Origin of the sequence: Anaeromyxobacter sp. Fw109-5, from assembly GCF_000017505.1 — a bacterium.
In the GTDB taxonomy this organism is placed as follows: Bacteria; Myxococcota; Myxococcia; order Myxococcales; family Anaeromyxobacteraceae; genus Anaeromyxobacter.
Map to the genome: position 1 here is coordinate 2,536,181 of NC_009675.1, position 230,686 is coordinate 2,766,866.

At 73.2% G+C, this 230,686-nt stretch carries 162 protein-coding genes, 3 tRNA genes and 2 pseudogenes (1 of these 167 only partly in view); 52 read left to right on the plus strand and 115 right to left on the minus strand.

Annotation, left to right across the window (positions count from 1 at the left end):
• A complete protein-coding gene (locus ANAE109_RS11410) occupies window positions 1-1,071 on the plus strand; it encodes a diacylglycerol kinase family protein (protein ID WP_234945288.1) in 1,071 nt (356 codons plus the stop codon).
• Window positions 1,072-1,092: 21 nt separating this feature from the next.
• Here ANAE109_RS11410 and ANAE109_RS11415 read toward each other — a convergent pair whose 3' ends face one another.
• A complete protein-coding gene (locus ANAE109_RS11415; RefSeq protein ID WP_049768573.1) occupies window positions 1,093-3,141 on the minus strand; it encodes an ATP-binding protein in 2,049 nt (682 codons plus the stop codon).
• 300 nt (window positions 3,142-3,441) lie between these two features.
• On the opposite strand from ANAE109_RS11415, the gene ANAE109_RS11420 reads away from it, so the two are divergent.
• Both ANAE109_RS11420 and ANAE109_RS11425 read left to right on the plus strand, forming a co-directional pair.
• Window positions 3,442-9,051, plus strand: coding sequence for a HAMP domain-containing protein (locus tag ANAE109_RS11420; RefSeq protein WP_234945289.1), 5,610 nt, complete (start codon window positions 3,442-3,444; stop codon window positions 9,049-9,051).
• Window positions 9,048-9,653 carry a hypothetical protein gene (locus ANAE109_RS11425; protein ID WP_012097023.1) on the plus strand — a complete coding sequence of 202 codons (606 nt, stop codon included), beginning with the start codon at window positions 9,048-9,050 and terminating at the stop codon, window positions 9,651-9,653. Before ANAE109_RS11420 ends, ANAE109_RS11425 begins: the two co-directional genes overlap by 4 nt.
• 24 nt (window positions 9,654-9,677) lie before the next feature.
• Here ANAE109_RS11425 and ANAE109_RS11430 read toward each other — a convergent pair whose 3' ends face one another.
• The 5 genes from ANAE109_RS11430 to bfr form a co-directional block, all read right to left on the minus strand.
• Window positions 9,678-9,965 carry a DUF493 domain-containing protein gene (locus ANAE109_RS11430; protein ID WP_012097024.1) on the minus strand — a complete coding sequence of 96 codons (288 nt, stop codon included), beginning with the start codon at window positions 9,963-9,965 and terminating at the stop codon, window positions 9,678-9,680.
• 166 nt (window positions 9,966-10,131) lie between these two features.
• Complete coding sequence (locus ANAE109_RS11435) at window positions 10,132-11,457, minus strand: PhoH family protein (protein ID WP_012097025.1); 1,326 nt, start codon at window positions 11,455-11,457, stop codon at window positions 10,132-10,134.
• 93 nt (window positions 11,458-11,550) lie between these two features.
• The gene (locus ANAE109_RS11440; RefSeq protein WP_234945290.1) at window positions 11,551-13,770 is read right to left on the minus strand and encodes a diguanylate cyclase; all 2,220 of its coding nucleotides are present in this window, start codon (window positions 13,768-13,770) and stop codon (window positions 11,551-11,553) included.
• A gap of 53 nt (window positions 13,771-13,823) precedes the next feature.
• Window positions 13,824-14,129: a septum formation initiator family protein gene (locus tag ANAE109_RS11445; RefSeq protein ID WP_012097027.1), complete on the minus strand. Its 306-nt coding sequence runs from the start codon at window positions 14,127-14,129 to the stop codon at window positions 13,824-13,826.
• 90 nt (window positions 14,130-14,219) lie between these two features.
• Window positions 14,220-14,690: a bacterioferritin gene (bfr, locus tag ANAE109_RS11450; RefSeq protein WP_012097028.1), complete on the minus strand. Its 471-nt coding sequence runs from the start codon at window positions 14,688-14,690 to the stop codon at window positions 14,220-14,222.
• 69 nt (window positions 14,691-14,759) lie between these two features.
• Between bfr and ANAE109_RS11455 the strand changes: the two genes are divergently transcribed.
• Window positions 14,760-15,743 (plus strand): FAD:protein FMN transferase, encoded by a 984-nt coding sequence (locus ANAE109_RS11455; RefSeq protein WP_012097029.1) that lies wholly within the window; start codon window positions 14,760-14,762, stop codon window positions 15,741-15,743.
• On the opposite strand, the gene ANAE109_RS11460 is transcribed toward ANAE109_RS11455, so the two are convergent.
• The 12 genes from ANAE109_RS11460 to ANAE109_RS11515 all read right to left on the minus strand — a co-directional run bounded on the left by ANAE109_RS11460 (window position 15,740) and on the right by ANAE109_RS11515 (window position 25,255).
• The gene (locus tag ANAE109_RS11460; RefSeq protein ID WP_041448287.1) at window positions 15,740-15,988 is read right to left on the minus strand and encodes a bacterioferritin-associated ferredoxin; all 249 of its coding nucleotides are present in this window, start codon (window positions 15,986-15,988) and stop codon (window positions 15,740-15,742) included. The two genes, ANAE109_RS11455 and ANAE109_RS11460, sit on opposite strands and share 4 nt — an antisense overlap.
• Entirely contained in the window at window positions 15,985-16,521 is a 537-nt protein-coding gene (locus ANAE109_RS11465; protein WP_012097030.1) for a hypothetical protein, read from the minus strand. Before ANAE109_RS11465 ends, ANAE109_RS11460 begins: the two co-directional genes overlap by 4 nt.
• Complete coding sequence (locus ANAE109_RS11470) at window positions 16,514-16,990, minus strand: hypothetical protein (protein ID WP_012097031.1); 477 nt, start codon at window positions 16,988-16,990, stop codon at window positions 16,514-16,516. Before ANAE109_RS11470 ends, ANAE109_RS11465 begins: the two co-directional genes overlap by 8 nt.
• Window positions 16,987-17,502 carry an FMN-binding protein gene (locus ANAE109_RS11475; RefSeq protein WP_234945291.1) on the minus strand — a complete coding sequence of 172 codons (516 nt, stop codon included), beginning with the start codon at window positions 17,500-17,502 and terminating at the stop codon, window positions 16,987-16,989. The genes ANAE109_RS11470 and ANAE109_RS11475 overlap by 4 nt, the downstream gene beginning before the upstream one ends.
• Before the next feature lie 65 nt (window positions 17,503-17,567).
• Complete coding sequence (locus tag ANAE109_RS11480; protein ID WP_012097033.1) at window positions 17,568-18,863, minus strand: hypothetical protein; 1,296 nt, start codon at window positions 18,861-18,863, stop codon at window positions 17,568-17,570.
• Between the two features lie 76 nt (window positions 18,864-18,939).
• Entirely contained in the window at window positions 18,940-19,626 is a 687-nt protein-coding gene (locus ANAE109_RS11485; RefSeq protein ID WP_234945292.1) for a metal-dependent transcriptional regulator, read from the minus strand.
• Complete coding sequence (locus ANAE109_RS11490; protein ID WP_012097035.1) at window positions 19,623-19,850, minus strand: hypothetical protein; 228 nt, start codon at window positions 19,848-19,850, stop codon at window positions 19,623-19,625. Before ANAE109_RS11490 ends, ANAE109_RS11485 begins: the two co-directional genes overlap by 4 nt.
• Window positions 19,851-19,859: 9 nt before the next feature.
• Window positions 19,860-21,929, minus strand: coding sequence for a ferrous iron transport protein B (gene feoB, locus ANAE109_RS11495; RefSeq protein WP_012097036.1), 2,070 nt, complete (start codon window positions 21,927-21,929; stop codon window positions 19,860-19,862).
• Window positions 21,926-22,456 carry a Fur family transcriptional regulator gene (locus ANAE109_RS11500; protein WP_012097037.1) on the minus strand — a complete coding sequence of 177 codons (531 nt, stop codon included), beginning with the start codon at window positions 22,454-22,456 and terminating at the stop codon, window positions 21,926-21,928. The genes feoB and ANAE109_RS11500 overlap by 4 nt, the downstream gene beginning before the upstream one ends.
• A gap of 59 nt (window positions 22,457-22,515) precedes the next feature.
• Window positions 22,516-23,136, minus strand: coding sequence for a hypothetical protein (locus ANAE109_RS11505; protein WP_041448288.1), 621 nt, complete (start codon window positions 23,134-23,136; stop codon window positions 22,516-22,518).
• A gap of 191 nt (window positions 23,137-23,327) precedes the next feature.
• Entirely contained in the window at window positions 23,328-24,122 is a 795-nt protein-coding gene (locus ANAE109_RS25300) for a hypothetical protein (RefSeq protein WP_041448289.1), read from the minus strand.
• A 767-nt stretch (window positions 24,123-24,889) separates the two neighbouring features.
• Window positions 24,890-25,255 (minus strand): hypothetical protein, encoded by a 366-nt coding sequence (locus tag ANAE109_RS11515; RefSeq protein WP_012097040.1) that lies wholly within the window; start codon window positions 25,253-25,255, stop codon window positions 24,890-24,892.
• A 124-nt stretch (window positions 25,256-25,379) separates the two neighbouring features.
• Here ANAE109_RS11515 and ANAE109_RS11520 point away from each other — a divergent pair.
• Both ANAE109_RS11520 and ANAE109_RS11525 read left to right on the plus strand, forming a co-directional pair.
• Window positions 25,380-25,463, plus strand: a tRNA-Leu gene (locus ANAE109_RS11520).
• An 89-nt stretch (window positions 25,464-25,552) separates the two neighbouring features.
• Window positions 25,553-26,284, plus strand: coding sequence for a M48 family metallopeptidase (locus tag ANAE109_RS11525; RefSeq protein WP_012097041.1), 732 nt, complete (start codon window positions 25,553-25,555; stop codon window positions 26,282-26,284).
• 36 nt (window positions 26,285-26,320) lie between these two features.
• On the opposite strand, the gene uxx1 is transcribed toward ANAE109_RS11525, so the two are convergent.
• Window positions 26,321-26,539 (minus strand): UXX-star selenoprotein family 1, encoded by a 219-nt coding sequence (gene uxx1 / locus ANAE109_RS26070; RefSeq protein ID WP_083776861.1) that lies wholly within the window; start codon window positions 26,537-26,539, stop codon window positions 26,321-26,323.
• A gap of 469 nt (window positions 26,540-27,008) precedes the next feature.
• Between uxx1 and ANAE109_RS11535 the strand changes: the two genes are divergently transcribed.
• Window positions 27,009-28,358, plus strand: coding sequence for a diguanylate cyclase (locus tag ANAE109_RS11535; RefSeq protein WP_083776863.1), 1,350 nt, complete (start codon window positions 27,009-27,011; stop codon window positions 28,356-28,358).
• Between the two features lie 141 nt (window positions 28,359-28,499).
• Here the strand turns inward: ANAE109_RS11535 and ANAE109_RS11540 are convergent, their stop codons facing one another.
• Both ANAE109_RS11540 and ANAE109_RS11545 read right to left on the minus strand, forming a co-directional pair.
• Entirely contained in the window at window positions 28,500-29,906 is a 1,407-nt protein-coding gene (locus ANAE109_RS11540; RefSeq protein WP_012097044.1) for a sigma-54 dependent transcriptional regulator, read from the minus strand.
• Complete coding sequence (locus ANAE109_RS11545) at window positions 29,903-30,823, minus strand: HAMP domain-containing sensor histidine kinase (RefSeq protein WP_012097045.1); 921 nt, start codon at window positions 30,821-30,823, stop codon at window positions 29,903-29,905. The genes ANAE109_RS11540 and ANAE109_RS11545 overlap by 4 nt, the downstream gene beginning before the upstream one ends.
• Window positions 30,824-31,106: 283 nt before the next feature.
• Between ANAE109_RS11545 and ANAE109_RS11550 the strand changes: the two genes are divergently transcribed.
• Complete coding sequence (locus tag ANAE109_RS11550) at window positions 31,107-32,339, plus strand: CapA family protein (RefSeq protein ID WP_234945293.1); 1,233 nt, start codon at window positions 31,107-31,109, stop codon at window positions 32,337-32,339.
• Here ANAE109_RS11550 and ANAE109_RS11555 read toward each other — a convergent pair.
• A complete protein-coding gene (locus tag ANAE109_RS11555; RefSeq protein ID WP_012097047.1) occupies window positions 32,329-32,823 on the minus strand; it encodes a cytidine/deoxycytidylate deaminase family protein in 495 nt (164 codons plus the stop codon). The two genes, ANAE109_RS11550 and ANAE109_RS11555, sit on opposite strands and share 11 nt — an antisense overlap.
• Window positions 32,824-32,904: 81 nt before the next feature.
• Between ANAE109_RS11555 and ANAE109_RS11560 the strand changes: the two genes are divergently transcribed.
• Entirely contained in the window at window positions 32,905-33,489 is a 585-nt protein-coding gene (locus ANAE109_RS11560) for a hypothetical protein (protein ID WP_041448290.1), read from the plus strand.
• Window positions 33,490-33,543: 54 nt separating this feature from the next.
• Here ANAE109_RS11560 and ANAE109_RS11565 read toward each other — a convergent pair whose 3' ends face one another.
• Window positions 33,544-34,461 (minus strand): S1C family serine protease, encoded by a 918-nt coding sequence (locus ANAE109_RS11565; RefSeq protein WP_083776865.1) that lies wholly within the window; start codon window positions 34,459-34,461, stop codon window positions 33,544-33,546.
• 148 nt (window positions 34,462-34,609) lie between these two features.
• Between ANAE109_RS11565 and ANAE109_RS11570 the strand changes: the two genes are divergently transcribed.
• Window positions 34,610-36,139, plus strand: a complete 1,530-nt coding sequence (locus ANAE109_RS11570; protein ID WP_012097050.1) for an Hsp70 family protein — start codon at window positions 34,610-34,612, stop codon at window positions 36,137-36,139.
• Between the two features lie 25 nt (window positions 36,140-36,164).
• Here the strand turns inward: ANAE109_RS11570 and ANAE109_RS11575 are convergent, their stop codons facing one another.
• The 4 genes from ANAE109_RS11575 to ANAE109_RS11590 all read right to left on the minus strand — a co-directional run bounded on the left by ANAE109_RS11575 (window position 36,165) and on the right by ANAE109_RS11590 (window position 40,660).
• Window positions 36,165-37,472 carry a DUF6600 domain-containing protein gene (locus tag ANAE109_RS11575; RefSeq protein ID WP_041448291.1) on the minus strand — a complete coding sequence of 436 codons (1,308 nt, stop codon included), beginning with the start codon at window positions 37,470-37,472 and terminating at the stop codon, window positions 36,165-36,167.
• Window positions 37,473-37,735: 263 nt separating this feature from the next.
• The gene (gene clpX / locus ANAE109_RS11580; protein ID WP_012097052.1) at window positions 37,736-39,016 is read right to left on the minus strand and encodes an ATP-dependent Clp protease ATP-binding subunit ClpX; all 1,281 of its coding nucleotides are present in this window, start codon (window positions 39,014-39,016) and stop codon (window positions 37,736-37,738) included.
• 118 nt (window positions 39,017-39,134) lie between these two features.
• The gene (locus ANAE109_RS11585) at window positions 39,135-39,755 is read right to left on the minus strand and encodes a hypothetical protein (RefSeq protein WP_012097053.1); all 621 of its coding nucleotides are present in this window, start codon (window positions 39,753-39,755) and stop codon (window positions 39,135-39,137) included.
• Entirely contained in the window at window positions 39,752-40,660 is a 909-nt protein-coding gene (locus ANAE109_RS11590; protein ID WP_012097054.1) for an AgmX/PglI C-terminal domain-containing protein, read from the minus strand. The genes ANAE109_RS11585 and ANAE109_RS11590 overlap by 4 nt, the downstream gene beginning before the upstream one ends.
• Window positions 40,661-40,746: 86 nt before the next feature.
• Between ANAE109_RS11590 and truA the strand changes: the two genes are divergently transcribed.
• Window positions 40,747-41,544 carry a tRNA pseudouridine(38-40) synthase TruA gene (gene truA / locus ANAE109_RS11595; protein WP_012097055.1) on the plus strand — a complete coding sequence of 266 codons (798 nt, stop codon included), beginning with the start codon at window positions 40,747-40,749 and terminating at the stop codon, window positions 41,542-41,544.
• A 114-nt stretch (window positions 41,545-41,658) separates the two neighbouring features.
• Here the strand turns inward: truA and ANAE109_RS11600 are convergent, their stop codons facing one another.
• The 7 genes from ANAE109_RS11600 to ANAE109_RS11630 all read right to left on the minus strand — a co-directional run bounded on the left by ANAE109_RS11600 (window position 41,659) and on the right by ANAE109_RS11630 (window position 46,265).
• Entirely contained in the window at window positions 41,659-41,874 is a 216-nt protein-coding gene (locus ANAE109_RS11600; RefSeq protein WP_012097056.1) for a ribbon-helix-helix domain-containing protein, read from the minus strand.
• Window positions 41,875-42,005: 131 nt separating this feature from the next.
• Window positions 42,006-42,860, minus strand: a complete 855-nt coding sequence (larE, locus tag ANAE109_RS11605; RefSeq protein WP_012097057.1) for an ATP-dependent sacrificial sulfur transferase LarE — start codon at window positions 42,858-42,860, stop codon at window positions 42,006-42,008.
• Window positions 42,861-42,951: 91 nt separating this feature from the next.
• Window positions 42,952-43,653, minus strand: a complete 702-nt coding sequence (gene cysC, locus ANAE109_RS11610; protein WP_012097058.1) for an adenylyl-sulfate kinase — start codon at window positions 43,651-43,653, stop codon at window positions 42,952-42,954.
• A gap of 340 nt (window positions 43,654-43,993) precedes the next feature.
• On the minus strand, window positions 43,994-44,692 hold the full coding sequence (locus tag ANAE109_RS11615; RefSeq protein WP_012097059.1) for a ThiF family adenylyltransferase: 699 nt from the start codon (window positions 44,690-44,692) through the stop codon (window positions 43,994-43,996).
• A gap of 76 nt (window positions 44,693-44,768) precedes the next feature.
• A complete protein-coding gene (locus tag ANAE109_RS11620) occupies window positions 44,769-45,035 on the minus strand; it encodes a sulfurtransferase TusA family protein (protein ID WP_012097060.1) in 267 nt (88 codons plus the stop codon).
• Window positions 45,032-45,784 (minus strand): HesA/MoeB/ThiF family protein, encoded by a 753-nt coding sequence (locus ANAE109_RS11625; RefSeq protein WP_012097061.1) that lies wholly within the window; start codon window positions 45,782-45,784, stop codon window positions 45,032-45,034. The genes ANAE109_RS11620 and ANAE109_RS11625 overlap by 4 nt, the downstream gene beginning before the upstream one ends.
• A gap of 91 nt (window positions 45,785-45,875) precedes the next feature.
• Entirely contained in the window at window positions 45,876-46,265 is a 390-nt protein-coding gene (locus ANAE109_RS11630; protein WP_041448293.1) for a hypothetical protein, read from the minus strand.
• A 155-nt stretch (window positions 46,266-46,420) separates the two neighbouring features.
• Here ANAE109_RS11630 and ANAE109_RS11635 point away from each other — a divergent pair, with 155 nt between their 5' ends.
• The 3 genes from ANAE109_RS11635 to ANAE109_RS11645 all read left to right on the plus strand — a co-directional run bounded on the left by ANAE109_RS11635 (window position 46,421) and on the right by ANAE109_RS11645 (window position 48,273).
• Window positions 46,421-47,737, plus strand: a complete 1,317-nt coding sequence (locus tag ANAE109_RS11635) for an inositol-3-phosphate synthase (RefSeq protein ID WP_012097063.1) — start codon at window positions 46,421-46,423, stop codon at window positions 47,735-47,737.
• Between the two features lie 32 nt (window positions 47,738-47,769).
• Entirely contained in the window at window positions 47,770-48,096 is a 327-nt protein-coding gene (gene fdxA, locus ANAE109_RS11640; RefSeq protein ID WP_012097064.1) for a ferredoxin FdxA, read from the plus strand.
• Window positions 48,097-48,191: 95 nt separating this feature from the next.
• A tRNA-Leu gene (locus tag ANAE109_RS11645) sits at window positions 48,192-48,273 on the plus strand.
• 183 nt (window positions 48,274-48,456) lie between these two features.
• Here ANAE109_RS11645 and secG read toward each other — a convergent pair.
• The 5 genes from secG to ANAE109_RS11670 all read right to left on the minus strand — a co-directional run bounded on the left by secG (window position 48,457) and on the right by ANAE109_RS11670 (window position 52,189).
• Window positions 48,457-48,840, minus strand: a complete 384-nt coding sequence (gene secG / locus ANAE109_RS11650) for a preprotein translocase subunit SecG (protein WP_012097065.1) — start codon at window positions 48,838-48,840, stop codon at window positions 48,457-48,459.
• On the minus strand, window positions 48,837-49,598 hold the full coding sequence (gene tpiA / locus ANAE109_RS11655; RefSeq protein WP_012097067.1) for a triose-phosphate isomerase: 762 nt from the start codon (window positions 49,596-49,598) through the stop codon (window positions 48,837-48,839). Before tpiA ends, secG begins: the two co-directional genes overlap by 4 nt.
• A gap of 3 nt (window positions 49,599-49,601) precedes the next feature.
• Complete coding sequence (pgk, locus tag ANAE109_RS11660) at window positions 49,602-50,792, minus strand: phosphoglycerate kinase (protein WP_012097068.1); 1,191 nt, start codon at window positions 50,790-50,792, stop codon at window positions 49,602-49,604.
• A gap of 7 nt (window positions 50,793-50,799) precedes the next feature.
• The gene (gap, locus tag ANAE109_RS11665) at window positions 50,800-51,801 is read right to left on the minus strand and encodes a type I glyceraldehyde-3-phosphate dehydrogenase (RefSeq protein ID WP_012097069.1); all 1,002 of its coding nucleotides are present in this window, start codon (window positions 51,799-51,801) and stop codon (window positions 50,800-50,802) included.
• A gap of 187 nt (window positions 51,802-51,988) precedes the next feature.
• Window positions 51,989-52,189, minus strand: coding sequence for a hypothetical protein (locus ANAE109_RS11670; RefSeq protein WP_234945295.1), 201 nt, complete (start codon window positions 52,187-52,189; stop codon window positions 51,989-51,991).
• Window positions 52,190-52,425: 236 nt separating this feature from the next.
• Between ANAE109_RS11670 and ANAE109_RS11675 the strand changes: the two genes are divergently transcribed.
• Window positions 52,426-54,021 (plus strand): NAD(P)/FAD-dependent oxidoreductase, encoded by a 1,596-nt coding sequence (locus ANAE109_RS11675; protein WP_012097072.1) that lies wholly within the window; start codon window positions 52,426-52,428, stop codon window positions 54,019-54,021.
• 10 nt (window positions 54,022-54,031) lie between these two features.
• Window positions 54,032-54,304: a hypothetical protein gene (locus tag ANAE109_RS11680; RefSeq protein ID WP_012097073.1), complete on the plus strand. Its 273-nt coding sequence runs from the start codon at window positions 54,032-54,034 to the stop codon at window positions 54,302-54,304.
• A gap of 94 nt (window positions 54,305-54,398) precedes the next feature.
• Here ANAE109_RS11680 and ANAE109_RS11685 read toward each other — a convergent pair whose 3' ends face one another.
• From ANAE109_RS11685 to ANAE109_RS11715, 7 genes are all read right to left on the minus strand, one after another.
• On the minus strand, window positions 54,399-54,761 hold the full coding sequence (locus tag ANAE109_RS11685; protein ID WP_012097074.1) for a cupin domain-containing protein: 363 nt from the start codon (window positions 54,759-54,761) through the stop codon (window positions 54,399-54,401).
• A 15-nt stretch (window positions 54,762-54,776) separates the two neighbouring features.
• On the minus strand, window positions 54,777-55,430 hold the full coding sequence (locus tag ANAE109_RS11690) for an SPOR domain-containing protein (protein WP_012097075.1): 654 nt from the start codon (window positions 55,428-55,430) through the stop codon (window positions 54,777-54,779).
• A gap of 12 nt (window positions 55,431-55,442) precedes the next feature.
• Window positions 55,443-57,260 carry an arginine--tRNA ligase gene (locus ANAE109_RS11695; RefSeq protein ID WP_012097076.1) on the minus strand — a complete coding sequence of 606 codons (1,818 nt, stop codon included), beginning with the start codon at window positions 57,258-57,260 and terminating at the stop codon, window positions 55,443-55,445.
• Window positions 57,261-57,347: 87 nt separating this feature from the next.
• Entirely contained in the window at window positions 57,348-58,448 is a 1,101-nt protein-coding gene (locus ANAE109_RS11700) for a tetratricopeptide repeat protein (protein ID WP_012097077.1), read from the minus strand.
• Window positions 58,449-58,452: 4 nt separating this feature from the next.
• Window positions 58,453-58,947: an HIT domain-containing protein gene (locus ANAE109_RS11705; RefSeq protein ID WP_012097078.1), complete on the minus strand. Its 495-nt coding sequence runs from the start codon at window positions 58,945-58,947 to the stop codon at window positions 58,453-58,455.
• 20 nt (window positions 58,948-58,967) lie between these two features.
• Window positions 58,968-59,918, minus strand: coding sequence for a signal peptide peptidase SppA (gene sppA / locus ANAE109_RS11710; protein ID WP_234945296.1), 951 nt, complete (start codon window positions 59,916-59,918; stop codon window positions 58,968-58,970).
• A gap of 247 nt (window positions 59,919-60,165) precedes the next feature.
• Window positions 60,166-61,956, minus strand: a complete 1,791-nt coding sequence (locus ANAE109_RS11715; RefSeq protein WP_012097080.1) for an SLC13 family permease — start codon at window positions 61,954-61,956, stop codon at window positions 60,166-60,168.
• A gap of 147 nt (window positions 61,957-62,103) precedes the next feature.
• On the opposite strand from ANAE109_RS11715, the gene ANAE109_RS11720 reads away from it, so the two are divergent.
• The 8 genes from ANAE109_RS11720 to ANAE109_RS11755 are packed head-to-tail and all read left to right on the plus strand — an operon-like array spanning window position 62,104 to window position 70,363.
• Window positions 62,104-62,541 carry a chemotaxis protein CheW gene (locus tag ANAE109_RS11720; RefSeq protein ID WP_158305886.1) on the plus strand — a complete coding sequence of 146 codons (438 nt, stop codon included), beginning with the start codon at window positions 62,104-62,106 and terminating at the stop codon, window positions 62,539-62,541.
• 47 nt (window positions 62,542-62,588) lie between these two features.
• Window positions 62,589-63,944: a protein-glutamate O-methyltransferase CheR gene (locus tag ANAE109_RS11725; protein ID WP_143827954.1), complete on the plus strand. Its 1,356-nt coding sequence runs from the start codon at window positions 62,589-62,591 to the stop codon at window positions 63,942-63,944.
• Window positions 63,945-63,982: 38 nt separating this feature from the next.
• The gene (locus ANAE109_RS11730) at window positions 63,983-64,495 is read left to right on the plus strand and encodes a chemotaxis protein CheW (RefSeq protein ID WP_012097083.1); all 513 of its coding nucleotides are present in this window, start codon (window positions 63,983-63,985) and stop codon (window positions 64,493-64,495) included.
• Window positions 64,492-66,126 carry a methyl-accepting chemotaxis protein gene (locus ANAE109_RS11735; protein ID WP_012097084.1) on the plus strand — a complete coding sequence of 545 codons (1,635 nt, stop codon included), beginning with the start codon at window positions 64,492-64,494 and terminating at the stop codon, window positions 66,124-66,126. Before ANAE109_RS11730 ends, ANAE109_RS11735 begins: the two co-directional genes overlap by 4 nt.
• Before the next feature lie 3 nt (window positions 66,127-66,129).
• Complete coding sequence (locus tag ANAE109_RS11740) at window positions 66,130-68,529, plus strand: response regulator (RefSeq protein ID WP_012097085.1); 2,400 nt, start codon at window positions 66,130-66,132, stop codon at window positions 68,527-68,529.
• Window positions 68,526-69,542, plus strand: coding sequence for a chemotaxis-specific protein-glutamate methyltransferase CheB (cheB, locus tag ANAE109_RS11745; protein ID WP_012097086.1), 1,017 nt, complete (start codon window positions 68,526-68,528; stop codon window positions 69,540-69,542). Before ANAE109_RS11740 ends, cheB (ANAE109_RS11745) begins: the two co-directional genes overlap by 4 nt.
• A gap of 49 nt (window positions 69,543-69,591) precedes the next feature.
• Window positions 69,592-70,062: a hypothetical protein gene (locus ANAE109_RS11750; protein ID WP_012097087.1), complete on the plus strand. Its 471-nt coding sequence runs from the start codon at window positions 69,592-69,594 to the stop codon at window positions 70,060-70,062.
• 52 nt (window positions 70,063-70,114) lie between these two features.
• A complete protein-coding gene (locus tag ANAE109_RS11755; RefSeq protein ID WP_041448294.1) occupies window positions 70,115-70,363 on the plus strand; it encodes a hypothetical protein in 249 nt (82 codons plus the stop codon).
• A 60-nt stretch (window positions 70,364-70,423) separates the two neighbouring features.
• Here ANAE109_RS11755 and ANAE109_RS11760 read toward each other — a convergent pair whose 3' ends face one another.
• From ANAE109_RS11760 to ANAE109_RS11785, 6 genes are all read right to left on the minus strand, one after another.
• Window positions 70,424-72,130, minus strand: coding sequence for a 30S ribosomal protein S1 (locus tag ANAE109_RS11760; protein WP_041448295.1), 1,707 nt, complete (start codon window positions 72,128-72,130; stop codon window positions 70,424-70,426).
• Window positions 72,131-72,338: 208 nt separating this feature from the next.
• Window positions 72,339-73,190, minus strand: coding sequence for a 4-hydroxy-3-methylbut-2-enyl diphosphate reductase (gene ispH / locus ANAE109_RS11765; protein ID WP_012097090.1), 852 nt, complete (start codon window positions 73,188-73,190; stop codon window positions 72,339-72,341).
• Window positions 73,191-73,254: 64 nt separating this feature from the next.
• The gene (locus tag ANAE109_RS11770) at window positions 73,255-74,034 is read right to left on the minus strand and encodes an energy-coupling factor ABC transporter ATP-binding protein (RefSeq protein WP_012097091.1); all 780 of its coding nucleotides are present in this window, start codon (window positions 74,032-74,034) and stop codon (window positions 73,255-73,257) included.
• The gene (locus ANAE109_RS11775; protein WP_012097092.1) at window positions 74,034-74,600 is read right to left on the minus strand and encodes a hypothetical protein; all 567 of its coding nucleotides are present in this window, start codon (window positions 74,598-74,600) and stop codon (window positions 74,034-74,036) included. The genes ANAE109_RS11770 and ANAE109_RS11775 overlap by 1 nt, the downstream gene beginning before the upstream one ends.
• Complete coding sequence (locus ANAE109_RS11780) at window positions 74,587-75,219, minus strand: energy-coupling factor ABC transporter permease (RefSeq protein ID WP_012097093.1); 633 nt, start codon at window positions 75,217-75,219, stop codon at window positions 74,587-74,589. Before ANAE109_RS11780 ends, ANAE109_RS11775 begins: the two co-directional genes overlap by 14 nt.
• Before the next feature lie 2 nt (window positions 75,220-75,221).
• Window positions 75,222-75,710 (minus strand): hypothetical protein, encoded by a 489-nt coding sequence (locus tag ANAE109_RS11785; RefSeq protein WP_234945297.1) that lies wholly within the window; start codon window positions 75,708-75,710, stop codon window positions 75,222-75,224.
• A gap of 211 nt (window positions 75,711-75,921) precedes the next feature.
• Between ANAE109_RS11785 and ANAE109_RS11790 the strand changes: the two genes are divergently transcribed.
• Window positions 75,922-77,181 carry an alpha/beta hydrolase gene (locus ANAE109_RS11790; protein ID WP_049768574.1) on the plus strand — a complete coding sequence of 420 codons (1,260 nt, stop codon included), beginning with the start codon at window positions 75,922-75,924 and terminating at the stop codon, window positions 77,179-77,181.
• Here ANAE109_RS11790 and ANAE109_RS11795 read toward each other — a convergent pair.
• Genes ANAE109_RS11795 through asd form a run of 7 tightly spaced genes read right to left on the minus strand, consistent with a single transcriptional unit; the run spans window position 77,178 to window position 83,764 of the window.
• On the minus strand, window positions 77,178-77,867 hold the full coding sequence (locus tag ANAE109_RS11795) for a hypothetical protein (RefSeq protein WP_012097096.1): 690 nt from the start codon (window positions 77,865-77,867) through the stop codon (window positions 77,178-77,180). The genes ANAE109_RS11790 and ANAE109_RS11795 overlap by 4 nt on opposite strands.
• Window positions 77,867-78,580 carry a (d)CMP kinase gene (gene cmk / locus ANAE109_RS11800; protein ID WP_012097097.1) on the minus strand — a complete coding sequence of 238 codons (714 nt, stop codon included), beginning with the start codon at window positions 78,578-78,580 and terminating at the stop codon, window positions 77,867-77,869. The genes ANAE109_RS11795 and cmk overlap by 1 nt, the downstream gene beginning before the upstream one ends.
• On the minus strand, window positions 78,577-79,671 hold the full coding sequence (gene hisC / locus ANAE109_RS11805; RefSeq protein WP_012097098.1) for a histidinol-phosphate transaminase: 1,095 nt from the start codon (window positions 79,669-79,671) through the stop codon (window positions 78,577-78,579). The genes cmk and hisC overlap by 4 nt, the downstream gene beginning before the upstream one ends.
• 48 nt (window positions 79,672-79,719) lie before the next feature.
• Complete coding sequence (locus ANAE109_RS11810; RefSeq protein WP_012097099.1) at window positions 79,720-80,688, minus strand: acetyl-CoA carboxylase carboxyltransferase subunit alpha; 969 nt, start codon at window positions 80,686-80,688, stop codon at window positions 79,720-79,722.
• A 54-nt stretch (window positions 80,689-80,742) separates the two neighbouring features.
• Entirely contained in the window at window positions 80,743-81,645 is a 903-nt protein-coding gene (gene miaA / locus ANAE109_RS11815) for a tRNA (adenosine(37)-N6)-dimethylallyltransferase MiaA (RefSeq protein ID WP_012097100.1), read from the minus strand.
• Window positions 81,642-82,889, minus strand: coding sequence for a histidine--tRNA ligase (gene hisS / locus ANAE109_RS11820; protein ID WP_012097101.1), 1,248 nt, complete (start codon window positions 82,887-82,889; stop codon window positions 81,642-81,644). The genes miaA and hisS overlap by 4 nt, the downstream gene beginning before the upstream one ends.
• A 26-nt stretch (window positions 82,890-82,915) precedes the next feature.
• A complete protein-coding gene (gene asd / locus ANAE109_RS11825) occupies window positions 82,916-83,764 on the minus strand; it encodes an archaetidylserine decarboxylase (protein WP_012097102.1) in 849 nt (282 codons plus the stop codon).
• A 116-nt stretch (window positions 83,765-83,880) separates the two neighbouring features.
• Here asd and hutU point away from each other — a divergent pair, with 116 nt between their 5' ends.
• The 5 genes from hutU to ANAE109_RS11850 all read left to right on the plus strand — a co-directional run bounded on the left by hutU (window position 83,881) and on the right by ANAE109_RS11850 (window position 89,264).
• The gene (gene hutU, locus ANAE109_RS11830) at window positions 83,881-85,521 is read left to right on the plus strand and encodes a urocanate hydratase (protein ID WP_012097103.1); all 1,641 of its coding nucleotides are present in this window, start codon (window positions 83,881-83,883) and stop codon (window positions 85,519-85,521) included.
• Window positions 85,522-85,872: 351 nt separating this feature from the next.
• On the plus strand, window positions 85,873-87,153 hold the full coding sequence (gene hutI, locus ANAE109_RS11835; protein WP_012097104.1) for an imidazolonepropionase: 1,281 nt from the start codon (window positions 85,873-85,875) through the stop codon (window positions 87,151-87,153).
• A gap of 5 nt (window positions 87,154-87,158) precedes the next feature.
• The gene (locus ANAE109_RS11840; protein WP_012097105.1) at window positions 87,159-87,683 is read left to right on the plus strand and encodes a metallophosphoesterase family protein; all 525 of its coding nucleotides are present in this window, start codon (window positions 87,159-87,161) and stop codon (window positions 87,681-87,683) included.
• Window positions 87,680-88,258, plus strand: coding sequence for a DUF99 family protein (locus ANAE109_RS11845; RefSeq protein WP_012097106.1), 579 nt, complete (start codon window positions 87,680-87,682; stop codon window positions 88,256-88,258). Before ANAE109_RS11840 ends, ANAE109_RS11845 begins: the two co-directional genes overlap by 4 nt.
• Before the next feature lie 241 nt (window positions 88,259-88,499).
• Entirely contained in the window at window positions 88,500-89,264 is a 765-nt protein-coding gene (locus ANAE109_RS11850) for a class II glutamine amidotransferase (protein WP_012097107.1), read from the plus strand.
• A gap of 2 nt (window positions 89,265-89,266) precedes the next feature.
• Here ANAE109_RS11850 and ANAE109_RS11855 read toward each other — a convergent pair whose 3' ends face one another.
• The 13 genes and pseudogenes from ANAE109_RS11855 to ANAE109_RS11905 form a co-directional block, all read right to left on the minus strand.
• Complete coding sequence (locus ANAE109_RS11855; protein WP_012097108.1) at window positions 89,267-90,913, minus strand: mucoidy inhibitor MuiA family protein; 1,647 nt, start codon at window positions 90,911-90,913, stop codon at window positions 89,267-89,269.
• 314 nt (window positions 90,914-91,227) lie between these two features.
• Window positions 91,228-92,121 (minus strand): transposase, encoded by an 894-nt coding sequence (locus ANAE109_RS11860; RefSeq protein ID WP_012097109.1) that lies wholly within the window; start codon window positions 92,119-92,121, stop codon window positions 91,228-91,230.
• 243 nt (window positions 92,122-92,364) lie between these two features.
• Window positions 92,365-92,877 carry a hypothetical protein gene (locus tag ANAE109_RS11865; RefSeq protein WP_041448297.1) on the minus strand — a complete coding sequence of 171 codons (513 nt, stop codon included), beginning with the start codon at window positions 92,875-92,877 and terminating at the stop codon, window positions 92,365-92,367.
• Window positions 92,862-95,054 (minus strand): RHS repeat domain-containing protein, encoded by a 2,193-nt coding sequence (locus ANAE109_RS25780; RefSeq protein WP_012097110.1) that lies wholly within the window; start codon window positions 95,052-95,054, stop codon window positions 92,862-92,864. Before ANAE109_RS25780 ends, ANAE109_RS11865 begins: the two co-directional genes overlap by 16 nt.
• Window positions 95,055-95,092: 38 nt before the next feature.
• Window positions 95,093-95,440: pseudogene (locus ANAE109_RS11875) on the minus strand (transposase); the annotation flags it as partial.
• Window positions 95,441-95,564: 124 nt separating this feature from the next.
• Window positions 95,565-96,125, minus strand: a complete 561-nt coding sequence (locus ANAE109_RS24860; protein ID WP_143827955.1) for a hypothetical protein — start codon at window positions 96,123-96,125, stop codon at window positions 95,565-95,567.
• A 1-nt stretch (window position 96,126) separates the two neighbouring features.
• Window positions 96,127-98,139, minus strand: coding sequence for an RHS repeat-associated core domain-containing protein (locus tag ANAE109_RS11880; protein ID WP_234945298.1), 2,013 nt, complete (start codon window positions 98,137-98,139; stop codon window positions 96,127-96,129).
• 215 nt (window positions 98,140-98,354) lie between these two features.
• A pseudogene (locus ANAE109_RS11885) lies at window positions 98,355-98,702 on the minus strand (transposase); the annotation flags it as partial.
• A 301-nt stretch (window positions 98,703-99,003) separates the two neighbouring features.
• Window positions 99,004-99,399, minus strand: a complete 396-nt coding sequence (locus tag ANAE109_RS24865) for a hypothetical protein (RefSeq protein WP_143827956.1) — start codon at window positions 99,397-99,399, stop codon at window positions 99,004-99,006.
• 64 nt (window positions 99,400-99,463) lie between these two features.
• Entirely contained in the window at window positions 99,464-117,793 is an 18,330-nt protein-coding gene (locus tag ANAE109_RS11890; RefSeq protein ID WP_012097113.1) for a CARDB domain-containing protein, read from the minus strand.
• Window positions 117,790-118,656 carry a peptidylprolyl isomerase gene (locus tag ANAE109_RS11895; protein WP_012097114.1) on the minus strand — a complete coding sequence of 289 codons (867 nt, stop codon included), beginning with the start codon at window positions 118,654-118,656 and terminating at the stop codon, window positions 117,790-117,792. Before ANAE109_RS11895 ends, ANAE109_RS11890 begins: the two co-directional genes overlap by 4 nt.
• 37 nt (window positions 118,657-118,693) lie before the next feature.
• Window positions 118,694-156,724 carry an Ig-like domain-containing protein gene (locus tag ANAE109_RS11900; protein ID WP_041448300.1) on the minus strand — a complete coding sequence of 12,677 codons (38,031 nt, stop codon included), beginning with the start codon at window positions 156,722-156,724 and terminating at the stop codon, window positions 118,694-118,696.
• Between the two features lie 44 nt (window positions 156,725-156,768).
• Entirely contained in the window at window positions 156,769-157,623 is an 855-nt protein-coding gene (locus ANAE109_RS11905; RefSeq protein ID WP_158305887.1) for a peptidyl-prolyl cis-trans isomerase, read from the minus strand.
• Between the two features lie 303 nt (window positions 157,624-157,926).
• Here ANAE109_RS11905 and ANAE109_RS11910 point away from each other — a divergent pair, with 303 nt between their 5' ends.
• Window positions 157,927-158,889, plus strand: coding sequence for a peptidyl-prolyl cis-trans isomerase (locus ANAE109_RS11910; protein WP_012097117.1), 963 nt, complete (start codon window positions 157,927-157,929; stop codon window positions 158,887-158,889).
• A gap of 71 nt (window positions 158,890-158,960) precedes the next feature.
• Here the strand turns inward: ANAE109_RS11910 and tsaE are convergent, their stop codons facing one another.
• The 10 genes from tsaE to tilS all read right to left on the minus strand — a co-directional run bounded on the left by tsaE (window position 158,961) and on the right by tilS (window position 169,480).
• A complete protein-coding gene (tsaE, locus tag ANAE109_RS11915; RefSeq protein ID WP_012097118.1) occupies window positions 158,961-159,509 on the minus strand; it encodes a tRNA (adenosine(37)-N6)-threonylcarbamoyltransferase complex ATPase subunit type 1 TsaE in 549 nt (182 codons plus the stop codon).
• Window positions 159,506-161,041 carry a bifunctional ADP-dependent NAD(P)H-hydrate dehydratase/NAD(P)H-hydrate epimerase gene (locus ANAE109_RS11920; RefSeq protein WP_012097119.1) on the minus strand — a complete coding sequence of 512 codons (1,536 nt, stop codon included), beginning with the start codon at window positions 161,039-161,041 and terminating at the stop codon, window positions 159,506-159,508. The genes tsaE and ANAE109_RS11920 overlap by 4 nt, the downstream gene beginning before the upstream one ends.
• Entirely contained in the window at window positions 161,038-161,427 is a 390-nt protein-coding gene (locus tag ANAE109_RS11925; protein WP_012097120.1) for a holo-ACP synthase, read from the minus strand. Before ANAE109_RS11925 ends, ANAE109_RS11920 begins: the two co-directional genes overlap by 4 nt.
• Before the next feature lie 58 nt (window positions 161,428-161,485).
• Window positions 161,486-162,214: a pyridoxine 5'-phosphate synthase gene (locus ANAE109_RS11930; RefSeq protein ID WP_012097121.1), complete on the minus strand. Its 729-nt coding sequence runs from the start codon at window positions 162,212-162,214 to the stop codon at window positions 161,486-161,488.
• 149 nt (window positions 162,215-162,363) lie between these two features.
• Window positions 162,364-163,773 (minus strand): phosphoglucosamine mutase, encoded by a 1,410-nt coding sequence (gene glmM / locus ANAE109_RS11935; RefSeq protein WP_012097122.1) that lies wholly within the window; start codon window positions 163,771-163,773, stop codon window positions 162,364-162,366.
• 122 nt (window positions 163,774-163,895) lie between these two features.
• The gene (locus ANAE109_RS11940) at window positions 163,896-164,267 is read right to left on the minus strand and encodes a hypothetical protein (RefSeq protein WP_012097123.1); all 372 of its coding nucleotides are present in this window, start codon (window positions 164,265-164,267) and stop codon (window positions 163,896-163,898) included.
• A complete protein-coding gene (gene cdaA, locus ANAE109_RS11945; protein WP_012097124.1) occupies window positions 164,254-165,144 on the minus strand; it encodes a diadenylate cyclase CdaA in 891 nt (296 codons plus the stop codon). Before cdaA ends, ANAE109_RS11940 begins: the two co-directional genes overlap by 14 nt.
• A gap of 58 nt (window positions 165,145-165,202) precedes the next feature.
• The gene (folP, locus tag ANAE109_RS11950; protein ID WP_012097125.1) at window positions 165,203-166,045 is read right to left on the minus strand and encodes a dihydropteroate synthase; all 843 of its coding nucleotides are present in this window, start codon (window positions 166,043-166,045) and stop codon (window positions 165,203-165,205) included.
• A 73-nt stretch (window positions 166,046-166,118) separates the two neighbouring features.
• Window positions 166,119-168,023, minus strand: coding sequence for an ATP-dependent zinc metalloprotease FtsH (gene ftsH / locus ANAE109_RS11955; RefSeq protein ID WP_012097126.1), 1,905 nt, complete (start codon window positions 168,021-168,023; stop codon window positions 166,119-166,121).
• 146 nt (window positions 168,024-168,169) lie between these two features.
• Window positions 168,170-169,480, minus strand: a complete 1,311-nt coding sequence (gene tilS, locus ANAE109_RS11960) for a tRNA lysidine(34) synthetase TilS (protein ID WP_012097127.1) — start codon at window positions 169,478-169,480, stop codon at window positions 168,170-168,172.
• Between the two features lie 531 nt (window positions 169,481-170,011).
• On the opposite strand from tilS, the gene ANAE109_RS11965 reads away from it, so the two are divergent.
• From ANAE109_RS11965 to ANAE109_RS11980, 4 genes are all read left to right on the plus strand, one after another.
• The gene (locus tag ANAE109_RS11965; RefSeq protein ID WP_012097128.1) at window positions 170,012-170,227 is read left to right on the plus strand and encodes a TIGR04563 family protein; all 216 of its coding nucleotides are present in this window, start codon (window positions 170,012-170,014) and stop codon (window positions 170,225-170,227) included.
• Between the two features lie 137 nt (window positions 170,228-170,364).
• Window positions 170,365-171,720 carry a hypothetical protein gene (locus tag ANAE109_RS11970; RefSeq protein ID WP_012097129.1) on the plus strand — a complete coding sequence of 452 codons (1,356 nt, stop codon included), beginning with the start codon at window positions 170,365-170,367 and terminating at the stop codon, window positions 171,718-171,720.
• Between the two features lie 361 nt (window positions 171,721-172,081).
• Complete coding sequence (locus ANAE109_RS11975; protein ID WP_012097130.1) at window positions 172,082-173,449, plus strand: ammonium transporter; 1,368 nt, start codon at window positions 172,082-172,084, stop codon at window positions 173,447-173,449.
• Window positions 173,450-173,707: 258 nt separating this feature from the next.
• Complete coding sequence (locus tag ANAE109_RS11980) at window positions 173,708-174,469, plus strand: hypothetical protein (protein WP_041448302.1); 762 nt, start codon at window positions 173,708-173,710, stop codon at window positions 174,467-174,469.
• 75 nt (window positions 174,470-174,544) lie between these two features.
• Here ANAE109_RS11980 and ANAE109_RS11985 read toward each other — a convergent pair whose 3' ends face one another.
• The 13 genes from ANAE109_RS11985 to ANAE109_RS23420 all read right to left on the minus strand — a co-directional run bounded on the left by ANAE109_RS11985 (window position 174,545) and on the right by ANAE109_RS23420 (window position 187,864).
• Entirely contained in the window at window positions 174,545-175,033 is a 489-nt protein-coding gene (locus ANAE109_RS11985) for a PilZ domain-containing protein (RefSeq protein WP_012097133.1), read from the minus strand.
• 120 nt (window positions 175,034-175,153) lie between these two features.
• Complete coding sequence (locus ANAE109_RS11990; protein ID WP_012097134.1) at window positions 175,154-175,972, minus strand: 3-keto-5-aminohexanoate cleavage protein; 819 nt, start codon at window positions 175,970-175,972, stop codon at window positions 175,154-175,156.
• 30 nt (window positions 175,973-176,002) lie between these two features.
• Window positions 176,003-176,401, minus strand: coding sequence for a hotdog domain-containing protein (locus ANAE109_RS11995; RefSeq protein ID WP_012097135.1), 399 nt, complete (start codon window positions 176,399-176,401; stop codon window positions 176,003-176,005).
• Window positions 176,401-177,168 carry an OAM dimerization domain-containing protein gene (locus tag ANAE109_RS12000; RefSeq protein WP_012097136.1) on the minus strand — a complete coding sequence of 256 codons (768 nt, stop codon included), beginning with the start codon at window positions 177,166-177,168 and terminating at the stop codon, window positions 176,401-176,403. Before ANAE109_RS12000 ends, ANAE109_RS11995 begins: the two co-directional genes overlap by 1 nt.
• A 2-nt stretch (window positions 177,169-177,170) precedes the next feature.
• The gene (locus ANAE109_RS12005; protein WP_012097137.1) at window positions 177,171-177,716 is read right to left on the minus strand and encodes a hypothetical protein; all 546 of its coding nucleotides are present in this window, start codon (window positions 177,714-177,716) and stop codon (window positions 177,171-177,173) included.
• Window positions 177,713-179,284 (minus strand): lysine 5,6-aminomutase subunit alpha, encoded by a 1,572-nt coding sequence (locus ANAE109_RS12010; RefSeq protein ID WP_012097138.1) that lies wholly within the window; start codon window positions 179,282-179,284, stop codon window positions 177,713-177,715. The genes ANAE109_RS12005 and ANAE109_RS12010 overlap by 4 nt, the downstream gene beginning before the upstream one ends.
• A gap of 63 nt (window positions 179,285-179,347) precedes the next feature.
• Window positions 179,348-180,700, minus strand: coding sequence for a MiaB/RimO family radical SAM methylthiotransferase (locus tag ANAE109_RS12015; protein ID WP_012097139.1), 1,353 nt, complete (start codon window positions 180,698-180,700; stop codon window positions 179,348-179,350).
• Entirely contained in the window at window positions 180,684-181,733 is a 1,050-nt protein-coding gene (gene mnmA, locus ANAE109_RS12020) for a tRNA 2-thiouridine(34) synthase MnmA (protein WP_012097140.1), read from the minus strand. Before mnmA ends, ANAE109_RS12015 begins: the two co-directional genes overlap by 17 nt.
• A 32-nt stretch (window positions 181,734-181,765) precedes the next feature.
• Window positions 181,766-183,022: a hybrid sensor histidine kinase/response regulator gene (locus ANAE109_RS12025; protein WP_012097141.1), complete on the minus strand. Its 1,257-nt coding sequence runs from the start codon at window positions 183,020-183,022 to the stop codon at window positions 181,766-181,768.
• A gap of 18 nt (window positions 183,023-183,040) precedes the next feature.
• Complete coding sequence (locus ANAE109_RS12030; protein ID WP_012097142.1) at window positions 183,041-184,345, minus strand: CCA tRNA nucleotidyltransferase; 1,305 nt, start codon at window positions 184,343-184,345, stop codon at window positions 183,041-183,043.
• A gap of 4 nt (window positions 184,346-184,349) precedes the next feature.
• Window positions 184,350-184,652, minus strand: coding sequence for a hypothetical protein (locus ANAE109_RS12035; protein ID WP_012097143.1), 303 nt, complete (start codon window positions 184,650-184,652; stop codon window positions 184,350-184,352).
• Window positions 184,653-184,885: 233 nt separating this feature from the next.
• On the minus strand, window positions 184,886-185,323 hold the full coding sequence (locus ANAE109_RS12040) for a CBS domain-containing protein (protein ID WP_012097144.1): 438 nt from the start codon (window positions 185,321-185,323) through the stop codon (window positions 184,886-184,888).
• A gap of 246 nt (window positions 185,324-185,569) precedes the next feature.
• Window positions 185,570-187,864: an ATP-binding protein gene (locus tag ANAE109_RS23420; RefSeq protein WP_012097145.1), complete on the minus strand. Its 2,295-nt coding sequence runs from the start codon at window positions 187,862-187,864 to the stop codon at window positions 185,570-185,572.
• A 321-nt stretch (window positions 187,865-188,185) separates the two neighbouring features.
• On the opposite strand from ANAE109_RS23420, the gene ANAE109_RS12050 reads away from it, so the two are divergent.
• Window positions 188,186-189,298: an acyl-CoA desaturase gene (locus ANAE109_RS12050; RefSeq protein WP_012097146.1), complete on the plus strand. Its 1,113-nt coding sequence runs from the start codon at window positions 188,186-188,188 to the stop codon at window positions 189,296-189,298.
• Window positions 189,299-189,466: 168 nt separating this feature from the next.
• Here ANAE109_RS12050 and ANAE109_RS12055 read toward each other — a convergent pair.
• A tRNA-Arg gene (locus ANAE109_RS12055) sits at window positions 189,467-189,540 on the minus strand.
• Between the two features lie 280 nt (window positions 189,541-189,820).
• On the opposite strand from ANAE109_RS12055, the gene ANAE109_RS12060 reads away from it, so the two are divergent.
• From ANAE109_RS12060 to ANAE109_RS12080, 5 genes are all read left to right on the plus strand, one after another.
• Window positions 189,821-190,471 (plus strand): methyltransferase domain-containing protein, encoded by a 651-nt coding sequence (locus ANAE109_RS12060; protein WP_012097147.1) that lies wholly within the window; start codon window positions 189,821-189,823, stop codon window positions 190,469-190,471.
• A gap of 8 nt (window positions 190,472-190,479) precedes the next feature.
• Window positions 190,480-191,832, plus strand: coding sequence for a radical SAM protein (locus ANAE109_RS12065; RefSeq protein ID WP_012097148.1), 1,353 nt, complete (start codon window positions 190,480-190,482; stop codon window positions 191,830-191,832).
• Between the two features lie 135 nt (window positions 191,833-191,967).
• Window positions 191,968-192,153 (plus strand): hypothetical protein, encoded by a 186-nt coding sequence (locus ANAE109_RS12070; protein ID WP_041448304.1) that lies wholly within the window; start codon window positions 191,968-191,970, stop codon window positions 192,151-192,153.
• Between the two features lie 203 nt (window positions 192,154-192,356).
• Entirely contained in the window at window positions 192,357-192,692 is a 336-nt protein-coding gene (locus ANAE109_RS12075; RefSeq protein ID WP_012097149.1) for a co-chaperone YbbN, read from the plus strand.
• A gap of 16 nt (window positions 192,693-192,708) precedes the next feature.
• Entirely contained in the window at window positions 192,709-193,629 is a 921-nt protein-coding gene (locus tag ANAE109_RS12080) for an NAD(P)/FAD-dependent oxidoreductase (protein WP_012097150.1), read from the plus strand.
• 44 nt (window positions 193,630-193,673) lie between these two features.
• Here the strand turns inward: ANAE109_RS12080 and ANAE109_RS12085 are convergent, their stop codons facing one another.
• Window positions 193,674-194,267, minus strand: coding sequence for a hypothetical protein (locus ANAE109_RS12085; RefSeq protein WP_012097151.1), 594 nt, complete (start codon window positions 194,265-194,267; stop codon window positions 193,674-193,676).
• On the minus strand, window positions 194,267-195,061 hold the full coding sequence (locus tag ANAE109_RS12090) for a metallophosphoesterase (protein WP_158305888.1): 795 nt from the start codon (window positions 195,059-195,061) through the stop codon (window positions 194,267-194,269). Before ANAE109_RS12090 ends, ANAE109_RS12085 begins: the two co-directional genes overlap by 1 nt.
• A gap of 152 nt (window positions 195,062-195,213) precedes the next feature.
• Here ANAE109_RS12090 and gloA point away from each other — a divergent pair, with 152 nt between their 5' ends.
• Complete coding sequence (gene gloA, locus ANAE109_RS12095) at window positions 195,214-195,600, plus strand: lactoylglutathione lyase (protein WP_012097153.1); 387 nt, start codon at window positions 195,214-195,216, stop codon at window positions 195,598-195,600.
• A gap of 6 nt (window positions 195,601-195,606) precedes the next feature.
• Here gloA and ANAE109_RS23425 read toward each other — a convergent pair whose 3' ends face one another.
• The 7 genes from ANAE109_RS23425 to ANAE109_RS12135 are packed head-to-tail and all read right to left on the minus strand — an operon-like array spanning window position 195,607 to window position 204,920.
• Window positions 195,607-197,811 carry a response regulator gene (locus ANAE109_RS23425; protein WP_012097154.1) on the minus strand — a complete coding sequence of 735 codons (2,205 nt, stop codon included), beginning with the start codon at window positions 197,809-197,811 and terminating at the stop codon, window positions 195,607-195,609.
• On the minus strand, window positions 197,808-198,866 hold the full coding sequence (gene cheB, locus ANAE109_RS12110; RefSeq protein ID WP_012097155.1) for a chemotaxis-specific protein-glutamate methyltransferase CheB: 1,059 nt from the start codon (window positions 198,864-198,866) through the stop codon (window positions 197,808-197,810). The genes ANAE109_RS23425 and cheB (ANAE109_RS12110) overlap by 4 nt, the downstream gene beginning before the upstream one ends.
• On the minus strand, window positions 198,863-200,929 hold the full coding sequence (locus tag ANAE109_RS12115) for a response regulator (RefSeq protein ID WP_012097156.1): 2,067 nt from the start codon (window positions 200,927-200,929) through the stop codon (window positions 198,863-198,865). The genes cheB (ANAE109_RS12110) and ANAE109_RS12115 overlap by 4 nt, the downstream gene beginning before the upstream one ends.
• Window positions 200,930-200,934: 5 nt before the next feature.
• A complete protein-coding gene (locus ANAE109_RS12120) occupies window positions 200,935-202,404 on the minus strand; it encodes a methyl-accepting chemotaxis protein (RefSeq protein WP_012097157.1) in 1,470 nt (489 codons plus the stop codon).
• Window position 202,405: 1 nt separating this feature from the next.
• A complete protein-coding gene (locus tag ANAE109_RS25305) occupies window positions 202,406-202,924 on the minus strand; it encodes a chemotaxis protein CheW (RefSeq protein WP_012097158.1) in 519 nt (172 codons plus the stop codon).
• The gene (locus ANAE109_RS12130) at window positions 202,921-204,462 is read right to left on the minus strand and encodes a CheR family methyltransferase (RefSeq protein WP_012097159.1); all 1,542 of its coding nucleotides are present in this window, start codon (window positions 204,460-204,462) and stop codon (window positions 202,921-202,923) included. Before ANAE109_RS12130 ends, ANAE109_RS25305 begins: the two co-directional genes overlap by 4 nt.
• Complete coding sequence (locus ANAE109_RS12135; RefSeq protein ID WP_012097160.1) at window positions 204,459-204,920, minus strand: chemotaxis protein CheW; 462 nt, start codon at window positions 204,918-204,920, stop codon at window positions 204,459-204,461. Before ANAE109_RS12135 ends, ANAE109_RS12130 begins: the two co-directional genes overlap by 4 nt.
• A gap of 337 nt (window positions 204,921-205,257) precedes the next feature.
• Between ANAE109_RS12135 and ANAE109_RS12140 the strand changes: the two genes are divergently transcribed.
• Complete coding sequence (locus ANAE109_RS12140; RefSeq protein WP_012097161.1) at window positions 205,258-206,802, plus strand: hypothetical protein; 1,545 nt, start codon at window positions 205,258-205,260, stop codon at window positions 206,800-206,802.
• A gap of 24 nt (window positions 206,803-206,826) precedes the next feature.
• Here ANAE109_RS12140 and ANAE109_RS12145 read toward each other — a convergent pair whose 3' ends face one another.
• Complete coding sequence (locus ANAE109_RS12145) at window positions 206,827-208,617, minus strand: glycoside hydrolase family 15 protein (protein ID WP_012097162.1); 1,791 nt, start codon at window positions 208,615-208,617, stop codon at window positions 206,827-206,829.
• A gap of 112 nt (window positions 208,618-208,729) precedes the next feature.
• Between ANAE109_RS12145 and ANAE109_RS12150 the strand changes: the two genes are divergently transcribed.
• Window positions 208,730-209,548, plus strand: a complete 819-nt coding sequence (locus ANAE109_RS12150) for a cation transporter (RefSeq protein ID WP_012097163.1) — start codon at window positions 208,730-208,732, stop codon at window positions 209,546-209,548.
• 50 nt (window positions 209,549-209,598) lie between these two features.
• Here the strand turns inward: ANAE109_RS12150 and ANAE109_RS12155 are convergent, their stop codons facing one another.
• Window positions 209,599-210,297: a hypothetical protein gene (locus tag ANAE109_RS12155; RefSeq protein ID WP_012097164.1), complete on the minus strand. Its 699-nt coding sequence runs from the start codon at window positions 210,295-210,297 to the stop codon at window positions 209,599-209,601.
• A 320-nt stretch (window positions 210,298-210,617) separates the two neighbouring features.
• Here ANAE109_RS12155 and ANAE109_RS12160 point away from each other — a divergent pair, with 320 nt between their 5' ends.
• From ANAE109_RS12160 to ANAE109_RS12185, 6 genes are all read left to right on the plus strand, one after another.
• Window positions 210,618-211,067 carry a hypothetical protein gene (locus tag ANAE109_RS12160; RefSeq protein ID WP_041448305.1) on the plus strand — a complete coding sequence of 150 codons (450 nt, stop codon included), beginning with the start codon at window positions 210,618-210,620 and terminating at the stop codon, window positions 211,065-211,067.
• Window positions 211,064-211,669 carry a hypothetical protein gene (locus ANAE109_RS12165; RefSeq protein ID WP_012097165.1) on the plus strand — a complete coding sequence of 202 codons (606 nt, stop codon included), beginning with the start codon at window positions 211,064-211,066 and terminating at the stop codon, window positions 211,667-211,669. Before ANAE109_RS12160 ends, ANAE109_RS12165 begins: the two co-directional genes overlap by 4 nt.
• Before the next feature lie 5 nt (window positions 211,670-211,674).
• Window positions 211,675-213,066, plus strand: a complete 1,392-nt coding sequence (locus ANAE109_RS12170) for a hypothetical protein (protein ID WP_012097166.1) — start codon at window positions 211,675-211,677, stop codon at window positions 213,064-213,066.
• Complete coding sequence (locus ANAE109_RS12175; protein ID WP_012097167.1) at window positions 213,066-214,322, plus strand: PAS domain-containing sensor histidine kinase; 1,257 nt, start codon at window positions 213,066-213,068, stop codon at window positions 214,320-214,322. The genes ANAE109_RS12170 and ANAE109_RS12175 overlap by 1 nt, the downstream gene beginning before the upstream one ends.
• The gene (locus tag ANAE109_RS12180) at window positions 214,319-215,659 is read left to right on the plus strand and encodes a sigma-54 dependent transcriptional regulator (protein ID WP_012097168.1); all 1,341 of its coding nucleotides are present in this window, start codon (window positions 214,319-214,321) and stop codon (window positions 215,657-215,659) included. The genes ANAE109_RS12175 and ANAE109_RS12180 overlap by 4 nt, the downstream gene beginning before the upstream one ends.
• A 99-nt stretch (window positions 215,660-215,758) precedes the next feature.
• Window positions 215,759-216,712, plus strand: a complete 954-nt coding sequence (locus ANAE109_RS12185) for a ketopantoate reductase family protein (protein WP_012097169.1) — start codon at window positions 215,759-215,761, stop codon at window positions 216,710-216,712.
• Window positions 216,713-216,730: 18 nt separating this feature from the next.
• On the opposite strand, the gene ANAE109_RS12190 is transcribed toward ANAE109_RS12185, so the two are convergent.
• The 5 genes from ANAE109_RS12190 to ANAE109_RS12210 all read right to left on the minus strand — a co-directional run bounded on the left by ANAE109_RS12190 (window position 216,731) and on the right by ANAE109_RS12210 (window position 223,373).
• A complete protein-coding gene (locus tag ANAE109_RS12190; RefSeq protein WP_012097170.1) occupies window positions 216,731-217,975 on the minus strand; it encodes a TolC family protein in 1,245 nt (414 codons plus the stop codon).
• Window positions 217,962-221,084, minus strand: coding sequence for an efflux RND transporter permease subunit (locus ANAE109_RS12195; protein ID WP_012097171.1), 3,123 nt, complete (start codon window positions 221,082-221,084; stop codon window positions 217,962-217,964). Before ANAE109_RS12195 ends, ANAE109_RS12190 begins: the two co-directional genes overlap by 14 nt.
• Window positions 221,084-222,676, minus strand: a complete 1,593-nt coding sequence (locus ANAE109_RS12200; RefSeq protein WP_012097172.1) for an efflux RND transporter periplasmic adaptor subunit — start codon at window positions 222,674-222,676, stop codon at window positions 221,084-221,086. Before ANAE109_RS12200 ends, ANAE109_RS12195 begins: the two co-directional genes overlap by 1 nt.
• Window positions 222,673-222,954: a hypothetical protein gene (locus ANAE109_RS12205; RefSeq protein WP_012097173.1), complete on the minus strand. Its 282-nt coding sequence runs from the start codon at window positions 222,952-222,954 to the stop codon at window positions 222,673-222,675. Before ANAE109_RS12205 ends, ANAE109_RS12200 begins: the two co-directional genes overlap by 4 nt.
• A 110-nt stretch (window positions 222,955-223,064) precedes the next feature.
• A complete protein-coding gene (locus ANAE109_RS12210; protein ID WP_012097174.1) occupies window positions 223,065-223,373 on the minus strand; it encodes a hypothetical protein in 309 nt (102 codons plus the stop codon).
• Window positions 223,374-223,529: 156 nt separating this feature from the next.
• Here ANAE109_RS12210 and ANAE109_RS12215 point away from each other — a divergent pair, with 156 nt between their 5' ends.
• Window positions 223,530-224,924: a carboxypeptidase-like regulatory domain-containing protein gene (locus tag ANAE109_RS12215; protein ID WP_012097175.1), complete on the plus strand. Its 1,395-nt coding sequence runs from the start codon at window positions 223,530-223,532 to the stop codon at window positions 224,922-224,924.
• An 85-nt stretch (window positions 224,925-225,009) separates the two neighbouring features.
• Here ANAE109_RS12215 and ANAE109_RS12220 read toward each other — a convergent pair whose 3' ends face one another.
• The gene (locus tag ANAE109_RS12220) at window positions 225,010-226,245 is read right to left on the minus strand and encodes a HAMP domain-containing sensor histidine kinase (RefSeq protein WP_049768576.1); all 1,236 of its coding nucleotides are present in this window, start codon (window positions 226,243-226,245) and stop codon (window positions 225,010-225,012) included.
• Window positions 226,246-226,793: 548 nt separating this feature from the next.
• Between ANAE109_RS12220 and ANAE109_RS12225 the strand changes: the two genes are divergently transcribed.
• A complete protein-coding gene (locus ANAE109_RS12225; RefSeq protein ID WP_012097177.1) occupies window positions 226,794-228,746 on the plus strand; it encodes a chloride channel protein in 1,953 nt (650 codons plus the stop codon).
• On the opposite strand, the gene otsB is transcribed toward ANAE109_RS12225, so the two are convergent.
• Entirely contained in the window at window positions 228,743-229,549 is an 807-nt protein-coding gene (otsB, locus tag ANAE109_RS12230; protein WP_012097178.1) for a trehalose-phosphatase, read from the minus strand. The two genes, ANAE109_RS12225 and otsB, sit on opposite strands and share 4 nt — an antisense overlap.
• Window positions 229,546-230,686: the 3' portion of a trehalose-6-phosphate synthase gene (locus ANAE109_RS12235; protein WP_012097179.1), read on the minus strand. Its footprint extends 1,130 nt past the window's final position; the window shows 1,141 of its 2,271 coding nt (coding positions 1,131-2,271); the start codon falls outside the window, past its right edge — the gene reads right to left on this strand; its stop codon occupies window positions 229,546-229,548. The genes otsB and ANAE109_RS12235 overlap by 4 nt, the downstream gene beginning before the upstream one ends.

A 230,686-nucleotide genomic window follows, 5' to 3' on the forward strand; every position in this document is an offset into this window, starting at 1 on the left:
ATGGTCGCCAGCGCCGAGCGGTTCGCCTGCCCAACCGAGCAGCCGGTCGTCGGGCCCTCGTCGCCAGTGGCGGTCCTCCTGAACGCGCACGCGAAGCAGGTCAACGCCGAGGTCCGGCGGGCCCTCTCGCGCGTCGTTCCCGACGAGCACCTGTACCTCTCGCGCAGCCAGGACGAGGCGAGCGACATCGCGGAGGAGGTGGTCTCGCGACGCTACGGCACCGTCTTCACCGGCGGCGGCGACGGGACCTTCGTCGCGTGGGTGAACCGGATCCTGGAGAGCGCCGAGCGTCGCGCCGCGCGCCCGCCCCGCTTCGGCGTGCTGGCGCTCGGGACGGGCAACGCGGTCGCCGAGATGGTCGGAGCGACGCCGCGGCGGCATGCCCAGGACCTCGCGCGCTTCCTGCGCGGCGACATCGGCGGCGTGCGCAGGCTCGATCTCGTCACGTGCGCCGGGCGCCGCACCCCCTTCGCCGGCGTCGGCGTCGACGCGGCGGTGGTCAACGACTACTGCTGGATCCGCGAGCGGCTCTCGGGGACCCCGCTGCGCAAGCTCTGCCTGGGCGCGCCCGGCTACGGTCTGGCCGTCGCGCTGCGCTCCGCGCCGCGCTACCTGCTCGAGCGCCGCCCGGCGTACTGCGAGATCGTCAACGTCGGCCGGGCCGCCTGGCGTCTCGACGGGAGCGGCGAGCGGATCGGCCGGCCCATCGCGCACGGCGAGCTCCTCTACGCAGGCCCGTGCATGATGGCCGCCGCGAGCACCGTCCCCTACTACGGCCTCGGCCTCCGCGCGTTCCCGTTCGCCGGACGGGCGCCGGGGGTCATGCAGCTCCGCCTCGCCACGTCCATCGGCGTCCCCACCGTCCTCATGAACCTGCCGAGCATCTGGTCCGGCGACTTCGCGCACGAGGGGCTGCTCGACTTCCACGCGGACCGGGTAGCGCTCCGGTTCGAGCGCCCCATGCCGCTGCAGGTGGGCGGCGACGCCGAGGGCTGGCGCGACGAGCTCACGTTCGGAGTGGCGGCGAATCCCGTCGAGATCGTCGACTTCGGACCGCGCGCCGCCGCGTGACGCCGCCGCCAGCCCGCGACGCTAGCGGGCGCCGTCCAGCGGCAGCCGGACGGTGAACACCGAGCCCTCCCCGAGACGGCTCTCGACGCCGATGGTCCCGCCGTGGGCCTCGACGATGCGCCGGGTGATGTAGAGCCCGAGCCCGAGCCCGCCGTGCGCGCGGGAGTTCGTCCCCTTGTGATAGCGATCGAAGACGAGCGCGACGTCGTCGGGTGCGATCCCGATCCCGGAGTCCGCCACGACGAGCACGGCGTCGTCGTGCTCCCGCCGCAGCGTGACCGAGACCGGCCCCTGCCCGCCGTAGCGCACCGCGTTCGAGACCAGGTTCGTGAGCACCTGGTCCAGCTTCAGCCGGTCCCAGCGCCCGTGGACGGCCGGCTCGAGCTGGAGCTCGAGCAGGCGGCCCGAGCGCGTGAGCTCGTCGCGGAACCGTCCGGCGAGATCGGCCACGAGCTCTCCCAGCTCGAAGGGCTCGCGCTCCACCTCGAGCCTCCCTGCGTGCAGGCGCGTCACGTCGAGCAGGTTCGCGACGAGCCGGGTCATGCGGTCGACCTGGCGCGCGCAGGTCCCGAGGCGGTCGAGGAGCGCCTCGCGGCGCGGGCTCCCCTGCAGGGCGGACACCGCCCGCTGCAGCGCCTTCATCTGGAGGTGCAGCGGCGTGAGCGGCGTCCGCAGCTCGTGCGAGGCGATGGAGATGAACTCGTCGCGCACGCTCACCGCGTGCTGCGCGGCCCGGTACACGAGCGCATGGTCGATGGCCTGCGCGGCCCTTCGACCCAGCTCCTCCGCCAGCCGGAGCGCCCGCGCGTCCAGGTGGGGGACGGCGAGGAACTGCAGCGCGCCGACGACGCGATCACGGCCGCGGAGCGCCACGGAGACGACGCGGATCGGGCCAGGCCCGAGGAGCGCCTCCGCGCTCGCCGCCGCCTGGGCCGACAGGAGCGGCCGCGCGTCGTCCAGGACCTCGGGGCGCCCATCCTCCCGGGGCCGCGCGAGCGGGGCGTCACGCACGAGGTCGCGCAGGAGCCCGTCGCGCGAGGGGTCGCGGTGCGCCACCGCCAGGATGGCGGGCAGCGCGTCCACCGCGTCCACGTGCACCACCGCGGCCGCCGCGAGGAACGGGACCCCGATCCTGGCCGCGACGTCCGCGGTGGTGGCGAGGTCGAGCGACTCTGCGAGGCCGGCGCCTGCACGATCCAGAAACTCGAGCGTCTCCTCGGCGAGCCGCGCGACGGTCACGTCGACCGAGAACCCGCGCACCTCGAGCCGGCCCTCCTCCTCGGAGGGCACGAGGCGAACCTCCGTCTCGAACCGGAGCATGCGCCCGTCCGCGCAGACGAGCTCATGCTCGATCGAGACACCCTCGGCCCCCGGCGCGAGGCCCCGGATCGCGTCCAGCAGGCGGGCACGGGCCGAGTCCGGGAGGAGCGTGAGCCAGTGGTCCGGCCCGCTCGTCCAGCGGTCGACGGGGTGTCCGGTGAGCTTCTCCGCCGCTGGGCTCACGAAGGTGCAGGCGAGCGTCGCCGGGTCGGCCGTCCACACGATCGCGTGGGTGATCCCCTCGACGAGGCGGCGATAGCGTTCCTGCGCGGCGCGCTCGCGGCGGAGGTTCTTCAGCTCGAGCTGCGCCAGCGCGCGCTGCCGCTCCCGCTTCTCCTGCTCGGCGAGCAGCGCCGCCTGGCGGACGATCTCCTGCTTGGCGCGGTGGAGCTCGACGAACGCCGCCACCTTCGCGCGCAGCACGTCGGGGTCGACCGGCTTGAGGAGGTAGTCGATCGCGCCGGCGTCGTACCCCCGCGCGACGTAGCGCTCCTCGTCGGACATCGCCGTGACGAAGACGATGGGGATCGCTCGCGTGCGCTCGTTCGCCCGGACGAGCTTCGCCGTCTCGATGCCGTCCATGTGCGGCATCTGCACGTCCATGAGGATGAGGGCGCACTCGTCGCGCAGCAGGAATCGCAGCGCGTCGGCGCCGGAGCGCGCCTTCACGATCTCGTACTCGGCGGTCCCCAGCACCGACTCGATGGCGAGCAGGTTCTCCGCCCGATCGTCCACCGCGAGGATCTTCACCCGGGCGGGCTGCGTCGCGGGCCCACGTCCTCGCACACCAGGCGCGTGGCCCTCGCGATCATCGTTCTCTGGGCTCAGGGAAAGCTCGCGCGTCGATGCCATCTCGGGTTTGCAGAAGTGTACTTCGCTGGCTCGCCTGCCAGCGCCCACCCTTGAAGGGAGCGGGTGGAGCGAGGCGGGTGTTGTTCCAACTAATCGGTTCGCGGTGTTGAACCATCATGGGTACCGGAAGGTTCCCCGTTAAAAGGTGGTTCGACACCGTGGAATGCTGCGGCGCGCACGCGCACGAGGAACACACCGATGTCCAAGAACGAGACGATCCCGACGCGCCGGCGTCGCCCCGCACCCCCGTCGGACGGGCCCGAGCGCGACGCGGCAGCCGCCGGCGCGCCGGATCGCGCCTGGGCCGGCCGGAGCCCGGGCGGCCGAGGTGGCGTGACGGGCGATGGCGCGAGGAGCAGGCGCCGCGGCGGCCCCCCGCCTGGCGAGGCCGTGGTCTCCGGCCCCGTTCCGCGGGCCGCCCGTGACGGCGCCGCCGCTCGCGAGGGCCTCGACGGCTTCACGGAGTGGGACCTCCTCTCGCGCGCGAGCCAGGACGAGGTGGACCAGCTCGCCGACGTCCTCAAGGCGGTGAAGGCGGGCGACTTCTCGGTCCGCCTCCCCTATCGGCGCGACGGCATCCTCTCGCGCGTCGGCGAGATCCTGAACGACATCCTCCAGCTCAACGAGCACGTCTCCGTCGAGCTCCTGCGCGTCGCGAAGGTCGTCGGCCAGGAGGGAAAGATGACCGAGCGCGCCTCGGTGGGTCCGGCGAAGGGCGCCTGGGCCGCCGGCATGAGCGCGGTGAACCAGCTCATCGGCGATCTCGTCGCGCCCACCAACGAGGTCGCTCGCGTCATCACGGCGGTCGCGAAGGGCGACCTCTCCCAGAAGATGTCCCTCGACATCGAGGGCCGTCCGGTCCGCGGCGAGTTCCTCCGCATCGGCACGACCGTGAACTCGATGGTCGATCAGCTGAACTCCTTCGCGGCGGAGGTGACGCGCGTCGCGAAGGAGGTGGGCAACGAGGGGAAGCTGGGCGGCCAGGCCGACGTGAAGGGCGTCAGCGGCACCTGGAAGGACCTCACCGACAACGTGAACGGCCTCGCCGCGAACCTGACGGCGCAGGTGCGGAACATCGCCAAGGTGACGACCGCCGTCGCCAAGGGCGACCTCTCGCAGAAGATCACCGTCGACGCGCGGGGCGAGATCCTCGAGCTCAAGAACACCATCAACGTGATGGTCGATCAGCTCCAGTCCTTCGCGGCGGAGGTGACGCGCGTCGCGAAGGAGGTGGGCAACGAGGGGAAGCTGGGCGGCCAGGCCGACGTGAAGGGCGTCAGCGGCACCTGGAAGGACCTCACCGACAACGTGAACGGCCTCGCCGCGAACCTGACGGCGCAGGTGCGGAACATCGCCAAGGTCACGACCGCGGTCGCGAACGGCGACCTCTCGCAGAAGATCACCGTCGACGCGCGGGGCGAGATCTACGAGCTGAAGAACACCATCAACACGATGGTCGACACGCTGCGCTCCTTCGCGGCGGAGGTGACGCGCGTCGCCAAGGAGGTCGGCACGGAGGGCAAGCTCGGCGGCCAGGCCGACGTGAAGGGCGTCGCCGGCACCTGGAAGGACCTCACCGACAACGTGAACGGCCTCGCGGCGAACCTCACCGCGCAGGTGCGCAACATCGCCAAGGTCACGACCGCGGTCGCGAACGGCGACCTCTCGCAGAAGATCACCGTCGACGCGCGGGGCGAGATCTACGAGCTGAAGAACACCATCAACACGATGGTCGACACGCTGCGCTCCTTCGCGGCGGAGGTGACGCGCGTCGCCAAGGAGGTCGGCACGGAGGGCAAGCTCGGCGGCCAGGCCGACGTGAAGGGCGTCGCCGGCACCTGGAAGGACCTCACCGACAACGTGAACACGATGGCGTCGAACCTGACCGTCCAGCTGCGCGACGTGTCGAAGGTCGCGATCGCGATCGCCCACGGCGATCTGACGCAGAAGATCACCGTCGACGTGAAGGGGGAGATCCTCCAGATCAAGGACGTCATCAACAAGATGGTCGACCAGCTGAACTCGTTCGCCGCGGAGGTGACGCGCGTCGCGCGCGAGGTCGGCACGGAGGGCAAGCTCGGGGGCCAGGCGGAGGTGCGCGGCGTCAGCGGCACCTGGAAGGACCTCACCGACAACGTGAACGCGATGGCGTCCAACCTGACCGTCCAGCTGCGCGACGTGTCCAAGGTGGCGACCGCCATCGCGAACGGGGATCTCGGCCAGAAGATCACGGTCGACGTGAAGGGGGAGATCCTCCAGATCAAGGACGTCATCAACAAGATGGTCGACCAGCTGAACTCGTTCGCCGCGGAGGTCACCCGCGTCGCGAAGGAGGTCGGCACGGAGGGCAAGCTCGGCGGCCAGGCCGAGGTGCGCGGTGTCAGCGGCACCTGGAAGGACCTCACCGACAACGTGAACGGCCTCGCGGCGAACCTCACCGCGCAGGTGCGGAACATCGCCAAGGTGACGACCGCGGTCGCGAACGGCGACCTCTCGCAGAAGATCACCGTCGACGCGCGCGGGGAGATCTTCGAGCTGAAGACCACCATCAACACCATGGTCGATCAGCTCCGTTCGTTCGCCGCGGAGGTGACCCGCGTCGCGAAGGAGGTCGGCACGGAGGGGAAGCTCGGCGGCCAGGCCGAGGTGCGCGGCGTCAGCGGCACCTGGAAGGACCTCACCGACAACGTGAACGGCCTCGCCGCGAACCTGACCACCCAGGTGCGCAACATCGCCAAGGTGACGACCGCCGTCGCGAAGGGCGATCTGTCCCAGAAGATCACCGTCGAGGCGAAGGGCGAGATCCTCGAGCTGAAGAACACCATCAACGTGATGGTGGACCAGCTGAACTCGTTCGCCGCGGAGGTGACCCGCGTCGCGAAGGAGGTCGGCACGGAGGGCAAGCTCGGCGGCCAGGCCGAGGTGAGCGGCGTCAGCGGCACGTGGAAGGACCTCACCGACAACGTGAACGCGATGGCCTCCAACCTGACCGTCCAGCTGCGGGACGTGTCCAAGGTGGCGACCGCGATCGCCAACGGAGACCTCACCCAGAAGATCACGGTCGACGTGAAGGGGGAGATCCTCCAGATCAAGGACGTCATCAACAAGATGGTCGACCAGCTGAACTCGTTCGCCGCGGAGGTGACGCGCGTCGCGCGCGAGGTCGGCACGGAGGGGAAGCTGGGCGGTCAGGCGAACGTGCGCGGCGTCAGCGGCACGTGGAAGGACCTCACCGACAACGTGAACTTCATGGCCTCGAACCTCACCACCCAGGTGCGGGGCATCGTGAAGGTCGTCACCGCCATCGCGAACGGCGACCTGTCGCAGAAGTTCGTGCTCGAGGCGAAGGGCGAGGTGGCCGCCCTCGCCGAGACCATCAACTCGATGACCGACACCCTCCGCACCTTCGCGGATCAGGTGTCGACGGTGGCGCGCGAGGTCGGCGTGGAGGGCAAGCTGGGCGCGCAGGCGCGGGTGCCGGGCGTCGCCGGCACGTGGAAGGACCTCACCGACAACGTGAACTTCATGGCCTCGAACCTGACCACGCAGGTGCGCGGCATCGTGAAGGTCGTGACGGCGGTGGCGAACGGCGACCTGTCGCAGAAGTTCGTGCTCGAGGCGAAGGGCGAGGTGGCCGCCCTCGCCGAGACCATCAACTCGATGACCGACACCCTCCGCATCTTCGCGGACGAGGTGACCGGGGTCGCGCGAGAGGTCGGCATCGAGGGGAAGCTCGGCGGTCAGGCGAAGGTGCCCGGCGCCGCGGGCACCTGGCGCGACCTCACGGACAACGTGAACCAGCTCGCCGGGAACCTCACCTCGCAGGTGCGCGCCATCGCGGAGGTCTCGACGGCGGTGACGAAGGGCGATCTCACCCGCTCCATCACGGTCGAGGCGCAGGGCGAGGTGGCCGCCCTGAAGGACAACATCAACCAGATGATCTCCACCCTGAAGGAGACGACGCAGAAGAACACCGAGCAGGACTGGCTCAAGACGAACCTCGCGAACTTCTCCAACATGATGCAGGGGCAGCGGAACATCGTCTCCGTGGCCCAGGCGATCATCTCGAAGCTCACGCCGCTCGTGAACGCCGCGCACGGCGCCTTCTTCCTGATGGACCGCGACGACGAGAGCGGCGCTCCGTCCCTGAACCTCATCGCGAGCTACGGCTTCGGCGGCAGGAAGACCCTCGCGTCCTCGTACCGCCTGAAGGAGACGCTCATCGGGCAGTGCGCGTTCGAGAAGCAGCGCATCCTGCTCTCGCATGTGCCGGCGGACTTCATCTACATCGCGACCGGGATGGGGGAGGCGCCGCCGCGCTCCGTGGTGGTCCTGCCGGTGCTGTTCGAGGGCGAGACGAAGGCGGTGATCGAGCTCGCCGCGTTCAAGGAGTTCAGCCCGAACCACCTGGCCTTCTTCGATCAGCTCATGGAGAACGTCGGCGTCATCCTCAACATGATCGGCTCGAGCATGCGGACCGAGGAGCTCCTGCAGGAGCTGAAGCGGTCCAACGCCGAGCTCGAGGCGCAGGCGGGCGAGCTGAACGAGAAGGCCAAGCTGCTCGAGCAGAAGAACAGCGAGGTCGAGCTCGCGAGCCGCAGCCTGGAGGAGAAGGCGGAGCAGCTCCAGCTCATCTCCAAGTACAAGTCGGAGTTCCTCGCGAACATGTCGCACGAGCTCCGCACGCCGCTCAACAGCCTGCTCATCCTGTCGAAGATGCTCGCCGAGAACAGGGAGGGGAACCTGACCTCGGAGCAGGTCAAGTTCGCGAGCACGGTGTACACCTCGGGCAACGAGCTGCTCGGGCTCATCAACGAGATCCTCGACCTCTCCAAGGTGGAGGCGGGGAAGATGCAGATCGACGCGCGCGAGGCGCCGCTCGAGACGGTGCGCGAGTACCTCGAGCAGAACTTCCGCCACGTCGCCGAGCAGAAGTCGCTCTCCTTCTCGGTCACGCTCGACGCCGAGCTGCCGAGGACCATCTTCACCGACGTCTCCCGCCTGCAGCAGATCCTCAAGAACCTGCTCTCCAACGCGGTGAAGTTCACCGCCAGGGGCGCCGTCGCGGTGTCGGTGGTCGCGCGGCGGGCGGGGCCGGGCGCCGAGGGCGACGCGATCGCGTTCGCGGTGACGGACACGGGCATCGGCATCCCGGCGGACAAGCAGCGGCTCATCTTCGAGGCGTTCCAGCAGGCCGACGGCACCACGAGCCGCAAGTACGGCGGGACCGGCCTGGGGCTGACCATCAGCCGCGAGATCGCGCGGTTGCTGGGCGGGACGATCGAGGTCGAGAGCAAGCCCGGCGAGGGGAGCACCTTCACGCTGCTGCTGCCCCTGCGGTACGGCGGCGCGGACGCCGCGCCGCGGCCGCCCGCCAGCGTCGAGGACAACCAGGCGGTCGGTCCCCTCCCCCGCGACGCCGACTTCTCGGGCCGGACCGTGCTCCTCGCGGACGACGACATCCGCAACGTGTTCGCGATCAACAGCGTGCTCGAGGCGCAGAGGATGCGCGTGCTCCACGCGGAGAACGGGCGGGACGCGATCCGGCTCCTGCGGGAGAACCCGGCGGTGGACCTCGTCCTCATGGACACGATGATGCCGGAGATGGACGGGCTCACCGCCATCCAGGAGATCCGGAAGATGGAGACGCACCGGGACCTGCCCATCATCTCCCTCACCGCCAAGGCGATGAAGGGCGACCGGGAGAAGGCGCTCGCGGCGGGCGCCTCCGACTACGTGGCGAAGCCGGTCGACCCGGACCGGCTGCTCGCGGTGATGCACGGCTGGCTGCAGGGGGAGGACGCGTGACGAAGCCCGTGAAGAACGAGCCCTCCGCGCTGGTCGCGGCGGCGACGGCGCTCGAGGAGGAGCTCGCCCGGATCTCGAGCGTCGCGCGCGAGGCGCAGCGCCTCCCGCTCGACTCGCAGCGCAACGTCGAGCGCACCGCCGAGAAGCTCGCGGAGCTCGGCGCGGTCGACGAGCGGCTCGGTCCGCTCGTGCAGCAGCTCATGGGCGCGGTGAGCGCCCTCGTGCAGGGGCAGCAGGAGCAGGCGGTGGCGCTCGCGGCGCGCGCGGAGGAGGTGCGCGCCCGGCGCGAGGTGCTGCGCGACCTCCTCGCCCGCTACGCGGGGCTCGGCCGGGCCGCCCAGGAGCTGAACGCGATGGTGCAGGCGTTCGCTGGCGGGGCGCAGCCGGGGACCGGCGGCGCGGAGCCGCCGTCGTTCCAGGCGGTGCGCGAGACCATGACGCGGCTCATCGGCGACGCGGAGGCCGTCGCGCGGGTCTCCGTCGAGCAGGGCTTCGAGGACCTGTCACGCCAGGCGGACGGGCTGCGCCAGAGCCTCCAGTCCGCGCGCAACAAGCTGAACCTGCTCGACGCCAGGGTCGAGCGCGGGGGCCCGCCCCAGTAGCGCGCCCGCGGCGGGAGCGTCGCGTCACAGGTAGTAGATGACGCGCTCGTCCTCCCAGAGGACCTGGTACACGGCGCGCCGCTGCGTCTCGGACTCGAGGCGCACGGCGACCGAGACGGAGTGGTACTTGCCTCCGGCGCTCGCGCGGACCCGGACCCGCTCGGCCGGCGCCTCGCCCACGATGCGCGCCACCAGCCGCCGCGCGTGCTCGGCGAAATCGTCCGCCGCCTGCCCCATGATCTTGAAGGTGTAGTCGAGCGGATAGTCGAGCGCCGGGGTGGGCGTCTGGTTCGATCCTGAGCGGTCCTGCATGCACGTACCCTAGTGAAGGGGGAGCGCCCGGGCCACCGAGGGCGGCAGGGCGAGCGGTTCCCTCTGCCCACCCTGCGCGCCGGGGCCCGTGACCTCGCGCGCCCGCTTGCGCGGGCACGCGCGAGGTCCCCGGCGGCGCCGCACGGCGGCGCGGGCGAGCTGCGCTTCACAGCAGGTTCGCCGCGAGCTCCGCGAGCGGGCTGCGCTCGCCCTTCGACATCGTGATGTGGCCCGCCAGGCGCTCGCTCTTGAACCGGTTCACCACGTGGATGAGGCCGTTGTTCGTCTGGTCCACGTAGGGGTTGTCGATCTGGTACGGATCGCCGGTGAGGACGATCTTCGTCCCGTCGCCGACGCGCGTGATGATCGTCTTCACCTCGTGCGGCGTCAGGTTCTGGGCCTCGTCGACGATGATGAACTGGTTCGGGATCGAGCGGCCGCGGATGTACGTCAGCGGCTCGATCTCCAGGATGCCCAGGTCGAGGAGCTCGTGATAGCCGCGCCCCGCCTTCTTCTCGGAGCGCGACAGGTTCATGAGGTACTCGACGTTGTCGAAGATCGGCTGCATCCAGGGGTTGAGCTTCTCCTCGACCGAGCCCGGCAGGTACCCGATGTCGCGCCCGAGCGGGAAGATGGGCCGCGAGACCAGGAGCTTCTGGTAGACGCCCTCCTCCATCGTCTTCTGCAGGCCCGCCGCGATGGCGAGCAGCGTCTTGCCGGTGCCCGCCTTGCCGACGATGGTGACGAGCCGGATGTCGTCGTTGAGGAGCAGGTCCAGCGCGAAGGACTGCTCCTTGTTCCGCGGCCGGATGCCCCAGACGCCCTCCTTCGGCGTCTTGATGAGCTGCACGAACGCCTGCCGCGGGGCGCTGTACTTCCCGACCGCCGAGTGCTGGGGGTTCGCGCGATCGCGGAGGACCACGAACTCGTTGGGGGGAGGCGGATCGGCCTCCGCCTGCCAGGGGAGCGAGCCGTTCGCGTAGAACTCGTTCACCGCGTCCGGCGAGACCTCCAGCTCGTCGACGCCGCTCCAGAGCTCGTCCAGCTCGACGCCCTCGACGTCGTAGTCCTCGGCGTGCAGCCCGAGCGCGTCCGCGCGGATGCGCAGGTTCGTGTCCTTGGTGACGAACACGGTCGGGAAACCGCGATCGCGGTCGAGGAGCTCGAGGGCGACGGCGAGGATCTTGTCGTCGACCGAGTGGCCGTCGACGGCGACGGTGGGGGGCAGCTTCCGCTCCGCGACGAGCACGCGGATGCGCCCCTTGCCCTCTCCGATCGGTACGCCATCGCGCAGCTTGCCCTGTACGCGGAACTCGTCCAGGTAGCGCGAGACCTGACGGGCGTTGCGACCGAGCGTCGAGAGGTCGCGCTTGAAGTTGTCGATCTCCTCGATGACGTAGATCGGGATGATGACGTCGTTGTCGCCGAACCCGAAGATGCTGCGCGGATCGTGGAGCAGGACGTTGGTGTCGAGGACGAAGTTCTTTTTCAAGCCGGGCCGGCCCCCCGCGGCAATCCCTCTCGCCGCGCCGTCAGTCTAACCCGGCGCGGGGGCGAGCGGCCACCGGCGGCGTGCCGGCCCCTCCTACCCCGCCGCGCGCCGGGGCGCACGCAGCGCGGCGGCGAGCACGGTCTGGTTACGGCCGTGGCGCTTGGCGTGGTAAAGGCACGCGTCCGCACGCTCCACCAGCTCCGGCTTCCTCGCGCCGTCCTCGGGCCAGGTGGCGACCCCGAGCGACATGGTCACGCGCAGCGGCCCCTGCTCGGTCTGGAACGTGACCGCCGCGAGCCGCTCGCGGATCCGCTCCGCGATGACGACCGCGCTCGCGCCGTCCGTCGCGGGCATCACGATCGCGAACTCCTCGCCTCCGTAACGCGCCACCACGTCCGTCTGCCGCGCGTCGCCGGCCAGCACGCGCGCGACGCCCCGCAGCACCTCGTCGCCGACCGGGTGTCCGTAGGTGTCGTTCACCGACTTGAAGTGATCCACGTCGCAGAGCAGCAGCGAGACCTTCTGGCCGCTGCGCGCAGCGAGCGCGAGGTGCTCGTCCAGGCGCGCCTGGAACGTGCGGTGGTTCGTGAGGCCGGTGAGGCCGTCGGTGGTGGCGAGCCGCTCGGCCTCCTCGTACAGCCGCGCCCGCAGGATGGACTGCGCCGCCTGGCCGGCGATGACCTCCAGCTGGCGCACGTGGTCGCCCGTGGGCGCGTGCTCTCGCGCCGCCCCGGCGAGCACCACGGTGCCGAGCACCTCCCCGGCGGCGCGCAGGGGCAGCACGCGGAACCAGCCGACGCCCTTGAGCGGCGTGGAGGCGTCGAGCAGCGTCGTGCGCGCGGGGTCGACGCCCGGCGCGGGCAGCGTCGCGTCGAGCTCGACCGCCTTCTGCACGAACCCGTCCCCGCCCGCCACGCGCTTCCCCTCGATCGCCCTCCAGCGCTCGCCGTGCACGGCGGCGACGCGGTGCGCGCGCTGCTTGCCGTCCTGCTGGACGAGGGTGACGGCCGCGTCCTGGAAGGAGACGATCTCGCGCGCGACCTCGACGATCGCCTGGAAGACCTCGTCGGGCGTCTTGGTGCGGTTCAGGCGGTCGATGGCCGAGTAGAAGCGCTCCTTCTCGTCGCGCGTGCTCTTGATGTCGCCCATCACGCGCTCGGCCTCGAGCGCGCGGAAGATCTCGGCGCACAGGGTTCGCACCAGCTTCTCGTCCTCGTCGGAGAACGGGAGCGGCTCGCGGCGATCCGCGACGATGACGCCGCGGACGTGCCCGCCGCGGCGGTCGACGAGCGGGACGACCAGCAGCGCGCCGGGGCGGGTCGCGTCGCGGTAGTAGGTCGCGACCTTCACCTCCCCGTGGAGGCGCACGGAGGTGAGGCGCGCGATGGCGGCGCCCAGCGCTCCCTCGCGGGCGGAGACCGCGCGCGCGATGGAGTCGCTCGAGGATCTGCACTCGCGCAGCGACAGCCGCTCGCCGGCGGCGTCCAGGAGGTACACGGCGCAGGTGTGGCTGCGGAGCGCCACCTCGGCGACCTCGAGGGCGCCTCGCATCGCGTTCTCCACCTCGGCGACCGACGCCGCCGTCCAGCGCGCGTCTCCGTCGGGTGCGGAGGCGTCAGCCCCGGAGGCGGTGAGCCGGAACTCGCGCGCCCGATCCGCGATCTCCTTGAGCCGCCGCTCCACGGCGCGCTCCTCCGCGCGGCGGGCGGCGCCGACCGGACCCGCGAGCACCGCGTGGTAGAGCACCGCGAAGAGCATCACGAACCCGGAGTGCATCACGGCCTCCGGCAGCTCGCCCGGACGGGCGCCGCGGCCCTGCCAGATCGCCACCTCGATCGCGACGGCGACGATCACCAGGGCCAGGCCCACCGGCCGCGCCATGAACGCGACGAGGAACGCCATCACGAGGTACACGAGCGGCTGCAGCGGGGAGTCCGCCCGCCCGCCGCTCACCGCCTGCGTCATGGCGTGGGCCGCGACGACGAACAGTCCTCCGAGCTCCAGCTGCTCCCGCCAGGTCGCCGCCTCTCCGGCGACGGCCCGCGCGGTGCGCCGCCAGACGGCCACCCCGAGCGTCGCCGCGAGCGCAGCCGTCGCGAGGGTCTGCGGCCAGCCGGGCGCGGCGGCGTCGAACGCGCCGAGCGCCACGAGCGTGCCCGTGCCGACCACCACCGTCGGCGTCAGGCTGCGCAGCGCGAGCCGCGCCGTGCGCCTGCGAGCGAGCGCGCCGAACGTCCCGCCGTCGCTGAAGAGGACGGCGTACAGGCGGACGAGCAGCGGCCGGGGGCGCTGGAGCGCCAGCCGGCGGCGCACCGTGGGCGTGGCTCCGATCGGCGCCCGCTGGGGCGCGCCGGGCGGCCGCGCCGTCACGGCCCGGCCTCCGGCGCGTCGCCCACCCAGTAGACCCGCTCGCCGGGTCGGACGAAGCGGAGCTCCTCGCGCGCAGCGCGCTCGAGGGCCGAGGGATCCGTGCGCAGCGCCCGGACCTCGCGCGAGAGCCGGGCGTTCTCGGCCGCGAGCCGGGCGTTCTCCTGCTCCATCCGGCGGGTGTCCTCCGCCAGGCGCAGGTACCTGCGCAGCCCGTCGGGATCGAGCGCGGAGAGCGCCGCGAGCAGCGCGAGCGCGCCGGCGAACCCCCTCCAGCCCCATCCTCGACCGCGTCTCCCGGACATCCCCCGAGGACGCTAGCAGCCGCCCCGGCGCCGTCCAGAAATCGGCCGGTAGCGCCCTGGGACCTGCGCCCACACGCAGCGCGGGCGGAGCTACTTCTTCAGCTGCTCGGCGAGGTAGTTCTGCGCGCCGACCTGATCGATCGCGGTGAGCTGGGTCTCGAGCCAGTCGGCGTGCTCCTCCTCGCCCTCCAGGATCTCCTCGAGCAGCTCCGCGGACCCGTTGTCGCCCTTCTCGCGGGAGAGGGCGATCCCCGCGTTCAGCGCGGCGATGGCGTCCTTCTCGAGCTGGAGGTCGAGCTGGAACATCTCGGGGACGCTCTCCCCGACGTTGACCTTGTTGTACCGCTGCACGTTCGGAAGCCCCTCGAGGTAGAGGATGCGCGCGATGAGCTCGTCGGCGTCCTTCATCTCGTCGATGGACTCGTGGCGGAACTTCTCGTACAGCCGCTCGTAGCCCCAGTTCTCGCAGATGCGCGCGTGGAGGAAGTACTGATTCACCGCGGTGAGCTCGTTGGTGAGCACCTGGTTCAGCAGGTCGATGATCGCGGGATCGCCCTTCACGTCGCTCTCCTCTCTCTCGTGGCGCCGCGCGCGCACGGCGAAGGCGCCTGATATAGGAGCCCCGATCGCATGCCGGCAATCGCCCTGCTGCTCCTCGCGCTCGCCCAACCCACCGGGGGCATCGTCTCGGAGACGCGCCCCGCGATGGGCGGGGTCGCGACCGTGACCCTCGCCGGGACGACGCCGGAGCGCGCGGCGCCCGCCATCGAGGCGGCGTTCGCGATCTTCGAGCGCGTCGAGTGGTCCATGAACGAGTGGCGCGCCGGCTCCCCGCTCGCGCAGCTCAACGCGGAGGCGGGCCGGGGCTGGGTCGCGCTGCCCGGCGATCTCTGCGAGGTCCTCTCCATCGCCAGGGCCGGAGCGGGCCGCACCGGCGGGCGCTTCGACCCGACCTGGGCAGCCCTCTCCGACGTGTGGCGGTTCGACGGGAGCGCGACCGCGCCGCCTCCCGACGACGCCGTGCGCTCCCGCTGCGCGCTCGTGGATCATCGGCTGCTCGAGCTCCGCCCCCGGGGCACCGCCTGCGAGGCGAGACTCGCGCGCGCCGGCATGCGGCTCGGGCTCGGCGGGCTGGCCAAGGGTTGGGCGCTCGACTCCGCGGCCCGCGCGCTCCGCGCGCTCGGCCACGCCGACTTCCTCCTCCAGGCGGGAGGCGACCTCTACGCGGCGGGGACACGGGGCGGAGCGCCGTGGCGCGTCGGCGTGCGCGATCCCCGCGGGGGACCGCTCGAGGAGCTCGCGGAGGTCGACGTCCGCGATCGGGCGTTCTCCACCAGCGGCGACTACGAGCACGCCTACGTCGTGGGCGGCAGGCGCTACCACCACCTCATCGATCCTCGCACGTGCCGTCCGGCCACCGCGTCGCGCTCCGTGACGGTGCTGGCTCGAAGCGCCGTGGACGCGGAGATCCTCGGCAAGGCGCTCTTCGTCCTCGGTGGAGCGCCGGCGCTCCGCGAGGCGGCGCGCTGGGGCGCGGAGGCGCTGGTCGTGGCCGCCGACGGGGCAGTGCTCGCGAGCCCCGGCCTCCGCGTCCTTCCCCCGGCGAAGCCCTAGGGCGTCTTCAGCCGGTCCGCCGCCGCGCGGAGGGGTACCGTCTCCGACGGCGCGTCCGCTCGGGACGCCTCGCGCGCCGGGACCGGACGAGGCTCGGCGAGGATCCGGGCGATGCTGCCGCGGCAGCACCCGCAGCACGTGCCGGCGCCGGTCGCGACGCCGATCGCTTCGACCGAGCGGGCGCCGCCGTCCCGCGCGGCGCGGATGGCTCGATCGGACACCGCACGGCAGATGCACACGATCACTCGACCATCTCCTGGGCCGCCGCGGCGGCCGAGTCCGTCCGGAGCGGGGCCTCGCGTCGAGCGCGCGCCCCGCCGCGGGCGGGAAGGAACACGGCGCCGAGCAGCGCCGCCCAGGCCAGGAGCGTCAGCTCGAGCAGCGCGAACGCGGCCACCTTCGCCGGCGCGAGCGCGGCTCCGAGGTAGCGCACCCCGAACGATGCGGCGATCCCGGCCAGCGCGGCCCCGAACGAGGTGGCCGCCAGGGCGCGGGCGACGCGCGCGGGGAGCGCGCGGGCGAACGAGACCACGTGCACGGCGGCGAAGAGCACGAGCGGGATCGCGGCGAGGTGCGGGACGGCCACCTCGAGCAGCCCGGCCAGGCTCTTGGGCGCCGCGAACCGCTCGGCGTCTCCCAGGTAGAACGCGCGGACGCCCGCGGCGCTTCCCCCGAGCTTCAGCGCGAACAGGGCCGCCGCGCTCCCGGCCTGCACGAGGAGGAAGGCCGCGAAGGCGAGCGCGGGGAGCCGGAACGGCGCCAGGCGGGGATCACGCACGCGCGTCCCTCCCCGCCCGGACTCGCTCGACGGCGACGGCGGCGAGCAGGGCCCACATCGCCGCGGTCGCGGCTGCGAAGGTCGCGACCCGGAGGCCCCCGAGGTCCGGCCGGGCGACGATCGCGAACGGCGCGAACAGGTCGGCGAGCGTCGCGCCGAAGGCGGCGCCGATCAGGATGGCGCGCACGCCGTCCAGGCGCGGCGCCACCGCCGCGAGCGAGGCGAGCATGAAGAGCACGAACCCGTAGACGAACGCGCCGACGTGGACCTCCTCCCAGAGCGCCGCCGCGGAGAGCGGCTCGCCCCCTTCGACTCCGCGGTAGAAGGCCTCCACCTCCACCGGCGAGAGGCCGCCGGCCTGCAGCCGCTGCGCCGCCAGTCCGGCGAGCGCGAGCGCCGCGAACACCAGGAAGAGGGCGACGGGGGCGCGCGCCCGCGCGGCCGGGGAAGGCTGAACGAGCCACCTCATCGCCCCACCCCCATCGCCTCGCGCAGCGCCTGCAGGAGCCAGCGGGACTCCTCCGCCACCCCGCGTGCGGTGAGCGTCGCCCCGCTGATCGGCGCGATGTCCTGGCCCACGGCGAGGCGATCGCCTCCGCCCTTCCCGCCGAACTGCGCCAGCCAGCGATCGCTCGGCCGGTACTCCGACGGCTCGAGGAAGGCGAGCACCGTGATCTTGCGGAGGCGCCCGTCGGGCTCGAAGGCGAGGGACAGCGTCTCGCGCTTCGTCCGCACGACGTGGCTGTGGATCACCGCGTAGCCGAGCACGTCCCCGGCGCGGCGAGCCGTGTAGAACGTGACGAGCCGCTCTCGCACCCGCGCGCGCGCCAGCCGCTCGATGCGGCCCACCATCTCGTCGGTCAGGATCACGTCCTTGGCCATGATCTCGTCCGCGGCGGGGAACACCGCGCGGATGGCGCCCTCCTCCTTCCCCGCCACGCCTGCCGCCGGGGAGGCGGTGGCGGGGAGGAGGAGGGCCACCGCGAGGAGCGTCGCGCGCCCAATCGAGGCTGGTCTCGCTCGGTGCATGACGCCCTCGTTCACGCTCAGAACACGTACCCGACGCCCAGGTTCACCTGCTCGGTCGTCGAGTCCGCCTCGTCCTCGCTGCGCTGGTAGTCCGCCTTCACGACCACCGTCGGGATCGGCTTGTAGGTGAGGCCGGTGGTCCAGATGGTCTGGTCGAGCGCCGGGTTCCGGGCGAGCCCCGACGGCACCTCGTCGTGGAGGTCGAGGGCCTCGTAGCGGACGAACGGGGAGAGCGAATGACCCGAGTCCGGGAGCGCGAGCGCGAGCACGTCGTACGCCACCTCGGCGTAGCCGCCGCGGGTGCGCGAGCCGAGGACGACGCCGTCGTCCTGCAGCGCCGACAGCCGCGCCGCGTCGTCGAGCCAGCCCATCGCGTAGAGCCCGCGGAGCTGGAGCCCGCGCCAGGAGAGCTGCGCGTGCGCCTCCGCGAGCGTCACGTCCGCGTCGATCTCACCCTGCGCGTCCTCCGCGCCCTGCCCCGCGCCCCCGCGGTAGAAGGCGCCCGCGACGGCGAGCGGCCCGGCGTCGTAGCCGACGCTCACGACCCCCGCGAAGCTCTCCGCGGGGGCCTCGCCGCCGCCGGTGCGCGCGCCGCGGAGCCAGCTGCCGGACGACAGGTCACCGCTCGCGCCGTTCAGGCCGATCAGCCCGTACGCCTTGTAACGGAACGGCCCCTTGGCGCCGTGCACGCCGACCCCGTTCTCGTTCCAGGTGGTCGGGATGAGGTTCCGCTCCACGGCCGGCCGGAACACGCCGTGGAAGAAGGGCGGCTCGTGCAGCTCGTTCACGAACCCCATCGGCACGAGCACGTTGCCGACCCGGAGCCCGATCGCGTCGGAGAGCAGGAAGTCGAGGTACGCGAACTCGACCGACAGCTCGCTCTGGTGCTCGAACTCGACCTCCGCGTTGAACAGGATCCTCGGCGTGAAGCGGTAGCCCGTGTAGAGGACGATCCGGTACAGGTCCGAGTCGGATGGGCGATCGTTCAGGAAGTTCCGGTAGAAGATCTCGCCGTAGCCGCCGATGGAGAGCCCCTTCGGCGCGAAGTAGACCTTCGACGCCGCGGGCCCCATCCCGCCGTAGGAGTCGTACTCCACGTCCCGCAGCCCCATCTCCAGCTTCAGGCGGCGGAGCTCCTCGGCCAGCGCCGCGACCTCGCTCTTCGTCGCGGCCTCCTCCTTCGTCGCCTCGTCCTTCTGCGGCCTGGTCGTCGCCTCCTGGGGGCGCTCCTCCCGCCCGGGGGCGGAGTCGTCGGCTCGCGCCGCGGACGCGGCGAGGGTGAGGGCCAGGGCTACTGTGATGTTGACTTTCATTCTCACGTGGGGCCCGCGCAGGGGCTCTCTCCGGTGTTCGCTGCGAGGTGCACTGCGTGCTGCGGTCAGGTGACGGTCAAGGCGAGCGCGCCTCGACCGGCTTCACGTAGATCTCGCCGGCGATCTCGGGATCGAGGGCGATGGTGGTCTCGCCGATCTCGATCACGTAGGACGGCGAGCGCTGGTGGAGCCGGATCGTGCTGCCCGGGATCACCCCGAGCGCGGCGAGCCGGTCCATGCGGTCGTGGAACTTGGGCGCGATGAAGACGATGCGGCCCGAGGCCCCCAGGTCGAAGCTGCGGAGCCCGGTCACGAGCGGCCGGAGCGTCTTCTGGAAGGTGCCGCAGCACGGCCCCTGCGGGATGGGCTTCCCGTGCGGGCAGGTGGGCGGGTGGCCGAGCAGCGTGCAGACGGAGTCCGTCGCCTCCGGCGAGAGGATGTGCTCGAGCTCGCAGGCCTGCTGCTCGGTGGCGCCCTCGCCGAGCTCGAGCACGTCGCGGAAGAGGCGCTCCGCGAGCCGGTGCCGGCGCACCACGTCGCGCGCGCGAGTCTCGCCCTGCTCCGTGAGCTGAACGCGCGCCCCGTCCAGCCGGACGAGGCCGATCCGCGCGAGCTCCTCGAGGTCGGCGCTGCCCGCCCCCGGCGCGTGCTCGGCCTCCGCCGCGGCCAGGATCTGGTCCGCCGCGTCGCGGCCGGCCTCGCGCTGCGTGTAGGCGGTCTGCAGGATCTCCTCGAGCCGCCGCGTCGCCATCCCGTCATTCACGGAGAGTCGCTCCTCGCTTCCTTGTCACGCTTCAGCCGGTCGATGAGGCGCCGGAGCCCGCCGGCGAGCCCGGCCTCCTGCGGGAAGCTGTAGCCGCACGAGGGACAGCACACGACGCGGCAGCCCCGCGCCATCGGGCAGCTCGGCCGGCACCCCTGCCCCGCCGCGTCGAAGCGATCCCCGCAGAGCGGGCAGGTCTCGATCCCCGGGACGAGCGCGGCCACGGGCGCCTCCTAGTACAGCCACCGCATGAGCTGGTTCACCACCGCCCCGACGCCGAACGCGAACGGCACGATGAATCCCATCATCGCCACCCCGGTCTTCCAGCCGCGCTCCTTCAGGATCATGAAGAAGTTCGCGATGCAGGGGATGAACAGGGTGATCGTGACGAGCGCCACCACGATCTCGATCTGCATCGAGCGCGTGAGGCCGCCCGCCTCCATGAACGGCTGGTAGTGCAGGAAGAGCCCCGCGGCCGCGTAGTCGCGCCGCAGGAAGCCGAGGATGAACGCGGCCGCCGCCTCCTTGGGCAGGTTCAGCACCCCCACCACGAGCGGCGCCGCCGCGCGCTCGAGGAACCCCAGGCCACCGAAGCGATCGAGCACGTAGAGGATGAGCGTGCCCACCACGAAGAGGGGCAGCGCCTCGCGGAGGTACCACTCGATCCGGGCGAGGGTCTTCACCGCGATGTTGCCGGCCTGCGGCACGCGCAGCGGGGGAAGCTCCAGCATGAAGTCCGAGCCGCGGCCGGGCAGCACCTTCGCGGCGAGCCAGCCGACGAGGAACAGCACCAGCACGACCGTCGCGCCGAACCAGACGGTCGCAGCGACCGGGAGCTTGGAGGTCATCGCGAAGATGACCGCCATCTGCGCGCTGCACGGCACGCCGAGCGCGAGCAGGAGCGTCACGATGACGCGCTCCTTCCTCGTCTCCATGATGCGCGCGGTCATGGTCGCCATGGTGTCGCAGCCGAGCCCGAGCACCATGGGGAGGACCGCCTTGCCGTTCAGCCCCATCCGCTTGAAGACCTTGTTCAGCATGACGGCCAGGCGCGGCAGGTAGCCGGAGTCCTCGAGGATGCTGAACGCGATGAAGAAGGTCGTCACGATCGGCAGCACGATCGCGATGCCGTAGGAGAGTCCCATCGAGACGACCCCGTACTTCCCGATGAGGATCCCGTCGTGAAGCTGAGGGTCGGGCCCGGGCGGGCCGACGAGGAAGCTCTCGAACCGCCCGTCCGGCGCGAGGAGCCGCACCGCGGCCGTGACCCACGGCACGAGGTACTCCGCGAAGACCGTGTTCTCGAGGAAGTCGACGAGCGTGCCCGCGCCGAGCACGCCGACGAACTCGTACGCGGCGTAGAGGACCGCGGCGAGGATGGGGATGCCCCACAGCGGGTGGGTGGACCAGGCGCCGAGCTTGCGGGCGAAGCCGCTCGAGGCGGAGGCCCCGCCGCGGGTCACCACGGCGTCGTGCAGCCGGTCCGCCGCCGCGAGCCGCTGGCGCGCGACCACGAAGCGGAGCGACTCGGGGTAGCGCGCCGCGACCGATCGGCGGACGGCGTCGATCCGCGAGAGGTCCGCCTCGGACACGTGCGCCACGAGGTGCGGGCGGAGCGACTCGTCGCCCACGAGCGCCATCACCGCGAGCGCGCGCGGGCCCATGCCGCCTTTGGGCATGAGCGGCGCGAGCTCCGCGAGGGCGCCCTCGATCGCCGCGTCGTAGCGAGGCCTGAACGGCGAGGCGCGCCCGCCGGCGTCGATGCGCTGCTGCAGCGCCGCCAGCCCCTGCCGCTGCACGGCGACGGTCGGGACCACGTCGACGCCGAGCTCGCGGGAGAGCCGCTCGACGTCGATGCGGAACCCGCGGCTCGCCGCCTCGTCCGCCATGTTGAGCGCGAGCGTGAAAGGGATCTCCGCCTCGGCGAGCTGCGTCGCCAGCAGCAGGCCTCGGCGCAGGTTCTTCGCGTCGCAGACCTGGACGGCCGCGTAGCCGCGCTCGGTGAGCAGGATGTCGCGCGTGACCTGCTCGTCCTCCGACATCGGGATGAGGTTGTTCGTCCCGGGCGTGTCCATCACGTGCCAGGGGCGGCCCTCGATCGTGGCGGAGCCGCGCGTCACCTCGACGGTGGTGCCCGGGTAGTTGGAGACCGTGACGTACTTGCCCGTGAGCGCGCCGAAGAGCGCGCTCTTCCCGACGTTGGGGTTGCCGACCAGGATGATCGCGCGGCTCGCCGCGACGACTTGCTTGCGTTCGAGGTCGCCCGCGCGCGCGGAGGCGGAGGCGGGAGCGGGAGGGGTCAAGGCTGCTCCTCGCCGCGAGCGCCCTTCCGGCACCTCGCGCAGCGGCCGTACAGCTCGAGCTTGTGGCTCTCCACCTCGAAGCCGTGGCGGCGCGCCACGATCTCCTGCAGCGACTCGATCTTCTCGTTCGCGAACTCGACGATGTCGCCGCACCCCACGCAGATGAGGTGGTCGTGGTGCGCGCGACCGGCGGACGGCTCGTAGCGGGTCTGGCCCTCGCCGAACTGCCTCGCCGACGCGAGGCCGCACTCGACGAGCAGCTTCATGGTCCGGTAGACGGTCGCCACGCTCACGCGCGGGTCGTCGCGCCGGGCCCTCGTCACCAGCTCTTCCACGGTGACGTGCCCCGAGAGGCCGAAGAAGGTCCGCACGATCCGCTCGCGCTGGCGCGAGTGCTTCAGGCCCTTCGCCTCGATGTACGCGGTGAGCGCCGCCGTCGCGGCGCCGGCGTCGAGCGGACGGTGCTGGTGCCCGCGCGCGGCGTCGCGCGGCTTGCTGCCCCGGAGGTCGTGGTCGGCCTGGTTCATTCTGATAACGATTCTCAGTATCAGACCGCCGCGTCCCAGGCAAGCCCCTGGTGGTGAGCTCAGCGCCGCGCCGCGCCGCCCCAGTGGCGCCGCCAGCGCTCCGCCGCCTCCGGGCCTTCTGCACCGAGATCCCTGCCGGCCAGCGCGACCAGGGAGGCGTGCGCCTCGCGCCGGACCGACGGGGAGGGATCATCGAGCAGCTCGATCAGCCGGGGGACCAGGCGCACGGCCGACTCCCTCGGCCGGTGGCGTGCGAGCTCGGCGGCGATGGCGCGGACCTCGGGCGCCTCCGAGCGGAGCGGCGCCGTGAGATCGATCGGCGTCCCCGCCCGATCCACGCGGTAGGCCTGGGCGAGCTCGATCACCACCCCGGCGATGACCCCCAGGACGAGGACCATCAGCCCGACCTGCACCAGCGCCTTCCCCGCCGAGTAACGTCCGGCCCGTACGAGGACGAACCGGTACCCGGCGTACCCGGCGATGAACAGGGCCAGGATGGCGAGCGGGACCGCGATGGTGGCGCGGGGCCAGCCGCCCATGGCCACCGATCGGGCGAGCTCCGGCACGCCGACGAGGGTCAGCACCGCGGCGGCGAACAGCAGCGCGAACAGGATCCAGCGGAGGGAGCGGATGGAGGCGGGTATCCGGCCGTTCCCGCCGTCCTTCGTCCCGGTTGCCATGCGCGGCAGTGAACCACGCGCGCCGGCGAGCGGCAACCGCGATCGCCTTGCGATGCTTGACTCGCGAGGCGGCCCGGCGCAGGTTCCGCCGGGCCATGGCCGAGATCGATCCCGAGCTGCTCGAACGCGTCGCCCGCTGGTGCGCCGACGCCGGCCGCCATGCTGGCGCGCGCGAGATCCGCGCTGCCCTCTCACCGCTCTCCTGGGACGAGCTCCTCGCCGCGCGGGCGCTCCTCGCCGATCCGCCGCCCGCGACGCCGCTCGGACCGTACGCCCTCGCCGACATGGCGCGCGGCGCGTCCGCGGACGCGGCCGCTGAGCGCGAGCGTGGCGCGCAATACCCGCGGGAAGAGGCGGACGAGCCCGTCACTGCCGCCCCGGCGGCGGCGCCGTCGGCGCCCGCGGGGAGCCGAGGCAAGGGCAAGAAGAAGCGCGCCGCGGCCGTCGTGGTCCACCGCGCGCGCGACCGCGTCGTCGCCGCGACCCCGGAGCCGCCCGCGCCGCCGCCTTCGCTCGACGAGCTGCGCCGCGACGAGGGGCGCACCGTCCTCGAGCGGATGCTCCGCCGCCACGGGGGCCGACGCGCGGCGATCCTGTCGGAGGTCCAGGCGGGGTGGCGCGCCCCGGGGGATGCGCCGCCGACCGAGACCCATCTCGACGCGCTCCTCGACCACCACGGCCTGAGGCGTGCGTTCGACCGGCGCGAGCACGACGAGCTCTTGCACGCGCTCCGCGCCTCCGGCGGCTCGCGCGCCGCCGCCGCCGCTGGCCTCGGGCTCGACGAGCGCGGACTCGACGCCGCCCTCGCTCGGCTCGGCGCCGTCGCCGACGCGGAGCGAATCCGCGAGGAGCGACGCACCGATCTTCGCGCGCGCGCGACCCTCTCCGAGCGCGTCCACCTGCTGCTCGGGCAGGAGGACCGGTTGCGTGACCTCGGCCTCCTCGGCGAGTTCGAGGCGGACCTGGGCGCACGCCTGCCGGAGCATCTGCGCGCGCTCCGCACCGGCGGCGAACCCCTCGCGCAGGCTCTCTCTCGCAGCCTCTCGTTGCCGCCGGCCGCGGTCGCCGCGCTGTCGTCCCGGTTCGGCCTCGGCGTGGATGGGGCGAGCGCCCACTCGCCCGGCCGGGAGGGCGCGCGCGAGGAGCGCCGGCTGGGAGCCCCGCGACGTGAGTTCCGCCCGGCGGGCGCCCGCCCGCCAGGCCGCCCAGCAGGCGGATCGCGCGGGGCGGGCTCCTCGTCCCCGGCAGGCAAGCCGTCGCGATTCGGCGGCACCTCGCGCCGTGCGCCAGGTGCCTCGGCGGAACGGTCCGGCACGCGCGCGGGCGCACGCGCCGAAGCGCCTCGCAGCGGTCCTGGCCCTCGCAGCGGTCCCGGCCCTCGCAGCGGTCCCGGCCCTCGCAGCGGTCCCGGCCCTCGCACCGGCCCCGGCCCTCGCAGCGGTCCCGGCCCTCGCAGCGGTCCCGGCCCTCGCACCGGCCCCGGACCTCGCACCGGCCCCGGACCTCGCACCGGCCCCGGACCTCGCACCGGCCCTGGCCCTCGCACCGGCCCTGGCCCCCGCACCGGCCCTGGCCCCCGCGCCGGTCCCGGACCTCGCACCGGCGGCGGACCTCGCACCGGCCGGCACGGAGGACCGCCCAGAAACTCCCCTGGACCAGGGTCGCGGGGGCGCGGGCGGCCCCCTCGGCGGACGTGATCGTCGCGGAGCGGAGCGCCCGGACGAACGACGCTCGCGCGCGCCCGGCGGTTCGCCTACGCCTTCGGCTTCGGCGCCGGCTTGCCCTTCTCGAACACCACGCCGTCGCCGAACTTGGCGACGATCTGCTTCTTCGTCTTCAGGCCGGTCATGTCGATGACGAAGTTCGGGACCCGCCGCGCGCGCCGATCGGCGGCCCAGCGGGTGATCTCGCCGCGCGGGCGCGTCGCCGCGCCGTTCACGCCCCGGCGACGCCGCCCGCGGCCCTTGCGAGCGATCTCCGCGTCGAGCTCGCTCTCGAGCCGCGCGGCGGCCATCTCGGCGACCGCGCGCGCGATCGCGGCGGAGGCGCGCTTCACGACGGGCTCCATCGCTGCGCGCACGGCGGCGTCGAGCGTGGTGTGAACAGGCGGGCGGGGCATCGGGCGTCTCCTTCGCGGCCGATTGCGCAGGTTTTGCTCGGCGCGGAAATGGACCTTTGCCGGGCATTATAGACTCGGCGCCGAGCGCCCAATCCATTTTTCTGCTAGGGTCCGCGGCGCGTCTGGCCCTCTGGCGGAACGGTAGACGCGCTCGACTCAAAATCGAGTGGGGTGATCCCCCGTCCCGGTTCGAGTCCGGGGAGGGCCATTTCTCGGCGAGCGATCCCGTCCGCGTTTTCCCTTGCCGCACGGGCTCGGCCGCGTGTATCCGTACCCCGCACCTCCACCAGGAACGCCATGTACAACCTCCTCATCAGCCTGGGGATCGGGCTCGCAATCGGGGCCGCGATCGCGCTCGGGACCGAGTTCGGCTGGGCCGCCGCCGTCTTTCCCGCCCTGCTCGCCGCGACGATCGCCTACTTCCTCCTGGCGCGCCGGACCTGGAAGCAGCTCGAGGCGGTGTTCGAGGGGATGCAGGCGGACGTTCGAGCGCAGAAGCTCGACAAGGCGGTGCAGACCCTCCAGGGCGGCTTCAGGCTCGCCCCCTGGCAGTTCCTCGTCGCGGCCCAGCTCCACTCGAACATCGGGATCCTCCTGTTCATCCGTCAGGATCTGGACGCCGCCCTCCCCCACCTCGAGAAGAGCTTCTCGCGCAACTGGATTGCCCGCGGGATGCTGGGCGTCGCCCGTTACAAGCGGCGCGACCTCGACGGCATGAAGCGCGTGTTCGAGGACGCGGTGAAGACGAACAAGAAGGAGGGCGTGCTCTGGTCGGCGTACGCCTGGATCCTCGAGGAGCTGAACCGCCACGCGGACGCCATCGCCGTGCTCGGTCGCGCGGTGCAGGCGAACCCGTCGGACGAGAAGCTGAAGGGCTCGCTCCAGCTCCTGCAGAACGGCAAGAAGCTCAAGCTCGGCAAGGTCTACGGCGAGCAGTGGTTCCAGTTCATGCTGGAGCGCCCGCCCCCGCAGTTCGTCGGCGGGCCTGGCTTTCGCGGCGGCAAGCGCGCCATCTACGGCCGCGGCTAGCGCTCTGGTCGCTCCCGACCGGGAGCGTCAGACGCCTCACGATCCGCCGAAGCCGATCGAGACGCGGCCCTGATCGTCCACGACGAGGGGCACGCGCCGCTCCCCGCCGGAGAGCGCCAGGAAGCGCTTCATGGCCGCGGGGTCGGCCTTCACGTCGTGGTAGGTGAACTCCACACCTCGGGCGCCGAGATCCTCACGGGCGGCGTTGGTGTAGGGTCAGCCGTGCTTGCCGTAGATCTCGACGCCTCGGGACATCCGGCGCTCCTCCTCAGGGAGCAGATATTCCGGATCGCTCCCGCGTGTGGGGGGAAAATGTACCGGAGCGCGCGGCGCGCCGGACACGCGGCGTCCACGGGCCCGGACGAACGGCCTGCAATCGCGCGAGCTTCGAGCCGCCCACCCCGTTCGCGTGAGCGGCACCGCGATTGCTCTCCTCGCCCGGCGTGACCGCCCGCGCCGCCTTCGACTTTCCCGGTACCGCTCACCTCTCCCCCCGCGGCCGCCGCGCGCTGAAGATCGCGGTGGCAGCCCTCGTGGGGATCCCGTGGATCCCCCTCGCCGCTGCGCTGTACGCTTGGATGCGCTGATGGCGGTAGGCCCTCGAGCCCCCGCCGATCGGGCGAGCGCGCGCCGGGGGGGCGGGCGTCGCCCGATCGTCCCGCCCAGCGGTAAGCCCTGCCGTTCGGCTCCGCCCCCACTAGATTTGGACGACCCGAACGGACGGATGCCCGGGACGACGCCATATCCTCCGCGACCCCCCGACGTCGCGGACACCGCGCGAGACCCGCTCGCGCCGCTGCTCGCGGCGATCGATGCGGCCTCGACGCTGCCGCCCGAGGAGCGCACGCGCCGGCTCCGGGAGGCGCTGCCGACCGGGCTGGCCGACCTGGCCGACGCGAACCGCCGGCTGCGCGAGACCACCCACCGTCGCGACGCGCTGCTCGCCTCGGCGGCGGCCGAGCTCCGCGCGGCCGCGGACCTGCTCGCCGCCGACCCGGCCGAGGCCGAGGCGCGCCGAGGAGACATCTCGCGGCTGCGGCGCGTCGCCGAGGATCTGGACCGCACCCTGCGAACGACGCCCGACGCCCCCGCCAAGCGCCGCTCCCGCCCGACCGGCACGCGGCCGCGCCTCCTGGTCGTCGACGACGAGGCGGACGCACGCGAGGTGCTCACCGAGGTCCTCGAGCCCGAGTACGAGGTCATGCTCGCCGAGGACGGCGAGGCGGCCGTCGACCTCGCGCGCGAGGAGCACCCCGACGTCGTGCTGATGGACCTGTTCATGCCGCGGCTGGACGGGCTCCAGGCGCTCGAGCGGCTCCGCTCCGATGCCTCCACGAGCGACATCCCGGTCATCTTCGTGTCCGGCCACGGGGACGACGCGGTGAAGGTGCGCAGCCTCGATCTCGGCGCGGTGGATTATCTACAGAAGCCCTTCTCCGAGCGCGAGCTGCGCGCGCGCGTGGAGCGGACGTTGCGGCTCGTCAGGAGCCACGTCGCCCTCCGGGAGCTCGCCCAGACCGACGCGCTCACCGGCCTCGCGAACCTGCGCGCCTTCCGCGCGCGGGTGGAGGAGGAGGTGAAGCGCGCTCGCCGCTACCACACGCCGCTCACCTGCGTGATGGCGGACATGGACCAGCTGAAGCCGATCAACGACGAGCTCGGTCACGCCGCCGGCGATCGCGCCATCGCGGCGGTGGCGGCCGTGATCCGCGAGGAGCTCCGCGAGACGGACTTCGGCGCCCGCTACGGCGGCGACGAGTTCGTGATCCTCCTGCCGCACACCGCCGCCGAGGAGGGGCGCGTGTTCGCCGAGCGCGTCTGCGCGCGGCTGCGCGAGCTCGAGCTCGAGATCGGCGGTCGACGCATCCACGTGGGCGCGTCCTTCGGGGTCGCCTGCCTCTGCGACGATCTGCGCGAGGACGCGGCCGAGGCCCTGGTCGGCGCGGCGGACACCGCGCTCTACGCCGCCAAGCGAGAGGGGCGCGGGCGGGTGGCGTCGACCGAGCTGCCCGAGCCCCCCCGGCTGCCGCCGGACGTCGGCACCGGCGCGGCGCAGTCCGCGCCCGCGCACTGAGCGACGGTTCGCGACGGCGGCGATCCGCCATCACCGGCGGGTCGCGAATCGCGTTGCCGTTCAGTCTCCTCGTGAGGGGGGCTTGCGCCCCCGCCCGGCGACGGGTGACCGACGTACCCGAAGCGGCGCCGTCGTGCGCGCTCAGGCCTTGGCGCCGCTCGCCGGGAGCTCGCCTTCCGTCTCTCCGGCGCGCGTGCGAGCCTCGGCGGCGTACCTGTTCAGCTTGTTGTAGAGCGTCTTCTCGCTGATGCCGAGGATCTCCGCGGTCCGCGCCTTGTTCCCGCCGTTCTTCTGGAGCGACGCGAGGATGTACTCCTTCTCGACCTTGTCGAGCGGGATCCCCAGCGGCACCCGCAGCGTCGCCGCCTCGGGCCGGGAGGCCTGCATGTCGGGCGGGAGGTGCTCCTCGCCGATGACCTCGCCGTCGACCAGGATCATGGCGCGCTCCACGGTGTTGCGGAGCTCGCGGATGTTCCCGGGCCAGGCGTAGCCCTGCAGGATCCCGAGCGCGCCGGGCGACACCCCTTGCACGTGCTTGCCGGTCTCTCCGTTGAACTTCTCGATGAAGTGGTGCACGAGGAGCGGCACGTCCTCCCGCCGCTCCTTCAGGGGCGGGAGCTGGATCGTGAAGACGTGGAGGCGGAAGAAGAGATCCTCGCGGAACCGGCCCTTCCGGATCTCCTCCTTGAGATCGCGGTTCGTCGCGCAGATCACGCGCACGTCCACCTCGACCTCGGAGCGGCCGCCCAGCCGGCGGAATCGCCGCTCCTCGAGGACGCGGAGGAACTTCGCCTGCAGCTCCAGCGGCAGCTCCCCGATCTCGTCGAGGAACAGCGTGCCGTTGTGCGCCAGCTCGAAGTTGCCGAGCCGCCGCTGGTCCGCGCCCGTGAACGCGCCCCGCTCGTAGCCGAACAGCTCCGACTCGATGAGCGTCGCGGGGATCGCGCCGCAGTTCACCGCGACGAAGGGCTTCTCCTTGCGAGGCGACAGGTTGTGGATCGCGCGCGCGACCACCTCCTTGCCCGTCCCGCTCTCGCCGTCGATGACCACGCTCGCGTTCGAGGGCGCGACCTTCTTCACGAGCTCGAAGACCCGCGCCATCGCGGGCCCCGAGCCGATCATGTCGGTGCCGGGCGCCAGCGCGGCGAGGCGCCGCCGGAGCAGCTGCACCTCGCGCATCGTCTCCTTCTTCTCGAGCGCGCGTTCGAGCACCAGCCGCAGGCGCGGCACCTCGAGCGGCTTCTCGATGAAGTCGTACGCGCCCTCCTTGATGGCCTGGACCGCCGTCTGGATGGTGCCGCGGCCGGTGAGGAGCACGACGGGGCACTCCGGCAGCTCGGCGCGGAGCGCGCGCAGCAGCCAGAGGCCGTCCATGTTGGGCATGACGAGATCGGTGAGGATCACGTCGGGGTGTCCCTCGATCGCCCGCCGGAGCGCCTCGGTGCCGTCGCTCGCGGTCTGGACGTCGTAGCCCCAACGCTGCGTCAGCTCCGCGAGCGCGTCGCGGCTGTCGGCCTCGTCGTCGACGATGAGGACGCGGTATTTCATTCGCGATCGTTCCTCGGCAGATACAGGACGAGACGCTCGAGCGCGCCCTCGCGGGCGATCGTCAGGCCGCCGCCGAGCGCCTCAGCGCCGTCGGCGGCGACCTCCGTGTAATAGGCGAGCTCCGGGTCCGGATCTCCCAGCGCGTGCTCGATCGTGACGCGGAGGTTTCCCCCGTCCGGCTCCACGCGCAGGGACATGCGGCCACCCTCCGGCGTCTCCACGAGCGCGCGCGACACGAGCCCGAGGACGAGCCGCGACACCCGGCCCGGATCGCAGCGCGTGCGCGCCGCGCCGGAGGCGGCGTCGACGTGCAGCTCGATGCGGCGGCGGCGGGCGTCGTGGCCGAACAGGCTCGCCGTGTCCGCCGCGAGCGCGCCGACATCCGTGTAGCCGAGCGGCGCGGACGGATCCGTGACGTCGAGGAAGCGGCGCACGACCTCGTTCACCCGCCCGATCTGATCGCGGAGCGCGCCCAGGTGCGTCGCCGAGGCGGCGCCGGCGTCGCCGGCCGAGGAGAGCTTGTCCGCGAGCAACGCCAGCTGGAGCGCCATCGCGTTCAGCGGGTTCTTGATGTCGTGGGCGACGCCCGCGGCGAGGCGGGTGAGCCCCTGGGAACGCATGGAGTGCTCGAGGCACTCGGAGTCGCTCGGGGCGCGGGCCAGGAGCAGCACCCCCTCCCCGCTCGGGACGCGCTGGAGCTCGACCACCTCGCCGTTGAGCCCGGGAACCCGCGCGACCTCCGGTCCCTCTCCCGCGAGGAGCGCGCGCAGCTCGGGCGCACCCTCCGCCCGTGCACGGACCGCTCCGGTCAGGTCGCCGCCGGGCTCGAGCCCGAGCTGCGCCAGGAAGCCCGGATCGGCGGCGAGGACCGCTCCTGAGCGGTCGACGAATGCAGCGCCTCTCGCGAATGGGTGCATGGTGTGACCTGGAGGTCGGGCCCAGAGATGCGTCGTGACCTTCCTTTTTTCAAGCCCGCGCGGATGATACCGGTAAAGTTCGGAGCATCCATTGCGCGCGTCCCGACCCGCCCCATTCGTCGCAGCCGTCCTCACCCTGGCCCTCTCCGCCTGCGCCTCCGGCGCGCGGGGGGCCTCAGCCCCGCGGCCACGGGAGCCGGCGGCGGCGCCCACCGGGGCCCCCCTCCCCGCGCGCGGAGGAGTCGTCGCGCCGGCGGCTCCCGCCGAGGAGCAGGTCCGGACGGTGGCGCAGGCGACCCTGGGCGCGGTCGGCGACGTCCTCATGCACGACGCGGTGAAGCAGAGCGCCGCCACCCACGGACGCGGCTCCGCGGACGCGGGCTACTCATGGCTCTACGCGCCCCTCGCGGACCTCCTCGCGGCCCCGGACGTCACCTTCGCCAACCTCGAGACCCCGATCGCGCCGGGCACGACCCAGGGGACGCGCCCGTTCGTCTTCAACGCCCCGCCCGAAGCCGTCACCGCCCTGCAGCGGGCGGGGGTGGACCTCGTGTCGTTCGCGAACAACCACGTCTTCGATCAGGGGCGCTCCGGGTTCGAGGAGACGATCCGCCGGCTCGACGGGCTGGGGATGCGCTACGTCGGAGCGGGTCCGTCCGGACGCGCGGCGGGCCCGGTCACGGTGGAGGCCGGAGGCCTGAGGATCGCGTTCCTCGGCTACGCCCACTTCTTCAACCAGGACGGGAACGCCTGCCCCACCACGAAGCCGTGCCTCCAGGCGTCTCAGCTCGACCGAAAGGCCGCCGTGGAGGACGTCCGCAGGGCGGCGGCCTCCGCGGACGCGGTCGTGGTCTCGCTGCACTGGGGCGACGAGTACGTGACGCAGCCTCGCCCCGCGGACGTCGAGCTCGCGCACCAGCTGGCCGACGCGGGTGCGCTCGTCGTGCTCGGCCACCACCCGCACGTGCTGCAGCCGGTCGAGCTGTACCGGCGCGCGGACGGGCGCACGGCGCTGATCGCGTACTCTCTCGGGAACTTCGTCTCGAACCAGTCGCGCCTCTACGTGCCGGGGGTGACCCCCGCGGCGGTCGCCGCGACGCGCGACGGCGCGCTGCTGCGCGTGACGCTCGCCCGCCGCGATTACGGACGCGGCGTCGTGCGCGTCGAGCTCGGAGGAGCGGACTTCCTGCCGCTCTGGACGGAGAACGACACGGCCGAGCTCGATCGCCGCGCGGAGCCTCGGCGCCGCCCCGCGATCCGCGTCGTCAGCGTCGATCGCGCCCTCGCGCAGGTGCGCGCCGAGCTGGCGGCCTTCCCCGATCCCGTCCCGGCCGAGCGGGCGGAGGCGTGGGTGCGCCTGCGTCGCCGCGAGCAGCTCCTCTCGGACCGCCGCGCGGCCGTGGCGCAGGTGCTCGGCGAGGACCTGCTCAGGACGCTCGGGCCGGCGGAGCTCTCCCCGGCTGTGGCAGAGTCTCCGGCGGGCGGCCCCGCGCCCTTGCCCGCGGCTATCCCTTGACCCCTGCGCTGACCGTCCTCGCGTGACCGGTGTCGGCCGGGAGCACGTCGGGGCGCTCCGGGACCTTCAGCTCGACGAGCTCGATCCCGAGGCGCTGGGCGTACTCGAAGATCCGCTCGTCGCGGTAGAACTCGCCGAAGACGATCCGCCGGCACCCGGCGTTGCCGATGAGCTTGAAGCACGGCCAGCACGGGGACGCGGTCGTGTAGATCGTGGCGCCGTCGATCGCGACGCCGTTCTTGGCGGCCTGGATGATCGCGTTCGCCTCGGCGTGAACCGTCGCCACGCAGTGGCCGTCCTCCATCATGTGCCCCGCCTCGCTGCAGTGCGGGAGGCCTCGGATCGAGCCGTTGTATCCGGTCGAGAGGATCGTCTTGTCGCGCACGAGCACGGCGCCGACGTGCTTGCGATCGCAGGTGGCGCGGGACGCGACGACGCGCGCCACGTTCATGAAGTACTCGTCCCAGCTGACGCGATTGTCCATCCGCCCTCCGTTCACGCGAGGGAGGGATCCTACCCCAGGGGGCCGACTTTCGGCGGCGGTGGATGGTTAACATCGGACGGCATGCTCCGGACCGCCGCCGCGCTCGCCGCGCTGCTCTACGCCAGCCACCCTGCCGCCGACCAGTCGCCCACGCTTCCCCCTACCGTGCCGCCCGGGAACCCCGCGCCCTCCGCCGGCGGGCCGGCAGGGCCCCCGGAGCCCGGAGCGGCGGCGCGTCCGACGTCGCCGGCACGGCCCACCCACGAGCCGGTTCCGCGAGGCGCCGTGCTCGAGGAGGTGTCCGGCACGCTCGCGCGCGTCGATCGCCAGACCCATCGGATCACGGTCTCGACGCCGGAGGGGCCGGTGACGCTCTCCATCGACCGGAACACGATGGTCTACACCGCCGCCGGGCTCGGCAGCGTCGCCGACCTGATGCCGGGATCGCAGCTGCGCGCCGGCCGGAACGCCGACGCGCTCGCCTACTGGGTCCAGGTCCGAAGGTCGGCGAAGGACGAGCCGCCCTCGACACCGGGCCAGGGGACGGGTCCGGGGGGCGGGAGCGGTCCGCCCGCGGAGGGTGAGGCTTCGGGCGCCGGTGCGGCGCCGCCCACGGGCGTGGGGCCGGGCGGGCTCGCGCCGGGCACCGCCCCGCCCGGAGGCTGAGCGGGGGGATCCTGACGACCGGCGCCCGCCCCCGAGCCGCTCGCGGCGAGGCGCCTACATGCCCGCGGGCGCGGCCGGCAGCGCGACCGGTTGAGCGCGCGCGGCCACCTCGCCCTGCTTCGAGGCGAGCTCTCCCTGCGAAAGGTCCTTCTCGCGCGCGGCGACCTCGTCCGGACGGCCATCGGCGAGATGCGCGAACCCCTTGTCCGCGAGGAAGCGCCGGATCTTCGCGGCCGGGGCGACGAACGTCTCGCCCGGCATGGGCACGTCGAACGCGTACTGGTTCGCGTCCTTGCCGAACTCGACGCGCGCGGTGCGATAGCCCTCGACCAGGCCGATGAGCCGGCCGCGCGGCACGTCGAACACGCCGCCCCCGGAGCTGCCGTAGCCGATGGCGGCGTCCGTCTTGAGCGACTTGGCGCGCCGCGGCGCCGCTGCGTTCTCGAGGAACTCGTACTCCACCTGCGAGACGATCCCCGCCGCGACGGAGAGCCCCTTCCCGAACGGCGCGCCGATCACGACGAGGTCGTCGCCGAGCTCCAGCTCGTCGTCGGGCCCGAGCGGCGTCACGGGGAGCGAGCCCTGCACCTCCAGCACGGCGATGTCGGTGTCCGGCAGGGCACCCGTCGCGACCACCTTCGCGAGGACCCGGCCCTGGCCCTCGCTGGGCAGCACCTCGACGCGCACCGGGTCCTTCCAGGTCCGCTTGTTCGCGACGACGTGGGCGTTCGTCAGGACGTACGTCCGCTCGCCGCTCCGCGCGAAGGCGATGCCGGAGGCGCTGCGGACCACCTCGCCCGCCGCGGAGATCTGGATGCGCACCGCGCTCGGGAACACCTTGTGGACCGTGTCCGCGCGCGGATTGGTGGCGCGCTCGGCGGGCGACAGCCCGAGCAGCGGAGAGGCGGCGAAGAAGAGGCCGGCGACGGCGGCGGCCCCGCCGAGGCTCGACAGGAGTCGGGTCTTGAGCACGATCGGTCCAACGGGGGTGACGACCCCCGAATTCCCTGGGCGGCGGGCGCGGCCGCCCTTCGAGCGCGTGTGGGTGCAAGCCCCCGCTCGCACGACCGGAGGGCGGGGACTCCACCCGGCCCCACCTCCGTAGTACCCTCGCCGCGGCATGGAGCCCCTCGCAGCCGACCCGATCATCGGGATCGACCTCGGTACGACCAACTCGTGCGGAGCGGTGGCGTACGGTGACGGGCAGGTGAAGCTCATCCCGTACAAGGGCGGGGACTACACCATCCCGTCCATCTTCGCCATCGACGACAAGGGCAACGAGCTCATCGGCCACGAGGCGAAGCGCCAGTGGCAGCTCAACCCCCGGAACACCCTGTACGCCACCAAGCGGCTCATCGGCCGCGCCCCGCGCGACGAGGTGGTGGACTCGATGCAGCGGTCGGTCCAGTACCAGCTCCACGCCGGCGCGAACCACGACGTCGAGGTCGACTGCCACGGCCGCAGCTTCTCGATCCAGCAGATCGGCTCGCGCATCCTGGGGAAGATCCGCGACGTCGCCTCGGACCACCTCGGCTTCAAGGTGCGCCGCGCGGTCGTGACCGTGCCGGCGTACTTCACCGACCGGCAGCGCCAGGCCGTCAAGGAGGCGGGGGCGCTCGTGGACCTCGAGGTGGTCCGCATCATCAACGAGCCCACCGCGGCGGCGCTCGCGTACGGGATCGGCAAGCGGCTCGAGGAGCGCGTCCTCGTGTACGACCTCGGGGGCGGGACGTTCGACGTCTCCATCATCGAGATCCGCGACCGCGTCTTCGAGGTGAAGGCCACCGGGGGCGACATCTTCCTGGGCGGGATCGACTTCGACGACGCGATCATCCGCCACGTGCTGGACGACTTCCGCGCCAAGCACGGGATCGACCTCTCGTCCGATCCCGTCGCGATGCAGCGGATCAAGGATCTCGCCGAGCGCACGAAGATGGATCTCTCGGCGCGGAACGAGGCGCCCTTCTCGATCCCGTTCATCACCATGACGCCGCAGGGGCAGCCGCTCAACCTGGACGTGCGGTTCGACCGCAAGCTCCTCGAGGCGCTCACGCAGCACCTCGTGGACCGCTCCCTCAAGATCATGGGCGGCGTGATGGTCGACGCGGGCATCACCGCGAAGGACATCGACGAGATCATGCTCGTCGGCGGCCAGACGCGGATGCCCATCATCCAGGAGCGGCTCGCCCGCTTCTTCGGCAAGCCGCCGTCGAAGGGCGTCCACCCCGACGAGGCGGTCGCGATCGGCGCCGCGCTCTACGGCTGGTCGCTTCAGGAGAGCTCGGATCTGAAGCTGCAGCTGCTCGACGTCATCCCGATGGCGATCGGCATCGAGCAGGCCGGCGGCGCGATGCACGTGGTGTTCCCGCGGAACGCGGCGATCCCCAACGCGCGCACCATCGCCGCGACGAACGCCTTCGACGGCCAGAGCCAGCTCGCGATGCGGATCCACCAGGGCGATCACCCCTTCTCGGTGGAGAACGAGCTGCTCGGGGAGTTCACCTTCAGCGGCGTGAGGCCGGGCCGCGCGGGCGACGTCCGGCTCGAGATCCTCTTCGAGGTGAACGTCGAGGGCATCCTCACGATGTCCGCCCGCGACCTCGACACCGGGCGACAGATGAAGACCACGGTGCGGGTCGCGACGCGCTGAGCTCCGCGCGGCGCGGCCCCCTGCCTCAGCGGTGGTGCGGCGCAGGCACGGGCCTCCGCCCTTCCCCCTGCGAGTGGGAGGACCGCGGCGCCGGGGCGCCGCCTCCGCCACCGCGGCCGCCGCCCCTCGGGGCGGAGGGCGCGGTCATCCGGCCACCGCCGGAGCCGCCGCGCGACTCTCGCTGGTAGGACGGCGGCGCGGCGCCCTCGGTGCGTTCGCGCTCGGTGCGCTGTGGTCGCGTCCAGCCTCGCGGAGAGGGCGTCCCCCCGTCGTCGTCACGCGGGGCGCTCGTCCTGTCGCCCCGCTGGGAAGGCGCAGGCGCCGCGCGCTCGGGGCGAGACCAGCCGCGCGGACCCGCGGCCTGGCCCCCGGAACGAGGCGCAGGGGCGCCGAACGCATTGCCCCGCTCCTCGCGGCGCCCAGGCGCCGGCGCGAACGCGCTTCCACGCCCATCGCGAGGCTCCGGCGCCGGACCGGCCGCCCTCCCCCGCCCCTCAGCTCGCTCCGACGGACCGACCGCCGTTCCCCGGCCGCGTGCGCCGGGGCGATAGACGGCGATCTCTCCGGCGCGCGCTCGCCCGGCGGCGGGCGAGGGGGCCGACACCACCCGCGCCGGCCGGAGCGGACGCCCGATCCGCGCCTCGATCGCCCGGGGGGCCGGGCCTCCCCACGCCGGAGCGGGTGCAGGCCGGACGCCGCCGGGGCCCGGACGCGGCGCGGGACGCGCGGGAGCCGGCGCGGTGTTGTGGAAGTAGTGGCGCGTGTAGCGCGGGGCGTAGGCCACGGAGTAGACGGGCACGGAGACGAAGCTCACGCTCGGAACGAACGTCCACCACGCGTCGTAGAAGGGGTACGCCGTCACGTAGACGGACAGCCCCGGCGCGAGCGGGGCCCAGCCGACGACGTCGCCGGACCAGCGCCACGAGACCCACGCGGGCGCCCACTGATACCCGGGGATCCACACCCAGCCGTGGAAGCCGTCGTACGCCCAGCGCCCGTAGTGATACGCGGCCCAGCCCCAGGGCTCGTCGGACACCCAGAACCAGCCCTCGCTCGTCCACTCCCAGTGACCGTAGTAGTACGGGCGCCACCCGCTGGCGACGTGGGGGCGCCACACCCGCCCGTACGCCCCGGCGGAGACCCACTCGCCGTGGGCCGCGAGCGGGCCGTAGAACGTGTCGAAGGTGACGTCGGCGGAGACGCCGACGTCCACGTCCACGTCGTAGTCGGGCGGGCCCTCGTCCGCCCACTCGCCCTCGTAATCCTGCCCGCGCGCGAACGCGGGGACGAGCGAGGTCGCGACGAGGACGGCGACGAGCGTGCGGCGAAGCATGACGTTCTCCTCGGGATGGGCTCGGTGGACCGCGGAAGCCGTGCGCCGGGGCCCCTCCCCCGGAGACCAAGCAATCGGGATGCCGCGGAAATTCCCCGCCGTCACGGGCACTTGGCGAGTTCCGCCCGCTGGGGCGGCGGCACAGTGTGCTGCGGCGTCACCCCGGGGGCCGCACCCCGGCGCAGGCAGCGAGTGGGCGCCGTCCAGAAACGCGAACGCCCCGGCGGTGGCCGGGGCGTCGTTACGTCGAGGGGTGAGGCGCGCTAGGCGAGCTTCTTCTCTTTCTCGAAGGACAGGAGCGGAGGCTCCTTGTTCAGGATCACGCCGTCTGTGATCTTGCACTCCTTCACGCCTTCCCGGTACGGCACGTCGTACATGATGTCGAGCATCGCCTGCTCGAGGATGGCGCGGAGCCCGCGGGCGCCCGACTTCCGCCGCATCGCCTCGCGTGCGGTGGCGCGCAGCGACTCCTTCGTGAAGGAGAGCTTCACCTTCTCGAGCTCGAAGAGCTTCACGTACTGCTTCGTGAGCGCGTTCTTCGGCTGGGTGAGGATGGTGACCAGGTCCTCCTCGGAGAGGTCGGCGAGCGTCGCGATGATCGGGAGGCGCCCCACGAACTCGGGGATCATCCCGAACTTCACGAGATCCGACGGCTCGACGCGCGCGAGGAGCTCGCCGAGGCTCGCCTCCTCCTTGCGCTCGATCTTCGCCCCGAACCCGAGGGCCTTCACGCCCGCGCGGCGCCGGATCACCTGCTCCAGCCCGCAGAACGCGCCGCCGACGATGAAGAGGATGTTCGAGGTGTCGACCTGGATGTACTCCTGCTGGTTGTACTTCTTGCCGCCGCGCGGGGTGACGTTGGCGCGCGTGCCCTCGATGATCTTGAGCAGCGCCTGCTGGACGCCCTCGCCGCCGACGTCGCGGGTGGGGGACGGCGAGTCGCCCTTGCGGGCGATCTTGTCGATCTCGTCGACGTAGACGATGCCGCGCGCGGCCTTCTCCACGTCGTAGTCCGCCGCGTGGAGCAGGTTCTGGATGATGTTCTCGACGTCCTCGCCGACGTAGCCGGCCTCGGTGAGGCTGGTGGCGTCCGCGATCGTGAAGGGGACGTTGAGGAAGCGGGCGAGCGACTGCGCGAGGAGCGTCTTGCCCGAGCCCGTCGGCCCGATGAGCAGGATGTTCGACTTCTGAAGCTCGACGTCGTCCGAGCCGGTCCTGGTCTGTCCGGGGCGCTGCGGGCGGGCCGGCTTCTTCGAGTAGACGCGCTTGTAGTGGTTGTAGACGGCGACGGACAGGACCTTCTTCGCCTTGTCCTGCCCGACCACGTAGTCGTCGAGGAAGCTCTTGATCTCGGCGGGAGTGGGCAGCGAGACCGCGGGGCGGCCCTCGTCGCGCTCGGCCTCCTCCGCGATGATGTCGTTGCAGAGCCGGATGCACTCGTCGCAGATGTAGACCGTGGGCCCGGCGATGAGCTTGCGGACCTCCCGTTGCCCCTTCCCACAGAACGAGCACGACAGGTTGCCGTGATGGTCTTTCCGGCTCACGCGATCCCTCGGTCCAGCGATGGTACCACCAACCCCCGCCCCCCGGAATTTGGGGCCCGGTTCGAATATAGCCAGGTGCGGAGCGCACCGCCCCACGAACTCCTTCGGGGCGTCGAGCTCAGCGACGGAGCAGCGCGTCGATCTCCCCGGCGAGGGCCCCCGCGCGCTCCGCGACGGGGCGGGGCACGGCCGCCTCCTCGCGGCACGCCTCCGCCAGGCGTCGTGCCATGGCGGCGAGCCGTTCGAGGCGGTCCGCCTCGGGTGGCTCGGGCGCGGGTGGGCGCGGGCCGAACCTCTCGGCGAGCTTGCGGTTCACCGCGGCGGGCGTGGGCGGGCGCTCGACGAGCACCTCGTCGCGCAGCTCGCGCCAGCCCGAGTCCGAGAGCCGGCCCGCGGCCTCCGCGCGCGAGAGCACCTCGATGACCTCGAAGGGCGGCGCGCGCCCCTCGCCGCGCGGCCGCGCGAGCTCGGGCTCGTGCCGCTCGAGGAACCCGTAGCTCGCGGTGAGCTTCTCCGCGGTCGCGCTGCGGATGAACAGCTCTCGCGAGCAGTAACGCTCGAAGCTCGGGTGGCCCCAGGCGCGCCAGTGCTCCTTGCGCTTCACCTCGGCGAGTAGGCGGGCGAGCTCGACCCAGGCGGACTTGAAGCGGCGAGCGCCCTCGAGCACCTCGCGGCGGAAGGAGCCCTCCGGCAGATCCTCCGCGCGCTCTGCCAGCTTCTCGGCGGTCCGGGTGGTCATTTCCCGATCCGGAAGGCGAGCGAGACGGTGGGCCGCTGGCCGGGGAACGCGTCGAAGCGCCAGCCCGCGAGCGCCTTCACGAGGCACTGCTGGAGCGCGCCGGCCCGGAAGCGGGGCTCGTCGATCCAGAGCGCCGCGACGCGTCCGTCGTTTCCGATGGCGAACTCGATCGGCACGTCGCCGTGGAAGTCGGGCGAGCGCGCCGCCTCGGCCCGGAAGCAGGGCACGAGCGAGCGCTGCTCGCGCGAGACCACCGACTGGATCTTGCCCTCGTCGAACTGGGCGGCGACGAGCTCCCCGCCGTCCACCGCGCCGCCGGGCGCGCGGCGGGTCGACGCGGCGAGACCCCCGCCCTTGTCCGGCACTGCCCTCGAGCGCCCGGCGCCCGCGGCCGGTGCGTCGGGCGCGTCCATGGGGACCTCCACCATGTCGTCCCCCTCCGCCGCGCGGTGGCCCACGCCGACCCGGGCGGCCGAGGCGATGGAGATCCCGGCGCCGAAGTCCTCGAGCAGCGCGCTGGTCTCGGTGGGGCGCCGGGCGAGGAGGAACCCGATCACGCCGGCGCCGCCGACCAGGAGCGCGATCGCGAGGACCCACACGAGCGCCCTCCTCCGCCCCCGGCGCGCCGCGAGCAGCCGCGCCCCGGTCACCTCGCGCTCGACCCGGTGCGCCGCCTCCGCGCGCTTCGCGTGCAGGAGGAAGAGCGGGACCTGGCCGGCGGCGCGCCAGGCGCCGTCGCCGGCGGAGATCGGGGTCGAGGCGTCGAGCTCGCCGCGATACAGCATGGCCGCGAGGCCGCGCGAGTCGACGGGGCCGAACACCTGGCCGCCCTTGCGGAACAACCACTCCCCACCCTCGAGGCGGGGGTCGTCGAGGAGGAGCGTCTCGTCTGTGCCGGGCGCCATCGGGTGCGGGACTCGGACGTGAAGGGGTGGGTGCGGCCCGCGCGGCGCGTGACGGGGCGCGGCGGGCGTGGTGAACTTAGCACGAGGTGGAAAGGCGCTTCTACGCTCTGCGCGTCGCCTATGAAGGCGGGCGGTTCCGAGGCTTCCAGCGGCAGCCCGGCCTCCCCACCGTGCAGGACGCGCTCGAGGGCGCGCTCCTCGCCGCCGGAGTCCGGGCGACGCTCGCCGTCGCGGCGCGAACCGACGCCGGCGTCCACGCGCTCGATCAGGTGGTCAGCTTCTCCGCGCGCGCCGCGCTCGACCCGGCGGCGCTCCGCGGCGCGCTCAACGCGGCGCTGCCGGAGGGCGTCGCCGTGCTCGAGGTGCTGCGCGTCGCGCCGTCCTTCCACGCACGAAACACCGCGCGCGCGCGCCGCTACGTGTATCTCGTCGGCGCTCCTCCCCCGGAGTCGCTCGCGGCCTACGCGTGGACGCTCCCCGACCCACGGGCCTTCCCGGACGGCGAGGCTCGGCTCGACGTGGCGGCCATGAGCGCCGCGCTGGCGCACGCGGTCGGGACGCACGACTTCACCGCCTTCGCGCGACCCGGCGAGCAGCGCGGAACGGTGCGAACCGTGACGCGCGCCGAGGTGGTCTCCGCGACCTGGGCGCCGCTCCACGCCCTCGTGTTCGAGGGGCACGGCTTCCTGCGCGCGATGATCCGCAACCTCGCTGGAACGGCGGTGACGGTCGGGGTCGGGCGGGCCGCCCCCGAGATCGTCCGCGAGCTGCTGCTCGCCCGCGGACGGTACCGCGGCGTCCGCGCGCCCGGCTGGGGGCTCACGCTCGCCTCGGTCGTCTATCCCGACGGGGCCCTTCGACCGCCGCGCGGTACAGCTCCATGAACACCCCGAACACCGGCGCGCGCGCGCCGGTCAGGGCGCGCACCGGCCCGCTCGGCAGGCGCGGCGCCTCGGGAGGGGTGGCACGCGGGTCCCGCGTCTCGCCCGGCTGCGGTGTCACATCTCCCCCTGCTCGGGGGGAAGCTGGCCGTACTTCGCGAGGAGGTCGGCGACAGCCTCCCGCAGGTAGTCCGACTGGCGGACGCGCGTGCGGCGCGCGAGGTTCCGGAGCTCTGCGGCGAACTGAGGGGGCAGCCGGACCAGCATGGGCTCGAGACGGGCGGACGGATTCGAATCGGAGGCGACGACGGTCAGCTCGATCGACGTGGTCATGTGTAGGCTCCTTGCGACAGCGGCTTACGTTTGCCTACACGCTACCACTCGATAGCCGCCTCGCAAGAAAGCGCACGCCCGGAAGGTTTCTTGACAGATCCGCCTGTTTTCGACGGCCGCGAGCCCGCCCCCTACCCCGGCACGACGGGCAACGGCACGCCCGCGAGCGCGTTCATCCGCCCCGACCGGAAGGGCTCGAGGTCGAGCACGGCGAGCTTGAAGCCGGCGGCCTTCACCGCCCGCGCGATCTCCGCACGCTGCTCGAAGCCGCGGGCCAGCTCCTCCTCCCCGAGCTCCACCCGCCCGATGTCGCCGTGGTGGCGGACGCGCAGGTCGTGGAATCCGAGGACGCGCAGGGCGGCCTCGGCGCGCTCGACCTCGCCGAGCCGCTCCGGGGTGACGGGGGTGCCGTACGGGATCCGCGAGGCGAGGCAAGCCATCTGCGGCTTCGCCCACGTCGGCAGCCCGTACGCCTCGCTCCAGGCGCGGACCTCGTCCTTGCTCAGCTCGGCCTCGGCCAGCGGCGAGCGGACGCGCCGCTCCTGCGCGGCGCGGTGCCCCGGCCGGTGATCGCCGAGGTCGTCCGCGTTGAAGCCGTCGAGGACGACCGCGAGCCCCTCGGCGCGCGCCGTCTCCTCGCAGAGGCGGAACAGCTCCCGCTTGCAGTAGTAGCAGCGGTCGGAGGCGTTCGCGACGTAGCCCGGGTCGTCCTGCTCGTGGCTCTCCCGCTCCAGGTGGCGGACACCGATGCGCGCCGCGAGCGCGCGCGCCTCCTCGCGCTCGGCGTGCGGGACGGACGGCGAGTGCGCCGTCAGGGCCACGGCGCGAGCGCCCAGCACCTCGTGGGCGACCGCGACGACGAAGGTGGAGTCCACCCCGCCCGAGAACGCCACGAGGACGCTGCCGCAGCCGCGCAGCGCCTCCTTCAGGCGCGCGAGCTTCGGCGCGGATGCACGGCGGAGGTCTTCGAGGGCGTTCGGCGACATGGCGCGGGACTAATACCCGCTCGCGCCAGTCCGCGCAAAGCTCCCCCGCACGAGCTGGAGAAGGCGCGAGGCAGGCAGCGCGCGCCGCGGCTCAGCGGCGCCGCTTGGCGGTCTTCGTGGCCCGCCCCGCGACCTTCTTCGGCGCCTGGCGTGCCGCCGCCTTCGCGACGAGCTTGCGCCGTGCCCCGCCGCGCGTGGCCCGAGCGGGCTTCCCGCGGCGCGGCCGCAGGCCGCCGGTGATCCGCCCGAACTCCGCCGGCCCGACGAGGCGCTGATCGACGAGGGCCTGGAAGACGCGCGTCCCGGCCTCCTCGACGGAGATCTCGTCCGTGTGGACGGTCAGGTCGGCGTGCGTCGGCGGCTCGTACGGCACGTCGACGCCGGGGACCTGCTTCAGCTCGCCCGCCAGGGCGCGCCGGTAGATGCCCTGCGGGTCGCGCTGCTGGAGCTTCTCCATCGAGCAGTCGACGAAGACCTCCACGAACCGGCGCGCCTCCTTGCGGAGCGCCTCCCGGGCGTCCCGGTACGGCGACAGCGCCGCGCAGACGGCGATCCCGCCCGCCCGCGCTACGGCCTTCGCGACCAGCCCGAGCCGCGCCACCGCCCTGGCGTGGTCGTCCTTGCCGGCGCCGAGCCCCTCGAGCAGCACGGCTGCGTCGCCGTCCTCGTCGAGCAGCTCCACGGTCCGTCCGGCCGCGGCGAGTCGCTTGGCGAGGTGCGCGGCGAGCGTGCTCTTGCCCGCGCGGTTCATCCCCGTCAGCCAGATGACGAAGCCGGTGGTCTGCGAGTCCATGCGTCCTCCGGCGTCTCGACGGTCGCCGTCGCACCGCGTGCGCGGGACAGGTCCGTTCGAGCGCAGTTTTCCGAGTATACCCCGCCGGATCGTGTTGTGCCAAAGGGGGATTTGTCGCGAGCGCAAACAAATTTCCGAAGGGGTTGCGCCGAGTTGCGCGATGGTCCGGGGGCGGGAGGCGTTCTCGGAGGGTCAATCCGCTCGGACCGGGCCCCACGAGCGCTCATTCGGCGACGAGAATCCGCCGGTCCCCGCGAGGCGTGCGCCCCCCCTCCCTCCGGGCAGGCAGACCACGACGCCTGGGCCCTGCCGGCAGGTGAGTGCGCGATCGCGCCGCCCGTCAGCCGGCGGAGACCGGCCCTTCGGCGGCGGGTCCGCCACACGCGCAGCCGGGCAGCCGGCTCGTGGGGCGCGCCGTGGCCACACCGCGGACGAGGTCGACGCGCCGTCCGGGAACGGAACCCGGGTTCGCGATCATGAGGACGAGCTCCTGGGCGGCGAGCGCTGAGAGCGCGGCGATCCCGGCCTGCGGCGGGCGACCCACCCCGCTCGTGGAGCGGGCGCACGCGAAGCACGGCGCGCCTGGCGGCACGACGACGAGCGCCCCGCCGTCGGCGTCCGGCTCCACGACGACGTGCGGGATCCCCGCGCGCCGGGCGGCTTCGGCGGAGGCGAGCGCCTGCGGCGCGGAGGCCGCGAACACGAGCGTCGCGCTCGGCACTCCGCCGGTCGGGTAGCGCTCGACCGCGACGAAGCGCGAGAGCGGCGCGAGCACCGCGCGCGCCGCCTCGACGCGGGGCGTCCCCACCGCCGAAGGGGCGAAGAGCCAGCCCGTCACGTCGGCGGGCGCCACGTCCTCGGCGTCCTCGAGCCAGAGCTTGCCGATCCCCGCCTGCACGAGGTAGGTGAGCGCGGCGGAGGCGACCGCGTCGGCGCCGACCACGCGCACGCGCGCGCGCCCGAGCCGCTCCTGCGCCTCCTCTCCGAAGCCGGGAACGAGGAGCTGGCGTGCGTACCGCTCGATGCGATCGTCGTTCACCTTCTCGCCTCCGTTCCACGGGGTCGCGCCCCCGGCGCGGCGGACTCGCGTCGCCGCCTCGCGACTTTTACCCCGCTCAGGGCCACTCGCGCGCGCCCCCCTCGCCCTTCTCGACCACCACGCAGAAGGATCCCGGCGCTCCCGCGAGCGGCTCCACCGACACCACGCGGTGACCGTCCTCGGCTGCGCTCCTCGGCAGGTTCTCCAGCGGCTCGCCGCCGGCGAGCCAGACCTCGAGCCGGTCTCCCGCGGCGAGCCGGTCGAGGGCGATCTTCGCCTTCACGTAGGTCATGGGACAGGCGTACGCGCGCACGTCGACGCGAGCCGGGGCGCCCGCGATCACGCGGCGTCCCCGGAGCCCGCGGAGCCCGCGATCGCGGCGCAGGCGGCCGGCGCGGAGGACTCGAGCGGCTGCGTCCCGACGCACGCGGCGCAGCCGGGGCGCCTGCGCACGAGCACCAGGCGGCCGCGCGCGGAGCGGGCCTCGTAGGTGAAGAGCCTGCCCTCGTAGGCGCCCCGCTCGCCGGCGAGGAGCCGCAGCGCCTCCGCCCCCATGAGCGCGCCCGCGAAGCCCGCGGTCGCGCCGAGCACGCCCGCCTCGGCGCAGGACGGCACCGCCCCGGTGGGCGGTGGCTCCTCGAAGAGGCAGCGCAGGCAGCCGCCGATCCCGGCCGGCGCGACGGTGAGCAGCTGCGCGGTGGTGCGCAGGATCCCGCCGTGGACGAGCGGCTTGTGCGCGCGCAGCGCGGCGTCGTTCGCGAGGAACTTGGTCGCGAAGTTGTCGGACCCGTCCACGACCACGTCCGCGGCGCCGACCAGCTCGAGGGCGTTGTCCGCGTCGAAGCGGAGATCGCGGGCGTCCACCGCGATCGAGGGGAAGAGCGCGCGCAGGCGGGCCGCCGCGGCGCCGGCCTTGCGCTGTCCGAGGTCGGCCTCCTTGAAGAGAGGCTGCCGGTTGAGGTTCGAGGTCTCGACCGCGTCGTCCTCGACGAGGAGGAGCTTCCCGACGCCGGCGGCGGCGAGGGTGAGCAGGGCCGGGCCGCCGAGGCCTCCCGCGCCGATGACGAGCGCGGTCTTGCCGGAGAGGCTCATGATCGTCCGCGTATATCTCGCGCCGGACGGGGGGGCAACCTCGGGGAGAGGCTACGGGCGACGGGCTGCAGGGGTGCTGGAACCCGAAGCCTCAGAAGACGAGCGCCCTCCCCGCCTGCGCCGCCCGCCAGAGCGAGGGGAGCGTCGCGATCCCGTCCACGTGCTGACGGAGGTCTTCCGGGATGAACCCGGCGAGCCGCACCGCGGTGTCGCAGGCGACGACGCGCAGCCCGAGCTCGCGCCGCGCCTCCTCCAGGCTCTCTCTCAGTCCGGCGACGCGGGCCGCCCCGGCCTCCGGCGGCGCCCCCTCGTCGAAGCGGCCCTGGGCCCACAGCCGGAGCGGCTCGAAGAAGAGCGCCACCGTCACCTCGTCCCCGAGGGCGGCGGCGGTCACGGCGAGCGTCGTCGCCTGGTAGCGATCCTGCCAGCCGCCCCGGTGAACGAAGAGGACGACCGGCGCGCTCGCGGCGCTCCCGGACATGGGCGCATCGTACCCTCCGAGGGGAGAACCCGCCAGCCCGCCCCCTGCGAGCCTCGGGCGCGGAATCATTCGTCCGCCACGCTCCCGGAGGGCTTGCCTGGAGACCGGGCTCCGGAAGATCTTGCCAGCACCACCCACACACCGAGGAACGCTCCGTGAAGAAGCCACGCTCCATCGCCCCTGCGTCCGGGAAGCTCGCCATCCTGTTGCCCGGACTCGGCGCCGTCGGCACCACCCTCGTCGCCGGCGTCGAGGCGGTGCGACGCGGGCTCGCGAAGCCCATCGGCTCGCTCACGCAGATGGGGACCGTCCGGCTCGGCAAGCGGACGGAGCGCCGTACGCCGCTCCTGAAGGACCTCGTCCCGCTCGCGGCGCTCGACGACGTCCGCTTCGGCGCCTGGGACGTCTTCCCGGACGACGCCTACGAGTCCGCCTGCCACGCGCGCGTCCTCGAGCCGGCCCTCCTCGAGCGGCTGAAGGAGCCGCTGTCGGCGGTGAAGCCGATGACGGCGGTGTTCTCGCCCGATTACGTGAAGCGCCTCGACGGCCCGAACGTCAAGCGCGGGGCGAACAAGCTCGAGCTGGGCGAGGCGCTGCGCGAGGACATCCGCCGGTTCATGCGCGAGCAGGACTGCAGCCGGGCGGTGATGGTGTGGTGCGCGTCGACGGAGGTCTACCTCGAGCCCTCGGGCGTGCACGGGCAGCTCGACCGCTTCGAGGCGGCGATGGCCGCGAACGACCCGGCCATCGCGCCCTCCATGATCTACGCGTGGGCTGCGCTGAAGGAGGGCGTCCCGTTCGCGAACGGCGCGCCGAACCTCACCGTCGACATCCCGGCGCTCCAGCAGCTCGCGAAGCAGCGGGGCGTGCCGCTCGCCGGCAAGGACTTCAAGACCGGGCAGACCCTCATGAAGACGGTGCTGGCCCCGATGCTGAAGGCGCGCATGCTGGGGCTCGAGGGGTGGTTCTCCACGAACATCCTCGGCAACCGCGACGGCGAGGTGCTCGACGATCCCGGCAGCTTCAAGACGAAGGAGGTCTCGAAGCTCTCGGTGCTCCACCACATCCTGCAGCCCGAGCTGTACCCGGACCTCTACGGCAAGTTCGATCACAAGGTGCAGATCCACTACTACCGGCCGCGCGGGGACAACAAGGAAGGCTGGGACAACATCGACATCGTCGGCTGGCTCGGCTACCCGATGCAGATCAAGGTGAACTTCCTCTGCCGGGACTCGATCCTCGCCGCCCCCGTCGCGCTCGACATCGCGCTCTTCATCGACCTCGCGCAGCGGGCGGGCATGAGCGGGATCCAGGAGTGGATGAGCTTCTACTTCAAGAGCCCGATGGTCGGCGAGGGCCTCTACCCCGAGCACGATCTGTTCATCCAGCTGACGAAGCTGAAGAACACGTTGCGTCACATGGCGGGCGAGGAGCTCATCACCCACCTCGGGCTCGACTATTACGAGGCGTAGGTTAGGACCCTCAGCAGGACAGGAGGTCGTCGATGGCTTACGTGGTTGCCGAGCCCTGCATCAAGTGCAAGTACACCGACTGCGTCGAGGTCTGCCCCGTCGACTGCTTCTACGAGGGGCCGAACTTCCTCGTCATCCATCCCGACGAGTGCATCGACTGCGGGGCCTGTGAGCCCGCTTGCCCGACGAAGGCGATCTTCCCGGAGGAGAGCCTGCCGGCCAAGTGGAAGGAGTACACGCAGCTCAACGCCGACCTCTGCAAGACCTGGCCGAACATCTCCGAGAAGAAGGATCCGCTGCCGGACGCCGACCAGTGGAAGGACGTCGAGGAGAAGCGGCAGTATCTCGAGGGCACCTAGCCGGTCTGGACGGCCGCCCGGGCGCTCGGTGCGATCGTGAACTGCGCTATTGCGCGCCGGGCGACCCTTTGCTAGAAACCCGTCCGCTTCGAGACGCCCAGGTGGTGGAACTGGTAGACACACCATCTTGAGGGGGTGGCGCCGTAAGGCGTGCGAGTTCGAATCTCGCCCTGGGCACTGCGAAGGAACGAGGGGATCCGGGAGACCGGATCCCCTCTCTGCTTTCGGACGCGCGCGGGGCGGTGGAAGCCGGACATCCGCCTGGCGACGCCCCTCCCCTCGAGACGCAGAGACGCAGAGACGCAGGAAGGGGGACCCGGAAGCCGGATCCCCCTCGCACCGCGCGGATGTCGCCTCGAGCTACTGGCCCGGGGCCGGCTTCGCCGGGGCGCCACCCTGAGGCGCCGGCGGCGTCGACTCGGGGGCGTTGGGAGGCGGCGACAGGGGGCTCTGCGACGGCGACGCCGGGAGCTGAGTCGAGGGGGCGGCGGACTGGCGCTGCACCACCGAGCTCGAGCGGGAGGCGTTGTAGGCGAGCGTGACGGACGTGATCATGAAGATCGCGGCCGAGACGCTCGTGACCTTGCCGAGCAGCGTCTGCGCCCCGCGGCCGCCGAACACGGTCTGCGCTCCGGCCCCTCCGAACGCCGCGCCCATCCCGCCGCCCTTACCGGCCTGGAGCAGGATCACGAGGATGAGGATGAGGCAGACGAGGACGTGCAGGATGGTGACGAGGGTGATCAACGGAGTGCACCTTTCACGATGGCGATGAAGTCCGCCGCCTTGAGGCTCGCGCCGCCGACCAGCGCCCCGTCCACATCGGGCTGCGCCATCAGCTCCGCGGCGTTCTCGGGCTTGACCGAGCCGCCGTACTGTACCCGGATCTGGTCCGCGACGGGAGCCCCGACGTCCCGGAGGATGCGCCGGATGGCGGCGTGGACCTCCTGCGCCTGGGCTGAAGTGGCCGTCTTGCCGGTGCCGATCGCCCACACCGGCTCGTAGGCGATGGTGAGCCGGCCGAGCTCGTCGACGGACAGCCCGGCGAGCCCCTGGCGGACCTGACGGTCGACCACCTCCAGCGTCCGCCCCGCCTCGCGCTCGGCGAGCGTCTCACCGACGCAGACGATCGGCCTCACGCCCGCCGCGAGGAGCGCCCCGACCTTCTTGCGCACCGCCTCGTCGGTCTCTCCGAACAGCTGGCGCCGCTCGCTGTGGCCCACGATGCCGTGCCGGCACCCCACGTCCGCGAGCATGGGCGCGGACACCTCGCCGGTGAACGCCCCCTGCTTCTCCCAGTGGACGTCCTGCGCCGCGATCTCGATGGCGGAGCCGCGCGCCGCCTCGACGGCGGCGGCGAGCGCCGTGAACGGCGGCGCGACCGCCACCTGGACCTCGCCGGCTGCGTCGCCGAGGGCCGACCGCAGCTCGCGGACGAGGGCGGCCGTCTCGGCGACGGTCTTGTGCATCTTCCAGTTTCCGCAGACGAACTTCTGGCGAGCCACGGGTCAGCCCTCGAGGACCTGGATGCCGGGGAGGACGCGCCCCTCGATGAACTCGAGGCTCGCGCCACCGCCCGTGGAGACGTGCTTCATCTTCGAGACGAGCCCCGCCTCCTCCACCGCCGCGGCGCTGTCGCCTCCGCCGACCACGGTGACGGCCGGGCTCTGCGCCATCGCCTGGGCGACGCCGAAGGTACCCTCCGCCCAGGGCTTCTGCTCGAACAGGCCCATGGGCCCGTTCCAGAAGACCGTCTTCGCGTCGACGATGCGCTGGCGGTAGCGATCGAGCGTCTTCGGGCCGATGTCGAGGCCCATGAGCCCGTCGGGGATCGCGCGGTCGTTCACGACGACGCGCTCCGCGGTGTCCTTCGGCTCGGCGCCGCACACGTGATCGACGGGCAGGAGCAGGTCCACCTTGCGCGCCTGGGCGCGCTCCAGGATCTGCCGCGCGAGCTCGAGCTTGTCCTCCTCGACGAGGCTCTTGCCGACCGCCACGCCCTGCGCCTTCAGGAACGTGTACGCCATCGCGCCGCCGATGCAGATGGCGTCGGCCTTGGCGATGAGGTTCTCGAGCACCTTGATCTTGTCGGAGACCTTGGCGCCGCCGATGAGCGCCACGAACGGCCGCTCGGGGCTGCCGAGCGCCTTGCCGAGGTACTCGACCTCCTTCTGGATGAGGAAGCCCGCCGCCTTCTCCTTCACGAAGGCGGCCATACCGGCGGTGGAGGCGTGGGCGCGGTGGGCGGTGCCGAAGGCGTCGTTCACCCACACGTCGCAGAGGGTCGCGAGCTCGCGCGCGAAGCCCTCGTCGTTCTTCTCCTCCTGCGGGTGGAAGCGGAGGTTCTCGAGGAGGAGGACCTGCCCCTCCTTGAGATCCCGGACGAGCTTCTTCACGCCGTCGCCGATGCAGTCGTCGGCGAGGATCACGTCCTGCTTGAGGAGCTCGGAGAGCCGCTGCGCTGCGGGCTCGAGCGAGAACTTCTCGCGGTCGTCCGGCTTCCCCTTCGGGCGGCCGAGGTGCGAGCCCAGGATGACCTTGGCCCGCGCCTGGATGGCGTGCTTGATGGTGGGGAGCGCCGCGCGGATGCGGGCGTCGTCGGTCACCCGCCGCTGCTCGTCGAGGGGGACGTTGAAGTCGACGCGGATGAAGACCCGCTTGCCGGCGAGATCCAGCGCGTCGATGGTCTTGAGCGCCACGGCGACCTCACTTCGTGAGGAGCTTCGCCACGTCGACCATGCGGTTCGAGAAGCCCCACTCGTTGTCGTACCAGGCGAAGACCTTCGCGAACGTGCCGTCGACGACGAACGTGCTCGTGGCGTCGAAGATCGAGGACGCCGGGTTGTGGTTGAAGTCCACCGAGACGAGCGGGCCGTCCGAGTACTCCAGCACGCCCTTCAGGCTACCCTCCGCCGCCTTCTTGAACGCCGCGTTGATCTCCTCGGCGGTGGCAGGCCGGTCCATCTCGACGGTCAGATCGACCAGCGAGACGTTCGGGGTCGGCACGCGCACCGACGTCCCGTGCAGCTTGCCCTTCAGCTCCGGGATGACCTCGGCGACCGCCTTCGCGGCGCCCGTCGTCGAGGGGATCATCGACAGCGCCGCCGCGCGCGCGCGGCGCAGGTCCTTGTGCGGCAGGTCGAGGAGGTTCTGATCGTTCGTGTAGGAGTGGATCGTCGTCATCAGGCCGCGCTTGATGCCGAAGCTCTCCAGCAGGACCTTCGCGACGGGCGTCAGGCAGTTCGTCGTGCAGGACGCGTTCGAGATGATCTTGTGCTTCGCCCGGTCGAGCTTCTCGTGGTTGATGCCGAAGGCCACGGTGATGTCCGGGCCCTTCGCCGGCGCGGAGATGAGCACGCGCGGGGCGCCCGCCTTGAGGTGACCCTCGGCCTTCTCGCGCTCGGTGAAGAGGCCGGTGCACTCGAGGACGAGGTCGACCTGGTTCTTCTGGTGGGGGAGATCGGCCGGCGACTTGATCGCCGTCACCTCGATCTCCTTGCCGTTCACGACGATGCCCTTGTCCGTCGCCTTCACGTCGGCGGCCAGGGTGCCGTGCACGGAGTCGTACTTCAGGAGGTGCGCGAGGGTCTTCGTGTCCGTGAGGTCGTTGATCGAGACGAACTCGAGGTCCTTCTCACCCCGCTCGATCGCCGCCCTGAGCACGCACCGACCGATCCGACCGAACCCATTGACCGCAATCCGTGCCATCCCGCTGCCCTCCTCGCAAGGGGTTGAAAAGCGGCGGTAACCTACAGACGAGGATCCGGAGCGTCAATGGGAAACGATGGGGAGAGCGGCGGCGAAGGTGAAAGAAACGAAACGGCGCCGATCGCTCGGCGCCGCCCGGTCCTGCGCGCTCGACTCGTGCGTGGCGCGGTCGTGCCGCGCACGCGGACTAGAGGGCCCGCGCCTCGCCTGCGCTCTGCTGCGCGGCGGCCGCCTGCGCGGCGGCAGCGTGCTCGCCCTTGAGATCCTGCGTGACGAGATCGATGAGCTCGGTCGAGAGGCTCAGGATCTGGTTCGTCGAGTAGCCGTTGCCACGCAGCTCCTTGAAGAGCGACTTCGCGAGGATCTTGGTTCCCTTCACGTCCAGCATGCCTGGCACCATTGCATTCACTCCCCACCGGAGATACGAAACCGCGCCGTGTCGCGTGTCCGGATCGTGAGCAAGTCACGGGCCAGCGCGCGGCAACCGGAGCATGTCTCGCTATTCCGGGTACTTGCACGAGGCGAGGCCCTGCCAGCTGGCCCGTCGCGGTGCGTAGACTCCTTCGCACGCCCTGCCTCGTGGGGCGGGCTCCCGCGTAGCGCGCTTCGCGCTCAGAGGATCTGATGCGGTACAGGATCTCGAACCTCCCCCTCTGGCTCGACGAGGACGAATCCCTCCTGACGCGCCGCGCCGCGGAGCGGCTGGGGCTCTCGGCGGAGCACCTGCGCGACGCCACGGTGGTCCGCCGCTCGCTCGACGCGCGGCGCAAGGGGCACCCGCGCTGGCTCGTGAACCTCGAGGTGGAGGTCGAGGGCCGGATCCGCGGCGCACCCGCCGACGTCGCCCCGGTCCCGTCGCCCGACCCCGCTCCCGGCCCGGTGCGCAGGCCAGCCGCTCCGCCGATCATCCTCGGCGCCGGTCCGGCGGGGCTCTTCTGCGCGTGGGCGCTGCTCGAGCGCGGCGTGCCGTCCGTGGTGGTCGATCGCGGCAAGACGGTGGGCCCGCGCCGGCGCGACGTGGCGTCGCTCATGCGCGCCGGGGAGCTCGATCCCGAGTCGAACATGAACTACGGCGAGGGCGGCGCCGGCGCGTACACCGACGGAAAGCTCGGCACCCGCATCCACCACCCGGCGGTGCGGAAGGTCGTCGAGCTGTTCGCCCGCTTCGGGAACGTGGGGCGCATCGTGGTGGAGGGCAAGCCACACGTCGGCTCGGACGTCCTGCCCGCCGCGATCTCGGCGATGCGCGAGGAGCTGGAGCGCGGCGGCTGCACGTTCCTGTGGGGAGCGCGCGCGATCGACCTCGAGCTGCGCGGCGGGCGGTTCGCGGGGCTCCGGCTCGCCGACGGGCGGACGCTCGACTCCGACCGGCTCGTCCTCGCGCCCGGCAACAGCGCGCGCGAGCTGTTCGAGCTGTTCGCGGCGCGCGGCTGGCCCATCGAGGCGAAGCCGTTCGCCGTGGGGTTCCGCGCCGAGCACCCGCAGCCTCTCATCGATCGCATCCAGTACGGCACGGCCCGGCGCCACCCCCAGCTCCCCCCCGCCGACTACAAGCTCGCCGACAACCCCAAGGTCGCCGGCGCCGCGCGCGGGGTGTTCTCGTTCTGCATGTGCCCGGGCGGCGTGGTCGTCCCGACGCCCACCGAGCCCGAGATGCAGTGCACGAACGGCATGTCGAACTCCCGCCGCTCCTCGCCGCTCGCCAACGCGGGGATCGTGGTGGCGGTCTCCCCGGCCGACTTCGCCGCCGAGGGCTTCGAGGGGCCGCTCGCGGGCCTCGCCTGGCAGCGCAAGTGGGAGCGCGCCGCCTACGCGCTCGGCGGCGGAGGGTACCAGGCGCCGGCCCAGCGGCTCGCGGCGTACCTCGCGCGCCGCCCCGGCGAAGCGCCCTCGCGGACGTCGTACCGTCCCGGTGTCACGCAGGCCGATCTGTCCCGCCTGTACCCGCCGCAGGTCCAGGACGCGCTGCGTGCCGGGCTGCGGGCGTTCGAGCGGCGCATGCACGGCTTCGTGACCGACGAGGCGGTGCTCATCGGGATAGAGTCGCGGACGAGCGCGCCGTGCCGGCTCGTCCGCGGGACCGATCTCCAGTGCCCCGCGATCCGCGGGCTCTACCCCGCCGGCGAGGGGGCCGGGTACGCGGGCGGGATCGTGTCCTCCGCGGTGGATGGCCTCAAGGTGGCCGAGGCCATCTGCGCCGAGCTCGGGCCCGCGGCGTGAGGGAGGCCGGATGGCGGAGCGGATGAAGTACCGGGTGCGGAACGGCGAGGGCGAGGAGCTGGTCGTCCCATCGCTCGCAGTCCTGCACGATCTCTACACGCACGGCTTCCTCGCCGACGACGACCTCGTCCGGGCGGAGACGTCCCCGAGGTGGGTGCGCGTCAGCGCGATGCCCGCGCTGCATGGCGTGCGCGAGCGACGCGGGGATCCGCGACGAGTCGGCCTCGTCGTCGCCGCCGCCGTGGCGCTCGCCGTGGGGCTCGGCCTCCTGCTCGCGCGCTAGAGGACAACGCGCCGCGCCGCGGTTCGCACCGCGTAGCGGCCTTCGCGCCCCGACTCGGGTGGCGCCCAGGCGCGAACCGCGATGGGCCGGGCCGCTACCCCGTGCGGCCGTAGTCGTCCTGCACGCGGACGACGTCGTCGACCTCGGGCGTCGAGACCTCGAGCACGTCGCAGTCGCTCACGGCGCGCATGCGGTGCACGGTGCCGGGCTTCACGTGGAAGCTGTCGCCCGGCTGCATGCGGTGATCGACGAGGCGATCGCCGTCCTGGAGCACGAGGATCATCTCGCCGCTCCAGAGGTGGATCGTCTCGTCCTTCTTCACGTGATACTGCAGCGAGAGCTGCGATCCCGCCTTCACGTGCAGGAGCTTGCCGACGTAGCGGTCGGTCTGCGCCCACCAGAGCTCGTGGCCCCAGGGCTTCTCGACGCGTTTCGGCCTGTCGAAGGTCGTGGCCATGCGATGGGACACTAGCTAGCGGCTGGCGGTGACGTAGCCCGCCACCCCGGTTTCCCGCGCGACGTCGCGCCGGTAGCGCTCGGCCGCCTCGCGCGTGTCGAAGCTCCCGACCCGCACGCGGTACCAGCGCCCCTTCCCGTCCACCTCGGCGGCCTCGACCCGAGGGCGGAGGGACCGGTGTCGGGCTGCGATGCGGTCGGCCTCGGCGCGCTGCTGCGAGGCGCCGATCTGGATCGTGAACGCGCCCGCGGTCGCCGGCTCCGCTCGCTCGGCGGAGGCGGGGGCCGCCTTCGCGGGGGCCGCGACGGTGGGGGCCGCGCTGGGGGCGGGGGCCGGGAGCGCGGCGGGGACCGCGGGCGGGGGGGCGGTCCGGCTCGGGGTCGCGACCGCCGGCATGGGGGGCGCCTTCTCCTTCACCAGGCTGTCGTGGAACGTGAGCGACGCCCCGTCGACGGCCGGAGCGGCGGCGCTCGGCGCGCGGTCGAGCGCCTCGAGGTCTCCCGCGCGGGCGACGTCCGCCTGGCGCGTCGCGATCTGCCTCCCCACGTTGAGGCCGAGGACGAACACCACCCCGAGGATGACGAGCGCGCCGACCACGATGGACGCGATCTGACGGCCGTCGAGGGAGAGGTCGAACTTCTCGCGGACGCGGGAGTTGTCATCGCGCATGACGACCGGATTCTAGACGTCGTCCGCCAGGTCGCGAGTTTCCGGACTCTCCATCCGCTCGGGGGCCGCCACGCCGAGGAGGCCCAGGCCGTTCGCGAGCACCTGCTTGAGGGCCCGGCACAGGAAGAGCCGCCCCGCGGTCTTGCGGGCGTCCGCGGAGATGACCCGCTCTCCCGTCCGCTTCCCCTGCGTGTAGTAGGAGTGGAACGCCGCGATGGTCTCCTGGAGGTAGAAGGCGACGCGGTGCGGCTCGTAGGCGAGCGCCGCGGCGGCGAGCATGTCCGGGAAGGCGACGATGCGCCGGATGAGGTCCTGCTCCTCCGCCGAGGTCAGCGTGCGCGCCGCCTCCAGATCGAACTCCGGCACGGGCGCGCCGGCCTCCCGCGCCTTCGCGAAGATCTGGGCGAGCCGCGCGTGGCCGTACTGCACGTAGAAGACCGGGTTGTCGAGGGTCTGGCGCTTGGCGAGCTCGATGTCGAAGTCGAGCTGCGCGTCGGAGCGGCGGGTGAGGAAGATGAAGCGCGTGGCGTCCCGCCCGACCTCGTCCACCACCTCGCGCAGCGAGACCACCGTCCCCGCGCGCTTCGACATCTTCACCGCCTCGCCGCCGCGGGTGAGGTTCACCATCTGGATGAGGACCACGTGCAGGTCCTTGCGCGAGGCCCCGAGCGCCTCGAGGGCCGCCTCGAGGCGGGGCACGTACCCTCCGTGATCGGCGCCGAGGACGTCGACCAGCGCGTCGGCGCGCTGACGCTTGTCCCAGTGATAGGCGATGTCCGCGCAGAAGTAGGTGGTCGTGCCGTCCGCCTTCTTCACCGGACGATCGACCTCGTCGCCGTACTGAGACGAGCGGAAGAGCGTGAGGTCGTCGGACGCGGCGATCCCCTCCTCCCCCAGGTCGTGCGCGCTGTTGCTCGCCGCCTGGGCGGGGGCGGGCTGGCCCTTCTTCGACTTGGGCGGCGGGAGCTTGCCGACGTAGACGAGGTCCTTCTCCGCCAGGAAGCGCAGGAAGCGATCGACGGTGCCCGACTCGTAGAGCGCCTTCTCCGAGTACCAGCGGTCGAACTCGATGTTGACGGCGCGGAGATCCTCGCGGATGAGGCCGAGCACGTGCTCCACCGCGCGATCGCGGAAGAGGGCGAGCCACTCCGCCTCGGGCGCGTCGAGCCAGCGGTCGCCGTGCTCGGCCTTCAGCGCCGCCGCGACGTCCTTCACGTACTCGCCGGGATAGCTCTTCGGCGGCATGGTGACCTGCCGCCCGAACAGCTCCTGGTAGCGCAGGTGGACCGAGCGCGCGAGGGTCTGCACCTGCGCGCCGTAGTCGTTCACGTAGTACTCGCGGGTGACCTCGAAGCCCGCCCAGCGCAGCAGGCTCTGCACGCCGTCGCCCACGACGGCGTTCCTCCCGTGGCCGACGTGCATCGGGCCGGTGGGGTTCGCCGAGACGTACTCCACGATGACCTTCTTCCCGCGGCCGACCTCGGTGCGTCCGTACGCGGTCCCCTCGGCCACCACGCGCCCGAGGGCGCGCAGCCACACGTCCGGCGCGAGCCGGACGTTGATGAAGCCGGGGCCTGCCACCTCGAGGCCGGCGATCTCGTGCTGCGCGTCCACCGCGCGCACCTCGGCGGCGATGGCCTGGGCGAGGTCGCGCGGCGGCTTCCCCGCCGCCTTCGCGAGCACCATCGCGGCGTTCACCGCGAAGTCCCCGTGCTTCGGGTCGCGAGGCGCCTCGACCGAGAACGACGCCTCGAGGGCGGGCCAGCGACCCTCGGCGGCCCCCTTCGCGAGCGCCTGCCGGAACAGCTCGATGACGCGATCTTTCACCATGGCGCGCTGTCTCTACCGGGCGCGCGCGGCGGGCGCAAGCGGGCAGTCGCGCGGCGGCGCGATCGCCGCGCCGCCGGAGTGCACGACTCAGGGGTACGCGTCGAAGGCGCCGCAGCGGCGGCAGCGCCACGCGCGGGAGGGCGCGTCGGCTCCGCAGCGGACGCAGCGGGGCGCGCGGCCGCGGCGCAGCAGCGCGGCGACGAGCAGATCGTGCCGCGCCGCGAGCTCGCCCGGGCCGGGCGCGTCCGCGTGGCGGAGGAGCTCGCGCATCTCCCAGATCGCCTCCCCTCGCCGGTCGCGCTCCAGCGCGCGCCGCAGCGCCGCGAGCGCGTCGCCCGTCCGGCCAATCCGATGGAGGGCCCGTCCGAGCAGGAGGTGCAGCGCCGCCTCGTCGCCGCGTGCGGCGAGGCGGGTCTCCAGGAACTTCGCCACGGCCGCGGGATCCGCGACGGCCGACAGCGCGGGCCAGGCGAGGAGCGCGACGGACGGCGCGGCGTCGAGGGCGCGCCCGGCGTGATCGAGCGCCCTCTCCGCGTCTCCCTCCACGGCGGCCACCTCGGCCGCGGCGAGGAGCGCGTCGGCGCTCGCCGCGTCGGCGCGCAGCGCCGCTCCGGCGAGCGCCGCGGCCTCGCCGGGCGCGCCCGCCAGCGCCTCCCGCGCAGCGGCCGCGAGGAGGTGCGCGAGCACCGGATCCGATCCCTCCACCGCCAGCGCCCGCTGCGCCTCGATCGCCCCGGCGAGATCGCCGGCGTCGACGAGCACGTCGCGGAGCCCCTCCCCCGCCGCGCGGTCGCCCGGGGCGAGGCGGCGGTAGATCTCGGCGGCCTCGGCGAGCATCCCGCTGCGCCGGTAGTCCTCGGCGAGCTCGCGCTCGACCTCGCCCCGGCGCGCGGGATCGAGCGCCGGACCGAGGAGCATGTTCCGGTGGAGCCTCACCGCGCGGGAGAGATCGCCGGTGCGGCGGAAGAGCTGGCCGAGCGCGAGGTAGGTCTCGACGGCCTCCGGGCTGCCGAGCCGCGCGGCGTCGGAGAGCGCCTCGATGGCGGCGTCCGGGTCACCCGAGATCACCGAGCGGACGCCGCGGAGATACGCCTGCGCCTCGTCGCGGCGGCGCCGCAGCCGGTCCCACAGCAGGACCGCGACGACGGCGAACGAGACCGCGGCGATGGCGACCCAGGCGTCCGACACCGCGTCAGCCCAGGCGGGCGAAGCCGGCGCGCAGCCGTTCCCAGGCGGCGTCGAGCGCCTCGACCACCACGCGCTGATCGGCGAGGACGGGCATGAAGTTGTTGTCGCCCGCCCAGCGGGGCACCACGTGCCAGTGCAGGTGGTCGACGATGCCCGCGCCGGCGGACCGCCCGAGGTTCATGCCGACGTTCATCCCGTCGGGGCGGTACACCTCTCGCACCACCTCCACGGCGCGCCGGAGCTCGTCCTGCAGGTCCGTCCACTCCTCCGGCGCGAGCGCCCCGAGCTCCGCCACGTGAGCGCGCGGGATCACCATCACGTGCCCGGAGTTGTACGGGTAGCGGTTGAGGCAGGTGAACGCGCGCCCGCTCCGGTGCACGAGCAGGTTCTGCCGGTCGCTCGCCTCGGGCGCGGCGGGGAAGTCGCAGAAGATGCAGCCCTTCGGCTTCTCGGCGCGGATGAACTCCATCCGCCAGGGGGCCCAGAGCGGCTGTTCCATGGGGTTCCTTTGCGCGGCGGTCAGCGAGCGAGGAAGTAGACGCCCGGCTCCTGGGCGGCGGTGGCCTCTGCGCGGAGCCGGGAGGCGACCGCGTCGGCGGCCGCGCCCGCTGCGCTGCCCATGAGCTGCTCGAGGAACCTCCCGCGCTCGTCGGCGGGGTAGACGAGGTGGGGCTCGCCGGAGAGCTTCGCCTCCTGCTTCGCGAGCTCGACCGCGTCGTAGAAGTTCCCGAGGGCGTCCACGAGCTTCAGCTCCTTCGCCTCCTCGCCCGTGATCACGCGGCCGTCGGCGAACTTGCGGACGGCGGCCTCCTCGAGCCCGCGCCCCTGGGCGACCGCGCGCACGAACTGGCCGTAGACGCGATCGATGAGGGACTGCCAGTAGGCGCGCTCCTCCGCGCTCATGTCCGCGAAGGGGTTCCCCGCGTCCTTGAGCGCGCCGCTCTTCACGGTCTCCATCTTGACGTCCCAGCGCTCGAGGAGCCCTTTCACCTTCGGAAACTGGGTGATCACGCCGATGGAGCCGGTGAGCGTGCCGGGCTCCGCCACCACCTTCGGGCAGGCGACCGCGACGTAGAACCCGCCCGACGCGGCGAGGTTCCCCATGGAGCAGACGACGGTCTTCTTCTGCGCGAGCTTCTTCACCTCGTCGTGCAGCTCCTGCGAAGGCGCGACCGCGCCGCCCGGCGAGTCGATCCGGACGACCACCGCCTTGAGGCCGTCGTCCTGCGCGACCTTGCGGAGCTGCTTGAGGATCCGATCCGCGTCGGCACCGCCCGCGCCGGTGCCGATGGGTCCCTTCACCTCGATGATCGCGACGCGCGGGCCGGTGGCGATCGCCGGCCCCTCACCCTTCACGACGCTGTAGGCCAGGACCAGGAAGCCGAAGAACACCAGGAAGAGGCCGCCGAAGATGAAGGCCACGATCGCGACGGCGAGACGGTCGCGCCGCGGCGGCGGGGGCGGCGGCATGGAGGGCGGCGTGGGTCCCCAGCCCCCCCCACCCCCCCACGCCGGCGGGGGCGCCGCCGGCCCGCCCCATTGCGTCGGTCCCCCGGGCGCGCTCGGGCCGGTGCCGATGGGCGTCGTCGGGAGGGGCTCGTTCGGGTCGGTCGGGCTCATGGCCGGTCAGGTAAGCACGCAGCCCGCGGCGCCGCAACTGATCGCGAGCGGCCGATCGAAGCGAGCTCGCCCGGGCGAGGGCGCAGCCCTCGCCGGATCAGAACGGCCAGAACACCGGCACGAGGAGGACGAGCAGCACGAGCAGCACCGCGGTGATCGGCGCGCCCATCCGCATGAAGTCGAGGAAGCGGTAGCGGCCCGGCCCGTAGACGAGCACGCACGACGGCTCGAGGGGGGTCACGAACGAGATGGAGGCCGCGAGGCAGATCCCGATCGCGAACGGTCGAGGCGCGAGGCCGAGCTGCGCGGCCACGCCGGCGGCGACGGGGAGGAGCACCAGGGCCGCCGCCTGGTTCGACATCGGGGCCGAGAGCACGATGGTGAAGACCATCAGCGCGGCGAGGACGCCGCGCGCGCCCACGTGCTCGGCGAGGGGGACGAGGAGCCCGCCGAGCCAGCGCCCCGCGCCGCTCACCTCCATGGCGGTCCCGAGCGCCATCATCGCGCCGATGAGGAGCACGACCCGCCAGTCCACCCGGAACGCCATCCGCGGGTCCACGCAGCGCGTGGCGATCATGAGGAGCATGCCGGCGAGGCCCGCCACCGCGAGGGGCAGCACGCCGAGCACTCCCACGGCGAGGACGCCGGCGAAGATGGCCACCGCGATGAGCGCCTTGCGGGTGCGGATGGGCTGGTACTCCACGCTGCCGAGCAGCGTGAGCGTCGTGCCGTCCGCGAGCGCGCGGACCCGGTGGCGTGGACCGCGGACGAGGAGCACGTCGCCGGCCGCGAGCGGCAGCGTCGTCAGCGAGTGCGCGCCGAACAGGCCGTGCAGGAGCTGGACGCGGGTGAGCCGCTGGATCGCGGGCCGGCGCGCGATGGCGAGCGCGACGAGCCCGAAGTGCTCGCCGAAGAAGGCCTCCTTGAGGGAGCGGCCGACGAGGCTCGAGCCGATGGGGACCGCCGCCTCCATGAGCACCACGTCCTCGCCCTGGGGCGCCGGGGCCTTCGCGTCGGCGCGCATCTCCAGGCCGTGGAGATCCTTGACCCGGAGGAGATCGAGCCGGTCCTCCTCGAGCAGGAGCGCGTCTCCCTCCGCGAGCTCGAGCTCCGGCGCCGCCTCGAGCGCGGCGCCTCCGCGGGTGACCGCGAGCACGCGCAGGCCCAGCCCGTGCGTCACGTCCTCGAGGCGCTTGCCGGCGAAGCGCGAGCCGGGGACCACCACCACCTCCGCGAGGTACTCGCGCGCCGGCAGCACGTCGTCCTCCTCGACGGTGCGCTCCGGGAGGAGGAAGCGCGACAGCACGAGGATGAGGAGGATCCCGACGATCGCGAGCGGCAGCCCGACGGGCGCGAGCTCGGAGAAGCCGATCGCGCCGAGGCCGGTCTTCGCCATCATCGCGCTCACGACCAGGTTGGTGCTGGTCCCGATGAGGAAGATCGTGCCGCCGAGCATCGACGCGTACGCGAGCGGCATGAGCACGCGGCTGCGCGGGAGCTTGGCGCGATCGGCCGCGCCGATGACGACCGGCAGGAACGCCGCGGTCGTGACGGTGTTCGAGACGACCGAGGAGAGCGCCGCGACCACGGCCATGATCGACCCCACGAACACGGTCGGCCCGAAGCGGCTCACCCCCGCCATGCGTTGCCCGATGGCCTGCACGACCCCGGTCGACACGAGCCCCTGCGTCATCGAGAGGAGCGTGAAGATGAGGATGACGGTCTCGTTGGCGAACCCCGCGAACGCCTGCTCCGGGGTGAGGACCCGGGTCACGGCGAGGAGCGCCACGACCGTGAGGGCGCTCACCTCGAGCGGGATCCTCTCGAAGGCGAAGAGCACGACCGCGACGGCGACGACGGCGAGGACGAACCCGATCGCGACGGTCATCGCGCGGCCGCCTCCCCGCCCGCCCACCGGCCGGCCCCCGCCCCGTCACACGCCCCCCTGCCCGCGGGTGGGCGCCGGGCGAGCCCGGGTGCACCTTGCAGTGAACGGCCCGGTCGCGCCGGCGGGCCCCGGATGCTCGAGCAGGTCATGGCGGCCTTCGTCCTCTTCACGGCTGCGTCCCAAACGTTCGCACTCCCGGCGTCGTGCGCGCTGCAGGTGCTCCGAATGGCCGCGCCCACGCCGGTGCCGGGCGCGCCGCCGCACCTGCGAGGAGTGCTCGACGTGCACGGCACCCTCGTACCCGTAGTCGACGTCGCCGCGCGGCTGGGGGCGCCCGGGCGCCCGGCGCGGCCCGAGGATCAGCTGCTCCTCGCGGAGGCCGGCGGGCGACGCGTGGCGCTGCAGGTCGACCGAGTCCTCGAAGTCCGCGAGGTGACCGAGGAGTCGGTCGAGACTCACCCCGAGTGGATCTCGACCTCTCCCCTCTCCGCCGGCGCGGTGCGCCTGCCGGAGGGCGTGGTCGTGGTCCAGTCGCTCGAGTCCTGGCTGGCGGATCCCGCCCTCGGGGCCGTCCCCACGCCGTGACGCTCCGTCCGGCACAGGCCCCCGCGACGGAGCGCCTTCGCGCGCTCGTGCGGGAGCAGGCAGGCCTCGATCTCTCCGGCGTTCGCGGCACCCTGCTCGCGGCGGCGCTCACGCGGGAGGCCCACGCAGGCGGCCTCCCGGACGGCGAAGCGGTCGCGAGAGCCCTGCTCGAAGGCGCGCGCCCGCTCGCCCCTTTCATCGAGGAGCTCACGGTGGGTGAGACCTGGTTCTTCCGGGAGCCCGCGCAGTGGGCGTTCATCGAGGAGGTCGTCCTGCCGGAGGGGCTCCGCCGCCGCGAGGGGGGCGTCGAGCGATTCCGGGCGTGGAGCGCGGGGTGCTCGACGGGCGAGGAGCCGTACACCCTCGCCATCGTGCTGCACGACCGGGGCGTGCGGGAGCGCGTCCACCTCGTGGGGACGGACCTGAACGAGACCGCGCTCGCCCGGGCGCGCCGCGGCGAGTACTCGCTCTGGTCGCTGCGCGGCGCCGCAGACGGGCGGGCGCGGCGGCACCTCACCGAGCGCGATGGGCGCTTCCTCGTCGCGCCGGAGATCGCGGCGCGGGTCCGCTTCTTCCCGCTGAACCTGGCGCGGCCCGAGTACCCGTCGGCGGCCCGCGGGCTGTCGGACCTGGACCTCGTGCTCTGCCGCAACGTCCTCATGTACCTCGACCGGGCGCACGTCGCCGAGGCGGCGGGCCGGCTCTTCGAGACGCTGACCCCGGGCGGGTGGCTCCTGACCGGCGCCGCCGATCCGCCGCTGGGCGCGCTGACGGGCTTCACGGTTCGAGCGGGGCCCTTCGGCGTCGCCTATCAGCGTCCCGTCGCGCCCAGCTCCCGCACGGCGTCCGTCCGCCCGACCTCCGCCCGCCGGGTCGCGCCCCGTGACGCGGCGGCGCGCACGCTCCGGCCACCGCCTCCTCCGGGCCACGTGCCCCCGATCCGGTCGCACCGGGCCGCCCCGCCCGGTCCCCCCACGACGCTCTCTCGCGATCCCGAGCTCGCGGCGGCCCACCTGCTCGTGGACGCCGCTCACCTGACCGAGGCGCTCGCCGCGGTCGACGACGCGCTCGCGCGCCGTCCGCTCGACGCGGAGGCCCACTTCGAGAAGGCGGTGGTGCTCACCGAGCTCGGGCGCCTCGAGGAGGCGGCGGACGCATGCCGTCGCGCGCGCTACCTCTCCCGCGGGCAGCCGTTCGTGCACTTCTTCACGGGCTTGCTGCGCCTGAGGCGCGGGGACACGGCCGGCGCATCCCGCGCGCTGCGCACGGCGGCGTCGCTCGCCCAGCGGATGCCGGCGGCCGCGCCCGTGCGGCTGTCGCACGGGATGACCGCCGGAGCGCTCGTGGAAGGGGCGCGATTTCACCTGTCGCGCCTCGCGGGGGATGGCCCCTCGCGACCCTGACGCTACGTTGAACGTGGAGCGAGGAGGCGAGTCCAAGCGTGCCTGGAGGGGCGAGGGAGACCGACGACCAGCGCGCCCGCCGCGTGCTCGCGCAGCGCGCCCGCGCGCTCGCCGTCCCGCCCGCGGCGCCCCCGGGCGAGTCGCTCGACCTGGTGGCGTTCGAGGCAGGGCCCGAGCGCTTCGCGGTCGCCGTCGGGGCGGTCCTCCGGGTGGAGCGAGTGACCGCGCTCGCGCGCGTGCCCGGGGCGGCGCCCGACGTGATCGGCGTGCTGAGCGTGGACGGGCGCCCCTGCGCGCTCGTCGACGCCCCCGCGCTCCTGGGCGCGGCGCGCGCGAGCGCCCCGCGGCGCTGGGCGATCGTCCTCGGGGAGCGCTCCCCGGAGGTGGCCCTCGCCGCCGATACCGTCGATCTCCTGCGCGTGCTGCGCGGCGAGCTGAGCGCCGCGGCTCCACCGCGGCTCGGCATCACCGCGGACGCGCGGGTCGTCCTCGACGGCGCCGTGCTGACGGGCGGAGCGGACCGACCGCCCGCCGGAGACGACCGCCCGTGACGAGCGAGCTCCCCTTCCACCGATCCCTGCTGTTCCGGCTCTCGGCGCTCGGCCTCTCGCTGTTCGTCCTCGCCGCGATCGTGCTCTGGGGGAGCATCCGGATCGTGCGGCGCGTCACCTCGGACGTGGCGCTCCTCAACGAGTCCTCCGACGGCGCCGTTCACTACGCCCACCTCGTCGCGCTCGCGCACCTGCGCGCAGCGGCCCCGCCGGAAGAGGCGTCCGCGCTGCAGGCGCGGATCGAGGAGCGGATCGCCGCGCAGGACAGGCGGTTCGAGGCGCTCCGGCGCGGAGACCGGGCCGCGGGCATCGCCCGGATCGACGACGCGCGCCTGGTCGCGGCGCTCGACGAGCCGGAGCGCGCCTGGCGCGAGGGCGTGCGGCCCATCGTCCTCCGGATCGCGGCGGCAGGGTCCGCGGCGGCCGGGGAGCTCGCCACGCTGGACCGCCGCGTGCTCGACGCGGTCACCGCGCTGGAGCGCTGGAGCCTCGCCGCGCAGGAGCAGCTCGCGGCGTCCGCCGAGCGGGGCAGGCGGTGGTCGTATTCCCTCATCGCCGCGCTCCTCGCCGGGGTCGCCGGCACGCTCCTGGCGGCGCGGAGGGTGGCGCGGCGGCTCGCCGGCCTCTCCCAGTCGGCGCAGCGCATCGCGGCGGGCGAGGAGAGCGTGGCGATCGCGGTGGGCGGCCGCGACGAGGTGGGGCTCCTCGGGCGCGCGTTCGAGGACATGACCCAGAAGCTCCGGCGCAACTTCGCGCTGGAGCGCGACGCGCGGGCGAAGCTCGAGGAGATGTTCCGCGCCGTCGGCGAGACGGCGGCCAGGCTCGCCACGGCGGCGAACGAGATCCTGGCCAGCACGGCCCAGCAGACCTCCGGCGCCCAGCAACAGCTCGCGGCCGTGTCGCAGACCATGACCTCCCTCGACGAGATCGCGCGATCGTCGGAGCGCGCCGCGGACCGGTCCCGCGAGGCCGCCGACATCGCGCGCCACTCGGACGAGCTGTCTCGCACCGGCCACGGCGCCGTGGACGAGGCGGTGGAGGTGATCGGTCGCGCCAAGGACCAGGCCGACGGCGTCGCCCGCAACATCCTCGAGCTCGCCGAGCAGGCCAACGCGGTGGGGGACATCACCGCGCTCATCGACGACCTCGCCGAGCAGACGAACGTGCTCGCGCTCAACGCGGCCATCGAGGCGACCCGCGCCGGCGAGCACGGGAAGGGGTTCTCGGTCGTCGCCGCGGAGGTGAAGTCGCTCGCGGAGCAGTCGCGCCGCGCCACCGCGGAGGCGCGGCAGGTGCTCGGCGACGTGCAGAAGCGTGCGAACCGCTCCGTGCTCTCCACCGAGGAGAGCACCCGGAGCCTGGAGGCCGCGGTCCGCGCGGCGCAGCACGCCGGCGCGGTGATCCGGGAGCTCGCCGAGCTGGGCGCCCGGCTCTCCGGCGCGGTGCAGGAGATCGCCGACTCGAGCGCGCAGCAGGCGACCGGCATCGGCCAGATCACCCAGGCGGTGCGCGACATCAGTAACGTCGCGAGCCAGTACGTCACGTCGACGAAGCAGTCGGAGCTCGCCGTGCGCGACCTCACCACGCTGGGCGAGAAGCTGCGGCAGCTGCTCGTCACCACCTCGCGGTGATCCATGGACCGCGACGCCCTGCTCCAGTCGCTGCGCAACGCGCTGGCGTCCGATCTCGGCGAGCAGGTGCGCGTGCTCGAGGAGGGGGTCGTCGCCCTCGAGAAGGCCGAGCCCGGGCCCGAGCGGGACGCTCTGCTCGCGGACGTCTTCCGCGCGGCCCACGGGCTGAAGGGCTCCGCGCGAGCGGCCGGGGTCGCGCCGATGGAGGCGACCTGCCACGCGATGGAGTCGCTGCTCGGGGCGGCCCGCGACCACGCCCGCACGCTCGGGCGCGAGGACTTCGCCGCGCTGCTCGCGGCGGTGGACGCGCTCTCGGAGGTCCAGAAGCGGCTCTCCGAGGAGCCGGCGGCGGAGGTGGAGGAGGCGCTCTTCGCGAGCGCGAGGGAGCTCCTGCGCTCGCGGATCGAGGGAACGCCGCCCGCGACGTCGAGCGCGGCTCCTCGGGCCGGTCATCCCGAGCGTAGCGTCTCCGCACCAGCGGAGACGCGGAGTGGAGGGACCCCGGCCCCGCCCGCGGCTCCTGGGGCCGGTCATCCCGAGTCCTTCGACTCCGCGGCCTCCGGCCGCTACGCTCAGGACAAGCGGAGTCGAGGGACCCCGACGACCTCGCCCGCCTCGGCGCCCTCCCCTCCCCGCCCCGACGCCGGCCGCTCCGAGCGGCCGCGCCGGAGCGGCGCGCTGCGGCTCGCCCCCGAGCGGCTCGACGCCATCGCCGTCGCCGGCGGCGGGCTCCTCGCGTCTGCGTTCCAGGCCGAGGCGCGGGCGACGCGCGCGGACGAGCTCGCCCGCGACGCCCGGAAGCTCCGCGCGGCCTTGCGCGCAGCGCGGCCGATCCTGGCCCGCGCGGCCGCGGTCCGCCACGGTCGTGCCGCGGTGGAGGCCACCGCCGCGCGCGCGGCGCTCGCGGTCGAGGACGACCTCGGTCGCCTGGAGCGCGGCCTCTCCGCGCTGCGCGGCCAGCTCGCCGTCGAGGCGCGCGCCCTCGAGCGGCGGACGCGCCGGCTGGCCTCGGACGTGCGGGCGCTCCGGCTCACGCCGTGGCTCGAGGCGACCGCGGGGCTCGAGCGCGCCGCGCGCGACGTGGCAGCGGCCCGGGCCCGCGACGTCGAGGTCGTGGTCGGGGGCGAGGGTCTCGAGCTCGACCGCTCGGTCGTCGACGCGCTCCGGGAGCCGCTCGGGCAGCTCGTCCGGAACGCGGTCGACCACGGCATCGAGGACGTCGCCGAGCGCCGCGCGGCCGGCAAGCCGGAGCGAGGGCGTATCGAGGTCGACGCGCGCATCGAGGGCGAGCGCGTGTTCGTGCGAGTACGCGACGACGGCCGCGGGCTCGACCCCGAGCGCCTCCGCGAGGAGGCGCGCCGGCGGGGCCTCCCCGTCCCCGCGGACCGCCGGCGCGCGCTCGAGCTGGTGTTCGTGCCGGGCTTCTCGACCGCGACGCAGGTGACGGAGCTCTCCGGCCGGGGCGTGGGGCTGGACGTCGTCGCCAGCGCCGTGCGTGCGATGCGCGGCACGGTGGGCCTCTCGTCCTCCCGGGGCCACGGGACCTGCTTCGAGCTGGCGGTGCCGACGACGCTCTACGGCCTGCGGGCGGTCGTGGTGCGCGACGCGGGTCAGGTCTTCGCGATCCCCGCGCTCGACGTCGAGCGGGTGTTCCGGCTGCGCCCGGAGCAGGTGGCCACGAGCGGCGGGCGCCCCATGCTGCTCGCCGGCGAGCCGGCCCCCCTCGCGCCGCTGGCGCCTGCGCTCGGGCTCTCCTCTGAGACGTGGCGCGTCGAGGACCGGCGCATGGCGGTGCTGGTGGAGGCGAACGGGCAGCGCGCTGCCTTCGCGGTGGACGAGGTCCTGGCCGAGCGCGAGCTGTCGCTCGAGCCGCTCTCCGGGAGGCTGGAGGGGCTGACCCTCGCGAGCGCCGTGGCGGTCCTCCCCGGGGGCGACCTGGCGGTGGTGCTGGCGAGCCGGGAGCTGGTCGAGCTCGCCCACGGCGCCCAGGCCCCTTCCCCCGCGCCGCCGCGGGAGGCCGCTCCAGCCCGACGCCGCGTGCTGCTCGCCGACGACGCCGCGACCACCCGCGCCCTGGCGCGGAGCCTCCTCGAGGCGTCCGGGTTCGAGGTGATCCCCGCCGGCGACGGAGAGCAGGCCTGGTCGCTGCTCCAGCAGCACGGCGCGGACGTCGTGGTCTCGGACGTGGAGATGCCGCGGATGAGCGGCTTCGAGCTGACCCGGGCGATCCGGCAGAGCCCCCGCTTCGCCAGGCTGCCCGTCGTGCTCCTCACCGCGCTGGAGAGCGAGGGGGACCGGCGCCGCGGCCTGGAGGCCGGCGCGGACGCATACCTCGTGAAGGCCACGTTCGATCAGCGCGTGCTCCTCGACACCATCGCGGAGCTGCTCGAGGAGGTCCCATGATCCGGGTCGTCGTCGCGGACGACATGCAGGCGTCGCTGCAGCTGCTGGAGGCGATCTTCGCGCTCGAGCCCGGCTTCGAGATCGCCGGCCGGGCGAGGGACGGGCGCGACGCCGTCGAGCTCACGCAGCGGCTGAAGCCCGACCTCGTCACGATGGACATCCAGATGCCGGTCATGAACGGCTTCGACGCGACCCTCCGGATCATGACCGACTGTCCCACCCCCATCATCGTCGTCTCGGGGCAGGACGTGAGCTCGGTGGGCTTCGCGCTGAACGCCATGAAGGCAGGCGCGCTCGCCGTGGTCCCGAAGCCGGTCGCGCCGGGCGCTCCGGGGTTCGAGGAGCAGGCCCGGCACCTGCTCACCATGGCGCGCGCCATGGCGGGGGTGAAGCTCCTGCCGCGCGTGCAGCCCACCCGGCCCGGCGAGACGGCGCCCGGCGCGCGCGCGCAGCGTACCCGCGCGCGGGTGGTGGCCATCGCCGCCTCGACGGGCGGGCCGCCCGCGCTGTCGCGGATCCTCTCCGAGCTGCCGGCCGACTTCCGCGCGCCGCTGCTGGTCGTCCAGCACATCGCCGAGGGCTTCGCGGAAGGGCTCGCGAAGTGGCTCGGCGAGGCGTCGCCGCTCCGCGTGAAGGTCGGCGAGGACGGCGAGCCGCTCGCGCCGGGGACCGTGTACCTCGCCCCCGACCGCCGCCACCTCGGGGTGAAGGGCGACCAGGTGGAGGTCTCCGACGCCGCGCCGATCGACGGCTTCAAGCCGTCGGGGACCTACCTGTTCGAGTCGGTCGCGCGCTCCTTCGGCCCCGCCGCGCTCGGCCTCATCCTGACCGGGATGGGCCGCGACGGCGTCCAGGGGCTCGCGGCCCTGCGCGCCGCGGGCGGCACGGTGGTCGCGCAGGACAAGGACTCCTCCGTCATCTTCGGCATGAACGGCGAGGCGGTGCTCGGCGGCCTCACCGACGAGGTCCTGCCGCTCGACGCGATCGCGTACCTGCTCATGCAGGCGGTGTGATCGCGTGCACTTTCCGTGAGACAGTCCCAGGCGACCGCAGGAGGTTCCCGTGAGACTGGACGGCAGCGTCACGCGCGTCGCCGCGGCCGCGATCGTCGCGATGCTCCTCGCCTGCACCGGCGAGGACGATCCTGCGGGCACGTGCGACGTGTTCGCCTCCGCGGTGTGCCTCGACGGCGGGCGGATGATGTCCGACGTCGAGACGCTCGCCGGGGCACAGTACGCGGGGCGCCGGGCCGGGACGCCGGACGCCGACGGCGCCGCGGCGCTCGTCGAGTCGCGCTTCCGCGCCGCCGGGCTGGCGCCGGCGGTCGGCTCCGGGTACCTGCAGCCGTTCTCATTCGTGGACTGGATGCCCACCGCGACGGCCCTGTCGCTCGGGGGCGTGCCCGCGCCGATCGGCGCGGCGTACGAGGTCGTGTACGGCTCCGTGTCTGGGACGGTGCCGCCCACCGAGCTCGTGTTCGTCGGGTACGGGATCCGCGAGGGTGATCGCACGACCACCGCTCACCGCCTCTGACCACGCGTGCTTTCGGGAGCGCGGTATCCCCGCGTTCCTCGCCTCGACCCCCGTGATCCTCGAGCACCCGACGTATCACACGGTGGACGACGTCGCGGGGGGCGTCTCCCGGGACAACCTGGAGGCCTCCGCGCGGCTGCTCTGGGCGGGCGTGCGGGAGCTCGCGATGGGCCGGGCACCGGTCGCGACCTCCGCGAACGCGCACGCGGCGGCCATCGCGGGCCCCGCCCCGGCGACCGTCGCGCAGCCCGAGCCCCTCCCCGGCTACGTCGCGTGCCCGCGCTCCGGGTTCGAGGAGTGACGAAAGGCGAAGCGGCGCGCCCCGGAGGACGCGCCGCTCGAGAGCTCCGTCGGAGCGCGACTACTTCCTGCGGTTGAACTTCTCCATGAGGTCCCCCAGCCGCGCGCGGCCGTCGCCCTGACGGCGCAGGTACTCGCGGTAGTCCTCCTCGCCGCCGTCGCGGTTGAGCTGCTTGATCGACAGCGCGATCTTGCGCTCGTGGAGGTCCATGTCGATGACCTTGACCTCGACCTCCTGGCCCTCGGTCACGACGTCGCGGGGGTTCTCGACGCGCTCGTCCTTCATCTCGGAGACGTGGACGAGGCCCTCGATGCCCGGCTCGATCTCGACGAACGCGCCGAAGTCGGTGACCTTCGTCACCTTGCCCTTCACGCGCGCGCCCACCGGGTGGCGCTCGGAGAGCGTCGTCCAGGGATCGACGTGGGCCTGCTTGATGCCGAGGCTGAAGCGCTCGTTCTCGACGTCGATGTTGAGCACCACCGCCTCGACCACGTCACCCTTCTTGAACTTGTCGCCCGGGTGCTTGATGCGCTCGGTCCAGGAGATGTCGGACACGTGCACGAGGCCGTCGATGCCCTCCTCGACGCCGACGAACACGCCGAAGTCGGTGACGTTCCGGACCTCGCCGCGGATGGTCGTGCCGATGGGATACTTGTCCTCGAGCAGCGTCCACGGGTTCGCCTCGATCTGCTTCATGCCGAGGCTGATCCGCTTCGCCTTCGGATCGATGTCGAGCACGACCGCCTCGACCTGATCGCCCTGGTTGACGAGCTTCGACGGGTGCTTCACCCGCTTCGTCCAGCTCATCTCGCTGACGTGGACGAGGCCCTCGACGCCCTGCTCGAGCTCGATGAACGCGCCGTAGTCGGTGAGCGAGACGACCTTGCCCCTGACGCGCGTGCCGACCGGATACTTCTCGTCGGCGCGGTGCCACGGGTCCTCCTGGATCTGCTTGAGGCCGAGGCTGACGCGCTCGGAGGCCGGGTCGAACTTGAGGACGACGACGCGGACCTCCTGGCCGACCTCGAACATCTCCGACGGGTGGCCGATGCGGCCCCAGCTCATGTCGGTGACGTGGAGCAGGCCGTCGATGCCGCCGAGGTCGATGAAGGCGCCGTAGTCGGTCAGGTTCTTCACCTGGCCCTTGAGGATCGCGCCCTCCTTCAAGTTCTTCAGGGTCTCCTTCTTGAGCTCCTCGCGCTCCTTCTCGAGGAGGACCCGGCGCGACAGGACGATGTTGCCGCGCTTCTTGTTGAACTTGATGACCTTGAACTTGAACTTCTCGCCGATCAGCTTGTCGAGGTTCCGCACCGGCCGGATGTCGACCTGCGAGCCGGGGAGGAACGCCTTCACGCCGATGTCGACGGAGAGGCCGCCCTTCACGCGGCCGACGATCACGCCCTCGACGAGCTCGTCGCGCTCGCACGCGGCGGAGATCTCGTCCCAGATGCGCATCTTGTCGGCCTTCTCCTTGGAGAGGACGACCATCCCGGTGTCGTTCTCCCGGGACTCGACGAGCACCTCGACCTTGTCGCCGACCTTGACGGCGGGCTCGCCGCCGGGCGCCGAGATGAACTCGGAGATCGGCACCTGGCCCTCGGACTTGTAGCCGATGTCGATGACGGCGTAGTCCTTGGAGAGCGCGATGACGGTGCCAGGGACGACCTTGCCCTCCTCGATGGGACCGGCCTGCGCCTCGCTCTGCGCGAAGAGCGTCGCGAAGTCCTCGGTCTCGATTTCGGGCGTACGGGGAGTCTGGTTCTCCATTCGGTAAAGACCAACCTTTGTCGGGATCACGCCGGCCCCGTCACGACGGGTGAGCGGCTCAGGACCGCGTCGGCGTCAACCACAGCAAGCCCCCTGGTTCGTGTCGCGTCGCCGCCCCGGGGATCGAAGGCGCCGCCGCGCGCCGGGCATACCCCGGCGTACATCGGGATTCTTGGAAGGCGCACGCTACACGCCCGAGATCAGGCGGTCAAGGCGTGCCCGGCCGGTGGAGACCCCTCAGCCAGCCCGCCACTCCTTCGACCACCCAGTCGGGCGTCGACGCCCCGGCGGAAAGGCCGACCACCTGACAGCCGGTGAACCACTCCGGGCGGAGCTCCGCCTCGGTCTCGACGTGCCAGGTCCGCGGCTGGATCTCCCGGCAGATCTCCGCCAGGTGCCGGGTGTTCGCGCTGTTCTTGCCGCCCACCACCACCACCGCGTCGACCTCCCGGGCGAGCGAGCGGGCGTCCGCCTGCCGCTCCTCCGTGTCGTTGCAGATGGTGTTCACGGCCCGGACCTCCTTGTGCCGGAGGGCGAGCGCGCCCACGACCGCCTCGAAGTCCGCGCCGATGCACGTGGTCTGGGCGATGACCGCGACCTTCTTCGCGGGGATCTCCGGGATGGGTCCGCCCGGCTTCACGACCGTGCAGGGGCCCTCGGAGTAGGAGATGACGCCCTTGATCTCGGCGTGGTTGGCGTCGCCCACGATGACGACGTGGTAGCCCTCGGCGCTGAGCCGCTGGGCGATGGCCTGCGGGTACTTCACGTAGGGGCAGGTGCCGTCCACCACCTCGAGCCCCCTGCCCTCGGCGCGATCCAGCTCCTCCTTCACCGCGCCGTGCGTGCGGACGACCACCGTCGTCCCGTCCCCCACCTCGCCGACGGCGTCGACGGTCCCGACGCCCTTCTCGCGGAAGCGGGCCACCGCCTGCGGGTTGTGGATGATGGGGCCGAGCGTCACGACGGGACCAGAGGCGTGATCGGCGACCTCCATCACCTTGTCGACGGTGCGGCGGACGCCCCAGCAGAAACCGGCGGTCTTCGCGATTTTGACTTCCACGGGCGCTCTATATAACGCCCCCCTCCGTCGTGGCCAGCCGACCTGGCGCTCCCGCCGGAGCGCCCTAATCGACGTCGTGGACGTGGAAATGGGCGTGCGCGGCGGTCCCGTGACGGTGCGCGTGGCGATGCGCGAGACCGCTCCGGACGAGCAGCGCCTCGTCGCGGAGGAGCTCGGCCGGGGCGCCGTCGAAGAGGACCCCGCCGCCGGCGCGGTCGAGCAGGATGGCCCGCTCACCGAGCTCCTCGACGACCGAGAGGTTGTGGGTGGACGCGAGGGTCGTGACGTCGAGCGCCCCGAGCAGCTCGACCACCCGCGCGGCCGTGGCGGGATCGAGGTTGGCCGTCGCCTCGTCGAGGAGGAGCACCCTGGGCTCGAGCGCGAGGATGGCGGCGAGCGCGACGCGCTTCTTCTCGCCCCCGGAGAGCTCGAACGGCGCCCGGCCGAGGAGCGGGACGAGCTCGAGCGCCTCCGCCCAGCGCCGCACCCGCGCGTCCACGTCGGCGACGCCGAGCTGGCGCGGGCCGAACGCGATCTCGTCCGCGACGGTCGGGTTGAAGAGCATCGCGTCGACGTTCTGGAAGAGCAGCCCCACCTCGCTGCGGAAGCGGCGCCGGAACGCCGCGTCCTCGAGCGCGCGCTCGGTGAGCGCCGCGCCGGCGTAGCGGATCTCCCCGGCGACCGGGGAGAGCAAGCCATCGAGCGCCCTGAGGAGCGTGGTCTTCCCGCAGCCGTTCACGCCGAGGAGGACCGCCCGCTCGCCGGGGGCGACGGTGAGCGAGACGTCGCGGAGGACCGCGCGCCCGCCCAGCTCCAGCGTGACGTGGCTGAGCTCGAACGGCACTAGAACCCCCGGGAGCGCATGGCGTCGGAGACGTCGCGCGCGTTCTTCATGGAGAGCGTGAGCAGGGCCCCGGTGATCCCGCCCGCCCCGCGGGCGACGTCGACCGGCCCGGGGCGGCGGAGCATGCGGCTGCGCAGGCCGAGGAGCGAGTCGGTCGCGAGCAGCCGCAGGGCGTGCACCTGCGCGAGCGTCAGGACGAGGAGGCGGCTCGCGGTCGGGAACGGCGCGAGGGCTCGGAACAGGTCGATGCGCGCGAGCGCCGCGAACGTCACGAAGGAGATGACCGCGGCGCGGAGCGCGAGCGCCGCGAAGGGCGTCGCGTCCGGCCAGCGACCGGAGACGAGCCGCAGCCACCCCGCCGAGGCGAGCGAGAGCGCCACGGTGAGCGGCAGCACCGAGCGGAGCACGCGCCGGGCCGCGGCGAGGGCGCCGCGCCACAGCAGCGCGCCCGCGAGCAGGGCCGCCAGCCCGAGCGCGGGGAGCGTCGTGAGGGCCGAGACGCCGAACACGGCGATCGCCCAGAGCGCCAGCAGGAGCTGGCTGCGGCGCGGCTCAGGAAGCCTCACGGACGTCGGCCCTCCGCAGGATCGCGAGCGCGAACAGCGTGTAGAGCCCCTCCGCCGGTCCGGTGACGGCGAGGCTCGGGACCATCATCGCCGCGAGCGTCACCGGCAGCGGGGCCGGGAAGTAGGTCGCCGACAGCCGGTGCTGCAGCCCGAGCACGAGCGCCACCGCGAGCGTCGAGACCTGCACGGCGACCCAGGCGGCCAGGAAGGCCGCGGCGCGGCGGGAGAGCCGGCGCAGGGCCAGGTGCACGAGCCATCCGGCGAGCGGGCCGAGGAGCCCCATGGCGAGCGCGTTCACCCCGAGCACGGTGAACCCGCCCGCCCCGAAGAACAGCGCCTGGACGGCCAGGACGAGCGACTCGCAGACGAATGCGACCAGCGGGCCCCTCAGCAGCGCGAGCAGGGTGACGCCGAGCAGGTGCGTGGAGGTGCCGCCGGGCAGCGGGACCATGATGGTCTGCACGACGAAGGCGAGCGCGGTGAGCGCGCCGACGACCGGCAGGGACTCCGCGGCGGAGTGCCCGAAGTGTCGCCGCGCGGCCCACGCCCAGAGCGGCGCCGACACCGCCCAGGCCGGGACCGTGAGCTGCGGCGAGACGAAGCCGTCGGGCACGTGCATCGCTACCGCTGCCTTGCCTTGCGCCGCGCGAGGACGAACAGCGCGCCGAAGATCGTCGCGATGAGGACGACGCCCAGGATCGGTCGGAGGGCCACCGCCGCACCACCGGGCGCCGGGGCCGAGCGCGGCGAGGGGGCACCATCGGGGGCGACGTCGACCGTCGTGTCGAGGCCGTGCCCCGAGCCCTCGACGACGCGGACGCGCCAGGCGCCGGGCACGTCCGGGACGAAGGCGAGCCAGCCGTGCCGATCCGTCCTCCCTTGCAGGTACGGCTCGACCGACGCAGGGGAGAAGACCTCGTACTGCGCGTCGGCGAGCGCCGTCCCGTCGGACTCGTAAGCCCTCACCGCGACGGCCTTTCCACGCTCGACCTCGTGCAGCACCTCGTGCGCCCGGCCGAGCGTGGGCGCCAGCGTCGCGACGAGCGCGAAGGCGAGCAGCCTCCCCTGCATGTCCTCGTACCCTCCCCCGTGCGCCCGTACCGTTCGCACGAAATCGTAACTCGTATTACCGAGGCACCCGACCGGGCGTCAAGGGCGCGGTCCGTCGCAGGCGGCGGGCGCTCTCCACCGTCCGCCCGCCCGCCCGGCCAGAGCCTCGATCCACCCTGCGTCACGAACGCGAGCGCGCCTCCTCCCCGGGTTGCCGGCGGCGCGCCGCCGGGATTGCCATCTTGTCGATCCGTTCCCGACGGAGCCCTCGATGAAGCTCGCCGCCGCGCTGCTGGTCGTCGTCGCCGCCCCCGCGCTCGCGCAGGATCTCTCGGTGCGGGTGGTCACGCTCAAGTCGCCTGCCCTCGGCGAGGAGCGCACCGTCTACGTGCTCACGCCGCCAGGGTACGAGCGAGGCGAGCGCAAGTACCCCGTCCTCTACTTCACCGACGGCGAGCGGCACCTGCCGCTCCTCGCCACCACGGCGCGGTTCCTCGCGGACGTTGGACGGATGCCCGAGGTGATCCTGGTCGGCCTCTCGCACCCGGATCGCACGCGCGATCTCACCCCGACGCGCGGGAAGATCGTCCAGGACCGCGGGCCCGCGGTGCCCTACGAGACGAGCGGCGGTGCGGATCGGTTCCTCGCCTTCGTCGCCCAGGAGCTCGTTCCGTGGGTGGACCGGAGCTACCGCGCGGAGCGGTTCCGGATCCTCGCCGGCCACTCCTTCGGCGGCCTGTTCGCGCTCCATGCTGCGGCTGCTCGGCCGGGCGTCTTCCAGGCCGTCATCGCCGCCAGCCCGACGCTCACCTGGGACGGGAACCTCGCCGTGCGCCGCGTCCGCGACGCGGTGGCGACCCTCGGCGGGACGATCGTGTTCTCCATGGGCGAGGAGGGACGGCTCTCGGACGACCGCTTCGAGGAGCTGAAGCGCGTGCTCGCGAGCGGCGGGGGCGCGCTCCGCTCGCGAGGGCTCCGCCTCGCGGGCGAGGACCACCTGACCACCCCGTACCCGACCTACTACGCCGGGCTGAGGGAGGTGTTCGACGGTTGGTCGATGCCGGTGAACCCGGAGGCGATCGGCCCTCGGGGCGGGGTGGCCGCGGTGGAGGCCCACTACCGGGCGCTGTCGCAGCGGCTCGGCTTCGCCGTGCCGCCACCCGAGCGCGCCCTCGCGCTCGCCGGCCTGCAGGAGCTCCTCGAGGCCGACACGGCCGGCGCGTTGCGAACGCTCGGCAGGGCGGTCGAGCTCTACCCCAGCTCCGCCCGCGCCCTGCACGCCCTCGGCGCCGCGCACGAGCACGCCGGCGACCACGGCCGCGCGGTCGACGCCTACCGCCGGGCGTGGGCGGCCGCGAAGGCGATGAACGACCGGGACACCCGCTCCTACGAGGCGAGCTACACGCGCGCGGCGGCGGCGCGCGCCGGCGAGCGCCGCGAGCTGCCGCGGCCCGGCGACCCGAGCATCCTCCGCGAGTCGTGCGACCACTTCGGCCGCTACGAGCCCGACTCGCGGGCCGGGCGGGACTAGCTCTTCTCGCCGACGAACCTGTCGCGCTCGTCGCGGAACAGCACGTTGAAGGTGGTGAGCGACCCGTAGCAGCGGGTCACGTACTGCTGCAGCTCGACCTTCTCCGCGTCCGAGAGCTTGTCGTGCCCGTTGAGCCGCTGCTCGAGGACGCGCAGGCGGTCCCGGATCATCACGATCTTGTGGAACAGGCTGTCGAGGGGGATCTCCTTCGCCTGCGTCTGCGCGTCCCCCGGCTTGAGGACGACGGTGCCGCCCTCCCAGCGCGGGGCGAGGCGCACCTCGACGGCGTCCTCGCGCAGCACCTCGCGGATGGCCTCGGCGAACTCCTCGCGGGTCATGTCGGTGAGCTCCTCGGGTAGCGGGGGCAAGGGCGTCGCGACGGCCCTCGGGGGCGGCACCACCGGCCTCGCGAGCGGCGCGGGAGCGGACGGCTCGGCGCCTCGATGCACGAGCGGGGCGGCGGGGCGCGAGGCGCGGTGACGGATGGCGACGGGCGGCGGGGCGGACGGGATGGCCGCGTCGCGGGAGAGGTACCGCTCGCAGGCGGGCGCCGTGCCAGGGAAGTCGCCGGTGCGGACGCCGAGGCGGCAGGGTCCGATGGGCCCGCGCGCGTCCTCGAGGATGGGCCGCCAGAGCCGGCAGCTCCCGCACTCCTTCGACCCGTACCGGCGCTCCTGAGTCATCATCACGCCTCGCTCCGTCCGTCGCCCGAGAGCCGCGCCTCGAGCTCGCGCACCAGCGCGTCCACCACCGCGTCGAGCGGCAGGCCGCTCGTGTCGACGAGCTGGGCGTCCGCGGCCGGCCGCAGCGGAGCGATGGCCCGCTCCGAGTCGTCCTTGTCGCGCCTCAGCTGATCGGCGAGCACCTCGTCGTACGTCGAGGCGTCCCCGCGCGCGCCGAGCTCGGCGTGCCGGCGCCGGGCGCGCTCCTCCGCGGAGGCGGTGAGGAAGAACTTGGCGTCCGCGTCCGGGAACACCACGGTGCCGATGTCGCGACCCTCCAGCACCGCGCCACGGTTCTCGGGCGCGCAGGCGAGCCGGCGCTGCAGGTCGAGCAGCCCGGCGCGCACGACCGGCCTCGCCGACACCTTGCTCGCCCCGAGGGAGATGGGGGGCGTGCGGATCTCGACCGAGACGTCGTCCTCGCCGAGGAGCACGCGCTGGCCGCCGCCGGGCGAGGGCGAGAAGCGGATCTCCAGCTCGGGCAGGAGCACGGCGAGCGCCGCGTCGTCGTCGAGCGCGATCCCGCGCCGCGTCGCAGCGAGCGCGACGGTACGGTAGATCGCGCCCGTGTCCACCATGGCGAAGCCGAGGCGCGAGGCGACCCTGCGCGAGACGGTGGACTTGCCGGCGCCGGCGGGGCCGTCGATCGCGACGATGAACGGCCGCCCGGCGGTCACGCGCCGAGGATCCTCCCGAGCGCCGCGAGGCACCGCTCGTTCTCACGCCGGAGCCCCACGGTGATCCTGAGCGCGCTCGGGAACCCGTAGCCCGCCACGGGACGGGCGATGACGCCCTCGCGCAGCAGCGCCTCGAAGAGATCCTTCCCGGTCCGGCCGGGGAAGTCGGCCAGGACGAAGTTCCCCTGTGACGGGACGACGATCGCGCCGAGCGCGGCGAGCCCCTTCGCGAGGAACGGCCGCTCCTCGAGGACGAGCGCGCGGCTCTTCGCGACGTGGGCGGAGTCCCCGAGCGCGGCGGCGCCGGCCGCCTGGGCGACGAGGTTCGTGTTGAAGGGCGGGCGCACCCGGTCGACGTACTCCACCACCTCCGGCCGCGCCAGCCCGTAGCCGAGGCGCATGCCGGCGAGGCCGTAGATCTTGGAGAAGGTCCGGAGCACCACGACGTTCGGGTACTTCCGGCGCAGCGCGAGCCCGTCCTGGAACCCCGGCGCGTCCACGTACTCGACGTAGGCCTCGTCGAGCACGACGAGCGTGTCCTTCGGCACCGCGTCGAGGAATGGGGTGAGCTCCGCCTCGGTGAACCAGGTGCCCGTCGGGTTGTCCGGGTTCGCGAGGAACACGAGCTTGGTGCGGCGCGAGAGCAGCTTGCGGAGCGCGTCGAGGTCGTAGTGGAAGCGCCCCTTCATCGGCGCCTCGACGAGCGTGCGGCCGTGCTCGTGCGCGGCGAGCTTGTAGGCGACGAAGCTCTGCGCGCTCGTCAGGACCTCCTCGCCGTCGAGCACGAACGTCCGGACGAGCAGCTCGATGAGCTCGTTCGAGCCGTTCCCGACCATCACCTCCTCGGGCGGGACGCCGAGCTTCGCGGCGATCGCGTTCCGGAGGAGGTAGGCCGAGCCGTCGGGGTAGAGGTGGACCTTGGCGCAGGCCTCTCGCGCCGCGGCCAGCGCGAGGGGCGAGGGACCGAGCGCGTTCTCGTTCGAGGCGAGCTTCGCGACGTTCGAGACGCCGTACTCCCGCTCCACCTCCTCGATGGGCTTGCCGGGGACGTACGGAGTCAGCGAGGCGACGTGGGGCGGGACGAGAGGCATGGGGCGACGGTTATACCCGAGGCCCCCGGCGCTCGCGAAGGCCCCGCGCTACTCCTCGGACGTGAACACGCCCATCGCCCGGAACTTCCTGTACCGGTCGACGACGAGCTGCTCGGGAGAGAGCTTCTTCAGCTCGGCCAGGTGACGGCGGATCGCGGCCCGGACGTTCTCCGCCGCGAGGCCGTGGTCCCGGTGCGCGCCGCCCTCGGGCTCGGGGATGATCTCGTCGGTGATGCCGAAGCCGGCGAGGTCCTTGGCCGTGAGCTTCAGCGCCTCCGCGGACTTCTTCCCCTGGGCCGGATCGCGGTAGAGGATCGAGCTGCAGCTCTCGGGCGAGATGACGTTGTACCAGGCGTACTGGAGCATCAGGATCCGGCTGGTCACGCCGAGGCCGAGCGCGCCGCCCGACGCCCCCTCCCCGATGACCACCGAGATCGACGGCACGCCCAGCGAGGACATGACCTCGAGGTTCGTCGCGATCGCCTCGGCCTGGCCGCGCTCCTCCGCGCCGATGCCTGGGTACGCGCCGGGCGTGTCGATGAAGATGATGACGGGGCGCTGGAAGCGCTCGGCGAGATCGAAGAGCCGGCGCGCCTTGCGGTAGCCCTCGGGGCGCGGCATCCCGAAGTTCCGCAGCATGTTTTCCTTCGTGCCGCGGCCCTTCTGGTGGCCCATGACGAGCACGGGCTCGTCGTCGAAGCGAGCGAACCCGGCCACGATGGCGCGATCCGCCGCGAAGCGCCGGTCCCCCTCGAGCTCGAAGAAGTCGGTGAACAGCCTGCCGACGTAGTCGAGCGTGTAGGGCCGGTTCGGATGGCGCGCGAGCTGGACGGTCTGCCAGGGAGAGAGGTCGCTGAAGATCTCGGCCTGGAGCCGCTTCGCCTTCTTCTCGAGCTTCTGGATCTCGTCGCTGAAGTCGACGCGGGCGCCGCCGGACAGCTCCTTCAGCTCGGCGATCTTGGACTCGAGCGCGATGAGGGGGCGCTCGAAGTCGAGGGCATGGGCTGGCTTCGTCACGACGCGCCTTATAGCACGAGGTGGCCGAAGCGCACGGTCGAGGCATTTGGATTCTCAGCCGTTTTCGACGCGGCGCGCCAAGTCGTCCGCGTCGAAGGGCGGCGCGATCCACTCGACGCCGCGCTCGCGCCGCAGCCAGATGACCTGCCGCCGCGCGTACCGGCGGTGCGCCACCTGCACGCGGCGGACGGCCTCCGCCAGCTGGAGCTCGCCGCGCACGCAGCCGATCGCCTCCGCGTAGCCGATGGGCAGCTTCGGCGGGAGGGCGTCGCCGAAGCGGGCGGCGAGCGCGCGCGCCTCCTCGAGGAGCCCGCCCGCGAACATCTCGGCGACGCGGGCGTCGATGCGCGCGTGGAGGGAGGCGCGCGGCGGATCGAGGGCGAGCAGCCGCGCCGCGTAGCGATCCTCCCGGAAGGCGTGCCGGGCGTACAGCTCGGACGGCCGGGTCCCGCCGGCGGCGATCTCCAGCGCGCGGACGATCCGGACGAGGTCGTTGGGGCGGATCCTCGCGGCGGCGTCCGGGTCGAGCGCCGCGAGCCGCGCGTGCAGCGCGGGCCTCCCCAGCCGCGCCGCCTCCTCCTCGAGCCGCGCGCGCAGCGCGGCGTCGCGGCCGGGCGCGGCCACGACGCCGTGGAGGAGCGCGCGCAGGTAGAGCCCGGTGCCGCCAGCCACGATCGGCAGCCGGCCGCGCGCGGCGACGTCGGCGATGGCGGCGTCCGCGAGGGCGGCGAAGCGCGCCGCGTCCATACCCTCCCCCGCCTCCGCCACGTCGAGCAGGTGGTGAGGGACGGCGGCGCGCTCGGCCGCGGTCGGCTTGGCGGTGCCCACGTCGAGCCCGCGGTAGACCTGCTGCGAGTCGGCGTTGACGATCTCGCCGCCGAGGCGCCGCGCGAGCGCCACGGCGAGCGCGGTCTTGCCGGACGCGGTCGGCCCGGCGATGACGAGGAGGCGGTTCACCTCACCCGCGCGACGAGGTCCGCGAGCGCGATCGGCGTCTCCTCGCGGGTCTGCAGGTCCTTCAGCTTCGCCTGGCCGGTCTGGACCTCGTTGCCGCCCAGGACGAGCGCGTAGCGCGCGCCGACGCGCTCCGCCTGCTTGAACTGCGCCTTCAGCTTGCCGCCGCGGGCGTCGAGCTCGCAGGCGATCCCCGCCCGGCGAAGCTCCGCCGCGCGCCGGAGCGCCTCGCGCGCACCCTCGGCGTCGGCGCTGACGAAGAAGACGACCGGCCGGCGCTCGGGCGCGGCGCGGCCCGCCTTCTCGAGGATCATCGCGAGCCGCTCCTGGCCGAGCGCGAAGCCGATCCCCGGGGTGGGCGGCCCGCCCAGGGTCTCGACGAGCCCGTCGTAGCGCCCGCCTCCGGCCACCGCGGACTGCGAGCCGAGCGCGTCGGAGGTGAACTCGTAGGCGGTGCGGACGTAGTAGTCGAGGCCGCGCACGAGCCGGGTGTCCACGGTGTAGCGGACGCCGAGCGCGTCGAGCCCGCCCTTAACGGCGTCGAAGTGCGAGGCGCACTCGGGGCAGAGCCGCTCGAGGAGCCGCGGCGCCTGCGCGAGCACGGGCTGGCAGCTCTCCACCTTGCAGTCGAGCACGCGCAGCGGGTTCCGCTCCATCCGCTCGTTGCAGTCGGCGCAGAGCTCGCCCTTGCGCGAGGCGAGGAAGTCGCGGAGGTCCTGGAGGTAGGCCGGGCGGCAAGCGCGATCGCCGACCGAGTTGAGCTTCAGCTCGGCGCGCACCCCGAGGCGCGCGAGGTAGTCGTCGAGGAGCGCGATCTGCTCGGCGTCGAGGTACGGCTCGGCGATCCCGAACGCCTCGCAGCCGATCTGGTGGAATTGGCGGTAACGGCCCTTCTGCGGCCGCTCGCGCCGGAACATCGGGCCCACGTAGAACCACTTCTGCGGGCCCTCCACGAACGCGCCGTGCTCGATGAAGGCGCGCACCGTGCCGGCGGTGCCCTCGGGGCGCAGGGCGAGCAGCTCCTCGCCCTTGTCCTCGAAGACGTACATCTCCTTCTTCACGATGTCGGTCGCCTCGCCGACCCCGCGCGCGAAGAGCTGCGCGGGCTCCACGACCGGCGTCCGCACCTCTCGGTAACCGTACAGCGCGAACACCTCGCGCGCGACCGCCTCCATCTCCTGCCAGCGAGACGCCTGGCCGGGCAGCAGGTCGTTCATTCCCTTGACGCCGTTGATCTTCGTCGCCATCGCCGCGTCCTTCTAGCAGAAACGGGTCACGCCGGCCCACCGATCGGCTCCCCGACGCGCAGCCGCGCGCCGGGGACGAGCCGGGCGTCGAGGCGCACGCGCCCCGGCTCGAACAGCAGGATGACGGTCGAGCCCATCTCGAACGCGCCCAGCTCGCCGCCCTTCTCGATCGGCAGCGGCGACTCGTAGTCGCGCGCGGCCGCCGTGGCCGCGGGCAGGTTCGTCACCGGGACCGTCGGGTCGTAGAAGGCCCGCACCCGGCCCACCACCGTCGCGCCGACGGCGACCACCGCGCACGCGCCGAGCGGGGTCTCCAGGACGGTGACGAGCCGCTCGTTCACGGTGAACAGGCCCGGCACGGTGCGGACCGAGGCCGGGTTCACCGGCCAGAGCTGGCCCGGGACGTAGCGCCAGCCTGTGATCTTCCCGCCGAGCGGGAAGTGGATGCGGTGGTAGTCGCGGGGCGACAGGTAGATCGTCGCGTAAGCGCCGCCGCGCAGCCGGGCGGCGAGCGCCTCGTCGGCGACGAGCGCGCTCGTCGGGTAGTCGAGGCCCTTCGCCTGGACGAGCCGCCCGTCCAGCGCGACCCCGGTCTCCGAGACGGCGCCGTCCACCGGCGACACGATCACGGCCTCGCCGGGCGCGATGGGCCGGAGCCCGGGCCGGAGCGGCCGGGCGAAGAACTCGCCGAAGGTGCGGTAGACCTCGAGGTCCGGGCACTCCGAGAGGTCGATGCCGTAGCGCGCGGCGAAGGCCTTCATGACCCCGAGGCGGACCGGGGCGGGCGCGTTCCAGCGCGTGAGCGCGCCGGCGAGGCGGGAGACGGCGTTCTTCGGCAGGAGCTTCAGGGCCGAGATGAAGAGCTGATCGTTCATGGGAGCGGGCGCGGAGTGTAAACCAACGCTCGCTCGGCGGCACCGGCCGCGGCGCCCCGTTTTTGGCGGTGCGGCCGGGCGGTCGCCGGGTGAGGCTTGGGGCCCGGAGGTGCTCGATGGAGGAGATCCGCGCGCCGCGGGGCACGGGACGCTCGTGCAAGGGCTGGGTGCAGGAGGCCGCCCTGCGCATGCTCATGAACAACCTCGACCCCGAGGTGGCCGAGCGGCCCGAGGACCTGGTCGTCTACGGCGGCACCGGCAAGGCCGCGCGCGACTGGGAGAGCTACCGGCGGATCGTCGCCGCGCTCAGGGCCCTCGGCGACGACGAGACCCTGCTCGTGCAGAGCGGGAAGCCCGTCGGCGTCCTCGGCACCCACCCCGACGCGCCGCGCGTGCTCATCGCCAACTCGAACCTGGTGCCGCGCTTCGCCACCTGGGAGCACTTCTGGGACCTCGAGCGGCGCGGGCTCATCATGTTCGGCCAGATGACCGCGGGGTCCTGGATCTACATCGGGACGCAGGGGATCCTGCAGGGCACCTACGAGACGTTCGCGCAGGCGGGGCGGACGCACTTCGGGACCGACGACCTCGCCGGCCGGCTCGTCCTCTCCGGCGGCCTCGGCGGGATGGGCGGCGCCCAGCCGCTCGCGGCGACCATGCTGGGCGCGGCGTTCCTGGGCGTCGACGTCGACCCCGCCCGCATCGAGAAGCGGCTCCAGGGCGGCTATCTCGACGAGCGCTCGGACGAGCTCGACGACGCGCTCCGCCGGCTCGAGGAGGCGCGCCGTGCCCGACGCCCGCTCTCGATCGGGCTCGTCGGCAACGCCGCCACGGTCTACGCGGAGCTGGCGCGCCGCGGGCTCGCGCCGGACCTCGTCACGGATCAGACCTCCGCCCATGATCCGCTGAACGGCTACGTGCCCGCCGACGTGCCGCTCGTGGACGCGCCCACGCTGCGCCGGCGCGATCCGGAGGGCTACGTCCGGCGCGCGAAGCAGTCCATGGCGCGGCAGGTGGAGGCGATGCTCGCCATGCGCGCCGCCGGGAGCCACGTCTTCGACTACGGCAACAACCTGCGCGCCGGCGCCCGCGAGGCCGGGGTCGCCGACGCCTTCGCCTACCCCGGCTTCGTCCCGGCCTACATCCGGCCGATGTTCTGCGAGGGGAAGGGCCCGTTCCGCTGGGTGGCGCTGTCCGGCGATCCCGCGGACATCGCCCGGACCGACGCGGCGGTCGCGGCGCTGTTCCCCGAGGACGCCGGGCTGCGCCGCTGGCTCGACCTCGCGGCCCGAAAGGTGAGGTTCCAGGGGCTGCCGGCGCGCATCTGCTGGCTCGGGTACGGGGAGCGGGATCGCGCGGGGGTCGCCTTCAACGAGCTCGTCCGGCGCGGCGAGGTGAAGGCGCCCATCGTCATCGGCCGGGACCACCTCGACTGCGGCTCCGTCGCCTCGCCGAACCGCGAGACGGAGGCGATGAAGGACGGCTCGGACGCGATCGCCGACTGGCCCATCCTGAACGCGCTCGTGAACGCGGTGAACGGCGCGTCGTGGGTCAGCTTCCACCACGGCGGCGGGGTCGGCATGGGCTGGTCCCTGCACGCCGGCCAGGTGGTGGTCGCGGACGGCACGGAGGCGGCGGGACGCCGGGTCGAGCGGGTGCTGCGGAGCGACCCGGCGATGGGCGTGCTCCGGCACGCCGATGCGGGATATGAGGAGGCGCGGGAGGTGGCGAGGGTGCGCGGAATAAGGATTCCCTGACCGACCTCGGCTCTTCTGGGGCCGGTCACCCTGAGCGTCGCTCCGCGGCAGCGGCGGAGCGAAGTCGAAAGGGCCTCGACCTCGACCCCGACCTCGACCCCGACCTCGACCCCGACCTCGACCCCGACCTCGACCCCGACCTCGACCCCGACCTCGACCCCGACCTCGACCCCGACCTCGACCCCGACCTCGACCCCGACCTCGACCCCGACCTCGACCCCGACCTCGACCCCGACCTCGACCCCGACCTCGACCCCGACCTCGACCCCGACCTCGACCCCGACCTCGACCCCGACCTCGACCCCGACCCCGACCCCGACCTCGACCTCGACCCCGACCTCGACCTCGACCGTGCCCGCCCGCAAGCCACTCCGCCCCACGGCCACCCTCGTGCTCCGCAACGCGGTGGTGGCGACCTGCGACGCGGGGACCTCCGATCCCGGGCTCATCCCGTCGGCCGCCGTCGCGGTGGACGACCGCCGCATCGCCTACGCCGGGCCGGAGCGCGGGCTCGAGGAGGTGGTGGACGCCGCGGATGCCCAAGTGATCGACGCCGGCGGCGGGCTCGTGACGCCGGGGCTGGTGGACGCGCACACGCACCTCGTGTTCGCTGGCGAGCGGGCGGGCGAGTTCGCGCTGCGCTGCGCGGGCAAGAGCTACCTGTCGGTCGCGCTCTCCGGGGGTGGCATCGCGGTCACCACGCGCGCGACGCGCGCCGCGTCCGACGCGACGCTCCTCGAGGCGGCGATCGCCCGGGCGCGGCGGCTGCTCGCGCAGGGCGTCACGACCATCGAGGTGAAGAGCGGCTATGGCCTCTCGACCGCCGACGAGCTGCGCCTGCTGCGCGTCATCCACGACCTGGCGCACGCGCTCTGGGCGGAGGTGACGATCGTCCCCACCCTCCTCGCCCACGCCGTCCCGCCCGAGCGCGGCGGCGACCGCGACGCGTTCGTGCGCGAGCTGTGCGAGGTGCTCATCCCGCAGGCGGCGCGCGAGCGGCTCGCCGATCACGTGGACGCGTTCGCCGAGGAGGGCGCGTTCACGATCGACGAGGCGCGCCGGATCCTGGCCGCGGGGGAGCGCCACGGCCTCGTGCCGCACCTGCACGCGGACCAGCTCACCGCCTCCGGCGGGGCGCAGCTCGCCGCCGCGCTCTCCTGCGCGAGCGCGGACCACCTCGAGGAGATCGACGACGAGGGGATCGCCGCGCTCGCCCGCGCGGACGTGGTGGCCGGGCTCCTCCCCCTCTCCACCCTCTTCCTCGGCTCGAACCGCTACGCCCCCGCGCGCAAGCTGCTCTCCGCGGGCGCCCGCATCGCGCTCGCCACGAACCTGAACCCCGGCAGCGCCATGAGCGAGAACGTCGGACTGGCCCTCTCGCTCGCCTGCCTGAAGCTGCGGCTCAGCCCCGCCGAGGCGCTCGTGGCCTTCACCGCGGGGGGAGCCCGGGCGCTCCGGCGCGCCGACGCGGGGCGCCTGCGGCCAGGCGCCGACGCGGACCTCGTGCTCTGGGGCTGCAGCTCGCCCGAGCACCTCGCCTGGCACATGGCCGTGAACCACGCCCTCGTCGTCGTGAAGCGGGGGCGGGTCGTGCACACGGCCGCGCCGGGAGCCGCGGTGGACTGCCGGTGAGGGCCATGCGCGTCGGGCTCGTCTCGGACACGCACGGCCTCGTCGATCCCCGGCTGCCGGAGGTCCTCGAGGGCGCCGACCTCGTGCTGCACGCCGGCGACATCGTGAAGCCCGAGATCCTCGCCGTGCTGCGCGAGATCGCGCCGGTGAAGGCCGTGCGCGGGAACAACGACGAGGGGCTGCCCGCCCTCGCGCGCCTGCCGGAGACCGCGGTCGTCGAGGTGGGAGCGCTCACGCTGCTGCTCGTCCACGACCTCGGCGCGCGAGAGCGGCCCAAGCTCCCGGCGCGCCCGCTCCTCGCGCGGCACCGTCCCGAGCTCGTGGTCCACGGCCACTCCCATCGGCCGGGCGCCGCGCGCGTGGGCGGCACCCTGTTCGTGAACCCGGGGAGCGCGGGTCCTCGCCGCTTCTCGCTGCCGCGCACGGCGGCGATTCTGGAGGTGCGAGGCCGCGCCGTCCGCGTCACGTTCTTCGACCTCTCCCGCGAGGCGCCGGCGCCGTTCGGCGATCCCATCGAGGCGGCCCTGTGACGCGGTTCCCTCCGCCGGGCCGCGCGCTCCGCGCGATCGGCTTCGACGACGCGCCGTTCGAGCGGAGGAGGCGCGGGGACGTCGGCCTCGCCGGCGTGGTCTGCGCCGGGACGCGCTTCGAGGGGCTCGTCTGGGGCCGCGTGCGCCAGGACGGCTGGAACGCGACGGAGGCGATCCTGGCGCTGCTCCTCGGCGGGAAGTTCCTGCCCCAGCTCCACCTCGTCCTGCTCGACGGGCTCGGCTTCGGCGGCTTCAACCTGGTGGATCTCGAGGGCCTGGCCGCGCGGCTCGGCCGCCCGTGCGTGGCGGTGATGCGCCGGATGCCGGACCTCGCCGGGGTGGAGCGCGCGGTCCGCAGGCTCCCCCGGCCGGAGCGGCGGCTCGCGCTGCTCGCGCGTGCGGGTCCCATCCATCGCCTCGACGGGTTCGTGTTCCAGGTGCAGGGCGCCGAGCCCGCCGCGACGGCCCAGGCGCTGGCGCGCGTCACCGACCGGGGCCACGTCCCCGAGCCGCTCCGCCTCGCGCACCTCGTCGGCGCCGCGTTCCGGGAGGGCGAGAGCGGGAAGCGCGCCTAAGAGGCCGTGAGACAATCCCGGCGCCTGCTGCGACGCACGCTGCTGCCTTCGACGGCATCGCGTCTCGCGACGGCTCGGGATCATTTCCCGACCTCCGGAGCGGCCGCGCGAGGTGCCGCGCGAGGCTTCCGCCGTGCACGGCTTCACGCCGCCAGGCGGAGGCTCGCCGGCCGGGCGGGAAGGGGCGGACCGAGCACTCATTGGCGCGCGCCCTCGGGCGCTGCTACGTTTCCCATTCGCGATGTGCCGCCTCTTCGGCCAGCACGCCCACCCAGGCTTCGACGTCTGCGAGCCGCTCTGCAGCGCGGCGAACGCGCTCCGCTTCCAGTCGCATCGCCACCCGCACGGCTGGGGGATCGGCTGGTACGTGGACGGGTCCCCTCACGTCCGGCGCGGCATCCTGCCCGCCCACGCCGACGACTCCTTCGTCGCCGCCGGCCAGGAGGTCCGCTCGGCGGTGGTGCTCGCCCACGTCCGCGAGGCGAGCGTCGGGCCGGTGCTCCCCGAGAACACGCACCCGTTCCTGTTCGATCGCTGGCTGTTCGCCCACAACGGCACGGTGGCGCGCTTCCGGGACGTTCCCGCCGTCCGCGAGGCGATCGAGCGCGAGATCGATCCCGATCTCCGCCGCGAGATCCGCGGGGACACGGACAGCGAGCGGGTGTTCTACCTGTTCCTCACCCGGCTCCGCGCCGGCGGCGCGCCGAGGGACGCGGACCTCCCCGCGGTGCGCCGCGCCCTCGCCGACACCACCGAGACCGTGCTCCGCATCGCGGAGGCCGAGCCCTCTCCCAAGCCGACCTCGCTGAACCTCGTCGTCTCCGACGGGAGGCTCCTCGCCGCCTGCCGCCACGGGCGGACGCTGCACGTCGCGTCCGCCGCGGGACCGCGCCCCGTCTTCGCCGTCGCGAGCGAACCCATCGGCCCGGGTCCGTGGGAGGAGCTCCCGGAGGGCGGATTCGTCGGCACCGAGGACGGGGCGCGCGTCGAGCGCGGGCGGCTGTAGCGTCACTCCAGCCCGGCGATCGCGAGGCCGCGCGGGTAGCGGACCTCGTAGCGGAGCTCGACCACCTTCGCCTCGTTCGCCGCCAGCGCGAGCTCGTGGATGCGGACGCCGGGGCGCTCGGGGTCCTCCTTCGTCGCGGCCGTCGTGCCGTCGAGCACGGCCACCTTGATCTTCTCGTCTCGGCTGACCGGGACGAGGTCGACGAGCTTCACCGCGGCCTGGGTGGCGTAGCGGTTCTTCACCTCGATGCGGACGCGGTAGCGATACACGTCGTCCTTGGAGACGAGCCCCGCCGTCAGGCGCTTCCGCTCGAGCACCCTGCGCTCCACCTCGATCCGATCGTCCACGCCGAACGCGAGCTCGAGCTCGCCGCCCGGCGGCGTCAGCGCGACCGGCGCCCGCCCGACGAACTCGTCGCCCACGTACACCCCGGCGACGCCGGGCAGGAGCGGGAAGCCCGTGTCGTTCACCGCCTTGGCGGTGAGGAACGTCGCAGCCTCGCGGCGCGGCGCGGCAACGCGCACGAGCTCGGCCTTGAGCGGGAAGCGCTGCAGCGCGATCCGCCTCGCCTGCCCGGCCCCGTCCACCGCCTCCCGTCGCGGCGCGGTGAACGTGGCGGAGAGCAGGCCGTGCTCGACCGTGGCGGCCGCGAGCTGCACGTCGTGGAGCTCCTCGGCGGCGACCTCGTCGCGCTCCTGCACCAGCGCTCCCAGCGCCGCGGCCGGGGCGCTCGCCATCGACTTGCGCGCGTCCTCGTAATGCCGCACCCCGCGCTGCTCGGTCAGGTAGACCGGCTCCAGCTCCGGCACGTACAGGCCGCGCCCGGGCTGCGCCGTGGAGACGGCGAGCGTCACGTCCGCCCAGTCCTCGCCGGTGCGCTGCCAGACGGACCCGAGGAAGATGAGCTCCATCGTCGCGCGCTCCGGCGCGAGCCGCGCGTCCCAGAGCGGCGACCAGCCCGCGGACGCGACCGCGTACGAGACGGCCAGCTCGAGCGCGCCGCCCCGCTCCGCCTCCACCTCGACCGAGATCGCCTTGGTGGTCCGGCCCCGCTTCGCCTGGACCTTCTCGAGGTCCGCGCGGGCCTGCGCGATCCTACGCGCGAGCTCGCGCCGTCCCACCTCCGCCTTCCGCACCGCCGCCGCCGCGTCCGCGAGCTCTCGCTCCACGTGGCCGGCCAGCTCGGCCCACTCGCGCACGGAGACGCCGCGGACGGCGAGGTTCTTCGCCCGTTCCTCGGAGTACGTCGAGCGGAGCGACTCCACGAACTTGGCGCGCGCCTGGGCGGCGCGGGCCGCGTCCTCGAGCGCGCGGTCCTCGTCCTGGAGCCGCTCGATGCGCTCCTCGACCGCGCGCGCCTCCGCCGTGACCGCCTCCTTCGCCGTCATGCGCTCGACGCCCACGCCGAACACGCGCGCCTTCGCGGCGCCCTTCCCTTCCACGCGGATGGAGTCGTCGTCGAGCTCGTCGGGGAGCCCCTCCAGCACCACCCGGGTCGGGCCGTCCGGCAGCTCCACCTTGGCGACGCGCGTCACGCGCGCGGACTGCCGGTAGACCGTGACCGCGTCGATGCGGGACGGGGGTCTCAGGGCGGGTGCCGCGGCGGCGAGGGCGGGGATGGAAAGGATGACGAGGGCAAGCGTGCGCATGCGTGAGGCCTCCTCCTGCCTGGAACGCACGCGTCCGGAAAAGGATCTCCTCGCCTCGACCGAACCCAGAGTAATTCTCGTCGACCGTTCGACAGGGCCCCCTCGGCGACTTCGATCGACCAGACGGATCGTTTCACGCGGCCGCCGCAAGTGCGTCCCGACCATGAATGACGGTGCCGGGCGTGAGATCCAGAGCGGCTCAGCACCCCGCGAGGCGCGACGCCACCTCTCAAGGCATACCTGTGGAAGCTGCCGCTCTGGAGCCCAACGCAGGCCTCGGCTTTACCCGATGTAGGCTGCTGCCACGCAGCTCGTCAACGCAGGTTGCAGCGCGCTCCATGGGCCACGCGCAACCAGTAGGTTCCGGGCGGGAAGAGCACGTCGCGAACGCCTGCTCGAAACAGCCTCCACGCCGCGCGGTAGGCACGCAAGAACTCGACGAGCCGCCCGAGGGCCTCGATCCGCTTCCACTTGTCGCGCGCAGCGATGCGGGGATTGAGCTTGCGCCGCGGCTCGCCCGGCGCCGGGCGGCCGGAGGGATTCTGCGCCAGCACGCGCCTCACCCCGAGCGGCGCAAGGCCTCGCGTCCGCAACGCGTTCGCGGCCTGTTCCTCGCGCTCTGCGACTGCGGCAGCGAGCCGTTCCCTGAAATCCGCCGCCGAGGCGAACCCGGGCGGCGCGGACAGCTCGAGCTCAAGCTTCTCCGGCATGCGGCCCGTGGGCCTGAAGAAGATCGAGGGCCGCTTCGCCACGAGCGCCGGACCGCCGATCCCGGCGGGATCCGACCAGAGCCCCGGCCACTCCCGCCCCCGTCGCACGAGCCCGGCCGCGACGGGATTCACGAGCACGTACGCCGCCTTGTCGAGCACGTCCTCCGGGCTGACGAGCGCGACCGCGCTGTAGCTGCTCGGCGCCCAGAACGCCTCCCACCGTCCCAACGAGGCGTTCAGCGCGCGGGCGACGAGAGAGTCGAGGTACTGCTCGAAGGCGGGCAGCTGCGCGTCGGGATCCGTGACCACGAGATGAAAATGGTTGGAGAGCACGCAGAATGCGTGGACCAGCACGCCGAAGCGCTCGGCGGCCACCGCCAGGACGTAGAGGAAGACCTCGTTCACGACCGCCGACGGCCGGAGCAGGAACTGCCTCTGCGCGCAGCGACGCGTGACGAGATAGGTGGTTCCCGGAAGAACCTGACGAGGCGCGGTCACTCCTGCCCGCCTCGCAGGAGGCGTGCCACCGAGATTCACCGTGCTTCCGCGCCCGCCACTCGGCGAGAGGTCCGCGGACCAGACGGCCGTCCGCGGAAATTACTCTGGGTCGGGGCCTTGAAATTACTCTGGGTCGGGGCCTTCCGCCCGCCACTCGGCGAGAGGTCCGCGGACCAGACGGCCGTCCGCGGAAATTACTCTGGGTCGGGGCCTTTGGGGCCTAGGGTCGGGGCCTTCCGGAAATTACTCTGGGTCGGGGCCTTGGCCTTGGGCCTTCAGATCGCGCGAAGCAGCGAACGGGCGCTCGCGCCCACCAGTCCGAGACCTGAAGTAGTACACCCAGGGCGAACACCGGATGACTCGCTGCACAAACCGCCCGTCGGTCGCAACCCGGTATTGCGCGCTCTCAAGCACATCACCCCTCTTCGAACGCGCCGCTTTCAAAATGGCTGAGTACGAGACCGCATCGGGCGACAGCATCATCTCGGAGGGAGGCAAGCCTTCCCTCCCCTCGTCTCCCTCGACTTCAAGGAAGAGAGCTCTTCGCGCGGCGCTCACGTCCGGCGCCCACATCAAAGCCGAGGCCAGTCGCGCGCCAGCAACCTGCGCAGACTTGCTGCGAACCGCGATTATGAAACCGTCGGCTCGGCACTGGAAGAGCGTCAGCGCGACATGATGCGGCGCGAACCGTAAGTCATCGACGGCGGTGCCGGCGGGAATCCCGACCAACTCGTCCCATCCTACTTCGGCGGCCACTTGAAGATCTCCCCCGTCACTCGGTTGTTCTCCAATGCATCTTTGGCGGCGGCCCGCAGAGCCTCATCTGGAAGCGCCTCGACGGCCTTCCTAACCTCCGGCATCCATGCCTTCAGCTTCTTGGGCGGCAACGACTTCGGGTATCCCTTTCCGCTCGAACGATACTTCGCATCCCAGACAACGATGGACTCCGACTTCGGGTCATACGTGATGAAGTCCGGGCCCTTCTCGGAAACCTTGCCCGGTCCCTGGATGGGCTCATGGCCGCCCTTGAGCGCGGCATTCCAGCCCTTCTCTTCCGCTATCGCGCCGTTCACATGGCGCGGGTTGCCACCAGAGATCCTCGTGGGTCCCCCAGCCCTCGCCTCCATGTTCTTGGGGAATCGCTCGGCCGCAGACAACCCCTCCGCTCCGGCCGCAACCGTCCTGCCGTCCGCGGTCACACCCGCCAGCGCCGGCTTCGGCATCGGGCGAATGTTCTTCAGCCCGCGCCACACGCCAACGCCGGCCTCGCCGAGCGTCATGACCGTGGTGGCTGCGCCGACACCGAACTCGCACGCTCCCGCCGTGCTCTGCATGCTCGCGGGCAGGCCGCTCACGTCGCCGACCGGCAGGACTCCGTTCCCACCGCCCAGGGCGCAACCCATCACGTGAGCGCGCGCCGGTGTCGCCGTCCAGAACTCCCTCGTGTTCTTGGCAACGTCGCTGTTGTAGACGGCGTCGGAAACCGGCCGGGCGTTGCACTTCACGTAACCGGCGAGCCACTGGGGTGAGTGGCTGGAGGCGTTGAACGCTGCGCCGTCGATGTTCCTCCAGTCATCGACTTCACCAGCGGCGCAACCCTGCAGCCAGTTGCCCGCGTCCGCGTTCTGATCGTTGAGCACCGCTTGATACTTCATGTCCTGCTGTGCTCTCGCCGATGTCGATTCTGGTTGCCCAACATCCAACCCGAGCGGGTCCACATACAGCAGCGGGTTCCCCGCCGCGTAGACGAACGTCGCGAGACGTCCGGGTTGCATGAGCCGCTCGTCGCTCGCCTCGAGCGGATCCTCCGACAGGAACCTCCCGACGCTCGGGTCGTACCACCGCTGCTGCGCGTAGCTCAGTCCGACGTCCGCGTCCCAGTGCTGCCCCGCATACGCGAGGCTCGCCTCGGCGGCGCCAGGCGCACCCAGGCCGCGGAACCCGCCCCACGCGTCGTAACGGTACAGCGAGGACGACCCGTCGCTCCGCACCCGCCCGACGATGGTGTCGAGCCCGTCGTGCATGAGCCGCTCGCTGCCGGCCGGCGTCCCGCCCGCTCCGTAAGCGCTCACCCCGACGACGAGCCCGCCCATCCGCTCGTACACGAGGCGCGTGCCGCTCGGCGCCACCTCCTCCACGAGGTCGTCCGCGCCCCACAGGTAACGGCTGTCACCGGTCGGACCGCTCTTCTCGATCCGGCGTCCGGCGAAGTCGTAACGGTACGTGAACGTGTCGACCGTGCCGCCTCCGCCAGCCACGGCCGGGCCGAGCTTGGCCTCGGCGAGCCTCCCGGCGGCGTCCCAGGTGAGCTCCTTCTTGCTCGTGCCACGCGTCTCGACCTTCACGCGTCCGGCGAGGTCCACCGTGTACGCGACCACCGCGACGCCCTGCTCGTCCGTGATGGACTCGAGCCCGCCCCGAGCGTCGTACCCGTACGTCTGCACCGCGCCCGTCGCCACGCCCCACCCGTCCGGGCCCAGGTCGCCCGAGAACGGCGTGACGTGCTTCTCCGCCAGGCGGCTGCCGTCCCCGCCCAGCTGGTACAGCTTCGCCGTGCCGTCCGCGTAGGCGACGCCGGTCAGCCGGTCCGCCCGGTCGTACCCGTACGACGTCAGCTCCGGCACCGTGACCGTCTCGCCCGTGTACTCCTCGCTCGTGCGGTTCCCGCGCTCGTCGTAGCCGTAGCGATACCGCACCAGCGGGGACTCGGAGAGCTCGCAGCTCTCTCCGGCGGCGACGTTCGACACCAGCGTCACGCGTCCGCGATCGTCGTAGCGGCGGCACTCGTGCAGCACGCCGTCCGCGACGTCCAGGAGGCGATCGCCTCCGGCCTCCCAGGTGAGCGTCGTCGACCTCGCGCCGGAGGCGATCGTCTGGAGACGGTCGAACGCCGGGTCGTAGCCGTAGTCGATCGTCCCGGCGGGCGACGTCATGGAGTCGAGCTGGCCGCTCGCGGTCCGCGCGTAAGAGAGTCGAGCACGTCCTCCGGGCTGACGAGCGCGACCGCGCTGTAGCTGCTCGGCGCCCAGAACGCCTCCCACCGTCCCAACGAGGCGTTCAGCGCGCGGGCGACGAGAGAGTCGAGGTACTGCTCGAAGGCGGGCAGCTGCGCGTCGGGATCCGTGACCACGAGATGAAAATGGTTGGAGAGCACGCAGAACGCGTGGACCAGCACGCCGAAGCGCTCGGCGGCGACTGCCAGGACGTAGAGGAAGACCTCGTTCACGACCGCCGACGGCCGGAGCAGGAACTGCCTCTGCGCGCAGCGACGCGTGACGAGATAGGTGGTTCCCGGAAGAACCTGACGAGGCGCGGTCACTCCTGCCCACCTCGCAGGAGGCGTGCCACCGAGATTCACCGTGCTTCCGCGCCCGCCACTCGGCGAGAGGTCCGCGGACCAGACGGCCGTCCGCGGAAATTACTCTGGGTCGGGGCCTCGGAAATTACTCTGGGTCGGGGCCTCGGCCTTTGCGTTGAAGGTCGTAAGCGGCAGGAGCCTTCACGCTGCGCGTGAGCCGCCAACCTCTATCGAGCAACCCACCTGCTTCACGTCCCACGAAGCACGACTTCACTCGTGCGCAGTTTGCGCGGACTGCACGCTCTAGAGAACGGTAGAGGTTCACGGACTGGGCCTCCGCCGAGATGGTCGAAGCCTCCCCGGAGATCATCACGCCTTCCGAATGAATACCGCCCGGCCTCAGCAGAATAGAGCCGGGGTTTGCCATTTGGTCAACCGCATACCTGACCTCCCCGGAGTATTGCGGTATGGCGCGCACCACGATCTCGGTTCCGGCGGGCGCGACGAGATACGCGCGCTCGCGTTGCGCGTCGCCATGAACCGCGACACCCGCCCCTGGGTCTTCGGCCAGACTGTGGACGTCCTCTATCATTGGTTGTTTGTGCGACCCAGCCACGACGTAGTGAACCCGCTGCCTTGACTCAAACTCCTTTAACACATGCAGTAGGTCCTGCCGCGTTAGGAAGAAGAGGATCTGAGTTGCCATCTCATTCCTCCGCAGGTGGCGCGACTCGCTTCAGGGAAACGGGCGCCGGCGCCGATTTCGCCTTCGGAATAAGGAGCAGGTGATCTCCAGGCGTTTGTGCACGTATGCGAGCAGCATTTGCGGACTCACGCTTATCGGGCGTAACGCCATCCGCAAGAGTGTCAACAGTGTTGATCCGCAATGTCCGGCCGTTCTTCTGCGCTGTCACGTCCACCCAGGAGGAGCCCTTTCTCGAAAAGCCCGGACCGGGGAGGTATTCCTCCTTCCCACGCCCGCCACCGCCTGTCACGTCCCAGCCTCGCATTTCGAGTTCAGTGGCGATGTCCGCGTTCTGCTGTCGAGTTCTAGCGGAGCCGAGCCGCCCCGCGCCACCGGTGGTCGACCTGCCTCCCGCCAGGTTGATACGCGGTGACGGAACGGGCAGGTTCGGCGGCTTGATCAAACCGGTGGAACCACTTCCCGGCCTCAAGGCTGCCGCGGCGTACGCCGTGCTCTCGACGTGCCCGACCGTCGCCGTCACGTTGTACTTCGTCTCTTCGCTCACGCCCACCGCGTCCGAGATCGCGTAGGCAGTTGAAGCCGCCGGACCCGCAGTGACGGCGGCCAGAATCTGACCGTTCCTCGCACGCTGTGCTTGGACAGCGTCGACCCTGCTTGCCGGCACGACGAGCGGACCGCGGCTCATGTCCTGCGCGCCGGACGGAAGACTGATCGAGACGGGCCCCTCGCCATACTCAGCAGCGACGTCGATCGCGATGACGTCCTCACCGTCCGCAGCCTGGTCGATACCCCGTCGGTACGCGTTGATGTTCCGAGCGAGGACCTTGGCACCCTGACTGTTACCATCGGAGTCGAACACGTCCCCGACCTTCTGGTACCAGGGCAGCTTGTCCCACGCGGCCTTGCGCCTGAGGTACTCCGCGTACCACTCGGCGTCTCGCGCCTTCTCTGCCTCCGTCATCGCGCGCTCGCCGAGCGGATCGATGAACGCGAGCGGGTTCCCATTCGCGTACGCCCAGGCATGCAGCGAAACCGGGTTCGTCGGATCCCCGAACACCGGATCCTCCGACAGGAACCTCCCGACGCTCGGGTCGTACCACCGCTGCTGCGCGTAGCTCAGTCCGACGTCAGCGTCCCAGTGCTGCCCCGCGTATGCGAGGCTGGCCTCGGCGGCGCCAGGCGCACCCAGGCCGCGGAACCCGCCCCACGCGTCGTAACGGTACAGCGAGGACGACCCGTCGCTCCGCACCCGCCCGACGATGGTGTCGAGCCCGTCGTGCATGAGCCGCTCGCTGCCGGCCGGCGTCCCGCCCGCTCCGTAAGCGCTCACCCCGACGACGAGCCCGCCCATCCGCTCGTACACGAGGCGCGTGCCGCTCGGCGCCACCTCCTCCACGAGGTCGTCCGCGCCCCACAGGTAACGGCTGTCACCGCCCGGACCGCTCTTCTCGATCCGGCGTCCGGCGAAGTCGTAACGGTACGTGAACGTGTCGACCGTGCCGCCTCCGCCAGCCACGGCCGGGCCGAGCTTGGCCTCGGCGAGCCTGCCGGCGGCGTCCCAGGTGAGCTCCTTCCTGCTCGTGCCACGCGTCTCGACCTTCACGCGTCCGGCGAGGTCCACCGTGTACGAGACCACCGCGACGCCCTGCTCGTCCGTGATGGACTCGAGCCCGCCCCGAGCGTCGTACGCGTACGTCTGCACCGCGCCCGTCGCCACCCCCCACCCGTCCGGGCCCAGATCGCCCGAGAACGGCGTGACGTGCTTCTCCGCCAGGCGGCTGCCGTCCCCGCCCAGCTGGTACAGCTTCGCCGTGCCGTCCGCGTAGGCGACGCCGGTCAGCCGGTCCGCCCGGTCGTACCCGTACGACGTCAGCTCCGGCACCGTGACCGTCTCGCCCGTGTACTCCTCGCTCGTGCGGTTCCCGCGCTCGTCGTAGCCGTACCGGTACCGCGCGAGCGGCGACTCGGAGAGCTCGCAGCTCTCTCCGGCGGCCACGTTCGAGACCAGCGTCACGCGTCCGCGATCGTCGTAGCGGCGGCACTCGTGCAGCACACCGTCCGCGACGTCCAGGAGGCGATCGCCTCCGGCCTCCCAGGTGAGCGTCGTCGACCTCGAGCCGGAGGCGATCGTCTGGAGACGGTCGAACGCCGGGTCGTAGCCGTAGTCGATCGTCCCGGCGGGCGACGTCACGGAGTCGAGCTGGCCGCTCGCGGTCCGCGCGTAAGAGAGTCGAGCACGTCCTCCGGGCTGACGAGCGCGACCGCGCTGTAGCTGCTCGGCGCCCAGAACGCCTCCCACCGTCCCAACGAGGCGTTCAGCGCGCGGGCGACGAGAGAGTCGAGGTACTGCTCGAAGGCGGGCAGCTGCGCGTCGGGATCCGTGACCACGAGATGAAAATGGTTGGAGAGCACGCAGAACGCGTGGACCAGCACGCCGAAGCGCTCGGCGGCCACCGCCAGGACGTAGAGGAAGACCTCGTTCACGACCGCCGACGGCCGGAGCAGGAACTGCCGCTGCGCGCAGCGACGCGTGACGAGATAGGTGGTTCCCGGAAGAACCTGACGAGGCGCGGTCACTCCTGCCCGCCTCGCAGGAGGCGTGCCACCAATATTCACCACGCTTCCGCGCGCGCCACCCGGCGAGAGGTCCGCGGACCAGACGACCGTCCGCGGAAACTACTCTGGGTTGGGCCCCCGGGCCCCCGGCCTCCGGGTTTGGGGCCTCGAATTACTCTGGGTCGGGGCCTCGCGAATTACTCTGGGTCGGCGCCTTCCGGGGTTGAGGCCTCGAATTACGCTGGGTCGGGGCCTTGGAAATTACTCTGGGTCGGGGCTTGGGAAATTACTCTGGGCCGGGGCCTTTGCGGTCGGGGCTTGGCTACTTCACGGAATGCAGGAGGATCACCCCAGCCGCGTCTACGATCCTAGGCGACCCGAGACGGAGGTCGCCTCCGTCAAGATCATATGGGGTCAAGATCAGCTTGTTCATCCCCGAGCCCTGCAGGTGCACAGACACGACGCGTTGATTGCCACCAGTCCCACCGCCGGGAGTAGTGCCCATCGAGAACAGGGCAGCGACCGGCACGTCACCTCCCAGCTCTCGATTGCGCAGTTCGGATCGAAGAGCTTCGATCGTGCCGTCCTCCGAGAGGACGCAGGTAGGCTTGCCGCCGGGCGACTCGAGGACCACGAGAAATGGTGGAAAGCTACCCTCCGTGCGGAGCAACGAGTAGGCAAGTTCGTAGCCGGGTCCGAGAAAGCTCTCTGGCGTCATGTCACACTGATGTAATGGCGGCCGCGATGCCCGCACGAGCGTCCGCCGCCGTAATCCGGGGACGCTACTCGGCCTTCTTCGGTCTCGTGATACGCCCCTGCTGGCTTGCGGTTCCAGTCACATTGATGATGCCTGCCTCCTGCTGACGAGCTTCACACTGAGGGCACGCGAAGTGCGAACTCGCCTGCCGCGCGCCTTGCGCTTCCTCGCCGACGAAGTGGATTCCGCGCGCTTCGGCATGTTGCCCCGCCTCGCCGGGAGCGTTGCTCGACGTCGTGCCGCGCACGAAACGGACCTGCGGACCGAAGATCTCGGTCGCCTTCGCGCGCGCTGCAGGCCCGGGCACCTGCCCCACCTGTGACACAACCACCGTGGCCGCCGGCGTCACGGTGACCGCCATCGGGATGCCCTGGCCGCCGTTTCCGAACTGAGCCCGATGGATGGCGTCGATGCCCGACTGCAGCTGTTCGTCGCTCCACGGCAGGACGGTGGCAGGCTGCCGCTGCGGGGCGGCAGCAGCACCCATTTGCGAGAAGTCGACGGCACGCGCCGCCATCTGCTGCTGAGCCGCATCAGAAGTAGAGCCTCTCCGCATCCCGCCGAAGCCCGTGCCGGCAGCCACGACGTCCGACGCCGCCCCAACCGCGACAGTCACCCTGTGCTGCATCTCTTCGCTCGCTCCAGCGAGACGAGCCGCCTCGTGCGCAACCGATGCCGTCACGCCGCCCCTCATCGCCGCGAGCGTTTCCGCGTTTCGCGCCCGTTGTGCCTGCACCTCCTCGACCTTGCTCGCAGGCACGACGAGCGGCCCGGCGCTCATCTCCTGCGTGCCCGACGGAAGCGTGATCGAGACGGGGCCTTGCCCGTGCTCAGCAGCGACGTCGATCGCGACGACGTCCTCACCGTCCGCAGCCTGGTCGATACCCCGTCGGTACGCGTTGATGTTCCGAGCGAGGACCTTGGCACCCTGACTGTTACCATCGGAGTCGAACACGTCCCCGACCTTCTGGTACCAGGGCAGCTTGTCCCACGCGGCCTTGCGCCTGAGGTACTCCGCGTACCACTCGGCGTCTCGCGCCTTCTCTGCCTCCGTCATCGCGCGCTCGCCGAGCGGATCGATGAACGCGAGCGGGTTCCCATTCGCGTACGCCCAGGCATGCAGCGAAACCGGGTTCGTCGGATCCCCGAACACCGGATCCTCCGACAGGAACCTCCCGACGCTCGGGTCGTACCACCGCTGCTGCGCGTAGCTCAGTCCGACGTCCGCGTCCCAGTGCTGCCCCGCATACGCGAGGCTCGCCTCGGCGGCGCCAGGCGCACCCAGGCCGCGGAACCCGCCCCACGCGTCGTAACGGTACAGCGAGGACGACCCGTCGCTCCGCACCCGCCCGACGATGGTGTCGAGCCCGTCGTGCATGAGCCGCTCGCTGCCGGCCGGCGTCCCGCCCGCTCCGTAAGCGCTCACCCCGACGACGAGCCCGCCCATCCGCTCGTACACGAGGCGCGTGCCGCTCGGCGCCACCTCCTCCACGAGGTCGTCCGCGCCCCACAGGTAACGGCTGTCACCGGTCGGACCGCTCTTCTCGATCCGGCGTCCGGCGAAGTCGTAACGGTACGTGAACGTGTCGACCGTGCCGCCTCCGCCAGCCACGGCCGGGCCGAGCTTGGCCTCGGCGAGCCTCCCGGCGGCGTCCCAGGTGAGCTCCTTCTTGCTCGTGCCACGCGTCTCGACCTTCACGCGTCCGGCGAGGTCCACCGTGTACGCGACCACCGCGACGCCCTGCTCGTCCGTGATGGACTCGAGCCCGCCCCGAGCGTCGTACCCGTACGTCTGCACCGCGCCCGTCGCCACGCCCCACCCGTCCGGGCCCAGGTCGCCCGAGAACGGCGTGACGTGCTTCTCCGCCAGGCGGCTGCCGTCCCCGCCCAGCTGGTACAGCTTCGCCGTGCCGTCCGCGTAGGCGACGCCGGTCAGCCGGTCCGCCCGGTCATAACCGTACGACGTCAGCTCCGGCACCGTGACCGTCTCGCCCGTGTACTCCTCGCTCGTGCGGTTCCCGCGCTCGTCGTAGCCGTACCGGTACCGCGCGAGCGGCGACTCCGAGAGCTCGCAGCTCTCTCCGGCGGCGACGTTCGAGACCAGCATCACCCGTCCCCGCTCGTCGTAGCGGCGGCACTCGTGCAGCACGCCGTCCGCGACGTCCAGGAGGCGATCGCCCCCGGCCTCCCAGGTGAGCGTCGTCGACCTCGAGCCCGAGGCGATCGTCTGGAGACGGTCGAACGTCGGGTCGTAGTCGTAGTCGATCGTCTCGGCCGGCGACGACACGGAGTCGCGCGACGTCACGGAGTCGAGCTGGCCGCTCGCGGTCCGCGCGTACGAGACGGTCTGCGCGCCGCGGGTGATGCCCGTGAGTAGCCGGCGGTCGTCGCCGTAGGCGAACGAGATCGTGGTCGTGCCAGCCGAGCGCGTCTCGACGACGCGCACCAGCTGGTCGAGCGGATCGTAGTCCGCCTGGACCGCCGTCAGATCGCTCCCGGCGACCCCGCTGTACCCCGTGACCAGCGCGCGGCCGCGCCCGTCGAGCGCGCGGTGCGTGCCGACTCCCGTGGGATCGACGACGTCCGCGGCGCCGTTCGCCCACGTCGTCGTCCACGTCGCCCCGCCGCGCCTGCGGAAGATCTGGCGGCCCAGGTAGTCGTAGTCGAACCCCTGCCCCGCGCTGCCGCCGGAGGCAGGCGTGATCGCGGTGAGCTCCCCGCGGGCGTCGTACGCGTACTGGAACTTGCCGATCCCCCGCGGCTGCGTGACCGAGACGAGCTCGGCTCGAGGACCGTAATCGTACATCCAGCGATCCTGCTCGTCGCCGGGGCCGTGCTTCATGGACGCCAGGTTGCCGGCGGCGTCGTAGGTGAACTCCTTGAGGTCGAAGCTCGACCCGCGGCCGAACCGCTCGGTCGCGAGGAGCCCTCGAGCATCCCAGGTCAGCCGCCGCTCGCGCAGGTCGGGCGTGAGCTCGACGAGGAGCCTCCCGCTCGCGAAGTGGCCGTACCGCGTCTCCTCCTGGCTCGCGGTGGGTCCGTATTGCACGGACACGAGCAGGCCTTCCTGGTACCCGTACCTCCGCTCGGGAGCGGCGTGGCGGTTCTCGCGCAGGAGCCTCCCCGCCGCGTCCCAGGTCCACGCGTCCGCGAAGCCGCCCCAGGCCTGCTTGGTCACGTTCCCGAGGGCGTCGACGATCCGCTCGCCGGCCCTGGCGCCGGCGCCGGCGCCGGTGGTCCAGCTCTGGCTGATGGGGGCCACGCGTCCCGACCACGAGAGGCTCGTCTCGTACGTGTAGGCCGTCGCGTCCGGACCGGTGAACTCCTCGCTCTCGTGCAGCGTCCGGCCGCGATGATCGTAGCTGCGCTGCATGACGAGGCGCCAGCTCCCCTCCTCGGTGATCTCCTCGGTGGCCCACGGACCGTCATACGCGTAGGTGACGGTCCTCGTCTGGCTCGTGGACGTACGGCCGGGCGCGCTGTCGGTTCGCTCGTCCTTGAGGAGCAGGTGGCGGGCGTTGTGCCACCGCTTCGTGACGTAGCCGAGCGGATCCGTCTCCTGGATCGTGAAGTCGGTCCCGCCGCCGTAGGCGTACTTCCACGTCGCACCCTTCCATCCGGGCGACGAGCCCGCCGGCGGATCGGACAGCTTCTTCTCGAGGAGCTGCCGGAAGACGTCGTACGTGTAGCTCCACTCCTCCTGCGGGTGCGGTCCGCTCTTCCCCCGCACGAGGCCGGATGCGTCGACGACATACGCGGTGACCGTTCCCGCAGCGTCGGTCTCGCGGATGAGGTTGCCGGCCGCGTCGTACGCCCGCGTCGAGACCGCCGTGTACTCGCTCGTCACCGGCGCGTCCGGCTCCGTCTCAACGTCGCCGATGGGCTCGCGGATCGTGACGAGGTTTCCGCGGGAGTCGTACTCGAAGTAACGATGGCTCTCGAGGGTCGCCCCGTCGCGGACGACGTAGTCGAGCGTGTGCAGCGTCCGACCCGTCGCGTCGAGCCAGAGCTTGCGGCGCTTCGTCAGCTGCCCGCCGACCTTCTCCTCGATGGCGACCGTGTGCTCGGCGGCGCCATCGGCGTAGGAGCGGGTCTCCTCGAAGAGCTCCGTGTACGGGGCGACGCTGCGCTTGTAGTAGGTCTGCCGTCCGAGGACGTCGTCGTACTTCCACTCCTCGACCAGCCCGAGGACCTCGTCGTTGGAGCCGAGCTTCCTGCCGAGGCGATCGTACGTCGTGATCGTCCGGAGCTGACCGCTCACCTGCGCCTCGACGTGCTTGACGCGCCCGAGGGCGTCGACGGGCGACAGCCACTTGAAGTTCCCGTGCGTCCGCTCGACGACGGCGCCGCTCGGATCGCGCTTCACGGTCTCGACGTCCCGCTTCGACCCGTCCGCGCTGGCGGCCCCGTAGTCCCAGCTCGCCGGGCGGCCGAGCAGGTCGTAATCGATCGAGGTGACGAGACCGTTCTGATCCGTCTGCTCCTCGACCTTGCCTTCGCCGTCGAGCTTGTAGGCCACCTCCGTCGCGGTGATGTTCGTCCCTGGATCCGTGGCCGTGACCGAGATGAGCCGTCCGGAGTCGTCGTAGACGTAATCGCGCTGGATCGCGCGCTCGTCGGTGGCGAGCTCGAGGCGGCCGCCCTCGTACGTGAAGGTCCGCTTGGCCTCCGCGACCGGCTCGCCGTAAAGCCAGGTCTCCTGGACGAGGAGCCCGTCGCGGTAGAGCTTCACGCGCTTGTGCGAGGGAGCGCCCGTCAAGGTCTCGGTGACCTGGAGCTCCAGGTCGCCGGTCTCCGCGTACAGGTAGTGCCAGTCCTGATCCGGCATCCCCTTCATGAAGTGGCGCTGGAGGTTGCCTTCCGCGTCCCGAGTCCAGATCTCCTGGTCCGGTGTCCCCTTGACCAGGTGGCGCTCGAGGCGGCCCGCGGCGTCGTAGGTCCACTGCTCGTCGTGGCCCGCGTCGTCGTACACGCGCTTCAGGCGCCCGAGCCAGTCGTACTCACGGGTGCGCTTGACGCTCGGCCGTCCCCCCGTCGCGACCGACTGGAGCGCGGTCGTCGCGTCGGAGCCGAGGCCCCAAGGATCGTCCGCCGGGTAGGTGTAGCTCGTCACCCGCCCGACTGCGTCCACCGCGGTGAGGAGCCGCCCGTCGGCGTCGTAGGCGTCGAGCGAGGAGGACGTGAGGACCGTGCCCGCCTCGTCCCTGACGGTCAGGCTTCGGAGATCGCCGGTCCCGTCATCGACGGGCGTCTCCCAGGTGGCTTGCCCGCTCGCGGTCGCGCGGGTCGTCTCCTCGGGTACGCCGAAGGTCGGATCGTACGAGCCGGGCGCGTGCGCGCGGAGCACGGTGTCCTTCGCCGCTCCGGCGACGTCGAGTGAGTCCGCCTGGTTCAGGTCCGCGAGCTTCAGGGTGGTCGGGAGGAGCCGCTCGTTCGTGTCGAACGCGAGCTTGCGGCCACCCGGCGCGGTGCGGGAGCTGGGCGACACTCGCTCGCTCTCGCTCGCGTCGTTGAACCACGTGGTCGTCCGCGCCGTCACTCCGATCGTCTCTTCGGTCACGCTGCCGAAGGCGTTCGTGCCGATCGCGACGCTGACCCCATCCGGGCGGACGACGTTGCGCCCGGTGGCGCTCACCCAGTCGATCTTGGTCTCGACCTCTGCGATGGCGGCCGTGTCTGCCGACACGGTGCTCGTCCCCGGCAGCACGACCCGGTCGACGATCTCGAAGAGCTTCGTGTGGGGGAAGGGCTGGCTTGCGGCGAGGCTGCGGCCCCAGCGCGTCCGCCACTGGACGACGCCACGGAGCCTGAGCTCGGCCTTCACGAGCTCGTTCGTCGCCTCCCACAGGTCCTGCGCGGAGAGCGGCTTCCCGGCGGACGCGAGCGACTGGAGGTCCTCGACGTACGCGTACTCCCACGCCTGGTCGATCGTGACCTTGTCCTCCGACGCGATGCGCTGGACCTTCCAGAGGTTCCTCCGCCCGTCCGCCGTCGGGGCGAACGAGAGCCGGACGATGAAGTCCTCCGCAGCGCCCGACGGCGTCCCGTCTCCCGCCTGGAACCTCGCCACGACGGTCTTCAGGAAGCCGAAGCTCTCCGCGACCGCAGCCGCCTTGAACCGCGGCGACACGCTGGAGGCGAGGTCGACGGGCTCGTACGCGAAGTACAGCCCGAGCTTGCCGCCCTTGCGGTAGACGCGGCGGATCATGTCGGAGTCCGCGAAGTACTCGACGACCGTCCAGCCGGGGCCGAGCTTCGTCGCGTCCACGGCGTCTTGGCGGGCGTGACCGTCGCCGACGGCCGTGAGCACCCACCGCCGGCGGCCCGCCTCGCGGATCTTCTTGCGCGGCGGCGTCGCCTGGATCGGGGTGGAGTCGCCCACCTTCGCCTGGTACTCGGCGAGCTCCTGCACCGAGCGGGCGGTGACGTACGCGTCGGTCGTGCCGACGACCTGGAGCGCGCGCTGAGAGTAGCGGTCGAACCGGTAGCGCTCCCCGTTCGGCGCCGTGAAGAGGACGTCGGGGATGTGCTTGGGCGCTTGCGGATCGGTCTCGGGGCGCTCGGCGACGGTGAGCGTTCCTCCGTGCGCGTTGTCCGTCCTGCACTCGACGGCCGACCGCCGCCCGTCCGGCTCCTCACGCACGGTGCAGGCCGGGAAGTCGTACGACTGCCCCTCCAGGACCATCGTGTAGCGCCCGAGCGACTCCTCGACGACGTACGCCTCGAAGTTGTGGCGCCACCCGATGCCCAGGGTGCCGATCTCGTTGTCCTGGTTGTTGTACGTGCGCGCGAACCGCACGGTGCCGGCCAGCTCCGGCAGCGAGAAGTCCTCGTGCCGGAAGGACAGGTGCCCGTCGGCGACGTTCACGCCGCCGATGCCCGCCTGGCCCGGAGCGCGGGCGTTCGCGCCCTGGTAGGCGCCGACCGCCTTGCCGAGGTTCACGTCGTGCGCCTGCGCGTACGGGTCGGCCTTGTCGATCCACTGGACGAACACGTCCGGCGGCGCCTCGGCGCGGCCCGGCATGCTGACGAGGTGCGGCGGGATCGGGACCCGGAACAGCGCTGCGCCATCGACGCCGGCGCGCGGCACCTGCTCGATCGCGCCGGCGCCTGCGAGCTCCTCCACGTCGAAGGAGCCGGTGTCGGCCCACGACAGGTCGAAGGACCGGATGAGCCCATCGCCGAAGCACGTCCCGGCGCAGACGTTCACGGTGCCCTGCTTGAACTGCGCCGGCCCGAGGAACACGTTCGCGAGCGCCGGCTCCGAGATGGAGCGGAGCACCGCGGGGACGCCGCCCGCGTCGGCGGTGATCGACTTGCTCAGCGTCGACTGGTGCCCGGCCGTCACGAGGTCGCGCCGCGGGGAGAGCCCCTGGAGGTTGTACTTGTAGAGGATGTTCTCGGCGTTCCCCGCCATGGAGAGGCCGATGTAGACGACGTCGCGCCCGCTCAGCACGTCGTAGAGCCAGCCCCCGTCGCAGGTGGCGGTGAGCGTGCCGGCCTCCACCCGCACCGAGCACTCGATCCCGTACGCGTCGCTGCCGAGGCGGACCCCATAGCTCCCAGGCAGCGTGCCGGCCCGGCCGGCGTCCGGGGCGACGAGGTTCATCAGGAGCTGATACGAGAGGTCTCCGTCGAGCGCGGCGTGGGCGGTCGTCCCATCCGCCGGATCGTCGACGCTGCGGCTCGTGCCGTCCGCCTGCTTGGCGGTCACCGAGGTGAGCGTCAGGTCGAGCACGCGGAACTCGTGCTCCCGGTCCCGATCGAACCGCTCCAGCGCCGAGCCGTCGGGCTCGAGGCTCCGGTAGACGTTCTTGAGCGCGATCGCCCGCTCGGGCATGCCGGTCTTCCACGACTCGTCGGCGTTCGCGGGCTCGCTGAAGGCCGGCGGCGACACCGCGATCTCCGTCGCGGGATCGATGCGGCCGTCGCCGTTGCGGTCGTTGAACAGCGTGAGGTTTCCGACGACGTGGACGTAGTAGCTGGCCTTCTGGAGGTTCGTGGTGATCCTCTGGGAGGCGCTCGTCCCGGAGGTCCCGTCCGTGGGCGCTGCGGTGTTCTCGACCCGCAGCGCCGCCTGGATGTTGCTCGTCCCCTTCCCCGGGTGGATCGGGAACACCGCCACAGCGGGTCTCTCGACGGAGGTCCCCGTCACGCGGACGAGCTGCCCCGCGAGCGGCGGGACGCCGGCGGGCACGTCCATGAGGCGCGCCTCGAGCTTCGTGCAGATCTTGATCTGATCCGGGGTCGGGTTGACGAGCTCCGAGCAGTACCGCTCGAGCATCTTGCCCGGACCGCCGGCGATCCTGGGCGGCGCAGGCGGCGGCGTCCACTCCGGGTGCGCAGGATCGGGGCAGCCGTGGTTCGCGCCGGGACCCGGGCTCCAGATGCAGGCGTCGTCCGGGTCCGCGGTGCCGTCATCGTCCGTGTCGAACCGGCTCACGAGCGACGGGCAGCCGGCCGGCGTGCTGCCGACCGCGACCGAGGGGCCCGGGTACAGGGGGCAGAGATCCTGGATGTCGGCGACCCCGTCGCCATCGGCGTCGCCTTCCCCCGAAGCCGGCGGAGTCCAGTACGGGTCGTTCGGGTCGGGGCAACCGGCGTTCGTCGTCGGCCCCGGCTGCAGCACGCAACCCGCCTGCTCCGAGGCGTCGGGCGTTCCGTCGTGATCGCTGTCGGTCCCGGCCGGGCAGCCCGAGCTCGCCGCATCGCCCGCCAGCAGCGGGCAACGGTCGGCGACATCGGACGTGCCGTCGCCGTCGCGATCGTAGGTGATGTCGGGGATGCCGTCGCCGTCGGCGTCGAACGGGTCGACGGCGGGACCGGGTTGCACGCCCGAGTACTGATACGGCCAGGGCGTGCCGCCGGTGCTTGGGATGCCGTCGACCGGGAGCGCGGGCGGCGCAACCGGCGTCTCCGGAGGCACGGGCGGCGGCTCCCACATCGGCTGGTTCGGGTCCGGGCACCCGAACGTATTCGGGGGTCCGAGCTGTGTCGGGCAGCGGTCGGTCAGGTTGGCCGTACCGTCGCTGTCCAGGTCCTCGGGCGGGAGCCGGACGCGCCAGTGCGTGGAGACGTGCACGAACTCGTCGCGGACGGTCGCCGAGCCGCCGTGGCGGACGAGGTGCTCGGAGGCGGTCGTCGCGGCGTCCTCGGCGCGGACCTGCCTCGCGACGCGCACGTCGATCTCCGGCGGGTAGAGGCGCACGTTCCCGAAGACGCGGAGGTCCTGCCTGGCGCAACGAGAGATCGTGAGCGTCTCGCCGAAGTCGGGGAACTCGATCGGCCCGCCCGCGGCGTCGTCCGCCGCACAGTGCTGGTTCTGGTCGAGCCCCTCGAGCGTGGTGATCGGCGGGACCACGACGGTCGTCGCCCCGGCGTAGCCGGTCGCGTGGTTCACGGCGAAGACGACGATGCGGTCGCCCTGCGAGAGGCGCAGCGTGAGGATCCGCTCCTGCCCCTCACACCGGAACTTGAAGTACTCCGTCGCCGTGGCGCCGGCGGCCCTGAGCTGATCGCACTCCTCGCGGTCTCGCCGCGTCCAGCGCTCCGACGGCCCGAAGCGGAGCCGCTTGTACTCGCCGTGCGCGCTCGTGGCCGTGCACTGGCCCGCATCCGGCGGCGTCGCGAGCGTGTACCGCGCGATGGGCGTCTCGAGGTCGTCCTCGCGGAAGAAGTAGACCTCCGTCTGTCCGACGTCCTCCCGCGCGATGCGCGTCAGCTCGTTGCGGGCGGGATCCCACTCGGACCCCTCGTCCTCGCCGCAGGCGAGCTCGACCCGCGTGTCGTCGCGGTTGTAGAAGTTGATGCTGCCGAGCAGGAGCCGCATGTCGACGAGCAGGCTCACCGGCGAGAAGGAGCCGGGCGAGACGCCGTACGCGTTCGAGCAGACCGGGAACCCATCCGTGATCGGGTAGCGCACGATCTTCGGGCTCTCCGCGTCGGAGCGGTCGGCCTGCGCGATCCAGCGGAGCCCCGTCTGCACCTCGGTGCAGACGAGCGCGCCTTGCTGCGACCCGTAGGAGAACACCGGGATCGAGAACTGGCCGCGGGTTCCGGAGACCCCGCGAACGCTCGTCGCGCTCGTGACCTCCACCGGCCAGTTGGAGAAGAAGCTGATGCCGGACGATGCGGCCGAGTCGTCCGTCTCGACGAGCTGTCGAACGACGAGCGTGCCGCGGCGCTCGGGCTTGCCCGTCACCGGGTCGACGATGGAGGGATCCGGAGGCAGCTCCGTGACGACGGCCTCGAGGCGCGTCGTGCGAGAGTCTCGTCCCGCCTGGGCCTCGGCGGTGATGAGCGTCGTCCCGGGCTCGAGCTGCACGTGGCCTCGAACGGTCACGTCGCCGCCCTCGCCCTGGATGGGCGTCTCCTGCCCCCAGTTCTCCAGCACGGGCGGCGCGATGACCGTCTGGCCGCGCTGCGCGCGCATCGAGAGCTGGATGGAAGCGGACGACCCTGCCTCGGGCCTGGCGACGAAGACCACCTCGTGCAGGTGCGGGAGACCGACGATGCCTCCCTCCGTGCCCGCGGTAACGTCGATCCTGAACTCCAGCTCCTGCGGCGAGCGGATCTTCCCGGAGATGAAGGCGGTCCCGACGTTCGGCTCCGGCAGCCCGCCGAGGCCCATCTGGTCCCAGAACGCCTGAGCGCGGCCGCCACCGAGTGGAAGCATGAGCAGCTTCGCGAGGAGCGGCAGGTCGTCGCGCGCCGCAGCGGGCTTCATGCGGAAGCCGGTCGTTTCCTCGGGGGGCGGCGTCGCGGTCCCCTCCGGCGCCGGGCTCAGCGTCGCCTCGAGCCACGCCTGCTGCTCGTCGGAGACGTGGCCGTACCCGAAGAAGTCGAGCGCGCTCACGCCGGTGGGCTCGAGCGTCGTCAGCGTAGCGCCGTCCGCTGCCACCCTTGCGACGCCGACGCGCGCGAGCATGTGCCGGTCGGGGTCGTACCCATAGACGAGCGCGTATCGTCCGGCCGGAAGGGCCGTGACGTTCGGGAACGTCAGGTCCACCGGTTGCGCGATCCGGATCCCGACGGGCCCGACCTGCCAGAGGGCCGCGAGGTCGGCGCGACCGTCGTCGATCGGGACCGGCAGCGCGTACCTGGGGATGCGGGTGGCCGTGACGAAGCCGGCGGTCTTGCCGTCCTCGAAGTAGAGGCCGTCGGCGGGGACGTCGATCGCGAGCCCTTCATGCCGGCCAGAGAACGTGAGGTGCATCGCCGTCCGCGCGTCGACGTGATCGACCGCGCCACGATCGACCGGCACCATCACGAGGTGCGCGTCCTTCGTGTCCTCCGTGGCGCTCACGAAGAGGCGCCGCCGGATCACCGGGAGCGCGGCCCCGTCGCCGAGGACGCCGCCCTCGAACCGAACCACGACTGCGCCGGGCTTCACGCCGAAGAGGTGCCAGCTTCCCTCCGGACCGGTGCGCGTCGAGAGGCTCGTGCCCTCCACGGACACGAGCACGTCCTCGAGCGGCTCCAGCTGCGCGTCCAGCACGTGCCCCTCGAGCTGGAACCGCCGCGGGCGAACGCCGAACTGGCTCGTGAAGACGCCGCTCATGTCGGGCCCGGCCTCCGCCTCCACTCCGTCGACGCGGACGTCCAGCCGCTTGCCCTCCGGCAGAGGGCCGCGCGCGACGAAGCTCACGGTCTGCGCTCCCGGCGCGACGTAGTAGCCCCCCTCGAGCGGCGTTCCCTCCACCGACACGGTGAAGTGGCCCGCGAGGCTGTCGCGAACGATCGGCTTGTTGAACGCGACCGACACGAGGGCGCTCGGCTCGATCTCGCTCGCCCCGGGGATGGGATCGACGCCGGTGACGGCGAGCGGCTCCTTGGTGGCGTCGCTGAACCGGACCTTGACCGACGCGGACCCGGTGAGGCCGCTGGCGTCCGTCGCGACGACCGAGATGACGTTCTCGCCGTAGGCGAGGGCGAAGTCCGCCACCCACTCACCGCCCTCGAGCTGCGCGGGGCCCGTCCCGATCGACACCGACTGCAGTGACGCCGTCGCGTCCACCCGCGCGCGAACCTTCACGATGGGCGTGGCCGACTCGCTCCCGTCGATCGGCGCGAGGATGGTGACGGCCGGCGGGAGCGCAGCCACCGTCAGCGTCAATGTGCGGGTGGTCACGTTGCCGGCGAAGTCGCGCGCAGCCACCTCGATCTCGTTGGCGCCGACCTGGAGCGGCACCGCCGCGGAGAAGTCGCCGCCCAGCAGGGTCGCCGGGGTGCCGCCGACCGTGACGGACGCCAGGTGAACGTCGCCCACCGTGCCCCGCACGAGGTACGGGGACTCGGTGGCCTCCTCGGCGCTCGAGGCCGGTCGGGTCACGGCGAGATACGGCGCCGTGTGATCGACGCTCACCTGCCGCTGCGCGGTCGCCACCTGCCCGGCGGCGTCGGTCGCCTTGATGACCAGGGTGTGGTCGCCCTCCACGAGCGCGGGGGCGGCGTTGAAGTAGCCCGACGTCACGGACGCAGCCACCCCCGCGACGGTCACCTGCACCGGAGCCGTGCCACCCTCCACGCGGCCGGTCACCGGCACCGTTCCGCCGCCGAGGATCGCGCCGTCGGCAGGGGCATCCACCATGAGCTGGAGCGCGCCCTCGGCGGGCGGCTCCTCGGGAGGCGGCGGCGGCTCTTCTGGAGCCTCCTGCCCGTTGTGACCCGTGATCGTCGTCGCCGTGGTGCGCCCGGCGATGTCGGTCGCGATCACGTTCAGGGTCACGGGGCCGGGCGCGACGTCGACGGACGTGGAGAAGCTCCCGTCTCCTCCGACCGCCACCGCTGCGCCATTCACCGTGACCATCACGGGACCGCTGGCGGAGGTGGCGGTGCCGCGGACGGCGACGGGGGACATCGTGGTCACGAAGTTCGCCCCCGGCTCGGCAATCACCAGCCTGGGCGGCTCCTGGCGAACCGCGAACCGAACGGTGCGCGTGGAGGCGTTGCCGATGGAGTCCTCCGCGTGCACCACCAGCTCGTGGTCGCCCTCCAGGTAGACGGAAGTGCAGCCCGAGAAGGCGGCGCCGCCGTCGAGGGAGGCCTCGACCGAGGCGACGCCGCTCGGATCGTTCGCCTCCACGCACACGAGCAGCGGGAGCTCGCCGCTGACCTGCCCGTCCTCGACGCCCGAAACGAGGATGCTCGGTCCTTGCGAATCCACGCCCACGTCGAACTCGACGCTCGCCCGGGCGTTGTTCGACTCGTTCGACTCGTTGACCTGGTTCGAGGAGTCGGCGATCGCGCCGAAGTAGTACTTCCCGGGGGACGTGGCGGAGGGGATCGTGACGGAGGTATCCGCGACGCTCGTGGCTCCGGCGGCCAGTCCGGGTACGCTCCGCGATCCCAGGTACACGTCGGACTTGGTGATGTTCGCGTCGCGGGAGAGGTAGAGCGCCACGCTGAAGCCGGTCGTGGGGCCGATCGCGGCGGTGACGGCGTTCCGGACCGTCACTGCCTTCCCCGAGGCCGCGAGAGCGGGGCCGCTCACCTCCGAGACGACGAGGTCGGGGAGCGTGATCTCGATCTCGGCGCTCGCCCTGGCGTTGTTCGACTCGTCGGACTCCTTGACGGCGTCCTGGACGTAGTAGCCGTCCCATTCATCGCCGATCCAGACCGGGAAGTTGTCGGCGATGACGCCGAGGAAGTACTTGCCCAGCGCGAGGTTGGCAGGGAGCGTGACCGTGGTCGCCTCGGCGCTCGTCGCGCCGGGGACGAGACCGTCGACCCACCGCTGCGCGAGGAGCGTGTCCGAGCCGTCGATGATCGCGTCCTTGGACAGGAAGACGCCGACGTAGAACCCCGGTGCGCTTCCGCCCGCCGCGCTGGCCGTGATCGTGTCGTTCACCACGATGCTGCTGCCCGCGACCGCGGTTGCCGGCGCGCTCACGTGGGACGCCATGAGATCGGATCCGATTATCGTGATGGCGTTGCCGGCGCGGGCGTTGTTCGACTCGTCCGACTCTCCCAGCTTGCCCTGTGAGTCGGCGATCGCGCCGAGGTGATAGCCTCCGCCGGGCAGATCCACGGGGATGGTGACCGCCGTCGACGCGGCGTCGGAGGCGCCCGGCGAGAGGCCGTTCACGGAACGCGTCGCCAGGAGGCGATCCGAGGTGGTGATGATCGTATCGGACGAGAGGTACAGGCCGACCGAGAACGCCGGCGCGTCCGTGCCATCGGGCGCCGCCGTGACCGTGTTCGCGACGTTGATCGCCTCGCCCGTGCGTGCCGCCGCGGGACCGGCGACCGCGCTGATGGTCAGGTCCGGCGCCGCGACTGTGAGCTCGTTACCGGCGAGGGAGTTGTTCGTCTCGCTCGACTCGGCGACCTGGTTCCAGCAGTCGACGATCGCCCCGAGGTACCACCTGCCAGGCGCGAGGTTGGCGGGGATCGTCACCGGGGTCGTCGCGGCGCTGCTCGCGCCGGCGGCGAGGCCGCTGAGGTTCCGCGTCGCGAGTCGAACGTCGCTGGTCGTGATGGTCGGGTCGCTGGACAGGTAGATGCCCACGGTGAACCCGGGCGCGTCTCCGCCTTCCGGGGCCGCCGAAACGGTGGTCTCGACGTTCACCGTCGACGCGATGGCCGCCGCCATGGGCCCGCTGACTGCGGAGACGACCAGGTCGGAGCCCGAGATCGTCACGTCGTTCCCGGTCCTCGCGTTGTTCGACTCGTCCTCCTCCAGCACCTGGTTGGCGGAGTCCGCGATCGCGCCGAGATGGTACACGCCAGGCGGGAGCCATGCCGGGACCGTCACGGGGGTCTCCGCCGTGCTCGAGCCGCCGGGAGTCAGGCCCGGGACCGCCCGGTAGCCAAGGTAGCGATCCGCGCTCGTGATCGTGGCATCCGTCGACAGGTAGAAGGCGACCTTGAACGGGCCCGTGCCCGCCCCCACGGTCGCGACCGTGTTTCTCACCACGAGCGGCTTGCCGGTCGAAGCCGTCGAAGGCGCGCTCAGCTCGGCGACGACGAGGTCCGCGCCCCCGATCCCGATGGTCCCGCCGGCGAGCGCGTTGTTCGCCTCGTCGGACTCCTTCGCCAGGTCCTCGACGATGTAACCTTCCCATTCGTCCCCCATGTAGACGGGGAAGTCGTCGGCGACGGCGCCGACGAAGTACGTTCCGAAGGGGAGATTCACCGGCAGCGTCACGGCGGTCGCGTCGAACGACGAGGCCCCCGGCGCCAGCCCGCCCACCCAGCGGTACCCCAGCAGCCTGTCCGAAGCGGTGATCACCGCGTCGGAAGAGAGAAAGATCCCGACGTAGAACCCGGGCGCCGCGCCGCCCGACACGTCCGCCTCGACCGTGTTCTCCACCACGATCGTCTCTCCAGCCAGCGCAGACGTGGGCGCGACGACCGTCGCCACGAAGAGGTCCGGCGCGGTCACCAGGAGCGAGCCCGCGAGGCGCGCGTTGTTCCCCTCGTCCGCCTCCACGACCGAACTCGACCAGTCGACGATGGCGCCGAGGTAGTACGTGCCGCCGGCCAGCTCGGCCGGCACCACCATCGCCGTGTTGCCCGAGCTCGACGAACCCGCGGCGAGCCCGTTCACCACGCGCTCGCCGATGCGCAGGTCGGACGTCGTGATGACCGCGTCCGTGGACAGGTAGAACCCCACCCGGAACGGGCCGGAGTTCGCTGCCCCGGCCTGCGCGGTCACCGTATCCGCCACCGAGATGGTCTCGCCGGTGAGCGCTCCCGCGGGCCCGGACACGCTGGTCACGAGGAGATCCGGACCGGTCACGGTGATCACGCCGCCGGCGAGCGCGTTGTTCCGCTCCTCCGACTCGCCGAGGTAGTTCGCGTAGTCCGCGATCGCGCCCAGCCGCCACGATCCCGGCGCGACGCTCGCCGGGATCGTCACGTTCGTCGAGGCGCTGCTCGTCGCTCCCGCGGCGAGCGACGACACGCTCCGGCTACCGAGGAACACGTCGGACGTCGTGACGACGTCGTCCTTCGAGAGGTAGATCCCGACGGAGAAGCCCCCCGCGTCCCCACCCGCGCTGCTCGCAGTGACGGACGTGTCGACCGCGATCGTCGCGCCAGAGAACGCGCCAGCAGGCCCGCTGACCGCGGAGATCGTCAGATCCGAGCCTGTGACGGCGATCACGGTCCCCGCGAGCGCGTTGTTCGTGTCATCCTCTTCCACGACATAGTTCGAGCCGTCGGCGATCGCGCCGAGGAAGTAGCTTCCGTGTGCCGTCGCGGCCGGGATCGTCACCGTCGTGTCTGCGGTGCTCGAGCCGCCGGGCGCGAGCCCGGGGACGGCCCGATTCCCGAGGAATCGGTCCGACGCGGTGATCGTCGCGTCGGGCGACAGATAGAGGGCGACGTTGAACGAGCCCGCCCCTCCGCCGAGGGACGTCACCGTATTTCGAACGACGACGGGCCGCCCCGTCAGCGCATCGGCCGGGCCGCTCACCTCCGCCACGACGAGGTCCGCCCCGCCGAGGACGAGCGCGCCGCCGGCGAGCGCGTTGTTCGTCTCGTCCGACTCCTTCGCCTCGTCCGCGATCCAGTAGCCGTCCCACTCGTCGCCGATGTAGACCCCGAAGTCGTCGGCGATCACGCCCAGGTAATAGGTCCCAGACGCGAGGTTCACCGGCAGCGTCACGGGGGTCGGATCGTACGACGTCTCGCCGGGCTCGAGCCCGTCCACCCAGCGGTAGCCGAGCAGCCTGTCGGACGCCGTGATCACCGCGTCCGAGGAGAGGAAGACCCCGACGAAGAACCCGGGGGCCGCGCCGCCCGACACGCTCGCCTCGACCGTGTTCTCCACCACGATCGTCTCACCCGCGAGCCCTGCAGCGGGCCCGATCACCGAAGCCACGAACAGGTCAGGCGCAGTCACGAGCACCGTGTTCGCCTCGAGCGCGTTGTTCCCCTCCTCCTCTTCCACCACCTGGTTCGCCCAGTCGACGATCGCGCCGAGGTGGTACGTGCCGCCACCCAGCCCGGCGGGCACCGCGATCGACGTGGTGCCCGAGCTCGACGACCCCGCGGCGAGGCCGTTCACCACGCGCTCGCCGATGCGCAGGTCGGACGTCGTGATGACCGCATCCTCGGACAGGTAGAACCCCACGCGGAACGCCCCCGCGTCCGCGCCGCCGGCCTGCGCCGTGACCGTATCCGTCACCGTGATCGTCTCGCCGGTGAGCGCGCCCGCTGGACCGGACATGCTGCTCACGACGAGGTCCGGGCCGGTCACGGCGATGACGCTGCCCGCCAGCGCGTTGTTCGTCTCATCCGGCTCGGCGAAGTAGTTCGCATGGTCCGCGATCGCGCCCAGGCGCCAGGTCCCCGGCGCGATGGTCGCCGGGACCTTCACGGAGGTCGTCGCGGTGCTCGTCGCTCCTGCCGCGAGCGAAGACACGCTCCGGCTCCCGAGGAACACGTCGGACGTCGTGATCACGTCGTCCTTCGAGAGGTAGAGCCCGACGGAGAAGCTGCCCGCGTTGCCCGCGGCGCTGGTCGCGGCGACCGTCGTCTCGACCGCGATCGTCATGCCGGAGAACGCGGTCGCCGGGCCGCTCACGCCCGAGATGGTCAGATCGGGCCCGATCACCGAGAGCGCGCTCCCGAGGCGCGCGTTGTTCGTCTCGTCTCCCTCGACGACGTAGTCGTTGCGATCGGCGATCGCGCCGAGATAGTACGAGCCGGAGGCCGTCACCGGGATCGTCAGCGTCGTGTCCACGGTGCTCGAGGTCCCCCCCGCGAGCCCCGGCACGCTCCGCGTCCCGAGCAGGACGTCGGATGTCGTGATCGTGGCATCGCGGGAGAGATAGAGACCGACTATGAAACCGCCGGTACCTCCTCCGACGGCGGAGACCGTGTTCCGGACGACGATCGTCGACCCGCTCGAGCCGGTCGCCGGGCCGCTCACCTCCGCGATGACGAGGTCTGCGCCCTGGATCGCGATCGGTCCGGCGAGCGCCGCGTTGTTCGACTCGTCGGACTCGTGCGCCTGGTCCTGGACGTAGTAGCCGTCCAGCTCGTCGCCGATGTAGACGGGGAAGTTGTCCACGATCGCGCCGACGTAGTACGTCCCTGTGGCGAGATTCGCGGGCAGCGTCACGACGGTGGCGTCGTGAGACGACGCGCCAGCAGCGAGCGCGGCCACGGACCTGTAACCGAGCAGCGTGTCCGACGCGGTGATCACCGCATCCGTCGAGAGGAAGACCCCGACGTAGAACTCCGGTGCGGCGCCCCCCGAGGCGCTCGCCGCGACCGTGTTCTCGACGACGATCGTTCCGGCCGTCTGCCCGCTGGCCGGGGCGCTCACCGAGGTGAGCGTCAGATCGGGCGCGACGGCCTGGAGCGTCGCGAGCAGCGAGGCGAAGAGGAGTCCGCTCGTCATTTCTTCTCCCCCTGCTCCAGGGACCGTCGCTTCACGCGATCCGGATAAACCCTCACCGAGACGTCCTCGCGCAGTCGCTCGAGCAGCTTCACCTGGGTTTCCCGCCGCGCCTCGGCGGCGAGCGCGCTCCGCACGTCGTCGAAGCTCGGCGTGACCGTCTCGACGCGCTCGAGCGCCTTCACGACGTGGAACCCGTAGGGCGTCTCGATGGGCTTCGAGAACTCACCGGCGGTGAGTGCGGCAGCCGCCTCGAAGAACCCCTGGTCGACCTCGCCCTCGAGGAGCGGCCCGAGGTCCCCTCCCTTCGCGCCGGTGACGGGATCTTCGGACATCTCCTTCGCCACGGCCTCGAACGCGTCGCCGCCGGCGAGCCGGGCGTAGGCGCGGGATGCCTTCGACTGCGCCGCCGCCTTGGCGCGCGGCTCGCCGTCGCGGGCGAGGAAGGCCACATGGGCCACGTGGATTCGCCGACGCGCGAGCTGGTCCTTCCGGGCCGCGTAGCGCTCGCGAAGGAGGTCCTCGCGATCCGCCTGCGCGAGCTCGCGATCGAGGTACTCCGCCGCGAGGATCTCGCGGCGCGCGGCGGCGAGCCTCGCCTTCACGGTCGGATCGTCGTCGACGTCTGCCTTCCGCGCCGCCTCCGCGAGCAACGCCCGCTCCGCCAGCTCGCCGAGCGCGGCGTCGACGTCGGAGTCGCCCGAGGTCGCGCGCCGCGAGAGGTAAGCGGCCGCCTCCTCCGGCGAGACGCGAGTTCGTCCGGAGATCACCACAGACTGACGGTCGCACCCCGCGAGGGACGCCAGAAGCGCGAGGGCGGCGAGCCCGGCCAGCGGCCGGTGCGAGACGAATGCGGTTACGGTCATGGCGATTCCTTCGAGTCGGACCCGTCGAACCGGAACGTCACGGGCGCCTCCGGATCAGGAGGCGCCGCCGTTGACGCCTGCGTCGGCGTGGGGCTCGCGGCTGAGAGGAGAAGCAGCCGGGCCTCCACGCGCAGTCGGGGTCGTTGCAGTCCACGAGACCGTCCGAGTCGTCGTCATTGCCGTCATCGCAGCGCTCGGGAGGGCTCGCGCGGACGTTCAGGATCAGCTCACCGGTCTCGCCGCTGTAGCTGTCGGCGACGATCGCCACCCGCTGGCCGGCCTGTAGCATATACGACAGCGCCGACCTGTAGTTTCCGCCTCGGTCGTCGTCGCACGCCAGGACCGAGCCGTCGCACTGCCCGCTACGGATCGTGAGGGTCGAGTCGAACGTCGAGCCCATCGTATCGAACCAGTAGGTACCGGTGCTGGGCGCGACCCACTCGTACACGAGCTCCGGGCCCGCGCTGCTTCCGCAGGTCGAGCTGGAGATCCGCGAGGCGGCAGGGAGTCTCGCGGCGATCCGGACGGGGACGCCCACGAGGAGCGGAGCGTCCGGCACGGCGGAACAGAAGCTCTCGCTTCCGCCGCTCGCACCCCCGCAAGCGAGATCGGGCGAGTGCGTCGCGTCGCCGTGCTGATCGACGTAGCCGTCGCGATCGTCGTCGAGGCCGTTCGAGCAGACCGGCGCCGTCGAGGGATCCGCCTCGAGGTCGTCGGCGGGCGACTCGCACCCCGGATCATCAGGCCAATCCGTCCAGCCGTCCCCGTCGTCGTCCGCGCCGTTGGCGCACGCCGCGACCGCGCACCGATATGCGCCTGCATCATCCGGGAGGCACGTGGACCCGAGGCAATCGACGCTGCCGGAGGAAGGATCGCACGACGCGCCTATCCCGAGCCGCAAGGTGGATGGCAGGATGTGGAGCACGAACGGCCCGTAGTCGCCGTACTCCCCATCCACGATGACGGCGACCGTCTGCCCGGCCTCGAGCGCCGCGTGGGTGATCGAGGTGAAGCCCTCGTCGGGACCGCCCGCGTTCGCGTCGCACGCGAGCTCGCGCCCTCCGCAGGTGAGCTCGCGGACCGACACGATCGTGTCCATCTGCGATCCGAGGGTGTCGAACTGGTAGACGCCCGCCGCCGGTGCGGTCCACTGGTAGACCCTGTCCGGCGCAGCAGATCCGCGGGCTCCGCACGTCGCGGTGAACGCGTCGGTTCCGCCGGAGAGCGTCGCTCCGGCGACGGTAATCGGCAGCGCCAAGCTGCCGAGAGCACCGGAGATGGGGCTCGAGCAGAACGCCTCGCTGTCGCCGCTGGCTGCGCCGCACTGCGGATCGGCCGGGTAGTCGATCAGCCCGTCCCCGTCGTCGTCCCGTCCGTCCGAGCAGGCGGTGACGACGGCCGAGTCCTCGCTGTTGTCGTCCGCGTGGGCGCAGCCGGGATCGTTCGGCCAGTCCGTCTTGCCGTCGCCGTCGTCGTCCGAGCCGTTGCTGCACTGCGGGTACCCGCAGCGGTGCGCTCCGCTCGTGGTCTCGACGCACTTCATCCCGGTGCCGCACGTGACCGAGAACGCGCCCGGCTCGCACAGCGCGCCCTGAGGTAGCGTCGCCGAGGTGAGGGTCAGGTTGAGCTGATAGGCGCCTGCGGCAGTCGGCCTCAGGCCGTCCACGATGATCGCGAGCAGGCGTCCCGCCTGGAGGGACAGGTACGTCTGGCTCGTGTAGTTCGTGCCGTTCCAGCCGTTGTAGGCGGAGCACGAGACGAACGATCCCGTGCAGCTCGCGTCCCGGACGCGCAGCAGGGTGTCGAACGAGGAGCCGGCCGTGTCGATCCGCCACTGGCCGGTGTACGGGACCCGCCACTCGAACACGCGGTCCGGACCGTCTGCGCTGTACCCGCAGCTCGCATCCGCGGAGAACGCATTCCCCCCGCCGATCGTAGTTCCGCGGATGGTGACGGCGAGCGTCTCGTCCGCCAGGACGCCGGCGACGATCGAGCCGCAGAACTCCTCGCTCGTCCCGGAGGCCGCGCTGCACTGAGCGTCGGTCGTGTAGTCCGGGTTCCCGTCGCCGTCGTTGTCCGCGAGATCCGAGCAGACAGGCGCCGTCGTCGGGTCCGTCTCGTCGTCGTCACCGGGCTGGGTGCAGCCCGGCTCTTCGGGCCAGTCCTTCAGGCCGTCGGCGTCGTCGTCGAGTCCGTTCGCGCACTGGGCGAGCCGGCACCGGTACGCGGCGTCCGCACCGGCCTCGCAGAAGCCCGCTTCGCAACTGAACGCGGTCGAAGCCGGATCGCACGGCTCCTCCGGACCGAGCCTGCCCGCGACCTGCAGCACGTCGAGCACGAACGTGCCCTGCCGGACGGATGCCGAGTCGCTGCCGTCGACGACGATGGCGACGGTCTGGTTGGCGAGGAGCGGGACATCCACTCGCGGCTGGGCGCCGGTGCTGCCACCACCGCACGCCAGCTCGCTCCCGGTGCACGCGCCGTCGCGCACGGACACGACCGAGGTGAACGCCGAGCCGCTCGTGTCGATCCGGTACGTCCCGGTGCGCGGGGCGGTGAACTCGAAGATGCGCTCGGGCGAGGAGGCGCCGGTCCCGCATGCGGACATCGCGTTGTCGCCGCCGACCGTGGTGCCGATCACCCTGAACGGCGCCTCCGCGAGCGCTCCTGCGACCGGGCTCGAGCAGAACGCCTCGCTGTGACCGGCGGCCCCCGCGCACTCCCCATCGGCGGGGAAGTCCGTCGCGAGATCGACGTCATCGTCCACGGCGTTCGCGCACGCGGGGGGCTCCGCCGGATCGGTCTCGTCGTCGTCGCCCGGGTAGCTGCACCCCGGATCGTTGGGCCAGTCGGCGAGGGCGTCCTCGTCGCCGTTCGAGACTCCGTCCGCGCAGGCGGCCGCGCGGCACCGGTACGAGCCTCCCCCGTCCGCCTCGCAGATCCCGTTCTCACACATGACCGTCGGGGCGGCCGGGTCGCACGTCTCCCCTGCGCCGAGCGTGCCGGAGATCTGGCGGACGTCCAGGACGAAGTTTCCTTGCGACGGCGAGTAGTAGCCGTACCCGTCGATCACGACGGCGATCGTCTGCCCTGCCTCGAGCCACGCGTCGGCTCGCGCCGGCGACTCGAGGCTCGAGCTCGAGCTGCACACCACGAGCCCTCCCTCACACCCACCGTCGAAGATCGCGAGGCTCGTGTAGAAGCGGCTCCCGCTCAGATCGAACCGATATGCGCCGGTTCGGGGAGCCCTGAACTCGACGATCCGCTCGGGGGCAGATCCACCGCCGCAGGCTGCGAACGCCCTCGAGCCGCCGATCGTGGTGCCGAAGACGCGCGCCGGAGCGGACGCGACCGCGGCGAACGCCGGCGCGGCCTCGCAGAAGTGCTCGCTCGCGCCGGCTGCGCCTGCGCACGCCGTGTCTACGGGATGGTCCGTCAGCCCGTCGGCGTCGTCATCCTGCCCGTTCGAGCAGATCGCAGCCGCGAGTCCGGTCTCGTCGTCATCGCCCGCGAAGCTGCACCCGGGATCCTCAGGCCAGTCGGTCAGGCCGTCTCCGTCGCGATCCACGCCATCGGCGCAGGCCGCCGCGCGACAGACGAGGTCGCCCGAGGCGCTCGCCTCGCAGACCCCGTTCTCACACGCAAAGCCGATCGAGGCAGGATCGCACGCCTCGCCCGCGAGGAGGACCCCCGCGACCTGCTCGATGTCGAGGACGTAGTTGCCCTCGCGGACGGCGGACGAGTCGTTGCCGTCGACCACGACGGCGACGGTCTGGTGCTGGACGAGCGACACCTCGATGGCGGCCCGCGAATACCCCTCGGGCGAGTAGCTGCCGCTCGTCGCGCAGCCGAGCTCGGCGCCGTTGCACGTTCCGTCCAGCACGGCGAGCACCGCGCCGAAGCCGGACGACGCGGTGTCGAACCGGTAGCGTCCGGTGCGCGGCGCGGTGAACTCCACGACGTGCTCGGCTGAGAGGGTTCCAGTCCCGCACGTCGTCCGCTCGCGGGAGGCGCCCTCCGTGGTTCCGAACACGCGCGCGGGCACCTCCGCGACCGCAGCGGCGGCGCCGCGGCAGAACTGCTCGCTCTGGCCGCTGGCGGCGGCGCAGCCGAGGTCCGCGGGGTAGTCGGCGGAGCCGTCCTGGTCGTCGTCGGTGTCGTTCGAGCAGATCGGCGCGATTGCCGGATCGGTCTCGTCGTCGTCCCCGGGGAAGCTGCAGCCCGGGTCCTCGGGCCAGTCGGCGAGCGCGTCCTCGTCGCCGTTGCTGACGCCGTCCGCGCACGCGGCCACGCGACACGCGTACCCGACGAGGAGGTCCTGCTCGCAGAATCCGTTCTCACACCTGACGCCGGTCGAGTCCGGATCGCACGCGGCGCCTGCCGGCAGGAGCCCGGCGATCTGCTCCACGTCGAGGACGAAGTTGCCCTGGTAGTCCGAGTACCAGTTTCCGCTTCCGTCGACTACGACCGCGATCGTCTGCTGCGCCGCGAGGCGTACGTCGAGCGCGGCCCGCGTGTAACCTGCCGGCGAGTAGCTCCCCGAGTTGGTGCACGCGAGCTCCGGTCCGGTGCAGCTCGCTTCCCGGATCGAGAGCAGCGTGTAGAACGACGACGCGCTCGTGTCGAACCGGTAGGTCCCGGCGCGCGGCGCGGTGAACTCCACGATGCGCTCGGGCGTCGCATTTCCCCCGCACGAGCTCACCGTGCTGTTGGGACCGCCGATGGTCGTCCCGGCCACGCGGGCGGGCACCTCACCCACGGCCCCGATCACGTCTGCGGCGCAGAAGCTCTCGCTCCTGCCGGCGGCCGAGGCGCATTCGGGATCGAGCGGATGGTCGATGATCATGTCTCCGTCATCGTCCCGCAGGTTCGAGCACGCCGGGGTCGTGCCCGGGTCGGTCTCGTCGTCGTCGCCGCGCGAGCTGCAGCCAGGGTCGTCGGGCCAGCCGTACTTGCCGTCGCCGTCGGCGTCGACCGCGTCGGCGCAAGCCGCGGCGCGACAGCGGTACGAGCCGCTCCCGCTGCTCTCGCAGAAGCCGTCCTCACAGGCGAGCGTGGTCGAGAACGGATCGCACACGGAGCCGGCTGCCTGGAGGCCCGTCAGCTGCGTCACGTCGAGCGCGTAGTTGCCCTGGCTGTTCGAGTCGAAACCATCCACGACGACCGCGACCGTTTGGCGGGCGCCGAGCGTGAGGTCGAGCCGCGCACGCGAGGTGCCGTCGGACCCGCTACCTCCAGACGCCGTGCAAGCGAGCTCGGGCCCGTCGCAGGTACCGTTCCGCACCGACAGCGCCGTCGGGAACGCAGACCGCGAGGTGTCGAACCGGAACGTTCCCGCGGCCGGCGCGGTGAACTCGATCACGCGCTCCGGAGCGCCCGTGCCGTAGCCGCAGGTCCCCCTGGCGCTCGGCCCGCCCGTCGTCGTTCCCCATACCACCCCCGGGACGTCCGCGAGCACGCCCGCGACCTCGGTCGTGCAGAACGCCTCGCTCTGCCCGCTGGCCGCGGAGCACCCCGAGTCCTCGGCGAAGTCGATGAACGTGTCGCCGTCGTCGTCGTCCGTGTTCGCGCAGATGGGCGCGCTCTCCGGATCGCGCTCGTCGTCGTCGCCCGGGAAGCTGCAGCCAGGATCCTCCGGCCAGTCCACGAGCGTGTCGCCGTCGTCGTTGCTGACGCCATCGGCGCAGGCGGCGGCACGGCAGCGGTAGGCGCCGTCGACGCCGAGCTCGCACGCTCCGTTCTCGCACATCAGGGTCGTCGAGCCGGGGTCGCAGGCCTCGCCGGCGGGCAGCAGTCCGCTGGCCCGCGTGACGTCGAGCGTAAAGTTGCCCTGAGCCGGGCCGTAGTAGTCGACCCCATCCACGATGACCGCGACCGTCTGATGCGCGTCGAGCGGGACGGCGAGGAGCGCGCGGTAATCCCACTCGGGCGAGTAAGTGCCCGACGTGGTGCAGGCGAGCGGCGCACCATCGCAGGTCGCGTCGCGCACCGCGAGCAGCGTCCTGAACGTCGACTCGCGGGTGTCGAACCGGTAGACCCCCTTCGTCGGCGCGGTGAACTCGATGACGCGCTCCGGCGAGGCCGTGCCCGTGTTGCACGCCGCCTGTGTCTTCGGGCCGCCGAGCGTCGTCCCGATGACCCGCGCCGGCACCGCGGAGAGGGTCCCGGCGACGTCCGTGGCACAGAAGGTCTCGCTCTGCCCGCTCGCCCCCGCGCACTCGAGATCGACCGGATGGTCGACCCGCGTGTCGCCGTCGTCGTCGTGGCCGTTCGAGCACACGGGCACCGTGGAAGGATCCGCCTCGGCGTCGTCTCCGGCATACGCGCAGCCGGGGTCGTCCGGCCAGTCCACCTTGCCGTCTCCATCGTCATCGAGGCGGTTCCCGCACGCCGCGGAGCGGCAGCGATTCACGCCGTCCGCGTCCGCCTCGCAGAAGCCCTCCTCGCACGCGAGGAACCTCGAGGTCGGCTCGCAGGCCTCGCCAGGCCCGACGAGCCCGGACGTACGACTCAGCTCGAGCGTGTACGTGCCGCCGGCGCCCGACGCGCCGTCGATCACGATCGCGATGCGCTCGCCCCGCGTCAACGTGAGCGACGTGGAAGTGTTCCCGCTCGCGCACGCGCCCGCCGCGTCGCACGCCTCTTTCCGGACCGACCAGTACGGGAGGAAGCTCTTGCCGGTCACCTTGACGACGTACGTCGCGGTGCTCGGAACGGTCCATTCGTAGACGTGGTCCCCCGAGCTCGTCGCGTAGGTGCACTGCGTCGCGAAGCTGCTCGGCGCGCCGCGCGTGTTGCCCCAGACGGTCAGCGGCAGGGGGCGTCCGCTGAGCACGCCCTCGAGCGGCGTCGAGCAGAACGACTCGCTCCCGCTCGCGGCAGCACCGCAGCCCGAGTCCACGCCGTAGTCCGCGAGGCCGTCACCGTCGTCGTCCACGCCGTTCGCGCAGGCGGGCGCCGCGTCCGGGCCGTCCTCCGAGTCGTCGGACCGGTCGCTGCAACCGGCGTCCGCGCGCCAGTCGATCGCGCCGTCGCCGTCGTTGTCGACGCCATCCGAGCACGCGGCCTTCGCGCAGCGGTATTCGCCCGTGGTGCCGTCGAGCCGGCAGACGCCGCCGCTCGCACACATGATGGTGCTCGACCCGGGCTGACACGTCGTCCCGAGTCCGAGTCGGGCCCAGGCGATGGACATGGTCGGCTCGTTGTTGCAGGGCGGGGTCGCGCAGGAGGGACCGACGAACATGCGGGCGCCAGCGGACAGGTTCTCCATGGCGCCGGAGCTCGCGCACGCGAGCGCGGTACCGCACGACGGGCTGTACGAGAGGTAGTCGTAGTATCTGAGCCCTGCCAGCTGGACGCTCTCGACGTCACCATCGAACGGCAGCGAGAGCCAGGTCCCCACCTTGAACGGACCGTAATAGCTGGTGCACGGGTTCGAGAGCTGCGGCGAGAGGGTGCCGTACAGCGGCCGGAGATCGCCGGTCGGCTTGAGCTGCACGGGCGCCGCGCAGCTCAAGCCGGTCCCCGCAGGACGCACGGGGATGTCGCGCGCGACCTGGCCGGTGAGGCCGGGCTTGTCCGTCACACGGAAGCCCAGGTGCACCGTGCCTTCGGCGGCCGGCGTGAACGTCAGGTCGCTCGGCCAGCTCGTCACGTCGACCGCGGAATAGGCGAGCGCCCCGTCTGCCAGGAGCTCGAGCTTGAACGGTCGCTCGTCCCAAGCGCTTCCGGCGAGTCGGGTCGTGGTGCCTGCGACCAGATAGTCGCGCCGCTCCGACATCGACACCGATGGCGGCTGGTTCGCGTACGGATAGTAGCTGTACGACGACGTCCCGCTGGCGCCGAAGACGTCGAGCGCCTCGGCCGACACGAGCACGTTCCCGGACGCCGGGACGACGTACTCCGCGCAGAAGCTCTGACAGTCATCGTTCGAGTACGAGGTGCGACAGCTCGTCATCGCGCCGGCGAACGGGATCCCGTCGATCGTCACCACGATCGACGACACCTGGTTGTCGTCCCTCGCGGTCGCGCAGAAGGTCTCAGGGTATCCGCGGATGACGCTCCCGTTGGGAGTGTTGAGGGACAGCGTCGGCGCAACGTTCGGCTTGAGGCGCAACGTGAGCGTCCGCTTCGACGAGTGTCCGCGGACGTCGATGGCCTCCGCCTCGATGAGGCGAATCCCATCGGCCTGCTCCACCAGCGAGGGGACGCGGTACGAGCCGGACGCCGAGAACGACGAGTAGTTGGAGGCGCCATCGAACCGCGCCACCTCGGTGCCGCCGTCGCGGATGACCAGGATCCGTCCGTCGTAGTCGGGGGCGGGGTCCGAGGCGCTCGCGTACAGCCCCACGAGCGCGCCCTCCGCGACGGCGAACGACCCGTCCGCCGAAGCGTACGCGTTCTGCACGTACAGGTTGGTGATGTTCGGGGGGAGCCCGTCGGACTGGACCGTGTAGGTCCTCTCGACGGGAGCCGACGTGGCGCCCGTCGAATCGACGGCGATCGCCTTCACCCGAACCGTGGTGCCGACCGCGCTCGCGGGCAGCACGAGCGTGTAGGCGGCGCTGGCGGACGTCCGCCCCTCGCCCGACGTCGCCACGAGCCGGTCATCCACGTACAGGAGGACGCGCAGGATCGCCTGGCCCGTGACGCTGGCCGAGAGCGCGTTGTTCCAGGGCGCCCTCAGGTCCGTCGCGTTCGCGGGCGAGAGCGTCGGCGAGGGCACCGCTGCGAGGGTCGGCTTGAGCGTGATGGCCGCGGTGGACTTGGACGCGGTCCGTCCGAGCGCGTCCGTCACCTCGGCGGTGATCGGCTGGAGCTCCTGGACGGCGACGACCGGCATCCGGACGTCACCCGCGAGGCACAGCCCCGAGCTCGGCGTGAGCGTGCCGAGGATCCGGGTGCCGAACCGGGCGAGCGCAGTGAAGGGGCCCACGCCCGACGCGGTGCTCGTGCGGCAGACCTCGACCCTCACCGCCTCGCCCGGATAGACGGTCAGGCTGTTCGGCGCGAGCGTGATGGAGCTCAGCGTGAACGCCGCCGGCGACGGCGCGACGACTCGCAGCTCCGTGGCCGCCGAGAGCGCCGTCGCGCCGGTGGAGGACCGGCCCCGGACCTGAACGCGGACGACCGCGCCGGCCGGCGTCCGCACCGGAACGAACCAACGTGAGCGCGGCGCGACGTCCGCGCTCCCTGGCGGCCTCACCGGGAACACCTCGTCCATCCTGCCGACCACGCGCCCGTCGACGAGGAGCTCGAGGTCGTAGCGCACGCCCGAGGAGGCGATCGCGATCTCGAACGACTTGCCGGCCGCGATCTCGCTGCCGTTCGCAGGCCCGAGCAGCGTCACGGTGGGCGCCGCGGCCGCTGCGCTGGGCGCCAGCGAGTGGAAGACGAGGTCCGTCCCATCCGCGACGGCGACCAGTCCGCCCGGGATCACCGCTGCGTCTCGCGCGGCGGTGGCCTGCAGCGAGGCGACGCGCAGAGGGGTCGTGGGATCCGTGAGATCCCACAGCTCGACCGCTGTCAGCTCGCTCACCACGGCGAGCCGCCCGACGAGCCGGATGCGCTGCACGGGGCCGGCCGTCGAGAAGGCCACGAGTGGAGCCGGCTCCGCAGGATCGGCGACGTCGAGCGTGACGAGCTGGTTTCCTCGCCCGGCGACGGCGAGCGTACCGGAGAGCCCGACCGCGTCGGCGGGCACCGACGAGAAGCCGACCTGCGCCAGCGCGCCGGCCGCGTCGACCGCGACCATCGCGAGCCCCGCGGACCCGAGCCCCACGATGGCGTGCTCACCGTCCCCGCTGACGTCGACCAGCGGCTGCCCGAGGCCGAGCTTCGCGCTCGCGCTCACGTCCGGGAGGACCGCCGTCTTCACGTCGGAGCCGACGATCGCCCAGAGCCGTCGCGGGGACGCGTGGAACCGGATCACGCTCCCGAAGGAGCTCAAGGCCGTGTTCTCGGTCGTCTTCGCCGTGAACGTCCCGTCGGCCTTCTCGGCAGACGCCCAGAGCCGTCCGGCGTCGAGGTAGTAGACGTCCCTGCCGACGATCTCGACCTGCTGCACGGTCGGTGCGGTCCCGCCGATGACCTTGTTCGTCGCCGCCGGCGCCGTCGGATCCGCCACGCCGACCCGCGTCACGCCGTATTGACCGTTGGCGACGAGCGCCCCTCGCCGGAACGCCGCGACGCCGAGCGCCCTCTCGGAGAGCGTGACCCGCCCGAGCTCGGCAGGAGGCGAGGTCGGGCCAGCCGACAGCGACCTGAGCTCGATGCCCGCGGGCGTCGCTGCGAGCAGCACTCCGGCGCTCGCGACGACGTCACTGGCGTCGATCGCCTGCGTCGCGACGACCCTCCCATTCAAGGGATCGCGAACGTCGACCACGCGCAGCGTCCCGTCCTGACAGGCGACGTATGCGTGGCCATCGTCGACGGCGAGCGCGCGGGTTCCCGAAGGCAGCGCCACGGTCGACAGGCTCGAGTAGCTGTTGCTGCCCTGGACGATCCCGCCGAGCTGGACCCCGGTGTCGCTGCCCACGACGAGGAGATCGCCCGCGAGGTCGGCGTCGCGGCCAGCGGCGCTCGTGGAGAGGGTGACCTGAGCGAGGCCGCCGTCGTTCGCGCCGACGACGTACAGCGTGCTACCCGCCACGAAGACGCCGGGGCCGGAGGACCCGACGACCGGTGAGGAGTACGAATAGCTCGTGCTCGCGACGGGAGCCGTAGGGTCGGTGAGGTCGACGCGGTAGGACCAGCCGCCGCGCGTGGCCAGAATGACCCCGCCGCCTGCGCCGATGCGGGTCCAGTCGTTGCCGTCGGCGAGCGCGCCGACCTTCCTCGGATCCGAGGGATCCGAGACGTCGACCACGTCGATGCCGGTGGACCGCGCCACGAGGAGCAGGTCACCGAGGACGGCGATGTCCCGCGCCGATGTCGTGGCGTACGTGCCGACGTGCTGCAGGGACGGCGCCGGGACACGCTGCAGGAGCGCGATCTGGACGCCCTGCCCCGTCAGCGCGAACACGTGCTCGCCGCGCAGCTCGAGGCGGAACGCGCCCGCGAAGGTGCCCGTCGCCGTCGCCGTCGGTGCCCCAGCGACCGCTGGCGTGCCGACGAGGAGGGTCCTCGTCCTCGGGACGGCCGTGTTGCCCGAACGATCGGAGGCGGTCGCCTCGAGCGTGTACCGTGCGCCCGCGAGCGCGTCCGCCGGGACGTCGAAGACCAGCGTCGCGCCACCCTCCGCGAGGGTCACGCCGCCATCCGCCCTCGGCTTGTCCAGCAGCTGCACGGACACGCGCTCGAGGCCGACCGCGTCGCTCGCGACGGCCGTCGCCGTCACACGCGTCCCTGGCGACACCGTGATGGAGGTAGTGCCGGTGCCTGCGGGATCACCCGGGTCGACCTCGAGGGCCGAGATGGTGGGCGGGGCGGTGTCGTCCGAGCTGGCGAAGGACGTCGTGCCCTCCCCTGAACGTCCGTCGAGATCGTTGGCGACCGCCTTCACCTCGACGGTCTTCCCGCCAATCCCCATCGGCACGAACACGCTGCCGAGATACGGCGGGAGAGGGAGCAGCTGCTGCAGGGTCCATTCGGCCTGGTCGGTCGGCTTCGCGTAGATCCGGACCTCGCGGATGCCGAACCCTGACGTGACCGTCACCTCGACCGGAACGAACGTCCCCTCGAACCGCGTCACGGGGCCGAGCACGGCCACCGTCACGGCCGGGCCTCCCGGCGTCAGGTCGTCGCGCACCGTGACGGTGCGGGTCGACGCGGGGCCGCGCCTGCCCTGTTCGTCGATCGCGACCGCCTGGAGCGTGAACGTCGTGTCGGACCCGACGGCAGGAGCCGTCAGCTCCGCCGCGATCGCCGGCGCGTCCGCGACCACCTGCGTCGCGCTCTCGATCAACGTGTACTCCACCCTCGCCACGCGACCCGGCTCGGCCGGGATGGCGGCGATGGAGAGCGGCGTCCCCTCCAGCACCGTGTCGGCGCTGCGGAGCTCCGCGAGGGCGGGGCCCTCCGTCGAGGAGACGAGCGCGACGCTCGCCTGCGCCGTGGCGACGTGCCCGGCGAGGTCGCGGACGCGGAGGACGACCTCGGCGCTCGTCCCAGCCGCAGGCAGGTCCGCGTAGGACGGCAGGCGCGACTCGAGCGTCTCGACGATCCGGCCATCGACCAGCAGCTCGGCGGTGTAGGCGTCACGCGGATCCGGATCGACGACGGACGCGGACAGCGCCACCCGCCCGCCCGCCGGGGCGGACGCCGGAGCGGAGAGGCTGACGGACGGCGCAGCCGTCCCGAACGCGAGCCGCAGGTGCGCGTAGCCGTCGTCCTGCGAGACGAGCACGTCCGAGGCCCCAGCCACGGGAGCGCCGGACAGCGCGGGGAAGAAGCCAGTGACGCCCGGCACCTCGCCCGCCCCGGCGCGCACGACCGAAAGGCCGTCCGTACGCGCGGACATCAGCCATCCGCCGCGCGCGACGGCGCGCGCAGGATCCGCGCCGAACGTCGAGCCGCCGTCGATCCGGAAGTCGTCGAACGTCGCGTACGCGGTCTGGTTGGCCGTGTACGAGCTCGTCGCGAGGCCGACGTACAGCGGGTCCCCCAGCGCGATGGTCTGCGTCGTGCCCTGCTGCGTCCAGGTGACGCCGTCGTTCGACCAGTAGCCGGCCAGCGAGTTGCCCGAGCGGGTGACGCGCAGCCACTTCGCGCCGCCCATCCCCACGCTGTTGCTGCTGCCGGTGCTCTGGTTCAGCCCCGTCCGGTACAGCAGCTCGGTCGTGCCCGTCGGACGGACGAGCATCGAGAGGTGCGGGCTTCCAGCCCCGAGGTCCTTGCGGACCATGAGGCCCGCCTTCGTGGAGGCGTGGACGCTCGTCAGCGAATCGACGCGCACGTCGACCGTGAAGTCGCCGCGGACCCTCTGCCACAGGTACGCGAGCTTGTCGGACGTGTTGTAGATGTCACCGCCGTTCGCCTCCAGTCGCACCGCAGGGCTCGTCAGCGTCGGAGCCGGGGCGACGTCGCCGCCGACGTCGGTCTTCGTCCACGTCGAGGCGAGATCGAGCGGCGCATCGAGCGGATCGCTCCGGCCGCCGCTACCAGCCCCGTTGAACCGGAACGAGCGGAACACCCCAGTGGTCGGCGTCCCCGCGACGTAGGAGGCGACTGCGAGCCCCACCTGAACCGGTCCGGTCATGGGGACGACCTGATCCGAGCCGACCTGGGTCCAGCTCACGCCGTCCGCGGAGTGGAAGCCGCGGAAGACGTTCCCGAACCGCGTGATGCGGAGCCAGCGCGGCGGGCGCCCCGAGACGTTGGAGTACTGCTTGGCGGCCCCGGCGGACGGTCTCCACCCCCAGTGCGCATTTCCCTGCGCCTCGACGAGCATGGCGGCGTTGGCGCTGCCAGCCGTGAGGTCCTGCCGGACCATCAGGCCTGCCTTCGCATACTGGCTCGTGTATCCAAGCGACTCCACCTCCACGTCCATCGTGAAGTCACCCGTCACGCCGCCCTGGTGGACGAACGTGAACTCGTCGCTGGTCCCCGCGATACCCGCCGCGCCAGCGCCCTGAACCGCGATCGCGACGGGCACCGCGTACGGCCCCGGGAGCGACGTCTGGCCGATGTCGGTCTTGGTCCACCTGCGCGCGACATCGACGCCGCGCTCGAAATCATCGCTGCCGCTCACGAGCACGCCGACGGCGTCCGCGACGAGAGCGCCCGCGACGTCGACGGCGAAGCACTGGATGGAGGGACCGACGGTGCAGACCCGACCTCCGCCCGCGGCGGCGACGGACGTCGCATCGGCGGCAGCCACCCGCCCGATCGTCAGCGGCGCATACGCGGCGGCGACGTCCACGCTCAGGAGCTCTCCAGCGGCGAGGACGAACAGCCGATCCCCATCGGCCGCGATCGACGTGATGGGGCCGAGCGGGAGCGATGCGAGCACCCGCGCCTCGCCGTCGAGGAGCAGCACGCCCTCGTCGGACGCGACGGCGACGCCGCCGCGGAACCCGGCCAGCGCCACGACCTCACGGCGAAGCTCGAGCGAGGCATGCACGACCGCCGGCTCAGCGAGGTCGCGCACCTCCAAGCGCCCGCGCCCGTCGTGCCGAAGCGCGACCGCGACGCCATCCTGCGCGAAGGCGAGCGCGACGGGCGTGTCGCCCAGCAGCGCGCTCGCGAGCACGCGATCGTCGTCGCGCGCGCGCACCTGCAGCACCCCATTGCCGTTCCAGTCCCGCGCGGCGAGCAGCAGCGTGTCGCCCTGCACCGCCAGCGCGGCGAGCTCGGGGAAGCCGGCTGGCAGATCGCGCACGATCTTCGGGGGGCCCGCCGCGAACCGGGTGAGGGTGCCGTCCAGCGAGGCGAGCGGATCCACGTAGCCCGGTACGCTCACCGTGACCTGGACCGGCGCGCCGTCCGGACCCTCGGGGAGCTCGAACGCCGCCGGGGAAGCGAGCTTCGGCTGCGTCCCCACGAGCGAGCCGCCGACGTAGACCGAGGCGGCGCCCGAGGAGACGGGGGCCGTCGCCGCGGCGAGCACGGTCGAGCCGCCAAGGAACTCGGGACCTGCCGGGTACGCGGCCACGCCGCCGTCGGGGACGGCGAGGAGCCGCCCCCCGATGGTCAACGCCTTCACGGCCGGCTTGCTCTCGACGCCGTTCCCGTCGACGGCCACGGCGCGCAGGATGGAGACGTTGCCCGCCGCGCCGGCCGGGACCGTGAACCGGGTGGTCCACGGCGCGCTGCCGAGCACGACCTCGTCGCCGTCGAGCGCGATGCGCACGCTGGCGATCCCGGCGGGAGAGGCCGCGGAGACGGCGACGTCGATGGAGGCGCCCTCGACGAAGGTCGAGGACGTCGGCTGGGTGATGCTCACGATCGGCTCGACCAGCGTCGGCTCCGCCGTCACCTCGACGCTCGCGCTGGCGGCGTTGCCCCGAGGATCGGCCGCGCGCGCCTCGAGCGTGAACGACGTCGCGGCGGACACGAGCGGCGCCGTCCACGACACCGTCCAAGGCGCGGCCGTCACGATCTTCTTGATGGTCGTGCCGTCGCCCTTCGGGAGCGTGAACTCCACCGACGCGACACCGTTCAGATCGCTCGCGCTCGCCGCGACCGACACCGTAGACCCCGCGGGCACACGACTCCCCTCGGCGGGGGCGACGATGCTGACGGTGGGCGCGGTGGCGTCGCGGCGGACGGTGACCGCGAGCGGCGCCGCCTGCCCCATGGCGCTCTTCGAGTCCAGCGCGAAGGCCGTGAACGTGTGCTGCACCTCCGCGACGTCGCCCGTGAGCGCCGCGGCGCGGAGCGGCGGGAGCCCGGACGCGTCCGGCACCGTGAACGAGACGTCGTACTGGCTCGCGCCGTAGTTGACGCGCTTCAGCGGCGCGCCGTTCAGCCGCAGGTCCATCGACGCGACGCCGTTGTCGTCGTGACCGGTGACGGTCACCTTGAGCGGGGTCCCCTCCTCGACCACGCTGGTGCCGCTGACGAGCTGGATCGCGCAGGTGGGCGGCATGTTGTCGACGAGGTTCACGAGCACGATCTGCTCGCTCGCGTTCACGCCGTCGGACATGCGCGCCACGACCGTGGAGGTCCGCCCGAGGTCCGTGTTCGGCCAGGAGAAGCGGAACTTCCCGTCCGCGCCCCGGGGCTGGGAGACGCCGTCCACGAGCAGGGACGGGGTCGGGGTCTGCCCGCTGTCGGGATCGCTGCCGGACACCACGAACGTCCAGGTCACGCCCACGGCCAGGTCCACCGGCTGCGGGCTCGCGGGGAGCGACGTCGTGCTGCCGTCCAGCGCGACCGACACGGACGGCGCCACGACGTCGACGGCGCGGAACTGGTGACGGGACTGAGGCGAGTAGACGATGGGGTTCTGCACCAGGTCGCGAACGCCCTCGACCCGCATCTCGTACAGCGAGGCGGAGCGGAGCGGCGCGCCGGGCGTGAACTCGACGCCGATCGCGGCGCCGCTCGTGTCGGCGAGCACAGCGCGGGCGCCCTCGACCGGCGACCAGACGCCGCCGAGGTAGACGTACACGAGCACGCTGCCGGCGCTGGCGGGATCGATCGGCTCGCTGAAGGTGACCTTCAGCTTCGAGTCGATGGGGATCCGGGGCTCCGTCGGCGCCCACGCGACCGGGATGGGCGGCTCGTGATCGCGCCGGAGGATGGCGTTCGCCAGCACGAGCGGACTGGTCCCGGCCTGCTCCAGCTTCAGCGTGAGCGCCTTCGCGGCGCCGCCCGGGACGGCGAGCGCGAACGAGGAGGTGATCGCGCCCGACGTGAAGCTGCTGGTCGCCACCACGGCCTCGTCCAGGTACGCGGTGAGACCGCGCGTGAAGCCGGTCCCCGTGACCGTGACGGTGCCTCCGACGAGGCCGACCTCGGCGGGGGTGATCGCGCTCACCGCGAGCGGCGAGACGTAGACGAAGCCGCCGTCGAGGGCGGCGGAGCCGCCGCTGCCGGCGATGACCTCGACGCGCGCGGGTCCGGCGGCGACGCCCGGGGGTGTCCTCACGAAGAGAGCACCGTCGGTCGGCGCTCCCTCCGGGACGACGGTCACGCCGCCGATCCGGACCTGCGTCACGGACGCGAGTCCGGCACCCGCGATCTCGACGAGCGTCCCGCCTGCGACCGGGCCGGAGCTGGGCGTCACGGACGCGATCGTCACGCCGCTGGGCGCGCCTCCACCGCGGACGTGGAACGTCCAGGGTCCGGAGACGTCACCGCCGAGGTAGGGCGTGGAGCCGAGCGTCACGCGCTCCGCGTAGACCCTCCCCTCCACGAGCGGCTGCGCCGGCGTGAACGTCACGGTGGTGCCCGCGATGCCCTGCGTGCCCGCGAGCGGGCTCCCGTTGTCCAGCAGCTCGAGCGACGTGCCGGCGACGACGGAGGGCGGGAGGCGGCCCGCGATCGTCACGTTCGCGGAGGCCCCCGCGGCGATGGCCTCGCCCGGCGCCGGAGAGAGCCCCGAGGCGACGGGGTACGGCAACGCGTAGGTGCGCGTCCACGACCAGCCGCCGAGGATCGCGACGCCGGCTCCGATGGCCGCGTGCGAGCCGGAGCCGACGGGAGTGAACGTACGCTCGGTGAAGCTGGTCGCGTCGACCCAGTGAGCCCGCTCGCGGCTGGTGGCGAGGAGCCAGGGGCCAGCGAGCGCCGCCGCCACGGGCTTCTGGTTGCCCGAGGCGTTCGCAGGCACGCTCCAGGATCCGACCTCGAACGGCGCGGTCGGATCGACCGCGTCCACCACGTGGACGGCGCGATCGACCGCGACCGCGATCCGGCTTCCTTCCGACGAGATCGCTGCCGGAGACGCCGTGCTGTAGTTGCGCGCCCACCGCTCGCTCGCGCCGAGGAGCGAGAGCTGTCCATCGGCGAGGCTGCGCAGCTCGACGCGAGCGGTCGTCGCGTCCTCCAGCAGCACCGCGAGGTTTCCCTGGACGACCTGCAACGCGCGGATGGTCGCGCCCGGCACGTACGTATCGGCGACCACCCGGAGCTGCCCGTCCACCATGCCCAGGAGCGAGAGCTCGTCCCCTCCGCCGAGGGCGACGAACGCGGCGCCGTCCCGCGCGGCGATCGCGTTCACCGACTCGCCGTACGGATTGAGCGACACCCGGCCGGTCTCGACGAGGGCGCACGCGGAGAGCGGCCCGGAGCCGCAGCCGTCGACCGCGTATTCGACGATCTCGCTGGGGCCGTAGCTCCCGCCGTCGACCGCGACGTACGCCTTTCGCCCGGACATCGCGAACGCGCGGACCTGGGCGCCCGTCGGTACGCGAGCCTGCTGGAACGGCGAATCCGACGAGAGATCGTAGGCGGTCAGGTGATGGTCGCTGGCGACGACGAGCGCGGTCCCGATCGTGGCGAGGCCCGTGGGGCGCTCCGCGATGGCGGTCCCGAGCGGCGCCAGCGTGAACGTGAAGCCGCCCTCGCTGGTGTCGACCAGCGCACCGGCCGGCGTCCGCGTGGCGACCGCGAGGTCCACCGGGCCGGTGATGCCGTCGGGAGTCTCCGCGACGAGAGCGCCGTCCGCCTCGAGCGTCACGCTGCGGGCGTCCACACCACCGAACGTGACGACGGTCCCGCCGTACAGGCCCTCGCCCGTGATGCGCACGGCGACGCGACCATCGAACGGCGCGAATGCCGGGGTGTACCCCGTGATCCGCGGAGGAACGAGGTACCGGTACGCGCCGAGCCTCAGGTCTCCGAGCCCGCTCACGTTGCGGACCTCGACGCCGGCGGCACCCGCGGCGCCGGGAGGCACCTGGACGCGCACCCACGTCCCGTCGCTCGCGAGCTCGAGCACCGTCGCCTGGACGCCGCCGAGCTCGACGGAGCATCCGGGGAGGAACCCGGTGCCGTGGACCTCGATCGTGTCGCCGCCCTCACGTAGGCCGCTGGGCGGCGACGCCCCCGCCACCATCGGTACGACCGCCGAGGACGTCTTCGCCGTCCGGAACCGGACGTGCGCTTCCGCCCCGAGCGTCGCGCCCTGCAGATCCGCGAGCCCTGCGCCGACCTCGAGCAGGTACTCCGCGTCGAGCGCGAGCGGCGACGAAGGCGTGAGCGACAGGTTCGCGCCGCCCGCGTCGAGGGACACGTGGCGGGTGACGGCCACGGGTCCACCCTCGAGCCCGACACGCTCGAGGGTCACGGCGTCCGCCGTCGCCGGGTCGACGAGCTCCGTGAGGAGCACGTCGATAGGAGCGGAGATCGGCGCCACGCCGTCGTCCTGCGGGCGGGTGCCGCGGAGCTCCACGTGCGGGAGCGGCACCGTCGCGAGCGCCCCCGCGAGCGGCAGCCCGGCGAGCGTCGGGTCCTGGAGCGGGAGCTCGATCGCGGTCCCCTGCTGGTCGAGCACGAGCGTTCCGACGAGGAGGCTCTTGCCGAGGAACGCGAGGCTGCGGGCGTCGCCCGTCACGACCGCGCGCTCGAGGGGGGCGAGCGGCGGAGGCAGCCCCGCCGGGATGGCGAAGCGCTGGACCTTACCGCCCCCTGCCGCGACCCACGCGATCCCGCCCGCGATGGTGGTCTCCTCCGCCGAGACCCAGTCGCTTCCGAGCGGATCCGAGAGGACGAGCGTCCCGCCGTCGACCGGTGCGGCCGGGTTCGTGAGATCGATGACCGCGACCTGCTTCGCGCGACCGAGCGACAGGAACGCGCGCTTCCCCTCGGCGGTGATGTGGCGAGCCGGCGCCGTGATCGGCCTCTCGGCCAGCTCCGCGAGATCCCCGGTCCGGGCGTCGAACACGTGGAGCGTCGGCGCCGTCGCGCTCGCGCTCGTCGCGAGGAGCAGCTTCCCGTGGACCGCGAGGGCGCTCGCCCCGCCCGTGATCGTGCGCCGCGCGACGAGGAGCGGACGATCGGCCTCTCCCATCCGGAACACCGCGATCCCCTGCCCGTCGGCGACGAACAGGAGATCGCCCGCTGCCGCGACGTCGACGGCGGCGCCGGACGTCCCGAGCGGATCGGGCAGCAGATGCGCCTCCGCAGGCAGAGACACATCGATGCGCTGGACGCCGGCAGGGCCGGCGGCGAGGTACACCACGCCCCCGACCTTCGCCAGGCGCCGTGCGCCGCCCACGGAAGGCAGGGTGAGCTGCTTCACCACCGTCACGCGGTTTGGATCGGCCACGTCGGCGACGAGGAGGCCTGCTTCGCTCGTCGTGCGGCCCTCGGCGAGCACGGCCCCCGAGGCGGCCGGGACGTCGACCGTGGCTCCGAGCGCGGCGTACGCGACGCCGCCATCGACGATCACGTGCGCCACCGGCCTCGTGTCGAGGTGCGCCACCGCGCCGGTGCCGTACAGGAACGCGTTCGAGAGGGTGAAGACCTCCCAGTCCCCCGGAACCGTCGACCCGTCGAGGCCGGGCCTCGCGATCCGGGCCTGGACGTCGACCGTGCCGGCGGCGTGCGCAGGCGCGACGGCGAGGGCGGTGTCCAAGGCCGTCACGACGACGTCGAAGGAGTCGGTGCCCCCGAAGTTCACGGCCATCCCGGGCCGGAAGCCATATCCGCGCAGCGTCACCTTGACGCCGCCCGCCTGCGGCGCGCGGTCGGGTGTCACCGACGTGACCCTCACGTGATCGCGGTAGAGGAACGCGCCGATCCGGAGCGCCGTGAGTCCACTCGGGTCCGTGACCTCGATCGCCGCGAGCCCGGGAGCGAGCAGCGGCGCCGGCGGCACGTCGATCTTGATCCAGTTCCCCGTCGCGGAGACGGCGACGACGGTCGCCTCCTGGCCTCCCACCTTCACCACGTCGCCGAGGCGGAATCCGCTACCCGAGATGACGACATCCGGGGTCCACGCGTCGACGTACCCGTTCGCGGGCGCGATCCCGGTGATGGCGGGTTGCAGGCCGTCGCTCGTGACCTCGAACGTCGTATGGACGGGGACGGCGAGCGGGAGGGTGTCGAACCCCTTCACCCCGACGACGTCCACGTAGACCGTCGCGCCGGGCGGCAGCGGCTGGGTCGGGCGGAACAGGATCGAGGAGCCCCGCACGGCGAACTCGACGTCGCGCGAACCGTCGACCGGCTGCGGCCCGAGCCCGTCCTGCCGGTCCGCCATCACCGAGAACGTCGTCGAGTCGACCGAGGTGGGCGCCACCGGCATCGTGAAGGTCACGCGGACGAGCGCGTCAGGAGCCGCGAGCGCTCCGTTCGACGGAGTCACTTCCACCGCCAGCAGCTTCGCGGCGGGGACCGCGACGAGGGTGCTCGTGCCTTCCGTGGCGACGTAGAGGGTGCCCCCCGACCACGTGAGCCCGCTCGCGGGCGCGCCGAGATCCGTGCCCTGGAGCGCGACTGGCGCGGCCTCCTGGGTCACGTCGAACACGAACAGCTTCCGGCCCACCGTCACGTACGCCCGCCCGAACCGCACGGTCAGCCGGCTCGAGACGAGGCTCTCCCAGGACGTGAGGCTCTCGTCCACGGGGACCTTGCCGAGCAGGACGCCGTCGCGGCGATAGATCGACAGCCATAGCCCGTTGCCGGAGGCGCCCGACACGTCCGAGGTGAGCACGTAGAAGCGGTCGGGGCCGAGGTCGAGCGCCAGGGCATCCGACTCGAGCCCGACGGATTCGAGCAGGGGCAGCGTCGGGCTGGCCACGTCCACCTTCTGGATCCGCCCGGGCCCGGCGCCCGGGTCGGTCGTAGAGACGAACGCGGTCGCCCCCTCGAGCCGCACCCCCGTCGCCCTGTCGCCGATCATGAGCTGCGCGACGCGGAACGGGTGGTTCGCGTCGCTCACGTCCGCGAGGACGAGCCCCATCCCCTCGGCGGCGAGGAGCGCGAGGCCCCCTGAAACCTCGAGCCCACGGACCGGGGTCTCGGTCCGGAGGGATCCGAGCCAGATGGGATGCTCCTCGATGGTGACGTCGAAGAGCTCGAGGCCGTAGTAGCTCGGATTTCGAACTCCGACGTAGAGCGTCTCGCCGATGAGCTTCGTCTCGGACGCGAGCCGCGGCGGGAACCCGGGCAGATCCAGCTGCGTGCCGACGGGCAGGTCGTACGAGTAGGTGCCGGCGACCTCCACCTGACCGTCTGGCCGGACGAGCTCGACCGCGACGAGCCCCGCCTCGTCGACGGCAGGGGCGGTGAACCGCAGGCGCGACAGGTCGACGACGTCGACGTCGACGCCGGAGCGCACCACGCCGCTCGCGTGGCGGATGACGACCTGCGTGCCGGGGGCGATCGGCTTGCCCGTCGGAGCCGACACGACGATGCGGGTGCCACCCTCGATCGGCCCGTGCGTGGGTGCGACGGTGAGGCGGGAGCCCACGAGGTCGTCGAGGACCAGCACGGCCATCGGCAGCCGATCCGACGGGCCTCCGGCGTTCTCGACCACGAGATCCACGGGGCCCGCCGGCAGGAGCGGCGCGGTGACCTCGAGCTGCTCGTCGGAGACGACGTCGAAGGCCACCGCCTCCACGCCGCCGACGAGCACGCGCGAGGTGCCCGTCAGGCCGGTGCCCGTCACGGTGAGCGTGGAGGGCGTCGCGGTGCCCTGGAGCGGCTGCGCGCGGGCGGTTCGAGGCGTGACGTCCGCGATGCGGGGCGCCCGGCTGCCCGCCGCTCCGGTGCTGAACGGGAACCGGAACGGGATGAGGAGCCCGCCACCGCGCTGATCCGTGACGCTCGCGTCGACCTGGAGCTCGTAGGAGGTGGCCGGCGCGAGGGGCGACGTCGGCGTGGCGACGATCGCGTACGTCAGGGTCTGGTGATCCTCGCGGACGCTCAGCTGGAGCGGGATCGTCGCCCCCGCGGCGGAGACGAGGCGGACCGACGTCTCGTCCACGCTAGGCTCGGCGAGCGCGCGGTTGAAGCGGACCTCGAGCTGCGCGAGGTCGGGCGGCACGAGCGCGCCGCGCTCGGGCGTGGTCCCGGTGACGTACGTGAACGGCAGCGAGAGCTCCGTCACGGCGGTTCCGCCGGCGAGCAGCAGCCGGTCCGATACGGGCAGCGCGTCGAGGGCGGTCTCGGTGTTGCCGCCGCTGACGAGTCGCGGGTTTCTCGGATCGGACACGTCGATCAGCACCGGACCGCCCGCCTCGCACGCGACGAAGAGAAGATCACCGGCGACTCGCAGCCTGAGCGGTGTGCCGGGCGTGTTGGAGAGGGTCTGGTCGAACGGGATCGCACGGGCGAGCGTCGGGGCCGCCGGGTTCGACACGTCGACGAAGAGGACGCCCTCCCCTGCGGTCGACAGGATGGCCACTTCCTGCACGACGGCGACGTCGGTCACCGGCGCACCGACCGGGAACGTGCCCACCACGCTGGAGCCCGGGCCGTAGCCGTCGTAGATGGTGAGGCGGTTCGAAGGGGGACCCGCCGGCAGGACCTTGGAGACCGAGTTGACCGGCGGCGGCTCCCACATCGTGGGCTCCTCCGGAGGACAGTGCTCGATGCCTCCGAACGAGCCGCTCGTCACGTACAGGCGCCCACCCGAGATGAGCGACGAGTACGGCCGCTCGGGGCCGAAGGTCGCCAGGAGCACCGGATCGCGCGGGTCGCGCGCGTCGAAGAGCTCGACGCGGCCGTCCGTGCTGACGGCGTCGGCCTTCTGGCCGGGGGCCCTGCACTCCGCCGCGAAACCCGAGGCCTTCACCACCAGCGCACCGGTCGGTGTCGACCGCACGCGAACGGCCGCCACGCCTTCCTGGCGCGGCTCGTGACTCATGACCGGCAGGTCTTCCTGCGTGGAGGCCGTCGGATCCGCGTGGCGGCTCGCGTCGAGGATGGTGAGGCCGCTCGTCCCGTTGGCGATGTAGAGGTTCGGCCCCCCGACCGCGACGTCGAGCGCGTCCGGCTCGATCTCGAGGTCATCCGGCAGCTGCACGGCGCCCACCGGCGCCGGTGCGTCGGGGTCGGGCATGTCGTCGCCGAACATCGACATCGGCGGCATGCCCGGGAGGATCCCGAGGTTGAACGCGCCCCAGACGTCGGCGGACGCGTCGACCGCGTCCACGATCTGCGCCAGCGACGCGCGCGGACGACCCGCCAGCGTGACGTCGTAGGCGACGACCCGGAACGACTCCGGGATGGTGGCCGCCCCGAGGTTCGCGCCGATGAACGGCTGCGGGAACGAGTTGCCGGAGAAGTGCGCACCGGGCGCCGCGTACACGAACAGGGGCGTCTGGAGATCCTGCGCGAGCGCTCGGGGCCGGACCGCGACCGCCTTCTCCTCACCGGAGTAGGGCAGCCCGTATCCCACGTCGCTCGGCGACACGCTCCGCTGCAGGCCGTCCGCCGAGACGACCGTGACCTCCGCCGGACCGAACGAGCCGGGAGGCGCGACTGCGGTCAGCTCCACCGTGGAGGTCACATTCACGCTGAGTGCTGGCAGCCCGCGGATCAGGACCCGAGTGGACCCGAGCGGCCCCGACCACGAGGGCAGGAACCCCTGCCCGGTCACGCGCACCACGCTCCCGCCGCGCGGGTTCAGGAAGCGCGGGATCGCGACGTCGGCGTACAGCGGGGCGGAGTAGAAGTACCCGCCCGGCCGCCGGTCGCGGACGCCACTCGGGTTCACCACCTCGACGTCGGCGAGCCCTGGCGCGCCCGGAGGCGTCTCGATCGTGAGGCGGGTCGCCGAGGCCGCGAGCACGCGGGCCGGCTTCCCTCCGACGTTCACGGACGCGAGGAGCTCGAAGCCTTCGCCGAGGACCTCGATGACCTCGCCGCCCTCGGCCGGCCCGACGCGTGGCACCACCTGCGCGATCCGAGGCCACGGCCCGGGCGCGGACGCCGCCACGAAGCGGACCTCGAAGGGCGCAGCGAGGGCCTGGCCCTGGTGGCTCGTGAGCGTCGTGTCGATGCGCAGGCGGAGCTCGGCTCCGAGCGGGAGCTCGGCCGCTGGCCGGAACACGAGCGTGCTCACGAGCTCGGCAGGGCTGCCAGCCTCGAGCACGCCTGGGACCTCGACGCCATCGGCCGTGAGGGAGAACGCGGCCGGCGCCGTCGCTGGGTCGACGGTGGTCGAGAGGATGACGCTGATCGAAGGCAGATCGACGGGCACGATCTGGCCCGGCGTGACGCTGATCGACTCGACGGCGAAGTCGACGGGATAGCCGAAGTCGACGGACCAGCCGAGCGATCCCCGATCCCGGATCGTCAGGAGCTGGCCGTACGCCATGGTGACCGACCGCGCCTGACCGCCCTTCGCGCCGGACACGTAGTACTTCAGCGCGGGGTGCAGCACGTCGGACACGTCCACGACGGCGACCCCTGCGTCCCCGGCGGCCACGTACGCGAGGTCGCCGGAGAGCGCGAGATCCCAGGCGAACCCGCCGACGGACAGCGCCGCCCGCTCGACCGGGTTCGCTGGGTCGCGGACGTCCAGGATGACGAGCCCGCGGCTCCCCGCGGCGACGAACGCGAACCCGCCTCTGAGCTTCACCTCCTGCACGTCGAGCGAGCCCACCGAGGAGAGCGGCCGGGCGGCGCCGGAGACGTCGATGAGCTCGAGCGAACCAAACGCGATCTGGTCGGTGGCGAGGCTGGGCGAGGTCTCGCCTCGGAGCCCCACCCCGAGCGCAGCCAGGCCCTCCTCGACGGCGAGCACCTGCGCGGCAGGCGGAGCCTCGTGGGTCCCGACCGGGAACGGCGCGTGCTGGGGAGGTGACGAGATGTCCCACGTGCGGAGCCCGTCCGTGCCGGCCGCCGCGAGGAGCCGGTCTCCCCGGGCATCCAGGCCGAAGACGCTGCCCTGGGTCGAGCCGCCCCCGATCTGAACGGGCGCGGACGGGTTCGAGACGTTCACCTCGGCGAACGCCCCCTCCGCGATCCAGTGCGTATTGTCGACCGCGCGCCAGGTCCGTAGACCGACGTAGATGCGGTCCCCTCCCTCGGGCGGGTAGCTGATCGAGACCGCCTCGCCGCCGAGCGCGAGCCGGCCGATGACGCGGTCGTCGACCCGGTCGCCGTCGACGTCCACCAGCTCGTCTCGGAGGTCCGGCGGGATGTAGAGCCCCTCGAGCGGGGTCCCATCCTTCGCGTCGCGTGTGTACGTGCCGCTGAGATCGATCACCTGGAGGCCGCTCGCGCCCGCCGCCAGATAGGCGACGTTGTCGATGACGATCGCGTCGTAGATGCGTCCGTCGTAGGCCACGGCGGACATGGTGGGCCGATCGAACGTGAAGGCGCCCTCGAGCGTGTCGGTCTCTCCGTCGGGGTTCCGGACGGTGACGTCGGCCTGGCCGACAACTCCATTGGGCGTCGTCGCCTCGATGGTGTCGACGCCTAGGACGCGCACCTCGTCCGCGAGCACCCCCTGGAACCAGACCTGCACCGCCCCGACGGGCGAGAAGCCGGTGCCCTGGATCCGCACCCGCGTCGTTCCGGACGCGGGGCCGCGGTCCGGGGTGACGGAGAGCACCCTCAGCTCGTCCCGGTACACGAACGCGCCGACGCGGTCGAGCGACGTCCCCTCGACCGTCTCGAGCTGCAGCGTGACAGCGCCGGCCGGGTTCGCGGGCGCCTCGACGACCATCCTCGTCCCCGTCGGGTCGAGTTGCACGATCGCCGCAGGCTGGCCGCTGAACCGGACGGCGACGTTGCCCGGAGCGGTGCCGAAGCCGGTCCCCTCGATCGTGACGAGCGCGCCGGCGCGCCCCTGGCGCGGCGACACGCTCGAGACGCTCAGCGGCACCGCGCTCGTGCTGCGCGCCGTCGAGAATTCGGCCGTGTAGGCCGCGGGCATCGGGGACCCCGGGCCGCCGTCCCGCGCCTCGTGGATGCCGTCGACGACGAGGCGGTAGCGCGCCGAGGTGGCGAGGGGCTGCGAGGGCGTGAGCGTGATGACGTCGCCGGCCGTCGTGACGGTCGCGTCGACCTGAGCGCCGTTGGCGGAGCCGTCCATGCGGAGGAGGCGGACGGTCGCGATGTCGGCGTCGAAGATCGGGCGGTTCGTCTCCACGCGAACCGCCGCCGAGACGAGCACGCCCGAGGCCCCGTCGGGCGGATCGCTCGCCACCACGAGCGGGAACTGCAGCGGGACCACGACGAGGCCGTCGTTCGCCGCCACACCGGCGCTCAACGCCACGTTGGTCGGGCTGACGTTGATCGTCTTGGCGACGCTCACGACCGCGACGTCGCGCTCCAGCGCCGCGCCCGCGAGATCCATCGCGGGGAAGAGGTCGACCGCGTCGATGGAGCGGTGGTTCCCGGGGTCGGCGAGCGCCGTCACCTGCAGGAATCCGCCCCCCCCCGACCAGGCGCCGACACCGAACTGAGCGCCGGCGGACGCGAAGTAGAAGCCTCCGGCGCCGGTGGCGATCACCGGCGTCAGATCCGCGACGTACTTGGGCTCGGCCGGCGTCGCGAGCGACAGGCTCCGCAGCCAGCCATTCGCGGCCAGCCCGCGTCCCGCCGCGCCCGACAAGTCGGCGAAGCTGGCGGGGAGCGACGCGATCGAGCGGAGGCCGGGCTGAGCGAGATCCACCACCAGCCCCGTGCCCCCCGCCTTCAGCGTGGTCGAGAGCAGCGCGTAGCGCCCCAGGGTGGCCACGCGGCGAATGGGGAGCGCCTGATGCGCGCCGTTCACGAGGTAGTCGCTCTGGTACCCGAGGAGCACCGGGTGCACCGGATCGGCGATCGAGAAGATCGCGACCCCCTTCGAGCCGGAGGCGACGAGGAGCAGGTCGTCTGCCACGGCCACCGAGGTGGCCTCGCCCTCGAACGGGACCGTCGCCAGGATCTCCGGCCCAGCCTTGTCCGAGCCGTCGACGACCAGGACGGCCGGCGCGCCCTCCCCGGCCATGTCCATGTTGGGCAGGACCTTGGCATTCGCCACGACGTAGGCGAGGTCTCCTCGGACGACGAGGTCCGAAGGGACGAGCGGAGGCGGCACGCTGAGGACACCCATGACCGAGGCGTTCCGCGGATCGCGGACGTCGACGAACGACAGCGCTCCCCAGAGGCTCTTCTCGCGCAGCTCGACGACGTTGCGGGCGGACTCGTCGATGAGGGCGTCGGAAAGCACCCACGCGACGCCGTCGCGCAGCGCCACGCGCCCCGGCGGCATGCGCGGCAGGCGGAAGGCGGGACGCTCCTCGGTGCCGTCGAGCTTGGGATCGTGCCGCCCGACGATCGAGGTGACCTGCAGCTCGGAGTAGAAGAACGCGCCCGGCGCCACGGCCCGGCGGCCATCGGAGTTCTCGACGACCACGTCGGCGGGGCCGAACGAGCCGGGCGGCGTGTAGAACTGGATGTGACCCGGGGTGAGGACGCGCACGTCCACTGCGGGCACGCCCGCGAGCGTGACCGCCGCGCCGCGCTCGAACCCCGCGCCCGACAGCACGACCAGATCGCCGCCCGCGAGCTTGCCCGTCGCGGGCGAGCAGAAGTTGGCCTGCAGGAGGTCGAGGTAGGTGAAGCCGCCGAGCAACGAGCCTTGCAAGCCATCGGGGTTCACGATCGACACGAGGGCGGGGCCCAAGACGCCCATGGGCGTCTTCGCCGAGACCCGCCCATCGGCGAGGACCTGGACCTCGGTCGCCTCACGATCCGAGAAGAAGACGCGCGCGCCCTCCTGGACGTTCAGCGCGGAGATGCTCACGGTCGTCCCGCCGTCGGCCGGTCCGGCGCTCGGAACGACGTCGCTCACGATGGGGAGAGGCGCGTCCACCGCACGCGTCCGGAACGAGGAGACCACGCGCCGCTCGAGGGGGAGCTGCGCGTCCGTCTCGAGCCCGGTCCCGACGGTCAGGAAATAGGCCCTCGCAGGGCGGAGCTCCTCCACGGGCCTCACGTAGATCCGCCGATCACCGACCTCGATCGTCGCCTCGACGACGGGCCCGATGGCGGGGTCCTGCTCGCGGAGTACGACGTTGGCCTGCGCCGACGCCAGCGTCACCGGGGCGGAGAGCTCGACCTCGATCGCGAGGTCGGGCGTCGAGAGCGCGACGTCGAGCGCGCCGTCGGGCGGCGTCATGCCGGTGACGAGGAGCCGCGGCAGGACGTAGCCAGCGACGCTCGCGGGTCCGGCTCCGCTCTTCGGGTGAAGGGCCACCGCGCCCCCCGCCGCGATGCCCACGTCCGCAGCGGCGGAGAGGTTGGCGCGCACGACGGGCTTCGCGTCCGTCATCGCGTCGGACAGCGCCGACACGGTCATCAAACCCTTCACCGGGTGGGCGTCCTGATCCACGAGCGCCGTGGACGTGACGACGGTGCGGCCGGCCACCGCGACGTCGACCATCCCGGACGCGCGGAGGTCGCGGCGCGCCGGGGCGTGCGACAGGAGTGAGCGGACGACCGGCTGCGCCGGGCGGGAGATGTCGATCACGGCGAGCTGCGATCCGCCGCCCGAGCACCCGACGAACGCGCGGTCGCCCTGGGCGGCGACGGTCACGGCTCCGGATGGCACGGCGACGAACCCGAGCTCCTTCAGCTCGGGGTCCCGAAGGTCCAGGATCCGCAGCCCTCCCGTATCGGCCGCGACGAGCAGCCGGTCACCGGCGACCGCGACGTCTCGCGCCACGCCGACGACGGGGATGTTGGTCAGCCGCACCGGCTGGGTCGGATCGGAGAGATCGACGACCGCCACGCCTGGCTCGCCGTTGGCGACGAACGCGAGGCGATCGCGCGCCGCGACGCCCCCGACCTCGGGCCCCACCAGCTCGATGGCGCCGCGCCGCTTCGGGACGACGGGATCGGCGACGTCGAACACCGCGAGCAGAGGACCGGAGAGCCGCCGGTCGATGCGGGAGGCGCGGGTCGTGACCAGGGCGAGACTGCCGTGGAACGTCGCGCTCGCTCCCGGGCCGTCGAGATCCAGCGCGCTGAACCCTTCGACTCCGCCCTCCAGGGCCCGCCCGATCCGGAGCCGGGACCACGGCTGGAACGGCGGCGCCTCGGGCTCGCGCACGGCGGCAAGGAGTAGGCCGTCGGGCCGAACGGCCATCGGCCCCACGTCCCTGTCAGCCGAGGGCGACCACCGCTGATCCTTCGGCCGCATGCCGAGCTCGACGCTGACGAGCTGCGACAGCTTCGTGTTGTTGGACCGGTCGTAGGCCTGGGCCTGGAACGTCTGGAGCTCGCCGGCGATGCGGGCGGGGAGCTCGCCCTGAGCGGCGCCCGCGACCCAAGGGTACTGGTGCAGCGGGCGGTTCGCGGGACCGATCGTCGTGGCCGCGGTGGAGCCGATGGTCACCCCGTCCACGAGGAAGTCGACCTTCGCAAGAGGGGGCGCGTTGTCCTCCGCCGCCGCCGCGAGCGTGAGCTGCTCGCCCAGCGTCACGACGTCCCGATCGACGGGATCCACGAGCTCGACGGCGGGATCGACCGTGTCCTTCACCGTACCGATGACGACCGGCTCGGACACGGTCTCCTGATCGGCCGTGTCCGTGGCGATCGCGGTGAGCGTGAACATCCGGTTCGTCGCGCCCACCGGCGCGTAGAAGCTCCCGCGGAACACGTTCGGCGCGCCCGGGACGCCCGCCGAGGTGAACGCCGCATCCACCTTCTTGCCGTCCACGAGGAACGCGACCGATTTGACCCCGCCGTCCTCGTCGACCGCCTCGGCCTCGATGCGGACGACCTGGCCGTCGAACACGAGCGTGTCCTGGAGCGGCTTGACGATGTGGATGCTCGGCGGCTGATCGGGCACCACCGTTCGCACGGCCGGGGCGGACGCGGTCCGCTGACCAGCGACGTCCACGGCGTCGGCCCGGAGGACGACCTCCTTCCCGACCCACTCCTTGGGCGGCGTCCACATCACGCGGTACGGCAGCATGAGCCGCTGGTCGATCTGGGCGGGATCGTCGGCGTCGATCCCTGCGAAGAACTCGACGCGTGCGACCGCGATGTCGTCCCATCCCTCCGCGTCGATCCGCGAGGGGATCCCAGCCACGAGCTTCGCGGGCGGGAAGAGCGTCACGCCCGGCGCCTCGTCGGGGATGGCGGTCACCGAGACGCTCGCGTGCCCCGTGAGGCCGGAGAGATCGGTCGCGCGAGCGGTGATGGCGATGACCTTCCCCGCGTCGCCGCGCGCGACGGGGTACGTGAACCGGAACGGCGGCGACGGCATCGTCGCGACGGTCGTCCCGTTGACCTCGAACACCACCGACGCGACGCCTACGTCGTCGTCGGCCCTCGCCTCGATCTCGAGCTTCAGCCCCTCCGGGATCTGCGACGCGTTCCTGGGCGACAGGAAGCTGACGGTCGGCGGGGTGGTGTCCGCCTTCGCCAGCACGGTCACGGACGGCGCCGTCGAGACGTGACCGGCCGCGTCCCGGGCCTTCGCGTTCAGCACGAGCGTGCGCCCCGCGGAGCCGTGAGGCAGAGGAACCCGGAACCCGTACGGCCGGGTCGTGGAGAAGAAGCGCATCGTCCCGTTGAGGCCCCCGTCGACGGTGGCCTCCACCGAGGTCACCGCTGCGTCGTCCTGGGCCGCGACGACGAACGCGAAGTCGCGTCCCTCGGTGACCGTCTCGCCGTTGCGGGGCTCCGCGATCGCGACGGTGGGCGCCGCGTCGGACACGATGGGGAGCTGGACCACGTTGCTCCACACCTCGTGTCCGTACGTGTCCCTCGCCCGCGCGCGCAGGTGGAGCATCCTGCCCGGCTCTGCCGCGGGGACGGCGACGAGGAAGTTGAACGGCGGAGCGCGCATGGTGACGTCCGCCGGCACCCCGTCGACCCACAGCTCGACGCTCGAGATGCCGACGTCGTCCTCGGCCGCGATCGCCACCGGCAGCTGGGTCAGCTCGACCGCCCGCCCGTACTCCGACGGGGAGATGATCGCGACCCCCGGCTCGCGGTCGCGCACGATGTCCACGTAGTGGACGACGCGCGGCGTCGTGCGGTTGCCGGAGACGTCCCGGGCCTCCGCGGCCACGAAGTACGGCATCGTGGCGACGCCGTCGGGCAGCGTGGGCAGGCTCAGGTCGTACTGCACGACGGGCGCGTAGATGCCGCCGGGCGAGCCCGGCAGCATGTTCTTGGGCGGGAACCCGCCTGCGACGTACGCGAGCGCCAGCGCCGCCTCGCTCTGGCCGCCGTAGAGCTCGACCCGGTCCACGAGCACGTTGTCGGAGGCCTGGACCTGCACGCGCACCGGCGTACCCTCGACGACGTCGCGACCGAGCACCGGCCTGAGGAACTCGACGACCGGGGGGGCCTCGTCCGCCACGACCTCGACGTCACGACCCACGACGGTCTGGTTGCCCTCGAGGTCGGTGGCGACGGCTCGGACCGAGAGGCGCGACGAGCCGTGGGTGGGGTCGGGATCGAGCGCGACGAAGCCGGGAGGGAGGCTGACCTCGGCCCGGAACTGCCGGAGCCGGGTCACGTCGTCGAAGGGGGCGGTGACGGTGGGCGGGCTCGTGGCCGCCGCGGCTTCCACCGCGATCCGGATCGCGGCGTCCGCCGCCACCGGCAGGCCCGTCTCCGTATCGATCGAGATGACCGGGACGTCCTGCGAGTCCTTCGCGAGGATCCCCAGGGCGCGCTGGCCGTTCACGTACAGCTCCACCTGCGACACGCCGGTGTCATCGCCCGCCACCGCGAGGAAGGTGAGCTGGATGCTCCCCTCCGCGAGCGTGGCGCCGTTCGCCGGCGCGGCCACCGCGAGCGCGGGCGCCTGCGGGTGACGCGTCTCCAGGATGAGCCGCGAGCTCACCTCGTGGCCGCGGGTGTCCCACGCGGTCACCACGAACACGGTCGGGGTTCCGTCGGCGCGCACCGGGGGCACGACGCTCGCGCTGAGGGTCGCCGAAGCACGGGGCGCCGCGGAGTAGTCCGCGTCGAGCACCGTCGCGCCGTCGTACACCACGCGCACCCGCGTGGCGCCGACGTCGTCGCCGACCCTGAACGAGACCGCGGCGGGCGTCGCCTGCAGGACGCGGGCGATGCCCGACTCCAGCTCCTTCGCGCCGATCCGCTCGACGACGGCCGGAGAGCCGCTCGCGATGCCTGTGAACGCGATCGATGGCGGCGCGTCGGGGACCACCGTCACGTAGAGGGGGTCCGTCAGCGACGCGTTTCCGGCCCGATCCTGCGCGAGCGCGCTCAGGGGGACCGGCGCAGGGCCGGAGAGCGGCAGCGTCAGCGTGAGCCGCGACTGAGAGCTGCCGAGCGGCGGGACGACCTCCGCCTTTCGAGCGCCGTCGGCGAGGAGCTCGAGCCGCTCGACGACGACGTCGTCGCGATGCGTGACGATCACGTCGAAGGGCGCGCCGTCCACCGCGGGACCGGGCCGGCCGAGCGCGAGCGAGACCTCCGGCGGCTTGCGGTCCGGCACGGAGGGGTGGAGCGTCGTGTACATCCCGACGGCGCCGGCCGTGTCGACCGCGATCGCCGTGAGGCGCGCCTCCGAGAAGCCCAGCCCCCCCGGCACCCGGACGCGCTGGGTCTCGGTTACGGCGCCAGGGCGAACGCTTGGCTCGAACGCCTGGACGCCGATCGCCTGACCGAACGCGCGCGCACGGAGCTGAGGCGCGATCGTCCCCTTCGTGTCCAGCAGCGCGAGCGCCGCGGTCTCGATCCCGGAGCCCGAGGGCAGCGTGAGGAGGACCTGCTCGACCTGGATCACCGCGTCCGGGAAGGACAGGTCCGCGGAGTGCGCCGGCGCAGCGAGCGCGACGGTGCCACGCCCGCCGGGGAACCTCCGCAGGAAGTCCAGCAGCCGGGCATCGCTCTCGAAGCCACTGCGTACGCGGTAGGCATACTGAACGCCTACCGTGCCCTCCACCCCGGGGGCGGCGAACGTGAGCTTTCCTGCGTCGCCGCTCTCGGGGGCTCGCCTGAGCGCCGCCGGGGCGCGCACGGTCAGCGCCCCTTCACCCGATGCCACCTCGAATCCTTGGTCGCCCCAGAAGGTCAGCACCGCGCGTGCGCCCGCGACCGCGCCCGGCGCCGCGATGGTCACGTCGGCCGCGCTCGCGGAGGTCACGTCCGAGGTCGAGAGCACGACGAAGCCGGCCCCGACACCGGCGTCGTCCGACAGCGTCAGCGGGACGATCTCCGGCTTCTCCTCGACGAGCTGGCTGCCCGTGATCGGGGCGATGAACGAGACGGTGGGTGGCGAGTCCTTCACGAGCTCTCGCGTGAGGCTCGTCTCGCCCACCCGCCCCTTGGCGTCCACGGCGCGGGCGGTGATCGTGATCGACCGCACGTCGTCCAGCGCGACGACCGCGGGCGCCGCCCACGTGACCGTTTCCCGCACGCTCGCGGCGGGATCGAACGGGGAGAGCGCGAGCGGCTCGCCGTCGACGTCGAGCGAGAGCGCGCTCACGACGCCGTCGTCGTACGCGCCGACGTGGATCTGGATGGTCGAGCCGCCGACGATCCGCGCCGCGTCCGGCACGCCCTGCAGGGTGATCGAGACTCGCGGAGGCGTCTGATCCTCGAACGCCGTGATCTCGACCTCGACCTCGCTCGTCGAGGTCCCGTTCCCGGCGGGATCGTAGGCTCGCGCGGAGAGCCGGTATCGCCCGGGCTCGACGCCGGCGAAGCGGACCGTGCCCTGGAACGATCCGACGTACCGGCGACTCACGAGGATCTCGCCGGGGCCGAGCGGATTCTCGGTCCGGATCTCCTCGAACCGCTCGGACTTCGGCGCCAGGAAGTCCTTGCCGTCGCCGGTCTTCAGCTCCCGCAGCTCGGTTCCCTGGAGCTGCACCGCGACGCGGCTCACGCGGACGTCGTCCATGACCTCGACGCGCATGCCGAGCGAGCCGCCCTCGCGCACCTTGATCGGTCCCGTCGCGGGCGGACGCGGAGGGAGCGGCGCCGAGAGCGACGCCGAGGGGGCCTCCGTATCGCGCCCGACGCTGAGCCGGACCGTCCCGGCGCCGTCCTGCAGCGCGGTGTCACGCGCGATGACCCCGACCTCGGGCTCCTCACCCTTGGAGACGATGGGGGCCCAGACGGTGAGCACCTTCTCGCCGCTCGCGTCGATGGGACTCCCCTTCGTCGGGAGCGTTCCCCAGAGCTTCCCGCCCGACACACCGGAGACCCCGAGGACCCCGTCGTCGTCCGCGAGGGTGTACGCGATGCGCACGTCCTCGCCTTCCTTGAACGGCGCGCCCGGCGGCGGGACGAGGATCGAGACGGTAGGGGGAAGGTCCTTCACCGCCCGGAGCGTGAGATCGCGGCTCGCCGAGAGGTTCGCGGAGTCCTTCGCCACGGCCGTGAGCTCGAGCTCCTGACCCTGGGCCTCCGCGGGGATGGCGACCTTCCATTCGTACACGTGGTAAAGCTCGTCGGTGTAGCTCCGCTGTAGGACCGGCGAGACGCCGGCTCCCTGCAGCGTGACGCTCTGGAGCGCGACGTTGTCCGACGCCACCCCGACGACGATCACGTCCCGCCCCGCGAACACCCGCTCTCCCTCGGCGGGCGAGCGGAACGCGACGAGCGGTGGCTTCGTGTCCGGGACGACGGTCACCGCCAGCGTCGCCTCCGCCGACTGCGGCTCGGGGGCGGTGGGAGACGGTGACTCGACGGCCACCGCTCGCAAGGTCAGGGCGGGGCGCGCGGCGCCCGTGTTCGAGAGGGTGAACCGGTACGGCGGGACGAGCTTCGTGCCGACGGCGACGCCGTCGGCGTAGAGCTCGACGCGTCCCACCGCCACGTCGTCCTCGGCCTCGACGAGGACCTCGAGCTTCGTGTGGGCGGTGACCTGCGCGCCGGGGACCGGGCTCACGATGCGGACGGTCGGAGGCGCGTCGGCGCGCGCGTGGACCAGCACCTCCGGCGCCCGGCCCACGTTGCCGCTCGCGTCCGTCGCGCGGGCCGAGATCCGGTGATCGGCGCCGGTCGCGAGCTGCGCCGCGCTCACCACGGCGTGGCTGATGAACGAGCCGCGCACGCCGGCGTGCTCGTCAGGCGAGTCATCCGTGTAGACGACGTTCCCATCGAAGAGGACCTCGACCTTCGCGACGCGGACGTCGTCGAGGCCTGCCACGCTGACGAGCAGGTCCTGGGTCTGGGTCACGTCGGCGAGCTCGCGCGGCGTGACGATCGCGAGCGTGGGCGGGTTGCGGTCGGTGGTGCCGTAGACCGTGAGCTCGTCACGGCTCTCGTTGCCGGCCGCGTCCCGGGCGACGGCGGCGACGAGGAGCGTCTGATCCTGCTCGGCGACGGGGATCTTGTACGTGACGTCGAACGCTCCCGCCGACGAGGCCCCGACGATCTGGCCGTTGACGGACCAGGTGACCATGCAGCTCGTGCCGCCGTCGTCGAGCACGCGCGCGGTGAGCAGCGCCAGCGAGCCCATCGGCAGGGACGCGTTCGCCTGCGGGGTCAGGATCTTGATCTGCGGAGGCTGGTCCTTCCGGACGGTCGCGTCGAAGGCGACCCGTCGCTCGTTCCCTCCGACGTCGATCGCCTGCACCTCGAGCCGGAACATCCTGCCGACCTGATCCGCCGGCGGCGCCCACGTGAAGCTGAACGGCAGGTCGCCTACCAGCGTCCCGGCGACCGTCCCGCCCACGAGGCGCTTCCTCGCGACGGCGGTGCCGTCGACGAGGAGCGCGGCGTCCACGCCGATCCCCATCGCGTCGTCGCCGATGTGGCCGGCGACCTCGAACGGAACGCCGGCGGTCGCGTCCACGATGGAGCCCACCGGCTTCTGCAGCGTGACGAGCGGCGGAGCGTCCGCCACGATGCGGACGAGGAGCGTTTCCGAGACGACGACGGCGCCCGCCCGGTCCACCGCCTCGGCCCGGAGGGACATCCCCGTGCCCGCCGCGTCCGGCTTCGGGATGTAGGTGATCTCCCAGACCGGCACGGCGACGCTCTCGGGCTTGAGACCCCGCGCCTGCTCCTCGTCCGTCTGCGGTTTCTGCCGCATCTCCAGGCGTGCGCTGGAGGAGGATCCGACCGGGACGTCGTCGACCGTGAAGCGAACCACCTGGTAGTCGTCCATGCTGCCAGAGAGGCCGTCACGGCTCGTGACCCGGAGCATGACCGGGAGGCCCTGGATCAGCATGGCGCCGGCGGAGGGCGCCTCCCACCTCGGCCCCTTCCCCGGGACCGGCGCGTCGGTGACCGGGACCGACACCTCGGGCGCCGTCGTGGAGGCGCCGGCGGTGTCGATCACCTTCGCGGCGATCTTCATCACCGTTCCGCCGTACGGCGGCGCTCTGAGCTGCAGCACGTAGGGCGGCTCGGCGTCCTCGGCGGTGGGGACGCCGTTCAGCACGAAGACCACCTTCGCGATCCCGACGTCGTCCTTGGCCTCGGCCCGGACCTCGAGCGAGCCGCCGGCCTGAACCGAGGAAGGGACGCGGAGCTTGAGCTCCGGCGGCCCGTCGAGCGCGTCGACCCGGAGGCGAGCCTCGTAGCCCGCGTGGCGGGCGGTGACGATCGCGGACCCGGGCTTTCGGGAGGTGACCCGACCGTCGGGGGAGACGATCAGCACGGAGGGATCGCTCGACGCATACGTGGTCCCGAGGGACCCCGGCGTCAGATCCACGCGGCGCCCCGTGCTGAGGACGCCCTCGAGCTTCAGCTGCGTGGAGCCGCCCACGCGAGGCACGGAGGCGCCCGCGGGTCCGAGCTCGACCGCGTCGAGCTGCGCGGTCGAGTCGACCACCACCTCCGCCTCGTGATCGGTGCCCGCGTACGAGACCCGGACGCGCGTGATCCCGTTGGCGCGAGCCATGACCTGACCGTCGCGCGTCACCGCTGCGATCGACTCGTCGAGGCTCGCGTACTCGACCCCCTTGCCCGCGCCGCTGAGGTCCACGTCACCGGCCGCGGCGAAGCGGGCGATCACCTTCAGCTGCTCGCGCTGGCCGAACCCTTCCGCGAGCAGCACCGGCGCGGGCATGACGGTGAGGCCGAGCAGGACGTCGAACCGCTCGGAGTCGGTGAACTCCACCGCGGAGGTATGGACGGCGCGCCCGAACGGATCTCGCAGCGCGACGTCCGCGATGACGACGCCGTCGAGCGGTGGGTCGAAGCGCGTCGGGAGCGCGAACGTGATCTTCCCGGGCGCGTCCGCTCGCGGGTACGCGAACACCTGCCGCTCGTGGACGAACATCGCGTCCGCCGCGACCTGGGCGAGGTTGCCGTTGACGGAGCGGAGCACCTGCGCCGAGACGCCGGTGACCGAGGCCTCGGCCTGCGCCACCTGACCCGAGTACGCCACCTCGACGAGCAGCGCGCCGGACGCGTCCCGTCGCACCTTGACCGGCTCCTGCCTCGCGAAGGCCGGCGCGCTCGCGCCCGCCACGATGCGCCCGTTGAAGGCCGCGCCGCGCGCGCCATCCGGCCCGATCGCCTGGGCCTGCACGTCGACGACGCCGTCCGCCGGAAATGCCGTCCCGAGCGGCACGTGGACGTGGAACGCGACGGCGCTCGCGTAGTCCCGATCGACGATCGCCTCGCGGAGGGACGCGAACCCACCGGACGTCGGCGACGTTCCCTGCACCGTGACGTCCAGCTGCGCCGCCTGTCCGTCCACCTGGAACGCGAGATCGAGTCCCGTCGAACCGACCTGGATGGGCGCGAGGGGGCGGACCGACACCACGGCGGGCGGTCCCGCCCAGGCGACCGCGGGCAGCAGCAGGCCGAGCGTGCATGCGGCGACAAAGGCCAAGGGTCTCGAGGCGCGACGCTTCACCGTACCCCCTCGCCCGCGCGCTAGCGCGGTCCCGCCAGCGACGGGAACTCGACGTCCGCGTCCCTGCGCAGACGAGAGAGAAGCTCATCGAAGGCCTTGCGCTTCAGCTGCGGCACGAGGCGGTTCGAGACCTCCCCGCGCGCCTCCTCGAACGACGGGACCCGGCCCGGCCGCCGCTCTATGAGCTCCAGCACGGCGAAGCCGTCGGTCAGCTCGATGACCGGCGAGCGCGCCCCCACCGCGGGGAGCTCGAACGCAGCGGACTCCAAGCGCGCGTCCTTGCCGTCCCCTCGTCCGATCAGCCCGAGATCTCCCCCCCGCGCGCGCTCGGGACCGTCGCCGGACACCGCGACCGCCTCGAAGCGCTCACCGGCGCGCAGCCGCCCCGCGAACCGTTCCGCGCGCTCCCTCGCGCGCTCGCGATCGGAGCGCGACGCCCCCGGGTCGACCTTCGCGAGCACGCGCCGGACGCGGAGGCGCTCGGGCTGCGCGAGCTCGGCCCCGTGCGAGTCGTACCAGGCGCGGAGCTCGGCGTCGCTCGCGGATCCCCTCGCCTTCTCTTCCGCGGCGAGCAGCGCCTGGATCGCGAGCCGCTCCTCGAGCTCCTCCAACTCGCGACGGATCTCCGGGTCTTCGTGCAGCTTGCGCCGGCGCGCCTCTCGCGCGAGGAGGCGCTTGTCCACGATCGCCCCGACCATGTCGCGCCTGCCGGCCTCGGTCTCGAAGCGAGCCCGCAGCAGCGGCGGGAGCCGGCTCGCCTCCCGGTGCAGGTCCTCCGCCGTGACCACTCCGCCGTCGAAGCGTCCGACGACGTCGGCCGGATCGGAGCTGCTACATCCGAGGACGAGCGCTGCGAGCAGCACTGCTCGCTTCACGCGGGAAGGTGCGCCGGCTGCGTCGACCCAACTCGTGTCGTTCACGCTCACTCCAGGAGGCCCGGGGTGAGTCGTCACTACACTACGCGCCAGATTCGTCGCAACGGGTGATTTCTCCATCAGTGATGAACGCGGTTGAGCCGCCGCGCGGGCGTCGGGTCGCCGACGATTCACGCCGGGTCGTCTCCACCCCTTGATCGATCGGGTCCAGTGTGCTCTCTTCACGCTTCGTCATTTTTCCCCGCGGGCCCTCCAGGCGACCCCGAGGGATTTCCGCGCCCTGGTCTACGGAGTCAGCACACGATGCGTCGCATCGCACTCGTCCTTGCAGTCACGGCCGCCGCCGCCTGCTCCAAGGGAGACAAGAACGGCGGCCCCATCGTCGCGAAGGGCGACGGGATCTCCGTGACGGCGGACGCGTTCAAGAAGAAGCTGGACGAGCAGTCGCCGTTCATCCGCGCGCGCTACTCCGCGCTCGAGCGGAAGAAGGAGTTCCTGGAGAACCTGATCCGGTTCGAGCTGCTCGCCAGGGAGGCGCAGGCGAAGGGGCTGGACAAGGATCCCGAGGTCCAGGAGACCCTCAAGAAGATCATGGTCCAGAAGCTCGTGCGCCAGGCCTTCGACAGCGAGGCCGGCAAGCCCGCGGACGACGAGGCTCGCAAGTACTACGACGAGCACCTGGACGAGTTCGTCAAGCCCGAGCGCGCCCGCGTCTCAGCGGTGATCTTCGCCGCGCCGGCTGGCTCACCGGACCGCGCGGCGAAGGCCGGCCAGGCGAAGAACGCGCTGGCGCGCCTGAAGGTGGAAGGTCCGAAGAACCCCCTCGCGTTCTCGAATCTCGCCCGGGAGCTCTCGGACGATCCGGTCACCAAGGCTGCGGGCGGAGACCTGGGTTACCGCACGAAGGAGGAGCTCTCGGCGCAGCACTCGCCCGAGCTCGCCAACGCCGCGTTCGCGCTGAGGGAGGTCGGGCAAGAGTCGGGCGTCGTCGAGACGCCGCGCGGGTTCGCGATCCTGAAGCTCGGCGCGCGCCAGGCGCCGATCGACCGTCCGTTCGACGAGGTCAAGGCGCAGATCGCCGCGCGCATCGGGCGGGAGAGCCGGACGAAGGAGTTCGACAGCTACGTGAAGGGCCTCCGCGAGAAGGCGTCCATCGAGATCTTCGACGCCGAGCTCGAGAAGATCGCCATCACCGGAGCGCCGCCGCCCGGGGCGAGCGACGCGATGGCGGTGCCGGCCGCCGCCCTGGCGCCCGCGCGGCACTAGCGGAGCTCTTCAGCGGAGACGGGGCCGCGCGGCGCAGGCTGCGCGGCCCTGCCATTCCTGGCGGTGCAGGGTCATCCAGGCTCGGCGCCGCCGACGCGAGCGCGGCTCCCGCGCCCACCCCCGGGTCCCGGCCCTCTTCCAGCGAGCGCCCTCGCCAGCGCTGCGTGCCGGTCGCCGACGCCCACGAGCCCGACGTGGCGCACGGACGGCGCGCGGTCGTCGTGGGTGAGGGTGAGCGTGAGCCGCTCGGCCGGCAGCGCCGAGGGGATGCGGTCCGCCCACTCCACGAGCAGGGCGCCCTCCCCGCCCACGAGGTCGCCGAAGCCAGTCCCGTACAGCTCGTCCTCGTCGCCGATCCGGTACAGGTCGGCGTGGTGCACCGGGATGCGCCCGCGGTAGGTCGCCACGATGGCGAAGCTCGGCGAGGAGACCTCCTCGGCGGGCACCGCCGCGCCCTCGCAGGCGCCGCGGACGAGCTGGGTCTTCCCGGCGCCCAGCTCGCCCACGAGCGCGACCACGTCGCCGGGCTGGAGCAGCGCTCCGAGCTTCTTCCCCAGCGCGAACGTGGCGCGCGCGGAGCGCGTCCTGCGCCGCGCCTCGAACCGCTGCTCCGCCGTCATCGCCGCCACTCCGCCCACACCTCGCCGATGGCCTCGCCCAGATCACCGGCGAGGAGCCCACGCTCGCCGAGCCGGGCCGCGACGCGGTCCCCTGCCCGGCCGTGAACCCACGCGCCGACGCGCGCCGCCGCCCCGGGCGGAAGGCCGCCGGCGAGGAGCGCGCCGATGAGCCCCGCGAGCACGTCGCCGGTGCCGCCCGTCGCCATCCCGGCGTTGCCGGTCGGGATCACCGCCGCGGGCCCGTGCGGATCGGCGACCACCGTGCGCGCCCCCTTCAGCACCACCGTCACGCCCCACTCTCGCGCCTTCGCGCGCGCGACCTCGATGCGGTCCGCCTGCACCTCGTCGATCGGGGTCCCGCACAGGCGCGCCATCTCGCCGGGGTGCGGCGTGAGCACGAGCGGTTCGCCCAGCGCGGCGAGCCGGCCGGGCTCGTCGGCGAGCGCGTTCAGCGCGTCCGCGTCGAGCACCGCCGGCAGCCGCGCCCGCTCGAGCAGCGCCCGCAGCAGCTCACCCGTCTCCTCGCCGCGCGGGATGCCCGGGCCGATGGCCAGCGCGTCCACGCCCTTCGCCGCCGCGAGGAGCGCCTGGAGATCTGCCCGGCCGAGCGGACCCGCGCCGGGAAGCGCCACGCTCATCGCCTCCGGGCGGCCGAACAGCGCGAGCGGCAGCGCCTCGGCGCGGGCGGCGAGCGTGACGAGGCCGGCGCCGCCGCGCAGCGCGCCGGTGAGCGCGAGGTGGGCCGCGCCCGTCTTGCCGGGCGACCCGGCCACCACGAGCAGCCGGCCGGCGTCGCCCTTGTGGGCGTCGGGCGAGCGCGCCGGGAGGAGCGCCTGCGCCTGAGCCGCCTCGAGCAGCTCGCAGGTGAGCGGCACCCGCGCGGCGGCCTCGAGCGGGATGCCGATGTCGGCGACGATCACCTCGCCGGCGACGGACGGCCCCGGGTGGAGGACGAGCCCGCGCTTCTGGAAGGCGAAGGTGACGGTCCGGTCCGCCCGGACGCAGGCCGCGCCGAGCGGGCGGCCGGTGTCCGCCGACAGGCCGGACGGGACGTCCACCGCCACGACGCGCGCCCCCGCCGCGCGGGCGGCGTCGATCCGCTCGATGGCTCGCGCGAACGCGCCCTCCGGCGCGCGGGTGAGGCCGGTGCCGAACACGCCGTCCACCACCACGTCCCCGGGCCCGGCGTCCACGGTGAGCAGCTCGCCCGCCTCGTCGATCGGCACGCCCGCGCGCTCCGCCTCCTCGCGCGTCACGCGCGCATCGCCGGAAAGCCGCGCCGCCGGCACGATCGAGACGACGCGCGCGTCCCAGCCCTCCGCCCGCAGGACCCGCGCCGCCACGTAGCCGTCGCCGCCGTTGTTACCGCCGCCGCAGACGACGACGATCCGCCCGCCAGGCGCGCAGAGCGATCGGACGGCCTCCGCGACGGCGCGCCCCGCCCGATCCATGAGGGCGAGCGAGGGCACGCCGAAGGCGTCGATGGCGGCGCGATCGATGGCGCGCATCTCAGCCGAGCCGACGAGCCTCATCGCGCCTCCTCCCCGTCGAGCACGACGGTCGCCGCGGCGACGCCGCCGTCGTGCGTGAGCGTCACGAGCACCCGCCGCACCCCGAGGCGCGCCGCCGCCGTCGCGGCGACGCCGGCCAGCTCGAGGACAGGCGCGCCCGCCCCGCGCACCACCTCGACGTCGGTGAATCGGATCCCCGCTGGCGCGCCGAGCGCCTTCGACGCGGCCTCCTTCGCCGCGAAGCGCGCCGCGTAGCGCGTGGCGCGGTCGCGCGCCGCGTCGCAGTACGCCCGCTCGCGCGCCGTGAAGCAGCGCTCGAGGAAGCGGTCCACGCGCGCGGGCGGACCGGCGAGGATGCGCTCGATGCGCGCCACCTCCACCACGTCCATGCCGAGCCCGAGGATCACGTTCCGCCCTCTCCCGCCCGCCGCCGCCCCTTACGACAGGGGCGAGCGGCGGGAGTCCTCACGGCCGCGCCTTCGCGATGAGCTCGCGCATCTCGCGGACGGCCCGCTCCATCCCGACCAGCACCGCCCGGCCCACGATGGAGTGCCCGATGTTCAGCTCCTCGATCTCGGGGATGGCCGCCACCGGCACCACGTTCTGGTAGTTGAGGCCGTGGCCGGCCGCCACCTCGAGCCCCAGCTTCGCCGCCGCCTTGCACGCGTCGACGAGGCGCGACAGCTCCTTGCGCCGGTCGGAGGCGAGCCGCGCGTCGCAGTAGCGCCCGGTGTGGAACTCGACCGTGGCCGCCTCGGCACGGTGCGCGGCCTTCACCTGGTCGAGGTCGGGGTCGATGAAGAGCGACACCTTGATGTCCGCGTCGCGCAGGGTCTTCACCACCTTGCGCACGTTCTCGCGCCCGCCGAAGACGTCGAGGCCGCCTTCGGTGGTGAGCTCCTCGCGCCGCTCCGGCACGAGCGTCACCACGTCCGGCTTCACCTCGTAGGCGATCTTCACCATCTCCTGGGTCGCCGCCATCTCGAGGTTCAGCTTGGTCGCCACCGTTCTGCGCAGGATCTGGAGGTCTCGCTCCTGGATGTGGCGGCGGTCCTCGCGGAGGTGGATGGTGATCTGGTCCGCGCCGGCCAGCTCGGCGAGCACGACGGCGGCGACGGGGTCCGGGTAGGTGGTGCGGCGAGACTGGCGGAGCGTCGCGACGTGGTCGACGTTGACGCCGAGGCGGGCGGGCATGGCGGGAATTTAACCCATCTTCTCGCCGGGGGGACGCAGACGGCGCGTCCCCCCGGGCCCCCCGGCGCCGGCGCAGCCTCATCCGGCTGCGTCTGCGCTGCTGGGGGGACGCACGCGGCGCGTCCCCGGACCCGGCTCGCGCGCCCTCGCTACCCGAGCGCCTTGCGAAGCTCGTCGGCGATCTCGTCCGCCTGGGCGCGGATCCGCTTCCCGTCGGTGCCCTCGACGAGCACGCGCACCTTGTTCTCCGTCCCCGAGAACCGCACCAGGACCCGGCCGTCCTTCCCGAGTGCCTTCTCCACGGAGCCGATGACGCGCGCCACCTCGGGCAGGTCCGAGAGCGGGCGCCTCTCCTTCACCGCCACGTTCACGAGCGCCTGCGGCACCGGCTCGAAGCAGCGGGCGAGCTCCGAGAGCGGGCGCCCCTCGCGCTGCATCACGGCGAGCACGTTCAGGGCCGCCGCCACGCCGTCCCCGGTCGTCACGTGGTCGAGGAAGATGAGGTGTCCCGACTGCTCGCCGCCGAAGTTGTAGCCGCTCCGGCGCATCTCCTCGACGACGTAGCGGTCGCCCACCGCCGTCCGCACCACGCGGCCCCCGGCGCCCGCGAGGGCGCGCTCCAGGCCCAGGTTGGACATCACCGTCGCGACGACCGTCCGCTTGGCGAGCGTCTTCTGGCGGATGAGGTCCCGCCCCACGAGCGCCATGATCGCGTCGCCGTCCACGATCCGGCCCTGCTCGTCCGCGAGGATCACGCGGTCGGCGTCGCCGTCGAGCGCGAGGCCGAGGTGCGCCCGGTGCTTCTGGATGGCCTTCGCCATGCTCTCCGGGTGAACCGCGCCGCACCCGTCGTTGATGTTCTTGCCGTCCGGCTTCACGTTGAGCGCGATGACCTTCGCGCCCAGCTCCTCGAACACCGCCGGCGCGACGTGGTAGGCGGCTCCGTGGGCGCAGTCCACCACGATGGTGAGCCCGTCCAGCGTGAGGTCCTTCGGGAAGATGGACTTGAGGAACACGACGTAGCGCCCGATGGCGTCGTCGATGCGCTTCGCCTTGCCGATCCGCGTCGCGGTGGGGCGGAGCGCGTGGAACTCCTCGAGGCCGGACTCGCCGAGCACCAGCTGCTCGATCTGCAGCTCCACCGCGTCCGGCAGCTTGAACCCGTCGCGCGAGAAGAACTTGATCCCGTTGTCCTGGTACGGATTGTGGCTCGCGCTGATGACGACGCCGGCGTCGGCGCGCATCGACTCGGTGAGGAAGGCGATGCCCGGCGTCGGGAGCGGTCCGGAGAGCATGACGTCCACCCCCATGGAGCTGATCCCGGAGGCGATCGCCTGCTCGAGCATGTACCCCGACAGGCGGGTGTCCTTGCCGATCACGATGCGGTGGCGGTGCGAGCCGTTCCGGACGACGTAGGCGAGCGCCCGCCCGAGCTGGAGCGCCATCTCGGCGGTCATGGGGTGCACGTTCGCGACGCCGCGGACCCCGTCGGTGCCGAAGAGCCGCCGAGCGATCGGCGCGTGCCCGGTGGTGCCGTTGGCGCTGGTGCCGTTGCGCATGGTGTTCCGTGCCTCGTTGCGGGAGGGGCGAGCGCGGGCGGCGCCGTTCACCTGCGCACGGGAGGTCGAGCTGGGTTCACGAGTCGGCATCGCACGCAACCTAGGGTTCATGGGGGTGGGCTTCAATGGACGTCCCGCCGGAGGTCGATCGTCCCCTGCGCGGGCGTGATGGACTCGACGCGCAGGCCGAGCGGAAGGTGGAGCGCCTCGGCGCGGGCGTGCCACGCGACCGCCGCGGCGCCTCCGCGCGTCACGTCGATCCGGACCGGGCCGAGGCTGGCCGGGTCGAGCACGCGCAGCCGCGCCCACTGGCCGTTCACGGCGACGGTGACCTCGGTCGGGAGCCCCTCGACCTTCGGGACCCTGGGCGCGAGCACCGCCTCGACCGGGACCGTGTAGACGGCGGTCACGCGCCGCTCACCGCGCACGACGACGAACAGCGCGGCGGCGATGGCGACCGCGAGGAAGCCCAGGGCGAGATCAGAGCGCCGCACGCGGCCCCTCCCTTCCCGCCGCGCCGCGCACCCTCGCTCGGACGAGCGCGCCCAGGCCGCCGCCCCCGCCCCGCTCGGCGCCGACGAAGGCGCCGTAGAGGACCGCGCGCAGCGCCTTCTCGTCGAGGGCGCGCTGCAGCGCGCCGTCCAGCGCCACCGAGATCTCGCCACGCTCCTCCGACACGACCACCACCGCCGCGTCGGCCTCCTCGACGAGCCCCATGGCGGCGCGGTGGCGGGTGCCCAGCTCGGGGGCGGCGGGGGCGGCCGAGAGCGGCAGCAGGCACGCCGCCGCGGCGACGCGCGCGCCCTGCACCACCGCGGCCCCGTCGTGGATGGGGCTGGAGCGCTGGAAGATCGCGACGAGCAGCTCGGGGGTGACCGCCGCGTCCACCCGCAATCCCGAACCCGCCAGATCGGACAGGTCCGCGCTGCGCTCCACCACGACGAGCGCCCCGACTCGCCGGCGGGCGAGCTCCAGCGCCGCCTTCACGATGGCCTCGAGCGCGCCGAGCTGCGCGGCGCGGTCGTCCTTCCCCAGCCGCGCGACGAGCCGCGACAGACGCGACGAGCGGCCGAGCTCGGCGAGCGCCCGCCGCAGGTCCGCCTGGAACAGCACGATGACGCCGAAGATGAAGGAGTAGCTGAGGAAGTGGCCGAGCAGCCAGGACAGCGTGGCGAGCCCGGAGGCTTGTGCGCCGGCGTAGACCAAGGCGAGCAGCGACAGGCCGACGAGGATCGCGGTCGCGCGCGTGCCCCGGATGAACCGGAGCACGTGGTAGCAGACGAACGCGACGAGCGCGACGTCGACGAGCGCAAGCAGCGCGTCGCGCGCGGTGGCGTCAGGCCCGATGAGGAACGTGAGGAGGGAATGCAACGGAGGACCCCGGCGCGCAGCAGTCTACACCGATGGCGGACCTCGCGCCGAGCGCTCGTCACGACGTCCGCGGCGCGTCCCGGATGGCCGCCGCCACCTGAGCCGCCTGGCGGGCGGCCGCCACGTCGTGGACGCGGATCAGCTCGACGCCCGCCAGGACGGCGGCCGTGACGGCCGCCAGCGTGCCGGGGAGCCGCTCCCCCACCGGCGCACCCGTGACCTTGCCGATGAAGCTCTTGCGCGACGGGCCCACGAGCAGGGGCCTCCCGAGCGCCCGCAGCTCGCCCAGGCGGGCGAGGAGCTCGAAGCCGTGCTCGGCGGTCTTCGCGAACCCGATCCCCGGATCGAGGATCACCCGCTCCGGCGCGACGCCAGCCGCCGCGACCCGGAGGAGCGCCTCGGCCAGCTCCGCGCGAACCTCCGCGACGAGGTCTCCGTAGCTCGCGCGCGACTGCATGTCCGCCGGGGTGCCGCGCGAGTGCATGAGGACGACCGGAGCTCCCGCCTCCGCCACCACGCGGGCGAGGGCGGGGTCGGCGAGGCCGGCGACGTCGTTCACGAGGTCGGCGCCGGCGGCGAGGGCGGCCCTCGCGACCGCGGCCTTGGTCGTGTCGATGGAGATGGGCAGCGCGAAGGCGCGGGCTCGCAGCGCCTCCACGACCGGCACCACTCGCCGGATCTCCTCGTCCTCCGCGACCGGCGGCGCGCCTGGCCGGGTGGACTCGCCGCCGAGGTCGACGAGATCCGCGCCTTCCTCGGCGAGACGGAGCGCGTGGGCCACCGCCGCGGCGGGGTCGAGGTAGCGCCCGCCGTCGGAGAACGAGTCCGGGGTCGCGTTGACGATCCCCATGATGAACGGGCCAGGCCCGTCGAAGAGCCTGGCCCCGATCCGCATGCGCATCCGGTCCGTCCCTGCTCGCCCGCGTCGCGCGGGCACGAACGCGGCAGCCCGGCCGCGGCCGGGCCTGCCTGCGCTAGGCCTTGCTCGCGGCGGGCACGGCCGCGGCGGCCGCGTCGAGGAGCCCGCCCTTCTTCTTCTCCGCCGCTGCCGCGGCGAGCGGCTTGGGCGGAGGCGGCCGACTGATCGCCCCGCCCGAGACGATGACGTCGATGTCGGAGGCGTCGAGCGTCTCGTACTCGATGAGCGCGTCGGCGATCTTGTTCAGCACCGCGCCGTTCTCGAGGAGCAGGCGCTTCGCGCGATCGTACTGCTCGAAGACGATGCGGTGCACCTCCGCGTCGATCTCGCGCGCCGTCTGCTCGGAGAAGGTCTGGACCGTGTTCATCTCGCGGCCGAGGAACACCTCGCCCTCCTTCTTGCCGAAGGCGAGCGGGCCCATCTTCTCGCTCATGCCCCACTCGCACACCATGGAGCGAGCGAGGTTCGTGGCGACCTCGATGTCGTTGCCGGCGCCGGTGGTCTTCTGGCCGAAGGTGATCTCCTCGGCGAGCCGCCCGCCCATCAGGATCGCGATCTGGTTCAGCGCGTACTCCTGCGAGATGTTGAGCCGGTCCTCCTGCGGGAGCTGCTGGGTGAGGCCCAGCGCGCGGCCGCGGGGGATGATCGTGACCTTGTGGACGGGGTCGGTGCCCGGGATGATCTTCGCCACGAGCGCGTGGCCGGCCTCGTGGATGGCCGTCGTCCGCTTCTCCTTCTCGGAGATGATCATCGAGCGCCGCTCGGTGCCCATGATGACCTTGTCCTTCGCGAACTCGAAGTCCTCGATGGCGAGCTTCTCCTTGTTGCGCCGGGCCGCGTAGAGCGCGGCCTCGTTCACCAGGTTCTCGATGTCGGCGCCGGAGAAGCCGGGCGTGCCGCGCGCGATCTGGGTGAGGTCCACCGCGGTGTCGAGCGGGGTCTTCTTCGTGTGCACCTTGAGGATGCCGAGCCGGCCGTTCAGGTCGGGCCGCGGCACCACGATGCGGCGATCGAAGCGGCCGGGACGGAGCAGCGCCGGGTCGAGCACGTCGGGCCGGTTGGTGGCGGCGATGAGGATCACGCCCTCGTTCGACTCGAAGCCGTCCATCTCGACGAGCAGCTGGTTGAGCGTCTGCTCGCGCTCGTCGTGCCCGCCGCCGAGGCCCGCGCCGCGGTGGCGGCCGACCGCGTCGATCTCGTCGATGAAGATGATGCAGGGGGCGTTCTTCTTGCCCTGCTCGAAGAGATCGCGGACGCGGGAGGCGCCCACGCCCACGAACATCTCGACGAAGTCGGAGCCGGAGATGGAGAAGAACGGCACCCCCGCCTCGCCCGCCACGGCGCGCGCGAGGAGCGTCTTGCCGGTGCCGGGCGGCCCCATGAGCAGCACGCCCTTCGGGATGCGCCCGCCGAGCCGGGTGAACTTCTTCGGATCCTTCAGGAAGGAGATGATCTCCTCGAGCTCGTCCTTGGACTCGTCGATCCCGGCGACGTCGGAGAAGGTGATCTTGTTGTGGTGCTCGGTCATGAGCTTCGCCTTCGACTTCCCGAAGCTCATCGCCTTCCCGCCGCCCGACTGCAGCTGGCGCATGAAGAAGAAGAACAGGAGGAAGAGGAAGACGAGGGGGAGGTACTGGAGCAGCACCGTCACCCACAGCGAGCTCTGCTCCGGCTTCTCGAACGAGAGGTTCACGCCCTGCTGGCGGAGCTTCTCGGCGATGGTGGCGGAGGCGTCGATGGGACCGGTCGTGACGAACTCGGACCCGTCGCGCAGGTGGCCGAGGTAGTCGAGGTCCTTGATGCGGACCTCCTTCACCTCCCCCGCCTCGACCTTCTGCATGAACTGCGACCAGTTGTAGGTCTTCGCCTGCGTGCCGCGCTGCTGGAACAGCTGCCAGAGCGCGAGGAACATCACGATAAGGAAGACCCAGAGCAGGGCGGTCTTGTAGGACTGTCGCAAGGCTCGCTTTCCCCTTCGGTGGAGCGTCAGAACATCGGAACCGACGGGAATCGCCGCGTCTTCCGCGCGGGTCCCCGCCGGTCGGGCTCCGGAACGAGCGCCCTTTATAACAGCCCCTCACCCCTTTTGCAGGGCTGCCGTCGGTCCTAGGGGGCGCTCTCCAGGCGAACGGAGAGACCCGCGCCTCCCGGCCCCAGCCCGGCCGCCACCACGGAGAGCTCGGGGATCGCCAGGACGTCGCTCTCCCGGGCGAGCAGGACCAGCCCATCCCGCCGCTCGCGCGGCACCTTCCGATCGATGAGCCAGCGCTTCAGCGTCTTCGAGCCGCGACCGCCGTCCGGCCGCCAGCGATCCCCCGGACGCCTCGTTCGGAGCGAGAGCGGCCAGGGAACCGCGCCGACGTGCGCGGCGGCGATCTCGACCGCCCCGCCTCGCCCCGGGAGCGTGTACCTGCCCGGCGCCGCGACCTCCATCGGCGGGAGCGGGGTCGACCGCTCGCCGGGCAAGGCGATCTGGAGGCGACCGTAGCGACACCGCGCCACGAGCCCCTCGGGCAGCGTCGCCGTGCCAGGCCTGTCTCGCCGGACGAGCGCCAGGATCGCGTCCACGTGGTGGAGCTCGAGACCGTCGCGGCGCCCCGACGCTCGGGCCCACAGGCGGCGAACGACGCGGCGCCTTGCCGCGACCGGCAGCGCCCGCAGGGGCTCGAGCGCCGCGCTCGCCGCCTCACCGGCGAGCGGCCGGGCAATACGCGCGAGCGCGCGCTCGTCCTCCCGGGCGAGATCGGCCGCCCGTGCGATGGCGCGCTCAGCCGCGGGCGCGAGCGCGGTGATCGCGGGCCAGACCTCGAGCCGGAGGCGGTTTCGCGCGAAACGCGGCGTCGCGTTCGTCGGGTCGGTTCGCCACGGGACCCCGCGCTCGGCGAGGTAGACCAATCCCTCGGCTCGCGAGCGATCGATGAGCGGGCGCACGATCGCGCCCCGCCGCGGCGGGATCCCGGCGAGGCCGCGGGCCCCCGCCCCTCGCAGCAGGCGCAGGAGGACCGTCTCCGCCTGGTCGGTACGGGTATGGCCGGTGGCGATCCGCGTCGCGCCCGCCCGGAGCGCCGCCGTCCGGAGCGCCGCATAGCGGGCTCGCCTCGCCTCGGCCTGGACGTTTCCTGGTCCGATACGCACCCGGACCGACTCGAACGTGACCCCCAGCCGCTCACAGACCGACTTGGCGCTTCCCGCCTCATCGGCCCCGCCCGGCCGGAGACCGTGATCCACATACAGCGCGGCGAGTGCCATGCCCGGGAGACAGCCGGCGTCGCGGAGCTCCGCCAGGGAGGCGAGGAGGGCCGTCGAGTCGGGGCCCGCCGACAGGGCGACGAGGACCCGGTCTCCGGCAGCCAGGAGCCGACGACGGCGGATCGTCTCGAGGACGGCGGCCGGGTAAGGATGGAGTTTCTTGCGCACTGGCCGAGCGGGCTCCGGAGTGGACTTTTATAGTAGCGGCAGCCGGGCTCCGAAGAGATGCGAACGCAGCCGGGAATGAATGGCCGGACCAGCAGGTTTCAGAGGGCGAAACGACGCGAGGGAGGAACGCCGACGGACCTGCGCCCGAGTTGCCTTTTCCAAGCGGGAATGAGATCTTGGGTGCCTGAGTTGACGACGGCGAGGCGTGAGACAAGTTACAGGCGCTGGGCCTAGGGGTCCCCCCCCTCCCCCTCTGGGCCCACGGAGAGCCGGCAGCGATGCCGGCTCTCCTCTTTTCTGATCCAGCTCCGTCCACTGAGCGCGACCGGCTGCTCCGCGCACCCTCTGCGCCACGCGGCGCTCATGAAGTCCCGTCAGCGTTAAGGGCCGCGCGCTGCGGTGACGTGGAGCACTTCGCTCGACGCATCCACGGTCCGTGCGACCCACTTCCCCTTCCGAGGTGGACAAGCGCTTGACCCCAGGAGCGTGGCAGCGTACAAGGTCGCGGTTGTCCCACAGCATGGAGCAGCGATGCCCGGCACTGACAAGCGCAAGCAGTCTCTGTACTTCCCCGAGGACATGCTGAACGAGATTCAGGCCGAAGCGAACCGGCAGGACCGGTCGCTCTCGTGGATCGTTCAGCAGGCCTGGCGCATCGCGCGGGGCGAGATCATGCGGTTCCCCTCGGTGAACGACGTGCTCTCCGGCGTCGCCCGCGAGGACGAGCGCGAGGAAAAGGGCGGGTAACCGCAACCCTTTTCGGTTCCTTTTCGCTTCTCACGACGCGCCCGCGCCGGGGTCCGGCACGGGCGCGATCCGTTTTTTGGCACTGGCGCGCTGAGGGAGATACCCTGGACGGGTAGTTCTCCCCCGCCCCCGCGCCGATGCCCAGACCTCCTCCGCTCGCCGACCCGTCCGTCTCGTCCGACGAACCGCTCACCGACGACCTTCACGGCCTGCCTCCCGAGCTGGATGACGAGGAGTTCGACGTCATCGACGGACCCGGCGGCGAGCTACCCACCGGAGACGAGCCGCTGCGCGGCCGTATGCCGCGGCGCACGGTCCTGCTGGCCGTCCTCGCCGCGGCGGCGGTGACGCTGGTCGCGGGCTCGCTCGTGGGCTACCGCCTCCATCACCGGCGCGCCGTGTTGCGCGAGGGCCTCGCGCGCGCAGGGGACCTGCTCGTCCTGGACACCTCCGCCGGCTACCGCGACGCCGCCTCGCTGCTCGAGCCGCTCGCGGAGCTCGACCCGCTCGAGGCGGGCGGAACGCGCGCCTTCGCGCTGGCGATGCTCGCGACCGACTACCGCGACGACGGCGCCGCCCGCGCGGCAGCCGCCCAGCTCGTCGAGCCGATGCGCGCCCCCGAGGCGCCGCCCCTCGCCCACGCCGCGACGGCAGCGCTCGCGCTCGGCCGCCGCGAGGCAGGCAACGCCATGACCGCCGCGACGCGGGCCGGCGCCAACCTCGAGGCGTCCGTCCTCGCGGCCAGGGTCGCGCTCCAGGCGGGCAACCTCGCCGCAGCGGAGGAGCCTCTCGCCGCGGCCGCCGCGGCCGGCCGACCCGCCGCGCTGGCGCTGCGTGGCGACGTGCTGCGCCGCACGCGCCGCGATCTCGGCCAGGCGCGGGCCTCGTACGCGGCCGCGCTTTCCGCCTCGCCGCTGCACCCGCGCGCGTCCTACGGCCTGGCGAAGCTCGCGCTGTCCGGGCACGCCACGCCGGCGGAAGCGGAGAGCGCGCTGCGCCGCCTGCTCGCCGATCGCGAGCGGACCCCCGCGCCCGAGCGGGGACGTGCGGCGCTGCACCTCGCGGCGCTGCACCTTCGCGCCGGGGATCGCGCGGGTGCTCACAAGGCGCTCGACGGCGCCGGCCTCGACCGGGCAGCGCGTACCTGGGCCGAGCGTGCCGCAGCGGTCTCGGCCGCGCAGCGCGGCAGCTACCGCGCCGTCGAGGGCGCGCCGGCAGGAATCCGGAGCGCCTCCGACGACGACCCGCCGCTGCTCGCCGCGATCGCGCCCGCTCCACCTCGGCCGGCCCCAGCGGCCGCGCCGAGACCTGTCGTGAAGAAGCAGGCGAAGGTCGCTGCGAGCCGCACGAAGGCGAAGGCGTCCGCGAAGCGACCTTCGGTGAAGCCCAGCGGCTCCCGCTCCACCCAGAAGCAGCCCGCCGCCGCGCCCTCCAGGCGCAAGGCGACGGCGGCGAAGCGTCCCTCGACCGGCGCGTCCTCGACGCGGCGCTAGGAGCGCTCGACCCGAGCGATCGCGAGCAGCGCCTCGAGGCGAGCGTTCGCGTCGCCGCCGATAGGCGCGCCCGACGGGGCAGCAGCGACAGCCCGCCGGGGAAGCCATCCGCCAGCGTTCGGAGCGCGTCGCTCGGCGCGCGTGCAGCCCGATGGCGCGGCAGGTGCCCTCCCGGCGAGCCGACGACCGGCGCCCGGCCCGGATTGCTCGGGCGCCTGGCACGTCCCTGCCTCCCCAGCGGGCACGGCGCCGCTCCACCTCACTGGAATGCGCGTGTCTCGGGCACTCCGCGCGCGGCATGCGGGCTGCAACCGGGGACCCCAAACGTGCTCGGGCCACTGGTGGCCACCGGAGGACTCCTTTGAGAAAGCTGCTCTTCGCCCTCGCCGCCGCGCTCCCCTCGGCGGCGCTCGCGGCCGACGGGATCGACACCGGCGACACCGCCCTCCTGCTCGTCAGCGCGGGGCTCGTGATGCTCATGACGCCCGGGCTCGCGTTCTTCTACGGGGGGCTCGTCCGGGCGAAGAACGTCGTCCACACCATGAACCTCTCCATCGTCGTGATGGGGATCGCGGGCGTGCTGTGGGCGCTCGTCGGCTACAGCATCGCGTTCTCCCCCGGAGGCGCGCTCGACGCGGTGGTGGGCGGGCTCGGGTGGATCGGGCTGCGCGGCGTCGGCGGCGTCCCGGAGGCCTCGCTCGCCGCGACCGTCCCGCACTCCGCGTTCATGCTGTTCCAGGGGATGTTCGCCGTCATCACGCCGGCGCTCATCTCCGGGGCGATCGTCGAGCGCGTCCGCATGAAGCCCTACGTCCTGTTCGTCGCCTTGTGGAGCCTCGTCGTGTACGCGCCGGTCGCTCACTGGGTCTGGGCCCCCGGCGGCTGGCTGCGGGGGATGGGCGTGCTGGACTTCGCGGGCGGGACGGTGGTCCACATCAACGCCGCCGCGGCCGCGCTCGTGGCGGCGTTCCTGCTCGGCAAGCGCCGCGGGCTAAGGACGCCCACGGTGTTGCCGCACAACGTCCCCTTCGCCACCCTGGGCATGGGCCTGCTCTGGTTCGGCTGGCTGGGCTTCAACGGGGGGAGCGCGCTCGGCGCGAACGGCCTCGCGTCGTCGGCGTTCGTGAACACCTTCTTCGCGCCCGCCGCCGCGGCGCTGACGTGGGGACTCGTCGAGCTCTTCCGGCACGGCAAGATGTCCGGCGTCGGGCTCGCCTCCGGCGCCGTGGCGGGCATGGTCGCCATCACGCCGGCCGCCGGCTTCGTCCCTGCGATCTCCAGCCTCGCCATCGGCGCGCTCGCCGCGCTCGCCTCCTTCGGCGCGGTGCGCCTGCGCCCGAAGCTCGGGCTCGACGACTCGCTCGACGTGTTCGCGGTGCACGGCGTCGCGGCCACCCTCGGCGCGCTCCTCACCGGCGCGTTCGCGTCCACCGCCGTGAACCCGGCCGGCGCGGACGGGAGCCTCGCGCTGATCGGGAAGCAGGCCGTGGGCGTGGTCGTCACGATGATCTACTCGGGTGGCCTCTCGTTCGCGCTCCTCAAGCTCGTGTCCGTCGTGTCGCCGCTGCGCGCCGACGAGCAGGACGAGTGGACCGGCCTCGACCAGACCGAGGCCGGCGAGCGCGGGTACATCACCGCCGACCTCGAGTCGTCGCCCGGCACCGCGTTCGCTCCGCACCACGCCGCGCCGGTCGCGCGGCCTCATCCGGCGGGGCCCACGGCGGCGTAGCCCCCCCTCCGCCGCCGCCGGCTCGACGGCCCGTCCGCTCCGCGCGGACGGGCCGTTTTTCGCTGGGTGAACGTCGGCCCGCGGAGCCGCTCCGCGGCGCCCGTTTGCGCACCCCTCGCGCAGCAGCTTGCCCGACCGCCGCGCACGCGCGCGCCTGCGCGCGCCGAAACGGCCGGAAGGGCGCTCCCCCGGGTCGGCATGCACGGTGCAGTGGGAGCGATCGTCGGTTCACCCAACCTATTCCCGGAGGACATCTCGATGAAGACCGCTGTCAGGGCGCTCCTCGCCGCCGCGCTCGTCGCCGCCGCGCAGGGCGCCCGCGCGACGCCGTCCACCGTCGTCTGGACGCCCGCGACCACGTACACCCAGCCGTATCTCGTCCCGCACCTCACCTACGACACGTACGTCTCCGAGAGGAGCGGGCTGGCCAACACGTACGGCCTCACGCTGGGCGTGCTTCCTTCCTCCGCCGTGCTCCAGGGCGAGGTCGGCTTCGACCTCTTCTACCCTGGCCTGACCACCGCGGACGGGCTGCAGCTGAACGGGAAGCTGACGCTGCCCGAGGGCCTCGCGGGCGCGTGGCAGCCGGCGCTGTCCGTCGGCATCGCCAACGCGGGGTTCCAGGAGGACGTGTCGGACTACCACCTGCTGCACGCGACCCTGAGCAAGGCGACGCCCGTCGGGACCCTCGGCGTGGGCGGCTACTACGGCGCGGGCAGCGAGGCGCTCTGGTCCGGCTCCGGCGGCGTCGAGCGGGCCGGGTTCATGGCGAGCTACGTGAGCCCGGACATCAAGGTCGGCCTCCCCGGCATCGACAAGCTGTCCGTCCTCGCCGACGTCGCCACCGGTGAGAACTGGATGGGCGCCGTGAGCGGGGCGGTCGCCGTCTACTTCACGCCGAACGTCTCGCTCCTCACCGGCCCGGTCTTCTTCCTGGACACGGACCTCTACGACTCGACCCTGGGGCAGGACTGGATGTGGACGGCGCAGATCGACGTCGACATCCCGTTCATGAAGTAGCCCGGCGCGCCGTCCGGCGCTCGCCACGCGGGGCGCCTCCGGCGACGGGGCGCCCCGCGCTCGCCTCCGGAGCGCTCAAGGCGTGAGCTGCGCGAGCAGCGTGTCGAACACGAAGAGCTCGACCCGCTCCTTCTCCTCGGGGGAGAGCCCGATCGACTGGAAGGAGACGCGCACGTTCCCGCCGTTGGGCTTCGCGTCCGTCACCCGGGCGCTGCCCGCGAGCGCCTCCGCGCCGGGGATGCGCAGCGAGAAGCGCACCTCCTCGCCGAGCGGCGGCGCCTTGGCGAGCAGGCAGGAGAAGCCGCCCGACGAGACGTCGAGCGTGATGGCGCGCTCGCGTGAGGTGTGGAGGTCGAGGTCGAGCTGCAGCGCGCGCGCGACCCGGATCGCCTGGCGCGGCGGGAGTCCCTGGGCGACCGTGAGCCGCTGCGCCGCGAGCAGCGCGCGGGCGAGCTCGTCGCGGCCGGCCCGGTACTCGTCGAGCTCTACCGCGGCCAGCGCGCCCTTGCGGGCCTTCTCGTGAAGGGTGCGGAAGGCTGCGAGCCAGGCGGCGAGGGTGGTCAAGGGCGTCGCTCCAGGTGGCGCCGCGAGGCGCGTGCGAGAAGCGTCGGACGCTAGCGCCGCGCCGGCCGGATCGTCAAGCGCCGCGCAGGTCCGCCGGGCGCGCGCGCGGGCCCGGCCCGCTCAGGCGATCCCGAGGAGCCGGCGCGCCTCCGCGGGCGCGGCCGGCTCTCGCCCGGCGCGCTGCGCGAGCTTCACTGCGAGTGACACGAGCTCGTCCGAACCCTTCGCGAGCACCCCCTTCGCGGCGAACAGGTTGTCCTCGAGACCCACGCGCACGTGGCCGCCCAGCGCGAGCGCGAGCTCCGCCATGGGCAGCTGGAAGCGTCCCACGCCGGCGATGCTCCAGTGCGTCGGCTCGGGGAGCCCCTCGAGCAGGAACCTCACGTTCCGCTCGCTCGCCGACATGCCGCCGGGGACGCCCAGCACGAGCTGCACGTGGTAGGGGGCCGTGAGGTGCTTCTTCTCGAGGAGCCAGCGCAGCGTGTCGAGCATCCCCGCGTCGTAGACCTCGCACTCGGGGACGAGCCGCCGCTCGCGCAGGCGGCCTGCGATGCGGACGATGTCGGGCCGCGTGTTCTGGAACACCTCGTCCCCGAAGTTCATGGTGCCGAGGTTCAAGGTGCCCATCTCCGCGCCGTCCACGAGCGAGCCGAGCCGCTCGTCCACCGGCATCCCCACCGCCCCGCCGGTGGAGCACTGGATCACCACGTCGCTGCCCGCCTGGCGGATCCGGTCGATGATCTCGCGGAAGTGCTCGGGGCGCTGGGAGGGCCGGCCGTCGGGCCAGCGCGCGTGGAGGTGGACCGCCGCGGCCCCGGCGCGCCACGCGTCCACCGCCGCCTGGGCGATCTCCGCGGGCGTGTACGGCACGGCGGGGTTCTGCTCCCGGGTCACCTCGGCGCCGACGACGGCGGCGGTGACGATCACCTTCTCGGCCATGTGGCCTCCCCTCGCGGCCCGCCGGCGCCGCTAGCGCGCGGTCCGCTGCTTGTCCTTGGGCACGACGCAGGTGCCGCTCGCCCGGCAGACCACCACCGGCGCCGCGAGCACCTCCGCGGCGCTGTCCGAGAGGTCCCGCCGCGGCGCGATGACCTTGCGCGCCTCGAACCTCATGGCGCGCGAGGTGGCCCCCGCCCTCACGATCTCGCCCTCCGCCTCGACGTAGTCCCCGGCGTACACGGGGGCGAGGAACTCCACCGCGTCGTAGGCGCGGAAGAGGCCCTCGTCGCCGTCGTGGCGCACGAGGAGCTCGGTCGCGACGTCGCCGAACAGGGCGAGCATGCGCGCCCCGTCCACCAGGTCGCCGCCGTAGTGCGCGTCGGCCTGCGACATGCGCAGCCGGAGGGTGACCTTCTCGTTGAGCGGCATCAGTGCATCTCCTTGCCCATGCGCTTCAGGACCGCCCCGACGACGAAGTTCGCCACCTCCGACGGCCGCGTCCCCGGCCCGAAGCCGGCGTCGTAGCCGAGCTCGACGGCCAGGCGGTGGTCGATGCGGGGCCCGCCCAGGATGGCGGTCACCTGGCCCCGGATCCCGAGCCGCTCGAGCTCGACGATGAGCTGGCGCGCGTTCTCCTTGTGGACGTCGCGCTGCGTGACGACCTGGGAGACGAGCACGGCGTCCGCGTGGCGGTCCCTGCAGACGCGCGCGAGCTGCGCGTTCTCCACCTGGGCGCCGAGGTTCGCCGCCTCGAAGCAGGCGTAGCGCTCGAGGCCGTAGTCACCCGCGAACCCCTTCATGTTCATGATCGCGTCGATCCCGACCGCGTGCGCGTCGGAGCCGGTGCAGGCGCCGATCACCACGATGCGCCGGCCGACCTCGCGCGCGGCGTACTCGTTCAGCTCGTCGAAGCCCTTCTTGCGGACCACGACCTCGGGGACGGTGAGCGCGCCGTAGTCCACCGACACCGAGGTGCGGCCGTACACGACGAAGAAGGTGTAGCGCTCCGCCGCCGCCTCCATCGCCGCGACGTGCACCTGCTCCATGCCCATCTTGCGGGCGACCTCGGCCGCCGCCTCCCGCGCGCGCTCGCCCGGCGGGACGGGGAGGACGAACGAGAGCTGCACGACGCCGTCGTCGCGCCGGTCGCCGTAGGGGCGGACGATCTGCCCGGGCTCCCAGTCGTGCGGCCTCATGCTCACGCGCGCCCTCCGATCTTGGCGCTCTGCACGAGCGCCCGGTAGGCCTCCACGGCCTCCGCGCTCGCCGGCGTGCGGGCGGTGAAGAAGAGCTGGTACTGCGTGCCGCCGTCGCAGGCGGCGTACGCCCAGACGTGCCAGCCGCCGGAGTCGCCCTCCAGCGTGACGGCCGGCACGCCGGCGAGCCGCGTCGGGTGGCGGCGGACGCGCTCCAGCGCGGCGCCCCGCTTCAGGAACTCCTCCGCGCCCGCGAGGCAGGCCTGCTCGTCGGCGTAGGCCGTCGTCGCGGTGGAGATCTCCATGCGGGCCGAGTCGTCGGGCGCCTCCAGCGTCATGTGCTGGTCGCCCCCCGACGCGCGCCAGGCCGCGGGCGCCTCGAAGTGGAGGGCGCGCACGGAGTAGACGAGCCATCCGTCGCGACCGCTCGGCGCGCCCTTCGGCGCGCCCGAGAGCGCCTGGCGGACGCCGGCGCAGCCGGAGAGCATCGCGACCGCGGCGCAGAGCAGCACCGCGGCGGCGCGCGGGGAAGACGCAGGGCGGCTCATCTCGCCTCCATGATCTCGAGGAACGGGTTGAAGTAACGGGGGCCGCGCTCGACGACGCCGGAGAGGCCCTTGCCGCCGTCCTCGGCGCGCGCGACGTCTCCGAAGCGCGCCTTCCCGATGGAGGCCATGAGGCCGTCGCGGGCGACCTCCTCGAGGAGCGCGAGCGCCCTCCCGAGCGTCTCCTGCGCGCGGCGCTGCACCACGCCGCCGGGGCGGAAGGAGATCTCGGCGCCCATCGACCGCCAGGCCCGATAGACGTAGTCGGCGCTCTTCAGCGCGACGTAGCGATCCATGAGGAAGGGGTTGTGCATCGCCTCGGTCATCATGCCCAGGAGCTGGATCCCCTGCCCCGTCACCCAGCCCACCACGTCCGCCATGACGTCGTAGGCGTGGCTGAAGAAGATGTCGCCCTGCTTGTGCTTGGTGGGCGGCATGTACTTGATGGGCGCCGCCGGGAAGAGCGTGCGGACGAGGAGCGCCTGCGCGAGCTCTCGCGCGACGGTGTCCTCGCGCGACGGATCGATCTCGAACGAGTGGCCGAGGCCGATGAGCCGGTCGGGGAGGCCCGCGCGGTGGGCGAAGCTCTCGTTCACGAACTGCGAGGCGATGACGGTGTGGGCCGCCTCGTCGGCGTCGGCGGTGGTGATGTAGTTGTCCTCGCCGGTGTTGATCACCACGTCCGCGAGGGCGCAGATGCGGCGGGAGAAGTGCTGATCGCACAGGGTCCGCTTCATGTTGATGTCGCGGAACAGGATCCCGTACATCGCGTCGTTGAGCAGCATGTCGAGCCGCTCCCAGGCCGCCGCGAACGCGATCTCCGGCATGCACAGGCCGGAGGAGTAGTTGGTGAGGTGCACGTAGCGGCGGAGGCGGCGGGACTCCTCGTCCAGCGCCTCGCGCATGATGCGGAAGTTCTCCTGCGTCGCGTACGTGCCGCCGTACCCCTCGGTGGTCGCGCCGTGCGGCACGTAGTCGAGCAGCGACTGCGCGGTCGAGCGGATCACCGCGATGACGTCCGCGCCGGCCTGCGCCGCGGCGACCGCCTGCTCCACGTCGTCGTGGATGTTGCCCGTCGCGACGATGAGGTACTTGTGCGGCCGCGGGCCGGCGCCGAGCTCCTTCTTGAGGGCGTTCCGGCGCCGCACGCGCGCCTCGAGCTCCTGCACGTCGGCCCGAGCCTCCCGCCGCAGCTCCTCGAGCATGGCGCGCTCCTCGGCCTCGGGGAGCGGCTCGGGGTTCGCGGGCAGCGCGACGAGCCGCTCGACGACGCCCATGGGATCCGTCGCGCCCCGCCGCAGCGCGTAGCCCATCCAGTAGGCCGCGCCGCGGCCGAGCAGCTGCTTCTCGTGGAGCGCGTCCACCGCGAGGTTCACGAGCGGCACGCCCCGGGGGCCGGCGTCGTGCAGGCCGAACAGGCGCAGCACCGTGCGCTCGATGGAGACCGTCGTGTGGCGCTCCACCAGCTCGAGGACCTGCGCGGTGACGCGATCCGCGAGCGTGCGGCAGCGGTCGACGGCGGCGCGATCGAGCGGCAGGTCCGGGACGTGGCGACCGTCGGGAAGCAGCATGGCGCATGGATTAGGCCGGACGGCCCTCCAGGGCAAGGTTCCGACCGGGCCTCTGGAGGGCCGTCACCCGGCGTGCGGCGTGGGTCGTCCGGCGCGGACGCCCTCGCACGCGTCGCCGTCGTGGCCGGTCACGCGCACGCGCGCGAGGGCCCCTCGCACGTCGCCCGCCGCCGGGTCGGCGCGCCACCGGACGGTGGCGTACTCGCGCGCGGTGCCGCGAGCGCGCCCGCCTTCCACGCGCTCGACCACGACCTCGAGCTCCTTGCCCAGGAGCCCGTCGAGGAATGCCCGCCAGCGCCGCTCGGAGAGCGCGACCAGCTCGGCCGCGCGCGCGCGCGCCACGGCGCCGGGCACGGCCGAGGGGAGCGCCGCGGCCTCGGTGCCCGGGCGCGGCGAGAACCGGAAGACGTGGAGGTACGCGAGCGGCAGCGCCTCGATGAGCGAGAGCGTCGCGCGGTGGTCGTCGTCCGTCTCGCCGGGGAAGCCGGTGACCACGTCCGCGCCGAGGCAGAGGCCGGGCAGCCGCGCCGCGCCCTCGAGCGCCGCGCGGCGGTAGCCATCCGCGCGGTACGGCCGGCGCATCGCCGCCAGGATCCGATCCGAGCCGCTCTGGAGCGGCAGGTGGAGGTGCGGGCAGAGCGCGGGCGCCACCGCAGGGTCGTCGAGGAGGTCGAGCGGGACCTCCAGGGGCTCGAGGGACGAGAGGCGCAGCCGGGCGCGCAGGCCGCCACCGACCGCGGCGCGGATGAGGTCCGCGAGCGTGCGGCGCGGCGAGAGATCGCGCCCGTACGCGCCGAGGTGCACGCCCGCGACGACGATCTCCGCGTGGCGCGCCCCGAGCAGCGAGAGGCGACCCAGCGCCTCGTCGAACGCCAGCGACCGCGCGGGGCCGCGGGCGAGCGGCACGACGCAGTAGCTACAGCGCGCGTCGCAGCCGTCCTGGATCTTCAGGAAGGGGCGCGTGTGCCGGGCGAGCACGAGCGGCGGCGGGCCCCACCCCGCCCCGCGGCTCGCCCCGGCGGCGCTCCCGGGGTCCGCGGCCGGCAGGCCGGCGAGCCGCAGGACCGTCCCGGCCACCTCCGCGTGCTCGCGCGCGCCGAGCACGGCGGCGACGCCCGGCAGCGCGCCGAGCACCTCGGGACGGAGCTCCGCGTAGCAGCCGGCGGCGACGATCCTCGCCCCCGGGTTCGCCCGTGCGGCGCGACGGATCGCTCGCCGCGCGGCCGCGTCGGCGTCGCCGGTGATCGTGCAGCCGCTCACCACGACGACGTCGGCGGGCTCCTCGTCGCGCGCCAGCTCGACCCGATCCCCGAGCGCGCTCGCCACCGCGTCGACGTCGGCGCGGCTCACGCGGCAGCCGAGCGCGACGAGCGCCACGCGCGGTCGCCTGGGAGCGCCGTCAGACGATGCGGCCACCGCCGAGCACCTCGTCGCCGTCGTAGAAGACCGCCGCCTGGCCCGGCGCGACGCCGCGCACCGGCCGCGCGAGCCTCACCTGGCCGCCGCCGCCGTCGGGCGTCACGGTCCCCTCCTCGCCCTCGTGGCGGTGGCGCACCTTCACCCGCGCGGCCACGGGCCTCGGCGGCGGCGCGCCCGCGATCCAGCGCACCTCGGTCACCGCGAAGCGATCGCGCGAGGCTTCGCCCGCGCTGCCGACCACCACGCGGGCCGTCCCCGGCTCCAGCCGCACGACGTAACGCGGAGCCGGCCCGGCGAGGCCGAGCCCGCGCCGCTGGCCCACCGTGAAGCGGTGCACCCCGTCGTGACGCCCGAGCACCTCGCCCGCGGTGGACACGATCTCACCGGCCCGTACGCTCCCGGGCGCGCGCAGCGCGACGAAGTCCCCGGCGTCGCCCTGCGTGACGAAGCAGATCTCCTGCGACTCGGCCTTCTCCGCGTTCGGCAGCCCCGCCTGCGCGGCGACGGCGCGCACGTCGCGCTTGGCCAGGTCGCCGACGGGGAACAGCACGTCCCGGAGGGCTTCCTGGCCGAGGCCGTACAGGAAGTAGGTCTGGTCCTTCGCCGGATCTCCGGCCCTGCACAGCGCGAACCGGCCGCCGCGCCGCTCCACCCGCGCGTAGTGACCCGTCGCGAGCTTGGCGCCGAGCGCCCGCGCGCGGGCGAGCAGCCAGTCGAACTTCACGTCCGAGTTGCACGCCACGCAGGGGTTCGGCGTTCGGCCCTCGACGTAGTCGCGCACGAACGGCTCGATGACCCGCTCGCGGAAGCGCGCCTCGACGTTCGCGACGTAGAACGGGATGTCGAGCCGGCGCGCCGCCGCGCGCGCGTCCTCGAGGTCGTCCGGCGCGCAGCACGAGCGGCCGCGCCGCGCGTCCGAGTAGTCGGCGACGCGCATCGACACGCCGATCACGTCGTGCCCCTCGGCGACGAGGAGCGCGGCGGCGGTGGAGGAGTCGACTCCGCCGGAGAGGGCGACGAGGACGCGCATCGGGGGCGGTGTACCCGCGCCGGGGCCCGGGATCAAGCGAGGGAGGCTGCGGACGGCGCCTTCCCGGCCGTCGGCTGGTCCGCCGGCCGGACCGGGATCTCCAGCACGAACTTTGAGCCGGTGAACTGACGGGCGAGCGAGCCGGGCTGGGTGCGCGGGGGGCTCTCCACCCAGACGCGGCCGCCGTGCGCCTCGGCGATCCGGCGTGCGACCGGGAGCCCCAGCCCCGAGCCCGGCAGGCGCGCCTCGTCGGTTCCGCGCGCGCGCGCGTGGTGGAGCGGCTCGAAGATCCGCTCCTGCTCGAGGCTCCGGATGCCCGGCCCCTGGTCGTAGACCGTGTAGCGCAGCTTCCCGGGCTGCCGCGTGACCTCGACGAGCACCTCGCCCCCGTGCGGCGAGAACTTCACCGCGTTCGAGACGATGTTCGCGATCGCCTGGCGCAGCTTGCGCGGGTCGGCGATCACGGGCTCGCCGCCGGCGTGCGCCACCACCACGTGCAGGCGCGCGTCGCGGATCATCGGGCGCTGCTCGGCGACCACCTCGTCGGCGAGCTGGTCCGGGTTCACCGCGCCCTCCATGATCGGCGACTCGCCCGCCTGCAGGCTCGCGAAGTCGGAGAGGTTGTCCACCACGCGGGCGAGGCGGGTCACGGAGTGGATCATCGAGTCCACGATCCGCTTCTGCTGGGGCGACATCGGGCCGAGCTTCTCCGAGGAGAGGATGCGGAGGTAGCCGGCGAGCGGGGTGAGCGGCGTCGAGAGCTCGTGCGCGAGGTTGTGCATGAACGCGCTCTTCAGCTCGTCGAGCTCGAGGAGCCGGGCGTTCGCGCGCCGCGCCCCGGTGAGCGCCGCCTCGAGGTGCGCCGCCATCGTGCCGGAGAGGGTGCGCAACCGCTCCCGCTCGCCCTGCTCGGTGAGCCGCTCGCGCTTGCCGTCCATGTACTCGAGCAGCTCGGCCCCGAGCTGCCCGTCGTCGGCGGCGCGATCCACGAAGCCGTCGGCGCCCGCCGCGATGGCGTCGTCGTGCTCGTCCCGCGACTCCCCCACCGCCACGATGGGGACGTGCTCGAGCGCCTTCTCCCGCTTGAGCCGCGCGGTGAGCTCGAACCCCTCCAGATCGGGCAGGTGCACGTCCGCCACGATGAGATCGGGCCGGGACGTGAGGGCACGCTCGATCCCCTCGAGCCCCGAGGCCGACGTGTCGACCGTGAACCCTTCACGCTCCAGGCGGGTCTTCACCCGCGCCCGGACCTCGGCGTCTCCCTCGATGCAAAGCACGCGGCGCGGCATGGATGGCCTCGCCCTTGATTATAAGCGTCGCCCCCGCGCATCCCACCAATGCACCAGCGCCTCGGTGAGCCGCGCCTCGTCGTTCTCCCGGGGCTCCGCGAGCACCCGCTCGAGCAGGTGACGGAGAGCCTCGCCGACGTGGGGGCCGGGACCGGCGCCCAGGATTCGCATCACCGCCCTTCCGTCGAGCGCGAGGTCCTGGGGCGTGAGCGGGTCGCGCTCGCGCCGGATGCGCGCGATCGCCTCGGAGAGCGCGTGGACCGCGCGCTGATCGCCGCCGACCTGCGCGCCCATCGCGGCGGCCTCGGCGCGCGCGAGCTCCAGCAGCAGCGGCGCTCGGGCCGGGCCGGCCGCGGAGAGCCACCGGCGGACGTCGGCGGGCGACGCGGGGAGCGCCCGGCTGCCGTCGAGCCGGCACACGTGCGCACGCACGAGCGCTGCCGTCTCGTCGGAGATCCGTCGCGACAGCCGGAGATCGAGGAGCGTCCGTCCGACGTCCTCCGCGGGCAGCGCGTGGAGGAGCGCGGCGAGCCGGAGCGCCGGCTCGCCGGGGGTCGCCGCCAGGACCGCCACCGCGTGGTCGAGCTCCCGCTCGGGCCGGCCGGCGAGCGCGGGGAGGACCGTGGCGAGGAGCCCGGTGGTACGCATGAGGTCGACGGCGCGGGGGGCGTCGGGCGCCACGACGAGGCGGGTCAGCTCGTCCGCGATCCGCTCGCGCGAGACCTTGCGCACGATCGGCAGCGCGCCGCGGATCGCCTCCTCCGTGGCGGGGTCGAGCGAATAGCCGAGCTGGGCCGCGAAGCGGACGGCGCGCATCGGCCGCAGCCCGTCCTCGCCGAAGCGGGCGACCGGGTCGCCGACGGCGCGGATCAGGCGGCGCCTCAGGTCGGCCTCGCCGCCGAACGGATCCCGGAGCTCGCCGGCCAGCGGATCGAGCGCGAGCGCGTTGATGGTGAAGTCGCGCCGGGCGAGGTCCGCCTCGAGGTCCTCGTGGAAGGTCACCGACTCCGGCCGCCGGCCGTCCTTGTACTCGCCCTCCCCCCGGAACGTCGTCACCTCGATCGGCTCGCCGCCCACGAGGACCGTCACGGTCCCGTGCTCGATGCCGGTCGGGATGACCTTGGGGAAGAGCGCCGCCACCTGCTCCGGCAGCGCGGGCGTCGCGACGTCGAAGTCGTTCGCGTCCCGGGCGCGGTGGAGGAGCAGATCGCGGACGGCGCCGCCGACGAGCCAGGAGCGATACCCGGCGTCGCCGAGCCGGCGCAGGACGTGGAGGACCGGGGCCGGGAACGTGGCGCGCGCGAGGGCGTCCGGGAGGGGCATTCGCTCAGTGCGTGAGGCCGCGCTCCTGCTCCGCGCGATCCAGGAGGCGGAAGTAGAGCCGGATGAGGGCGAGGCGTGCGTCGGGCGCGAGCCCGTCGACCGCGACGCGCGCCACCTCGAGGGAGTCCCGGCAGATGGAGAGCAGGACCTGGCCGATCTCGTCCGCGTCCTCGCGCTGCACGGCGCGGTCCGGGACCGCGAACGCCTCGCGGATCTGGTCCGCGTCGAACAGCAGGTGGTGGCCGCGCAGGCCCTCCTGGATCCGCTGGGACAGGTGCCCCGGCGCGTTCGACGCGAGCTTGTCCATCCTCGAGGCCCCTCCCGGCTGGCGCCACCATGCCCCCCGGCGTGGCCTCGCGCAAGCGCAGAAAGCGCGGGCTGGGTCGCTGGTATCGGGCGGTTTCGACCCGCCGGCGCGCGCCTGATGGTGGCCCTCGCGACCGCGGCGCACCGGGTCGCCGCGGTCGGGCCGTCGCTCGAGAGCCCCCGCAGGAAAGACCGGTCGCGTCGTCGCGGGATCGCCTCCCGCGGCGCCCGAGTCTAGGACGCGTGCGGCTGCGAGATCTCGCGCGCCGCGACGTCGCGCAGCGTGCGCCCGGCGATCTCCTCGTCCTCCTCGTCCGCGATGTCCGAGAGGCTGATGACGCCCTGCAGCTTCCCCTCGGTGTCGCAGACCATGATGCGCGACTTGCGGTGCTCGCGCATGAGCCGCTCCGCGTCGCGCAGGTCGTCTCCGAGCCTGCAGCTCACGACCTCGCGCGTCATGACGCCGTCCAGCTTCGCGTCCGATGGGCGACCGTCCGCGAGGATGCGCAGCGCGAGGTCCCGATCCGTGATCGTGCCCACCGGCTCGTCCGACTCGTTGCAGATCGGCACGAAGCCGATGTTCTCCTCCTTCATCAGGCGCGCGCAGTCGCGCGCCGTGTCGTCCGGACGGCAGCACATCGCCGACTTCATCACCGAGTCCACCGTGGCCATCTGCCCCTCCTCCCCCGCGCCCGCGGGTGCGTACTTCCATACCCTGCGCCGACGTTGATACCCCCGCGCGACGGGTGCAACGCACGTTCGCGCGAGCGTGCGGCGGACAGCGCCTCGGCGGCAAGCCGGCTCGCGGCGTCCGCCCGAGGGCTCCTCGGGCGCGCGGGCTGACGGGGCGGATCGCCGCGCGGCCGGGCGGCGCTCGCGAAGGGTATGAGGGGAGCACGCTCCGGGGGCGAGGCGCCCCTACGACCGTTCCTCGATCGAGCGCCACAGCTCCTCGAGATCGGGCGGCTTCGGGAGGTGGCCGTCGAATCCCGCCTCCCGCGCGCGCTGCCGATCCTCCGGCTGCGCGTACCCGGTGAGCGCGATGAGCCGCGTCGAGCGGAGCGTGGCGTCGGATCGGAGCGCGCGAGCGACGTCGTGGCCGCTCATGTCGGGCAGGCCGATGTCGCAGAGCACGACGTCCGGCTTCAGCTCGCGGGCCAGCGCGATCCCCTCCCGGCCGTCGCTGGCGACGTGGGCTCGGTGACCCTCGAGCTCCAGGAGGTCCGCCAGCGTCTGCCCGGCGTCGAGGTTGTCCTCGATGACGAGGATCCGCCGGGGGGCGGTCTCCGCACGGCCCCGGCGCCGGAGGGTGGTCGCGCCCGCGGCCGCGAGCGGCAGCCGCACGGTCAGCTCGCTGCCGCGCCCCGGCCCCTTGCTCCTCGCCCGCACCGACCCGCCGTGGAGCTCGACGAGCCCCTTCACGAGCGCCAGCCCGAGGCCGAGCCCTCCCTCGGTGCGCGCGAGGCCCTGCTCGCCCTGCGCGAACGGCTGGAAGATGCGCTCGAGGTCCTCGGGGATCATGCCGGCGCCGGTGTCGCGCACGGCGATCAGCCCATTCTCCTCGCGGCTCGCGACCTCCACCTCCACGCGTCCGCCCGCCGCCGTGAACTTCGCCGCGTTGTGGAGCAAGTTGCCGACGACCTGCGAGATTCGCGTCGCGTCCCCCTCGACCCACACCGGTCCGAACGGGAGGTCGAGGCGCATCTCGACGCCGCCCTGCTCGAGCACCGAGCGGTGATCGTCGCACGTCTTGCGGACCACGTCCCGCAGGTCGAGCCGCGTCCGGGAGAGCTGGACCTTGCCCCTCGCGATGCGCTCCACGTCGAGCAGGTCGTCGACGAGCCGGGAGAGGTGCTCCGTCTGGCGCTGGATGACCTCCCTGGCACGCACCGCCGCCGGGCTCCCGGCGGGCGCGCGCTCGAGGATGAGGGTGCTGTTGCGAATGGGCGCGAGCGGGTTGCGGAGCTCGTGCGAGAGCACCCCGAGGAACTCGCTCTTGCGTCGATCGGCCTCGCGCAGCTTCTCCTCGACGCGCTTCCGCTCCGAGATGTCGCTGAACAGGATGGCCACCCGTCGTCCCTCGGGAGGCCCCACGCGGAAGGCGTACACGTCGTAGACCCGGCCCAGCGCCTCGGCTCGGTTCTCGAACCTGATCGGCTCGCCGGTCAGGGCGACCCTGCCGTAGATCTGGAACCAGTGCTCCTCGTGCGCGGGCGCGAGCTCGCGCATGCGCTTGCCCGCCGCGTCGACGAGCCCGGTCTGCTTCTCGAACGCGCGATTGACCTCGACGAACCGGTAGTCCGCGGGGGCGCCCGCGGCGTCGAACAGCACCTCGATGATGCAGAAGCCCTCGTCGATGGAGTCGAACAGCAGCCTGTACCGCGCCTCCGACTCCCGAAGCGCCGCCTCGACCCGCCTGCGCTCCTCCTCGCCGCGCACGCGCTCGGTGACGTCGACCGCCGCGCTGCCGACGGTGTCCGCGTCCACCGGGAAGATCGTGATGAGCAGGGCTCTGTCCCGGAACGTCGCTTCGTAGCGTTCCCGGACCCCGGTCTCCAGCACGCGCACCATGCGCTCGTGCACGCCGGCGGCCCGCGCTCCGAGGACCTCCCGGACGGTCCGCCCGATCAGGCCGTCGCGCGTCTTGGCGAGCAGCTCCAGCGCGCCCTCGTTCGCGTCGACGTAGCGCCAGTCCTCGATCTCGCACGTAGGTCCGCGCACCGCCTCGAGCAGCACGAGGTGATCGCGCATGTTCCTCGACACCGCGGCGGCGCGCGCATCGCTCCTGCACAGCGCCTCCTCGACGGCCGCCTCGCTCGCGGTCGCGTCGGCCGTGACGTCTCGCAGCGTGACGAGCAGCCCACACCCCGCCTCCATCGGAACCGGCGACAGGGTCCCCTCCCACCAGGTCTCGCGCCCGGCGACCCACCGCGCGTGCCGGGGCAGGTCGGTACGCTGTCCGGCCGGCGCGAGCGTTCGCGCCGCGATCGCGGCTTCGCGCGCTTGCGGGAGCAGCTCGAGGACGTCTCGGCCGATGGCCTCGTCCAGGGTGAGTCCCGTGGCGCGGAGCCACTCGGGGTTCGCGCGGAGGACGGTGCCGTCCGGCGCGACGAGGCACCGCCCGCTTCCTGCCTCGTCGAACAGCAGCTCCGCCAGCGCGTTCGCTCCGACCGCGGTGACGGGCGCGGGGCCTCTGGGAGGGGTCAGGTGCAAACGTGAAATCCTATACACCGCCGCGGGGAGAGGCGAACGGCCCGCGACGACACCCAAAGGCGGCGCGGCGAGCGGGTGCGTCTCCGGAGTCGCGCGGCTCCGGCGTTCACCCGGCGCGTGAAGCAGAAGGGCCGGTCGGCTCCCGGGCCGTCCAGCCCCCCGTCACATCGATGTCGGGCGTGCCGCGGGCGACTCGAACGCCGGGCTACGTGCGGGCGGCCGACGCGCGACGACGCAGCGAGCCGCCGTGACCCGCTCGTGACGGCCGCAGCACACATCCAGCTGGACGACCGCGGCGGCGCCGCGAGAAAGGAAGCGCGTATGACCCCGTCGGCGCAATCGCGGTCCCTGCGTGCGGAGCTCGACTCCCTCCGGCAGGAGTTCGCGGCGAAGATCGGCCCCCGGGACGCCGAGTACATCCGGACCGTGAGGGCGGTCGCCCGCGTCTCCCGCGTCACGGGACGCCTCCTCATCCACTTCAGCCTCGAGCCCGTCACGTGGGCTGCAGGCGTGTGCGCGCTCGCCACGTACAAGGTGCTCGAGAACATGGAGATCGGCCACAACGTTCTGCACGGGCAATACGACTTCATGCGCGATCCGACGCTCAGCTCGGCGACGTACGAATGGGACATGGTGGGCACCGCGAAGAGCTGGAAGCGGGCGCACAACGCGACGCACCACGTCTTCACGAACGTCATCGGGCGAGACCGCGACTTCGGCTACAACGCCTTCCGCTTCTCGGCGGAGGTGCCCTGGAAGCCGATCCACCTGCTCCAGCCGCTGGTGAGCCCGCTCAGCGGCCTCTTCTTCGAGTACTCCATCGGCGCCTACGATCTCGGTCTCCTCGACGGGCTGGGCCCCCGGCCCAGCGGAGCGGCTGGCGGAAAGCGCCGGCCGCGGCGCGAGATCGCCCGCGAGCTCTGGGCCTTCGCGCGGAAGGCCGCGCGAAAGGGATTCGTCGAGTACGTGTTCTACCCCGCCCTCGCAGGCCCGCTGGCGGCGAAGGTGCTCTGCGGGAACCTGCTCGCGAACACGATCCGGAACGGCTGGGCGTATGCCGTCATCTACTGCGGTCACCTCACCGAGCAGACCGCCACCTTCCGCGAGGAGGGCCTTGAGGACGAGGACCGGGGCGGATGGTACGTCCGGCAAGTCACGGGCAGCAGCAACTTCGAGGCGGGACGGCTCGTGCACGTGCTGAGCGGCCACCTCGGGTTCCAGATCGAGCACCACCTCTTCCCGAACGTCCCGGCGTGGCGCTATCCGGAGATGGCCCCTCGCGTGCGAGCCATCTGCGAACGCCATGGCATCCCCTACTCGACGGGCTCGCTCGCCTCGCAGTTCGCGAGCGCGATGCGCCGGCTGGTTCGGTTCGCCGTCCCGGGTGCGGAGCGTCGCGGCGGCGCCGACGGCGCCCGCGCCCACGCGGCTTGATTTGCCCGTCGCGGAAGGACCCGGGATGGCGTCACGACCCATCCGTTCCCACCGTGGCGCCCGGAGCGCCGCCGCCGCACCGTAGACTCGCGCACCTGGTCGGCGCCGCGAGCCCGGCCCTCTCCGTTCAGAGAACGGCGTTCAGCGGAGCGAGTGCGGGATTTGGTGTGGCCCCGGGGCGACTCGAACGCCCGGCCTACGGTTTAGGAAACCGCCGCTCTGTCCAGCTGAGCTACGGGGCCAAAAGGACTTCCGGGTCGCGGGATATAGCACAGGCGCGGCCCGAGCGCGCCCTTCGAGGAGGCCCCGCGTCGGGGCCGCGTAGCTCCCCCGCGCCGCCATGAGGCGAGCGTCCAACCGGAACGGCTCCGGCTCGCCGGAGACGATGCGCGCGGCGTCCGGGTGGCCGCGATTCGGGAGCACGTTCTGCTCCCCGCCCGCTCGACACGGCCGACGTGCCGCCCGGAGCGGGCGCGAATCTCCTCGCTTCCCCGCGGCTCTCGCACGGGTGAGACTCCCGACATGTCCCGCCCCCGCGCCGCTCCCCCGGACCTCGGCCACGCCCTCGCGGCGCGCTACTCGCCGCTCGCCTCCACCGCCGGATCGCTGTCGTGCGGCGACGTCCTGGAGCACGGGGCCCCACGCCCCGGCGAGACGGTGATCGATCTCGGCTGCGGCCGCGGGCGCGATCTCCTGCGCGCCGCGGAGGCGGTGGGCCCGGACGGGCGCGCCATCGGGGTGGACGGCAACGAGGCGATGCTCGCGGCGGCCCGCGCGCTCGCCGCCGGCGCGCCCCGGGTATCGCTCGTGCGCGGCGACGTCGCCGCGGTGCCGCTGCCCGACGGGGACGCCGATCTCGTCATCTCGAACTGCGCCATCAACCACGCGCCGGACAAGGCAGCCGTGTACCGAGAGGTGCACCGTCTGCTCCGCCCGGGCGGGCGTTTCGTCGTCTCCGACGTGGTGTCGGAGACCACCCTCCCCGCCTCCGTCCGCGACGATCCCGAAGCGTGGGCAGCCTGCTACGGTGGGGCGATCCCCGAGGCCGAGTACCTCGCCGACGTCGCCAGCGCTGGCTTCTCGGACGTGCGCGTCCTGCGGCGAAGCGCTCCCTACGTGAAGGGCGGCGTGCGCGTCCTCTCCCTCACCGTGACGGCGCGCCGGCCGTCCTGAAGGACTCCATGCGGCTCTCCCGCTCCACCATCGTGGCGCCCGTTCCAGGCGGCGACCAGGTGCTCCTCGTGCAGCCGCTCACCGGGCAGGCGGCGCTCCTGGGCGCCCCCGAGGTGAACGCGCTGCGCGCCCTAGAGGGCGGCGCAGGGCTCCCGGGCGCGCTCCAGGAGGCGACCCTGCGCGAGGCCGCGTTCGTCGTCGACACGGACGAGGAAGACCGCGCCCTGCTCGAGCGGGCGCGCGCCGAGTGGGCCGCCGAGGCGGTCCACTCGCCGACCCAGCTCGTCGTGGTCCCGAGCTTCGGCTGCAACCTCGCCTGCACCTACTGCTACCAGGAGGTGTTCGATCCCTCCGCGTCCGCGCTGATGCCGCCCGAGGTGGTCGAGGCGTTCTTCGCCTACGTGGACGCGCACCACGCGGGCGAGACCCCGAGGCCGTACGTGACGCTGTTCGGCGGAGAGCCGCTGCGCGACACGCCCGCCCACCACGACCGGATCGGACGCTTCCTGCGCGGCGCGGCGGCGCGCGGCCTCGAGCTGGCGGTCGTGACGAACGGGCACGACCTCGAGGCGTTCCTGCCCGCGCTCGCGGCCGGTCCCGTGAAGGAGGTCCAGGTCACGCTCGACGGCCCGCGGTCGGTCCACGACGCGCGCAGGCCGCATTCGAGCGGGCGGGGCAGCTTCGACCGGATCGTGGCGGGAGTCGACGCGCTCGTCGCGGCCGCGATCCCAGTGAACCTTCGGGTGGTCGCCGACCGCCGCAACCTGGCCGCGCTCCCCGAGCTCGCCGAGCTGGCCGCCGCGAAGGGCTGGCTCGACCTGCCCGCCTCGCGCTTCCGGACGCAGGTGGGGCGGAACTACGAGCTGTTCGGCTGCGCCTCGCGACAGCGCCGCGAGGATCTCTTCGACCGCGTGGAGCTATGGGCAGGCTACCTCGAGCTCGCCGAAGCGCACCCGATCCTGCGGCGCTTCCACGCGCCGCGCTTCCACGGCATCGGCCACCTCGCCGAGACCGGCGAGCTGCCGGCACCGAACTTCGACGCCTGCCCGGCCACCAAGAAGGAGTGGGCCTTCGGACCGGACGGACGGCTGTACGGGTGCACCGCCACGGTGGGCCACCCCGCCCACGTGCTGGGCAGGTTCCATCCCGGGATCGAGCGGGACGACGAGGCCGTCGCCGCGTGGCGACGGCGCAGCACGCTCACGATCGCGCGGTGCGAGGGGTGCTCGGCCGCGGCGGTATGCGGCGGCGGCTGCGGGGCCATCGCCTGGGACCGGGACGGGACTCCGCTCGCGCCGGACTGCCGCCCGGTCGCGGAGCTGTACGGGCTCGGGGCGCGCTACTACGGGCTCGGCGCCTGAAGGCGTGGATGTGGACCGGCTCGCTCCACATCCGGGGACCGGTCGACGGCTTGCGACCCCGTGTCGCGAACCCCAAGAGCCACGAACGGCTCGTACCGTTCGGCGCGACGATCCGGGGACTTCCTGGAGGCGAACATGGTCCCGGTGGCGAAGCAGGTGACCCTGGAGCTCTCTCCGAGAGACCTCAGGATCATGGTCCAGTCGCTCGTGAACTGTCTCGCGACGTGCCAGACGCACGCGGTGAAGCCGGACGCACCGTGCGAGGACTGCGACGCCGCCCGTGCGCTGAAGGAGAAGATCGAGTCCCACCTCGAGAGCTGAAGGAACGCGCCATGAAGCTGCTCACCAAGCTCAAGAAGCCCGCCTGCTGCGCCCCCGAGAAGGCCGCGCAGTGCTGCGCCAAGGCGTCCCGGCTCGTGTCGGGCTGCCACGACTGAACCCGCGGCGGGATCCGTCCCGCCTTCCCCCACTCCTCCCCCGCGACCGGCATCGGCCGGCACGGGAGGGGCTTGCCCGGAGATCCGATGTCCGCGTCCGTCGAGGAGATCAGCGCAGAGAGATACGACGAGCAGGTGCTCGGGGCCGAGACCCCGGTGGTGCTCGACTTCTACTCCACCGAGTGCCCGCCGTGCGAGGCGCTCGCGCCCAAGCTCGAGGCCGTCGCGGAGCAGTTCGCGGGCAAGGTGCGGTTCCTCAAGATCTTCCGGCAAGCCAACCGCGAGCTCGCGACGCGGCTCGGCGTCACCGGCAGCCCCACCCTGCTGTTCTTAAAGCGTGGCCGCGAGGCCGCGGGGCGCATGACGGGTGAGGAGATCAAGCGCTCCGCCCTGAAGGCGGCCGTCGAGCAGCTCCTCGCCTAGCGGACGGACCGACGCCATGAACGAGTGCTACGACATCGTGGTGATCGGCGCGGGGCCCGCGGGGCTCACCGCCGCCATCTACGCCGCGCGTGCCCGGCTCCGGACGCTGGTGCTGGACGAGAGCATCCCGGGCGGCCAGGTGAAGACGACGCACAAGGTGTCGAACTACCCCGGCTTCCCCGAGGACATCCACGGCGCGGAGCTCGCGACGGCGTTCTCGCTGCAGGCCGGGCGGTTCGGGGCCAAGATCCGGCGCTCCGTCGAGATCACGGACCACGAGCTCTCCGGGTTCGTGAAGACGCTCGAGCTCGACGAGTCCGAGACGATCGAGGCGCGCGCCGTCATCGTCGCCACCGGGGCGAAGCCGCGTCCCCTCGGACTCCCCGGCGAGGACACGTTCAAGGGGCGAGGGATCTCGTACTGCGCGACGTGCGACGGCGCCTACTTCGAGGGCAAGGACATCCACGTCATCGGCGGCGGCAACTCCGCCGTGGAGGAGGCGCTGTTCCTCACGCAGTTCGCGCGCAGCGTCACGATCGTCCACCAGTTCGAGCAGTTCCAGGCCGAGCCGGCCTCCGCGCACGAGGCGCTCGGCAACCCGAAGATCCGCGTCCTGTTCGGCCACGAGCCGCGGGCGTTCCACGGCGAGACCGCGCTCGAACGGCTGGAGGTCGAGGCGCTGCGGACGAAGGAGCGGAAGGTGCTCCGCACCGACGGCGTGTTCGTCTTCGTCGGGATGGTGCCGCGGACGGATCTGCTCGCGAAGTACGTCGAGCTCGCGCCCGGCGGCTACGTGAAGACGACCGACGACATGGAGACCGAGGTCTCGGGCCTCTACGCGGCGGGAGACATCCGCGTGAAGAAGTTCCGGCAGATCACGACGGCCGTGTCCGACGGCACGATCGCCGCGCTGGCCGCCCAGAAGTACCTCCGCTGACGCCCGGCGCAGGCGGCGCGGACGCCCGCGCGGCCCGGCGCCGGTCAGAGCTCGACCCGCACCCCGAGCGCGACGCTCAGCACCTCCGACGCCCGGACGGTGCCGAGGTTCGAGACGAGATACGCGAGCGGGAGATCCACCGCCACCACCTCCGCGTACGCCCCGAGGTGCTCGAGCCTCCCGACCGGCCGCCCGAGCGCCGCGCCGAGGGCGAGGCCCGCGCGGAGCGCCGTCGGCAGCGGGTAGTACTCGGGCCCGTAGCGGTCCGGCAGGAACACGAAGAAGCGATCGCCGAAGGTGTACGTCAGCTGGACCGCGGCGTAGAGCGGCCGCGCCGTCCACCCCCGGCCGAGGCCGACGCGCCACGGGAGCCAGGACGCCTTCCCGGTGACGCTCCAGAGGTCCACTCCGGCGAGCGACTCCGGCGCGTAGCCGAGGAAGAGGTCCAGCTCGACGCGGCGGCCCAGGAGCGCGTACCCGACCCCCGGCGAGAGGAACCCGATCGCCCCCGCGAGCTGCAGCTTGGCGTGGTCCGGCGCGAACCAGGCGCGCCGATCCTCGTCCTCCGCGGCCCGCCCCTGCCCGAAGGGCGCGAGCAGGGCCGACGCGACGACGAGCGCGCGCGCGGCCACCCTCATCAGAACCCCACCCGCTCGTGGACGAACCCGCCGCCCTCGGCGGCCGTCACGACGAGATAGCTCCGCCCCGCCACGTCGTCGGCGGTGACCACCTCCACGCCGCCGTCCCGCGCCGCCTGGTAGACGTGCGAGTGGCCGTGCAGCGACAGCGTCGCGCCGCCCTCGCGCAGCACGCGGAAGTAGTCGGCGCGGAGGTCGGGATCGAAGTCCGGGTTGTCCGGCGGGGCGTGCGAGATCACCACGGCCCGATCGTGCTCGGGGGACGGCGCGAGCTGCTCGGCGAGCCAGGCGAGGTCCGGCACGGTGCCGTCGAAGTCGTACTCGCGCGAGTTGCTGTCCAGCAGGGCGAACCGGACGCCGCCGTGGGTGAACGCGAAGTTCAAGGGGCCGAACATCTCCTCGTACACGAGCCGCCCGGTACCGAGCAGGTCGTGGATCCCGACCACGACGAAGTACGGCACCGGCAGCTCCCGGAAGATCCGGTTCATGATCCGGAACTCGTCGGCGAGGCCCCAGTGGGTGAAGTCGCCGACCTGGACCACGAACGCGAGATCGTCCCGGGCCTTCAGCGCGCGCACCGCGTCCTCGGCGTCCTCGAACTGCATCTGCGTGTCGCCGACCACCGCGAAGCGGAGCGGCTGCACCGGCGGGGCCGCGCGCAGCGTGGCGAGGGCCCTCTCGTGGAGGTCCCGCTCGTGGGAGTCGAGGCGGACCTCGTGCGGGCTGTACTGCAGGCAGGCTGCGCCGGCGACGAGGACCGCGACGAAGGCCGCGGGCCGCATGCCTCGGCTCATGGCGCGCGCCGCGGCGCCGCGCGACACCATTGTGGGCACCGCCCGGCCTGCCTCGCGGACGCCCGCCGGGCGAGGGCCTTCGCGCACCGCGCGCGTCGCGCGCGTCCGTGTTAAGCGAGAGCCGCCGCGCGCCGTCGCGGCGAGGAGACGACTTGCGCATCCTGCACACCATGATCCGCGTGGGCGACCTCGAGCGGTCGATCGCGTTCTACACCGAGGTCCTCGGGATGAAGCTCCTGCGCCGCCAGGACTACCCGGACGGCCGCTTCACGCTCGCGTTCGTCGGCTTCGGGCCCGAGTCCGAGCACGCGGCGCTCGAGCTGACGCACAACTGGGACACGCCGGCGTACGATCTCGGCAACGGCTTCGGCCACGTCGCGGTGGAGGTGGCGGACGCGCGGGCCGCCTGCGACGAGATCCGGCGCCGCGGCGGCGTGGTCACCCGCGAGGCGGGGCCGATGAAGCACGGCACCACGGTCATCGCCTTCGTGCAGGACCCGGACGGCTACAAGATCGAGCTCATCCAGCGCGGGACCTGACGGCCCTCACCCTCCTCCGGCCCGCGCCGGCAAGCTCACGCTGAAGGTCGTGCCGCTCCCGGCGTCCGAGGCGACCGCCACGCTCCCGCCGTGAGCGCGCACGATCTCCCGCACGATGAAGAGCCCGAGCCCGGTGCCGCCGCTCGCGGCGGTGCGCCCGCGCTCGAATGGCTCGAACAGGTTCGCGAGGAGCGCCTGGTCGATGGGCGGCCCCTCGTTGTGCACCGAGATCACCCGCCGGTCGTCGAGGGCATGCCACGCGACCGACACCGCCGCGTCCTCGGGGCTGTAGCGCACCGCGTTGGTGAGCAGGTTCGAGAGGACCTGTCCGATGCGATCGGGGTCCCACTCCCCCGCTCCGTCGACGCCGGGCTGGTACGCGATCCTCCGGCCGCCGTGCGCGCTGCTCACCTCCTCGATGATGTCGCGGCAGATCGCGTCGAGGTCGCTCGGCCGCGGCGCGATCGGGATCCCCTTCCCGAGCCGGGCCCGCGAGTAGTCGAGCAGGTCGTTGACGAGCCGGGACATCCGCGCCGCCGCCCCCGCGGCGCGCGACAGCACCCGCCGGTTCCGCTCGGACAGCTGCGCGTCGCGCAGCGCCACGTCGACGGAGACGCGCACCACCGAGATCGGCGTGCGCAGATCGTGGCCGGTGATGCCGAGCAGGTGCGCCTGCACCTCCTGCGTGCGGCGGCGCTCGGTCACGTCGCGCAGGTAGGCCGTGAGGCCGTCCCGGTGCGGGAAGGCGCGCACCTCGATCCAGCGGTCGCCCGGCCCGCGCGCCTCGAACGTCACCGGCACCTGGCTGTCGATCGCGCGCTCCAGCTCGGCCCGCGCCCCGCCGCCGCGCGCCAGGAACGGGCACTGATCCCAGAGGGTCGTGCCGGCGATCGCGTCGCGCTCCGCGCGCACCATGCTCTCCAGCGCGTGGTTCACGTAGACGAAGCGCCAGTCGCGATCGACCGCGAAGAACGCGTCCGAGATCGTCTCCAGGATCGCGGCGCTCCGCACGTATCCCTCTCGCGTGCGGTTCTCGTCCTCGAACTGGCTGCGGCGCAGCTGCGCGTTCACCCGCGCTCGCGCCACGAGCGGCCCGCTCGCCACCGGCACGTAGTCGTCCGCCCCGCCGGCGAGCGCCTCCACGGTCGCCTCGGGCTCGGCGCGCGCGCCGAGGACGAGCACCGGCAGGTGCCGCCACCGGCCGTCGCCGCGGATGCGCAGGCACGCCGCGGCGCCCTCCTCTCCGGCGCGGGTCGACTCCACCAGGATCGCGTCGACGCGATCGACGGCGAGCAGCGCGAGGGCCTCCTCGGGAGAGGTGGCCGACACGACGTCGTGCCCCTCCTGGCGGAGCGCCTCCGCCACGTCGGAGAGCAACGTCGAGGCTCCGGCGGAGACGACGAGGATCCGCCGCGGCGCGGGCAGGGCTCCGGGGGCGGCCACCGAGGTCGCCGAGGTCGCGGACCGGAGGAGCGCCTGCAGGCGCGCGAGCACGAGCTCGTTCCCGTCCTCGTCCTTCCGGACGTAGGCGTCGGCGCCCGCGTCGAGCGCGCGGAGCTCCCCCACGGATCCGGAGGCGGTGAGCAGGATGCAGGGCGTCGTGCGGAGGGCGGCGTCGGCGCGGATCGCCTGGACGAACGCGGCCCCGTCCATCCCGGGCATCACCCCGTCGACGACGATCGCGCGCGGCCGCAGCTCCGCCGCGAGGAGGAGCCCCTCCTCCGCGCTGCCGGCGGTGACGACCTCGAGCCCCGCGTGCTCCAGCGCGGCGCGCAGCTCCTCGCGCGCGGTGACGCTGTCGTCCACGACGAGCACGGGCCGGGAGGCGCCCCCCGCGGCGTCGCCCCGGCGGCGGACCAGCTCGCGGGCGCGCGCCACGACCTGCGCCGAGTCGTACGGCTTTCCGACGTACTCGTCGGCGCCGGTCTGCAGGCCGCGGACGCGGTGCTGGACCTCCGCCTCGGTGGAGAGCAGCACCACGGGGACGGCGCCGTGCTCCGGGGACCGCTTGATCTCGGCGAGCAGCTCGAGGCCGTCGCCGTCCGGGAGGAGCACGTCCAGCACCGCGAGCCCGAAGCGGCGGGCCGCCAGCGCGCGGCGGGCGCTCGCGACGTCGGCGGCGAGCACCGTCTCGAACCCCGCCGAGGAGAACGCCTCCTCGAGGTCCATCCGCACGGTGAGGCTGTCGTCCACCACGAGGACGGCGGTCATGGCGGCCTCCCCGCCGAGCCGGCGCGCGCGGCGATCGCCGCCCCGATCTCATGGACCGGGAGGACCCGCTCCGCCGCGCCCAGGAGGATCGCCTCGCGGGGCATGCCGAACACCACCGACGTCGCCTCGTCCTGGGCGATCGTGGCGCCGCCCGCCTGCCGGATCGCGAGGAGCCCCTGCGCGCCGTCCCGCCCCATCCCGGTGAGCAGGCAGGCGAGCGCGTCGGCCCCGCAGTCGCGGGCCACCGACTCGAACAGCACGTCCACGGATGGCTTGCAGCTGTGCCGCTCGGGCCCGTCGGACAGGCGGAGCGCGCCGCGCTCCACGGTGAGGTGACGGCCCGGCGGCGCCATGAGCACCGTCCCGCGGCCGCGCTCGGAGAGCCGCTCGCCGTCGCGAGCGTACCGGACGCGGACCGGGGAGAGCCCGTCCAGCCACTCCGCGAACGCGGTGCCGAACGGCTCGTTGATGTGGACGACGAGCAGGATGGGGTGCGGGTAATCCGCCGGCACGCGCCGCAGGATCTCGACGACCGCCGCGGGCGAGCCGGTGGAGCCGCCGATGGCGACGAGGCTCGTGCGGGCCGCCGCCTCGCGCCCGGGCAGCGGCAACGGTCGCATGGCGCCGAGCCTGCCGCGGGGGTGGGTGATGACCTTGATGTGCGAGATGAGCTTCAGCGTGCTGCGGAGGCGCTCCTCCCAGACGCCGTCGGGCTCGGAGCCGAACGGCTTGTCGAGCACGTCGATGGCGCCCGCGGCGAGGGCGTCGTAGGTCCGGAAGAGCTCGCCGCGGTTCGTCGAGGCCGACACGACCAGGATGGGCGTCGGGCAGTACGCCATGATGTACTCGGCGGCGGCCACCCCGGTCATCACCGGCATCATCATGTCGAGGGTCACGACGTCCGGCCGCAGGCGCTGGCACAGCTCGATGCCTCGCCGCCCGTCCTCCGCCTCGCCCACCACCCGGAGCTCGGGATCCGCGGAGATCACCTCCACGAGGCGCTTCCGCACCGTCAGCGAGTCCTCCACCACCAGCACGCGGATCGGTCCGGTCACCTCAGCAGCTCCTCGATGGTCGCCAGCAGGCGCCCCTGGTCGAACTCGCCCTTCACGACGTACGCGCTCGCCCCGGCGGCGAGGCCGCGCTCGCGATCCTCCTGGGCGCTCCGCGACGTCACGAGGATGGCCGGCACGCCCGCGAGCCGCGGCTCCGCGCGCGTGACGCGCACGAACTCGAAGCCGTCCATGCCCGGCATCTCCACGTCCACCAGGAAGAGCCCGAACCGGCGCGCCCGGGCCTTGTCGAGCGCCTCCTCCGCCGAGACGGCCACCTCCACCTCGTAGCCCGCGGACTCGAGGATGCTCTGCTCGAGCATGCGCGTCGTCAGCGAGTCGTCCACGACGAGGATGGGCGCGCGCGGCGCGGGGGCCTCCTCCTCGTCGTACGACCCGCGGCGACGCGCGCCCGCCACGAGCCCCGCTGGATCCAGCACCAGGCGGGGGTTCCCCTCGCCGTCGAGCGCCGCCCCCGCCACCGCCGGGTCGAGGCCCAGGTACGCCGGCAGCGGGCGCACCACGACCTCGGCCGTGCCCACCAGCCGGTCGGCCCCTACCACCACGCGCCCCGCCCCCGCCTCCACCACGACGGCGGACCAGGCGCGCCGCGGTCCCGGCGCGCGGGGCCGTCCCAGCACGTCCGCGAGCGGGACGAACGGGACGAGAGCGCCGCGGTGGGCGACGGCGGCGCCTTCCGCCGTGCGCACCACCCGGGTCCCCTCGAGGAACGCGGCGCTCCGGACGGCGTCGAGGGGGAGCGCCGCCACCGCGCCGGAGGCCTCGACGTGGAGCGCCGTGAGCGCCGTGAGCGACACCGGCACGACCACCTCCACCTCGGTGCCGCGTCCGCGCTCGGTGCGGACCGCGACCTCCGCGTGCAGCCGGGCGGCGACGTCGCGCACGACGTCGAGCCCGACCCCCCGCCCGGAGACGTCGGTCACGGTCGTGCTCGTCGAGATCCCGCCGCGGAGCAGCAGCGCGGTCAGCGCCGCGTCGTCGAGGCCGGCGGCCGCACCGGCGGGCACGAGCCCCCTGCGCGCCGCGGCCGCCCGCACCGCCTCGAGGTCCACGCCGCGGCCGTCGTCGCGGCAGCGGAACACGACCCGGGTCCCGCGCCGCTCCACCTCCACGCGCACCCGGCCCGACGCCGGCTTCCCGCGCGCGGCGCGCTCCGCCGCCGGCTCGACCCCGTGCGCCACCGCGTTCCGGACCGCGTGCAGCAGCGCCTCCCGCATGGACGTGAGCACGTTCGCGTCCACGCGCACGCCGCCGCCCTCGAGCTCGAACGTCACCGCCCGGTCGAGGGCGCGCGCCGCGTCGCGGGTCGCGCGCTCGAGCGGCCCCGCGATGGCGCGCGCCGGGAGGAGCCGCAGCCGGTCGGCGACCCGCCGGACCTCGCCGATCTCCCGCTCCGCCTGGTCCGCCCGGGCGTCGAGCGCCCGCTGCGCCCCGTCGAGCGCGCGGGAGAGCTCGTCCACGAGCGGGCGGAGCCGCGCCGGGGACGGCGGCGGCGCCCCGTCGCGCCGCGCCGAGAGCTGATCGGCGAGGGCCCGCGCGATCTCCTTCGCATGATCGAGCCGGCCGAGCTGCCGGCGCAGCGACGCGACGTGCACCCCCGCCTCGAGCGTCGTCTCCACCACCGCGTCCACCTCGTGGAGGTCGACGCGCACCGTCCGGATGGGCTCCTCGCTCCTCGCCGCGGGAGGGCTCTCGCCGGCCGGCGCGGGCGCCGCCGCGGTCGGGGGCGGCGCGTCGAGCGCGGCGACCGCGGCGGCCATCTCGTCCACCAGGCGCAGCAGCTCGTCGATCCGCTCGCGCGGCACGGGCGGGGCGCCCTGGTCGCGGTGCGGCTCGAGCGCGTCCTCCGCGGCGTGCGCACGATCGCCGATGCCCTGCTGCTGCACCACGCGCGCCGCCCCCTTCAACGTGTGGGCGACCCGCAGCAGCCGAGCCACGACGGCGCGGTCCCCGGGAGACCGGTCGAGCTCGAGCAGCCCGCGCGAGAGCCCCTCGAGCAGCTCGCGGGCCTCGATGCGGAAGTACTTGTAGCGATCCCGGGCCATCGCGCTCACGCGGCTTCGCGCGTCTGGACCAGGCGGGCGAGGTCGCGCGACATGGTGGCGAGCTCGGAGGCCGTCTGGAGCGACTGGCCGGAGCTCGCCTCCGCCTCGCGCGTCGCCTGCGCCACGTTCGCGATCGCCTCGTTCACCTGCTCGACGGCGGTCGCCTGCTGCTTGGTGGAGAGCTCGATCTCGCGCGCGGAGTCGGTGGTCATCCCGACGAGGCGCGCGATCTGCGAGAACGCCGCCGCGAGCTCGGCGAACTGACGCGCGCCTGACTCGGCGGCCTTGGAGCCGCTCTCGGTCGCCATCACCGTGGTGTTCACCGAGGCGCGGATCTCGTCGACCAGCACCCGGACGTCCTTCGTGGACCCGGCCACCCGATCGGCGAGCTTGCGGATCTCCTCCGCCACCATCTGGAACCGGCGGCCCGCCTCGCCCGCGCCCGCCGCCTCGATGGTGGCGTTGATGGCGAGGATGTTGGTCTGCTCCGCCAGCTCGTTGATGATCTCGACGACGCCGCCGATCTGCTGCGACCGGCGCCCGAGGTCGAGCATGTGGTTCACGATCAGCTCGACCTGCCGGCGGATGCCGCCCACCGCCTCCTGGCTGCGCTGCACCGCGTGGTCCCCGGTCCGCGCGGCGGCGGCGGTGTCGGAGGCGATCGAGGCGACGCGCTGCGCGCTCTCCGAGATCTGCCGCGAGGTGGCGAGCAGCTCGTTGATGGTGGTCGTGATCTCGGCCATCGCGCTCGCCTGCTGCTTGGCGCCGGTGGCCTGCTGGCCGGCGGCGGCCTTGAGCTCCGCGGAGGAGGTCTCCACGTGCCGCACCGCGCCGGCGATCTGCCGCGCCAGGGTCCTCCCCAGCAACCAGGCCAGGGCGCCCGCGAGCGCCACGCCCGCGAGCGAGAGCGCCATCACCAGCCGGATGGCGTCGGAGACGGCCTCGGTGGAGGCCCGGCGCCGCGCGTCCAGCAGCTCGCGCTGCTGGGCGATGTAGCTCTCCACGGCCGCGTTGAGCCGCTCGCGGAGCGGCCGCACCTCCTGCTCGAGCCGCGCCGCGGAGAAGTCCAGCTTCGTCCTGGGCGCCTCGGCGAGGATCCGGTCCACGGCGCCGCCGTGCTGCTCCTCGATGCGTCCCACGTCCTCGAGCAAGCGCCGCAGCCGCTCGTCGTCCTCCTGGGCGAGCAGCCCGTCGAGGACGCGGCGCATCTCGGTGCGCGCCGCCTGCATCGCCTCGAGGTACCGCGCGTCGCTCGACATGAGGTAGGCGCGGGCCTCCGCCGCCTTCCGGAAGCTCATGGCGTTCAACCGCTCGGCGTTGACCAGGTGCTGGACCGCGAGGTCGATGACCTCGTCCTTGCGCGCCACCGCCTCGCGCAGCGCGAACACCGCGACGCCCGCGATGGCCAGGGCGACGGCGACGACGAGCGCGAACGCCAGCGTGAGCTTCTGCGAGAACGTGAACCTCGAGTTCATGTCACTCTCCGCGTGTGTAACCCGTCACGGCGCGCAGGACCGATGGGACGCTCACCACCGGGCGGCCGGCGCCCTCGATCTCCACGACCTCGGCGAGGTGGCCCACGGCCTCCCCCGCGTTCCGCTGGAGCGCCGAAGGGGGCACGAGCAGGTGCCCGTCCAGCGCGCCGAACGCCAGCGCGACCCGCTCCTCCCGGCCGGCGAGCAGCATCCAGCGCGGGGCCTCGCCCTCCTCGGCGAGCCCGAGCAGCCGGGCGAGGCTGAAGACGGGGAGCACCGCGCCCCGATGGCCGCACACCCCGAGCACCTCCGGACGGCGGCTCGGCGCGGGCACGATCGCCTTCGCCGGGAGGAGGCCCGCGGTCTCGAGCAGGCGCACCGCGACGGCCTCGCCGCCCGCGCGGATCGCGAGCAGCGGGACGAGGTCGCGCCGCGCCCCGCGCGCCGGGGCGGCGAAGGTCGCGTCGAAGGCGGCGCGCAGGGCCGCCGCCGTCCGCTCGAGGCTCGCGTCGTCGCTCACGGGATCCCTCCGCAGGCGTTCAGCTCGGCGCGGCAGACGTCGAGGAGCGCGTCGCGCGTGAAGCCCCCGCCGAGCATCAGGATCCGCGAGCCCTCCTCGCCGGCGAGCAGCACGAGGGCGCGGGAGAGCTCCCGCCGCGCGGCCTCGAGGTCGCCGCCGCGCTTCGCGAGCAGGCCGAGGTGCAGGCGCGGCATGGCGAACGTCGGGTCGAGGTAGAGCGCGTAGCGATCGTGGTCCGCCGCCGCGGCGAGGTCCCCGGCGTGCTCGCGGCAGAGCGCGCGCAGGTAGTGCGCCTCCGCGTTGAGCTCGTCGCGCTCGAGGATGCGCGCGCACACGCCCTCCGCGCCCTCGAGGTCGCCGCTGCTGGTGAGGAGGACGGCGCGGAGCAGCAGCGCGTCCACGTCCTCCCCGCCGGCCGGCGCCCGCCCGCCGAGCGCGGCGAGCGCGTCGGCGAACCGCTCGCGCCTGAGGAGCTCGAGCGCGAGCGCCACCCGGGCGCCGTCCTCGCGCGGGGCGGCGCCGCTCCGCGGAAGGGCCTCCTCGCGGAGGGACGGCTGCGCGGCGGCCGCGTGCGCCGCCGCGCTGACCTTCGCGACCCGCTCCGACGCGTCCTGGATCGCCTGCACCCAGGCGGTCCGGGCGTCGGGGGGCGGCGTGGGCGCGGGCCCCTCGCGCTCGGGGACGGCGGCGGCCTCCCCGGCCTCCTCCTCGCCCCTCGACTGGTAGTAGAACGTCCCGTGGGACTGGCGCAGGTGGAACTCGGTCGACACGCCGCGCAGGGTCTCGGCGTGGCCCAGGAACAGGTAGCCGCCCGGCACGAGCGCACCGGCGATCCGCGCCACCACGCGGCGGAACACCTCCGGCGCGAAGTACATGACGACGTTCCGGCAGAACACGACGTCGAAGCTGCCCGGCGCCCACAGCTCCGGGTCCTCCTCGACCAGGTTGCGCTCCTCGAAGGAGACCAGGGCGCGCACGTCGTCCACCACGCGCGCGTCTCGGCCCTCCGAGCGGAAGAAGCGGGCCCGCAGCGCGGGCGTGGTCTGGCGGAGCGACCACGGCGAGTAGCGGCCCTCCCGAGCGCGGGCGATGGCGGCCGGGTTCACGTCGATCCCGAGGACGCGCACGTCCCACCCGGCGAGCTGCGGCGCCGAGCGGACGAGCATCGCGAGCGTGTAGGGCTCCTCGCCCGAGGCGCACCCCGCCGACAGGATGCGCAGCCGGCGGTCGGCGCCGCGGCGCCGCACGCGCTCGGGGAGCACGAGGCCCGAGAAGGCCTCCATGTCGTTCGCGTTCCGGAAGAAGTAGGTCTCGCCGACGGTGAGCCGCGCCGCCAGCGGCCGGATCTCGTCGCGCCCCGCCTCCCCGGAGAGCCGCGCGACGTACGCGTCGAGCGACCGCGCGCCGGTCGCCTCGACGCGCTCCGCGGCGACCTCCGCGAGGAGCTCGAGCTTGTCGTCCTCGAAGCGCAGCCCGAGCCTCGCGCCCACCGCGCGGCGGAAGCGCTCGAGCTGCTCGGTGCGGTCGCGCGCCGTCACGCGAGGTCCTCCCGGCCCGCCGCCGCGCGCCACGCGTCGTCGGGGACGATCCGCGCGGCGCGGAGCACGACGAGCAGCTCGCCGTCGAGCGCGCCGAGCGCCTCCGCCGCAGCGCCTTCCGCCACGCCGAGCAGCGGCCTCGCCGCCCGATCCACCCGCTCGAGCGGCACGACCCCCGAGACCTCCTCCACCGCCAGGACCGCGGCGCGCGCGCCGCACCGGACGAGCACGAAGCGCTCGGCAGCCGCCGCCTCGGCGGTGCCGAGGAAGGCGGAGAGCTTCACGACGGGTACCGCGGCGCCGCGCACCACCGAGGCGCCCAGCACGAACGGAGGGAGACCTGCGACCGGAGTGGTCGGCAGCGGACGCATGATCTCCATCACGTCCGCCAGCGGGAGCGCGCAGACGCGCCCGCCCGCGCGGACGAGCAGGACGGGAGCACGCGTTTCCTCGCTCAACGACGCCTCCGGATGGGGACCAACCTTGTTAGGCGACCTGGGGCCCTGATCGCAAGCTTCCGGCGGCGCTCGCCCGGGCTGGCCCTGAACCTGCGCGAGGCTGGCCGCTCGCCGTGCCGGCGTACGGGCAACTCCCCGCCGCGAGCGCGCCGGGGGAGGTCCGGCCATCCGACACGGAGCGTGCAAGGGCCTAAGCGGTGCGCGCGAGGGCGCCTCGTTGGTGAGCCGTCACGCCGCGGCAGTTGCTGCCGGGCGCAGCCACCCGCAGCGTCCCAACGGAAACCCGCTCGTCCGTCCACAGGGCGAGCGCCGGGATGGGTGAGAAAGGGGCAGCGGCGTGATCGGAAGGTTCGGCAAGAAGGCTTGCTTCGTGGCGGCGGTGCTGTTGGCAGCGTGCGGGGGAGGCGGCGGCTCGACGACCGCGCCGGTGGATCAGCCACCGCCGGTGCAGCCGCCCCCGGTGCAGCCGCCGCCGGAGGACCCGCCCATCGTCGTGCCGCCGCCGGAGGAGCAGCCCGCGGTGACGCTCGGCGCGCCGGCGACGATCGGGAGCTGGACGTTCTACGCGGCGGAGGGCCAGGCGGTCGGCGTGTACGACGCATCCGCCGACGAGGACGGCAACGTGTACGTCGCCGCGGGCGCGGCGGTGTTCGCGAAGGCCCGCGGGGACGCAGAGTTCAAGGCCTTCGACGCGAAGAGCGCCGGACTCACGACGAACTGCGACGAGGCGCAGACCCTCATGTGCCCGGTCATCTCCGTCGCCGGCGCCCAGCCCGGGCGCGCGGTGATCGGCTTCATGGGCATGGGGACCGACGGCGACCTGGATCCGGAGTGGTGGATGTCCTCCGGCGGCGCGGACGTGGTCGCGTTCGACCCGGCGGCGGGGACGCTCGCGCGGGAGCGGCACGTGTTCATCGCGGCGCCGCCCGAGCGCGTCGATCCGCTCCAGGAGAGCGGCGCCTACGACTTCTGGAACCTCGGCCGGAAGAAGGTCCGGCAGGTCCACCGCATCGCCGTCGAGCACGACCAGGGCCGCGGCCTGCACTACGGCGACGTCTGGTTCGCGGGCTCGCACGGGACGTTCTCGCTGCTCCTCGCCAACGCGACGGAGCGAGGCTGGGGCGTCGACGCCACGCGCTTCCCGGGGTTCGAGGCGGCGCAGGACGTGTGGGAGCACGACCACCCGGATCTGTACGGCGTCCTCCGCGGCGACCGCGCCGAGATGATCACCGGCACCTCGACGGCCCTGGCCATCGATCCCACGACGGGCGATCCCTGGGGCGCCAACTCCATCCGCCTCGCCGTGAAGAAGGGCGCGGGCGCGCGCCCGGACTCCTGGCGCGCCGCGATGTTCCCGCCGAAGACGAGCAGCTGGACGGGCTTCTACGACCTGTGGCCCGACCCCATCGTCGCCTCGGCGTCGGAGTTCATGGCGCTCGACCACACCTACCAGGACGCGGTGAACTCGCTGTCGTTCTGCACGGACGGGACGCTCTGGGTCGGCTCGGGCATCCACGGGCTCGCGCGGCGCGCGCCCGGGGAGCCGCTGCCGGAGGACGTGTTCGAGAAGGTCGCCATCCCGGCCGAGTACTGCTGGGCCGACGAGCTCGACAACCCCATCTGCCCCGTCTACTCGGTCGCGTGCGATCCGCTCGACGGATCGGTCTGGGCCGGGCTCGGCTACGGCGTCATCGGCCGGTACAAGGGGGGCGCGTGGACGTTCCCCGTCCCGGGCGCGTCACCGCTCTTTGCCCGGCAGAACCCGGTGAGCTCCATCCAGATCGACGCCTTCGCGGGGGCGGACCAGCGCATCGTGTACTTCAGCCACATGCCGACGTGGAAGGGCGCGAACGGCGGGCTGACGGTGTACCGCGGGCCGTAGCGGGCCGGGGCCCCGGGCCGGCGACTAACGGGATCGCCGGCTCGCGGGCCCGCCCCCGTGGGCGAGGATCTCGGCGCTGCCGACCAGCGCCATGTGGCTGAACGCCTGCGGGAAGTTCCCGACGAACCGCCGGGCGCGAGGGTCGTACTCCTCGGAGAGCAGGCCCACGTCGTTCGCGAGGCCCGCCACGCGCCTGAAGAGGCGCACCGCCTCCTCGTGCCTCCCGGCGAGCGCGAGGGCGTCCACCATCCAGAACGAGCAGGCGAGGAAGATCCCCTCCCCGGCCGGCAGCCCGTCCGGAGTCTTCGCGGAGTCGTAGCGGCGCACCAGGCCCCCGTCGTCCACCAGCTCTCGCGCGATGGCGTCGATGGTCCCGAGCACGCGCGGGTCGCGCGGCGGGAGGAACCCCACCGCCGGGATGAGGAGCAGGCTCGCGTCGAGCTCCTTCGCGCCGTAACGCTGCACGAAGGCGCCTCGCTCGGCGTCGTAGCCGCGGCGGCACACGTCCTCGTGGATCTCGTGGCGCAGCGCCCGCCAGCGGTCCACTGGGCCCTCCAGGCCGAAGCGGCGCACGGTGCGGATGGCGCGATCGAAGGCGACCCACGCCATCACCTTCGAGTGGGTGAACTGCTGCCGCTCGGCGCGCACCTCCCAGATCCCCTCGTCGGGCTCGTGCCAGCAGCCCTCGAGGAAGTCGAGCAGCGCCCGCTGCAGCCGCCAGCCCTCCGGCACCGGCGCGAGGCCCGCCTCCTCCGCCTGGAAGAGGCAGTCCATCACCTCCCCGTACACGTCGAGCTGGAGCTGCTGATACGCGGCGTTCCCCACGCGCACCGGCCGCGAGCGCTCGTAGCCGTCGAGCCACGGCAGCTCGCGCTCCTCGAGGTGCCGCTCGCCCGCGAGGCCGTACATGATCTGCATCTCCGCGGGATCCCCCGCGACGGCGCGCAGGAGCCAGTCGCGCCACGCAGCCGCCTCCTCGCCATACCCGGCGTCGACGAGGGCCGTGAGCACGAGCGTCGCGTCGCGCAGCCAGCAGAACCGGTAATCCCAGTTGCGGACACCCCCGACGTGCTCGGGCAGCGAGGTGGTCGCCGCCGCGACGACGCCCCCGGTCGGCGCGTAGGTGAGCGCCTTCAGCGTCACGAGGGACCGCACGACCTCGTCGTGCCACGGCCCGGTGTGCGTGCAGCGCGACGACCACTTTGCCCAGAACCGCTCGGTGTGCTCGACCTCGACGAATGGGTCGATCGGCTCCGGCGGCGCCCGGTGCGATGGGAACCAGGTGAGCGTGAACGGGACGCGCTGCCCCGCCTCGATCTCGAAGGCGTGGCGGGCACAGTCCGGCTCGACCTCGCAGGGCGTAGGCGAGCGAAGGAGCACCGCGTCCGGCCCCGCCAGCGCGGCCATCCCGCCGTCGAGCCGCCGCAGCCAAGGTCGCCGGGTGCCGTACTCCATCCGGAGCCGCAGGTCGAAGTCCATCCCGACGCGGCCTTCGACCCCCTCCACCACGCGCACGAGATCCGGGACGTCGTGGCGCGGTGGCATGAAGTCGACGAGCCGGACGCGCCCGCCCTCCACCTCGAACTCCGTCTCGAGGACGAGGGTGCCGGGCCGGTACCGGCGGGTCACGCTCCGCGGCTCGAGCCGTGGCGCGATGCGCCAGCGCCCGTTCTCCGGACTTCCGAGCAGCGCCGCGAAGCAGGCGTCCGAGTCGAAGCGTGGCCAGCACAGCCAGTCGATGGAGCCGTCGCGCCCGACGAGCGCGGCGCTCTGCATGTCGCCGACGAGCGCGTAGTCCTCGATGCGGAGCGCCATCGTCTCCTAGCTAACCGGGAGGTCCCCGGCGCGCCGGGCCGCCCTCAGGGACCGCCGGCGCAGCGAACGTCGCGCTGGCGCTCGCGGCCGTCAGGCGCGATAAGGGCGGCGAATGGATCCCGACGCCACCGCGCAGCTCCGGACCGTCTTCACCGTCCCGAGGATGGACTGCCCCTCCGAGGAGCGGCTCGTTCGCATGGCCCTCGAGGGCGCCGAGCTCGCCGAGCTCCGGTTCGACCTCGTCGCGCGGCAGGTGACGGTGGTGCACCGCGGCCCAGCCTCGACGCTCCTCTCGCGGCTCGAGCCGCTCGGCCTCGGCGCGGCCGTGCTCGAGAGCGCGGCCGTCCCGGTGGGTGCGCCCACCCGGGGGGCGCCGGTCTCGGCCGCCGCCGAGCGCACCACGCTCCGGGTGGTGCTCGCGGTGAACGCCCTGATGTTCGCCGTGGAGCTGTCCGCGGGCTGGATGGCCGAGTCGACGGGGCTCGTGGCCGACTCGCTCGACATGCTCGCGGACGCGGGCGTGTACGGGCTCTCACTCTACGCCGTGGGCCGGAGCCGCGCGCTCGAGCTGCGCGCCGCTCACCTCTCCGGTTGGCTACAGGCCGCGCTCGCCCTCGGCGCGCTCGCCGACGTGACCCGGCGGCTGCTCCTCGGAAGCGCGCCCGAGGCGCCCGCGATGGTGGGCGTCTCGCTCCTGGCCCTCGCCGCGAACGTCCTGACGCTCGTGCTGGTGTCGCGCCACCGGGACGGCGGCGCTCACATGCGGGCGAGCGTCATCTTCTCCACGAACGACGTGCTCGCGAACGTGGGGGTCCTGCTCGCGGGCTCCCTCGTCGCGATCACCGGCTCGCGCCTCCCCGACCTGGCCATCGGCGCCGCGGTGGCGTCGATGGTGCTGGCCGGCGCCCTCCGCATCCTGCGCCTCCGGTGAGGACGAAGCGCCGGTCCGCGGGATGCCGGCGCCTCGTCCTCGGGCACGGCTCAGAGCGCCGTCGGCGCGGCGGCGGCCGTCGATCCGCTGCCGTCGCAGCCGTAGGGGCAGTCACCCGCGCTGCCGCCGCAGGTCCCCTGGCAGGCCCCGGGCTCCTGTCCGAGCGGACAGGTGCCATCGCCCGTCCCGGAGCACGTCCCATTCATGCAGCCCATCCAGTCCTCCTCGCCGCAGTGCATCCCGTACGTGCCGTCGTCGTTGGCGTGGCAGGCCCACTGGGCGGCGCCGTCGCCATCCATCGCCTGGCAGCGCTGCCGCTGCTGCTCGAGCCAGCCGCCCATCTGACCGGTGTGATGCTCCGCCTCGGCGCGGTTCTGGATGGCATCGCCGGCGCACGCGATGCCCTGGTGCCGCGCCAGCTCGCCCGCCATCGCCTCGACGCCGCAGGCGAGATCGGCCCCTGCCATCATCCGCATGCGGTGACCGCCGCCCGACAGCTCTCCGCTCAGCTGCCGCATCCGCTCGAGCGCCGGGCCCGCGGCCGCGCCGTACCGGCCCTCCGCGGCGCGGCAGTCCTCGGTCGCCTGCGCCGCGCCAGCCTCCGCCTGGTATGCCGTCACGGCGTCGGCGAGCTCGGCCCGGGCGGCCTGGTACGCCTGGACCTCGGCCCCCAGCGCGCTCTCCTCGGTCCCGCCACACGCGGTCGCCAGCGTGGCGGCCACCACCCACACCAAGTTCCTCGTCGTCAAAGCTCTTCTCCTGCGAGCGCTGGGCTGCGCGGGCCTCGCTCGCCTCCGGCTCCGCGCCGCGGCGCGCTCCGGCACGCCGCACCCTCCCGCCTCGCAGTCCGCGTGCCAGCGCGCGATCCCGCCGGATTCCGGCGTTTCGGCGGGAGCAACCGACCTCGGCGCCGCGAGGCTCCCCCGAACCGACGTACCAGCCGGTACGGTCGTGCGTACGGTCCGGGACGTCTCCGAGCGGCCCGCCGCCTGTCGGCACGGGTTTCACCGCGGCACGGAAGATGCTCCGTCTCCATTGCGCCTTCCGCGGCTCTCAGGAGAATGCAGCCATGCGCCACGTCCCCCTCGTAGCCCTCGCAGCGTCGCTCGCGCTCGGGCCCTGCACGGCCGCGCCCAGCGACCACTCCAGGCGTGAGGCCCACGAGGCCGTGCGGGCGGCGCTGATGGAGCGCGCGACCCTGCCGGCCAGCTCCCCTTCTCTTCCCGAAGCGGGCGAGGCGATGGACGCGGCCACCCGCGCCGACCGCGCGCGCCGCGCCGAGGCCGAGCAGCGCGCCGCTCACGAGCGCGCCGTGCGGCGGGGCGAGCAGCACCGGGCACGCCATGGAGCCCGTGATCACGCCGGAGAGGACCCGCGGCGCGCGGGGATGCACGACGGAGACGCGTCGGGGGAGTGCCGGGACGCGGCGGGGACCATGCGCACGCGGGAGATGCGCGGGGACATGGACGGCGGACACACGGGCGGCTCGGATCACGGGCCGCACCAGGGCGGGAGATGATCGGAGGCGCGATCGCGCTGCGTGGCGCCGGGATCGCCCTGGCCCTCGCCCTCGCGGCGGCGGGGAGCGGGGCCGACGCGCACCTGCTCGCGGGCGCGGCCCACTTCCGCGAGGCCCGCTACGCGGACGCCCTGATCGAGTTCCGGGTGGCGGAGCGGCTCGGCGAGCCGGAGGCCGCCGCGTACGCCGGCGCCGCCCTCGTCAAGCTGGAGCGGTGGGAGGAGGCGGTCGAGACGTTCGAGGCGGCGGCGCCGGGCGAACACCCGCTCCACGACTACTACCGGGCGCTCGCCTGCTACGGCGCCCGGCTCTACGGATGCGCCGACCGGCTCCTCGCCGGGATCGGGGAGCGGTCGGGCCCGCGCATCGCCGAGCAGGCCCGTGCGCTGCGCGCCGAGCTCGCTCGCGCGCTCGCCGCACCCGCTTCGGAGGCGAACCTCGCGTGGTATCGCGCACGGTGCGAGGCGCGTCGCGCGGAGGGGCGTGCGGCGCTCGCCGCGGCGTACTGCCGGGAGGCGGAGGCGCTCGCGGCGCGGCGCGGCGCCGCCACGCGCGCGGCCGGCGCCGATGACTCCGCGCTTGCGCCGGGGAACGGAGGGTGACGTCCATGGCGCCGCTGCTCGCGCTCGTCCTGGCCGCGGTCGATCCGTGCGCTCCGGTGGAGGCGGTCGCGCTCGATCCGCTGGCGGCGCGGGCGTACCGGGAGGTCGGCGACGCCGAGCTCGCCGCCGGCGCCCGCGACAGCGCGGTGGCGGCGTATCGCGAGGCGCTGGCGCGCGATCCCGGCGACGCGGCGTCGCGCGACGCGCTCCAGCGGCTCTGCAGCGACGGGCGCGCGCCCGATCCCTTCCAGGAAGGCCTGCGCCGCATGGACGCGGAGGACCTCGGCGGCGCGGCCCGCGCGTTCGAGGCCGCGCACGCCTCCGAGGGGAGCCCCTCGGCGGCGCTCCTCGCGGGCATCGCGCGCTACGAGCTCGGCGACGACGCCGCGGCCGAGCGGCTCCTGCGCGCGGCCGAGCGCGACCCGGTGCACCGCGAGGAGGCCCGCTTCTACCTCGGCCTGCTCGCGCTCCGCGCCGGTGACGGCGGGCGCGCGGCCTCGCTCCTCGAGAGCGCCGCCGCGAACCCGGCGCTCGCGAGCCCCGCGAGCGATCTCGCGCGGCTCGCGCGGCGCGACGGGCGGGTGATCCTCTCGCTCCTGGCCGAATCGGGCTGGGACTCGAACGTGAACCTGGGCCCCGGCGGACCGCAGGGCGCGGCCGAGTCGGACGGGACCGCGGGGCTGTCGGCCGCGGCCCTGTGGCGGCCGAGGGGCTCGCGAGGCCCCTACCTCCGCGCGGCCGGGCTCCTGCACCAGCTCGCGCAGATGGACGAATACGACGTGGCCGGCGTCGAGGCGGCCGCCGGCTGGCAGCTCCGCGCCGGGCGCACCGGCGCGGCCGCCGAGTACGAGTACGCGCACCGTGCGCTGGGGGGCGACGACTACCTGGGCGCCCATCGCCTGCTCGCCACGGGCTGGACGCGACGCGGCCGCGCGGCCGCGAGCGCCTCCTACGCGGTGCGCTTCGAGTCCTACGCCGGCGACTGGTCGCCGTTCTCGGGCGTGCTGCACCGGGCCGAGGCGCGCGCAGCGGTCGACGCCACGCCGCGGCTACGCCTCAGCCTCGCCTACGCCGGCGCTCGCGACGTCACCGACGAGCCCCTCCTCTCGTACTGGGAGCACGGCCCGCGCGGGGAGGCCCGGGTCCTGCTGGGGCGCGCTCGCCTGGGCGTCGATCTCGGCCTCACGTGGCGCGCGTACGACCACTTCGACGAGGACCTCGGGGCGCAGCGGAGCGACACCTACCTCGACGGGGCCGCCTTCGTGGAGCTGGACGTCGCCGACCGCTGGACGGCGCGGGTGGGGGTCGTCGGCCGGTACGCTGCGTCCAACGTGGACGCCCTCGCCTACGACAAGCTCGCGCCCTCCGTGGCGATCGGCTACACGCTGGGGCTGTAGTGTCGCTCGCGCGGATCCCGCTCGCGGCCGCCGCCCTCGGCCTCGCCGTCGCCCTCACCGCGACGTTCTCGCTCCACCGCTCCGCGACCGGCGCGCTGGACCGCGTGCTCGAGGAGCGGCTGAGGGGCGCGGGGACCGCCGCCGCCCAGCTCCTCACCGACCTGGAGCCCACGCCAGCGCGGCTGCGCGGGATCATGGCGGCCAACGCGCTGGAGGGCGCCTACGTGCTCTCACCCGAGCTCGTGGTGCTCGCCGACGCGACGGGCCCCTCGGGCGGTCGCGCGGACCTCCTGCGCGTGGACGCGGCCCGGGTGGAGCGGGCGCTCCGCGGACAGGCCTCCGTGGCCTTCGGGTACGCCGTCGGCGAGGTCCCGGTCGCGAGCGGCTACTTCCCAATCCCGGGCTCGGCCGGCGCGCCGCGCGCGGTGCTCGCCCTCGAGGCGGGAGAGTCCTTCGCCGAGGCCCGGGCGGGCGTGCGGCGCGCGCTCCTCGTCGCGGTGCTCGTGTCGGCGCTCGGGGCGGCGAGCCTCGCCGGGCTCGGGATCCACTGGGGGCGCGCGGAGGCGGCGCGGCGATCGGACGCGGAGCGCGCCGCCCGCGGCGACGCGCTGGCGCGGATGGGGGCGATGGTCGCGCACGAGATCCGCAACCCGCTGGGCGTCATCCGGGGCGCGGTCGAGCTCGTGCGCGAGCGCTCTGCGGGCGCGCTCGTCCCGCGCGACCGTGAGGCCCTCGAGGACGTGCTCGGCGAGGTCGAGCGGCTCCGGCGGCTGACCGACGACTTCCTCGACCTCGCGCGCGAGCCCTCGATCGCGCCGGCCGAGGTGGACGCGGCGGCGATCGCGGAGGAGGCGGCCCGCGCGCTGGCGCGCTCCCACCCGCGGGTGGACGTCCGCCTCGCCCTGCCGGCGCTGCCGGTCCACGCCGACCCCGCGCGGCTGCGGCAGGTGCTGTCGAACCTGCTGCAGAACGCGGCCGAGGCCGGAGCCGGCTGCGTCGAGATCCGCGGCGCCGCCCGCGACGGGAACGTGCTCCTCGAGGTGCGAGACGACGGCCGCGGGATCGATCCCGCCGTCCGGGCGCGCCTCTTCGAGCCCTTCGCGACGGGCCGCAAGGACGGCGCCGGACTCGGCCTCGCCATCGCGCGCCGCATCGTGGAGCGGCACGGCGGCGAGCTGCGCCTGGTCGCGCGCCCGGGGCCGGGCGCGGCGTTCGAGGTGCGGCTGCCGCGGCCTCGTGGACGGGAGCTCGCATGACGCGCATCCTGGTGGTGGACGACGAGCCCAAGCTCGGCAAGGTGGTCGCCCAGATGCTGGAGCTCGATGGGCACGAGGTCGAGCGCGCCGCCGGTGGGCGCGACGCGCTCGTCCGTCTCGCCGCCTCCCGCTTCGACGTGGTGGTCACCGACCTGCGCATGCCCGACGTGGACGGGCTCGCCGTCCTCCGCGCCGCGCGCGCCGTGCCCCAGCCGCCCGAGGTGGTGGTGATGACCGCCTACGCGACGGCCGAGTCGGCCGTCGAGGCGATGAAGGCGGGCGCGGTCGACTACGTGACGAAGCCGTTCTCGATGGACGAGCTGCGGCTCCGCGTCCGGCGCCTCGCCGCGCAGCGCGGCGCCGAGGTCCGGGAGGCGCGGCTCGTCGCGCGGCTGACCCCGGAGCTCGTGGCCGAGAGCCCGGCCATGCGCGCGGCGCTCCAGGCGGCGCGGCAGGTCGCAGCGACCGACGCGACCGTGCTCCTCCTCGGCGAGAGCGGCACCGGGAAGTCGCAGCTCGCGCGGTTCATCCATTACCAGGGACGCCGGGCGGCGGGGCCGCTCGTGGAGGTCCACTGCGCGGCGCTCCCCGAGACGCTCCTCGAGGGCGAGCTGTTCGGCCACGAGAAGGGAGCGTTCACGGGCGCGACCCAGCGGAAGGCGGGCCACCTCGCCGCCGCGGATCGCGGCACCCTCTTCCTCGACGAGATCGGCGAGATCACGCCGGCCACGCAGGTGAAGCTCCTGCGCTTCCTCCAGGATCGCCGCTTCGTGCCGCTCGGCGCGACCGAGGAGCGCTCGGTGGACGTGCGCGTCGTCTCCGCGACCAACCGCGACCTCGCGGCGGCGGTGGCGGAGGGCACCTTCCGGGAGGACTTCTACTACCGCCTGAACGTGTTCGCGATCCCGGTGCCGCCGCTGCGCGAGCGCCCGGAGGACGTGCTCCCGCTCGCGGAGCGCTTCCTGGCCGCACGCGGGCTGCCGCCCTCGAAGCTCGGCGCCTCGGCGCGCGAGCGGCTCCTCGCGCACCGGTGGCCCGGCAACGTGCGCGAGCTCGAGAACGCGCTCGAGCGAGCGCTGATCCTCGCTGGGGAGGAGGAGATCCGCGCCGACCAGCTGGCCAGCGGGGGCGCGCAGCGGGGTCGCCGGGCGACCGACCTCCTCGTGGAGGGCTTCAGCCTCGACGCGTTCGAGCGCGAGCTGCTCCACGCCGCCCTCGAGCGCGCCGGCGGGAACAAGACGCACGCCGCCCGCATGCTGGGGATCACGCGCCGGCGCCTCTACTCGCTCCTCGCGAGCCACGAGGGCGGCGGGGACCTGGCGCCCGACGACGCCTGACCGCGCCGGGCGCGAGCGACCGCGCCCCCGCGCGGCGCTGCGCCCACCGAGCCTCGAACTGCGCGTGCCAGCGGGCGCCGGCTCTGCTAAGCAGCGGTGATGCGCATCGTCGTCGTCGGAGCGGGAGGGGTCGGCGGTCTCCTGGCGGGGCTCCTCGCCCGCGCGGGAGTCCAGGTCGGGGTCGTCGCGAGGGGCGCACACCTCGAGGCGATCCGGAGCGAGGGGATCGCCGTCGAGTCCCCGCTCGGCACCTTCACCGCGCGCGTCGCCGCGGAGCCCGCGCCGGGCGCGCTCGGGCCCGCCGATGCGGTGCTCGTCGCGGTGAAGTCCTGGCAGGTGCCCGAGGTCGCGCCGTCCCTCACGCCGCTCCTCGCCGGCGGTGGCGTCGCCGTCCCGCTGCAGAACGGGGTGGAGGCGGCCGGCCAGCTCGCCCAGGTGCTCGGGCCGGAGCGCGTCGCCGGGGGGACGATCGCCGTGCTGGCGTGGATCGCGGGCGCAGGGCGCGTGCAGCACGTGGGGTCGACGCCGCGCCTGGCGCTCGGCGAGCGGGGCGACCTCGCGCGCGCGCCCTCCCCCCGCCTGGAGGCGCTCGCCGCCGCGCTCCGGGCCGCCGGGGCGGAGGCCGCGGTGACGCCCGACATCGAGGCGGCCGTCTGGGAGAAGTTCCTCTTCGTGGAGCCGCTCGGGGCGATCGGCGCCGTGTCGCGCGCGCCGATCGGGGTCGTCCGCAGCGTCCCGGAGACACGCCAGCTCCTCGCCCTCGCGCAGGAGGAGGTCGCCGCGCTGGCGCGCGCCCGCGGGGTCGCGCTCCCTCCCGACGCCGCGGCCCGCGCGCTCGCCCGCGTCGACACGGTGCAGGCGGACGGGACCATCTCGATGCAGCGCGACCTCGGCGCGGGGCGCGCGTCCGAGCTCGCGGACCAGACCGGCGCGGTGGTCCGCCTCGCGCGCGCCGCCGGGGTGGCGGCGCCGGTCCACGAGACGCTGCTCGCGGCGCTGCTCCCGCAGGAGCTGGCGGCGCGGGGGCGGATCGAGCCGTTCGCGCGGACGTGAGGCGGATCCGACCGACCGTCAGCGCCCCGGCTGCTCCCCCGTCACCCTCCCCAGCTCCGCCTCGGCGCGCGCGAGCCGCTCGACGGCGTCGATCCGATCGCGCCGCGCGTCGAGGAGCTGGCCCCGCAGGAGCGCGACCTCGACGAAGCCGAGGCGCCCCTCCGCGTGGGCGCGCTCGACGAGCGCGGCGTTCTCCTCGACGGCCGCGATCGCGCCGTCCCCGAGCGCCTCGACGGCAGCGCGCGCGCTACGGACGCGTCCGGCCGCGAGCCGCACCTCCTGCCGAACGCGGCGCACGAGGCCGGCGAGGTGGGCCTCCGCGGTGGACGCCCGCGCGGACGCCTCCGCCCGCGCCACCTCGTTGCGCCGGAAGAGGGGCAGCTCGACGGCGAGCGTCCCCTGCACGATGTCCTCGCCCTCCTCGCGCGCCCAGGCCACGCCGAGCGCGGGCGAGGGGATGGCCTCGCGCCCGGCGAGGCGCGAGCCGGCGCGGGCGGCCTCCGCGTCCGCGCGGGCGGCGGCGACGTCGGCGCGTCGCTCCAGCGCCTGGTCCGCGAGCGCCGCCTCGTCCGCGGGCGTGATCGCCGCGCGCGGCGTGCCAGGCGCGAGGGCGAGCTCACGCAGCGCGCCCGGCTCGAGCCCCAGGGCGAGCTCCAGCGCCGCCTCCGCGGCGGCGCGGTCCTCCTCGGCGACGAGCCGTCCGCGACCCGCGCGGCCGCTCGCCACCCGCGCGGCGATCACCTCGAGCCGGGACACGTCCCCCGCCCGCTCCCGCGCCACGGACGCCCGCTCGGCGTCGACGGCGATCCGCGCCGCCTCCGCCTCGACCGCGGCCCGCTCCCGCGCGGCGCGCACCCCGGCGAAGAGCGTCCTCACCTCCGCGAGCACCTCTCCGCGCCGCACCGCGCGCCGGGCCTCCGCCGCGCGGAGCGCCGCCTCCGCCGCGTCTGCCCGGGCGCCGCGCTGCCCCCACGGCTCGAGCCGCTGCGAAAGGGCCGCCTCGTACTCGGCCGTCCCGTCGCGCCGCCCGGCCGCGGCCTCGACCATGGGGTTGTCCGCGAGCAGCCGGCCCGCGACGCGACGCGTCTCCGCCGCCGCGCGCACCTCGGCCTCGGCCGCCCGCACCTCGGCGCTCGCCGCGAGCGCGCGCTGCACGGCGTCGGCGAGCGCGAGCTCCTCCGCGCCCCGCGCCTCCGAGGCGAGCGCCGCGATCGACGCCGCCGCGAGCGCGCGGCACCAGGCCCCGGGATCACGGAGAGACACGCGCCACCTCCTCCTCGCGCTCGTCCGCCGCGAGGACCTCGGCGTCGCGGCCGCGGCCCATCGAGGCGTACAGCACCGGCAGCACCACCAGGGTGAGGAGCGTCGACGACAGCACGCCCCCGATGACCACCGTCGCGAGCGGCCGCTGCACCTCCGCGCCCACGCCGGTGTTCACCGCCATGGGCACGAAGCCGATGGCGGCGACGGCCGCCGTCATGAGCACCGGCCGCAGGCGCGTGATCGCCGCCTCCCGCACCGCCTCCGCGAGCGGGCGGCCGCGCGCGAGGAGCTGCCGCACGCGCGAGACGAGCACCATGTCCCCGAGCACCGACACGCCCGAGAGCGCGATGAAGCCGACGGCCGCCGAGATCGAGAACGGCATCCCGCGCGCGAGGAGCGCCACGACCCCGCCGATCATCGCGAACGGCACCCCCGCGAAGATGCGCAGCGCGTCGAGGGCGCGCCGGTAGGTGAGGTAGAGCAGCCCGAAGATCAGCAGCAGCGCCGCAGGGACCACGACGAGCAGCCGCGAGCGCGCCCGCTCCAGGTTCTCGAACTGGCCGCCGTAGCGGAGCCAGTAGCCCTCCGGGAGCTCCAGCTCGGCGTCGAGCCGCCGGCGCACCTCGGACACGAAGCCGCCCAGATCCCGCCCCCGGACGTTGGCCTGCACCACCACCCGGCGCTTCCCCCACTCGCGCTGGATGGTGGTCGGCCCGCTCACCTCCCGGATCGTGGCGAGGCGGCCGAGCGGGACCCGGTCTCCGCTCGGCGTGCGCACCGGCACGGTGGCGAGCTTCTCCGGATCTTCGCGGTAGGGCGCGCGCAGCCGGACGGCGAGCGGGAAGCGGCGCTCCCCCTCGCGCACCTCGCCGGCCACCCGCGTGCCGACCGCCTCGACGACGTCGAGCACGTCGCGGGCGGCGACGCCGTGCCGCGCGACGGCGGCGCGGTCCACGCGGACCTCGAGCACCGGCTGGCCGGTGATCTGCTCGACCGACACGTCCGCCGCGCCGGGCACCTCCCGGACGATGCGCTCCACCTCCCGGGCGGTCGCCTTCAGCACGTCGAGATCGTCGCCGAACACCTTCACGCCGAGATCCCCGCGGACGCCGGCGATCATCTCGTTCACCCGCATCTCGATGGGCTGCAGGAACGAGAGCCGCATCCCCGGCAGCGACGCGAGCGCCTCCTGCATGCGCGCCGCGAGCTCCTCCTGCGTCTCCGCCCGCGTCCAGCGCTCCCGCGGCTGGAGCGTGACGAACACGTCGGTCAGCTCGACCCCCATCGGATCGGTGGCGACCTCGGCGGTGCCGGTGCGCGACCAGACCCGCTTCACCTCGTCCGGGAACCGCGCCCGCAGCACCTGCTCGATGCGCGTGCCGTAGCGGAGCGACTCCTCCAGGGACACGTCCGCGAGCCGGACCGTGTTCACCACGATCGTCCCCTCGGACAGGCGCGGGATGAACTCGCTGCCGAGCCGCGTGGCGAGGAGCCCCGCCGCCGCCACCGCGGCGACGGCGCCGGCGAGCACGGCGCGCCGGTGCGCGAGCGCCCAGTCGAGGAGCGGACGGTAAGCGGCCGCGAGCTTCCGCGCCAGCCACGGCTCACGGCGCGGGACGTCGTGACCGCCCCGGCGCAGCACGTACGAGGCCAGCACCGGCATCACCGTCAGCGACACGAGCGCCGAGCCCAGCAGCGCGAGCACCACGGTCAGCGCCATGGGGCGGAAGAGCTTCCCCTCCACGCCCTCGAGCGCGAGGATCGGGAGGTACACGACGAGGATCACGAGCTCGCCGAAGAGGGTGGGACGCCGCACCTCGAGCGTCGCGTCGCGCACCACGTCGAGCACGCTCCGCCGCCCGCCCGCCTCCGACAGCCGCCGCTCGGCGTTCTCGACCAGGATGACCGAGCTGTCCACCACGAGCCCGAAGTCGATCGCCCCGAGCGACATGAGGGACGCGGCGATCCCGAGCCGCAGCATGCCGTGGAAGGCGAACAGCATGGAGAGCGGGATGGCCGCCGCGACCACGAGCCCCGCCCGCCAGCTCCCCAGCAGCGCGAACAGCACCGCCACGACCAGCAGCGCGCCCTCCACCAGGTTCGTGCGCACCGTGCGCAGCACGAGGTCCACCAGCTCGGTGCGCTCGTAGACGGGCTCCACCTCGACGCCCGCCGGGAGGCGTGCCTTCACCTCCTCGAGCCGCAGCGCGAGCGCGTCGGTGACCTGGTGGGCGTTCTCGCCGACCAGCATGAAGCCGAGCCCGAGGATCGCCTCCCCCTCCCCGTCCGCGGTGGTCGCGCCGCGGCGGATCTCGTGGCCCGCCTCCACGCGGGCGAGATCGCGCAAGCGCACGGGGACGCCGCCGCGCGCCGCCACCACCACGTCCGCCACCGCTCGGGGCCCGTCCAGCGCGCCGACGCCCAGCACGAGGCTGGCCGCTCCACCCCGCGAGATCACCCCGCCGCCCACGTTCGCGTTGTTCGCCTCGAGGGCCGTGTACACGTCCGCGAGGGCGAGATCGAACTGCTGCAGCCGCAGCGGATCCACCACCACGTGCCACTGCTTCTCGAGCCCTCCCCAGGCGTTCACCTCCGCGACGCCGGGGACGGTCCGGAGCTGGGGGGCGATGACCCAGTCGTGGAGCGTGCGCAGCTCCTCGAGCGGCACGGTCCGGCTCTTCACGACGTAGTGGAAGATCTCGCCGAGCCCGGTCGCGACCGGCCCGAGCGTGGGGCGCTCCACGCCCGGCGGGAGCTCCACGGTCCCGAGCCGCTCCGCCACCTGCTGCCGTGCAAACCAGAGATCGGTGCCGTCGGCGAAGCGGACCGTCACCTGCGAGAGGCCGAACTTCGAGATGGACCGCACCTCCCCCACGCGCGGCAGCCCGGAGAGCGCGGCCTCGACGGGCACGGTGAGCTGGCGCTCGACCTCCTCCGGGGTGAGCGCGGGCGCGGTCCCGTTCACCTGCACCTGGACGTCCGTCGTATCGGGGAAGGCGTCCACCGGGAGCGCGCGGAACGCGAGCGCGCCCGAGACGGCGAGCGCCGCCGTCGCGACGAGCACCGCGCCGCGGTGCGCCAGGGACCAGCCGACGATGTGGGCGAGCATCAGCGCTCCTCGAGATCGCAGCAGCCCGCGCCGATGGACTCCTTCGAGATCTCGGTCTTGAGCAAGAAGGCGCCGGTGGTGACGACCTCGGCGCCCGCGGGGAGGCCGCCCCGGATCTCGACCGCGCCGCCCTCCGCCTCACCCAGCTCCACCGCCACCGGCTCGAACACGCGCGGCTCGCGGCGCGCGAACACGACCGCGCGCCCCTCGACGTGCTGCACGGCCTCGCGCGGGACGAGCAGCGCCGAGTGCGGCTCGGAGACCCGGATCTCCGCGCGGAGGAAGGTTCCCGCCTTCAAGGCGCGCCTCGGGTTGGGGAGCTCGACGCGCGCGCGCACCGTGCGCGAGGCCGGATCGACCCGCGGCGAGACCCGCGCGATCTTCCCCTCCAGCGGGCCGCCCGGGACCCCCTCGAGCGTGACCCGCACCGGCTGTCCGGGCTGGACCCGTCCTGCGGTCGCCTCGGGCACCTCGAGCTCCGCCCACATCCGCGAGAGGTCCGCGATCTCCATGAGCACCTGCCCGGCCGAGACGGAGCGGCCGGCGACCGCGTCGCGCGACACGACCGTGCCGTCCAGCGGCGCGCGCAGCACGTGCCGGCCCGCGGCCGCACCGGGGGCGGCCCCCGCGGCCACCAGCGAGCCGCGGGCGGCGTCGTGCTCCGCCTGCGCAGCCGCGAGCTCCCGGCGCGCCTCCTCCGCCTCCTTGCGCGGCGCGAGCCCGTCCTGCACCAGCGCGTCCGCGCGTGACGCCGCGGCGCGGGCGGCGGCGAGGCGCGCCTGCGCCGCCGCGAGGCGCGCCTGCTCCTCGCCCACCGAGGCCGAGGCGAGCACCACGAGGGGATCGCCCGCCCGGACGTCGTCGCCCAGGTCGGCCTTCACCTCGAGCACCCGCGCCTCCGCGCGCGGGGAGAGCTGGGCCAGACGGTTCCCGTCGAACGCGAGCTGGCCTACCACCTCCAGCGTCCGCGCGAGCTCGCGCGGCTCGACGCGCGCGGTCTCGATGCCCGCCTCGTCGGCGACCCGCGCGGAGGCGAGCACCACGCGGGTGCCCGGCTCCGGAAACGGGGGCGGCGCGGCGCCGGCCGCCGCGAGGCGCTCGGGGTGACAGCGCGGGCAGTCGGACTCGGGGAAGCCGTGCTCGCGGCAGTAGTCGTTCGCCGCCACGAACTTCGCGACGAGGCGCGGGTCGCACTTCGTGCACCTCGACTCGGGCACGCCGTGCTCCCTGCACCAGTCGGCGGGCGCAGGCGCGGCCGCGAACGTGAGCTTCGGGTTGCACTCCAGGCACTGCGACTCCGGCACGCCGTGCTCCGCGCACCAGTCGCCCTGCGCCTGGAACACGGGCGCGAGATCGGGGTTGCAGCGCGTGCAGAGCTCGGCGGGCACGCGGTGCGCGCAGCGCGCCGGGGCGGGGGCCTCACCCCCGTGGCCGTGCCCGTCGTCCGGCCCGTGACCGCGCTGCGCGCCCGTCGCGTCGGAGCCACGCTCGGCGCTGACGCCCTCGGCCTTCGGCCCGGACGGGGTGGCGCTCGACGCCCCGCCGCAGCCCACGGCGAGCGCCGCCGCGAGCGCGATGGCGCGGCGGCTCACTTCACGCCCTTTCGCGCCAGCTCCGGGTGGCAGAGTGCGCACTGCGACTCCGGCCGGTCGTGCTCGGCGCACCAGTCGCCCTTCGCCTTGAACACCGGCGCGAGCTTCGGGTTGCAGCGGGTGCAGAGCGGCTTCGCGACGCCGTGCGCGCACGCCTCCGCCTTCTGCTGGACGGAGGGGGCCTCGGCGGCCTTCGGCGCGGACGTGTCGGCGGCGAGGGCGGGCGTGGCGAAGAGGGTGGAGAGGGCGAGCAGCGACGGGGCGAGCTTCGAGATCATGGGGTCCTCCGCGCGTCCGCATCGCGGACGCCGGATCAGGGACGACAGGTGGCGATGGATCGGGTGCCCGCGGCGTCGCGTGGACGCACCTCGGGCGCGAGCGGCGCTCGCTAGCGTCGCGGAGGATGGAAGATGTCGGCGGGCGCCGTGCGCCCGGCGAGCGCGGCGTCCACGAACGCCACGTCGACCCCGGCCGTCGAGACCGGAGCGAGCGCGGCGGTGCCCGCCGGCTCGATGCCGCGCACGGCGCAGCAGCCGCAGGCGAGGCCCGGCGGGCAGTCCGGGCACGGCACGTCGTCGCGCTCCGGCGCCCTCTCCTCCGAGCAGCACGCGTCGTCGCCCCCGGCGAGCGGGAGCGCCGGGGCGGCGGTCGTCGCGAGCGCGAGGGCGGCGCAGAGGGCGCGGAACCAGGCGGGCATGCGGACCAGCCGATTACCGCGGTACGCGCCGACCCGTCAACCTGCGCAGTGTCCTACCTGCCCCCCTGCTGGAGCAGGGACCGTGGGGACGGACGCGCGACGGACCGCTCGTGTCGTTGTAGAAGGGGACGCCCAACCCCGAGATCTGGAGGCTCCGTGATCTGCAGAACCCAGCGCTTCACCCCGCTCGTCCTCGCCGCTGCCCTCGCGACCGGCGGGTGCGGCTCGGACGACGACAAGTCCTGCGACGTGGCGAGGCAGACCGGCTGCGGCACCGGGCTCGTGTGCGAGCCGGTCGAGGGCGGCCGCAGCGTCTGCGCGCAGCCGGTCGTCATCAGCGGCAACGTGTTCGACCTCGCGACCGCGATGGGCATCGAGAAGGCGCGCGTGGTCGCCCTCGACGCCAACCGCTCGCCCATCAGCACGGTCGCGATCACCGACGCCGCCGGCGACTTCAGCATCCAGGTGTCGAACCCGCGCACGAGGGACGGCGCGCCCGTCGCCCGCGACGTCTTCCTCCGCGCGGACGCGCAGGGCTACGCGACCTTCCCCTCCGGCATCCGCCAGGCGCTGCCCGTCAACACGGCGGGGGGCGTCAGCCTCGACGGCAAGCTCGTGGTCGCGGATCCGCAGACCACCGACGTCGGCCTCATCGAGATCCCCTCCGCCGGCACCGGCACCATCTCCGGCACCGCCGCGGTGCCCGCGAACCAGCCGGGGGTGCTCGTGGTGGCAGAGACGGCCGACGGCCAGGCCTTCAGCGCCCTCGCGGACCGGAACGGCGACTACGCGATCTTCAACCTCGCGCCCGGTGATTACTCCGTGCGGGCCTACGCGCGCGGCGCGGTTCACCCGGCCGCGAGCGCGGCCGTGATCGCGGACCAGGTGACGGACGTGGATCTCGCCATGGGCGGCAACGCCACCGGGACGGTCAGCGGCCAGGTCCAGGTCGTCAACCCCGGCACGGGCAAGGAGACCTCGGTCATCCTCGTCGTCGAGTCCACGTTCGACGAGGCCCTCGCGCGCGGCGAGACGCCCCCCGGCCTGCGCGCGCCGGAGGCCGGCGCCCCCTCGATCACGGGCGCGTGGCAGATCACCGGCGTGCCGCCCGGCCGCTACGTCGCGCTCGCCGCGTTCGAGAACGACCTGCTCGTGAGGGATCCCGACGTCTGCATCTCCGGCACGGACATCCAGCACCTCGAGGTCGTCGCGGGCGTCCCGACGGGCGCCGTCGACTTCAAGGTCACCGGCGCCCTGGACGTGATCTCGCCGGGCGCCAACGGCCCGGAGCTGCTGACGACGGCGACCCCGAAGCTCGTCTGGGAGGACGACAGCTCGGAGGATGCGTACGAGATCACGATCGTCGACGCGTTCGGCGTCCCGGTCTTTCCCGAGCCGGTGATCATCGCCGGAGCGAGCGGCGGGAACCCGGAGTACCAGGTCGTCGATCCCCTTCCTCCGGGGTATTACCAGTTCAAGGTCAAGTCGGCGAAGGCCGGCTGCTATCTGTCCCAGACCGAGGATCTGAAGGGCGTCTTCATCGTCCCGTAGCGCCGCTCCCGCAGTCCGCCGGCCGCGCTCGCCGCCTCCACAGGGCCGTTCAGAATTCCCCCGAGAGGGGAGCTCTGGACCGCCCTCACGGCGCGGGCGCGGCCGGCGTGCTCTCCGGCACGAGCTGCGGTGCGTCGTGCGCGAGCGGCAGCCGGACCGTGAAGATCGTCCCCACCCCCTCCATGCTCGCGACGCTGATGCTGCCCGCGTGCGCCTCGACGAGCCGCCTGACCACGTACAGGCCCAGCCCGGCCCCCGCGACCGCCGAGCGCAGGTTGCCGGTGCGCCGGAACGGTTCGAAGATCGCGGTCCGATCGCGCTCGGCGATGCCGATGCCGTGGTCGGCCACCTGGATCACGGCCTCCCCCTTCGAGGTGCGGAGCGAGGCCCGCACCTCGCCGCCGGCGGGCGAGTACTTGATGGCGTTCGAGAGCAGGTTGGCGAGCACCTGCTCGATGCGCAGCGGGTCGCAGTACACCGGCACCGCGTGATCCGGGACCTCCGAGACGAGGCGGTGGCGCGACGAGGTGCCCTCGAAGAGCTCGAGCGCGCTCCGGACGAGGTCCCGCAGGTCCACCCGCTCGACGCGCATCTCGACCTCGCCGGCCTCGATCCGTGCGGTGTCGAGCAGGTCGTTCAGCATCCGCTCGAGCTTCGCCGCCTGGCGTCGCACCACGTCCACCGCCCGGCGAAGCCGGGGCTCGGGTGGGAGGGGTGTGCCCGGCGGGATCGCCGCGGCCGTGAGCTTGAGCGCGGAGACCGGGTTGCGGAGGTCGTGCGCGACGCTCGCGAGGAACGCTGCTTGCCCCTGCCGCTGCCGCGCCAGCGCGTCGGCCATGCGGTTGAAGTCCCGCGCCATGCGCGCGACCTCCTCGGGCCCCTCCTCGTTCGCGCGGACGTTGGGATCTCCGCCGCCGAAGCGCGCGAGGGCGTTCGACAGCTCGAGCACGGGCCGTAGCGCCCTGGCCCGGAGCCACCAGACCAGCACCGAGGACGCCGCGACGATCGCGAGCGCGACGGCGATGCCGGCGGCGTCCGCGACCGTCTGCCAGCGGACCGCGCGGGCACGAGCGGCGCGCGCGTGCGCGATGTTCACGTTCACCAGCTCGCCGACCGAGGCGTAGGCCTGCTCGAGGGCGGCCTCCTCGCCGGGCTGGCCCAGCCGGCTGGCGATCAGGTACTGCCCGACCGCGTCGACGGCCTCCCGCGCCGCCTCGTGCTCCTCCGGCGACGAGAGGCCCCGGTCGGCGTCCACGAGGTGAGACGCGAGACGCCGCTCGTGATCCATCCGCACGACCGGGTCGCTGCTGCGCGCGTGCACGAGCAGATCGATCGCCGCCTCCTCGGCCAGCCGGACGCTCTCGGCGGACGCGAGGATCCCGGCGTTCGCGCGTTGCAGCGCCGAGGTGATGACGGCGAGCGCGACGGCCGCGAGGATCCCGATGCCGGCGAATCCCGCCAGGACGGCTATGAGGCTCGCCTGCAGGCTCGTTTTCGTGGGGAAGCTCCTCGTCCACCAACGGATAGGGATCTCCCATCCGCTGCGTGAAGCGACCCCGGCCGTTTTGGTGGGGGCCGGGCGCCCTGCCGCACGTTTGCTCGGGTACCCCCTTCACGATGCGACCGATCGCCGCAGCTGCGAGCTCCAGCTCCGCGGTCCTTCGAGCGTCACCGTAGCTCCTCGAGTAGGCCGCGAGGGATCGCGCGGGGCTCGCGCCTGCGTGACGCTTCCCGGGTGGCGAGCCCGTCCCACGCGGCGACCGGGACGATCGTTGGAATGCCAACCGTCTCGGAGCGCCCCCGCGCTCGCTCGTCACGGTCCTGCCGGTGCGCGCTGGACGCACCCGCTGCGCCGGGTATCCTGCGCCCGTGACCGAGCCCTCCGGCGACCCTTCCCCGTGGCGGGCCCTGCGCGGAGCGCTCTCGCGCTGGATGGACGCGGCCGGCACGACGGGCCGGGCGCTACAGGGCGGGCTCGCGCTGCTCGTCCCGGAGGCCCCGCTCGAGCTGCGCATCGCGGGGCGCGTGCTCCTCCACGCCGCCGTCGTCGGCCTCCTCGCCGGCGCCGTCGGGGCCGCGTTCTTCGCGGCCCTCGAGCTCGGACAGCACCTGCTGCTCCACGGCCTCGCGGGGTTCGAGCCCGCGCGCGCGCGAGGCGAGGCAGTCGTCGCCGGCGGGGGCGAGGCGGCGTTCCGGCCCTGGCTCCTCGCGCTCCTCCCCGCAGTCGGCGGGCTCGTGAGCGGCCTCATCACCACCCGGCTCGCGCCGGAGGCGGCGGGCGGCGGCGGGGACGCCACCATCGAGGCCTACCACCGCGGCGGGCTGTTCCGCTGGCGGGTCGCGCCGGTGAAGTTCGCGGCCGCCTTCGCGGCGCTGTCGTCGGGCGGCTCGGGCGGCAGGGAGGGCCCGACGATGCAGATCGGCGCCGCCATCGGCTCCCTCGCGGCCCGGCTCCTCCCCACGACCCGCCGGGAGCGGCGGGTGCTCTTCGTCGCGGGCGTCGCCGCCGGGATCTCGGCGGTCTTCCGCACGCCGCTCGGCGCCGCCCTGCTCGCGACGGAGATGCTCTACCGCGACGACTTCGAGGCCGACGCCCTCGTCCCCTCGATCCTCGCGAGCGTCGTCGCCTACTCGGTCGTGATCGCCGCCTTCGGCGAGACGACGCTCCTCGGCTTCAGGGCGCGCTTCCCCTTCGACCCGCGCCAGCTCCCGCTCTTCGCGGGGCTCGCGCTGCTGGTCTCGCTCGCCGCGGTCGCGTTCGTCCGCCTGCTGAGGGCGGTGCAGGCGGCGGCCCGCAAGCTGCCCGGGCCCACCTGGCTGCGCCCCGCGCTGGGGGGCCTCGCCGCCGGCCTCCTCGGCGCCGGGATGGCGATCGCGCTCGGCTCCTGGCGCGGTCCCGAGGCGCGCGGGTTCACCGTCCTCGGAGGGGGCTACGGCACCGCGCAGGTCGCGATGGACGGCGCGCCCTGGTTTCCCGGCGGCTGGCAGCTCGTCGCCCTCCTGCTCGCGGTGGCGGCGGCGAAGGCGCTCGCCTCCGCCCTCACCATCGGCTGCGGCGCGGCGGTGGGGGACTTCGCGCCGTCGCTGGTCATCGGGGGCCTCGTGGGCACCGCCTTCGGGCACGCCGCGCGCGCCGCGCTCGGAGATCCCGCGATCGAGCCCGCCGCCTTCGCGCTCGTCGGGATGGGCGCGTTCTACGGCGGGGTCGCGCACGTGCCCCTCTCCGCGCTCGTGCTCGTCGCGGAGCTGGCGGGGAGCTACGACCTGCTCGTCCCGATGATGCTCACCGTGGGGATCTCCTACGTCGTGCTCCGTCGCTGGTCGCTGTACCCGACGCAGCCGACGAGCCGGGCCGAGGCGTCCGGCGCCCCGGGCGAGGCGCTGCGTGCCGCGCTCGCGCGCCCCGTGGCGGAGCTCCTCGTGGCGCCCGAGCTGCCGGACTTCCGCGAGGACGCGCCGCTCGCGGCCGTCGCGGCGGCGAGCGCCGGGGCCGCGCAGCGCGTCGCGCTGGTCCGCGGCGCCGACGGCCGTCCGCGCGGGCTCGTGGATCTCGGCCTGCTCGGCGCGCTCGCCCCCGCCGAGCTCGGCTGGACGCGCGCGGCCGACGCGATGGTCCCCTTCGTGACGCTGGTTCCCTCCGCCACCTGGCGGGAGGCGATCGCGGCGCTCCATCGCCGCGGGTTGCCGCAGCTCCCGGTCGTCCAGGCCGGCACGACCACCGTGCTCGGCTGGGTGGGGGAGCGAGAGCTGGCGCGCGCGGCGCTGGCGCTCGAGCTGGGGGGCGAAGGCCAGGGCGCGGCCGTCCAGCCCGACCGCGGCTAGGCCTCGCGCGAGGACCTCACGGCGCGAGCGAGCGACTCCGCGCGGGCGCGCTGCCCGTCGAGCCGGCTGCGCTCCTCGACGAGCAGGCGCAGGAGCTCGTCGATCCCCTCCTGCGACGCGAGCCGGTAAGCGGCGGCGCTCCCGGCACCCTCCCCGATCCGGACGCCCATCACGCCGGGCGCGCGGAACGCGTCCTCGTCGGTGGTGTCGTCCCCCACGTAGAGCGCGGTCCGGCAGCCGCTCCGCTCGAGCAGCTCCGCGATGGCGTCCCCCTTGGTCGGGGCGTCGCCCGGGACGGCGTTCACCACGCAGTGCCCGCCGAACACGCGCGCGCCGGGGAGCTCCAGGGTGGCCGCGCGGATGTCGCGCTCGGCCGCGACCGGGTCGGGGGCGCGGCGGTAGTGGACGGCGAGCGAGAGCCCCTTGTCCTCGACCTCGACGCCGGGCATGGCGCCGAGTCGCGCCGCGAGCGCGCCGCGCCAGGCGAGCACGGCGGAGCGCGGCGAGCGATCCACCGGACCGAAGCCCGCCTCGGCGCCGTGGTTGCCGACCCAGGCGACGAGCGGGATGCCTTCGAGGCGCGGCGCGAGATCCGCCCGCGAGCGCCCGGAGACGACGACGCACGGGTAGAGCAGCGCCGCGACGCGCAGGAGCGCGCGGGTGTCCGGGCGCATCGCCGCGCGCGCGGGATCCTCGACGATGGGCGCGAGCGTGCCGTCGAAGTCGAAGGCGAGGAGCGCGCGGTCGTGGGCGAAGGCGGCGACGGCGGCGCGCGAGGCGGGGGCGAGCAGGTCGGGGATCATGGCTTCACCTCGTGGACGCTGCGGAGGCCCAGGTTGAGCCGGGTGGAGAGGCGGTCCCGCTGGCGGAGGCGCGCCGCGTCCACGAGCATGCGCCCCGCCCACCGGTACACGTTGAAGTCGGCGACGAACGCGCGCATCGCGCGCATCCGCGCCGCCTGCTCGTCGGGCGGCATGGCGAGCGCCGTCGCGAGGGCCGCGCTCGCCTCCTCGAGATCGTACGGGTTGACGAGGAGCGCCTCGGTGAGCTCGCGGGCCGCGCCGGTGAAGCGCGACAGCACGAGCACGCCGCGCTCGTCGTCCCGCGCGGCCACGAACTCCTTGGCCACGAGGTTCATGCCGTCGTGCAGCGAGGAGACGTAGCAGACGTCGGCGGCGCGGAGATACCGGAAGATGGCGGGCGGCTCGTGGTGCGCGCGCAGCAGCACGATGGGCCGCCACGTCCCCTCCGCGAAGCGGGCGTTCACCCGCGCGGCGATGGCGTCCACGCGCTCGGAGAGCTCCCGGTAGCGGTCGATGATCGTCCGGCTCGGAGCGGAGAGCTGCACGAAGGTGAACCGGCCGCGCTGGTGCGGGAAGCGCTCGAGGAGCCGCTCCACCGCGAGCAGCCGCTCCTCGATCCCCTTCGTGTAGTCGAGCCGGTCCACCCCGACGCCGATCTTCGCGTCGGGCGGCAACCCCAGCTCGGCGAGCACCTTCGCCCGGCACTCCACCGCCGGCGGGGTCTCGGTCGCCCAGCGGTTCGGCCAGTCGATGGAGATGGGGTACGGGCGCACGAGCGACTCGCGCCCGCCGAGCACGATGGACTGCCGCTCGCGGTCGATCCTCGCCTCGAGGAAGCGGTCCACGCCGTCGAGGAAGTTGTTGCAGTGGAGCTGCGTGTGGAAGCCCACCACGCTCGAGCCCAGCATCCCTTCCAGCAGCTCGTTCGCCCACGGGCAGATCCCGAACCGCTCCGCGTTGGGCCACGGGACGTGCCAGAAGCTGATGATGGTCGCGCGGGGCAGCCGCTCGCGGATCATCCGGGGCGCGAGCGCGAAGTGGTAGTCCTGCACGAGGACGATGGGATCCGGTCCGTCGACCTCCTCGCAGACCGCGTCCGCGAAGCGCCGGTTCACGCGCTGGTACTCGCGCCAGTCC

Excerpts from the sequence above, each read along its gene's own strand:
- ANAE109_RS11590 (WP_012097054.1), bottom strand. The coding sequence starts at position 40,660 with ATGGCGCCCGGCACAGACGAGACGCTCCTCCTCGACGACCCCCGCCTC.
- ANAE109_RS11995 (WP_012097135.1), bottom strand. The coding sequence starts at position 176,401 with ATGCCGCTCAACGAGAAGGTCACCCTCCGGCTGCGCATGTCGCAGGCC.
- ANAE109_RS11855 (WP_012097108.1), bottom strand. The coding sequence starts at position 90,913 with ATGCGCACGCTTGCCCTCGTCATCCTTTCCATCCCCGCCCTCGCCGCC.
- tsaE (WP_012097118.1), bottom strand. The coding sequence starts at position 159,509 with ATGACGGCGGAGCAGCGGTTCGAGGCGCGGCGCAGGACGCGCTCCGCG.
- asd (WP_012097102.1), bottom strand. The coding sequence starts at position 83,764 with ATGAACGATCAGCTCTTCATCTCGGCCCTGAAGCTCCTGCCGAAGAAC.
- ANAE109_RS23425 (WP_012097154.1), bottom strand. The coding sequence starts at position 197,811 with ATGACCGCCGTCCTCGTGGTGGACGACAGCCTCACCGTGCGGATGGAC.
- ANAE109_RS12150 (WP_012097163.1), top strand. The coding sequence starts at position 208,730 with ATGGATCCCGACGCCACCGCGCAGCTCCGGACCGTCTTCACCGTCCCG.
- ANAE109_RS12010 (WP_012097138.1), bottom strand. The coding sequence starts at position 179,284 with ATGCTGCTTCCCGACGGTCGCCACGTCCCGGACCTGCCGCTCGATCGC.
- ANAE109_RS11455 (WP_012097029.1), top strand. The coding sequence starts at position 14,760 with ATGCCGGCAATCGCCCTGCTGCTCCTCGCGCTCGCCCAACCCACCGGG.
- ANAE109_RS11685 (WP_012097074.1), bottom strand. The coding sequence starts at position 54,761 with ATGGCCACGACCTTCGACAGGCCGAAACGCGTCGAGAAGCCCTGGGGC.
- ANAE109_RS25780 (WP_012097110.1), bottom strand. The coding sequence starts at position 95,054 with ATGACGTCGCCCGCCGGGACGATCGACTACGGCTACGACCCGGCGTTC.
- ANAE109_RS11695 (WP_012097076.1), bottom strand. The coding sequence starts at position 57,260 with ATGGTGAAAGATCGCGTCATCGAGCTGTTCCGGCAGGCGCTCGCGAAG.
- ANAE109_RS11715 (WP_012097080.1), bottom strand. The coding sequence starts at position 61,956 with ATGACCGTCGCGATCGGGTTCGTCCTCGCCGTCGTCGCCGTCGCGGTC.
- ANAE109_RS11795 (WP_012097096.1), bottom strand. The coding sequence starts at position 77,867 with ATGATGACTCAGGAGCGCCGGTACGGGTCGAAGGAGTGCGGGAGCTGC.
- fdxA (WP_012097064.1), top strand. The coding sequence starts at position 47,770 with ATGGCTTACGTGGTTGCCGAGCCCTGCATCAAGTGCAAGTACACCGAC.
- ANAE109_RS11920 (WP_012097119.1), bottom strand. The coding sequence starts at position 161,041 with ATGAGGCTCGTCGGCTCGGCTGAGATGCGCGCCATCGATCGCGCCGCC.
- ANAE109_RS11690 (WP_012097075.1), bottom strand. The coding sequence starts at position 55,430 with ATGCGCGATGACAACTCCCGCGTCCGCGAGAAGTTCGACCTCTCCCTC.
- ANAE109_RS11470 (WP_012097031.1), bottom strand. The coding sequence starts at position 16,990 with ATGAGGTGGCTCGTTCAGCCTTCCCCGGCCGCGCGGGCGCGCGCCCCC.
- ANAE109_RS11740 (WP_012097085.1), top strand. The coding sequence starts at position 66,130 with ATGGACCGCGACGCCCTGCTCCAGTCGCTGCGCAACGCGCTGGCGTCC.
- ANAE109_RS12000 (WP_012097136.1), bottom strand. The coding sequence starts at position 177,168 with ATGAGGCCGCACGACTGGGAGCCCGGGCAGATCGTCCGCCCCTACGGC.
- ANAE109_RS11535 (WP_083776863.1), top strand. The coding sequence starts at position 27,009 with ATGCCCGGGACGACGCCATATCCTCCGCGACCCCCCGACGTCGCGGAC.
- ANAE109_RS11850 (WP_012097107.1), top strand. The coding sequence starts at position 88,500 with ATGTGCCGCCTCTTCGGCCAGCACGCCCACCCAGGCTTCGACGTCTGC.
- ANAE109_RS11525 (WP_012097041.1), top strand. The coding sequence starts at position 25,553 with ATGTACAACCTCCTCATCAGCCTGGGGATCGGGCTCGCAATCGGGGCC.
- gap (WP_012097069.1), bottom strand. The coding sequence starts at position 51,801 with ATGGCACGGATTGCGGTCAATGGGTTCGGTCGGATCGGTCGGTGCGTG.
- sppA (WP_234945296.1), bottom strand. The coding sequence starts at position 59,918 with ATGCCGCCGCCCCCGCCGCCGCGGCGCGACCGTCTCGCCGTCGCGATC.
- ANAE109_RS11500 (WP_012097037.1), bottom strand. The coding sequence starts at position 22,456 with ATGAACCAGGCCGACCACGACCTCCGGGGCAGCAAGCCGCGCGACGCC.
- glmM (WP_012097122.1), bottom strand. The coding sequence starts at position 163,773 with ATGCGCAACGGCACCAGCGCCAACGGCACCACCGGGCACGCGCCGATC.
- ANAE109_RS12170 (WP_012097166.1), top strand. The coding sequence starts at position 211,675 with ATGGCGCCGCTGCTCGCGCTCGTCCTGGCCGCGGTCGATCCGTGCGCT.
- ANAE109_RS11760 (WP_041448295.1), bottom strand. The coding sequence starts at position 72,130 with ATGGAGAACCAGACTCCCCGTACGCCCGAAATCGAGACCGAGGACTTC.
- ANAE109_RS12060 (WP_012097147.1), top strand. The coding sequence starts at position 189,821 with ATGTCCCGCCCCCGCGCCGCTCCCCCGGACCTCGGCCACGCCCTCGCG.
- ANAE109_RS12040 (WP_012097144.1), bottom strand. The coding sequence starts at position 185,323 with ATGGCCACGGTGGACTCGGTGATGAAGTCGGCGATGTGCTGCCGTCCG.
- ANAE109_RS11790 (WP_049768574.1), top strand. The coding sequence starts at position 75,922 with ATGAAGCTCGCCGCCGCGCTGCTGGTCGTCGTCGCCGCCCCCGCGCTC.
- ANAE109_RS24865 (WP_143827956.1), bottom strand. The coding sequence starts at position 99,399 with ATGACGCCAGAGAGCTTTCTCGGACCCGGCTACGAACTTGCCTACTCG.
- ANAE109_RS11560 (WP_041448290.1), top strand. The coding sequence starts at position 32,905 with ATGCTCCGGACCGCCGCCGCGCTCGCCGCGCTGCTCTACGCCAGCCAC.
- cheB (WP_012097086.1), top strand. The coding sequence starts at position 68,526 with ATGATCCGGGTCGTCGTCGCGGACGACATGCAGGCGTCGCTGCAGCTG.
- ANAE109_RS11895 (WP_012097114.1), bottom strand. The coding sequence starts at position 118,656 with ATGACCGTAACCGCATTCGTCTCGCACCGGCCGCTGGCCGGGCTCGCC.
- otsB (WP_012097178.1), bottom strand. The coding sequence starts at position 229,549 with ATGATCCCCGACCTGCTCGCCCCCGCCTCGCGCGCCGCCGTCGCCGCC.
- ANAE109_RS11705 (WP_012097078.1), bottom strand. The coding sequence starts at position 58,947 with ATGGAACAGCCGCTCTGGGCCCCCTGGCGGATGGAGTTCATCCGCGCC.
- ANAE109_RS12075 (WP_012097149.1), top strand. The coding sequence starts at position 192,357 with ATGTCCGCGTCCGTCGAGGAGATCAGCGCAGAGAGATACGACGAGCAG.
- ANAE109_RS11540 (WP_012097044.1), bottom strand. The coding sequence starts at position 29,906 with ATGAAATACCGCGTCCTCATCGTCGACGACGAGGCCGACAGCCGCGAC.
- ANAE109_RS11570 (WP_012097050.1), top strand. The coding sequence starts at position 34,610 with ATGGAGCCCCTCGCAGCCGACCCGATCATCGGGATCGACCTCGGTACG.
- cysC (WP_012097058.1), bottom strand. The coding sequence starts at position 43,653 with ATGGACTCGCAGACCACCGGCTTCGTCATCTGGCTGACGGGGATGAAC.
- ANAE109_RS12005 (WP_012097137.1), bottom strand. The coding sequence starts at position 177,716 with ATGAGCCGCCCTGCGTCTTCCCCGCGCGCCGCCGCGGTGCTGCTCTGC.
- ANAE109_RS12195 (WP_012097171.1), bottom strand. The coding sequence starts at position 221,084 with ATGCTCGCCCACATCGTCGGCTGGTCCCTGGCGCACCGCGGCGCGGTG.
- ANAE109_RS11780 (WP_012097093.1), bottom strand. The coding sequence starts at position 75,219 with ATGCACGTGCCCGACGGCTTCGTCTCGCCGCAGCTCACGGTCCCGGCC.
- ANAE109_RS11555 (WP_012097047.1), bottom strand. The coding sequence starts at position 32,823 with ATGGACAATCGCGTCAGCTGGGACGAGTACTTCATGAACGTGGCGCGC.
- ANAE109_RS11840 (WP_012097105.1), top strand. The coding sequence starts at position 87,159 with ATGCGCGTCGGGCTCGTCTCGGACACGCACGGCCTCGTCGATCCCCGG.
- ANAE109_RS12050 (WP_012097146.1), top strand. The coding sequence starts at position 188,186 with ATGACCCCGTCGGCGCAATCGCGGTCCCTGCGTGCGGAGCTCGACTCC.
- folP (WP_012097125.1), bottom strand. The coding sequence starts at position 166,045 with ATGCGCATGCGGATCGGGGCCAGGCTCTTCGACGGGCCTGGCCCGTTC.
- ANAE109_RS11410 (WP_234945288.1), top strand. The coding sequence starts at position 1 with ATGGTCGCCAGCGCCGAGCGGTTCGCCTGCCCAACCGAGCAGCCGGTC.
- ANAE109_RS11625 (WP_012097061.1), bottom strand. The coding sequence starts at position 45,784 with ATGAGCCTCTCCGGCAAGACCGCGCTCGTCATCGGCGCGGGAGGCCTC.
- ANAE109_RS11445 (WP_012097027.1), bottom strand. The coding sequence starts at position 14,129 with ATGTCCGGGAGACGCGGTCGAGGATGGGGCTGGAGGGGGTTCGCCGGC.
- ANAE109_RS12080 (WP_012097150.1), top strand. The coding sequence starts at position 192,709 with ATGAACGAGTGCTACGACATCGTGGTGATCGGCGCGGGGCCCGCGGGG.
- ANAE109_RS11505 (WP_041448288.1), bottom strand. The coding sequence starts at position 23,136 with ATGGCAACCGGGACGAAGGACGGCGGGAACGGCCGGATACCCGCCTCC.
- ANAE109_RS25300 (WP_041448289.1), bottom strand. The coding sequence starts at position 24,122 with ATGCTCCGGCAGGCGTGCGCCCAGGTCCGCCTCGAACTCGCCGAGGAG.
- ANAE109_RS12070 (WP_041448304.1), top strand. The coding sequence starts at position 191,968 with ATGGTCCCGGTGGCGAAGCAGGTGACCCTGGAGCTCTCTCCGAGAGAC.
- ANAE109_RS12115 (WP_012097156.1), bottom strand. The coding sequence starts at position 200,929 with ATGGCCCGGGATCGCTACAAGTACTTCCGCATCGAGGCCCGCGAGCTG.
- mnmA (WP_012097140.1), bottom strand. The coding sequence starts at position 181,733 with ATGCGCGTCCTCGTCGCCCTCTCCGGCGGAGTCGACTCCTCCACCGCC.
- larE (WP_012097057.1), bottom strand. The coding sequence starts at position 42,860 with ATGTCGCCGAACGCCCTCGAAGACCTCCGCCGTGCATCCGCGCCGAAG.
- ANAE109_RS12030 (WP_012097142.1), bottom strand. The coding sequence starts at position 184,345 with ATGCCCCTCCCGGACGCCCTCGCGCGCGCCACGTTCCCGGCCCCGGTC.
- hisS (WP_012097101.1), bottom strand. The coding sequence starts at position 82,889 with ATGGCGACGAAGATCAACGGCGTCAAGGGAATGAACGACCTGCTGCCC.
- ANAE109_RS12185 (WP_012097169.1), top strand. The coding sequence starts at position 215,759 with ATGCGCATCGTCGTCGTCGGAGCGGGAGGGGTCGGCGGTCTCCTGGCG.
- ANAE109_RS11600 (WP_012097056.1), bottom strand. The coding sequence starts at position 41,874 with ATGACCACGTCGATCGAGCTGACCGTCGTCGCCTCCGATTCGAATCCG.
- ANAE109_RS11575 (WP_041448291.1), bottom strand. The coding sequence starts at position 37,472 with ATGCTTCGCCGCACGCTCGTCGCCGTCCTCGTCGCGACCTCGCTCGTC.
- ANAE109_RS12025 (WP_012097141.1), bottom strand. The coding sequence starts at position 183,022 with ATGCCGCGCCGCGTGCTTTGCATCGAGGGAGACGCCGAGGTCCGGGCG.
- ANAE109_RS11930 (WP_012097121.1), bottom strand. The coding sequence starts at position 162,214 with ATGCCCGCCCGCCTCGGCGTCAACGTCGACCACGTCGCGACGCTCCGC.
- ANAE109_RS12205 (WP_012097173.1), bottom strand. The coding sequence starts at position 222,954 with ATGATCTCGAAGCTCGCCCCGTCGCTGCTCGCCCTCTCCACCCTCTTC.
- ANAE109_RS11670 (WP_234945295.1), bottom strand. The coding sequence starts at position 52,189 with ATGCTGGACGTGAAGGGAACCAAGATCCTCGCGAAGTCGCTCTTCAAG.
- ANAE109_RS11480 (WP_012097033.1), bottom strand. The coding sequence starts at position 18,863 with ATGAAAGTCAACATCACAGTAGCCCTGGCCCTCACCCTCGCCGCGTCC.
- ANAE109_RS12120 (WP_012097157.1), bottom strand. The coding sequence starts at position 202,404 with ATGAACTCGAGGTTCACGTTCTCGCAGAAGCTCACGCTGGCGTTCGCG.
- ANAE109_RS11545 (WP_012097045.1), bottom strand. The coding sequence starts at position 30,823 with ATGCACCCATTCGCGAGAGGCGCTGCATTCGTCGACCGCTCAGGAGCG.
- ANAE109_RS12180 (WP_012097168.1), top strand. The coding sequence starts at position 214,319 with ATGACGCGCATCCTGGTGGTGGACGACGAGCCCAAGCTCGGCAAGGTG.
- ANAE109_RS11585 (WP_012097053.1), bottom strand. The coding sequence starts at position 39,755 with ATGACCACCCGGACCGCCGAGAAGCTGGCAGAGCGCGCGGAGGATCTG.
- ANAE109_RS11630 (WP_041448293.1), bottom strand. The coding sequence starts at position 46,265 with ATGTCCGGGAGCGCCGCGAGCGCGCCGGTCGTCCTCTTCGTTCACCGG.
- ANAE109_RS12090 (WP_158305888.1), bottom strand. The coding sequence starts at position 195,061 with ATGAGCCGAGGCATGCGGCCCGCGGCCTTCGTCGCGGTCCTCGTCGCC.
- ANAE109_RS24860 (WP_143827955.1), bottom strand. The coding sequence starts at position 96,125 with ATGGCAACTCAGATCCTCTTCTTCCTAACGCGGCAGGACCTACTGCAT.
- hisC (WP_012097098.1), bottom strand. The coding sequence starts at position 79,671 with ATGCCTCTCGTCCCGCCCCACGTCGCCTCGCTGACTCCGTACGTCCCC.
- ANAE109_RS11515 (WP_012097040.1), bottom strand. The coding sequence starts at position 25,255 with ATGCCCCGCCCGCCTGTTCACACCACGCTCGACGCCGCCGTGCGCGCA.
- ANAE109_RS12065 (WP_012097148.1), top strand. The coding sequence starts at position 190,480 with ATGCGGCTCTCCCGCTCCACCATCGTGGCGCCCGTTCCAGGCGGCGAC.
- hutU (WP_012097103.1), top strand. The coding sequence starts at position 83,881 with ATGGAGGAGATCCGCGCGCCGCGGGGCACGGGACGCTCGTGCAAGGGC.
- ANAE109_RS12160 (WP_041448305.1), top strand. The coding sequence starts at position 210,618 with ATGCGCCACGTCCCCCTCGTAGCCCTCGCAGCGTCGCTCGCGCTCGGG.
- ANAE109_RS11910 (WP_012097117.1), top strand. The coding sequence starts at position 157,927 with ATGCGTCGCATCGCACTCGTCCTTGCAGTCACGGCCGCCGCCGCCTGC.
- ANAE109_RS12165 (WP_012097165.1), top strand. The coding sequence starts at position 211,064 with ATGATCGGAGGCGCGATCGCGCTGCGTGGCGCCGGGATCGCCCTGGCC.
- ANAE109_RS11680 (WP_012097073.1), top strand. The coding sequence starts at position 54,032 with ATGGCGGAGCGGATGAAGTACCGGGTGCGGAACGGCGAGGGCGAGGAG.
- ANAE109_RS12145 (WP_012097162.1), bottom strand. The coding sequence starts at position 208,617 with ATGGCGCTCCGCATCGAGGACTACGCGCTCGTCGGCGACATGCAGAGC.
- ANAE109_RS11890 (WP_012097113.1), bottom strand. The coding sequence starts at position 117,793 with ATGACGAGCGGACTCCTCTTCGCCTCGCTGCTCGCGACGCTCCAGGCC.
- ANAE109_RS12035 (WP_012097143.1), bottom strand. The coding sequence starts at position 184,652 with ATGGACAAGCTCGCGTCGAACGCGCCGGGGCACCTGTCCCAGCGGATC.
- ANAE109_RS11675 (WP_012097072.1), top strand. The coding sequence starts at position 52,426 with ATGCGGTACAGGATCTCGAACCTCCCCCTCTGGCTCGACGAGGACGAA.
- ANAE109_RS11990 (WP_012097134.1), bottom strand. The coding sequence starts at position 175,972 with ATGGCCGAGAAGGTGATCGTCACCGCCGCCGTCGTCGGCGCCGAGGTG.
- ANAE109_RS11980 (WP_041448302.1), top strand. The coding sequence starts at position 173,708 with ATGAAGACCGCTGTCAGGGCGCTCCTCGCCGCCGCGCTCGTCGCCGCC.
- ANAE109_RS12210 (WP_012097174.1), bottom strand. The coding sequence starts at position 223,373 with ATGCCCGCCTGGTTCCGCGCCCTCTGCGCCGCCCTCGCGCTCGCGACG.
- ANAE109_RS11965 (WP_012097128.1), top strand. The coding sequence starts at position 170,012 with ATGCCCGGCACTGACAAGCGCAAGCAGTCTCTGTACTTCCCCGAGGAC.
- ANAE109_RS11720 (WP_158305886.1), top strand. The coding sequence starts at position 62,104 with ATGGCGGCCTTCGTCCTCTTCACGGCTGCGTCCCAAACGTTCGCACTC.
- ANAE109_RS11430 (WP_012097024.1), bottom strand. The coding sequence starts at position 9,965 with ATGCAGGACCGCTCAGGATCGAACCAGACGCCCACCCCGGCGCTCGAC.
- ANAE109_RS12085 (WP_012097151.1), bottom strand. The coding sequence starts at position 194,267 with ATGAGGGTGGCCGCGCGCGCGCTCGTCGTCGCGTCGGCCCTGCTCGCG.
- ANAE109_RS11420 (WP_234945289.1), top strand. The coding sequence starts at position 3,442 with ATGTCCAAGAACGAGACGATCCCGACGCGCCGGCGTCGCCCCGCACCC.
- ANAE109_RS11970 (WP_012097129.1), top strand. The coding sequence starts at position 170,365 with ATGCCCAGACCTCCTCCGCTCGCCGACCCGTCCGTCTCGTCCGACGAA.